Here is a 228,945-nt window from a genome sequence, read left to right on the forward strand (position 1 = left end):
AAGTGAAACAATCTGAAAAATCTTCACAAAGCTGGTTGCATCCTCAAAAAGCATTGGGTAATAACCGCCGCTCGTTGGGGCGTCGCCAAGCGGTAAGGCACCGGTTTTTGGTATCGGCATTCCCAGGTTCGAATCCTGGCGCCCCAGCCACCTTCCTGACAACAATACAAGTAATCAGAACCGGATCATTTTGCCCCGGGGTGAACTGTTGTGCGATCGGCTGATCGTCTTGACCGCGTGGTGTGCTCGAGCCGTTGTGTTTTCCGGTGTCTGCGCCAAATACCCCTAAGAATTGAATCGGTCTGAACGTGTTCGCGTATCTGGATTTTTCAACGTGTTTTTTGCGGTGTGCTGTAATAGCAAAGTACACTGCCGAATTCTGTTTTCCGTCTTCTCCGGGCACTTTACTGAATAAAAAATTTTCAGTTTTGCGGGAAAATTGTTCACGTCATTCTGGTTTTTAAATTGGTTAGAAAAAAAATATGCACTCGCCTGACGAGTAAAGCCAAATAATCAGCTGGTCCTTTACAATAAAAATACGCTCCTCTCTCCGAGCAGATCAGGAGTGCACTTGGTGTCCAAAAAGTTAATCAACATCAGGGGCGGACTGTTTTGAAATGCGGCCCGAAATTGATGCTGGACATTCACTTCATAACGGGGCACTTCGGTCTGGGGCCAATTCTGGGCACCTTTAAGGCAGGGCTGTGTTTCAGCTATTGTCTAAACGGTCGATCAGTGATTGGTTACATTATAACCTGTTGAGTTGACGTATTGATCTTTTCCTGAAGGTTGATAGCGTCAGGATGTCGCTCGGGGACTGGCGTCGTTCCAGCCAATGAATTGGCTCAACAAGATAAGCCGGATGGCTAGCATCCGTATTTCGGGGCTTGCGCGGTCCATAGAGGCCGGCAGAATCCCAGAACTGAACCTGCGTGTGTGTGCAGGGCTATGAGTTTTGACGGCGGCAGAGTGCTCTGTCTGCCGCCTTTGCGGATTTCTCGCGTGAATGTCACGCGCACAATGGGAGTGAGAGGCGAACATGAAGAATGTTCTTTATCCGGCCTGCAGCGCAGCGATTGCTGGCCTTTGCCTGGTTGCATTGCCTGCATCAGCTCAGCTGAACCAGGCGCTCGAAATTGGTGAACAAGCTACACGCCAAGCCGAGCAAATTCAGGTTCAAATCAATCAGCTCGACGACGAGCGCAGCGACCTTGAGCGTGAATATCGCTCACTGCTGCAAGAACTGACTGCTGCTGAACTTTTCGTTCTGCAACAGGAGCAGGTTGTTGAATCTCAGCAGGAAGAACTCGCTTCAGCACGCGAGCAGCTCGAGCGTATCGATGAGACTAAAGCTCAGATGATGCCTATGATGTACGCAATGATCGATGATCTGCGAACATTTGTTGAAGCTGACCTGCCATTCAAAATGGACATCCGTACAGAGCGCCTCGAGCAGCTCGACACAGCTATGACAGCTGCGGACGTAACAGCCGGTGAGCGCTACCGCCTCATCGTTGAAGCGTACCAGGCTGAAATGCAGTACGGTAACACAATCGACACCTTCGAAGGCAGCATCTCAAACGCTGCTGGCGAAGCGATCACGGTTCAAATGTTCCAGTACGGTCGCGTCGCACTTGTTTATCACAACCCTGCAAACGGTCAGGTCGCACGTTGGGACCGCGAAGCTGGTGCCTGGGAAGTTCTCCCAGACAGCTACCGCCGTCCGATCCAGGACGCCATCCGTATCGCTGAAGGCACGAAGCAACAGGACGTTCTCTTCGCTCCTGTCCAACGCTTCTCGGTCGAGTAACGCAAGGTAAAGGTATCGTAACTATGAAAAAGACCACCTTTTCTATGAAAGCGCTTGCTGCCGCCGCGATGTTCGGCGCTGGTACGCTTGTCTCTGCCCTTCCGGCAGTTGCTCAGGTCAGCTCACTCTCAGAAGTTCTGGAAGCTGTCCGTCGCGACTCTAACGAACTGTCTTCTGCTAACCAGCAGCGTCTGAACGAATTCCGTCAGGCCGCTAGCGAGCAGGAAGCGTCTATGGCGTCTCTCCGTTCACAGCTGAACGCTGCAAACAGCCGGGGCCAGTCTCTTGCTAACCAGGTTGCTGCAACAGAAGCTGAACTCGGCGAGCTCCGTGCGGAAATTTCTGAACTTGCTGGTGACTTCGGTCAGCTGCACGGTCAGTTCCGTGAAGCTGCTGGTCAGGTTATGCCTGTTCTTCGCAACTCACTGGCATCTGCTCAGTACACAGGTCGTGTAGAAGGTCTCGCTGAAGTTGCTGAATCTCAGTCGCTTCCGGTTCGTGAAGAACTTGACCGTCTTCCAAAGTCGATCCTTCTCGAAATGATCGCGCAATCTGAAGTCACTTCGTTCGAAGCACCTGTTCAGCAGATCGGTCCAGACGGCGAAACGCAGACAATGGAAGTTTTCCGTGTAGGCGTATTCAACGCTGCTACGGTTGACGGCACACGTTTCGTTGAAATGCGTAATGGCGATCTTATCGCTTATGAGAAGCAGCCTCCTGGCAACTACTCAAGCGCTATGGCTGCTCTGATCTCCGCTGGAGAAGGCGAAGTTGTTCGCGCGCCAATCGACCCGTCTAAAGGCACGCTGTTTGACACATACGGTAAACTGCCAAACTTTAATGACCGTATCGAAGCTGGTGGTACCGTTGGTTACGTCATCATCGTAATGGGCATCATTGGTGTTCTCCTCGGCCTCTTTAAACTCGTTTCCATCATTCTGATGACAGGCGCTATGCGCTCTACAGCGAAGTCGAAGCAAGCTGGTAAAGGTAACCCTCTGGCACGCGTATTCGGTGTGTACGAAGCTCACCGTAATGACGGCGTAGAAACACTCGAAATGAAACTCGACGAGCAAATCCTCAAAGAGTCTCCGAAAATCGAACGTTTCAACGACATCATTAAAGTCTTTGCGTCTGTTGCTCCGCTTCTTGGTCTCCTCGGTACGGTTATCGGTATGATCGTAACCTTTACGGCGATCACGATTTACGGTGCTGGTGATCCACAGCTGATGGCTGACGGTATCTCCCAGGCTCTTATGACAACCGTTATGGGTCTCTGTGCGGCTATCCCGCTTCTTCTGATCCACGCAATCTGTTCAGCGGCTTCCCGCTCTGCGTCTCAGCTCCTCGACGAGCAGGCTGCAGGTCTTGTTGCAGAACGTGCGGAACGTGAGGCGGCGGCTTAGGCCGTCGCAAGGTGGAATGGAGGCAAGCATATGCTAGCTGACCTTCAAGCCTTTCTGGGTCGAGGTGGACCAGTCCTCGTCGTGATCATGGTTACCACATTTATTATGTGGGCTCTGATTCTCGAACGGATGTTCTACTTCAACTTCGGGCACAACGCTGTGGCCAAGAGAGCTGTAGAAGCTTGGAATAGTCGTAAAGACAAATCCTCGGTTCTTGCTCACTGGGTTCGCGAGAAGCTTGTGTCTGAAGTTCGCCAGCAGGCGGAACAGAATGTAGGCCTCACGAAAGCGATGGTAGCTTTAGCGCCATTGCTGGGTCTCCTCGGTACAGTGACGGGGATGGTGACCGTATTCGACGTTATGGCCCTTTCTTCGGGTTCTGACGCGCAGGCAATGTCAGGTGGTGTGTCTCGTGCAACCATCCCGACAATGGCAGGCATGGTCGCCTCTCTGTCAGGCATCATTTTTACCAGCAGTATGGATCGTACGGTTAGCCGTAAGGTTCAGACGGTCGCAGACCAGATGGAGATTGATGCATGAGAGGACGTAAGCGTAAGGCGGAAGAGTCCGAAGTCGATCTGACACCAATGCTCGACATCGTATTCATTCTTCTTATCTTCTTTATTGTGACCGCGACCTTCATCAAGGAAAACGCGATCGACCTGACACCACCGCCTCCGGCTCCGCCGGATCAGCCGGTGAACCCTCAGCCTACGGTGCTTATCCGTATCACTGAGGACAGCCTCGTCACGGTCAATGGTCGTCTTTCGGATGTTGGCTCTGTGCGGGCTGCGATTGAACGGCGGATTGCGGAAAATCCGGAAAGCGCTGTTCTGGTTCAGGCACACCCCCGTGCCCGCAACCAACTGGTCATCATGATTGTTGACCAGGCTCGTAGCGCCGGCATTGAGAATGTCGGTTTCACAGTCGACGCAACAGCATAGGAGATCGTCATGGCTCGAAAAGTACGTGCCCGCGAAGCTGAGGAACAGGCGCTTGACCTGACTCCAATGCTCGACGTGACGTTCATCCTGCTTATCTTTTTCATCGTCACCGCGCAGTTCATCAAACTGCCGGGTGTGGATATCAGCCGCACGGACGCTGAGAATGATAACAACATTGCGCCGCTCGGGATCATTATCGCGATCGACGAAAACAGCGATGTTTTCGTTGCCCGTGAGAAGATTGAGCTGAACGAGCTTGAATTCACGATCCGTGAACTTCGCGAGAGCAATTCCAAAGGGGAAATCGTTCTCCAGGTGGATAATGCTTCTGAAGCGGGTGTTCTCGACTCTGTGATGCAGGCAATTGTTTCAGCAGACCCTGAGTCCGCTGTGAACGTGTCGACTGAGCTGGACTAAGGAGGACTACAACATGTTTAGTAACCCTTTGGTACGCATCATTCTGGGTGTCCCATTTGCCGGTGCGATCGTCGTAGCTCTGTTCATTCTGATGGGCTGGCTCATTGAGCCTAAACCTATCGAACTGGGCGAAAGCGAGTTTCGCTCTCTCTCCCGCGTCACACCGCAGGAAGAGGCGACTGAAATCCGCCGTACGACACGTCAGAACGTTCAACGTATTCAGACAGCAGACCAGCCGCCGCCACCGCCGCGCCTGTCGTCTTCTCGCTCTGACGTGAACCTTCCGACGCCGCAGATCCAGGGTGCTGCACCTGCAACAGTCGAGATCGGAAACGTTTCCGGCTTCGCTCTGGACGCAGTTGCCGTGTCTGACCGTGACGCGCAGCCAATTCGTCCACCTGTTCCGTCTTACCCTACGCGGGCTGCGGAACGTGGTATCGAAGGCACTTGTGATGTCCGGTTTGACGTGGACGAACGCGGACGCCCGTTCAACATTGAAGCGACGTGCACGGATAACGTGTTCGTTCGTGAAGCTGAACGTGCGGTTAGCCGTGTAGAGTTTGCACCGAAGATCGTCCGTGGGCAGGCGGTTCGCCGCGTGAACGTGGTCTATCCGATCTCGTTCAACCTGCAATAATTTTGAGGGCATGTGATAACGTAACAAAATATAGATTATTCTTTTATGTTATGATATAACTCTTCTTGTCGAAGGACGAAGGAGAGAAGCATGCCCCAAAGATTATCCGGTTTTAGTTCTGATGCTGGCCGCCTCGCGGCCAGTTTCATCCCCGCCGCCGCTTTCACTCTGTGTTTGTTTGTTGTGATGGATCGGTTGGTGTCAGTCGGGGAAGTTCATTTGTCGGAGAGGACTGTGAGGCCTCTGGTTCGGATTACGCCGTTACCTGAAGAACCTCAGACCCTCAACCGCCGTGAACCGATAGAACTTATTAGTGAGGTCCAACCTCCGCCAAGAATGGAACCGATCCGCTCGCCCTCATCGGAGGGGGTAGTTTTAGAGTTCTCTGAGTTCCCGGCGCCAGAAGCGGATTTTGATCCAGGGGCGATCGGAGATCTCGGAAGGACCGAGGTGAGGTTCGAGAGAGCGACTGGTGTGCCTGTTCGTGCACCAATTGTTGAATATCCGCATCGCGCTCTTACGCGCGGGATTGAAGGCGATTGCGAAGTCAGCTTCTCTATTGACGCAGCCGGCCGGCCATTCGGCGTTTCGGCAAGCTGCACCGATGAGATTTTTGCGCGCTCCAGCGCGCGCGCAGTTGAGCAAACCTTGTTCGCTGCACCCGTGAGAAATAGTGTACCGGTAGGTCAGGGAAACCTTGTCTATCCGATACAGTACAGGTTGGAAGACTAGCAGCCGAATGACGGCTAGGGAGTGAAGACGATGCGTAAAGCACAATGGATGACTGGCGTCCTCGGCGCTGCATTGATTGCATTTGCGGGAGTTGGTTCCGCTCAGGCGCAACAAGCGTGTGAAGCGACTGAGTTCGGCTCTGATGCGGGTCAGGTTTACCTGAACGCTGAGACAGAGCTGATCCAGAACGACAACCCTGCGGGCGCTCTGCAACAACTCAACCAGCTGCGTAGCATGGAATTAAACTGCTACGAACGCGGAGCGATGCTTCGCCTGAGCGCGGCTGTGAAGATCAACCAGGATGACCTGACTGGCGCTATCCGTGACCTCGAAGAAGCTATCCGCGTCGGCGCGATTGCTGGTGATCAGGTTGGTCAGACCTACTATTCAATTGCTCAGCTGCACCTGCAGACAGAGAACGTCCCGCAAGCGAAAGCTTATATGGATCGTTGGCTTGCGACTGGCGTAACTCCAACTCGCGATCAGAACTGGCAGCTGGCGGTAATCCACCAGCAGCTTGAAGACTATCGAGGTGCGCTTCCTTATGCCGAGCGTGTTCTTGCTGCAGATGGTAACAATGCCAGCCGTCAGACGATTGACTTCCTGATCTTCCTCTACGACCGCACAGGTGACCGCGCGAAGAAAGCTGAACTGCTTCAGCGTCTGCTTCGTACAGACCCGAACGATCGTCGTGTCTGGGATGCGATTGCCGGTGACTATTATTCCGGTAACCAGGAACGCCGCGCGTTTGAGGTTTACAAAGCCATGTACCTTGCTGGTCTTCTGACTGAAGAGCAGGAAATTATGCGCGTGGTGAACTTCTACAACCAGTTCAACGTTCCGTTTGAAGCGGCACGTATTCTGGAAATGGAAATGAACCGTGGTCGTGTGTCCAAGACTTTCGAACGTCTTGAGCTTCTGGCGACACTCTATCAGGTTGCCCGTGAATTCGACCGCGCACTTCCGGCTATTCGTGAAGCCGCTCAGATGAGCCCGGATGGTAAGATGTATGAGCGTCTTGGTCGTTCCCTCTTCGAACTCGGCGAGTATGAAGACGCGATCGAAGCTTATCAGTCCGCTATTTCCCGCGGTAACCTCTCAGAGCCGGGCTATGCTCGCGTGATGATCGGTCAGGCGATGTACGAGCTTGATCGTAAAGGTGAAGCTCGCGACTTCTTCAACGAAGCCACACGTTTCTCGGATGGTCGCCGGGCGGCAAACGGCTGGGTCAACTTCCTTGACTCCGAAGTTCGCACTCAGCTCGCTCTGCAACGGTTCCAGCTCCAGACTCGTCTGCAAGGCCTGACAAACGAGAAAGACAGCTGTGAAGAGCTGCGCGTCTTCGGTAACAACCTGCCAGAGGGCTGCAGTACAATTGATGACCGTATTGCGGAAGTACAGGCAGAAATCGACCAACTCGGCTAAGATCGGTTGATCAGCATCAAAAGCAAAAAGGCGCCCGCACATGCAGGCGCCTTTTTTGTGTCTGGGCTTAAGTGCACCCTTAAAGGTTGAGGGCGAACGCGTCGGTCTTCCCTGCGATGGCGAGCGCGAAGGCATATTCAATTGCCGTCTCTTTAAGCCCTTCGAAACGCCCGGAGGCGCCGCCATGTCCCGCGTCCATATTGATGCGGAGGAAGTAAGGCCCGCCCTCAGGCGCTTCGTGGCGCAAAGTCGCGACCCATTTTGCTGGTTCCCAGTACGTCACACGTGGGTCAGTGAGGCCGCCGGTAATCAGCATGGCAGGGTAGGGGCGTTCTGTGACCTGATCGATAGGAGAATAGGCGCGTATCGTCTCATAGTCGTCCGGGCTCTCAATCGGGTTACCCCATTCCGGCCATTCCGGCGGCGTGAGAGGAAGGTCGGCGTCTGACATCGTCGTCAGCACATCTACGAAGGGCACAGCAGCAATAATGCCTGCAAAGAGTTCCGGGTCGAGATTGGATGCCGCGCCCATGAGGAGGCCACCAGCCGAGCCACCATGGCCGACGACGCGCCCTTCCTGCGTATAGCCTTGCTCTACGAGGTGGCGGCCGGCAGCGACATAATCGCGGAAGGTGTTTTCCTTCTTCTCCAGCTTACCATCGAGATACCATTGATAGCCGAGTGCCTGAGACCCGCGAATATGTGCGATGGCGTAAATGAACCCGCGATCTACAAGGCTGAGACGCCCGGTGCGGAAGTCGGCTGAGATAGTCACGCCATAGGAGCCATAGCCGTAGAGCAGGACAGGTGCACTACCATCCAACGGTGTGCTCACATGACGAAGCAGGGTGACAGGCACCTCAACGCCGTCGTGAGAGGGCGCCATGATGCGCTCCACCACATAGTCTTCAGGGTTATGGCCTGATGGCACTTCGCGAGTCTTACGCAAGGTGCGCTCGCGCGTTGTCATATTATAATCGAAGACCTGATCCGGCGTTGTTGGCGACGCATAGGCAAAACGCAGGATATCAGAGTCGTATTCATAGCCACCTGCGAGGCCGAGATCATAGGCAGCCTCTTTCATCTCAATGGCGTGCTCGGCTCCGTCACGCGAACGGATGACGATACGCGGCAAACCTTTTTCGCGTTCTACGCGTACAAGGTGGTTCTCGTAAGAATCAATATCGAGAATGAGCCGGCCCGCCTGATGCGGCAAAACTTCGGTCCAGTTTTCGCGGCCCGGAGAGCCGATCGGTGCTTTCACAATCTTGAAGTCGACCGCGCCGTCCGCATTCGTCAGAATGTAGAATTCGTTGTCAAAGTCGACCACGGAGTACTCAATGTCCGTTTCTCGCGGCGCAATGGTGACCAGCTCCGGATCGGTTTCGTCAGCGCTGAAGAAATGAACCTCAGACGTTGTATGGCCGCCTGTGCGTATAAAGATGTATTTCTCAGACGGGCTCTGTTCAATGTTTACGAAGAAACCGGGATCGGTTTCCTCATACACCAGCGTGTCCTTACCAGTGCCCAGTACGCGACGATACACGGCTGACGGGCGCCCCTGGTCATCACGATAGACCCAGAAGATCACATTCGAGCCAGCGCCCCATACAAAATCGCCGGTCGTGTTCTCAATCACGTCCGAAAGATGTTCGCCCGTAGCAATGTCGCGAACGGTTATGGTGTAGAATTCTGAGCCTTTGTCATCGACAGCTACGGCGATCAGTTTGTGGTCGGGCGACTGACAGATGTCACCGGTATCGAAATAGGCTTTGCCTTCGCCTTCGACATCCCCATCAAAAAGGATCTGGTATTCGGCATCTGTATCGAAGGCGTGTTCCCATGGGCGCCGCGCATAGGCGCCATACTCGCCGCCTTCACGATGAAAGGTGAAATAGGCGAACGGGCCATCAGGCGTCGGCACGCTGGAATCGTCTTCTTTGATTCGGCCCCGCATTTCCTGAAACAGTTCCTCGCGCAGCGCTTCGGAGGGATCTTCCAGGGCTGCCTTGGTGTAGGCGTTTTCAGCTTCCAGATAAGCGCGGATGTCGGTGGAAAGGACGCTCGGGTCCTTCATGACCGCCTGCCAGTTATCATCCTTCAGCCATGCATAGGGAGATACCCTTGTGTGCCCGTGCTGAGTGATCGTTTCAGAGCGTCTTTCAGCGATCGGCGGCGTTCGGGTCATATAGGTCCTCATGAAGTTTGCGGCAGTCTCGGCTTGCGTTTTTGCCAGCGGAAATTTGTGTCTTCATAAGGTAATATCTGCTTCGGATTACACCAGATGGATTGGCGTGATTTCGCCGTTTGAAATGCTTCAGTTATGTGATTTTGGTATTTATGATAAATATAACATTCTTATAAAACAGTGATCTATGAAATTATATGTTCAAATAATAGTCCGGATGTAGACAAAAAAATACAATAGTGACACATTGTTGTCATGAAGAAACTTGTTGGAGTGCTTGGCACATTGGCCCTTGTCGTCAGCGTGATGCCGACCGCAACGGCCGAGCAGGGCGTTGAAGAAAACGCTCGTGATCTTACAATTGATGTCACCGGAACAGCTGTCCCAGCGAGCCTCGGTGAACTCACATATCCGTATTATGCTGCAGAGCGCGGCATGGCTGGTGAATGCTCCATGGAGCTCAGCGTAGACGAAGCTGGTGAAGCGACGTCTTACCAGATCCGCGAATGCTCACATGCGACTTTCCGTCGTGCGGCAGAGTCCTTCGCGCGTACGCTGAACTATGCGCCAGCGGAAGCGGCTTCCACTCAGGAGCTGACTGTGTCCTGGGGCGCAGACAGCTAATCGCTTTCAAACAGACTTAACGCTCCGGAGCAATCCGGAGCGTTTCCATTTTCTCGATTGGCAATTGAGCCCCCTCAAAAGTTCATGAGCGATCGAGACCTGACCTCCGCTTCCAAAGAGCCTTGGAAGCGGAGGTTTTTTATTATCCTTCGTCACGTGGAACGAAGTTCAGAACGGCGCCATTGATGCACCAGCGCAGGCCTGTTGGCGGCGGGCCGTCTTTGAAGACATGGCCCTGGTGAAGGCCGCAAACAGCGCAATGGCATTCGGTACGGGGCACAATCATTTTGAAATCACGCTTTGTATCGACCACGCCTTCGGAGGCCGGCTGGAAGAAACTCGGCCAGCCGGTGCCAGATTCAAATTTATGGTCGGATTGCCAGAGCACCGTATCGCACCCGACGCAGTGATAATCGCCGTCGCGTTTTTCGTCCTGATAATTGCCCGGAGTAAAGGCGCGTTCCGTGCCATCTTTAACGCCAACGCGGTATTGCTCCTCGGTTAGGACCGATTTCCATTCTTCGTCGCTGCGGACAACCTTTGGGGGTGTTTGGGTCATAAAACGTCCTTCCTGACAGTCTTTACGAAAATTTAGGTCAAATACGGGCAGATTCTATCATCAATGGTTAAACCCCGCAGAGGTTTCGTTAAATGTCAGAAGTTTCGCAAGGCAGTTCGCTCTTTCCGCGCCGTACGCGCTGCCGCCTGACGGATGCGCCTCTGCAGACGATCATGGACCTAGGCCATCAGTCGCTGACGGGTGTTTTTCCCAAGTCTCCTGAAGACAAGGTCTCTGTAAGTCCTCTGGAACTCGCATTCTGTGAAGAGTCCGGCCTTGTTCAGCTTCACCATGATTATCCAGGCGAGCTGATGTATGGCGAGACATACGGATATCGCTCCGGTCTCAACGCTTCGATGGTGCGCCACCTGGAAGCAAAGATTTACGATCTTGAAAAGCGTGTGCGCCCGCTTGGTGCTGGCGACGTCGTTCTGGATATCGGCGCAAACGATGCAACGTCGCTCAAAGCCTATAAAACGCCGGGCATTGAGCGTATTGGCATTGACCCGAGCGCCGAGAAATTCCGCCGCTTCTACACTGACGATATTGCGCTGAAGGTCGACTTCTTCAACGAAGAAACCTATCGCGCCGCCACCGGCAAACAGGCAAGCATCGTGACATCCATCGCAATGTTCTATGATCTGCCGGATCCGGTATCGTTCGTGAAGGATATCGCTAGCGTGCTTGCGGATGACGGTATCTGGCATTTCGAGCAGAGTTATCTGCCGCTCATGCTTCGCCAGCTTGCTTATGACACAGTGTGTCAGGAGCATCTGGAATATTATTCGCTGACCGTCGTGAAGAATATCCTTGCGCAAGCGGGACTGAAGATCGTCGATGTTGAGCTTAATGGTACAAATGGCGGCTCGTTTGCGGTAACTGCGGCGCATCAGGGCAATCGCAATATTCCGGTCAATCAGGCTGCAATTGACGAGCTTTTACAGGCGGAAGTGGCCGCTGGCCTGCATACGATGATGCCGTATCTGGACTTTGCGCAGCGTGCTGAGTTCCACTCTAAAATGCTCGTTGAGAAGCTTCAAAGCCTCAAAGCAGACGGCAAGCGTATTCTGGGGCTGGGCGCCTCAACCAAAGGCAATGTCATTCTGCAGTATGCGGGCATAGGCCCTGATATGCTGGATGCAATCTCCGACGTGAACCCTGATAAATGGGGCTGTGTCACGCCGGGAACGCATATTCCGATTGTACCGGAAGACGTCGCACGCTCTATGAAACCGGACTATTTTCTCGTGCTGCCGTGGCATTTCCGTGAAGGCATTATCCAGCGCGAGGCCGAGTTCCTGGCCGGCGGCGGAAAGCTGATCTTCCCGCTGCCGGAGGTAGAGATTGTCTCCGCGACCGAGGTTGTGAACCTCGAGGCCGAGTTTAGAAAAGCGTCTTAAGCGCTTCGCCGTCATAGGCGCGGGTTTCGTCGAAACGGCCTTCTTTGACCTTTTTCGCCCATTCCGGATCCTGAAGCAGGGCGCGGCCGACAGCGATCATGTCAAATTCGCCCTTATCGAGGCGCTCGACAACGTCTGCGAGTGGACGTGTCTTCGACCCTTCGCCGCGGAAGGCGCCTGTGAACTCTGTAGAGAGGCCTACAGAGCCGACCGTGATGGTTGGGAGGCCAGTGAGCTTCTTCGCCCAGCCCGCAAGGTTCAGGCCGTCTTCGCCGTCGATCTCAGGGAATTCAGGTTCCCAATAACGACGCTGAGAGCAGTGAATGCAGTCTACGCCCGCATCAGCCAGAACGCCGAGGAACGCTTCCAGTTCTTTTGGCGTTTCGCAAAGTCGCGCGCCGTAATCGAACTGCTTCCACTGGGAAATACGCAGAATAATTGGGTAGTCGCCAACTTTAGCTTTCGCACGTGAGATGATGTCCGCTGCAAACTGCGCGCGGGACGTGATGGAACCACCATATTTGTCGTCGCGGGTGTTCATCACGCCCCAGAAGAATTCATCGACCAGATAGCCGTGGGCGCCGTGAATTTCGGCGCAGTCAAAGCCGAGCTCTTTCGCTGTGACGATACCGTCAACAAAGGCTTCGATCATCGCATCAACATCATCGAGTGTTGGCGTGTCATAGACCTGCTTGCCGGCGTGTGTGACGCCTGACGGGCTATCCGACTGGGCTTCCGGGTGTGGGCCCTGACCTGGCTTGCGCGCCATGCCGACGTGCCATATTTGCGGCGCGATCTTGCCGTTATTGGCGTGGACTTCGTCTACCACATGTTTCCAGCCGGCTTTGGCTTCGTCCGCATGGATATTCGGAATGTTCGGGTCGAAAGATGCACCGCCTCGGTTGATGGTCGTGCCTTCGGTAATAAGAAGGCCAACATCAGCGGCTGCACGGCGGGAATAATAGTCCGCAACATTCTGGCCAGGTACGCCGCCCGTCGCGAAGGAGCGGGTCATTGGGGCCATTGCCAGGCGGTTGGCAAAGGTGACACCTTTCAGCGTGAATGGCTCAAAAAGCGGTGCAAAATCAGACATGCGTTCTCCCGATACTGTCTTTGTTTTTGTTCAGCTACCTTTACTGGGGGTGCCCTGACGTTTGTCAAACCTGTTAACATGTTCAGCGGGCATGTTTCTTGCTCATTTTCCCGTGAACAACCATTCCGGACCGAAATAAGCGCTCGCGCGGGAAGCGAATATGCCAGAACGATACAACAAAACAGCGTCTGACCGATTTCAGCATGCCCTGATCTGGGCGCCAGCGATTCTCATCTGGGGTGTTTTTGTACTTTTTGCGCTGCCAGCCATGTCTGCTGCTGCCGCGCAAACTGCTCCTGAGGCGGTTGTGACTGAAAATACCGTTCGCCGTACAGTGACGCGCACTGTTCGTCGTATCGAAGCAGACGGGACGGAGACCATTGTCACGGAGCCGGTGACGGATGCGCCTGCAAGTTCGACTTACACGCGCCCTGCAGGATCGACATCGACCTACACAGCACCTGTGACAACGCAAACGACGACCGGCTCATCAACACGCTATTCCAGCCCGTCTGACACGCCTTCATCGACCACGAACACGTCAACGACGACGACACGAACGTATACGCGCTATCCTGACACGAACTCCACAACGCAGCCGGATACGGGCGCGACGACGACCTATCGCCCGACGACCACCACGCGTACTTATACCTCCCAGCCTCGGCCATCTGGCGAATCCAGCGGAACGAGTTCTGGTACCAGCTATCGCTCGGATACTGTGGCGGGTTCTACGCCGGTTCGCTCATATACCCGGTCTGTCACCACGACGCCTAATGAACCTGCGCCGACGCGTACCTACACCTATGAAAACAGCGCACCCGCACCCACGGTATCGACGACACCTGACACGGTTCAGAGCGCAGCTGTGCGCCGGACAGAAATTGCGCCGGCTTCATCTGCTGTCATGCCGCGCGAGGAGCCCGCGCCGGGACCAACGATCACTGCGCCGACTGTAACAGACAGTGCGCCCGAAGCTCCGACGGTTCAGCCGGAGAACATCCAGCCGCGTGTGGCTCCGCGCACGCCAGCCCTGACACGCAACCGGCTTGCGCCCGCCTCTTATGATGTGCCTGATATCGACGAAATTCATCAGATCCTCTGGTCCACGCTGGTCGTGATTACCGAGGCTCAGATGACGGAAGATTATAGCCGCTTTATGCTGATCCTTTCGCCGCGTATGCGCAGCGAAGTTACAGCTGACGTTCTGCCGGACCATTTCCGTTCGCTCGTGCCTCATCGTGCCGAGATGGTGGCGTCTATCGGGCAGCAGGCTGAGTTCGAGATACCGCCGCACCTGATCGCCGACGGACGCATGCGTCTGCGCGGTGCATTCCGCCTGAGTGAGGGCGGTGTGCGGTTTGATCTGATGTATCAGGAAGTGAATGGCGTCTGGCTCGTCGACGCCATTGCGTTTGCCGAACTTCGCTAGTCTTCGTCCCGCTCCAGGCGCGCGCTATCAAGCGTTTGATCAGAGCGCGCCTTTTGCGCTTCGGTCAGTTTCTTATCTAGCTTCGACTGGCCGAACTTCGCACGGTTCACTTCAGCCTTTGCAGACTTGTCCTGTCGTTGCTTCTGTTTTCTGAACTGACGAAGATTGACGACATCGCCCATATTCAGGCCTCGGCTATCATGGCTTCACTAAGAGCCCAGAGACGATCAGCCGCTTCGGTATCGATCGCGTACGGGCGAACGTCACAATAGCGCGGTGATTCCGGTGTGGCCAGATTGGCAACGTCGCTGTCTTCACAATAAAGTCCGCCTTTGCCGTCGAGCAGTTTTGAAGTTGCCGCAAAAATTGTCGTCGAAGCACCTGCTTCCGGCTTTTTAAATGATTTTGCGGCTCGTTCAGACAGAGTGCCGTCTTGATTGGTCCAGCCGAGCACGGTCATTTCTTCATTGCCAAGGTGACGCTGCAGGTCAGTCATAATGCCGCCCGGATGCACAGCGAAGGCACGGATGCCATTGTCTTTCTCACGTTGGTCGAGGCCTACGGCAAACAGCGAGTTCGACGTTTTTGACTGTCCATAAGCCTGCCATTTGTCATAGTCATGAGAGAGGAAGTTCGGGTCATCCCAGTGTACATCGCTAACGATATGTCCTGTCGAAGATAGGCAGACCACGCGTGCACCATTCGCTTTGCGGAGCGCTGGCAGCAGGCCTTGGGTCATCACCATGTGACCCAGATGGTTGGTGCCGAACTGTGATTCCCATCCTGCGGCAGTGCGCGAGAGCGGGCAGGCCATAATCCCTGCGTTATTGATCAGAAGATCAATTGTGCCGCCGGATTGAATTACATCATCGGCAAAGCGACGGACGGATGTCAGATCGGCAAGATCCATAGTCGCGATATCGATATTGCCGTCTACAGGAGCGAGCGCAGCTTTCGCTTTATCGATGGTTCGTGCGGGAACGATTACCCGCGCTCCGGCGGAGGCGAGGGCGCGTGTTGTTTCAAGGCCAATGCCTGAATAGCCGCCTGTGACAATCGCGGTTTTACCGGAAAGGTCAGCATCTCCGAGAACGGTCTGTGCTGGAGTATGTGGATCAATTCCTGACGAGAGTTTGTGTTGATCTGGATTTAGCATTTGGTGCGGCGTTCCTCTGATTTTTTATGTCTAGTAGAATGCAGCGTTCCCGGTCATTCGCAATAGCAGACTTTACTCATCGCATGTTTGGCCGGCCGCCAAACTGGTGTATGACACCGGGCTGTTCTGGTGCCGGAGTTCGGGCATGACGTTATCAGAAAAATTGGTCCCATCGCCTCTGGTGACTGCTGCGCTCGCGGTGATGCTCGGCGTCGGAATGGATGCACTGGTGCGTTTTGTTCAGCAGGATATGGACTTGCTGACGCTCGTCTTCTGGCGTTTCGCGCTGGCTACGGTTCTTGTGGCGGTGCCCTACTTTTTGACGGGACGGCGGCTTCCAGGTTGGAAGGCAACGCGCTTTCATGCGCTACGCGGATTGGTTCACGCCGCTGCGGCAACCTTGTTCTTCTTTGCGCTAAGTAAGCTCGAGCTGGTGGTTGTTACAGCGCTCGGCTTCTCAGCGGTTCTGATTATCACGCCGTTCGCATGGCTTTTGTTGGGGGAGCGACCGGCCAAATATGCCGTGCTCGCGGGCCTTATCGGATTTATTGGTGTGCTGGTGACCTTCCTTGGGAAGGACATGAATTTGCGCTTCACGCCAGACGAATGGATGGGCTTTGCCAGCGTGATGACGTCTGCTGTCTGCTATGCGCTATCTATGGTCATGCTTAGAATGCGGGCCACAAAAGATAGCGGCTTTGCCATTGCGATTTATGCCAATTTCTTTCCGGCTATCTACATGGCAGTGCCCGCCTTGCTGTTCGCAGAGCCTGCTTCGCTGAGTGATTTTCCGCTGCTCCTGTTACTCGGGGCGTTTGGTAGCTCGATCTGGGTGTTGATGACATCGGCATATGCCCGTGCACCCGCCCAAAAGATTGCGCCAATGGAGTACGCGGCGTTGATCTGGAGCGCGCTGCTCGGCTGGATGTTCTACGACGAGGTTCCGACCGTCTGGGTTTGGATTGGCGCGGCGATCATTATCGCCGCGTGTGTGCTGGTATCACGTGAGCCGAGGCTGAAGCCTGCACCGCCAGAGGCGGCTCATTCCTGAGGGCATTGGCCGACATGGCTTGCATTGGCTTCGAAAGCAAAGTCTGCGGCCAAACCGGCCAGCATCACCTGTCCGCTTGCCTCAAGCTGTATCTGGTAGTCCGACAGCTTGCGTAGCGTGCCTTGCGCTTCGCCGGAATAGAAGCCTTCACAGACGAGCGTGAATGAATAGCCGGAGCCTTGTGGCTCTACGTCTGTGACCGAGCAATCCTGTCCTAGGTCGGCAGCAAGGCGATCAAGTGAGAACCGTGATTGCGAAGGCGGTAGACACTCAGTGTTCTCTTCAGAGAATGGAATGTTCGCGAGGGTCGTCTGGTGTGACCAATTCCAATAGCCCGGTTCAACCTCGATCTGCGCTTGTTCTGGCGAGGTCGCATTGAAGGTGAGGGCGGCATAGCCGACAAAGATCAGACTGGTGAGGATTTGCATGGAGAGCTCCTGTTGTCAGGCGCATACCCGCACGCGAATGGGGCAATACGAAGACAAACAGAAGGTAAGTACAGTGCGCGCTGCTTTCCGCGCGCACTTGATCAATGGGTTAGCGGCACTGGCCCACATTGCGGGCAGTCAGCTGGCGGTGCATTGGCAGCGGGTGCCCGCCGAGTTGCAGCGCGAGGTCGCTGGAAATCGTGAATTCGCTCGCAGATACGTTCACGTTGACCGGGCCTTCGATATCGCCGTTGCGGCTCGGGCAATTCAGGCTGAACTGGAGCTGTGATGCATTCACTGATGTGAGGTCAGATGCGCAACCGGCATTCGGTTTCGCCAGATCGATGAACCAGTTTTCGGATACCAGGTTTTCATTGGCAGTGATGCAGATGGAGCGCGTCTGCGATGGCGTCGCGTTTGCTGACAGGCTCATGCCTTCAGTGATTTCCCATTGGCCCGGCTGCAGCTGGAAATCAGCAGCATGTGCGAGTGATGCACCTGCTACGGAAAGGCATGCGATCGAAAGAAGCTTAGCGCAGAAATTCATGTTAGACCCCAGAACAACCATTTCTTCGAATATATATATCCAGCATGATCATTTTTGCGGTCAGTGAAACTGGTTTCTCTCCTTACGGGAGTCGTTTTCTGGGCAAAAAAAGAGCCGCAAACTCTGAAGTTTGCAGCTCTTATTCTTAATCGATGAATTGGTCTCGCTTAGTTACGGGACTTGTCCACCAGGCGATCATTCTGCGCCCAGTGCATCATGCCGCGAAGCTTTTCGCCGACTTCTTCGATCTGGTGTGAGTTCATGCGCGCGCGTGTCGCGTGGAAGCTTGGTGCGCCAGCCTGGTTCTCAAGGACCCAGTCACGAGCGAACTTACCGGACTGAATGTCTTCCAGAACCGCTTTCATCGCTTTCTTGCTCTCGGAATCTACAACGCGTGGGCCGGAAACGTATTCGCCGTACTCAGCTGTGTTGGAGATTGAGTAGTTCATGTTCGCGATACCGCCTTCGTAGATCAGGTCTACGATGAGCTTGGTTTCGTGGAGGCACTCGAAGTAAGCCATTTCAGGGGCGTAGCCAGCTTCAACCAGAGTTTCGAAGCCCGCTTTGATCAGCTCGACGATACCGCCGCAGAGAACTGCCTGCTCACCGAACAGGTCGGTTTCAGTTTCTTCGCGGAAAGACGTCTCGATAACGCCAGCTCGTGTATTGCCGATGGCTTTAGAGTAAGACAGAGCAACCTGCTGCGCTGTACCCGTCGCATCCTGATGGATCGCGATGAGGCCTGGCAGGCCGAAGCCCATCTGATATTGTGCGCGCAGCGTGTGGCCAGGGCCTTTCGGTGCAGACAGGGAAATGTCCACATTCGCGCTTGGGCGGATCAGGTTGTAGTGAATGTTGAAGCCGTGGCCGAACATGATGTGCTGGCCGTCACGAACGTTTGGTTCGATTTCATTTGCCCAGAGAACAGCCTGCTTTTCGTCCGGGATGAGGATCATTACGACGTCAGCCCATTTGGTCGCTTCTGCCGGTGTCATGACCGTAAGGCCTTCAGCTTCAGCTTTCGCGCGGGAGGAAGAGTTTTCCTGCAGACCGACAACGATATCCTTCACGCCAGAATCGCGCGCGTTGAGGACGTGTGCGTGGCCTTGAGAACCATAACCGATCACAGCAACCTTCTTGGACTGGATCAGGGAAAGGTCGGCATCCTGTTCGTAGTAAACTTTCATCGTCATTCTTTCTTTCTGGGACGAATATTGTGCGCCATGCAGCGCAAACGCCTATCTGAAGCAAGACTTTGCTTCAAGTGTTTATTCGGGAAGGCCGCGCTGAATACTCAGAACGCCCGTTCTTGAGACCTGAATCAGGCCAAGTGGCTCCATCAGTTCAATGAACTGATCAATTTTTGACGATCCGCCAGTCACTTCAAAGATGAAGCTTTCCAGCGTGACATCGAGTACGCGTGCGCGGAAGATTTCAGACAGTCGCATCGCCTCGACGCGCTCATCAGAACCGGTCGCGGCACTCACCTTGATAAGTGCAAGCTCGCGTTCGAGACCAGCAGGTGAGGTGGTGATATCCACCACACGGGCAACCGGCACCAGACGTTCAAGCTGAGCTTTGATCTGCGCGATAATCTGAACTGTACCGCTCGTTACGATCGTGATGCGTGATTGGTGGGCTTTATTATCCACCTCCGCCACGGTCAGGCTTTCAATATTGTAGCCGCGTGCAGAGAACAGGCCGACCACGCGGGCCAGAACGCCCGGCTCGTTGTCTACAATCGCTGCCAATGTACGGCGAACGATTGCATCCTCTGAATGGTCATCAATGAAATATGCGCTCTGTGGCGAAGATGGTGGGTTAGCTTGAGTCACTTGGTGTTCCTGTTCACGCTATAACCTGATGTTGTTTGTTACCTGCAGGTTCGCAGGGCTTAAACCAGAACCTTGCCGGACTCGTCGATTTCATCACCGGTGATTTCGCCAAGGATCATCTCATTGTGCGCAGCACCTGACGGGATCATCGGGAAGCAGTTCTCATCCTTGGTGACAAGGCAGTCGAACAGCACCGGACCATCATAGGCGATCATCTCTTCGATGGCTGCATCAAGGTCTGCCGGATTACGGCATTGAATACCGTGGCCCCCATAAGCTTTAGCCAATGCGACGAAATCAGGCAGGCTGTCGCTGTATGAGTGTGAATAGCGCTCTCCGTGCAGCAACTGCTGCCACTGGCGGACCATGCCCATCCACTCATTGTTCAGAATGAAGATCTTGATCGGCAGGTTGAACTGAACCGCGGTAGAAAGCTCCTGCATACACATCTGAATGGAGGCTTCACCGGCAATGTCGATAACCAACGCATCCTTATGCGCAGCCTGAACGCCGAGCGCCGCTGGCAGGCCATAACCCATTGTACCGAGGCCACCTGACGTCATCCAGCGGTTTGGCTCTTCAAAATGGTAGTGCTGTGCGGCCCACATCTGGTGCTGGCCAACTTCCGTCGTGATGTAGGTGTCACGGTTCTTTGTCAGTTCGTAGAGGCGCTCGATCGCGTATTGCGGTTTGATCTGCTCTTCCTGCTTTTCATAGGAGAAGCCTTTGCGATCGCGCCACTCATTGATCTGTGTCCACCACTCGCTGAGATCATTGCGCGGGTGCTGTTCGCGGCGCCAGCCCTCGAGCAGCGCGTTGATGGCCTTACCAGCGTCGGCGATGATTGGAACGTCAACGCGAACCGTCTTGTTGATGGAAGACGGGTCGATATCAACGTGGATTTTCTTCGAGTTCGGAGAGAACGCATCAAGGCGGCCTGTCACGCGGTCGTCAAAGCGTGCGCCAAGGCAGATCATGACGTCACAATCATGCATGGCGTGGTTTGCTTCATAGGCGCCGTGCATGCCAACCATGCCCAGCCAGTTGCTGCCCGATGCCGGATAGCAGCCCAGACCCATGAGGGTGGATGTGATCGGGAAGTTGGTTTCAGAAACCAGCGCACGCAGAGCTGCGCTTGCTTCAGTTCCGGAATTGATGATGCCGCCGCCTGTATAAAAGATAGGGCGACGTGCATTGCGCATCAGTTCAAGCGCAGCTTCGATACCTGCCTCATGCGGCTCCGAAGCCGGATGATAGGTTTTGTGCTGTGTTCCTTCAGGACCTTTATAAATGCCCTTAGAGAACTGAATATCCTTAGGAATATCGATAACAACAGGGCCAGGACGACCAGTCGTTGCGATAAGAAATGCCTCATGCATGATGCGCGCAAGATCGTTTACATCGCGAACGAGATAGTTGTGCTTGGCGCAGCAGCGCGTAATGCCAACGGTGTCGCATTCCTGGAACGCATCAGTGCCGATCAGGTGGCTTGGAACCTGACCTGTGATGACAACCATCGGGATGGAATCCATCATCGCATCCGCAATTGGCGTTACCATATTGGTTGCGCCCGGGCCTGACGTAACCAGAGCAACGCCCGGCTTACCGGTCGAACGGGCATAGCCTTCAGCCGCATGGCCGGCGCCCTGTTCATGGCGAACGAGGATGTGATGAAGTTCCGGTGTAGTGAACAATGCATCGTAAATTGGAAGGACCGCGCCGCCCGGATAACCGAATAGCGTATCCACACCCTGATCGCACAGAGCGCGCACGACGATCTCTGCACCCGTCATGGTCAAATCCGTATCTGCGATCTTTTCTTGCGTGTCCATTTGTTCAATTCCTGCATTTTGGCACGAGCCAGAATTCCAACCAAAAATAAAGGGGCCCGCTGAGCCCCTTGCATAACCGCGCCTGCGCTGAAGTGGTCTCTCACTTCACCGACAGGCGCTTTCTCACGACTACGAGCAGTTTGCTCATCTTTTTCCTCTTAATCTTCGAATGCAGGTTATCTTTTCGAAAAAGCCGCGTCAATCTCTTTAAAAAGGGCACAAATAACCTTTTGTTGCACTTCAGGCTCCGGAGACGGGATTCTTGGCCAGAACGGGAACTGATGAGAGATCCACGTAAATTGGCGTTTTGCGTAACGTCGCGTGTCACGCTTGGCATATTCTGCTGCAATATCAGAGCTGAGTTCGCCGCGCAGATAGGCCAGAAGCCACGGCATACCGTGCGCTTTCATCGCGGGAAGTGACGGATCAAGGTCGCGCACAGCGAGCGCGCGGGCTTCATCCATAGCACCTTCCATCAGCATTCCAGCAAACCGACGGTCAATACGGGCATAAAGTTTCGCGCGCGGTGGGGTGAGGGCAACGCCTACCCATTCGCCCGGGCTGAGAATCGGCGGTGTGCGGTCGCCCTGAAAACTGGAGAGCGGCTTTCCGGTGGCCGTGTGCACCTCAAGACCGCGCATGATGCGTTGGCGGTCATTCGGTTTGATCTTGGATGCCGCGTCCGGATCAATCTCTGTGAGGTGCGCGTGAGCTTCCTCAGTTCCGATGGATTGAACCAGGGTGCGAACCTGAGAACGCACTTCATCGGGAATCGGAGGGATTTCCGACAGGCCTTTAACGAGCGCCAGAAGGTGAAGTCCTGTGCCACCGATAATGATCGGTACACGTCCACGCATCTGGATACCGCGAATGACGGATTTGGCATCTTTCAGCCAACTTCCGGCAGAGCCTGCATCAGCCGGATCGCGATATCCGAACAAATGATGTGGCGCCTGCGACATTTCTTCGTCGGATGGCTGGGCTGTAATTACCCGCAATCCTTTGTACACCTGCATCGAATCGGCATTCACGATCTCGCCATCGAGACGTTTTGCGACGTCGATTGAAATTTGGGTCTTGCCGCTGGCGGTCGGACCGTGGATGAGAATGGCAGGGCGCATTCCCGAAACCTACCTTGTTTGAAAGATTTGTGAAAGCTCATCATGAACACATTCAGTGCTAAGTCATCAGAACCTATCGCAGTCCCGGCTACGGTGGTGATCGTGTCTCACGACGAGCAGACGCATGCCGCACCTGACCGCCTGAAGGATGCTTCTATTATAATTCTCGGACCGGGCGCGATGGAGTTCGCAATTGCTCCGCCGAATGAAACGTTGGCTGATCTTCTGGCTGCTATCCGCGCAGAGATTGGCGACGCGTTTGATGTTTATGTCCGACCAACAAATGCTGCACGCAAGAAGCTTCTCATCTGCGATATGGATTCTACCGTCATCGGTCAGGAATGCATTGACGAGCTGGCAGATTATGCGGGCATTAAGGACCAGATTTCAGAAATCACTGAGCGCGCGATGCGCGGCGAGCTGGACTTCGAAGCCGCTCTGACCGAACGCGTGGGCCTCTTGAAAGGCCTGTCAGAGACTGCGCTTCAGCAGTGTTTTGACGAGCGCATCACGCTCAATCCAGGTATTAAGACGCTCACAGCGACAATGAAGGCAAATGGCGGCCGATGCCTGCTTGTGTCGGGCGGTTTCACCTTCTTCACATCGCGTGTGGCTGAGGTTGCGGGCTTTGATGAGAATTACGCCAATACGCTGCTTATGGATGGCAGTGCCCTCTCTGGTGAGGTTGGCCTACCTATCCTTGGCCGTCAGGCGAAGCTCGACCGTTTGAAGGAAGCGATTGAGAAGCTCGGCATATCTGCTGATGATGTAGTGTCCATGGGCGATGGTGCGAACGATATGTCCATGATTGAAGCTGCAGGTCTGGGCGTTGGCTATCATCCGCATCCGATCCTCGCAGAAGCTGCGGACGCCGTGATCAAAGGGCCGTCGCTAGCAACGGCGCTTTACTTCCAGGGCATTCCAAAATCGGACTGGGTCGTCGTTCCCGACTAGGCGCTAGCTTTCCAGCTGGAGTGCATAGAATGAATAGCGGCCGTGACGCAGCACTTTGACGAGCAACGGGTCTGAGCCGCCTTCTTCTTCGAAAATCTCGTTCGCATCTTCTGGTGATGTGACGGACTGGAAAGCGATTTCTGTGATGACATCACCTTTCTGCAGATGGCCGTAAGACGGGCCTTCCGGATCAACCATATCAATCAGTGCGCCCTGAACCGGAGACGGAATTTGCCAGCGGCGACGAGCATCTTCATCAATTTCGAGAAGCAGAAGACCGTAAGCGTTAGAGCCCGCGAACAGAGCTGGTGGTGCTTCTTCTTCCTCCTCATCAGGGAGGCCGTCATCGCGTTCGGTCAGAGTGACAGATAATACACGGCGGGCTTCACCGCGAATAATGTTCATGCTGATCGGCGTTTCGAGTTCAGCTTCTGCAACCCAGCGAGATAGCTGTCGGGTTTCAGTAATGAGTTCGCCATCGAACCGGAGAATCAAATCGCCAATTTGTAGTCCTGCTGCATCGCCCGGGCTGTCCGGTGTGACTTCCGTCACGATAACGCCAGCCGCATTGGTGAGGCCATAGGTACGCGCCAGAGGCAGGTCTACTGACTGGATATTCACGCCGAGATAACCACGACTGACGCGGCCTTCGGCAATCAGTTCTTCTACAATGGACTCAGCAAGGTTCGACGGCACGGAGAAGCCGATACCAACAGAGCCGCCTGTCGGAGAGATGATGGCTGTATTCACGCCGACGACTTCGCCATCAAGATTGAAGAGCGGGCCGCCGGAGTTGCCGCGGTTGATAGCTGCGTCGGTCTGGATGAAATCATCATAAGAGCCGGCATTGATATCGCGGCTACGTGCCGAGATGATACCCGCGGAAACAGATCCTCCGAGACCGAACGGGTTACCGATAGCAATGACCCAATCGCCAACTTCAGCGGTATCAGAATCGGCAAACGGCACAGCTTCGAGTGGACGGAGCGGTTCGATTTTCAACACGGCGATATCTGTGTCGACATCTCGGCCAATTAGTTCGGCCGGGTAGGTGCGACCATCAGCGAACTGCACTTCGATTTCGTCAGCACCCTCAATGACGTGATTATTGGTGACGATGTAGCCGGTCGGGTCGGTGACAAAGCCTGAACCGAGTGAAGAGGTTCTGCGGAAGCCGTCATCATCACGACCGAACAGGTCGTTGAAGCGCTCCATCGGAGAACCTTGCGGAAAGTCAGGCAGGCCCGCTTCGATGACGCGTTGTGACGTAGAAATGTTCACAACGGACGGCATAAGGCGGCGCGAGAGTTGAGAGAATCCGTCAGGCGTGTCGTGCACACGAGTAGGTGAGTTCGTCTGAGCCGCTGAGTTCTGCGCCACTGCTGGAAGTGCGCTTGCCATGGCCAAGGCCAGACACGAAGTTGAAATCAGCTTCAGGTCCATCAAACTACCTTAAAATTTCTGTCGCCCAGCCAGAGTCATAGAGGGGTCTGGCCGGAGGAACAATCGGCTAATTGGAATCGATGTCAATCCTAGCGGCCTCAGCGCATAAAGCGAGCGGCGATATAAATCAGAATTGCGCCAAGGGTTGCAGCGATAATACCGCTTTGACGCAGCTGATCGCGTTCGGTTCCCAAAAGGCGAGCGGCCATGCGTTTCATGAAATCCGGCGCCAGAGCATACAAAAGGCCTTCTGCAGCGAGCAGAAGGCCTAATGCAACAATAAAGACACTCATGAAGTGCGCTTAACGACCGCTTGCGCGGCGTGCGCCTTCAATGAAGACACGGCAGACATCGAGCTCGCTTGAGTCGGAGACGATGACTGTGCCCTCGACGATTGCTTCTTCACACGCGATCAGACCACGCTGAAGACGGAAGAAGGCAATGTCACGACCATAAGCGTCGGCGTAAATGCGGGTTGCTTCCGCGTCGCCTTGACCACGTGTCTGCTCAGCGGTCTGGTTCGCTTCAGCGCGGACAACTGTCGCTTCGCGGTCAGCCTGAGCGCGAATGAGGCGTGCTTCTTCCTCGCCTTCAGACCGGATGCGCTGGGCTTCCTGCTCACGTTCTGTACGCATACGGGTGTAGACACCTTCTGCAACAGCGGCCGGCAGGTCGGCCTGACGGATACGAACGTCGATGATGTCGATGCCGGTGCCGTCGAGCGCGTCGTTCACGTTAGTCCGGATTTCTTCCATCAGCGCAACACGCTGACCGGAGACGATTTCCGGGACAGGAACCTGACCGAGCGAGTTACGGATGCTGGTTTCTGTAAATCGCTGGATCTGACCCGCAGCGACACGTTCTTCGCGGAAACGCTGATAGAACATGAGCGGGTCTGTGATGCGCCAGCGAACAAACGCGTCAACGGTCAGACGACGCTGGTCAGATGCCAGAACTTCAATGTCCGGAATGTTGCTACCAATGTTTTTACGATCAAGCGTGATGACCTGTTCCCATGGCAGTTTGAAGAAAAGGCCGGCTTCGTCGATTTGTTCACCACCTTCGGTGAGCGAAAACTCGTTACGTACGGCAACAGGGCTACCGAATTGCAGTACCAGCGCCTGCTGATCCTGACGGACCGTGTAGAAGCTGTTCAAACCGACCAGAGCGACGATGCCCAGTACGACGAGCAAAATGATTGAAATAGCTCTCATGTGTTCGTCCTCCTAGTTAGCCGTCGGGCGGCGGTTGGTGTTTTCAAGCGGCAGATACGGAACCGCGCCGGAGTCGTTGTCCAGAACTGTGTTCTGTGTACGGCTCAGAATGCGGGACCATGTATCAAGGTAGAGACGTTCAGTCGTTACCGTTGGCGCCTGAGTATATTCGGCAAGAATTTGCAGGAAGCGTGATGCCTCACCGGTTGCTTCAGCGATAACCTGAGAACGATACGCTTGAGCGGCCTCAAGAATGATAGAGGCTTCACCACGTGCTTCCGGAACAACCTGGTTAGCATAACGCGTCGCCTGGTTGATCAGCTGCTGGGCGTCCTGTTCAGCGACGTTCACGTCGTTGAAAGCCTGAATAACAGGAGCTGGCGGGTCGCCACGTGCGATGTTGATTTCAATGATTTCAACGCCGGCACCATATTGGTCGAGAAGGTTCTGTGTGAGTTCCTGAACCTGTCGCGCAACTTCCGCACGTTCGGTTGTGATCACACGCTGGAGCTCCGAACGGCCAACAACTTCACGCATCACGGATTCAGCAACCATCTGAACAGTGGCTTCCGGATTTGCGACGTTGAGAATGTAGTCCTGCGGGTTCTCCGTAGAGACTTTCCAGATAACGGAGAAGCGGACGTCTGCGATGTTCTCGTCAGATGTCAGCATAAGGCTCTGATCAGCGCTGTTACCGATTTGAACTTCCTGTTGTGCTTCCACTTCGATGAGCTGGTGGGTTTCAATCGGTTGCGGCAGGTGGATATGGATACCTGCTGGCAGGTTGCGCTGCCACTTACCGAACTGGAATACGGCTGCCTGCTGGCCTGCGTCGACGACGACAACACCAGTTGCAATCCATGCTACGGCCAATGCGCCGATCAGAAGGAAGATGCCAGCAATGCCGAGGCCTTTGCCGCCTCCGCCAGATCCGCCGGATCCACCGCGACCGCCGCCCCATGCGCCTTTGAAGCGCTCCTGGACTTTGCGCAGCTGATCTTCAAGATCTTCGCCTTGATTGCCGCCTCCCTGTGGACGTCCCCATGGAGAGTTATTATCTCCGTTGGACCCGCCGCCGGATCCCCAGGGGCCACCCCCTCCGCCTTTTTGGTCGTTCCATGGCATATAAAGCCGCTCCTTTGTGTCTTTATGTCCAACTGTTAATCGGATTCAGTCTGCTATCTAGTGATTGTTTCTGCAATGTGCCACCGAGAGCATGAAGATTATGCGTTTCTTTAAATCGACAAGACCAGACGCCGAACTGGTTTCCGAAGCCCTGAAATCAATAGCCGATCCGGCCACCGGAACACCAGTCACAGAAGCGGGGCGTATCGATCAGCTCCTCATAACGAAAGAGGGTGATGTCACCATCACGCTCTATGGCGCGCCGCAAACGCTCGAACGCGATGAACGCCTTCGTTATGAAGTAGAGCAGGCAGTAGGTGCACTCAAGGGTATCAATTCGGTCCGTGTGATGCTGACGGCGCACTCGGAGACACCTGCGCCTTCAGCAGGTCAGCAACGCGTTACCAAAGGAGCAGACCTCGCAGGCCAATCCACCTCAAAACCGGCGCCTGCAGTAACGGCGAAATCTGGCACACTGGAAATTCCAAGTATCAAGCACATCATTGCCGTGGCCAGCGCTAAGGGCGGTGTCGGCAAATCAACGCTCTCTTTGAACCTCGCTATCGCACTACGAGATCAGGGGCTGCGCGTCGGCATTATGGATGCAGACGTGTATGGCCCGTCTCTGCCGACCATGACGGGCACAGTCGAATCGCACCCGGGAAAGGGCGATGGTGGAAAGATCACGCCAGTCGAAGCCTTTGGCATGAAGCTCATGTCCATCGGCTATATTTCAGATGTGGATGCGCCAATGATCTGGCGCGGCCCGATTGTCATGTCGGCCATCACACAAATGTTGAAAGACGTTCAGTGGGGCGAACTGGACGTACTCATCATTGATACGCCTCCGGGAACAGGTGATGCGCAACTGACACTTGCCCAGCGCGTGAGCCTTTCAGGTGCGGTGATTGTCTCTACGCCTCAGGAAGTCGCTCTGGCTGATGTGCGTCGCGGAGTTGCCATGTTCCGTAAGACAGATGTGCCGGTGCTGGGCATTGTGGAGAACATGGCTTACTTCGAAGACCCTGTGTCACAGAATAGAACATATTTGTTCGGTGAAGGCGGCGCGCGTCGCATGGCTGAAACACTTGATGTGCCGTTTCTGGGCGAGGTGCCGCTTCTGCAGGCTATTCGTGAGGGCGGAGATGCGGGCAAACCGGCTGCGCTGTCAGAAGGTACGTCCAGCGAGGTCTATTCAGACATCGCGCAGCAGGTTAGGGCAGGGCTGGAGGGCGTTTCAGTGCCTGAAGGACCTGAGATTGTCTTCGAATAAGCGCGCATTCTTTTAGCAGTATTATTAAATTCATCTCACGAACTGCTGATCTGACTTGCCAGTTGGCATGAAGTTGGCTTGGCTGTCGTTATGAGTTTATTAACCGCGATCTCAACGCTCCTCGCTCTGGCCCTTGTCTGGGGTGCGGTAAGCCTCTCGAAACCTCAGCCCGTTCGCGTGCGTGTGAGGACAAAGCGATGACTGGCGCGACGACTCTCTGGCCTCAGGACCCTTGGGGACGCGTGCTGAATGGTGCGTGTGATGCGAGCGATCTGCCGGCACTGATTCAGGACATTGCGCATACCGCTGCTGATCTTGCATTCGAGCGGTTCGGTGATCGCATGCACAGTGTCTATCTGTCAGGTGATCTTGCGCGTGATGCGGGCGGTGAAGCCGCGTTTATTATCGTACTTCGTAATTCGGAATTTTCCGTTGGTCTGGACCTGTTCTGCGCGGCTGCGGCCTTGCGCGTCCAGAAGCTGCATCCGGAACTTCATGCCTGCACCTTTGAGACGTATGGCTGGGATGAAGTTTTCCCTTCCGATGGGCGTTTTTCGCCAGCGCGTTTCCGCATTGGTGTGAACAGCGTCGCCGTGGCCGGTCGTGACCTGAAGCGCCTGATTGCGCCTCAGAAGCTGACGTCAGCAGTGTCTAATGCATCTATTGTAGGGCTTAGCGGCCGCCTGCGCGCGCTTCAGCATCGTTTGAAAGCCGTCGCGACTGAGTCGCGCGTTCGGGCTTCCAGCAAGCAGTTTGCGCAAACCTCGCTTAAAGGCGCATTCGCCTGCGTTATGTCGAATGAGCAAGTCTACACCGAAGATTTTGCGACAATGGCGCGTTATATCGCACTGTCAGTGCCAGAGCGTAAGCATACACTTGCGTCCCTGGTGGGGCTCGCGCAGCACGGCACAGCGTCTTCTCTCGAAGCGCTCGCATTCGTTGATGAAGTTATGAGCTGGCTGCCGGATTTTGCAGACAGCTGGCTGGACCAAAACAATCCGACACGCGATCAGTCGATCAATCTGGTCTGATTATTTCCGCTCAAGCAGGCGATACCGGGTAGGGTAATCATCCTTCTCGCCTGCCGGCACGTCTTCTGAGTCTAGCTCTGTCCACTCTTCCGGATCAAAATTCGGGAAGAATGTATCGCCCTCAATTTCGGCATCGACTTCTGTGATGTGCATGCGGTCTGCGTGACGAATAGCTTCTTCGTAAAGACCCGCGCCGCCTATAACGAACACCTCATCCTCTCCCGCTTTCTGCGCCATTGCGCTTGCCATGGCGTAAGCTGAAGCAAGGTCTGATGTGAGCCACGCATCTTCAGCGCGGTAATCAGAGTTCCGGCTGACCACAATATTCGGTCGGTTCGGAAGCGGACGGCGCGGCAGACTTTCCCAGGTTTTTCGCCCCATAATGACCGGCTTTCCGCTCGTCAGGGATCGAAAGCGCTTCAGGTCCGTTGAGAGGCGCCACGGCATGTCGCCATCGCGGCCAATGACACTGTTCTTCGCTCGTGCAACGATCAAAGAGCGGAAAATCTGTGTATCGGTTCGGGCCAATTGTGCATCCACCTTGAGAAATGATAGAACCGGTCCACTTGATACCCGCACACGGGCAATGAGCAAGTGACGAACGGGTAGATTTGGGGCGAGGGGCTCAGAATGCAGGATGTTATCGGGCAATTTCTGTCCGCGATTTTTTATGGGTCAGACATTAGTTCATTGGCTGATCTGGCTGAGCCGGCCAATCTTCAGCACGCATTAATTGTATCCGTTCTGATTGTTGTCACTGCCGTAATCATCTGGGTTCTCAAGGGACGTAGCTGGGCATTCATCTACGTCGCGCTGATTCCTGCTCTCAACTGGTCCTTCGGAAATGTCGACAGCATCAGCTTTATCGAGCCAAATGAGAGCTTCCCACATGGGGTATTGATCAATCCGCTGACCATGGTCACGGGGCTTGTCTTTGTTCTGCGGGACTTCGTTCAGCGGGAAATCGGCCATAAAGTTCTTATCGTTATGGCCATGGCGATTGCCTGGTCATTCTACTATTCATGGGCTGTGATCGCGGTCGCATCCGGCATTGCATTCGCAGTATCTGAAACGGTCGACTGGCTTCTTTTCACCTTCACCAAGTACCGTCTCTCAACCCGTATTCTTCTGTCTAGCGCGCTGGCAGCACCGATCGATACGACAGTGTTCCTGTACGGGGCAGATTTGGCGCAGGCAATGGCCGGTATCGCCGAACGTGGATCGCAGCTCCATCCAGCCAACTGGATTGTGTTTGTGATCGGTAAAATGGTCGGCGCCGTCGTCGTGTCATGGATGATCCGGCGACGCGAAGACCGAGGCGAGGTTGATCCGAAGGCCGCCTGATTAAGCCTGATGGGGCTGTGATGGCCTCAAGACTGCATCGTGTCGTGAAACTGAACCATAACGACACGGACCATTGGGATGAAACTGGAATACGGCCTGCTAATCGCACTTATCGCCAGCGTAGCCATTATTGGCTGGACACATCTCAGTGCCGAACTTGGTCTGACGTTTCAGTCGCTCGGTCTTGTGACCAGCGGTGAGCCTGTCGAAGCAGGCACACCAGCAATAGAAGTGGTAGACCCGGCCTAATGGGCCAACGCGAGCGCAGGGCCCTGATCTGCACGCAGAAGGCTCTTGCTCACGCCGCCGAAGATGAATTCTTCCAGTCGGTTATGGCCATAAGCTCCGGCGATGATAATGCCGGCACTCTCATCTGAAGCGAGTTTCAGCAGGCCTTCAGCAACATTGCCGTTGAAGTTGGTCGCTTCAGACGCAATGCCAAAGCGCTCCAGATAAGCCTGAACGAATGCGGGATCCTCACTGCCATTGCGGTCCTGTGCATCAATCCGGTTGCTGTTCTGCGCAATGATGATCCGGTCAGCGGCTTTCAGAACCGGCGTATGGAAGCGTACAGCGCGCGCGGCTTCCGGGCTGCCATCCCATGCAATAATCACAGTGCCGTAATGTGCAGGTTCGTCCGTACCGCAAGCAATGACCGGCAAACGTTTGTCGAGCAGAATGCTTTCGAATGCCAGGCCATGGTCTGATCCGTCGGTGACGCATTCGTGCGGTGTGACGAATGCATCAGATAGCATGGAGATGCGAGGATAGACTTCGCTTGGAAGACCTATCTCGTGTTCGATCTTCCGCTTCTCCACTGGAACGCCTTCGTCATTGCAGACTTTGTGGAACAGTGTCTCGAGCTTTTCACGGGCTTCTTTTTGAGCATCGCGAATACCATCAGCGAGCGTGCCGCCGGTTGCGATCATCACGCCATGCATGCTGACGCCTGTCATCAACATGGCCCGCGCCGGATCAGGCATAGCTGAAACGCCTACGAGCGTTGTATCAAGCTTGAGCGCAAGCCGCGCTGCGAGCTTGAGTGAATTTTCGAGGCTGAATTCGCCTTCGGTCAGGGCTGCGTGCACAGTCATTGTCGCGTCCTCCTCTAAAAGGCAGGGAATTACCCTGCTGTTAGTATGGATTTTGTCTCAATGAACGTGAACTACAAGTAGTCAGTTCCGCGCAGTCTGAAATAAACTTGTGTATCGACTAAACGGCTATTGGCGCTCGAATACCCGGATGGGCATCATAATCGGTGAGTTTGAAGTCGCTGCGTTCCCAGCCAAAAATGTCGTTACGGTCTGTATTTAAAAGCATACGCGGTGCCGGTTTCGGCTCACGAGACAATTGCAGTCGCGCCTGATCCAGATGGTTTAGATACAGGTGAGCATCACCGAGCGTATGGACGAACTCGCCAGCTTTCAGCCCGCAGGCCTGTGCCATCATCATGGTGAGTAGGGCGTATGAGGCGATGTTGAAGGGCACGCCGAGAAACACATCTGCCGAGCGTTGATAAAGCTGGCAGTTCAGCTTGCCGTCCATAACATTAAACTGGAACAGGCAATGGCAGGGCGGAAGCGCCATGTCGTTTACATCTGCAGGGTTCCAGGCAGATACAATGAGGCGGCGCGAATTCGGATTGTTGCGAATTTCATCACGCACCCAGGTTAGCTGGTCGATGGTCTCGCCGGTCGGTGCAGCCCAGGATCGCCACTGCTTACCATAGACCGGGCCAAGCTCACCGGTCTCGTCAGCCCACTCATCCCAGATAGAAACGCCGTTCTTTTGCAGATATCGGACATTGGTGTCGCCGTTAATAAACCAGAGCAGCTCATAGATAATCGATTTCAGATGAAGCTTTTTGGTTGTCAGAAGTGGAAACGTGTCAGACAGATCGAAGCGCATCTGGTGTCCGAACACGGCTTTTGTGCCGGTTCCGGTACGATCTCCGCGCTCAACACCGTCTTCAAGGATGCGTTTAAGAAGCTTCAAATACGTTAAATCAGCGGAATCTGATTTTTTTTTGACTTCCGGTTGTGTTGCGTCAGCGTTCACGTTCTGCATCCCGTTTACTTTAGTTCACTTACACACATCTGAAAAATGTAAGCTTTTTTGGCGAATTTATACCATCAAATCTGCATGGTTAACCATGCGTCGGACTTATGGTTACCAAATCTCTGACGATGAGACGATGATTCGGCGTCGCGAGTTATCTCCAGTGCAGGAGTTACCAACAATAATACGGCCCATAAATTCAGCGAAGTGTGGGTGGAATGCTGAAAGCGGGACGGACATTTATAAATGCATTGAGGGAGCGCGATGGCAATGTCACGATGACATTCGCATTGACACTAATTCCTTTGATGATGGTTGCCGGCCTCGCCATCGACTTTTCCCGTACTGAAGGTTCTGCAACGCAGGTTCAATCCGCGCTCGATGGCGCTGTTCTCGCAGCAGCTCGCGCACTTCAGGATGACCAATCAGATGCACAAATCCGTCAGACCGGGCGCGTATATTACGATGCGACCGTTTCTGCGAACAATGTGAACGCAAGTTGCTCTAACCCGATTTTCGAAATCGACCGTGTGAACCACCAGGTCATTTCCAGTGTGACGTGTGAGGAGCGTACTACGCTCTCCGGATTGCTGGGCATGGAGACCCTCGAATTCACCCGCTATGCGGAAACGGATTATGGCGTCGGCAAGCTTGATGTCGTCTTCATGTTCGATACGTCCGGGTCTATGGGCGATAATGATCGCATGCTCGATCTGCAGCATGCCGCCCGTGACGCCGTTCGCACCATTCTGAACAGCGAAGTTGAAGATCCTGAGGATGTGCGCATTGCGATCTCAACATACGCGTCAGCGGTGAATGTCGGAGAAGACCTGTTCGAGACTGTTACGGACGAAGAGCCGGATCAGTATGAATGTTCCCGCTGGAGACGGCGTGGTCGCAGCAATAATTATTATTGCGAGCGCTGGGAGCAGATTACGGATACGTGCGTCACCGGTCGCGAGGGCGCTCAGAAATATACTGATGCAGCACCAGGTTCGGGCGCATGGATGCGGTATCAAACCACATCCTGTAACTCGGCGGGCCTCACGCCACTGACCAACCATCAGGGCACGCTCATTTCCGCGATCAGCACTATGCCGACTTCTGGCGGTACCGCCGGGCATCTTGGTATTGCGTGGGCCTGGTATCTGATTTCGCCGGACTGGGCGGGCATTTGGGGTTCGGATTCGGCGCCTCGCGCTTATGACGAGCCGGACTCTACCAAAGTTGCCATTCTCATGACCGATGGTGAATTCAATACCGATTACATGAGCAATGGTAATTCGTTCGACCATGCCCAGCGGTTCTGCGATGCCATGAAAGCGGAAGGTATTGTGATCTACACTGTTGCCTTTCAGGCGCCGCAACAGGGGCAGAATATTCTGAATTATTGCTCTTCTGGCAGCGAGTACGCGTTTAACGCCTCAAATGGCGAACAATTGGAAGAAGCCTATCAGGCGATTGCTACGAACATCTCCGATTTGCGGATTTCTCACTAAGCGGTTCAAAACCTGCCTTTCAATGGCCGAAAATCACCACTATATAAGTTCTGTTCTTCGGAACTATGGCGATAAACGCGCACGTAATAAGCGGTTTGGACCCGGGGGCGGTACCCGGCGGCTCCACCAATAACTCTGCTCATTAGGCAGAAGGTGAGGGGCCGAAATAGGATCGACAGACGTGTAAAGGTGATGCCTTCGCCCGGATGAGCTCCGTTAGAAGCTCAACTTGCAAATAGTTGCTAATGACAACTTTGCTGAAGGTGAACTCCTCGCAGCGTAATGCTGTGCGGTAACTAACCGACTAAACTCCTGAGAGGTTTAGCTCTTTCAGGCGGGGCCCGGAGGCGCCTGGCAACAGAAGCCTCCACTTTATCCATTTGCTCCCATATCTCTTCGCTAACTTTGAGTTCGCTCAGAGGTGCTGTCTGGATTTCGTACTGTGTGTGTCAGGTGCGATAAGCAGATGTCGATCAATTCTCGGAGCTCCAGCTCCATGTCTGGCTACAACTGCTGGACCGAGTGCTTCCATCCGGAGATTCATATTCCGAGCACTGCCTGCCATCGCGGCCGCGACGTGATTCTGGAATTTCTAATCGTTCTTCCAGCCTGTCTCGAGCTGGATTGTCGTTATTAGTATTTGCTGACTGAAACCCGCCCTCGAGGCTCCAACCGGAGCTTTCACTTTGTAGCGCGCTTCCGGAATGGCTCATTGCTGCGGTGGCTGGTAGGCGTTCAAGGTCTGGGTCGCGGGAGATTGCATCGCGCCAGGCTTCGGTTTCCGCGAGCGTTGGTGAACGTTCCTCAACAGAGCCATCTTCGAAAACGGTTTCCACGTAAGGGACTTTCTGACCGTCGGAGAGCGTGACGGTAACGATATCGACGCTTGTCACACGTCTGGCCATCTGTTCGTCGTCTTGCTGGAATGACAGCGTCTGCCCCCAACGAAAAGCCGGATCGTCATCACGGGCTTCTTCAGGTACTTCGGGTTCAGGCTGAGTTGCGCATGTCTGGAAAAGGGCCGCGCTTGGAGAACGGCAATCTGGATCGCTGTTTTGAGCTAACGCGGGCAGGCCGGTCAGTACGGCCGCGCATAGGGCGATTCTAGCAAGTGACATATCTGTACCCCTCCGTAACGACGGCAGGCCGCCGATACGGAAAGATACCATATTTCAGAAGTTTCCGAACATCCCCTGTTCAGAGGGTCAGCCATAAACGACTGAAATTTGCTGTGCGACCAGAGCGGGGCGTTCCTGACCTTCAATCTCTACAGTCGACTCGTTGATCATCTGCTTGCCGCCGGACTTCTCGGTGACAGAGATGTTCTTCATGCGCAGACGGACTTTAGAACCAACGCGGACCATGTTGGTGAAACGGACTTTATCCGAGCCGTAATTGATACCGCGGGAGACGCCGGTGATTTGAAGGACTTCAGACGACAGCATCGGTAGCAGAGACAATGTCAGAAAGCCGTGCGCAATCGGGCCGCCCATTTCCTTCGTCGCGCGCTCTACGTCTACGTGGATCCATTGATGGTCGCCTGTAGCGTCCGCAAACAGGTTTACGCGGTCCTGATCAATGACATGCCAGTCGGATACACCGATTTCCTGCCCTATGATGGATTCAAGATCTGCGTATGCGACTTTCTTTGTTTCAGCCATGTGTCTTCTCTTCTCGTTTAAATAATTCTGCTGTCTGATTTGCCCCAGTACCGGTCACGGACGAGGCGTTTGTAAAGCTTGCCCGTTGGGTGGCGTGGAAGTTCAGGATCGAAATCCACGCTTTTAGGGCATTTGATTTTGGAAAGCTGCGACTGGCAATAGCGGATAAGCTCATCGCCGAGTTCATCACTCGCGGCTATGCCCGGCATTGGCTGGACGACCGCTTTCACTTCTTCTCCGAATTCGTCATTGGGTACGCCAATCACAGCAACGTCAGCGACCTTTGGGTGCGTGATCAGAACGTTTTCAGCTTCCTGAGGGTAGATGTTCACCCCGCCGGAAATGATCATGAACGCCTTGCGGTCCGTCAGATAGAGGAAGCCGTCTTCGTCCAGCTTGCCAATGTCACCGAGCGAGGACCAGCCTTCCTTGAACGGGTGACAGGCCTTCTTCGATTTCTCTGGATCGTTATGGTAGGTCGGCGGCGTGGTATCAGAGAAGTAGATCATGCCCTCTTCATTCGGGCCGAGCTCGTTGCCTTCTTCATCGCATATATGTGGGACGCCGTGCAGCGGTTTGCCGACGCTTCCCTTGTGCGTCATCCAGTCCGGTGAGGATATCCAAGTCAGGCCGTTTCCTTCAGAGCCAGCATAGTACTCGTGGATGACAGGGCCCCACCATTCAATCATTTGCTCTTTAACGGGCACAGGGCATGGCGCGGCGGCGTGTACGGCAAATTTCAAGGATGAAAGGTCGTACTGCTTGCGCGCGGCCTCAGGCAGTTTGAGCATTTTGACGAACATGGTCGGCACCAATTGCGTGTGCGTGACCCGATACTTCTCTACGAGCTTCAGGAAGGTTTCCGGATCAAATTTGTCCATGATGATCGCCGTCGCCCCGATCGACATTGCGGTCATCGTCCAGCGCAGCGGGGCTGCGTGATAGAGTGGAGCAGGGGAGAGATAGATGCTGTCTTCAGTAATTCCGCCTGCTGCGCTGAGGATCATGCGTAAGACGCTGTCTGCTCCGATAGGTTTGTCCGGATCGAGCGGCGGGCGAATGCCCTTCGGGCGTCCCGTCGTGCCGGAAGAGTAGAGCATGTCAGCGCCGGCGCTTTCATCGGCAACCCGAGTAGAGGGCATGTCATCGCGCAATGATTCATAAGCTTCATAACCTTCGACTTCACCGCAAACGCTGAAATAGCGTTCCATCTTGGTGATAGCTTTCACCTCTTTTGCGGCTTCGGCGAGGTCAGGACATGAGAAGAGCACTCTCGCGCCGGAATCTTGAACGATGTAATCGATTTCAGGGGCCGTCAGGCGAGACGAGATGCAGGTGAAATACAGGCCGGACCGCTGAGCCGCCCAGGCCAGCTCCAGATATTGGATCGAGTTCGTCATGAAGAATGCGACTGTGTCGCCCTTCTTCAAACCTATCGATCTGAAAAACTGTGCCCCTTGATTTGATCGCGTTTCAAGCTCGCCAAATGTGAGCGTCTCTCCGGTGGCAGCCATGATAATGGCAGGCTTGTCCGGATGTTTAGCCGCGTGAATGCAAGGGTGGAATGTCTGCTCCTCCGCCATGCGCGTTTCCTTCCCGATTTTTTATATTTTCGAGAGGATGGCGCGAGCAAAGGTCACTGTCTAGCGGTGACGCTGGGGCAGGTAATCTGAAAAGAATAAGACGCTGGGTTGTCCCGCGAAGCTGCGCAGGCGTTTCAATTCGGCCGGATCAGGGTGATCGTGCCGTCCTCATGAGCCGCCAGACAGTCGGTTGCGTCATTGCGGATATCGCTGTCGAGCAGAACAGTTGTGGACATGCCGTCGCCTTCGAAACGTGGATCATCGCATTCGCCATCTTCTGCCCAGCGCCCGTTGTCGACGCCGAATAGAATGCCATCATAGAGCGTTCCGCTCGCTGCAGCTTGTGAAATGAGCGTGACCCGTCCCTGCTGGTATGCGTTCAGGCAGTCTGTTGCGTCGGCCTTTTTGTTCTCATCTAATGGTTCACCCTCGGCCATGGCTTCGCCTTCGAATCTCGGGTCGTCGCATTCATTGTCGTTGGCAAAAATACTCGTATCGGTACCGAAATTAATGCCGTCATAGTGGCGAGGGCGGGTGATCTCTTCTCTTAGTTCGAGACGGTCTTCCTGATACGCGGCCAGACAATCAGACGCATCAGCGCGGATGTGTTCATCGGTGAGGAGAACCTGCGTCATACCTTCACCAATGAAGCGGCGGTCATCGCATTCGCCGTCATTGGACCAGACGCCGCTGTCATCGCCGAAGTCTATTCCGTTATAGGTGATCGGTGAGAAATAGGCGTTGCGAATGGTGATGCGGTCTTGCTGATACGCGGTCAGGCAGTCGGTTGCATCGGCCTCGATATTGCTCTGCTCCAGCGGTGGGCTTGCCATACCCAGTCCCTGAAATCGCGGATCATCGCATTCATTATCATTGGCGAAGTCACTTGAATCGACACCAAATGTAATGGTTTCGAACTTAAGCGGCTCGGTGATAGGCGTGCGCAATTCCAGCTCGCCTGACATCCACGCCGCGATGCAGTCAGATGCATCTGCTAAGGTGTTTGCATCGGTCAGCAGCACACGTGTCATGCCGTCACCTATGAAGCGGCGATCATCGCATTCGTCATCATTCGCATACGGGCTGCTGTCGTCGCCGAAATTGACTCCGTCGACGATGCGAGGAGCGATATAGGCACGGCGCAGAAAGATGCGGCCAGCTTCAAATCCGGACAGGCAGTCGGATGCGTCTTTTTCAATCGCGTCCGAAAATCCACCGATAAGAGACATGTCTGGCCCGACAAAGCGCGGGTCGTCACACTCGCCATCATTCGCGAACGGACCCTCATCGATACCGAACAGAATGCCTTCCTGAGTGTAAGGTTCCCCGATCTCGACAATCAGGCTGATCGTACCGTTTCGGTAGTAGAACAAACAGTCGGATGCATCGGCTTCGATGTTTTCTTCGTTCAGGAACTGAGCCATGCCTGTCCCCTGAAACCGAGGGTCATCGCATTCGTCATCATTGGCCCATTCGCTGGAATCGATACCAAAATTGATGCCATCGAACGTGTAAGGCTCGTCGAAACTGGTGCGCAGTGCGATAGTCCCTGCTTGAAACGCCGCAATACAATCGGTGGAATCAGCGAGAATGTTCTCATCCTGTGTATACGTCGCCATGCCGCGTCCACGAAAACGCGGATCGTCGCATTCGCCATCGTGGGCAAAGCGACCACGGTCTGTGCCGAATTCCACGCCATCATAAGTGATGAAATTTGTGTTTCTCAGAAACACAGTCCCGCCTGCGAACGCCGCCTGACAGTCTTGCGCGTCATGGCCTTCATTTCGGCGTGACTGGAAGCTGGACGCATCAGGGCCTGCAAAACGCGGATCATCGCATTCGCCGTCATTTGCAAAGCGACTCGTATTGTCACCGAAGTCGAGTGAGTCCTGCGCTACAGCAGATTCGCCTGCCAGACAGAGTGCTGTCACCAGCGCCAGTGTAATGAAGGTCCGCACATTCGCATCCTTAATAGTCCGTGCCGTCAGTTTTGCGAGAAAACGGGGCCGGTCAACCGTGAATTCAGGGGACTGGGCGCTGTTTGAGGGGATTAGGACCACTGTGACACGCTAAACCGAACATGAACGAAAAGGCTCGTTTACCACAACGAAGCATTCAGACTGCGTTCAATGCGGGTTCGTCATATTGGCTGCATGGAAGGAGAATTTCCCATGCAAATGAAAGCCATTACCTCTGGAGTAGCTCTCGCCGCGATGATGGCGATCACCCCAGCCGCCAACGCCCAGTCCTCTTACTGGAGCTATGACGGTCAGACGAATTACAGCTCTTACTCTTCATGCGAACAAGCACGCAGCACACGCACGATGAACGGCGCGGCCGTTGGCGGTCTTCTGGGTGCCGGTGCTGGTGCAATGGCCGGCGGAGATGACACCCGCAACGCTATTGTCGGTGCAATGATCGGAGCCGCAGCCGGTGGCATTGTTGGCAATCGCCAGATCCAGTGTTCCGAATATCAGTATCCGAGCCGGAGCTCGTCTTACTCTACGAATTCGAACACCCGTTATGTGAATAGCCAGCCGACTTACGGCCACACATCGTCCAATGGTTATTACAGCAATGGCCAGTACAATAACGGCCATCATAACCAGGGTTATCAGACGACATATCCATCCCGCTCCTACACAACAACACGGACGCACAATAACGGCTATAGCAATAACAACCGTTATGGCAGCAGCACCTACAATAACGGCTACAGCAATAGCGGTTATCAGTCCGGTCGGACCTATACGACGTCGCGGACTTACAGCTCCCAGCCGACCTACAGCTACGGAAATAATAGCGGCTACGGTCACAATGGCATCTATTCCAGCCAGGGCAGCTATCAGTCCAATAACGGCTACCACAGCGGCAGCACATACCAGACCTCCAACCGGTATTCGCAGCCAACATATAGCTATCAGCAGCCTGCTACTCAGCGCTGGAGTTATGACGGCGAGACCATGTTCCGCTCTTACGGTGAGTGTGACGAAGCCCGCCGCAGCCGGACCCTCGCCGGAGGTGGTATCGGTGCCCTCGCAGGTGCAGGTCTTGCAGCCATGGCCGGTGGCGATGACACGCGAAACGCAGCTGTTGGCGCAGTCGTCGGTGGTGTAATCGGTGCCTATGCTGGTCAGCGTACGATCCAGTGCTCGCAGTACTGATCCGCGCAAATAATTAGGAAGTGACCTCGGGTTATACTTGATTTTACTTCCCAGACACGTCTTCACTCCCCGTCAATCAGACGGGGAGTTTTACTATGACAAAAAGAAAAGAGTTTGAGACAGTCATTCTTGAGGTCGAGGATGGCATTGCGACGGTTACGCTGAACCGTCCGGAGAAGATGAACGCCTTCACCGGCCAGATGATGCTCGACATCATCGCAGCCTTTGACGAGACAGACGCTGATGATGACGTGAAAGCGGTCATCGTGACAGGCGCTGGCGACCGCGCATTCTGCGCCGGCGCTGACCTCTCTCAAGGCGGCAAGACCTTCGACTACGAAGCACGTCAGGCGGGCGGCAAAGAGGCCGGCCACGCAACGCAGGAAGACCTGCAACGTGATGGCGGCGGCCGCTGCACACTGCGCATGTATGAAAGCCTGAAGCCGATTATCGGCGCGATCAATGGCGCAGCCGTTGGTATTGGCGCGACCATGCAGCTGCCTATGGATGTGCGTATCGCGTCTGACAATGCGCGCTTCGGTTTCGTATTCTCACGCCGCGGCATCACACCTGAAGCATGCTCAAGCTATTTCCTTCCGCGTCTTGTCGGCATCAGCCAGGCGCTGGACTGGTGTTATTCCGGTCGCGTGTTCAATGCGCAGGAAGCTCTTGATGGCGGACTGGTCAAAGCAGTCTATCCGCAAGCTGAACTGATGGGCGCAGCGCGCGCTTGGTGCCGCGAAATCATCGACAATACCGCACCGGTATCCGTTGCGCTGACACGTCAGATGATGTGGCAGATGCTGGGTGCCGATCACCCGATGGAAGCGCACATCATCGACAGCCGTGCGATCTTCGAACGTGGCCGTACAGGCGACGCGAAAGAGGGCGTCACAAGCTTCCTTGAAAAGCGTAAGCCTGAATACCCTGAGAAGGTATCTGACGGTATCGCGCCGCACTATCCGTTCTATCCGGAGCGTAAATTCCGCTGGCCGGAAAAAGCTGAATAGTCAGCTGACGAATTACGCGAAAAGGCCTGCTTTTGCAGGCCTTTTGACTATTCGGGAGCGCGATACTCGAGGATATCGTTTGGTGTGCATTCGAGTGCGAAACAAAGTTTGGCGAGTGTTTCAAACCGTATGCCTTTCACTTTTCCCGACTTGAGTTGGGATAAGTTTGCTTCTGTAATCCCGACTTCGATCGCTAGATCTTTGGCCTTACGCTTCTGCAGGGCCAGTAACACGTCCAGCCGTACAACGATGTCACCGAAGGGCGTAGAGGTATCAGACAAAGCTTTCATTCTCCTCATTCGCTCGGATGCCCTGTTCAAGGCCTATGTTGAGAAGGCTGATAATGGAGCAGGCTGAAAACAGAGAGACGATGATCAGATAATGAGATGATGTTTCGACGCGGAGGCGGTCCGCCAAATCTCCCATGGCAAGGTCGAGAAAACACATCAGGGAAGCAGCTAGCGCGAAACTTACGCTGATGAGTTTAGTGGTTCTGATTTTTCTTAGAACAAATGCCTGCGACTGTTGTGAATTCGCTATGATCCCAACCGCTGAAGCACCGATTAGAGCAATCAAAACAAACGGACTCATCCAAAGCGCAACCAAGAGCTTGGCTTTCAGAAGTCCATAATCAGTCAGGAGGGTCGGTCCTCCAGCTTTCCAGACTTCATAGGCTACGACTGAAAGGAAGCAGAATGCGTGAAATAAAAGGACAGCTGCGATACCGTCAGCAAGTTTGAAAATTTTCAATGTCACCTCCATGGCTTTCATGGAGATAAGCACAATTAATTATTTTATACAATAATTAAATTATTGTATGCGGTAAATTTATGCCGCGAAAATCTGGTCGAAATTGCGGAATGTCTTGAATTCCAGCGCCGTATTGCTGCCCGGTTCGCGGATGAAGAACGTGCCTTGCTCGCCTACTTCGCCCGTAAAGCGGATATAGGGGCCAATCTCGAATGGCACGCCCTTAGCGTCTACGCGGCCTGCCAGAGCCTGCCAGTCATCCCATTGCATGATGATACCGAAATGGAAGGCCGGAACCTGTTGCCCGTCTACCGGATTTTTGGCCGCTTCATCCATATCGTCGACGAGGTGACTGGTGATCTGGTGGCCGAAAAAGTCGAAATCCACCCAACGTTCGCTTGTCCGGCCAATGCTTGCGCCGATTACGTCAGTCATGAAGGCTGACGTCTTCTCAAGATTGGCGGTCGGGAAGGCAAGGTGAAATGGCTGCATTGAAGGCGTGTACTGCTTCGTTTGATATCCATGCGATTCTATACCGGCGAATCTCTCTGTCATCATGTTCGATGGTTTTACGCCACTCTGCAGAGCTATGCTGCACAGGAGATAAACAGATAGGCGCAGGCATGCTTAACCGGCGTTGCTGAGCGTATCAGACATGTTTTGCTGTGAATAAGGGTTTGCACCGGCAGGCTCTGCCGACTACAGAAATGTGTCGATCGGGCGGGAAACGCTCCGCGGGAAAAGGAATACGGTATGGATTGGGGCTGGGATAACGCGCGGGCGCTGCTCGGGCTGGTGGTGATTGTTGGTATCGCCTGGGCTGTTTCGGAAAACCGGAAACTCTTTCCATGGAAACTCGTGCTCGGCGCAGTTGGCCTCCAGTTTGTGTTTGCGCTCCTTCTGTTTGCCGTTCCGCCGGTTCGCAACGTTCTGTTCAAAGCAAATGTCGTTGTCGACGGCCTTGAGAACGCGACCCGCTACGGCACAGGTTTTGTGTTCGGCTATATCGGTGACAATACGACCTTCCCGGTAGAACAAGCTAATGCCAATCCCGCTTTCTTCTTCCAGATCCTTCCAATCGTTATTGTTGTTGCGGCGTTGTCCGCGATCCTCTGGCACTGGCGTATTCTGCGCTGGGTGACTAAAGCCTTTGCCTTCATTTTCGCGAAAACCATGGGCCTTGGTGGCGCGACATCTCTGGCTGTGTCTGCGAACATCTTTATGGGCATGACCGAAGCACCGGTCCTCGTAAAACCATACATCAAAGGCATGACCCGTTCGGAAGTCTTCGTTCTTATGACAACCGGCTTTGCGACCATCGCTGGTTCCGTTCTCATCATTTATACGACCTTCCTGCAGCCGGTTATGGCTAATCCGCTCGCCCAGCTTCTGACGGCGTCTATCGTGGCTGCGCCTGCGGCGGTCGCCCTTGCGCTGACGATGGTGCCTGAAACCGTTGCGATCTCAGATCGTGCGCACGAACCTGACTTTGAATACGAATCTACAATGGACGCGTTTTCATCAGGTGCCAGCACAGGCCTTCAGATCGTTCTGAACATTGCGACTATGCTGATTGCCGCGCTCGCGCTTCTCTTCATGGTGAATGCGGCCCTCGGCGCCGCGCCGGATGTAAATGGCGAGGCGCTATCTATTCAGCGTATTCTCGGCTGGATCTTCATGCCACTCATGTACATGACGGGTGTGCCGATGGAAGAGGCGGCAAAGGCCGGCTCTCTCATGGGCATCAAAACGGTTCTGACTGAGTTTGTTGCCTTCCTCGACCTTGCGAACACGCCTGCAGATCAGCTGTCTGACCGCTCACGCATTATCGTTGCGCACGCGATTTGCGGCTTTGCGAATTTCGGCTCTATCGGCATTCTGATTGGTGGTCTCACCATCATTGCTCCAGAACGCCGTGACACATTCCTCAGCCTGTCATGGAAGACACTTCTGGCCGGTACGCTCGCAACATGCATGAGCGCGTGCATAGCCGGTGCGCTGCCAGCATCACTTTTCCTTGGTGGCTGATCTGCAACGCTGTGAATGAAGTTGGGTAGAGTTTACTCTATCCAGCTTGATTATTGCGCGACAGGGATACAGATACATCTCATGACGCCCTAAAAACGGGTGCAGGGAGGAAGTCTATGTCGCGTTTAATCCGTCTTCTTGGTGCAGGTTCTGTTCTGGCTCTCGGCCTCGCAATGCCTCAGGCATTCGCGCAGGTTGGGGATGATGAGGCGTACAGAACGGATGAATGCTACATTACCGACTGGGACGCTGAAGAAGACCGCCTCAGAGAAGTTGTAAGGCGGCAAGGCGTGCAAGACTGGGAATATGACGTCGTCACGTTAGGTCTACCGTGCAGTTTGATGACTACGGTGAACGTTGTTGGAGACCGGCTTAGCAGCGAGCCTGGTTCCCTTTCTCGGGTCACAAAGGGTGAAATCCGCGAGACGTTAGCAGACCACCCAGCGGAAATACTTAATAGTCTACCAGGCGTAAATATCCACACAAATTCCGGACAGGAGCACCTGATTGCTATTCGCTCGCCTGTTCTCAATGGTGGCGCTGGGCAGGGGAGCTTTTTGGTCCTGCAAAACGGTGTCCCAACGCGCTCCCCAGCCTTTGGCAATGTTAACATGTTGTTCGAGACTCATCATGAGATTGCAGAGCAAATTGAAGTCGTTCGAGGTCCTGCATCGGCAGCTTATGGTTCCAATGCGGTGCATGGGTTAGTGGACATAATAATGCCAACCCGAGGCGTCGAAACGGAGGTTTCTGTTAGCTCATCGACCCTTTCCCGCACGCGCGGCGACATTGTGACGGGAAATGGTAGTCAGGTTCTCGGCCTGTCCGTGCAACATGATGCAGGCTGGCGCGATGATACCAGCGTCGATCAGCAAAAGCTTTATCTGGCGACGGCGGTAGAGTTTGCGGGCTGGTCGGGGCAGGCATGGCTATCGGCCATGAACCTCAACCAGGAGACGGGTGGCTTCATTCAGGGCTTTGAAGCGTATGAGGACGAGGACGTTTCAGAAAGCAATCCAAACCCCGAAGCCTTTCGTGACGCGAAATTCGCCATGGCGGCTATCGATTTGAACCGCTCTTTCGGCGAGTATGATGTGAATGTCACGCCATATGCGCGCTGGCAGGAAATGGAATTCCGTCAGCACTTCCTGCCGTACAAAGGCTTCGAAGAAAACAGTCATTCCGCCTTCGGTGTTATGGGCGATGTGACCCGTCGCTATGATGACTTGCGCTGGACGGTAGGTGGCATGGTCGATGCGGCAAGCGGCGACCTGCTTGAAACGCAGCCCGCGCCATTTGGTTTCTTCCCGGGCGATAGTCGTTTCCCTGTCGGCGTTCACTATGACTATACGGTCGAGACGCTGGCTTTCGCGCTCTGGGGGGAGCTGGAATACGAAATCAGTGACGATATTCGGGTTCTGGCGGGACTTCGCGCCGAAACACATGACTATGATTACACTACGCGCGCGCCATCCGGCGTAAATGGACGCTTCAACGTGCCCGCAGACCGATCAGACAGTTTTGATCTGGTGACGCCGAAGCTCGGTATCATCTGGTATGATGCTATCGGCAATGTGGCGCTCTATGCGAACTATGCGCGAGGCCAGCGTGCGCCGCAGGCATCCGACCTCTACCGTCTGCAAAGCCTGCAAACGGTAGGCGAGGTGAAATCCGAAACGCTGGACAGCCTTGAACTTGGCGCGCGCGGTGCGGTTCTGGACGGGCGTCTCTATTTCGATGTCGCCGCCTATGTGATGGAGAAGGAAAATTACTTCTTCCGCGATGCGCAGGGGCTCAACGTGATTGGTGGTCGTACTGACCATGTCGGCATTGAAGGACAGGCTAGCTTTGAGGTGACCGACACTGTGACGGTCTCGGGTAATTTGAGCTGGGCCGAGCACACTTACGCCTTCAATCGCGCGGCGAACGGCATTGTCGATGGTAATCCGATCGACTCTGCGCCTGAATGGCTGGGTGATCTCCGCATTGCATGGGCGCCTACTGACCGCTTGGATGCCAGCCTCAGCCTTGAATATGTCGGCGAGTACTTCACGAATGAAGCGAACACGGCGAGCTATGACGGTCACACTGTTGCGTCTGCACGTGCGAGCTATGATCTGACGGATCAGCTTGAAGCCTTCGTTATCATCCGCAACCTGACAGACGAGCGCTATGCCGACCGGGCTGACTTTGCATTCGGCAATCACCGGTATTTCCCGGGCGAACCAATGAATGCAACATTCGGTGTGCGGGCCTCCTTCGATTAACGCTGCGTGACGGGTTGAAAAACTTCACGTCCGGACCGACTGTCTAATCAGTCACTGGGAGTGAAACATATGAAATTATATAGTGCCAAAGGCGCACCGAATCCGGATCGCGTAACCTTCTTTCTGAAAGAGAAGGGCAAGCTTGATGAGGTCGAAATCATCGAACTAGCGCTTCTTGAAGGTGAGCACCGCAGTTCAGACTATAAGTCTGTGAACGAGCTTGCACGCGTGCCTTCTCTGAAACTGGATGATGGCACCGTGATCGGTGAAAGCCGCGCCATCTGTACTTACCTGGAAAGCGTTTTCCCGGAGCCTAACCTGATGGGGCGTGACGGGCTGGAGCGCGCGCAGATCGAGATGTGGGATCGCCGTGTCGAGCTCATGCTGATGATGTCGATTGCAGGCTGGTTCCGTCATGGCCACCCACGCGCTGCCGCTTTGGAAGCAAAGCAATCCAAGGAATGGTCTGAGATGTCAGAAGAGCAGACGCTGAAGACGGCTGATTATTTCGACCGTGTTCTGGAGCGGACCGAGTTCGTTGCTGGTGACCGTTTCACGAATGCCGATATCACGCTGTTAATCTGCATGAATTTCGGCCTGTATATGCGCTGTAAGCTCTGGGAAGGGCGGCCTAACCTGTCTCGTTGGTTCGAGGCCATGCAGGCGCGCCCTATGGCTGCCAAAGACTAGCTGTTTGGCCGCTTACGCAGGATTTTGATTGTTCCTGAGAAATTGAGGCAGGGCGTTCCGTTGGCGGTGACGACACCGCGTACAAACACAACTGAACGGCCTGCTTTCAGAACTTCGCCGCGCACTTCCATCATGTCGCCGACGGATGCGGCGCTGAGAAATTCTGAATTCATGGAAAGCGTGACGCCCGGTGTCTCGTCATTGATGATTTCATCGGTGATAACGAATAGCCCGAAATCGGCGAAAGACATCATACAGCCGCCATGCATATTGCCGTGGCCGTTCATGTGGCGAGGCTCCGCCCGGAAGGCACCGACCATTTCGCCATTGTCGTCTTTCTTCATATAGAACGGACCGACCAGCTGGGATTCATAGGCGTCGCCATCCCAATAATGCCAGTCTGCAAATTCACCCTCGGTCTTTAGTGTATACCCCATAGAAAACGGCCCTGTTCGTTAGAATCAGGACCGTCTTTAAGTTCTCAAAAGAGTGAGGTCTAGGCCTCTAGCGGATCTGGCGAACCTGACCGCCGCCGATCACGCTGCGGTTTACTTCAGGTGAACCGATATAGCCGATTTCGCCGCCGCCAATGATGGAGACATTGAGCTCTGTCGCTGCCGCTACGTCAATTTCGCCGCCGCCAACAATAGATATGTTCACTTCGTTTGCCTGTACGGAACGCGCATCAATGTCGCCGCCACCGACGAGGGCAATGTTCAGCTCGCTTGTATTCGGGAAGTCACCATCAATCATCATGTCGCCACCGCCAGTGATCGCGATGTTATCGATAGATGGAAGAGTGACCACAATTGTGTCTGCATGGTTGTCGCGGCACTGGCGGTCGCATTCAAGAACCAGTGTATTGTCATCCAGACCGACAAGCCAGCCTTGCGCTTCAGCTTCCCTGTTCACAGCGAATGTGCGTCCGTGCTGAATGTGGACGTCGCCACCACCACGAAGTTCCAGGCCGTCAAAATTTGATTGAGTAATGTTCTGGGAGCCCACAAGATCAAGATCATCGTCGTCAGCGTTGATGACGATACAGCCGGACAGGAGTGTAGCAGCGAGCAGAATTGGAATGAGTTTCATCAGTGGTCTCCGAATTATTGAAAAACGATACAACAATTATCGTTTTTCGGCAAGTGAAAATATTTTCACGTTTAATCCGGGCCGCCTTTCCCATTGTCATATTATGCCTGCAGTTCTAGTTAGTGTCCGACACTATATCAAAGTCGCTATATAAAAGTTGCGCGGGAGAAACACGTAAATGGCATATGATCAGGAAACACGGGATGCGCTGATTGAAATGGTTCGTCGTTTCGTCGACGAGAAGTGCAAACCGATTGAAGGTCAGGTTGCTGAAGAAGACGCTGTTCCACAGGACGTCGTCGACGGCATGAAAGAGCTCGGCCTGTTTGGTATTTCCATTCCTGAAGAGTTTGGTGGCCTTGGCCTCAACATGGAAGAAGAAGTGCTTGTTGCGCTGGAGCTCGGCCAGACATCTCCTGCATTCCGTTCCGTCGCGGGTACAAATATCGGTATCGGTTCTCAGGGCCTCGTCATGTGGGGCAATGACGAACAGAAAGCGCAGTGGCTGCCGAAAATCGCAAGCGGCGAAATTATCACTTCATTCTGCCTCACAGAGCCTGAAGCGGGTTCGGATGCGGGCAGCGTGAAGACGCGTGCTGAACGTGATGGCGACCATTACATTCTGAACGGCACGAAGCGTTACATCACAAACGCAAACAAGGCCGACCTTCTGACGGTTATGGCGCGCACTGATCAGAACACGCCAGGCGGCAAAGGCCTCTCGTCCTTCCTCGTTGAAACGACAACTCCAGGCGTGACCATTGGTAAGCCTGAGAAGAAAATGGGCCAGCAGGGCGCACACGTTTGTGACGTAATCTTTGACAATGCACGTGTGCCTGTGGCGAACCGCCTTGGCGAAGAGGGCGATGGCTTTAAAGTCGCCATGTCCGTTCTGGACCGTGGTCGTCTTCACATCTCAGCGGTTTGTACGGGCGTTGCAGAGCGACTGATTTCCGAAATGACGAACTATGCTGTCGAGCGTAAGCAGTTTGGTGAGCCGATTGCGAACCATCAGCTGGTTCAGGCGATGATGGCCGATAGCTATGCAGAAGCTTATGCAGCGCGCTGCATGGTGCTCGATGCGGCGCAAAAGCGTGACCGCGGCGAGAACGTAACGCTGCTGGCGGCAAGCTGTAAGATGTTTGCGTCTGAGATGGTTGGTCGTGTCGCTGACCGTGCAGTTCAAGTCTTCGGCGGTGCCGGCTATATCGCTGATTACGGCATTGAGCGTTTCTACCGCGATGTACGTATCTTCCGCCTCTATGAAGGTACAACGCAAATCCAGCAGATCGTTATCGGTCGTGGCCTCGCGAAACTGGCTAAAGACGGCCAGATCTAACGGTCAGCCATCCTGATTTGGAAAAGGGGAGCTTCGGCTCCCTTTTTTATTTGGGGCTCAGGGTCAGGTGTTTGGACCGTCACCAATCATTCCGCCAAACAGAATGATGACGAAGACGACAAGCAGAACCAGATAGATCCAGATTGATGGATCGCCTCGGCCTCCATCACCTGCTTCTCCGGTTGCTTCTGCTGCTTCAGAGGAGTGAGTACCGATCGGGAAGGACCGGCCGTCTCTTGCGACGCCGGACTTGCGTTTCATGTACCGCGCCCGGCGCGCACGCATGCGGTCGTAGACTTCTTTGTTTTTGTTATTTTTCAACATCGATCTCCCAGCCGATGCCGCCGTACCCCTACGAGCATTACATATATGTAATCTGGGTTGTCTTGGGTGAATTAGCAAGTCTTGAGCGAGCGATTTCGGTGGGCGGGCAAAGAAAAAGCCCGGCGCTGGACCGGGCTTTATGTCGTCAGATTAGTTAGCCAATTCGGGCCGGACCCTATAAGCCTGTCCATCCTGCTCCATGAAAATCTCGTTGATTTGCGGATGGTCAACAGGGCCGCCATCAGCGTCATCCAGCAAGTTTTGCTCGGAAACATAAGCCACGTAATGGCTTTGCTCGTTTTCCGCGAGCAGGTGATAGAAAGGCTGGTCCTTACTTGGCCGTACATTCTCCGGAATTGATTCCCACCACTCGTCGGAGTTTGAGAATTCCGGGTCGACGTCAAAGATCACGCCTCGGAAAGGGTAGAGACGGTGCTTGACGACCTGGCCGATCTGAAATTTTGCCATGCGATCTGTCATTTTGAACAACCTCGTCACTTCGGTTCCCTATAAAGATAGATGCACCTACCCCACTCAACAAGATGTCAGAGCTTTTGCTTCTGCATCACGTCTGCTAGTCTGGTCGCAACTTAAGCATTCAGAGCGGTACTATGCTCACCTCCAAAGCGTCTCAAAAGAAGAGGCGTCGGCGGCCGAAACAAAAAAAGCCCGATCGCAAGCCCGTATACGCGGCTATTGATTTGGGTACGAATAATTGTCGTCTGCTGGTCGCAGAAGAAAAAGGCCGGCGGTTTCGGGTTGTCGACTCATATTCTCAGATCGTCCGTCTGGGCGAAGGTCTCACATCTTCAGGCATGCTGTCTGAAGATGCGATTGAGCGCACCATAAGTGCGCTTTCTGTCATTCGCGACAAACTCAAGAATCATAATGTGAAGCGGCTTAAATGCGTCGCAACGCAGGCATGCCGTGCGGCAACCAACGGTCGTGAGTTCATTGAGCGCGTTCAGAAGGAAGTCGGACTGTCCTTCAAGATTATCTCACCGAAAGAAGAGGCGCGTCTGGCCGTGACTGGCGCCCTCGATCTGCTGGAGAATGATAAGGAAGTCGCGCTCGTCGTGGATATCGGTGGCGGCTCAACGGAGCTGTGCTGGGTCGATATTGCAAAAGCGAAGAAGCGCGGCTTGAAGAACTCACTGGAAAAGACGCCGATGATCGCTTGGGCAAGTTTCCCGTTAGGCGTCGTCACCTTGTCAGAGCAGTTCCCGGAACGGCCGGACGACCCGAACTGGTATCCGGAAATGCTGGCCTATGCCCGGAATATGCTTCAGGAGTTTAAGAGAGGGCAGGACTTCTCTGAAACCTTTAAGGAAAATCGTGGCCACCTGATTGGAACGAGCGGCACTGTGACCAGCCTGTGCGCGGTGCATCTCGATCTGGATAAGTATATCCGGTCCATCGTGGATGGTAGCATGTTTGCCCGCGAGGATGCGCTGGCTGCCCGTCAGCGCCTGTCTTCACTGACGAAGGCGGGGCGGGCACAGATCGGCTGTATTGGTGACGGTCGCTCGGATCTTGTGCTTTCAGGGTGCGCGATCCTTGAAGCCATATGGGAACTCTGGCCGTGCGAGCAGATGCGTGTCGCCGACCGGGGCCTGCGAGAAGGCCTGCTCATGTCGCTCATTCACGGAAAGCCGCCGCGCAAACGGCGCCGCAAATCAAATAGTGATCAGGAAGGTGACGTGTCTGACGCACCACCTGAGAAGGAGGCCGATCTTGGCTGATGATGGAAAACGTCGCTGGAACGGCAAAGGTATCGGAGCTGGAAAAGGCTCTGCTGGTCGAACCGCGAAGAAGAAAACGCCCGCCTACAACGCGCGAACCGAAAGCTCCAAGCGCTGGATCGAGCGCCAGCTTTCTGACCCATACGTGAAGAAAGCGCAGGATGCGGGGTATCGCTCGCGTGCCGCCTTCAAGCTCAACGAGCTTCAGGAGCGATTCGAGATCATCAAAAAGGGTGATGCAGTCGTTGACCTTGGTGCCGCGCCTGGTGGCTGGGTGCAGGTTGCGCTGTCGCTCGGAGCGTCCAAAGTGGTCGGTATCGACCTGCTCGAGATCGAGCCGATTGTGGGCGCTGTGCTCTTGCAGGGCGATGTGGCTGACGAAGCGGTCATGAAGCAGCTCGAAGGCGAGCTGGGCGGACTTGCGGACGTCGTGCTCTCGGACATGGCGGCGAATACGACAGGCCACAGACAGACTGATCACCTTCGTACGGTGGCACTGGTCGAGCTTGCGGTAGATTTCGCGCTTGATGTACTCAAACCGGGCGGGACGTTCTGTTCGAAAGTCTTTCAGGGCGGAACCAGCCCTGAACTTCTTGAGCGGCTGAAAGCAAACTTCACTGAAGTTAGGCACGCAAAACCGCCGGCGAGCCGGGCGCATTCGCCCGAGATTTACGTCCTTGCCAAAGGGTTTAAGGGCAAGCGTAAGGCGTAGCCCCGGGCGTTACGTGCGGTGAAATCAAGTGAGGCAGAACAAATGGCCAATAGCGAAACACCGGTAAAGCCAGCCACGCGAAAGCGGGTGCCAAATGTCGAGCGCACAGCCAGAACACGCGCAAAGCTGATTGAAGCCACTATCGCATCTCTGCATGAAATCGGCTTTCATCAGACGACCACCACGGTCGTCGCGCAACGAGCTGGCGTTAGCCGGGGCGCAATGCTCCATCATTTCCCGACCAAGGCGGATCTGATGATGGCAGCTGCCGAGCGTATGCGCGATATGCGTGGTGAGTTGCACCGGGAGCGGCTATCGAATTTGGAAACGCCTGCGGACAAGTTTCTCGCGCTCATCGATGTGCTCTGGGAGGCAATGGTCTCGCCATCCGGCGTTGCTCGGATCGAACTTATGCTCAGTACAAGGAGCGATCCGGACATGGCTGAGAAGTTCGTTCGTATGAATGACGAACTCGATAAGCGCCATAAGGAGAGCGTCTGGGGGCTGTGCCAGTCAGCCGGAATGTCGGGTCATGAGGCGCGCGATAAAATCTACGCGTTCGTTCAGCTCTACGCTGCGGCATTACGTGGTCTTGCGATCGACGCTTTGCGTGAGGAGAGCCGTGAAGGCGCCGATTCGGCCGTCGAGCTTCTCAAAACCTTCCAATTGCAGATCTTCGAAGAATTGGTGGCGCGCCAAAACTGACCTTACGGCAAGGTTTGTGTGATAAAAACGACACTACTACAATATATCATCATATAGCGAACGGTGTTCACTAACATAATAGGTATTTACATTCTCACCAGTCATGCCTCTAAATGTGTTTAAGACCCAAAAAATGGGTCTGTATATAAAATACAAGTGGAGGAAATTATGAGGGCTGGATTGAAGTACGCCTCTATGGCGGCTTTAGCTTTTGCTATTCAACCAACATTGGCTTATGCGCAGGACGACGTCGAGCGCATTCAGGAACAAGCTGAAGATGAAGTGTTCACGCAGCAGCAGGTTGTTGTAACCGGTTCTGCGATCCGTGGCACACCTGAAGACGCGGCTCTGCCGGTTAACGTCTACTCAGCTGAAGACCTGCAACTGCAAGGTAGCCCGTCTGCGCTGCAGTTCGCGCGCGAACTTCCGCAGTCTGGTCCAACGTCTGGTGAGGCAAACTATTTTGGTGGCGCTGAACTTACAGGTTCACCAAGCTTCAACCTTCGTGGTCTCGGTGCCGACAAGACTCTGACGCTCCTTAACGGACGTCGCATGAGTGAAAACCTGTCTAACATTCCGGGTATCGCGATTGGTCGTACAGAGGTTCTGAAAGACGGCGCGGCCGTTATTTACGGTGCGGACGCTGTAGGCGGCGTCGTGAACTTTATCACACGCGAAGGCTTCACAGGCTTCGAAACCACCGGCAACTACATGCACGTCGACGGTTCTGACGGCGAGTGGGATATGGGCTTCATCGCCGGTTGGGGAGAAGGCGATACAAACTTCTACATCGCTGCTGAGTGGGAGCATCGTTCCCGCCTCGAAACAGAAGACCGTGACTGGGCGCTGGTTCCATACACAGAGAACCCGACACCATGGTCCTTCCTGACCAACCTGACAGGCTACCTGCCGCAGAATACAAGCTTTGGTATTGGTAACCTAAACTCGTTCCTGAACGACTTCACGCAAGATTCGTGTGAGTCTGTCGGTGGTGTCTACGCGACTGACCAGACGGTTACTCCGGTCTGTCTCTATAACTATGCGTCTTACTATAACCTCGTAGAAGACCAGGACATCTATCGCGTATATTCTCAGTTTGATACCGTCATCAACGAGAACATGAACTTGCATGCTGACTTCTCTTACGGTCAGGTTGACGTTCCACGTGTATTCGGTTCTCCGTCCCTTCCGACGACGCAAGGTCCGGCGACAACAACCGGCGCGACATTCCAATACTTTGTTCCAAGCTCGAACCCGTATGTTGCAGAGTTTGCAGCACGCACCGGTTGGGACCAAAGCGCTCTGTTCGGCCTGACTGATCGCTATTCTGCGTTCCTTGTTCGCCCGTTCGCACACAACGGTAACCCTGTCATGGGCCGCGGCGAAGGCTTTGGTTCTGCGGCAAGCGTTAGCAATCAAGTCTGGCGTATGTCTGCTGGCATTGACGGTACTCTGGGTGACTTCTTCGGTCGTTTCTCTGACATCGGCTATGATGTTGCTGTGACGTACAACTCTGCACGTTCAACAAACACAAACCCTGACTATCTCGGCTACCGCTTGCAGGAAGCTCTTAATGGTTTTGGTGGACCGAACTGTGTGGCGGCTGACCTTGATTCATCTCAGCTGGGTACACAAAACCCTGCTGCAGCTGGTCAGAACGGCTGTCTCTGGTTCAACCCGTTCGCGTCTTCTTTCGCACAACAGCCTGAGCTTGGTCTGGCTAACCCGAACTATGTTCCGGGTGCTGAAAACCCAGATGAGCTCGTTGCATGGCTGTTCGACGAGCGTCGCGATGAATCTACGACAGAAAGCATCACATTCGACGCAGTATTCGATGGTGTTCTACCAGTTGAGCTTCCAGGCGGCACAATCGGTTGGGCTGTTGGTGCGCAAGGCCGTATGGTCGAGTACCGCGAGTTCGTTCCTAGCGAGCTTTATAACGGTGCTACACCATGTGCGTGGCCAGTTGGTCAGCGTCCGCTGCCAAACGGTCACCCTGACTTCAATGGCTGTACAGCTAACGAGCCGGGTCCTTACGGCTTCTTCGGCACGAACACACCTGACTACTTTGACCAGCAGTCTTACTCCTTCTTCGCAGAGACAAACCTTCCTCTGACTGACGACATCAATGTTCAGGCGGCGGTTCGTCGTGAGGAGTTCTCTGGTGGTCTGGGCGCGACAGTCTACAAAGTGTCTGGTAAGTGGCAGCTGACTGATGAGCTCGCGATCCGCGGTTCTTACGGTACCAACTTCCAGGCGCCGCCGATTTCACTGGCTCCGGGCAACATTGCTAACCTCGTACGTTCGTACACGGTTGCAAATGGTGCATGGCTCGCAGCTTCCACTGTCACTCAAGCGGGTGTTCAGCCGGAAGAGGCGGAAAGCTGGAACATTGGTGCGATCTGGCAGAGCGATGGTTTTGCGTCTGATCACGATCTGACGATCATTGTCGACTATTTCGACATTCACACGATGGGTGAAATTGGCGAGATTGCTCCGCACAACTTCATCGCTGACGCAGTGTTCGATCCGAATGATGGTATCGACCTTTGTAGCCACCCGCTTATCAACCGCGTTGAATTCAACGGTGGTTGTGTGCAAGGCACGACAACGCCAGCTGATCTGAACCGTGTCACAACTGACTTCGGTAACGGTTCTGACCAGTTCACATCGGGCTTCGACTACCAGATCAACTACTCGTTCCCAATTGGTGCGGCTGACGCGTCATTTGGCCTGACGGGTACAAGCATCACGGAACTCATGACGAGTGCACGTGTTCTGGATGGCTTCCAGGTGACACCGGACGATGATCGTCTCGGTTATCTGAACTTCTCATCTGTTGGTTTCTCCGCGCCGAAGCACCGTATCAATGCGTTCTTCAACTATAACCGTGGTGACCACAACGCCCGTCTGACAGCACGTTACGTGTCTGGCCTGACGGACGAACGTGGTGGCGTTGACCCGGTCGGTATCATTCCTGGTTCCGCACCGCCGTACACTGCAGACGAGTTCGTTGGTCCGTTCACGCGTGGCAACGAGATCGACAGCACGCTGACGTTCGACTTCACATACGTGTATGACCTGAACGACAATTTGCGTCTCACAGGTTCTATGCAGAACATTCTGGACGAAGAACCACCATTCGTTCGTGCAGAGTTCGGCTATGACCCGCGTATGGGCGTGAATGCGCTCGGTCGTACGATCGAAGTTGGCTTCAAATACACTTACTAAGGTGTAGCTGAGCGAAATTAAGGTCCGGCGGTGTTCTGCACCGCCGGATTTTTTTTGCTATATCGTACAACAAACTGTGAACCGGTTGCCTGATTGACGAGTTACCCACTCAACCTTACGGTTTTCCTAGGGTTAAGCGATGGGATGATGACGGCATCCGTTTACGAAGAGGGGTACCCAATGAAGAAAGTTATGTTCGGCATGATTGCCGGTTCTACTCTGTTGCTGGCTGCATGCGGCGGCGCAGAGGAAGAGGTGGCAACACCTGAAGCTGAAGCGCCAGCTGCAACTGAAACAGCTGAAGCACCTGCGGCTAACGCCGAAATCGTGGCAATTATCGAAGCGCGTCAGGATAATCTGAAAGAGATGGGCGCGAGCATGCGTGCCATCAGTGAAAGCATGCGCTCGGGCAGCCCTGACGCTACGCTGATCTCTGAGAAAGCTGATATTATCGCAGGTCACGCAGCTACGATGGGTGACTGGTTCCCTGCAGGTTCTGGCCCTGAGGCGGGTGTCGAAACCGAAGCTCTGCCAACGATATGGGAAAACCCAGAAGGCTTTGCTGAAGCTGTTTCTAACTTCCAGACGGCTGCTGTAGCGTTTCAAGCAGCTGCTGCATCCGGCGACATGACTGCGACAGGCGGCGCTCTGCGCACACTCGGCGGTACTTGCGGTGCCTGCCATGACGATTTCCGTGTAGACGATGACTAGTACGGACGCTGTTCCGGTCCGGTCCCAGAAGGTCTGGGACTGGACAGTCCGCACATTTCACTGGGGTCTGGTTTTCCTTATCGCCTGTATGTGGTCGACAGCCGAAGGCCACGGCATATGGGAGACGCTCGATGGTTTCATGGTGGAGCAAGGGTGGATAACGTATGGCTGGGGCGAAATGGGCTGGCACCGCCGGATTGGCATGCTTGTACTGTTTCTCTGGTTTTATCGCGTCTACTGGGGGCTTTTCGGGGCTTCTACGGCGAAGTTTTCCGACTTCGTAAAAGGTCCGGGCAAAGTCATCGCCTATGCGAAGTCGCTTACCAAGGGCAATTATAAGCCATCAACCGGGCATAGCCCGCTCGGTGCGCTGAGTGTTGTTGCTCTGATACTCGTGGTCGGTACACAGGTGGGAACAGGTCTTTTCACGATAGATGTGAATGGTCTGGAATCCGGTCCGCTGTCTAAATTTCTGGAATTCGATACGGGGCGTCTGTTCTCCGAGTTTCATGAAATGAGCTTTCGGGCGCTCTACATTCTGATCGCCCTACACGTACTGGCAGTTCTGGCTTATCAGTTTTTACTGAAGGCTAATCTGGTTCGACCGATGCTCACAGGCAGCCGAAAGGTCGAAGAGGGCGCGCCGGAAAAAACAGTTCGGGCGCCACTTTGGAATGTTGCGCTTGGCGTCGCGATCGCGATTGGCCTCACCTGGCTCGTCTGGACAGTGTGAATGTAAAGTTGGCCGCAACTCATGCGGCCAACATAATGGCTTTCAAATAACCTCAGCTGCCTGTCAGTTGAGGTTTTTCTTTTGCACAATCCATTCTGGATCTGAACAGAGCATACAATCAGCGCCAACGAACCAGCTCTCGGCTTCTGAATTGTCTTTCAGCTGCCATTCCAGCCACGCGGTAATGACTTCTGCAAATCGGCCACCATTGCGATGACGGTGCGTTGCTATGTGACCCGCTCCTTCCATCACGCCGTAGAAAAGCGGTACATTATCGATCCGCTCGAAGTCATCATTAGAGTTTTCAAAGGCAACATCATTTGAGCCGCCGTTGATATAGAGTGTGGGGGTGTGGATCAGGGCGAGATCGTCCTTTGTGGCCGTCGATATAGAAAGTCCGGGGCGGGAGCCTGCATTGAACACGCCGCTATTGATTACGCCTATCGTATCTACGCGAGGGTCGTCGGACGCTTCTATTGTCATGAGGCCGCCGCAGGATTGGCCCATGACTGCGATACTGTCGGCGTCAATGCGGGCGCCTAAACCCGCAGGCAGGGACGGGCCGCTTTCGAGCCAGTCTATGGCTTCTATCATCTGAGGCCCTGTCGTCGATGGCGCATCGGCGTGCGTGTCGTAAAGCCCTACTGCGACGACGAAGAAGCCGTGGGACGCGACTTTTGTCAGAGTCCGGTAAAATGACCGTCCATCATTTCTGCAGGCGCCATTTCCCCAGACCAGAACTGGCAGGGCTTTTTCGCCGGAGTTTTCCGGATAATATATCGTGTGCGTTGGCAGCCCCGGCGCAGGTGCAATAACTATATCCGGGTAGGGGCCAAGTTGTGTTCCCGGGCCGTCCGGTTCGGTCGCTGACGATGTCAGGAGCGACATATCCATGCCTGAAAGTGGCGGCGTCGCTGAAGAAGATTGAGGCGTTTCGGTTGTTCCGGCGGTACATCCGACGATCACGCTATGAGTAAGAAGTGCGGTGGATATCCATAAAGCTTTCATAACGGCTCAGTCTCCGCTGATTGGAATGATAGGTAGCTCGATATGTGATCTTGTCTCCCCGCCAGTCAGAACACGGATCTCGCCTTCAGTGTCCTGATCTCCGCCAACAGCGGCGAAGTTCAACAGGATGCGGATACGGTGTCCCCGTTGGAAGATGTACGACATCGGAAGCATATCAAAGCTCAGTTCCGCTGGTACGCCGGGCGTTAACGGCTCAGCATCATCAGACGTGAAGCTATGCCATGGAAGCCCGAGATGATTGTAGGGCGGCTCCTCCGTCGCTCTGTGGCTTGCACGAAGACGTCCGAGCATCTGGTATGTTTGTGAGGTTCCGTCCGGTGCGACGTCCAGCAAGAAAGCCGTGACATCAGCGTCAGGTTGATCGCTTTCAATCCACAGGTTCACAACGGGGTGTCCCGTGACCTCTAAATCGTTCTGAAGAGGTTCGGTTTGGAAGATCAGACCTCCATCCGGCACTGACAAACTCACTGTTTCTGCGGTGGGTGGTGAGCTGAAGCCGACTTGCACAGAGGATTCCGTCTCAGGCTGATCACGGATTAGTGTTCCGTTTGGCGATAGGTGAAGGCTTGTGCGGACTTCCGTTTCAAGCGGCCAGACTTCGCTTTGGCGCCATGCAGATCCCTCTTCAGCGTTATAGGTGTAATAAGTGACGGCAGGCTCATCCATGACATTGTTTTCAATGCCTTTGAGCCAGTGATCAAAAAAGCGCAGTTCCTCGACAACGAGGTCTAGCCCGGTATCTGCTTCCACTGTGGACCAGTCGCAGTGCGTCGCCGGACCGGCCAGCAATTTTGTATTATCCGGATCAAGATTATTGAAAGTGAAGAACGGTCCGTGACGGGATCCTGCCTCATCCCAGTTGGCGACAGAAAAAACACCCGTTTCCGCCTGGCGCATGTCATCCAGGTATGTATGCGGGCTGGACACGGACCACCATTCGAGGCCTGTGGCCTGTGAGATGCTATCGCGGAATGGCACCTGGCCGACAGAATCGATATTTTCTGCGTGCTCTGCGATCGCGGCAGTCAAAAGCGCAGCTGCGTCGGGTCCGTCAACCGGTACGGCCATCGCATCGCGCCTCGCGACCATGTCCCGTCCTGGGTTGGTGCCTGGCGGGGCGATCGGGCGTTCACGGGCGATGCCCCCATTCACAGCAAATGCATAGGCATCGAGCTCTGCGCTCATCGGTACAATAGCGCGGAGCGATGGCGGGCGTGTCGTGAGCGCCTGCATCTGGCTCCCTCCAGTCGCGGAACAGCCCCACATACCAATATTGCCGTTTGAATAAGACTGATCTGCGAACCATTCAGTAATGTCATAAGCGTCCCAGCGGGCGGCTTCGACCCACTCGCCGCGATTATAGCCGATATTGCGTCCGAAGCTCGCAAACACGCCGCGAAAGTCGACGATAGCGACGTTGTACCCGTGAGGGACCAGTTCGATGGCGTATCCCGGATAGGCTTCGACGGCGGGTTCGCCGCGGAATGAACGGCGGTTATAAGGAGAGTGCATCCAGACGACGGGCAGCGGCTCGTCTGCGAGCTCTCCGTCCTGCGTCGGCCGGAATAAATCGACGGCGAGGCGTGTGCCATCTCGTACTGGTACGTAGAATGAACTCCGCTCGTAACCGTCGTAAGAAGGTTCTGAATAGCCGCTATACTGGCCCGGGGCCGAGATAAGGTTTTCGTCGGGCGCTGTGACGTGACTGCACGCTCCGATTGTCGCCATTGATATCAGGCATGCTGCCGAGATCAGACCTGTAAGACTGCGCTTCATTGTATTTCCTCCCGATAGGGCAGCCACACTCTCGTCTTTTATGCGAGTGTTGTAGTCTCCTATATTCAATTGCTGACAGAAGGCGGGACGAATTTCCAGAGGGTGGGATCAAAAAAACCGTCAAATTATACTGTTTTTATAATCGTGTTCAAAAAGCTTGAGCCGAACGCGCGCAATTTATACAACGTAAAAAAGCAAAACAACGATCGCCGGTAAAAGGCGACACGAATTGATTGGTCCCATAAAGCGCGGATTAATCGGGGAGGACGAAATTGATGATTGAAAAACGCGACTTGTTTGTCGGCGTGGCGGCCATGGCTTGTCTTGCAATTCAAGGCTGTTCACAGACTGAACATACCGCAACTCCGGTCGGCGCTGATACGCCTGATGCGCAGGTGACCCGTCAGATCGGAACTGATGACCTCGTAAATGCGGCCAGCAATAACAGCGAATGGCTCTCTTATGGCCGCACATGGGCGGAGCAGCGTTACAGCCCGCTGGATCAGGTGAACCGCGAAACCGTCGGCGATTTGCAGCTTGAATGGTTCGCAGACCTCGACACGGCGCGTGGTCAGGAAGCGACGCCGCTGGTCATTGACGGCAAGATGTACATCACCACAGCATGGAGCCTTGTGAAGGCTTATGACGCGGTTTCCGGTGAGCTACTCTGGGAATATGACCCTGAAGTTCCCGGAAGCACAGGCGTGAAGCCATGTTGTGACGTGGTGAATCGGGGACTTGCAGCGTGGGGTGAGCATCTTTACTTCGGGTCACTGGATGGACGTCTCATCGCGCTGGATCGTGAAACCGGTGAGGAAGTCTGGACGACAGATACAATCGTTGATCACGAGTTACCGTATACGATTACAGGTGCGCCGCGCGCCGTGAACGGCATGATTATGATCGGTAATGGCGGCGCTGATATGGGCCGTGTTCGCGGTTATATGTCCGCCTATGACGCGGACACCGGTGAGCTAATCTGGCGCTTCTACACTGTGCCGGATAATCCAGATGCTGGTGAGCAGCCTGAATATCTGCAGGCCGCTGCCGAAACATGGACGGGCGACTGGTGGGAGGTCGGCGGTGGCGGCACCGTCTGGGACTCCATGGCCTACGATCCGGACCTCGACCTTCTCTATATCGGTGTTGGCAATGGCGCGCCCTGGAACCAGCAATATCGCTCTCCTGAAGGCGGCGATAATCTCTACCTCTCTTCGATTGTCGCGATCCATGCGTCCACCGGTGAGTATGCGTGGCACTTCCAGACTACGCCGGGTGAGACATGGGATTTCACCGCAACCCAGCACATCATGCTCGCTGAGCTCGAGATTGATGGCGAGATGCGCGATGTCCTGATGCAGGCGCCGAAGAACGGATTCTTCTACGTGCTGGATCGTGAAACGGGCGAGTTTCTGACAGCGAATAACTATACCAATGTAACCTGGGCTCTCGGGATCGATCCGGAGACTGGGCGTCCGGTAGAGAACCCTTCAGCGCGTTATCTGGATGGACCGGCGCTGGTGTTCCCAAGCCCGTTCGGCGGCCATAACTGGCATCCTATGGCGTTCAGTCAGGATGAGGAGCTGGTCTATATTCCGGTCCATAACCTGCCTATGCCATTTGATAGTCCGGATGAATGGGGCTTCGCTGATGCGAGCTTCAACATCGCGATTGGTAATCGGGGCACCGGGGCTGTTGTCGGAAGTGGCGACGATCTCATGCAGCGACCAGCAGCTGGCAGTCGCACACTTGAAACCACTTCGACCGTTGAAGACTATCAGCCCGTTGAGCCACGTTCGCGCGCTATGGGGTCACTCGTTGCGTGGGATCCGATTGCGCAGGAAGAGCGCTGGCGCGTTGAGTATCCGATCATGTGGAATGGTGGCCTTCTGGCGACAGGCGGCGGTCTCGTCTTCCAAGGCACAGCGACGGGCGAGTTCCGCGCCTACGACGCGGCCGATGGCACTCAGCTCTGGTCGCATCCGTTGCAGACAGCCGCTATCGCGGCTCCAATGACGTTTGAGCAGGATGGCACGCAGTATGTGGCTATCCTAGCAGGGTGGGGCGGTGTGTTCGGCCTTAATGCCGGACTGGTCGAAAACCGCAGCCGTCTCTTTGTCTTCTCTCTGGAGGGCGAAGCGGAAATGCCTGAAGCTTATCCGCTACCGGAAGGTGTTCTTGATCCGCCAGCACTGTCCGGAGACGAGGCAACGATTGCGCTGGGTGGTGAATATTATGGTCGTTTCTGCGTCACCTGCCATGGCGGCGGCGTGATCCCTGATCTTCGCTATTCCGCAGCTCTGGAGCGCGAAGAGACCTTCATGTCGATCGTCCGTGACGGTGCTCTTGAGGGCAATGGCATGGTTGGCTTTGGCGATGTGATTGGTGAAGAGGCCATTTCGGCTATTCGTCAGAACATCATCTGGCAGGCTCATCAGGAGCGAGCTCGCCTCGATCCTGCTGCGGCGGCCGAATAGCGTGTCTTCATATGTCTTGAGAAGGGAGGGCGAAAGTCCTCCCTTTTTTGTTTGGCGACCTCACCAATGAAACAAGATTGACTGACTGTTTTTGTAGGGTTAGCAATTCATGGTGTTTAACGTGTTCAGTCATACGGACGGGAGCCTTGTCGCGCCGGTCTGTAGGGTAGACCGGCGCGTTAAAATCGACAGGGCAATGCCCGGTTTGGAAGTTTATTCTCCCTCGCTACCAACCCCATCGGTTTTCCGTTGTGGTTGGTAGCACCCTTTTACCCGTAAGCGAGATGTGCGTGACTGATTGCGCGGCTGATCTGATGGATCAGTTTTTGAATATCCATGAGTGGATCAAGGAATTCTTTGTGAAGTGCGGTATAGTCCGAGGTCGTCAGATCTCCGCGCTCTTCGCGAGGCTCCTTCAGATCAGACAACTCTACGATATCGAGGGCTGATTTCGGGAAGAGCTTTCGCAGTAAGCCAACCGCTTCTTCGATACGCATTTCAACAATCAGATGCTGTACATCATCAATGTCAAACCCGTGCCGTTCCGAAATCGTCGGCAGGCTGCCCGCAATCTCCAGGGCGCGCATCATGGCGCCCTGACGCATTGCATGAAGCGCGTGGATCGGCAGGCGCGCTTCGTGTCGATAGGAGACCGATGGCGCGCTCTTCAGGCGTGAGATCAGCTGGTCGAAACGGCCAAGGTCAATCGAGAGATGGTCGGCGCAGCGGTTCATAGCGGCCGAAATACGTTGGGACCGGACCAGGCGGTACATCATGGTTCGTGCGGCTTTGCGGTCTGCATCGCCGCTGCGCTTTGTGCACGCCACCCAGAAGCTTGGAGAGTAGACCGCCGCATACGACCGCAGCGCAGGTATGGAGGTACGGACACGGCCAAATAACGCCAGATCAACTAAGGCACGCAAGCGCGGAGAATCGTCAATCAGCTCGACGAGTTCATCAATGTCTCGTTCCAGCGCGGAGCCGATGCCACACGCCGTGTTGGCGAGGGCGCCCAGCTGTTGAAGCGTGGCATTGTGAGAAATCGCGCGAAGCGAACGTGGGCCGGCAGGGCCTTTGGCGCGACGTTTCGGGCGCGATCCTGCGTCGAGCAGGAAGCCGCCAGCGAATTCGCCCAACAGGACTGCATAGTCGGGATCATCAAACAGCGTCTCGTGCCAGAGACGAAGCGCGCGATAGAAGTCCCAGACAAGGCTGGAGCGTTGGTAGAAAGGGTCGCTGTCGTCATGCTCCTGCGTGAACACACCTTCGCGTACAAAAGCGAGATAGGCCGAATCCGACAATGGCTGGTTTGCAAAGTGGATATATCCGTCGCCGCCCTGAAAGCTGACTTCATTGCGAAGCGGCACGCCGAGTCGTGAACAAAGTGACGGCGTGTGTGCGGGAAGAACGTGGTTCAGGCGGGCTTTGAAGTCGCCCGGATAAGCACCGCGCCCGGCGGACTCGCCATGCGTATTGAAGAACAGAAGTGCAATACCCGGCATCTGTTCAGCCAGCGCGGAAGCGATGTGGGACTGGATTCGTTCGATTGCGATGTCTGCAGCAACTTGCCCGATAAAGCGACCCGCGTCCGAGAAGCCAAGCTGGATGGATAGCTGGCCGCGCGTGCGGGCATAATCCTGAAACTCCGGCACTTTCAAAAGGCGCGCTACGAAGCGGCCACCATTTTCAAGTGCCTCAGGTGTTTCGAACAGAGGCGAGATATCCAGTTGCGCCTCAACGCCGTACTGGCGCGCAAGATAGAGGGCGCCCAGCACTGTCGCAGGGTTCTCACTCTCTGCGATGAGGAAGCGGATCGGGGTGTCAGCATCAATATGTTTGCTGATTTGAGCGCAAAGCATGAACTGGCGGCGGGCTGTGGATTGTTCCAGGAACAGGTCGCCGAAGTTGATCTTTGCCGGAACGGTCGCACGTAGCTTGTCTGCAAGCGTGTCGAGCGCGACTTGACCAAGATCATTGTCTTCCGTGAGGAAGCCAAGGTCGCGCCGGATCACTGACTGGATTTGAGCAGCATTGATGCGAAGATGGACGCGGGCGGTACCGAAACCGAGGATTTCCATCTGGCGCGACAGCTGAAGCAGGCGAAGTGCCGTGTCGTCGTCTTCACCGTCCATAAGCGCTGCAACACGTTCTGACAAAGCGCAAATGCTGACGAGATTTTTGTCATCGTTCTCGGTCAGCGTGTTTGCTGCCTCGACCATGAGCTCTGCCTTAGACAGATCGCCGAAGAAGAGGTCGGATTGTTTTGCCGCGAGCACCTGCGCGGTTTCAAGCTCCGCAGTCAGGGCTTCAATCGCAGCTGCATCTTTAGCGCTTTGAGCAATGCCTTTCAGAATGATTGCATAGCGGCCGATCTGTTCGGACTTTTCTTTCAGGCGATAGGCAAGGCTCGTCCACCAGTGAATGTCGCTTCGGCCATCAAGGTCGTAACCGACCCATGAAGCGAGTGTTGGTGCGACAGGACGAAGGCTGCGCCACTGACTTGGATAGGAGGTGCGGGCGGTCTGCAGAACCGCTTTCAGGTAACTGCTGACAGACGCTTGCGCATTGGCAATCGCACTCTGGGCTTCTTCATGCTCTTGCTGGAGCGTGATGCCCTGAGTGTCGTCCGTTTGCGCCGGGGCCGCATGTTCCGTTGCGTCTGACACGGCGAGCTCTGCAAGACGCTGACGCTCGCTGAGCGGGTTTGCGAAGGTCGGGTGGGCAGTGAAGACAATGCCGCCAACGGGTGTTTCAACGCAGTCTTTGAAAGCGTCGAGCCCTTCAGCGGCTTTCTGTGAAAGCTTCTCGTTGATCATCTCCCATGGAGATTCCGGAAGGTGCAGCTCGTGCTGCATCGCGATGAAGGCCGCGCGTTCACTGAACAGTTCGTCGGTAATGTCCTGCACGGGCGCGCTGAGCGCATCGGCGCTCAATTCGCCTTTAGAGAGGGCGAAAAAGTAATCCTGAGCCAGTCTGAAAACAGAATTGGTCTGCGGGTCGCGTTCGATATCGCGCGCATAGAATTTCAGACGCTCATAGATCTCATCTTTTTTCAGGGGAAGGTCAGCGTTTTCCATGATGATGAGCCTTGAGATTTGTGTTGTCGATGTCAGCCCGGTCGAAGCGATTTCACGAGATCTGATGCTTCCTGAGCCAGTTCTGTAATTCGGGCCCAGTTGCCGGCCTGAATATCTGCTGGTGTTGCAAGCCAGGACCCACCTGCTGCCGCAACGTTCGGCAGTTTTAGATAGGATGGCAGCTTCTCGAATGAGACACCGCCTGTTGGCATGAAGCTTATATTTGGAAGCGGCGCAGACAATGCTTTGAGCGTAGAAGCGCCGCCATAAGGCTCAGCTGGGAAGAATTTCACCACATCAAACCCGTGATCGTAGAGAGACAGGGCTTCTGTAGGGGTAGCTATACCCGGGACGACGAGGCCGGGGAAAGCTGCAAGTTCGGATAGCAGAAATGCAGGAGTGGCTGGCGTCACCAGAAACTGGGCGCCGTATTTGAGCGCTGAGCCGACATCTGATTCGCATGTGATCGTGCCTGCGCCGACGAGAACATCGAGGCCGGAATTGACAATCTCTTTGATAGCGTCCAGCGCACAGGCCGTTCTGAGAGTGACTTCGAGCACTCGCAAGCCGCCATCTGCCAGAGCTTTTGCGACAGGAACGGCGTCTTCAGTGCGTTCGATTGTCAGGACCGGAACGACGCCTGCAGCGCGAAGCTGGCGCTTTTGTGCATTCACATCAGCCATTTGAATTTATCTCTCAAACAGAATTATCGGGGAGTGGGCGAAAGACCATTCTCTGCTGCCCAGTGCATGAGGAGGCCGGGCCATTCTTCCAATGGTGTGTTCTCAATGCCGCGCATGCCGAAGCCATGACCGCCATGTTCGAAAATATGCAGAACTGCCGGCACATCTTCGTCGCGATACGCGTTCATCAATTCCATAGAATTTTCCATAACCACAGAGGTGTCATCCAGCGCGTGGAGCAGGAAAACTGGCGGGCTTTGAGGGTTCACATTTCGCGTGAGGTCATAGGCCCGAAGCTGGTCTTCAGTCGGGTTGTCGCCGAGCAGGTTATTCTGAGAGTCTGCATGGGTGTGTTCAGACCCCATCAGAGCGACCGGGTAGATCAGAGCCGTGATATCAGGCTTGGCGGAGAGTTCGTCCAAAGCATCCACAGGATCGTAGACTGTGTCCGCGAAACGCTGGTTCAGCGAGCCTGCGAGGTGGCCGCCCGCAGAAAAGCCTATGGCCAGAATATTCGTTTCTGAACCACGGGTGTTGGCATTATGGCTGCGCAGGACACGCATCGCACGCTGGGCATCCTGAAGCGGCGTGTCTGCGCCAGACGGCCAGCCCTGAAATGGCAGCCGATAGGTCATGACATAAACGTCATAGCCGAACTGGTTGAAATAACGCGCGCCTTCCCAGCCTTCTTTTTCGACGACAACGTGCTGATAGCCGCCGCCCGGAATGAGTAGGATGGTATTGCCGGAGAAGTTTTCCGACCTGAAATAGGACAAGGTCGGCCCAGTGACGTCCAACGCTGCGCGGTCCGGCAGGCCGAATGAGTTCTGGCGTTCCACCATATGTTCAGTCAGGTCGACAGCGTCGCGGCCTGGCGCCTGCTCTGGCCAGATACTGAGGGTTTCGTCAGGCTGGCGTGTGATGTCGACGACAAAGCGGTCAAAGTCGATCCGTTCCGACGTCTCGGCAAACGACACATCAGGTGTTGCGCAGGCAGCCAGTGATATGGCTGCCGTTCCAAGCATCATGGATCGACGAGTGAGCGCCGTCTTCATCATTAGAACAGCCCCGGAAGCGTGAGCGAGATGGCAGGCACAAAGGTTATGACCAGAAGTGCCGCAATCAGGGCGCAGTAGAACGGCCAGATCGTCTTAACAGCCGACTCTACCGGTATCTTGCCGACCGCTGCGCCGACGAACAGGACAGAGCCAACAGGCGGTGTGACCAGACCAATGCCGAGGTTCAGCATCATGATAATGCCGAAATGGACAGGATCGACGCCAACTTCCATCACGACAGGCAGTAGAATTGGTGTCGTGATAACGATGAGCGGCGACATGTCCATAAACGTGCCGAGACAGAGCAGGATCACGTTGATGATAAGCAATACGAGGATTGGATTGCTCGTAATGTTGGTAATCAGTTCCGCCAGCTTTGTCGGCGCTTCCAGAATGGCGAGTGCATAGCCAAAGGCGGTTGCCGCGCCGATGATCATCAGAACCATCGCCGTGATCTTCACGGACTGTATTGCAGCTTTAGAGAAGCGGTCCCAGCCAAGGGTGCGATAGACGAAAGCGCCGATAATAATGGTGTAGATAACGGCAATGGCAGAGGATTCTGTCGCCGTGAAAATGCCTGAGAGAATGCCGCCCATGATGATGATCGCGGTCATCAGGCCTGGAATGGCAAATACGAGCGCTTTCATGAATTCGGCCCAGCCCGGGAACTTGCCTGCCGCATAGCCACGCTTCACGGCAACGATCCATGACACAACCATAAGCAGGATAGCCGTCAGTACGCCGGGCACGATGCCGGCAAGGAACAGGTCACCAATCGAGACACCGATGCCGGATGCTGCCGAGTAGATGATCATGTTGTGGGATGGCGGGATGAGCAGGCCGACGATCGCCGCTGTCACAGTAACATTTACTGAATAATCAGCGTCATAGCCCTTTTCCTTCATGAGCGGCATCATGGTCGCGCCCATGGCAGATGCCGATGCAATCGCAGAGCCTGATACCGCGCCAAATAGAGTGGACGCACCAACATTCACCGCGCCAAGACCACCGCGTGCACGGCCAAACGCCGCCTCAGCGATATGGACGAGCCGTTCGGCTATGCCTGAGCGATACATGAGATCGCCTGCGAAAATGAAGAACGGAATCGCCATCAGTGTGAAGACGCTCACACCTGCGGCCATACGCTGGAATACGACAACCAGCGGAATGTCCATTGCGAGGAAACAGGCGATTGAAGCGGTCAGCAGAGAGAACGCGACCGGCACGCCCAGCGCCAGACAGATTACGAGTACAGAGAGTAGAATAATCAACTCCATCGGGGATCCTCCTCATCCTCGACGTTTTCACCTTCTGCCTCTTCCAGCATGCGTTCGAGCGAGAACAGCGCGATCAGAACACCGCTGATTGGCAGGGCGAGATATGCAAGGCCGCGAGGTAGGCCGAGCGATGGAATAATATGTTCCCAGGTACGGATAACGAGTTCTCCGCCCCAGATGGTCATGGCGATACCGCAACCTGCGACGATCAGATCCTGCACCATGCGCATGCCGCGTTTGGCCTTTGGGCCAACGGCTTCTTCAAGCGCGACGATACGGATATGGAAGCCTTCGCGAACACCAGCAGCGGCTGCGAGCAGCACATACCAGATCATCAGCGTAAGAGCGGCTTGCTCGGACCAGGATGGGCTGGAGTTCAGCACGTAACGGCCGAAGACCTGCCAGCCGACGATCACAGTCATCAGAACGAGACCAAATGCGGCGATCCGTAAAAGCAGCTCAGCCGCGAAATGGGTGACTTTAGCCAGATTGTGCTTCATCACGCGCCTCCCAGCTCAGAGCCTATGCTCTGGATCTGATTGACGAGCTCTTCCTGCTCTGGCGTCACGATGAAGTTCTCCCAGACAGGCTCCATAAGTCCCTGGAAGTCAGACAGATTGTCGACTTCATTGGCTTGAATGCCAGCCTCCACGAGGCGCTCACGCGCACCCGCGACACGGGCGTCCCAAAGCTCACGCATGAACGGAACAGATGATTTGGCAGCGTTGACGACCAACTCCTGATCCGCTTCCGACAGTTTGCGCCAGCGGCTGAGCGACATAACCAGAATTTCCGGTGCCATAACGTGGCGCGTCAGGCTGTAGTACGGCGCGGCTTCGAAGTGGCGACCGGACTCATAAGACGGCCAATTGTTCTCGGCGCCATCAATCACGCCTTGAACGAGCGACTGATACACCTCGCCAAGTGGCATAGGCGTCGCGTCAGCGCCGAGCGCGCGGATCATCGCAACATACAGGTCGGAGTTCTGAACCCGGATTTTCATGCCGCGCATGTCGTCCGGCGTGCGGATCGCCTGGCGCGTATTGTAGAAGCTGCGCTCGCCTGAATCGTAAAAACAGAGGCCGACCAGATTGTGCGGCACAAGCGAGTTCAGGATCACATCGCCGGGCGCGCCATCAAGGCTCTGTCGCATATGCTCGGTGGAGCTGAACAGGAAGGGCAGGGACGGAATAACCGTCATAGGCTCGATTGAATTCAGCGGCGCCAGGTTCACGCGGTTCATGTCGAGGCCACCAAAACTGGTGATTTCGAGCGTATCACGTTCTGAGCCAAGCTGGCCGCCTGCATAAATGCGGATGTCCAGACGACCATCAGTCTGCTCGCGCAGCACTTCGCCCATATGGCGGACGGCCTGAACCGTCGGATAGTCTGACGGGTGCGTGTCAGAGGATAAAAGCGGCCTCGAGCCTGCTTGTCCGCACGCCCCAAGGGACATCCCGGCCAGTCCGGCTGCGCCCGCTTGCAGGACGCGCCGTCTGTTTAGAGATGGCGTTTGGGTCATTTAAATTCCTGAGCCTCCCCGAAGTGATTTTTGTTCTGTTTTTATGATGTCAGTGTAGGCGCGCTTTACGGCGGCTACAAACTCGTCATCGTTGCGAAGTGTGTCGTGGAACACCTCGTCCAGCGCGAGGAATGCATCGACATCGTCGCTTTCGTCTTTGGCGATTTTTCCGAGCGCCAGAAGCTGGTCTGCGAGCGGATCGGTGATGTGCGCTTCGGCGCGGGACATACGCACAATGAAGCGCATCCACGCTGCGACTCCGAAGCCGAGCTTTTCTATGCTGCGGCCAGCTGCGCGATTGGTCTCAATGGTGTTCAGAAGCCGTATCGGAAGCTTTTTCGAGCCATCCCATGCAATCTGCGAAAGCTTATGGACGATGGCCGGGTTCGCGAACCGCTCAAGCAGATCCTCGATATAGTCCTCAAGGTCCATTCCATCTGGTGGAGATAAGGCGGGCATGATCTCGTCGCGCATCATGGCGCGAACAAGGGAGCGCAGCTCCGCATTTTCCATCGTCTCGGCGACGGATTGGTGCCCGTACGCCAGACCAAGATAGGCGAGGGTTGAGTGCGCACCATTCAAAAGCCACAGCTTGGCCTTTTCGTGTCTGGAAACATCGCGCGTAAGCAGAACGCCTGCATCGGCGAGTTCTTTGATCACCGATGCGCCGGTGTTCTCAATTACCCATGATGTGAAGGCTTCGCGCTGGATAGGCCACGCATCGCTATAGCCACAGTCCGTCTGAATACGCTGGATAAGCGCGTCGTCTGTTGCGGGTGTGATTGAGTCGACCATGCTGGACGGGAAGTCGACATTTGTGCGGATCCAGCTGCTAAGCGGTGCATCGATCAGATCGGCAAATCGCAGAACCGCCGCTTCAAGCTTCTCACCATTGCCGGGAAGGTTGTCACAGGAAAGCACGACCAGTTTCCCATGACCGCTTTCGCGTCGCAGCGCGAGACCCTTCGTGAGCCAGCCAATCGCGCTTACAGGCGTATCGAACTGCTTCAGATCGTGCAGGATGTCGGTATGAGATTCGTCCAGCTCACCATCACCATTCAGGCAGTAGCCTTTTTCTGTGACGGTCAGCGTGACGAGCTGTAAGTCTTCGGACGTGAACGGCTCGAAGGCGCTGGCATCGTCGCGGAATTTTACGCCTTTAAGAGCGGCGATAATTTCGCAGCTGGTTTCGCGGTCGAGTTTGATCAGCGTGTAGAGGCTGTCTTGCGCGTTGAGCTTTTCAGACGTTCCTTTGGAGCGTAGCGCGACTGAGGTAACGCCCCATTTCGGCTCGTTGGCGTTCAGACGGTTATAATAGTCCATCTGGTGCGCGCGAAAGAATGCGCCGGGGCCAATATGCAGCACACGCGTTGGCAGTCCAGACCGGTCGTATGATGGCGGCGTGCACTGGGTAGCTTCAATCTCCGCAAGCATCGCGTCGCTGAGCGGTTTCAGAGCGGTATCGGTCGTCATAGCGTTACACCCCGTTTCCAGATGGCAATGGAGCGCTCCTGATTGAGCTCGTGACAGGCTTTTTTGCCGCTCGCTGTTTCGATTATGAGATCGAGCAGCGCTTCTGCGGCTTCGCTACGGTCTGGCGAGCGAAGCACTTGGCCGGCGTCGAAGTCGATCCATCGCGGTTTGCGCGCGGCGAGTTCTGAGTTTGAAGAAATCTTCAGTGTCGGAACAGGGAAGCCAAGCGGCGTGCCGCGGCCTGTGGTGAAAAGAATGATGTTTGCGCCAGCGGCCGCCAGAGCGGTGCAGGACACGGCATCATTGCCTGGCGCTTCAAGCAGAGTGAGGCCGTTAGCTTTGTTGCGTTCGCCATACAGGATGACGTCCCGGACTTCGGCTTTGCCGGCCTTTTGAACCGCGCCGAGCGATTTTTCTTCCAGCGTTGTGATGCCGCCAGCTTTGTTGCCCGGAGACGGGTTCTCATTCACCGGCTCGCCCGCGCGGACGAAATAATCTTTGAAGTCGTTGACCAGAGCGCCAATGCGGCCGCGCACATTTTCATCCGACGTCCGACGCATGAGGAGGTGTTCAGCGCCGAATATCTCTGGAATTTCGGTGAGAATGGCGCGGCCATCGTTGCTGGTGACGATTTCCGTGATGTCACCAAGGAGAGGATTGGCTGTCAAGCCGGACAGAGCATCTGACCCGCCGCATTTCAGACCAATGACAAGGTCGGAGAGATCGCACTTTGAGCGTTGGTCTTCGGACATGACGTTGAGCAGCTCGTCGATGGCGTTCTGTGTCTCATCCATCTCGTCAAGAACAGACTGTGAGCGAACGATGCGGAGCCTGTTTTCCGGGACACCGTCGAGCTCTGCCGCCAGCACATCCACCTGGTTGGTTTCGCATCCCAATGCCAGCAGAATTAGGCCGCCAACATTCGGGTGCATAGCCAGTGAGGCCAGAACTTTACGTGTGCCGTCCAGGTCATCGCCTAGCTGAGAGCATCCATGAGGATGGGGCAGGGCGATTATGCCATCCGCGCGGCCATCAATGCGGTCAGCGGCACGAATAGCGGCCTGCTCAGCAGTGCGGGCAACGCAGCCGACTGTTGGTATGATCCAGATTTCGTTGCGCGTGCCGACACGTCCGTCTACTCGCCGGTATCCCTGGAATGTGCGTGAGCGTTTCGCACTAGCCGCGTTTGCACTCTGTGCTTCAATCGTATAGGTCTCGGCGCCTTTCAGAGTGGAGCTGACATTGTGTGTGTGAACATGCTCGCCTGGAACGATCGCCTTAGAGGCAACGCCGATAGATTCGCCAAAACGCAATACCGTCTCGCCTTTGGCGATCGGTATCGCGGCAAACTTATGAAACGCTGGAACGTCCGAGATCAGTTGAAAGGACTTTTCGCCAACGCGAACGGTCTCGCCCGCCTGCATGGCGCGTAGGCATACAGCAACATTGTCCTGCGGTGAGACCTGCAGGACCGAGCGGAGCGCTTCGGTTTTGCTACTGTCGACTAACAACTTCCTATTCCCGATGACATGCTGCGAACGATAAATTTCGTCGCAATTATTTTGTTCTGTTCTCATCTATGGTAACCGGTGTCATAAGAAACGCAAGAGCGGAAAATCTGAATTTAAAAAAGGACGCTGGCTGACCATGAAACACGGAGAATCCGGAGCAATGACACAGGGTGGAAAACTGCAATTGAGCGAAGATCGACTGTTTTCGTCGGATCCTGTCCAACGCGGAATTGCACGCGAACTCTATGCCGAAGTCTCTGGCCTGCCGATCATTAGCCCGCACGGTCACACTGACCCGTCATGGTTCTCAGGCAACGAAAATTTCGGCAATCCGACAGAGCTTTTCCTCGCGCCGGACCATTACATTTATCGCATGCTCTATAGTCAGGGGCATAATCTTGATAATCTCGGCGTGCCGAGCAAGGCAGGTGTGCCCGGGCATGATCCCCGTGAGGCGTGGCGCCTGTTCGCCAGCAATTATCACCTCTTCCGCGGCACGCCATCGCGTATGTGGCTCGACCATGTGTTTGCGAATGTGTTCGGCATGGAAGAGCGCCTCAATGCCTCCACGGCGGATAGCTATTACGACACGATTGATGCGGCTTTGAAGTCGGACGCATATAAGCCGCGCGCACTCTTCGAGCGGTTCAATATCGAAGTGATCGCAACGACTGAGGGCCCGACAGATTCCCTTGAGCACCATGAAGCAATTCTGGCGTCCGGCTGGACGGGCGGACGCGTTATTTCGGCGTATCGCCCTGATGCCGTGATCGACCCGGAGCATGAACAGTTCAAAGGCGCGATGATCGCGTTCGGAGAGATGACAGGTGAGGATGTCTTCAGTTGGAAAGGCTATCTGAATGCGCACCGTAAACGCCGCGAAGACTTTATCCGTATCGGCACGACCTCCTCGGATCACGGGCATATCACGGCGCGTACGGCAGATCTTTCTAATGCGGACGCTGAGCATCTCTTCCTGAAGATTGTTTCAGACGATTTCACGGCTGAAGATGCCGAGCTTTTCCGCGCACAGATGCTGACTGAAATGGCGCGTATGAGCCTTGATGACGGCCTTGTGCTTCAAATACACCCGGGTGCGTTCCGTAATCATAATCAGGCACTGTTCGAGAGCCATGGGCGTGATAAGGGCGCTGATGTGCCGTCGCAAACCGAATATGTGCAGGCGCTCAAGCCGCTGCTCAATAAGTTCGGCAATGATCCGCGCCTCTCAATCATCGTATTTACGCTTGATGAGACAAGCTATTCACGCGAGCTCGCACCCCTTGCCGGCCATTATCCGGCGATGAAGCTTGGTCCGTCCTGGTGGTTCCACGACAGCCCTGAAGGTATGCGTCGTTTCCGTGAGATGACGACGGAGACAGCCGGTTTCTACAACACAGTAGGCTTCAATGATGACACGCGCGCCTTCCTGTCTATTCCGGCCCGTCACGACGTTGCGCGCCGCGTGGATTGTGCATTCCTGGCGCGATTGGTTGCCGAGCATCGCATGGAGCTGGACGAAGCCCACGAACTGATCGTGGACCTGTCCTATAACCTGGCGAAGGCGGCCTATAAGCTTTAGTGGATCCAGCGCTCTGAGAGCGTTTCTACTTCGCCCGCATGGACCCGGACTTCATAGGCCGGGTCTGCGGGCTGGCCCTCTGCAAAGAGCTCATAAATCACTGAGCCATCTGTCTGCACGCTTTCGATGATGCGGACGGGGAGTTCGCCGTCCGATGCGACAAGCGCCGCGTCACGGACTTCTGGCGGAATGTCTTCCCATTCGAGATCGCGTTGAATTTCGACGATTTCGGCTGAGCCGTCTGCGCCCATCAGAATATCAAATTCGAGCTCGCTGCCATCTGCTAGTTCGCCTTCGACATCATAATAGGTTCGACCGTCGCGAACCTTGCGCAGCACTTCTTCGATTGTGAAACCGTCTCGTTCCGCGGCAATAGCTTGCGGGACGCTTGGTGGAAGAGCATCGACCGGAATTTCGGTGATTACAACCTCGTATGTCGCCGCGGTCGCGCAGGCTGCTACAAGTGAAAGGCTGGCAGCTGTCAGGCAGCTTTTAAAAGTCGGTGTCATATTAGCTTCCCCACTGGATGAATGGCACGGTCGCGAACAGCTCTCGCTCGCGTTGGCGCGGGTCGTTCTCAAGCCGTGTCGTCGCGTCGAAGACCATGGTCTCGCGGTTGGGCAGAGTGTGCTGATCCCATTGCGGGATACCGGCATGGTTCGGGTCGCCATTGCGTGCGAGATTGATGAGGGCGGTTGATAACTGGTCTGCCACACGGGCCGCTGTCGGGCCTGTGCCTGACATCGCACCAGACTGTGCCAGATTGTCGAAGGCATGCTCGATGTCGATTGTGTGGGGTGCACCGCGCTCACGCTCGGCTGCGGGCAGGTCAAACTGATAAACCCATGTTGGTGCGCCTTGTCGGGCTCGCGCGTCTGATTCTTCCACCTGTCCACGCCAGCTTCGGCCTGCTGTGGTTGCTTTGAACATGACCTCGGTCGGGTCGAGTTCAGGGAACCATTCGCGGTATTTATCTACCACATGGCCCGGATGAATATCGCAGCGCAACTGGATTTCCAGCCAGTCAGGTAGCGTTTCCCAGGTGAGCGCAAAGGCTTCATCACGCCAGAGGAAAGCTTTGGTTTCATCAGCTGTATTGCCGAGGATCATCGGGATGTGGGCAGACTGGCCCGGCGCATCTGGGAAGAACGGATGGCGCGACAGCATGCGATAGTCGAGTACCGGTCCGAAATAGAGGCCGTGTGCCTCGTTGATTGGATCGCGCGCTGTGAGGCCTTCCATCAAGCGCTCCATTGGAATGGTGCGCAGGTCGTCTGGCGTAGCAGCGCCGGCCCCAATGGTTTCGAGAAAGCGTGTTGCGCGCGCAGTGCCATTGAGCGGACCACATGCGGTAACCTGTTGGCCGCTCATCGTCGCGGCGGAATGAAACAGGCCTTCAGCGGCTGGTGAGGCCATCATGGTCGCGATTTTTGCGCCGCCGCCAGATTGGCCAAACACCATGACGCGATCGGGATCGCCGCCGAACGTCTCTGCGTTTTGCTTCACCCAGTTGAGGGCAAGTACAAGGTCCCATTGACCGGCATTGCCGCTATCAGGGAATGCACCAGGATAAAGGCGATCGAGATAGAGATAGCCAAAAGCGTTGAGGCGGTGATTGACGGTGATGACAACCACACCGCCTTTCGTGGCGAGGCGGGTTCCGTCATATAACTCGTCAGAACCCGACCCGTTCGAATAGGCGCCACCATGAATGTAGAACAGGATGGGACGTTTTGCGCCGTCATTCAGGCCCGGTGTCCAGACATTGAGGAACAGGCAGTCTTCGTTGATTTCAGGCTGGTTTGAACGTTGTGGTGACGACGCACGGTAATTGATCGCATCGGAGATGTCGGATCTGCGGGCTGCCGGTATTGGCTTGGCAAAGCGCGAAAGGGCTGTGTCTTCGCCATAGCGGACACCGCGGAAAATATTGATGCCATCAGATTTGAGACCGCGCAGCTGACCGCTTGTAGTGCCTGCGAGCACGGATGTCTCATCCTGTGCGAACGCACCCAAACCAGCGGCAAACGGGCTTGCCGCTGCTGCACCAAGCACCAGACGTCTGGACAGTTTCATGTGTTCCTCCCGGTTTTTATTACCGGCGGACGTCCAGCCCTGACTCATTCATGGCGTCTTCGACTTCCTGCACATTTGTCAGGTTAAAGTCGCCCGGGATGGAGTGTTTGATGGCGCCCGCCGCCATAGCAAATTCGATTGTGTATTGAGGGTCTGCATTGTTCAGCAGGCAGTATAGAACGCCGGCGGCAAACGCGTCGCCGCCACCAATCCGGTCCACAACGCCCTCAAGCTCATGAGCGCGTGAGGTGAACAACGCGTCGCGGGTGTAGTATTCGCCGATCAGAGACTGGTTCGAGACCGAACTCTGAGCCCGCTGTGTCGCGGCGATGATCTTCAGGTTCGGGAAAGTATCGAAAGCCCGTGCAATCGCATCTTTGCGCGTCTCGGGTTCTGTGCCGAGAAGTAGAGCAATATCGCGCTCGTTGATGAAGGCGATGGTCGCGTGGCTCAGAATGTTTTTCAGAATGGCAGGACCATTTCCGTCCCAGCTCTTCCAGAGAAGCTCGCGGTAATTGCCGTCAAATGACAGCTGAATGCCTCGCTCGGCGCATTTGGCCGCCAGAAGCTGTGACGCTTCAGCGGGGCCGGGGCCTGTCGCAGGTGTTATGCCTGAAATATGGACAAGTTTCATGCCCTCAAGCAGGCTGCTCCAGTCATAGTCGTCAGCAGTGGATGTTGCGAACGCCGAATGTGCACGATCATAGATGATCCGCGACGGTCTGCGTACGGCTCCCGTTTCCAAGAAATACATGCCCATACGACCGGCAAGGGTCAGAATGTTCGATGTGCCAACGCCCTGTGCGCGCAGCCCAGCGAGTACGCTGTCGGCGAGCGCGTTGTCTTCCGGGATGGCGCTCATCATGTCAACGGAGTGCCCGAAACGGGCAAGGCTTACGCCGACATTGGCTTCAGCGCCGCCGAACTGGACGTTCAGCGTGCCGGATTGGCCAAAACGCTCATTGCCTGGCGGAGAGAGGCGCAGCAAAAGCTCACCAAAGCACAGCACATCCGTTGTCATGACAGCATCAGATCCTTCTTAGCGGGCGAGCCAGCCGCCATCGACTGGCAATGTAATGCCCTGCACATAGTCTGATGCAGAAGATGACAGGAAGACGGCCGCGCCGCCAAGGTCTGATGGTTTGCCCCAACGCCCTGCTGGAATGCGGCCAAGAATCTCGGTGTTGCGTTTTTCGTCAGCCTGAAGGGCTGCAGTGTTGTTTGTTGCGAAATAGCCCGGCGCAATCGCGTTCACGTTGATGCCGTGCGCAGCCCACTCGTTTGCGAGAATACGTGTCAGGCCCATCACGCCGCTCTTGGAAGCAGTATAAGATGGAACGCGGATGCCGCCCTGATAGGAGAGCATGGACGCGATATTGATGATCTTGCCGCCTTTTTCTGCCGCGATCATGGAGCGCGCTACAGCCTGACTGAGGAAGAACAGAGTTTTGAGGTTGATATCCATCACCGCATCCCAGTCTTTTTCGGTGAAGTCGATGGAATCATTACGTTTGATGATACCCGCATTGTTCACGAGGATGTCGATCTCGCCGAGGTTTTCGCGTGTTTCCGAAACAATGCGCTCAATCGGTTCCATGCTGCCAAGATCAGCCATGATAACATGAGCTTTGCGGCCCGTTTTCTCGACGAGCTCAACGGTCTCTTCAGGACGCGAACGGCCCACCAGAGCGACATCTGCGCCTGCTTCAGCCAGCGCTACGGCCATGCCTTGTCCAAGACCGGTATTTGCGCCGGTAACGATGGCAGTTTTGCCTGTAAGATCGAACGGGTTGGACATATTGGCCTCGTTTTTCTGTCGCGTTTCTGGAAGGGAAATACCCTTCAAACTCACCTATGGTAACCGGTGTCATAACATTGAGAAAACACACTATCAACCGGTAAGCTAGCTGTTAGGTCTCGCTGTGGACTGGCGAACAATGATTTCCGGCGTGAACTCTTTGACGAACTTTGTGTTCTCGCCGCGCAGTTGTTCCAGAAGGCGGGTTGCGGCTTCCTGGCCCATCTCGCGGATCGGTAGTTTTACGGTTGTCAGCTGTGGCCAGATACGTGCTGCCATCGGCGTGTCGTCAAAGCCGACAATTGAAAGGTCTTCAGGCACGCTCAGACCGGCCTTGCGGGCCGACGTATAAATACCAATCGCCATCTCGTCGTTACCGGCAAAGATCGCGGTAGGGCGTTTGGCGCGAGATAGAAGATTATCGGCAGCCTGCACACCAGAATCGAAGGTATATCCGGCTTCCAGTGTCAGAGAACTCTCAAGCTCAATGCCAAACTCTGCTAAACCATTGCGGAAGCCGTACAGACGTTCGTGGGCAGACCGGAAGCTTTTAGGGCCGTGGATATGGGCGATACGCTTATGGCCGAGCGTTGCCAGATGGCGGGCCGCCTGCGCTGCGCCCTCGGCATCCTGCGTGCGGATCATGCGGTAGGGCTCATCGAGCTCAACCGAGGCAATGCGCACATAATTGCAGCCCAGCTCTTCGAGCTTGTGAGCCAGCGCATCATCCTCTGAAACCGACGGCGGCATGATCATGCCGGACGGGCGATGGCGTTCCACGAAGAGACAGATTTCTTCCTGATAGTTTGGATTGGTCCGGTCTACCGGCTGCAGAACGAGCTGATAGTCGGTGACGGACAGCGCATCGAGAATGCCGCGCTGCATATTCACAACGTATTGTGGGCTCGGGTTATCGTAAGCGAGGCCGATCAAATAGGATTTTCGGAAGGCAAGGGCACGTGCTTGCGGGTCTGGCCGGAAGCCGTGTTCGGCAATGATGGCCTCAACGCGCTTGCGTGTATCTTCGCTCACCAGAGGCGAGCGGTTGATAATACGGGAAACCGTTTTCTTCGAAACGTTTGCCAGACGCGCAATGTCGTTGATTGTAACGCGCCCTTCGATACCGGTACCGATATCGTCCAATCCCGAAGGGCGATCACTGTTTTCTTTACTGGCCACTGTCCGTACCACACCTGAGGCTGATATTTTGCAAAAGCATACAGCCTCAGAAAGCGTCGTATAGCTGAAATTTAAGTGCCGCGAGCGCTGAGGTCACCGCTGAGGGCAGCTTCATTGCGCGGGCTCATTGTGTTCAGATCCCAGTTTTCCGGGTCAAAAGCACGGCGAACGTCAGGAAACTCGGGGTATCCACCAACTTCGTCCTGGCTATCGATAATGCCGCCGCGTCCTTCTGCGGCATCCGCGGTCACGCGAACGTCATGTGTATCGCGGTCCCAAGGGCGTGCGCCTGCATTGGTCAGAACGTATGTTTCCACCTGCTCGGATGGGAGGATGCGCAGTGATTCGAGGTCCATGTGCGCAGAAACCGCTGTGAGGAACTCGGCCGGACCAACCGTGTAATGACCGTACATCGGCGCATCATGGCCCCAACGGTCTACGGCAATATTGTCGCTCTCATAGATAGACAGATCGCCGATGCCGCCAATCATCACCATTGGCAGGTCGGGCTGTGTAGATGGACCATAGCGCATGACGTTTGAAAGGAGGTCCATCTCGCCCAGCTCGGGCGCGTGACCAGCCCATTCGAGCGCTTGCAAGTTGTAGTGAACTGCACGTTGGCCTGGATTGTAGATGAAATTGTTCACGATCGCGCCGTGCACGTCGCCTTTGAACAGCGGGCTGCGCTCATAATTGGACGAATACAGATTTGCATAGAGCACGATGTTGTTCACGTGGTCGTGGATGAGAGAGCCTTTGGAATGCTCGCCTTTTGCGTGAACAGAATGTGCGAGGCCCTCTGCGATAATATTGTTTGAATAGAGCACATCGTGAGACGCGTTCTGGTGCCATTCTTCAGGTGTCTCGCCAGAGAAACGACGGCTTGATGAAGACAGGTTCTCATCCGTCGCCCAGCTGAAAGAGCAATGGTCGACGACAATATTGTAAGCGCCGCCTGTAGACAGCCCGTCAATGTCATCACCTGAGCGTTCTGGCATGCCGCGGTCGCCCGGACGGACGCGCATGTGCTGAACGATGATATCGTGACCGGAAATCGTGAAACCACCGCGGATCAGTGTGATGCCCGGGGAGGGGGCCGTCTGACCTGCAATTGTGATATCTGACCCACGGATAGGCAGGTTATTGCCGTCCAGATCAATCGCGCCTGCGACTTCAAAGACGATCGTAACCGGACCTTCATGTTCCGCTTCCAGCGCAGCGCGAAGCGTGCCCGGGCCTTCGCTCTCAAGAGAGGTGACTCGAACAATCTCGCCGCCATTGCCTCCATTGGTGACAGAGTGCGCGTATGGGGGAAGACCGTAATCCCAACCGATGGCGTCCGGCGCTGGCAGGGTGTAGCTGACTGCAGGCGCTGCAACTGGCTCAACAGCCGTTGCGCAGCCGGCCATCAGGGCAGGTCCTGCCGTGAAAAGCGTCGTCGCGATGAGTGCGGTGCGAAGTTTAGAAAAGCTCATTTGGTATTTCCTCCCCGGAAAAGTGTGCTCTCGATATTTTGTTGTTGGATAAACGTACAACAACGTCTAGACAAGCATGAATGACACCGGTTACCATCGATGTCCAGAACGACAAAAGAAATAAAGAAAACGAGGCTTGGAAATGAGCGAGGAAACAAAAACACAGAAACTCGCTGGATCAGATGCGCGGGCTGAGGCATTCGTCACAGCGCGCCGTAGTGGTGCCGGAATTGACGCGTATCCGGGCGACCTGCCAGCCAGCCTCGACGAAGCTTACGCTATTCAGGATGCGGCCATCGCGCTTTGGCCTACTGCCATTGCAGGTTGGAAAGTCGGACGGATTACGGGCGACTATGAAACAAAGCTCGGTCATGACCGGCTGGTTGGCCCTGTATTCGAAGAATTTTTCCACCGGAATTCCGGTGATGTGCTCGCACTGCCTGTGTATGTCGACGGTTTTGCTGCTGTTGAAGGTGAGGTAACCGCCGTAATCAGCAAAGATGTTCCTGCCGGTAAAACGGACTTCACCACTGAGGATGCGCTTGAGTATATCGGTGCGCTGCATTTCGGTGTTGAACTGGCCAGCAGCCCGTTCAAAGGAATCAATGATTTTGGCCCGTTGGTGACGATCTCCGACTTCGGAAACAATCGCGGCCTGATCATTGGCCGGGAAATTACTGACTGGCGCGACATGAACCTTTCCGACTGGACCTTCGAGACCTTTGTCAACGAGCAGTCTGTCGGGCGCGCAACACCTGAAGGCATTCCAGGGGGGCCAGTCGAGTCCGTTCGCTACCTCCTTGAAAACACAGCTAAACGCGGCCTGCCGCTGAAGGCTGGCATGATGGTGCTCACGGGCGCGGTAACTGGCGTGCATGAAGCTTTTGCTGGCGACAGCGCGTCCGTCACCCTGGCTGGAGAAGAGATTTCACTTCGATTGACAGAAGCATAGTCCCTGATTTTCTGTCACATGATCTGAAGTGAGGGGCTCGCCTTTGGCGGGCCCTTCTTTTTATCTGCCGTCGCGCAATGCCCTGTACTGCAGGTCGTGAAAATGGGCTGAGCCTTCGCGGGAGGAATAGATGCCCGGTCTAAGGCTGAAAAAGCCGTAGGCGACGTTGTGATGATAGCCTGAAACTTCCATCTGCACGTCCATTTTAGACCAGCTTTCGCCATCAAGGCTGAAATAGAAGGTCAGCACGTGCTCGTCATTTTTCATACGAATGAACAGGGTTTCCGTTCCAGCCGGAATATCGGCTGCGCGTCGACGTGACATCCCATAACGATGGAAAAGAAGCCCGTTATGATTGAACGCGAGACCGGCATAAAGCTGGTCATTATAGAAGGCGAGCAGTCCTGCTTCATTGCTTGCTTCGCGCCGGATCTCCACCGTGACTTCGTAGGATAAATCACCAGCAACAAAGCAAAGTGGAGAGCTGTCTTCAGGGCTCTCGCCGCGCGCCTGTAGTGCCAGTCCTGGCTGGAGCAGAGAAATACGCGCATACTCGTCGCGGGAGGGCCTGAAAAAGCGCCATTGATCAGCGAGACTGGAACCGGCAAAGTCATCGGAGTGAGGAGCGCCGTGCGGTAGGGCTCTCTCCACCTCAGGAATAGGGAAAGCCGAAGACAAATCACCGCCAAGCGATTCCCACCAGCCGTCTTCGCGCCAGCGGACGGGTTCGAGCAGCGCTTGCCGGCCCAATGTCCAAAAGCCGTTTTCATAGCCGTGAGAAATTAGCCACCAGTCACCATTCGGGCCGTCGATCAGTGTGGCATGACCGCGTGACCACCATTGCTCGTCGCGTGTCAGTGTTCGAACCTGCGGATTGTTTGGTGCGTGTTCCCATGGGCCGTGTACCGAACGGGATCGTGCACTGATGACCATGTGGCTGGTCGGTGGGCCGGCGGTGCCCCCAACTGCCGTGAGCATGTAGAACCAGTCATCCTTGCGGAGCATTTTGGGGCCTTCAGGGCAGAAGCATTCCACGTCCCAGCTTTCTGGATAGCGCCATGGATCGTAAATGTGGGTAACTTCGCCATCCGTGGCGAGCCCATCATCCGTGAGGCCGATCATGTCGCCGTTGGATAAAAACAGATAGCGTTTACCGTCTTCTCCGACGATGTGTCCGGGGTCGATATGGTCTGGCAAAAACAGGTCGACAGGTTCTGACCACGGGCCTTCGATATTGTCCGCGGTGATCACATATATTGACCGGTAATCATCGGTGCGAGCTGGAATATATAGATAGTACCGGCCTTCATGTAGTATGAGGTCAGGCGCCCAGACCGAGCCGATATAGGTGTTGAGCGCGGGGGCAACCGGCTCCCAGTTTACGAGGTCATATGACCGGTAAATCATCAGGCCCGGATATGCCTCGAAGGTTGAAAAGGTAACGTAATAGACGTCGCCATCACGTATGATTGCCGGGTCAGGGTGATCGCCTGCGAAGATCGGGTTGAGGAAAGTGCCATCTCCGCGGTCAGCGACACGCTGGTCTTCGAAACCAAAGCCCCATTCGCGATCTTCTGCGGTCGAGCGCGGCTCGCCCGAATTGCGCGAACACGCGTTCAGAACGGGAAAGGCTATCCCCGTCGCGGCGAGTGATTGAAACAGTTGGCGGCGGGTAGGGCGTGTCATCTGAACCTCCGATTGGATAAGAAAAAACCGGCGCCACAGGGAGAGCGCCGGTTTCAGTTTGATCTGCAGAACAGGAGATAGTTCTGAGGGAGAACTTAGTACTTGAAGCGAGCACCGAACAGGAACTCGGTTCCTGTGTGGTGATAGACATTCACTAGATCGGCAGCGTCGAAGATTTGCTGCTCGAACTCGTCAGTCAGGTTGATCGCTTCAAATGTCAGATCGATCTGATCGTTCAGCTGGAATGAAGATGCGAAGTCCAGGTTGAAGCTGGAGTCTACGCCACGTTCGTCACGTCCGTTAGAGTTTTCGCGGCGTGTGATGTAGGCATCACGTTGCGCAGCTGAGAGGCGTGCAGAGAAGCGGTCATCTTCATAGTACAGGGTTGCGTTGTACGCGTTTGGAGAGAATCCGATAATGTCATCAGACTCTACGTGCGTGAAGTTGCCCTGGAAGCCGAAGTTGGACCAGATGCCCGGCAGGAATGTGAATGGCTGCTGATAGCCGATCTCGAAGCCGGAAATGCTGCCTGGGCCGCCGTTGGATGTCTGGCGAACTTCAACAGTCGGGTCACCGCCAGCCTGGATCAGGTTGAACAGCGGGCTGGAAGCCGGTGGCAGGCTCGCTGGGAGGCCTGTCTGGCTGTAAGGTACTGCGTTGGAGATCGTAGAGTTGAAGAAGTTGTCTACGTCTTTGTAGAAGTACGCGAAGGATACGAGTGCTTCATCGTCGAAATACCATTCCAGAGACACGTCATATGTCGTTGCACGGAACGGATCGAGACCCGGGTTACCAGCGCTGTAGGAGAATGGAGGGCCGTTGAAGCTGTCCAGAGAGCCACCTGGTGTCAGGTTGCCGAGAGATGGACGCGCCATCACCTTTGCAACGCTTGTACGCAGAACGAGATCTTCGCGGAGTTCGAAGTTCAGGTTCAGAGATGGAAGCGTGTCTTCATAAGAGCGTTCAACCGTTACAGCTGTGCCGCTTACGATACCGGTAGATTCAACAGTTGTTTCGACGTAGCGAACACCAACGTCACCACGGACTGGAACGTCACCGAGCATGTATTCGAAGTCAGCCTGAACGAATACGCCCAGATCTTCTTCTTCCACACCACGGGTATTGCCGTCACGAACAGCGCCTGGAATGCCATAAGCGTTGATCAGATCAGCTGCTGCGGACACGTTTGGAACAATCCAGCTTGTGTCATTGCTGCCTGGCATGCCGAGGTTTGTGCCGAAGCCTGACAGGATGCTGTAGAGATCAGCTGTGATCGGCAGACCGGTTGCACCAGCCGGGCAGGTGACGCCTGGAAGGCCGCAAACCAGTGAGCCGTTGGTAGACTCACGACGTGCTTCAGTTGTGTCGAACTCGAACTGTTTCAGGCTGACGCCGCCAGAGAGAACGACTGCATCGTTGAAGTCGTACTCAAGCGTACCAGCAAAGTTGGTGAAAGAGTTCGAAACAGAGTTCGGGCGGTCACGGAATTCTGTGAACGCGAACTGGGACGGGTCTGTGATGTCGAGGCTACCGAAATCAATCGCCGGCGTATTCTCGTTGCCGCGGAAATCATAGGTGTAGCCATTCACGTCGCCGACAGCATCAAAGAAGATGGTTGTCTGGATCGGGTTGTCGAAGTCGGACTGAACCGTACCAGCAACGAAGTTACCACGCAGACGATCAGAGAATTCGTGGTCAACTTCCAGAGTGAACTGGGTGAAGTCGGTTTCGAGTTCGTCGTAACGGCCCTCAGAGCGGATTGGGTGTGTACCGTTCGCGTTCGCGCTAATGTCGAAGTTACCGGAATCGACAATGTTCTGAGCGTTGTTCAGCGTGAAGCTGTTGACGTCGATCTGGCCTTCCTGGCTACGGAAGAAGACTTCCATATAGTTCTCAACGCGTGTCGCTTCAAAGTTCGAATAGAGCGCGTCGAGAGAAACCGTTGTGCGGTCAGTCGGACGGAACTGAACAGAACCCGTCAGGCCGAGTCGCTGCTGATCGTTAGTCAGGCGGCCATAGCGCGGAATACGCGGGTGGTAGTTCAGAGAGTTTGTGTCGACGGAGGCACAATCTGGGCCAGCAGGGCAAGCTACGCCGTTGACTGAGCGGAAGTTAGCATCCTGCCAACGAACCGTAGAGAAGCCTTCTTCGAGGATTGTGCGGTCTGAGTAAGCTGCAGACACGAGAACACCGAAGTTCTCTGCGTCGTTAGTCCAGGACAGCAGGCCAGCGTAGCGAGGGCTGAACTCTTCAGAGAGATCGTTATAGCCGAACTGCGCTGAGCCAGCGGCTGTCAGGCCAGCGTCATAATCCAGCGGACGCGCTGTGCGCAGATCTACAGTCGCACCGAGGGAGCCTTCATCCATAGACGCGGAAGTCGTTTTGGTAACAACGATCTCGTTAAAGAGGTCAGATGCGAATGTGTTGAAGTCGAAGCCACGGCTACGGTTTGTACCGCCAGAAGAGTCTGCACCGCCCGTGGTGGAGAGCGCTTCCATGCCGTTAATGCGTACGCGTGTGAATGTAGAGCCGAGACCACGAACCGTAATCTGACGGCCTTCGCCCGCAACGCGGTTGATGGAGATACCAGGAATACGCTGAATAGACTCAGCAAGGTTCAGATCAGGAAACGCTGCGATGTCTTCAGCAACAATCGCGTCAACAACGCCTGATGCTTCGCGCTTGACGTCCAGAGCCTCAGCAAGCGAGCCACGGAAACCGGTTACCTGAACGGTGGACAGACGGGCTTCGTCGTCAGCTGTTTCAGCTTCCTGGGCAATAGCGGTTGGTGCCGCCACAGCCATTGCGAGCAGGGATGCGCCCGCAAAAAATTGATTGAATAAAGTGCGTTTCATGAACTTCCTCCCAAAGGTGTGTCCCGGTATGACACCGGTGTCATTGAGAAGACTATGCGATAGGAGATTCATCAGATCAAGCCTGAATTTTCAGCATGTGAATTTTTGTCAATCATTTAACCACCTGAAAAATATGGCTTTTGACTTAAAATTAAGGGTCTTCATTCGTCCGAATAGGGCTTATTTTTTAAAAGAATAATGTGTAAGTGTTGAAAAAAAATCACACTTTCCGGTGCGTCAGCATGTGTCCAGCGCTGAGCTGCTTCGTATCTTGCACGCTTGTGTGGACGAAAAACGCCATCTGAGATGCGCATTTCCGCACAAACGGCCAATTGGGAGTCGCGCTCGTGATGACGGTATTTAATTTTATGAAAACTGGTGCCGCGAGGGAGAATTGAACTCCCGACCTCACCCTTACCAAGGGTGCGCTCTACCACTGAGCTACCGCGGCATTGAAATCGCAGAGCGGGCTCGTTACCTCAAACAATTGCGATTGAAAACCCCTTATGAGTAGCGCGGATAAAGAATGTCTGAAGAAACCGGCAAATCCCAGAAGAAGCCTTCTGCAGCTGAAAAGGAGCAGAGGTTAAAGGATGCATTGCGCGCCAACCTACGGCGTCGTAAGTCGGCGGCGAGAAAGGCCAAATCGGAGCCCGACGCCTCGTCTGATCCGAAATAGCCTGAATTGATCTGACTTTTGCCGCAATAACGCCTTTGCGTTTGCGCGACTCCGGGAATAGCTTGCGCCATGGACAAACTTACAATTCGCGGCGGTCACCGGCTGAACGGAAATATCCGTATCTCAGGTGCCAAGAATTCCGCACTGAAACTCATGGCAGCTGCGCTTCTGACAGACGAACCTGTCGAGCTGCGCAATATGCCAAATCTGGCTGACTCACGCTTTATGGCGCGCCTGCTTTCTACGCTTGGCGTTGACGTCTATTGGCCGCAGGGCGACTCTACCTGCCGCCTGAACGCAGCTAACATCTCTTCGACGATCGCGCCTTATGATCTTGTGCGTAAGATGCGCGCTACGTTTAACGTTCTCGGTCCGCTTCTGGGACGTATTGGGCATGCAACGGTTTCTCTTCCAGGTGGCTGCGCAATCGGCGCGCGTCCTGTGAATTTTCACCTTGATGCTTTTGAAGCCATGGGTGCCGACATTGTTATCGAGCAAGGTTATGTGAAAGCCGCTGCAATTCGCGGACTGAACGGTGCGATTATCGATTTGCCATTTCCGTCCGTCGGCGCGACAGAGCACACAATGATGGCTGCGACGCTCGCTAAGAGCACGACCACGATTAATAACGCTGCGCGCGAGCCGGAAATTATCGACATTGCTAACATGCTGAAAGCCATGGGCGCGAAGATCGAAGGCGAGGGAACATCGACGATTCGTATTGAAGGAGTCGATAAGCTTAAAGGCGTCTCTTACGCTGTCATGCCGGATCGTATTGAGGCTGGCACTTACGCCATGGCTGTGGCGGCGGCTGGAGGAGACGTTCTGCTTGAGGGCGCGCCGGCTGCTGAAATGACATCTCTGCTCGAGCATCTTCGCAAGGCGGGCGTGACTGCGTCCGTGGAAGACAATGGCGTGCGTATTCAGCGCAATGGTGAACGTCTGAAGGCCGTTGATGTCGACGTACAGCCGCACCCGGGCTTTGCGACTGACCTTCAGGCCCAGTTCATGGCGCTTATGACCGTCGCGGACGGTACGAGCACAATCACAGAAAACATCTTCGAGAATCGCTTTCTGCATGCACCGGAGCTGAACCGTTTCGGCGCAGACATTCGTGTGCAGGGAAAGGTCGCCACTGTGCATGGCGTAGACCATCTTGTCGGCGCACCCGTGATGGCAACCGACCTGCGCGCATCTGTCAGTCTGGTCATTGCCGGTCTGGTCGCTGAAGGTGAGACTGAAGTTAATCGCATTTATCACCTCGATCGGGGCTTTGAGAATCTCGAAGAGAAACTAAATGCATGTGGTGCCCGGATCGAACGCGGGGCCGACACAGAATAACGACGGAATGCCCGGAGGCGGAATTGTCGCAAGCGAACACATTGAGATTGATGGCGGTAGATGCCGACGATCTGAAAATCATTTCAGCTGCATGTCAGGATGGTGTCTGCAAACCTGCTGACATTGCCTATGAAGCTCGCAAGCGACGTTTCCTCATCGAGTTCAATCGGTTCCGCTGGGAAAATGGCGAAGGCGACGCGCAGCAGCGTGTTCGCAGCGCACTGTCTCTGGAAGATGTCACCGGCGTTAAGGCGCGCGGTCTGCCACCAAAGTCTGCCGATCTGGTGCTTTCGCTTATGTCTGTAGAGTGGGAGGAGGGGGGTGAAGCTCCTTCTGGCCAGTTCCGTCTCATTTTTGCTGGCGACGGAGAGCTTGTTGTGTCAGCAGACTGTCTGGATGCAACTCTTGTGGACGTCAGCCAGCCATGGCCTGCAAAGAACCGTCCGGCACACAAGGAATAACGCCAGATGGCACGGCGATTTAATAGTTCTGATAGCGGTTTCGAAGCTGACTTCGGCGCATTTCTGAAAGAACCTCGCGGCAATGCGCAGGACACGCGCGATATTGTGCGTGAAATCCTGGATGCGGTTGAGACGCGCGGCGGTGACGCTGTGGCTGAGTATACAAGCCGGTTTGACCGCTTCGAGATTGAACCTGACACGCTTTCAAACCCGTCCATGGATCTAGCCAAAATCGCGGAAGGCTGCCCGGATGAGGTAAAGCGCGCCATCGATTTCGCGCACGTCCGTATTTCTGCCTATCACGAAGCGCAGATGCCGTCCGACCACAGCTTTGACGATGGCCATGGGCTTAATCTTGGCTGGAAGTGGAACGCGGTGGATTCGGTGGGCGTATATGTGCCCGGCGGACGCGCAAATTATCCAAGCTCCGTTCTGATGAATATGGTTCCGGCACGCGTTGCTGGCGTAAAGCGGATCGTCATGGTCGCGCCAACGCCGGATGGCGTTCTGAGCCCTGCTGTTGCCTACGCTGCTATTCGTGCCGGCGTTCAGGAATATTATCCGATTGGCGGTGCGCAGGCTGTTGCGGCGCTGACTTTCGGCGCTGGTAAAATGAAGCCGGTTGATAAAATCGTTGGCCCGGGCAATGCGTTTGTTGCCGAAGCGAAGCGTCAGGTGTTTGGCCGCGTTGGTATCGATACAGTCGCCGGACCTTCTGAGGTTTGCATTATTGGTGATGGCTCCGTTCCTGCCGACTGGATTGCAGCTGATCTCCTGTCTCAGGCTGAGCATGATCCTGCTGCGCAATCCATTCTGATTTCACCGGACGCAGCATATCTGGATGAGGTCGAGCGCGAGCTTGATCGCCAGCTTCAACAGCTTCCTACGGTCGAGACGGCAACCACCTCATGGAAGGCGCATGGCGCATTCATTCAGTCTCGTTCGATCGATGAGGCTTGTGAAATTTCGAATCAAATCGCGCCGGAACACCTCGAGCTCGCTATTGAGGCTCCTGAAAGTAAGGTCGATCTGGTCCGTCACGCGGGTGCGGTCTTTCTCGGGGCTTGGGCACCCGAAGCGCTCGGTGATTATGTGACAGGCTCGAATCACGTGCTTCCGACTTCCGGAGCCGCGCGTTTCTCGTCTGGTCTCGGCCTGTTTGATTTCCTGAAACGGATATCTATCCAGTCAATCAGTCGTGCTGGTTTCGAGCATCTCGCGCCGTCTGCGATTGCGCTTGCGCAATCTGAGCACTTGCCTGCACACGAACGGAGTGTTTCCATTCGACTCGGTAAGGAAACAGAGACGTGACCAGTTCTGAGCGGATAATCGCTGTAGACATCGACAATGAAACCCTCAGCGCCGCCGGGCCGGATGCTGAGCACGAGCGTCGTGTGGCGATTTTTGATCTGCTCGAAGACAATACCTTTTCGCTGGAAGGTAATCCGGCGGGCCCTTACAAGCTTGCGTTATCGCGTCAGGATAACCGCCTGATTATGCAGATCAGCAATGAAGCGGATGTTCATTTGCACACCTTCATTCTGTCGCTGGCGCCGTTTCGTCGGATCGTGAAAGACTACTTCATGATTTGCGACAGCTATTATGATGCGATCCGCAACCAGACTCCGAACCAGATCGAGGCGATCGATATGGCGCGTCGTGGCATTCACAATGAAGGCTCCGAGCTTCTTGCAGAGCGCCTGCGTGGGAAAATCGATACTGATTTTGATACGGCGCGTCGCCTGTTTACGCTCATTTGTGCTTTGCACGCCAAAAGCTGATGATTTTTACCAGCAAAAAAATAACATAGATTCAAGGTTTTTGTTCTTTCCCTTGAAGTTTATGCGGCTATTTAGTGCATAATGGGTGACGCTTTCGAGAAAATTACACTATATGCCACCCCTTGATTATATTGGTTGCCCTCGAGGAGTGCATGGCAAAAGAAGAGATGCTTGAATTCACTGGAACGATTGTGGAATTGCTTCCCAATGCGACGTTCCGGGTGAAGCTGGAAAATGACCACGAAATCGTGGCTCATACGGCAGGTAAAATGCGTAAAAACCGCATTCGTGTTCTGACAGGCGATAAAGTGCTTGTCGAAATGACCCCGTACGACCTCACTAAGGGGCGCATTACTTACCGCTTTAAATAGTGGTGTCCCACTCTTCTTTGCCTGATTTTGTGCTCGCTAGCGCCTCGCCGAGGCGCCGCGACCTTCTTGCGCAAATGGGCATCATCCCGACCAAAATCCATCCTGCCGACCTTGATGAGACCCCTCATCAGGGCGAGCTTCCGCGCGTCTACGCCGAGCGCTTGGCGATAGAAAAAGCTCAGGCCGTGCAGGATCAATTTGCGGGTAGCGTTATACTGGCAGCAGACACGGTTGTTGCTGTCGGGCGCCGCATTCTACCAAAGACCGAAGACGAAACCTCTGCGCGCGAATGCCTCGAACTTCTGTCCGGGCGCGCCCACAAAGTGCTCACAGCCATCGCCGTTATCGCTGCTGACGGATCTTTGTCTCGTCGCGTTGTTGTGACGCGTGTGAAGATGAAGCGTCTGACCGAAGAAGAGATTTCCGTCTATCTCGCGAGTGGTGAATGGAATGGTAAGGCAGGTGGGTATGGCATTCAGGGGATGGCGTCGGCATTCATTTCTGACCTGAGTGGTTCCTACTCTGCGGTCGTTGGACTTCCACTGTTCGAAACGCGAAATCTTCTTATGGGGGCAGGGTATCCGGTCCTGACCGGCGGTCATGCTTGAGCTGATTGATATCAGCTGGATTGGTGAGCGCTGGACGCTGGCCAGCCTGCCGAACGGAGAGCCGGTTTCACTATTTATCTGGCGTGATCGCGATATTGATGCGTCAGCGCGTTGCGGCGATGTGCTGCCTGCGATCGTAAGGTCCATCGACCGCGCAGGGGGGATGGGCTTTGTCGACCTCTCGATCGGTGAGCAGGCATTTTTCAATATTTCAAAATCACGGACACCGCCTGTGGAAGGCGCGCATATCAATGTCTCGGTGCGTGCCGAGGCTTACCGCGACAAGGTAGCCAATGTCTCACCGGCATCAGGCCCGCCGATTATCCAGTCTGAAAACGATGCGCGAGACGCATGGCTTGAGCGTTTGCCCGGCTCTAGCGATCTGACGGATGAGTTTTCCTTTGGGCAAAAAGCAGAAATGTGTCGCGCCGCTTTTGATGTTGCGTTGGCATCGACCGTTACGATCGATAACGGCGGAAAACTGCATTTCGATTATACCCGGGCTTTGACTGCGATAGACGTAGATTCATCCGGGCGAGTTCAGCGTTCAGGTGTTTCTGGATTGAACACGGATGCGCTTGCCACAGCCGCGCGCCAGATCAATCTGCGCGGGCTCGCAGGTTTATTTGTGGTTGACCTTGAAGGCGCGCCGAAAGGTGAGAAAGCCAAAGGATTGGCGGCCCAGTTCGAAACGAAGCTAAAAGCGTTGACCGGACGTACGGTGAGGGTGCTTCCTCCGTCAGCTTTCGGATTGATCGAGGCGACGGTAGCGCGTCGTGAAAAACCGCTGTTCGAGTTTGCGACGGAGACATGCAGCGCAGAACGACTAACACTCGAAGCGTTTTTGAGCGCGATGCGCGAAGCGCTAACTCTTGCCGAATCGGACCGGAGCGCTTTCTTTACGCTCAAGACGTCAGTAGCGCTGACCGAGTATATGAAACAGACCGCATTTGACTGGCAGGGCGAACTAAAGGCCCGAACAGGCGGTCGGATAAAATGGGAGCCTCTGAATAAGACGGGGCTCGATTACCAGATAGAGTTGATATGAACCGCCTGCCACTTTGCCCGATTTGTGAGAAAAACCGCGCGAAACCAGAGTTTAAGCCGTTTTGTTCAAAACGGTGCGCAGATGTGGATTTGTCGCGCTGGCTATCGGATGGATACGCCATTCCGGGGGAGGAATCTGATCAGGCAGAAGAAACGCCGGGCAATCGACGAGATACTGGCGAGACTGGCGACTAGGCTTCTCAAACAAAATTCGAAAAACTTTGGAACCCGTAAGTCTGCCGCGCGTCATGCTTGTGTCAGAGGATGAGGTGGGGGCTTTTAGCCTGTTTCCGGATTGCTCTGATTGTTCAGTAGAGTGTGCGATGCCGGTGGGAGGAAGTGAAATGGTCATCCGGCAATTTCAGAAATCGATTCTCATCAAAATTCGGTGTTTCGTTGCTCAAGCGTGACGTATTTGACGCAGAGTCATCCCTATTAAGGCGAAAATCTGGCGAAGAATGCCTAGAACTGTTGCATTCTAGCCTCTCTGGTCGAAAACGACATGAAAATGCAACGACTTACCTCGGAAAGGGTATCGCATTTTTCTCAGAAACTGGATATGTACAAAGATGTGTGGACGTTCCACACGGTTTCCTATGGCCGCTCAGTCCGACGACTTTGGCGGCTCACTCAAGGGGATGGGTATGAAAAAAACTCTTTTGTGCGCCACCGCAGCCCTCGCAATGGCGACGGCAACGGGCGCGGCCTACGCAACTGACGGATGGTATGTCCGCGGTGACGTAGGCTACACTTTTGACGGCACATTCGACTACGATCCGATTAATCCGGTTCCTGGCGTTCTCGCTGGTAAATCTGAAGTCGAAGACGGCATGACTTACGGCCTCGGCCTTGGTTATGGCTTCGACAACGGTTTCCGTCTTGAAGGTGCTGTAACGCAGCACAACAACAGCCTCGACGTAGAAGCTAACGCTGGCAACCTGCCTGTTTATCAGGGCAACCTTTCTGCGACTGAGTACGTGGTTCTTTCTCCAATCGGCAGCTATGACGGTTGGGACGCAATGCTGAACCTGTACTACGATTTCGACATGGGTTCGAGCTTCGCACCATACGTTGGTGCTGGTGTTGGCTGGTCTGAAATTGAAGCGCAAATCACAAGCATGGCGCTCGTAGACACTTCTGGTCCAACAGTTACTCGTGCTAACTTCCTCGACGATTCTGAAAGCGCTTTCGCTTATCAGCTTCTCGCAGGCTTCGGTTACGACCTCACAGAGCAACTGACATTCGACCTCGGCTACCGCTACTTCGTAGTTAGCAATGCTGACTTCGGTGACAGCGTTCTCGGCGTTGATTACGACAGCGAGCTGATCGAACATAACGTGACAGCTGGTCTGCGTTGGCAGTTTGCGGCTCCGCCGCCACCACCGCCTCCGCCACCACCGCCACCACCACCACCACCGCCACCACCTCCTCCGCCACCTCCGCCACCTCCGCCGCCGCCTCCACCGCGTCCGGCACTCCCAGCGTGCTCGACTGTGTCTCAGGAATTCGTGGTTTACTTCGAGTGGGACGAGTCTGACCTCACATCTGAAGCTGCAGCGGTTATCGACCGTGCGGTTCGTCAGATCGCAGCTCGCGGCGACTGCTCTGTATCTACAGTAGGTATCGGCGGCCACGCTGACCGTTCTGGTGCAGCAGCTTACAACGTACGTCTCTCTGCACGTCGTGCGGCAGTTGTTCGTGACGCTCTCGTAGCGCGCGGCGTCTCTGCTGACATGATCAGCACAGAAGCATTCGGTGAGACAGCTAACGCTCGTCCGACTGAAGACGGTGTTCGTGAGCCTCTGAACCGTCGTTCAGAAGTGCGCATCATCGTTCAATAATCCGAGCGATTATCGAATTAAAGGCGGCCCGACTTTGCAGTCGGGCCGTTTTTTATTGCGCCAAACCCTTTGCATCGGGAAAGATTTGTCGGCTACGGCTTTATCTGGAGCGCGTGCCGCCTTACGTTTCTGCTTTGATTTAGTGTGATCCGGATTCGGAGCTGAGCCGCCTGTCGCCGCCAATGGCCCTGGATGCTTAGCTAATTCGCCGCGCTGTAGAATTGGAAAGGTATCCATGCTCGATCAGCTCAACGAGACTGATAAACTGGTGCTGGCTAAAATTGCTGGCAAAGGTGATGAGATGTGCGCGCTGACTGTGGATTGGTCGCGTGTAAATTCCGGTAGCTGGAATGCCGAAGGGCTCCGCCGGATGGTACCTCTGATTTCTCAACGTCTTTCTATCTTACCTGGTGAAACCGAGTTGATTGATCGCGGAGATATTCCGCAGATCTCAGCACAAGGTAAGGAAAGGGGGCATCCAACGGGCCCGGTTATTCGTCATACTTGCCGGCAGGACGCGCCAGTACAGATCGTCTTTACGGGGCACTATGATACAGTTTTCCCGCCATCAGCAGGTTTTGATGATGTAAAAGACATCGGAGAGGGCAAGCTAAATGGGCCGGGCCTGGCTGACATGAAGGGCGGCCTGATTGTAATGACCGAAGCGCTTCGCGCTTTTGAAGAAACTGAATGCGCGGAACAGATCGGCTATCGGATCGTCATCTCCCCGGACGAGGAGATCGGCAATCCCGTAAGCGCTGAGGTGATTCACGAAACCGCGCTCGGTGCACATGTCGGGATGACGTATGAGCCAGCGCTGGAGAGCGGAGACTTTGCCGGTGAGCGCAAAGGTAGCGGCAATTTCAGTCTCGTAATTAAAGGCATCTCGGCTCATGCGGGCCGCGCGCATGCAGATGGTAGAAGCGCGGTGCTGGCAGCTGCGAAATTTGTGGTCGCTTTGGAAAGCCTGAACGGTGTCCGCGACGGTGTGACCTTCAATACAGGAAAAATTGAGGGCGGCGGTCCGAATAATCAGGTGCCAGACCTTTCGGTCGTGCGCTTCAATGTGCGCGTTCCGGATCAGCCAGCAACAGATTGGGCTCAGGAAAACATCGACAAGCTAGTCAGTGATCTGAACGAATTGGATGGCATTTCTGCCCACATACATGGCGGATTTTACAGACCGCCTAAACCGTTCAACGCGGCGCAGCAGGCCTTGTTCAGTGGCGTACAGGAAACCGGACGTGCGCTCGGGCTTGAATTGGGCTGGGTGTCGACTGGTGGCGTCTGCGAGGGCAATAATGTGTTTGCCGCAGGCGTGCCGAACATTGATACGCTTGGCGTTCGCGGTGGACGCATCCACTCCACCGAAGAATTTGTAGTGATTGACAGTTTCGAAGAGCGCGCATCGCTTTCGGCGCTTATACTTTGCCGTCTGGCAGAAGGGCGTATGGACGCCCACCAGATCAAGAAACTCATGGAAGGGGACACATGAGCATGCTGATCATGCGGCCGTCACGGCTGGACGATTTCGACGATATGATGGAGTTGGCCGAGCTATCGGGGCCGGGCTTTACCAGTCTGCCTGTCGACGAAGGCCTGATCCGCAAGCGCCTTGAGGCCTCTGAAAAGGCATTCTCGGGGAACCCCGATGCGCCCCAGCAGGGCAAGTTCCTTCTGGTCATGGAAGATAACGAGACGGACGAAGTTGTAGGCTGCTGCGCCGTGAAGGCTGGCATCGGCATGAATCGTCCTTTCTTCAATTACCGTATCATCACGATTCTGCAGTCTTCAAACGTTGTCGACCGCCGGTTCAGCATGGATGCGCTCGTGCTTACGAACGAGTTCATGGGGTATACTGAAGTGGGTACGCTCTTCCTGAAGAAAGAATTCAGGGGCGGGCCGCATCGGGCAGGGCGTCTGGCTGCACAATCGCGCTATTTGCTCATGGCCGCAGCGCCGGACGAATTCGGTGAAATGGTGCTGGCAGAGCTGCGCGGCGTTGTGAATCCGAATGGTATTTCACCATTCTGGGAGGGTGTTGGTCGCTGCTTTTTCGATATGGATTTTCAGGAAGCAGACTATCAATCGGGCGTCACTGACGGCCAGTTCATTATGGATCTGATGCCGAAATATCCGATCTATGTGGACCTTCTGCCGCCCGAAGCACGCGAAGTGATCGGTCGCTGCCATGTTGAGGGTATTGGCGCGATGAAGCTTCTCGAATGGGAAGGTTTTCGCTTCGAGCGGGTTGTCGATATTTTTGATGGTGGTCCGCAAGTGTCTACGCAGCGGAAGAATATCCGTACCATTCGTGAGTCGCGTGTTGTCACATTTGAACTGGGCATGCCGGGAGATCGCTCGAAGGATGCTCTCGTCTCGACAGACTCACTTGAGAACTTCCGCACAGCATGGGCGAAAATTGATACTCGCTCCGACAGCGTTGCTGTGATGGACCAAGCCGTATTCGATGCACTGAAGATCAAGCCGGGGCATCAAGGGCGTATCTGGACAAAGGAATAGGCATGTCTCTCTTTATCGCAGGGCAATGGATTTCCGGCACCGGGCCGGAGCTTCAATCGACTGATCCGGCAACAGGCGAAATTGTATGGGCAGGCAAAAGCGCATCGCCCGCAGATGTCTCTGAAGCGTATAAAGCGGCACGTGGCGCCTTCCTCGGTTGGGCGCGTACGCCGCTCGCCGAGCGTGTGGAGATCTTACGCAAATATGCGTCCTTGCTGGATGAGATGGCGGACGAACTGCCGACCACGATCTCACGGGAAGTCGGCAAAGTGCTTTGGGAAACCCGCACAGAGCTTGGTGCGATGAAGGGCAAGGTCGAGCTCTCGATCAAATCCTATGAAGATCGTACAGGAAACGCAGTGTCGGACACGGTATTTGGCCGCTCCGAACTCGTGCACCGTCCACACGGTGTTATGGCTGTTATGGGGCCATTTAACTTCCCGGGACACCTGCCGAACGGTCATATCGTGCCTGCGCTTCTTGCTGGCAACACGGTTGTTTTCAAACCCTCCGAGTTTGCACCTGCGACGGGCGAGCTGCTTGTTAAAGCCATGGAAAAGGCCGGGCTGCCCCCTGGCGTTCTGAACCTTGTCCAAGGCGCGCGCGATACGGGCGCGGCGCTTCTGGATGGCGATCTTGACGGCGTTTTGTTCACTGGCTCGGCAGCAACAGGCACCTTCATCCATAAGAAATTTGGTGGTCGCCCTGAAATCATGCTTGCGCTCGAAATGGGCGGCAACAATCCGCTCATCGCGTGGGAGTTTGCTGACGTGGAAGCTGCGGCTGATATCGCCGCGCAATCTGCGTATCTGACAAGTGGCCAGCGCTGTTCGTGTGCGCGTCGTCTCATCGTGCCTGAGGGCGCGGAAGGCGAGGCGCTGGTTCAGGCGGTGCTGGCGCGCGCTGAAAGCGTAAAAATCGGTAAGTGGGATGAGGAAGGCGTCTTCATGGGCTCGCTCGTGAATGATCAGGCTGCAGATGGTGCACTCGCCTTTCAACAAAAGCTTGAAGAGGCGGGTGGTAAGTCTCTGAAAAAGCTTGAGAAGCTGCCGATTAGTGATGCCTTCGTTTCGACGGGCATTATAGACATGACGGATGCTGTAAATCCGCCTGACGAAGAGCTGTTCGGGCCGTTTCTGCAGGTTTATCGCGCTAAGTCTTTCGACGACGCTCTGCGCATCGCTAACAATACGCAGTATGGCCTCGCGGGTGGTTTGATCAGTGATAACACCGCGCTCTGGAATGAAGTGCACATCAGCATGCGTGCCGGTATTCTGAACTTTAACCGACCGACCGCAGGCGCGTCGTCCGCTCTGCCATTTGGCGGACCGGGAATTTCGGGCAATCACAGGCCAAGCGCCTGGTATGCGGCAGATTACTGTGCATGGCCGCAGGCGAGCCAGATTGCAGATGCACCGGAACGTATGGGTGCGCAGGGGTTCCCGAAATGAGTGAGGCTTACGAAGTCAATTTTGATGGCCTGATCGGACCGACGCACAATTATGGCGGTCTGTCTGATGGTAACCTCGCGAGTTCTAACAATGCCGGTGAGGTTTCCCGTCCGCAGGAAGCCGCGCTGCAAGGGCTTGAGAAGATGCGGACGCTTCACAAAGCGGGGCTGAAGCAAGGGTTCCTGCCGCCGCTTATGCGTCCCAACATGACGTTCCTGAAGCGTGCCGGTTTCACCGGTAGTCAGGAAGATATGGTCAACGCGGCCGCCAGTGAGGCGCCATCGCTTCTGAAAACGGCCTATTCGGCAAGCTCTATGTGGGCAGCGAATGCCGCGACAGTTTCGCCATCAGCGGACACGCAGGACGGTAAGCTGCATCTGACGCCAGCAAATCTCTCAACCATGTTACACCGTAGCCTGGAACACCCTGATACGTTCCGGAACTTGCAAACCATATTCGCGGATATGGGGCAGTTTGCAGTGCATGAAGCACTGCCAGAGCATTCAAATTTTTCAGATGAAGGCGCGGCAAACCATGTGCGCCTCTGTGCAGATCATGGTGCAGAGGGCGTAGAGGTGTTCGTCTACGGTCGTGAAGCCAGTGAAGATACAGCTGGCTTCCCTGCGCGTCAGACAAAGCTTGCGTCCGAGCGCATTGCAGCCATGCACGGGCTGAAGCCGGAGCGCACAGTTTATATTCGCCAGTCGCGTCAGGCGATTGATGCGGGCGCTTTCCATAACGACGTTGTCAGCGTTGGTTCGCTCAACACGCTGTTCTCGCACGAACTGGCGTTTGAAGATAAAGCGGCTGCCTATGATGCTATCGCGAAAGCTGGCGAAGGATTGTTCGACTTGAACGTTGTTGAGGTGCCGGATGCTGAAGTCCCTCTCAAGGACGCGATCAAATCCTATCTGTTCAATTCCCAGCTCGTGAAAATGCCGGGCGAGGATCGCCTTGTGCTGATTGCGCCGACCGAAACAGAAGAGACAGAGAGCACGCGTTTGTTCTGTGAGGCGATGACGAAGAGCAACGGGCCGATCGGTCGCGTCCATTATGTGGATGTGCGTCAGTCCATGCGAAATGGTGGTGGCCCAGCTTGTCTGCGTCTTCGTGTCGTGCTGACCGAAGAGCAGCTTCGCGGCGTGAATCAGGCGTTTCTGCTGGATGATCAGAAGATTGATGCATTGCAGGACTGGGTGCGCGCGCACTATCGCGAAACTCTGAGCGCAGCAGATTTTGCGGATCCGGCCCTTGCGCTGGAAATCAGCAATGGGCATCTGGCTCTGCAGAAACTTATCAATGACTTCGGCGCACAGGTGAACTGACATGGCAATGGATCGCAACACACTGGAAACAATGCTTCGCGAGGCTTTTCCGGACGCTGAAATCGAACTGACAGACCTCGCAGGTGATGATGATCACTGGAGCGCGAAGATCGTGTCCGAGAGCTTTCGCGGTAAGCCGCGCGTAGCGCAGCACCAGATGGTCTATGCCGCGCTGGACGGCAAAATGGGCGGCGTTCTGCACGCGCTGCAGCTCAAAACGTCTGCGCCAGCGTAAGGCGGTTCTGTGAAAACAGCGATCATCGGGGCATCTGGCGCGCTTGGTCGCGCTATTTTCGATTTGCTCCGCACGGACGCTGACGGGCACGACTTGGTCCTGACCTCCCGCGATCTGTCCAAACTGAACTGGGCGGATGGTATGACCGGTGTTGAGATAAGAACGCTTGATCTTGATGCGCCTGAAAATGCAGCGAGCGTGCTGGCTGATTGCGAGCAGATCGTTTTCTGTCCGATCCTTTCCAGCAGTGGACCGAATGCGCGCCAGCTCAGGGCGCACGGAAGCTCTGCGCATCTTATCCTGTTTTCTTCGAACAATGTCGGGATCGATTTTGAATCTCCCGTCTATGCAGCGTTGCGCGCTGAAGAAGAGGCTGTGTCCTCCCTGCCAGGCGGTAAGCTCGCCATCATCCGCCCGTGCATGATCTATGGAAACCGGAATGACGGTAATATCGGTCGCCTGATCGGCTTTGCTGAGCGGTTTCGGGGGCTGCCGTTGATCGGGGCGGGTACGGCGCGTCAGCAGCCAGTGCACTATGATGATCTTGCGGCGTTGACGGTCCATATCCTTAAAAACCAGTCCGAGCCAATACTGAAAGTCGGGGCGGGAGGGCCTGACGTCCATCAGATGAAAGACATATACCGGATGATCGCTGATGAGGTGTCCGGGCTTGTTTTTACTGTGCGCGTGCCGGGCTTTATTCTGCGGCTTTGCCGTACGATTATGGGGCAAGGCGCGGACCTGTCCGATGCACAGATCAGGCGCGCAGATGCAGATCGCTTGCAGACCTGGCCAGCCCCGGAAGGCTGGCAGGCGAAGATATCCATGCGGGATGGCATCAGGCAAATTGCTGAAATGCGCTAACATTTGCGGCAACAGGCCTTGATATTTCATTTCAAAAGCCTCACTTCCGCGATAGGTTTTAAGGAGAACTTTCATGAGTGTTCAGGACACAATCCGCTCTCAGGTCGATAAGAACGACGTCATGCTGTATATGAAGGGCACACCAACCTTCCCGCAGTGCGGATTTTCTTCCGTTGTGTCCCAGATTCTGAACTATCTTCAGGTGGACTATGAGTCCGTGAACGTTCTGGAAGACATGGAAATCCGTGAAGGCATCAAACAGTTCTCTAACTGGCCGACAATTCCTCAGCTCTACGTAAAAGGTGAGTTTGTTGGCGGATGCGATATTATAAAAGAAATGTTCGAAGAGGGTGAGTTGAAGACTTACCTGATCGAAAAGGGCGTACTTGCTGAAGCCTGATGGTTTTCAAACCGGCCATTTTCAGTTAAAGCCGCGCGCTCCCCGGAATCTGAGGCCGTCATGACCGTCAATGCACCTGTAGAAACAAACTCGCAGCCGAAAGTAGGCATCGTCTCTCTCGGCTGCCCGAAAGCGCTTGTGGATTCCGAGCGCATCGTGACCCGTTTGCGCGCTGAAGGCTATGCGATCGCGCCGGACTATAAGGGCGCGGACCTTGTTCTCGTAAACACTTGCGGCTTCCTCGACTCTGCGCGGGATGAAAGCCTTGATGCAATTGGCGAAGCAATTGCCGAAAACGGCAAAGTCGTCGTGACAGGCTGTCTGGGGGCTGAGCCGGATGTTATCCGTGAACGCCACCCGAAGGTTCTGGCGATCACAGGCCCGCACCAGTACGAGCAGGTGATGAATGCGGTGCATGAAAACGTTGCGCCGCCACCGAACAAATATCTCGACCTTGTTCCGGAAGCTGGCCTGCGCCTAACGCCGCGCCATTATGCCTATCTGAAAATCTCAGAAGGCTGCCACAACAAGTGCAGCTTCTGCATCATTCCGAAACTGCGGGGTGACCTTGTATCTCGTCCGATCGACCACGTTCTGCGTGAAGCAGAGCAGTTGGTGAATGCCGGTGTTCAGGAGCTGATGGTCATCAGTCAGGACACCTCGGCTTACGGCCTTGATGTGAAGTACGAACCTCGCATGTGGAAGGACGAGGAATACCAGACGCGTTTCTTCGATCTCTGCAAAGGTCTCGGCAATCTCGATGCCTGGGTGCGTCTGCACTATGTGTATCCGTATCCGCACGTCGACAAGGTCATGCCGCTTATGGCGGAAGGTCATGTCCTGCCTTACCTCGATATTCCGTTCCAGCACGCTCACAACGACGTTCTGAAGCGTATGCGTCGCCCGGGACAGGGCGGAGACAAGGCGCTGGAACGAATTCTCCAGTGGCGCAAGGATGTTCCGGACCTCACAATCCGTTCGACCTTCATTGTCGGCTTCCCGGGGGAAACAGAGGAACAGTTCGAGTTTCTGCTCGATTGGATGCGCGAAGCGAAAATCGACCGCGCTGGCTGCTTCAAGTACGAAAATGTTGAGCACGCGGAAAGCCGCGCGCTCGATGATCACGTACCTGAGGAAGTCAAGGAAGAGCGTTGGCATCGCTTCATGGAAGTTCAGGCAGAAATTTCTGCAGAACGCTCCAAAGCGCAGATTGGCAAAATCGTTGATGTCATCGTTGATAGCGTCGATGAAGACCGTGATGTCGCCATTGGCCGAACCAAAGCTGATGCGCCTGAAATTGACGGCACTGTAGAGCTCGCCGAAGGCGGAGAGCTTGAGCCGGGCATGATCGTTGAAGCGCGCGTCGTTGGCGCAGATCATTACGACCTCTGGGCGGAGCCAGCCTAAGCGTCTTTTGACCTGAACGGGTGAATTGCAAACTGTTTCCCTTGCCGTAAATTCACGGCGGGGGACGTTTCCATGATTCACTACTTGCGCCCGAGTTTCTGGCAGGCCGCCATCAAAGATCCGCTGACATGGCTCGCCATCGCTGTGGACTTTGTGCCTGTTATTCTGGTCTTTTTCTTTGGTTGGGGCGCAGCGCCTTTGGTTCTGCTCTACTGGGCAGAAAATGTGATTATTGGCGTGGTCACATTTTTCCGGATTATTGCGTCGTCGATTGTGGGCCTCGGTAAATTTGGCTCAATCTTCGGCTTCTTTCTGGCGGCGTTTTTCAGCGTACATTACGGCATGTTCTGTTTCGGGCACGGCGTATTTCTATTTTCATTTATCAATTTGCCTGGCGCCGAGGTCGGGATCGGACCTCCGGGACCAGACGCGTTCTTGGAGATGCTTGGCGCTATTGTGACGGCCTATCCCGCGGCGGTCTATGCGATGGGGCTTATCTTTGTTTTTCAGCTCATCGCCGCCGTGATGGACTATTGGCCAAGTGGGCAGCAGGACTATGTGTCTCCGCAGGAAGAAATGTTCTCCCCGTACGGCCGTATCGTACTTCTGCATGTGGGCGTGTTTGCGGGTGCCTTCGCGTTGCTCGCGATAGGGGACCCGGCGATTGGCGTACTCGCGCTCATTCTGCTGCGCATGGCGTTCAGCGTGCTCGGGCGCGCGTGGCGTGACAGGGATAGAGGGGCAGAAGGAAGCCGCGCCTAAGCTTCGGCTTCGTTCTCAGCTTCGCGATCAAGGAAATCGTCAATCGCTTTGGCGAGGGCACGCGGGTATAGGATATGCTCGCGCTCGAGTACGCGCTCGGCCAATGTGTCTGGCGTGTCGCCTTCTTCAATAGCAACGCGCTCCTGATCGATCACAGCGCCTTCATCCACACCTTCAGTGACCCAGTGCACGGAACAGCCTGCTTCGGCATCTCCGGCCTCAATGGCGCGCTTGTGCGTGTGCAGGCCTGGATACTTCGGCAGAAGGGATGGGTGGATGTTGATCATGCGGCCTTCCCATTGCTCGGTGAACCAGCTTGTCAGAACGCGCATAAACCCGGCGAGCGCGATGAACTCCACATTGTGAAGCTCGAGTGTCTGCTGAACATCTTTTTCAAAAGACTCGCGGTCGTCGTACGCGCGGTGATCAATCGCCGCGATTGGCAGACCTTGCTCACTGGCCCATTCAAGGCCAGCAGCAGAATAGGAATTGGATAGCACCAGAACCGGTTTTGCCACCACGTCTCCGTCGAGGCAGGCTTCCACCAAAGTTTTCATGTTGGAGCCACGACCGGAGATGAAAATCGCCAGGCGGACCGGTTCTTCACGCTCAAGCATTCTTCAGGTGTCCGTAGAGGAAGGCTTCTTCGCCGTTGAAGCGGAGGGCTGCCAGAACTTCTTCGACCTTTTCAGGCGCGACCGCGAGGATGATGCCGATGCCCATATTGAACGTGCGCCACATTTCAGCGTCCTCGACATTGCCGACTGATTGCATCCATTCGAACACAGCTGGCGGCGTGTAGTCATCGCCGTCGCGTACCGGCACGAGTGTATCCGGCAGCATGCGCGGCAGGTTCTCGGTCACGCCGCCGCCTGTGATGTGGGCGAGGCCTTTGATGTGTCCGGATTTGATAAGTGGAAGAACAGACTTCACGTAAAGCTTTGTAGGTGTCAGCAGAGCTTCGCCAAGCGATTTGCCTTCCGCAAATGGCGCGTCTGCCGAGAGTTCGAGGCCAGAGCGCTCGACGATCTTGCGGATGAGGGAATAACCGTTGGAGTGAGGACCAGAGGAAGAGATTGCGATCAATGCATCGCCTTCGGCCATTTCATCCATTTTCGGCAGAATATTAGCGCGCTCGACAGCGCCAACGACGAATCCTGCGAGGTCATAATGGCCCGGCGCATACATGCTTGGCATTTCGGCGGTCTCACCACCGATAAGGGCGCATCCGCTCTGGCGGCAACCTTCCGCAATACCAGCAACCACCTCAGCAGCGGTATCGGTCTCCAGTTTGCCCGTCGCAAAATAGTCGAGGAAGAAGAGCGGTTCTGCGCCTTGCGCCAGAACGTCATTCACACACATGGCAACGAGGTCGATACCAATCGTCGTATGGAAGTTAGCTTCCTGAGCCAGCAGCAGCTTTGTGCCGACGCCATCTGTACCTGAAACCAGTACGGGATCATCATACCCGCAAGCCTTCAGATCGAAGAGGCCACCAAAGCCACCGAGGTCGGATGCGACGCCCGGACGGAAAGTCGATTTTGCCAGCGGTTTGATCTTGTCGACCAGCTCATTGCCTGCATCGATGTCAACGCCTGCCTGGCGGTAGGTCATAGGAGAGGAATCTGTCATGAAGGCCCCGTTAGCATGGCTTCCCTGTTCTCGCCATATTCTCTGTCTTTAAACTTGAATAAATGACTGCTAGGACGAGTCGTATGAAAAAGATTTCCGTATTGCTGAGCGCAGTCATCGCGCTTTTCATGGGCGCGACGTCAGCTCACGCTGATCTGCGTGATGTTTACACGATTTCCAACATTCCAGTGGATCACACAGCGAATACGACGCGAGAAGCCGAAGCGCAGGCGGTGGCCGAAGCCAAGATCATTGGTTTGTACCGTCTGATCGAGCGTCTGACGCTGGAAGAAGATCGTGCGCTGCTTGGCGAGGATTTCTACAGCTATTCAAATGCCAACGAACTCGCTGCGGCGGTAGACGTTGATAATGAACGCCGTTCGACAACTGTTTATCGTGCAGAGCTGTCCGTTGTTTACAACCCGATCCGTCTGCGTGCGCAGCTGTCTCAGCGCGGTGTGCCATTCATCGATCAGCAGGCGTCGCGCGTTTTGCTGGTCCCTGTCTCGGCAAGTGCTGCGCCCGTTGCCGAATGGGCAGCAGTTTGGCCACGTTCTGACGAAGGCGCTCTGAGCCCTTACACGACGTCTCAGCGTCCTCGCTCTTCAGTCGCAGATTGGTCTGCCGTTGCGCCGGAAGTGCGCTCTGTGGGCGCTACAGGCGCTATTTTCGCCGGTCTGGTCGGTACAGAGGGCGATTATGCCGTAAACCTCACGCGAATGACAGCCGCAGGACAAACCGTCATTGGCCGTACCCGCTCGGTTGCAACTCTTGAAGAGGCTGTTGCTGCGGCATCGGCTTATATGGATGCGGCTTGGAAGAGCCAGTCCATTGTTCGAAGCGATGAAGCGCGAACAGACAGCACTGCCGTTGCGCGTTTTTCCGATCAGCGCAGCTGGAATGCGATGCGCTCTGCCATGTCGAATTCACCGCTGATTTCCGGTTTCCGTGTAGACGCAATCGCGCGTGACGGAGCGCTTGTCTCTTTCACCTACGCGGGAAGCGAGGAGCGCCTGCGTACCGAATTCGGTCAGCGCGGTATTAATCTGTCATCTTCACCGGATGGCTGGGTGATAGAATATGGCGGCAGCCGCCAGTTTTAGGGCTGATTGAGTATGCCGGGTGAGCAATTCAAACTCGCTTTCCCATCGCCGATTTTGCCGTTGGATGCGCTGTTCTCCGATGATCAGGGGCAACAGTCGCTCAACGTGCTTCGGCGTTGGCAGGAATGGCCTAAATCCACTCTGTGTGTGACGGGGCCGGAGAATTCCGGTGTCACCAGTATTCTTAAGAGTTGGGCAAAAGAAGTTGGTGGCCGATATCTGGTTCCAGCGGATTGGGAAAATCTGGACCCCAAGGCGCTGTCCGACCTGCTAAGCCAGCCATTATGTCTGGATGATTGCCATCATGTCGAAGCTTCCGCGAGCCTTCTGACGATCCTCAATCTCGCCGAAGAGAGCGGTGTCAAAATTCTCGTTGGCGGGCACGGCCAGCCATCTGTCTGGCATGTCACGCCGCCGGACCTTGTTTCACGACTTGCGGCCATGACGACGATCATGCTGCCTGCCATGGACGATGAAGCCTTTATCCGTCGTTTAAGGGCTGCCTGTCTCAGAAGGTTCATACGAATCCCCGAAGAAACACTGTCTTTCCTCGAGCCGCGGCTTGATCGCAGCTTTCAGGCCATTGAAGCATTTGCTGACCGTCTGGACAGAGCAATGACGGAAACGAAACGTCCGGCGACTATTCCGCTTGCCCGCGACGTTCTCAACGAATTAATCGAAGAGTGGGAAACAGACGAGGTCTGACCCATTGTCTTGAGGCTGATATGAGCATTTCAAAATCCGGTTCGGAGCATAAAGCGGGTTCTGCCGAACCGCGGGCGATAACATTGTCGTCGCCATCACGTTTCATCGACCGTGAACTGTCCTGGCTTGGCTTTAATCAGCGGGTTCTCGAAGAAGCGGCCAATGACAAGCATCCGCTTCTCGAACAGCTCCGTTTCCTGTCGATCTCGGCAAATAACCTCGACGAATTCTACATGGTTCGCGTGGCTGGTCTGCGTGAACAGGTCCGTGCGGGTGTCTCGCGTCCGGGACTGGACGGGCGTACGCCGGCGCAGCAGCTCCAGTCGGTGAATGAACTTGCACTGCGGCTAATGGCCGATCAGCAGACGCGCTGGAACGAGCTGCGTAAACGACTTCAGCAAGAGGACATTCATGTGCTCGAAGTCGAGGATGTGACGAAGACGGACAAGGCGTGGCTGAAAAGCTATTTCATGGACCATATCTTCCCGATCATTACGCCGCTGGCGGTTGATCCGGCGCACCCGTTTCCATTCATCCCAAACCTTGGCTTCGCGATTGCGCTGGACCTTAAGAACAACACAACCGGTGAGATGATGAAGGCGCTTATGCCGCTCCCATCTCAGGTTGATCGATTCATCCGACTGCCAGCGACGCCGAAGACGAAGAAGTCCATTCGCTTCCTGTCGCTGGAAAGCATGCTGGAGCTCTTCCTCGATATCATCTTCCCGGGCTTTAGCTGCCTTAATCGCTGTGAGTTTCGCGTCGTGCGCGACAGCGATATCGAGATTGAAGAGGAAGCCGAAGACCTCATTCGCGAATTTGAAATTCTGCTGAAGCAACGTCGTCGCGGCCGCGTTGTTCGCCTGAAGCTCGAACGCGGTGCTGATGAAAGCCTCAAGAAATTTATCGTGTCTGGCGTCGGAGCGGAAGATCAGGACATTATCGAAGTCGATGGCATTCTGGGCATGGCTCAGCTTTCCGAGCTGATCACCGATGATCGCCCGGAGCTGTCATATGATTCGTACGAGCCACGTTTCCCGGAACGTGTGCGCGAAAATGGCGGCGACTGTTTTGCCGCAATCCGCCAGAAGGACATGATCGTCCATCATCCGTATGAGAGCTTCGATGTCGTTCTGCAGTTCATAAAGCAGGCTGCGCGTGATCCGGACGTGATTGCCATCAAGCAAACGCTCTATCGTACCAGTAAGAACTCGCCGGTTATTGCGGCGCTCGTGGAAGCTGCAGAGGCTGGAAAGAACGTCACCGCGCTGGTTGAGATCAAGGCGCGCTTTGATGAGGAGGCAAACCTTCGCTGGGCGCGCGATCTGGAGCGTGCGGGTGTTCAGGTCGTCTACGGCTTCATCGAGTATAAAACCCACGCCAAAATCAGTCTGGTCGTACGACGTGAAGGCGGAGAGCTTCGAACTTATACCCACTTCGGAACTGGCAATTATCACCCGATTACGGCCAAGATTTATACTGACTTGTCGTTGTTCACGGATGATCAGGCGCTGGGCCGTGATGCAGGTCGCATCTTCAACTATGTGACGAGCTATGCTGAGCCTCCAATGCTGGAGAAGGTGTCCATGTCGCCGCTCAGCATGAAGAATGACATTCTGAAGCTGATCAAAGCCGAGATCGCAAACGCTAAAGCCGGAAAACCTTCCGGCATCTGGGTGAAGCTGAACTCGCTGGTCCATGCTGAGGTGATCGATGCGCTGTATCGCGCAAGTCAGGCGGGCGTGCCGATTGAGCTGGTCATTCGTGGCATTTGTTCACTCCGTCCGGGTGTGCCGGGCCTTTCGGAGAATATCCGGGTGAAAAGCGTTGTCGGACGTTTCCTCGAACACTCACGTATTGCCTGCTTCGCGAACGGTCATGAGCTTCCATCACGTGAAGCTAAGGTCTTCATTTCGTCTGCTGACTGGATGAACCGTAATCTGGACCGACGCGTGGAAGCCTTCGTTCCGCTGGAGAATGAAACTGTGAAGCGTCAGGTGCTCAACCAGATTATGGTCGCTAACCTGAACGATGATGCCCAGAGCTGGATTTTACAATCTGATGGCACGTATGAGCGGGTTCTGCCTGAAGGCGAACCATTCAGCGTACATGATTACCTGATGGAGTATCCGAGCTTGTCAGGTCGCGGCGAAGCGCTCGATATGGAAATGCCGCCTAAGCTGGCACCGAAAGCAACGAAGAAGGCCAAGGCTTAATGGCGACAGGAATTGCCAGACCACCCGTCTTGTGGAGATTTTCCAGGAAGCAGGCTGTCCGGCAGCAAGCCGTTATCGATATCGGTTCGAACTCCGTTCGCCTGCTCGTGTACCAGATTGACGGGCGCAGTATCGTTCCGCGCCTGAATGAGAAAGTCATGGCCGGTCTCGGGCGTGGGTTGTCCGACTCGGGTCGTCTTTCACCAGAAGGCGTAGAAGCCGCGCTGCAGGCACTATCGCGCTATTCCGCCATTTGTTCTTCGCTGGGTGTAGATGACGTAACCGCTATCGCCACGGCGGCCACACGCGAAGCCGAGGACGGGGACGCGTTCTGCGAAGAGATCGAGCGTGTATCCGGTTTTCCTGTGCGCGTGCTCACAGGCCCCGAAGAGGCTCATTATGCGGCGCTTGGTGTGGTTGCGGGGCAGGGCGCGCCGACAGGCTTGATCGGTGACCTTGGTGGCTCCAGCCTTGAGCTGATTACCACTGATGCGGGCGAACTCACCGAAGGTAAAACATACAAGCTTGGTCCGTTCGCATTGCAGGCTTTCCAGCCTGACGAAAAGACGAGCCTTTCCACCCATGTGAAGAAGGTTCTGAAAGCACAGGGCGGGGTGCCCAAATGCCGGAATTTTTACACGGTGGGCGGGGCCTGGCGTGCGATTGCCAGCATTCACATGGCGCTGAATAACTATCCGCTTCAGGTGCTTCAGTCTTATGTCATTCCGGCATCAGAGATGATTTCGCTTTGCAAGCTGCTGATGGACGCGAAAAAGCGTCCTGATGATGTTATCCGGTCCGTCGCGGGCAAGCGGACGCCGATCATCGAGTTTGCCGCCCTGACTCTGAAAACGGTCCTCGAAATGTCGAAGGCAGACAACGTTGTTGTCTCTGCCAACGGCGTTCGTGAGGGGCTTGTTTTCAGTGGCATGGAGGCGGAAACGCAGCGGCTAGATCCTCTCTTTGCAGGCGTTGCACGTCTTGCACGGCAGGATTCGCGGCAGGCGGGCTTCACAAACGAGCTGCATAATTTCTCGGCTGATATCCTCAGCGCGCTTCCGCCTGTATTTGGCGATACCCACGCACCTGAAGACCGGCTGCATGAGGCAGCCTTTCTACTGGCGGACATTGGCGCAACCATGCACCCGGATCACCGCTCTGATATTGCGCGCCAGATCGTGCTGCGTGGACCCTATTCGGGCGCTGACCACCCGGCGCGTATTTATCTGGGGTTGGTGACCGCGATCCGCTATTGGCGCAAGTTTACGGCGACCGACCTGGAAACGACTGCTCTGACGCCAGAGCAAATCGACAGAGCCAAAACTGTCGCGCTGATCATAAGGCTCGCAGCCGAGTTCTCAGGACGTACTGAGAGAATACTCAAGCGGGCATCCCTAAGCGTTGTTGATGGCAAGCTCGTGCTGACCATACAAAAACGCCACCAGAACCTGATGTCTGATGGCGTTAGAAAGCGTTTGGGGCATCTTGCCTCCCAGCTCAATCTAGAAGCCGATGTCCGGTAGTCTTCAGGCCTTGCTGGCCTGAGACGTGTCGAACAACTCGACCTTTCCCTGATTGAAGGTGATGGCGAGACGTCCATGCAGAAGGTCTTCGGCCTGACGCCCAAACAAGTCATATCGCCATCCGGACATGACAGCCGTAGACTCGCCATCGCCTGATGCAATGCGTTCAAGGTCAGCCGCGTTTGCGACAAGACGCGGCGTCACGTTCTCATCATCGCAAACCTGTTTTAGCAGGACACGTAGAAGGTCTGACGCACCAGCGGGCGACGCAGAGCGATGCTTTGGCTTGTCCACCTGCGGTGCGACTTCATCAACATTGTCCAGAGCGTAGTTGATCGCATCGAGCAGGCCAGCGCCGTGACGGGATTTCGCAAACCCCTTTGGAACCGAGCGAAGACGCTCCAGAGCTTCAGCTGTGCGCGGGCGCTGGTCCGAAATTTCCTGTATTGCGTCATCTTTCAGGATGCGACTGCGCGGACGATTAAGGTCCTGCGCGAGGCGTTCTCGCCAGATCGCAACATTCTTGAGAACAGCCAGATAGTCTTTCTTCGGGCGGCGGATCTTCATCCGGTTCCACGCATTCTCCGGATCGGTGTCGTATAGACTTGGCGCAGCAAGCGCCTGATTGTCTTCCTCGATCCAGCTCCAGCGGTTTTTCGCATCCAGCTTCTCGGCCATCCGGTCGTAGACTGTACGTAAGTGCGTTACGTCGCCGAGCGCGTATTTGAGCTGCTTCTGGCTAAGCGGGCGGCGCGTCCAGTCCGTGAACTGAGACGATTTGTCGATCTGCTGACCGGCCAGACCTGACACCAGATTCTCGTAAGAAATGGAATCACCGAGGCCGAGCGCCATAGCGGCGATCTGCGTGTCAAAGATCGGGGATGGGGGCGTGCCCATCAACCGATAAAAAATTTCCATGTCCTGACGAGCCGCGTGGAAGACTTTTCCAATCGACTCATCGCCCATCAGTTTCAGGAAAGGGGCGAGGTCGAGCCCATCAACCATAGGGTCGATAATGCCCTCTACGCCTTCACCAGCCGCCTGAATCAAACACAGGGTCGGCCAGTATGTGCTCTCACGGTGGAATTCTGTGTCCACAAAAATGACGTCGCTTTGTGAAAGTGCGTCACAGAAGGCGTTGAGTTCGCCTTGTTCTTTGATTACAGCGATATCCGTGTCGCTCATGTGCAGGTTTGCCTTTCACTCGCTTGACAAGGCGGGGTGCCCTGTGTCGTGTGCGCGCCAGAATAATTTTATCAACGGAGTCTTCCTCAAATGCATCTCTACCGGACGCACACCTGTGGCGCGCTACGGCAAACCCATGTGGGTGACACGGTCCGCTTGTCGGGCTGGGTACACCGCAAACGCGACCACGGAGGACTCCTGTTCGTCGACTTACGCGATCATTATGGTCTGACGCAATGTGTCGTAACGCCTTCAAACGAAAATTTTGAACGTCTTGAGCGGATTCGCGTCGAAAGTGTCATCACGATCGAAGGCACAGTCGTTGCGCGCGATGCCGAAACCGTGAACGAAAACCTGCCGACAGGTGAGATCGAAGTTCAGGTTGCAACGCTCGACATTCAGTCGGAAGCTTCCGAACTGCCTCTGCCAGTCTTTGGTGAGCCGGACTATCCGGAAGACATCCGTCTGAAACACCGTTATCTCGACCTGCGTCGTGATAGCCTGCACAAGAACATGGTTCTGCGTAGTCAGGTTATTGCATCCCTGCGTAACCGTATGGTCGAACAGGGGTTCACTGAATACCAGACACCAATCCTCACAGCGTCTTCTCCGGAAGGTGCGCGCGACTTCCTCGTGCCGTCACGTCTGCACCCGGGCCAGTTCTATGCGCTGCCGCAAGCGCCTCAGCAGTTCAAACAGCTGCTTATGGTGTCCGGCTTTGACCGCTACTTCCAGATCGCGCCATGTTTCCGCGACGAGGATGCTCGCGCTGACCGCTCTCCTGGCGAATTCTACCAGCTCGATATTGAGATGAGCTTTGTCACGCAGGAAGATGTCTTCCAGGCGATCGAACCTGTCATGGCTGGCGTTTTCCGCGAGTTCCAGAACTGGGATGGCAAAAAGCGAGATATGGCCGAAGGTCCATTCCCGCGTATTCCATACCGTGAAGCGATGGAAAAATACGGCTCTGACAAGCCTGACCTTCGCAACCCGATCGAGCTGAAAGACGTCACAGACTTCTTCAAAGACGAGAGTAAAACAGGCTTCTCAATCTTTGCGAAGATTACCAACGGCGGCGGCAAGGTAATTGCGATCCCTGCACCAAAAGCGACTGAAACCCAGTCCCGTAAATTCTTCGACGACTTCGATAAGTGGGCGAAGAAAGAGATGCAGGCTCCGGGTCTCGGCTATGCGCGTCTTCGTAAGGACGAGAGCGGCAATGTTGTCAGCCAGGATCCTGTCCTGAAGAACTTCGATCCTGAGCACCTAAAAGCATTCCTTGAGGCAACAGGCCTTGAAGATGGCGATGGTGTCTTCTTCTCCGCGGGCAAAAAGGAAGCAGCTTACAAACTGGCTGGTCCTGCGCGCCTGCGTATTGGTGAAGAGCTCGACCTCGTCGAGAAAGACGTGTTCCGCTTCTGCTGGATCGTCGACTTCCCGATGTATGAGTACGACGAAGACAACAAGAAGATCGATTTCTCGCACAACCCGTTCTCCATGCCGCAAGGTGGTATGGACGCGCTGGAAGCAGCGGATACGGATGAGAAGAAACTCGACCTTCTGGCGTTCCAGTATGATATCGTCTGTAACGGCGTTGAGCTGTCTTCGGGCGCGATCCGGAACCACCGCCCTGACATCATGCTGAAAGCCTTCGAACTGGCGGGTTACGGCCCTGAAGTCGTGGAAGAAGAGTTTGGCGGCATGCTGAACGCCTTCCGCTATGGCGCGCCTCCACACGGCGGTATCGCACCTGGCGTCGACCGTATCGTTATGCTGCTGGCAGAGACTGAGTCCATTCGTGACGTTATTCTCTTCCCGTTCAACCAGCAGGCTCAGGACCTCATGATGGGTGCGCCTTCAGTTGTCGACGACAAACAACTTCGCGAGCTCAACATCCGTCTGGCTCCGCAGAAGAAGTAATGGAATGCCACCCCTTACCTAAGGTGAGGGGTGGCTTCATTCTAAAAACGAATACATATAGCCTCGTACACGCACCATAGAGCGCGGTCGTCGGGGGTTATATGAGCGAAGCAGCACCAGTCAGGCCTTTATCACGCCTTCAGAAATGGGTGATTGCTTTCGGGCTCCTTTCAATGGGAGTCGGCTTTACCATCAGTTTCGTCGTTGCGCCGCCTCTGGCACGCAGTGCTGGCCTGACCGAGCTTCAGGTCGCAGGCATGTTGACGCTGTCGTCTCTGCTGTTTGCGTTCATGACGCCGGTCTGGGGGCGTATCTCCGGACGGATCGGGCGTAAGCGGGTCATGGTGTTCGCGCTATTCATGACAGCGTTCAACAATATGATTTTCCTGTTTACGCTGGATGCGGCGATCCATGGCGTTTTCGTGGGGCTTCAGGCCTTCTTCGCCTTGGCGGCGGTACGAACGGCATTTGGACTGTTGTCGTCCGGTCTCCAGCCAGCTGCCTTCGCTGCAATGACGGACGCGACGACAGCGCGAGACCGCGCAGCCGGTCTTGGCTTTTTGGGCGCTGCGATGAGCGTTGGTTCGATACTTGGGCCTGCGACAGCCGCGATTCTCGCGCGCTTCGGTGCTTTGGCGCCGCTTTGGGGGTCGGTCGCATTCTCGCTGGTTTGTGGTTTGATTTTCATGTTCGTTCTGCCGAAGGAAGAGGCTGACACAGCCGCGCAAAGGCCCAAGCCTTTGTCTCTGATGGACCCGCGTGTGCGCCCTTTCATTATCTTCCTCGTCTCGTACTTCATGGCCGTCGCGTGCGTGCAGCAGACGATTGCCTGGTTTGTCGCCGACCGTTTCGGGTATCAGGGGGCAGAGGCTGTCGAGTTTGGCGGTCTGGTGTTTGCCGTCATGGCGGTTTGCATGGTGCTGGTGCAGACTTTCTACGTAGATCGTTTCAAGCCGGACCCGCGCTTCATGTTGCCGGTAGGGCTGGCTCTGGTGGCAACCGGATACGCGACCGCGATCATCCATACGCCGTTTATTTTCCTTTGCATGTCGTTTGCAGTGATGGGGAGCGGCGCAGCGTTAATCGTGCCGTCGCTGAATGCGCTGGGTACACTGGCAGTTGAGCCAAAGGATCAAGGGGCGGCTGGTGCACTTATGGCTGCCGCACCGCCTGCTGGTTTTGTGGTAGGGCCTCTTATCGGTGCAGGCCTTTATATGATCCACAATGATTTGCCGCTCACAGTCAGTGCCACGGCTATGGTTTGTCTTCTGATCGCAGCGCTTGTGTTCGTGAAACGCCCCAAAACCGTCCGCCAATAGTTCGGGCAGGACAAAAAGCGCACTTGTCATTTACCGGCAGCAGGTCTTTCTGAACCTATGAAAATTCTGATCGCTGGCGGCGGTATTGCCGGACTTACTGCTGCACTCTGTTTTGCTGAAGACGGGCATGATGTGACTGTGCTGGAGCAGGCCGCTGCTTTCAGCGAGGTCGGAGCTGGCCTTCAGATCGGCCCGAACGGGATGCGCGTCATGCAGGCGCTCGGTCTCGAGGCCGAAATGCGCAGAACTGCTTTCGAACCGGAACGCATTGAGATGCGCTTTGGCGAAAGCGGTAAAACGATTTTCACCATCCCTTTGAAGGACAAAGCAATAGACCGCTGGGGCGCCCCCTATCTGCATATTCACCGGGCAGACCTGATCTCCATCCTCGAAAATGCTTGCAACGCTGCGCCGAACATTGAGGTCAGGTTTAACACTCAGCTTCAATCCGTGGAGCAAACGCCCACAGGCGTGACGGTTCATCTGTCCGGTGGTGACGTGGACAATGCCGACCTGCTTGTCGGAGCGGACGGCATTCACTCGGTCGTGCAGGCGCATATTGTTGGCCCATATGTGCCTCGATTTACAGGCTGTATCGCATGGCGCGGGGTTGTGCCTGCCAGCAAGCTGACAGCGCACCCGCCACCGCCTACGGCCTGTGCCTGGGTCGGGCGCGGCAAGCACGCCGTCACCTATTATCTGCGCGGTGGCGAGCTTGTGAACCTTGTTGGCGTGATCGAGCGCGATGACTGGCGCGAAGAGGGCTGGTCGATCGAGGGCAAGAAGGAAGAACTACGCGCCGAGTTTGAAGGCTGGGACCCAGTCATTGGCGATATCATTGAGCAGGGTGAGTCCTTTTTCCGTTGGGCATTGTTCGATCGCCCGTCGCTTCGCCGCTGGGTAGACGAGCGCATGTGCGTGCTCGGAGATGCCGCCCATCCTATGCTGCCATTCGTGGCTCAGGGCGCTGTAATGGCCATGGAAGACGCGTGGATGCTCAAGTCCTGCCTCAAAGGGTCTCGCTCAATCGTAGAAGCACTGAAAACCTATCAGGCGCGTCGTCACGCGCGCGCGACACATGTGCAGGCCCTGTCACGCAAGAATGCGACGACCTTCCATCATCGCAATCCGGTGCAGCGCCTGATGACGTATGGGCCGATGTGGCTGGCCGGAAATATCCTTCCGGAGATCGTTCATCAGCGTATGGACTGGATTTACGGCTACGACGTCACTGCATGATACTTCTGCAGAATATTCATTTGGAACCAGTGGAATGATCTGATAGCCCACTATACCATGACTATAGGTAATAATCCGGGATAACCTGGAAGAGTGTCATGGGGAGACAGGTCAAATGACAACAGCTTCAGCCTTTCCGGCAAAGAGCCTTGCAGAGATCCGCGAAATTCTTTGCGCGCCAGGACAGCGCTTTGAGATGGAGACCGTTGACGTAAACGGCGTGCCGACTCGCGACTGGAAAAACGGCGTACATACACTGCGTGAACTCGCAATGCAGGGCCGAACACACGGTGATCACCTTTTCACAATCTATGAGGACGAACGCGTCTCGTTTGACTCATGGTTCCGCGCAACATCTGCGTTCGCACGCAAGCTGCAGGAACTGGGCATCAAGAAAGGTGACCGCGTTGCGCTCGCCATGCGTAACCTGCCGGAATGGCCGGTCGCATATTTCGCAGCTGTATCCATCGGTGCCATCATTGTTCCTCTGAACGCATGGTGGACGGGTGCGGAGCTCGCCTTCGGTATTGAGAATTCCGGTTCTAAAGTACTGGTCTGTGACAATGAGCGTCTGGATCGACTTTCAGGTGACCTCGACAAGGTGACCACGCTGGAGACAATGATTGTGTCGCGCGCGCCTGAAGCGTCTGACGATTACATTCAGCTTGAAAGCGTGATCGGCGCTCCGTCGACTTGGAATACGCTGCCGGATCAGGACCTTCCTGACGTTGAGGTGAAACCTGAAGACCGCGCGACGATCTTCTACACGTCTGGCACAACCGGTCAGCCAAAAGGCGCTGTCGGCACACATCGTAATGCGACGACCAACGTGTTCTCTACCGGATATGCGACTGCGCGAGGTGCTATGCGCCGTGGTGAAGCTCCGCCAGAGCCAGAAAAGAAGGTTGGTCTGCTGGTCATTCCGCTCTTCCACGTAACGGCTGCGAATGCCCGCATGATGGGCTCCATCTTTGCCGGACACACACTCGTCTTCATGTACAAATGGGATACGGTGAAAGCGTTCGAAATTATCGAGCGTGAGAAGGTTCAGTCTACCGGCGGTGTTCCGACAATCGCATGGCAGCTGATTGAGCATCCGGACCGTGAAAAGTACGATCTGTCATCTCTTGAATCTATTGGCTATGGCGGTGCGCCGTCAGCGCCGGAGCTTGTCCGCAAGATTCGCGAAGTTTTTGGCGCAGAGCCGGGTAATGGCTGGGGTATGACGGAAACGTCTGCGACTGTGACAGTGCACGGCGCCGAAGACTATGAGGCTCGCCCTGAAAGCTGTGGCCCACCTGTCGCGACAGCCGACCTTAAAATTATGAGCCCTGATGGCTCCAAAGAACTTCCAGTTGGTGAAGTCGGTGAGCTTTGGGCGCGCGGACCTATGGTTGTTCAGGAATACTGGCAGCGCCCTGAAGCAACCGAAGAAACATTCGTCGATGGTTGGGTGAAAACCGGCGACCTTGCTCGTCTTGATGAGGAAGGCTTCTGCTTCATCGTGGACCGCGCAAAAGACATCATAATTCGTGGCGGCGAGAACATCTATTCGTCTGAAGTTGAGAATGTTCTTTATGATCATCCGGCCGTTACAGATGCTGCGCTGATCGGTATTCCGCACCGTATCCTTGGTGAAGAACCCGCGGCAGTCGTCCACCTTGCGCCGGGTATGAGCGCGACCGAAGACGAGCTGAAGCAGTGGGTTATGGAACGCCTTGCCAAGTTTAAGACGCCTGTGAAGATCGTGTTCTGCGAAGACACACTGCCGCGTAACGCGAACGGTAAAATCCTCAAAAAGGATCTGAAATCGCTCTTCGAAACGGCTGAAGCCTAGCGCTTACTCGCCTGCGTCACTGGCGCGGGCGAGGGCTAACGCTCCGATGATACCTGACTTGTCACCAAGCTTCGGCTTGGTGATGTAGTTTTGAAGGCCGGTATCCAGAGCAGCATGCTTCATATATCCGGCCAGATAGCGTTCCGCTTTTGCGCGAATGCGTTCGATGAGGCCTTCGGCTTTCATAACGCCGCCGCCGAGCACAATTTTGTGTGGCGCGTGCATAAGCGTAATCGAGTGTACGAGCTGAGCCAGATAATCGGCCTCAATATCGTGCGCAGGATGATCGGCGCTGAGGTCTGATAGAGACTGTCCCCAACGTGCTTTGATGGCCGGACCCGAGGCGAGCCCTTCCAGACAGTCATCATGCGAAGGGCAGAGGCCTTCAAATGTGTCGCCTTCAGCTCTGCGGGGCAGGATGTGCCCCATCTCGAAGTGAGAGAAGCCCGAGAGGAGCTTTCCAGCCTGAACGACGCCTACGCCTATGCCTGTGCCGACCGTGACGTAGGCGAGTGTATCTGAAACCTCGGTCGCGGCGAAAATCTGTTCCGCTAGGGCTGCACCATTCACGTCTGTATCTACAACGACAGGTACGCCGAAGTGCGAGAGACGGTCCTGATATGAAACGCCGCGCCATGCCAGCTTGGGTGTCTCAAGTATTTCGCCATAGCTGGAGGAAGCGGGATCGACGCCAACGGGACCGAAGCTTGCAACACCAATAGCCGTCAGGCCGGAGCCGTGGTCGTTTTGGGCTTGCTCAAAGAAGCTGAGGATTGAGGCGAAGGTCTCAACAGGTGCAGTGGTCGGAATGGTCGCTTGAGCGATGATCGAGAGATCATCGTCTGCGACTGCAACGACGCATTTTGTGCCACCCGCTTCAATCCCGCCTAGCATTGTAAGCCTCTTAGAGCGGGGAGAGCGTGTGGCCACCATCCACCGTGATGGTGGTGCCGGTCATATAGGATGCAGCGTCCGAGGCGAGTAACACGAGCGCACCATCCAGTTCCTGATAGTCACCAAAGCGGCGCATCGGAACGCGTTTGGCCATGCGTGCGCCTGCTTCGCTTTCCAGATAGTCGGCGTTGATGTCGGTCTTGTAATAGCCAGGCGCGATTGCATTCACGCGGATGCGGTGGCGTGCAGCTTCCACCGCCATGTTTCGGGTCATGTGGTCTACGGCAGCTTTTGAAGCCGAATAGGCTACGTTCATCATGGCAGGTTTTTGCGCGGTGATGGATGCGATATTGACGATAGAACCGGGCTGGCCTGCTGAGATCAGCGCATTGGTTGCCGCTTTGGCCACGCGCCAGACGCCATTGAGGTTCGTCTCGATGACGGACTGCCATTCGTCTTCAGGCGTTTCATGGAACCAACTCGCCTGACCAATCCCGGAATTGTTGACGATAATATCGGCCGGACGTCCAAACTCCGCAGCGATGGCAGAGAAGGCGTCATCTACAGATTGTGGAGACGTGACATCCATTGCGACGCTGAAGGCTTTGCCACCAGCATCGACAAGTTCGGTCTCAAGCGCTTTTAGACGATCAAGACGGCGTGCAGCCAGAATAACAGTCGCGCCCGCCTCGGACAGCGTCCTCGCAAAGTGCTCACCTAGACCGCCCGATGCACCAGTCACCAGCGCAAGCTTGCCGGAAAGGTTTAGTCTGTCTGCGAGTTTCGTCATGTGTCGCTCCCTGTCATCTGTGCGATACAGATGACAGAGCTTGGCGACTTAATCCACACTCACGTGGCGTTAATTGGAAACGGCGGTTTCGAGATCGTTGGAGAGGCTCAAAAGACGGGCCTCTGCGATCTTAAGACTGGTTTCTGCCTGAATGCGGGCGATCTGCGCATCACGGAAGGCATTTTCCGCATCCAGAGCATCTACGAGTGTTCGAAGACCGGCCTCATGCTCACGCAATGCGCCTTCCGCTGCGAGGCGTGCTGCACCTTCGGCGCGGCTTGCAGCTGACACGGCGAGGCGTCGGGCCTGAATGTCGCCCCAGAGGCCGCTCACAGCTTCCCGAAGCATAAGTTCCGCGTAGCGTACGTCAGCCGTGGCCTGAGAACGCGCTGCCAGAGCTTCACGTTCGCTCGCCTGACGCATGCCGTTTGTGAAAAGCGGCATTTCAACAGTTACGAAGGCGCCCACGTCGCTGATCGGATCTTCAAAGAAGAAGAACATATCCTCGCCATGTGTGGCGCGGGCACGTAGGGAAATGCTTGGGCCGAAACGTGCACGGGCTTCTTCCAGACGTGAGCCTGCAACGCTCTGCATGGAGCGCGCGGCTTCAAGATCGGAGTTCTGAATGAGAACGCGGTTCAGCGCTTCATCGAAGGTCGAAAAGCCGGTCTCGGACAGGGAGAACTCACCTACCGGATTGGCATCCGCAACACCGGTAAGACGAGAAAGCCGGGCAGTGGCCGCAGCAAGCTGGGCGCGTGTCGCTTCAAGCTGGGCCTGAGACGAGGCAAGCCGGGCTTCCGTCATCGCGACATCTGTCCGTGTGACCTGTCCCTGATCAAATCGTGCCTGCGTTTCCTGAAGGCGCATGTCGAAGGTTTCAACGCGCGCTTCGGCAACGTTCAAAACCTGCTCTGCCAGCCAGGCGTGAGCGAAAGCTTCGAAGGTTTGAAGAATGGTCTTTTCGCGCTGGCCAGTAAGTTGGCTGCGTGCGGCGTCATACTGAAAATCGGCCGCATCCACGGCTGCCGGGTTGGCACCGGACGAGAATACGTTCCATTCAGCCTGAAGACCAACGGAACGCGGTACCTGCGTAATGCTGTCAGCGGTAAAATCAGTTTCCAGCGCTCCGACTTCTGCGCGAATGCCTGCTTGCGGTCCAAGCCCTGCGCGCGCCATGTCGCCGCCTGCTGTGGCGCGGGTCAGGCCGGCTTCTGCGCGTTCAATGCTCGGATCATTCAGAAGCGCTCGCGAGATTGCTTCTTCAAGCGTTACCGGAGATGCCACTGCCGTAGAAGAAAGAAGGGCGGCCAGAATACCAGCCAGCCCCAGTCGGGAGGATTTCATCATTTGAAAGCGCAGCCTGATTTTACACCGAGAGCTTTGAAGATCATCGCCGCAGGGCAAAAGCCGGTGAAGGCAGCCTGGAACATGTTGAGGCCCGCAAAGGCTGTTAGCAGGAACCAGTAAGGTGACACGTAATAGCCGAGCGCGAGGCTTGCGAGGATTACGACACCAGCGAAGGCGAAAATTGCACGATCAAGATTCATGACGTTTACTCTTTCAGTAATCAGCCCTGTGGGATGCCGAGGGTTTGCCCGGTCCACGCCATGAGCTGTGGTTTCTGCATGGCACCAGACTGGATGCCAGCCTGTTTGCCGCCTTTGAACGCGATGAGGGTCGGGATGCCGCGAATATTGAAACGACCGGCAGCCTGTTGGTTCTCATCGGTGTTGAGTTTGAAAAAGCGCACCTGATCGCCGAGAGCCTCGGCGGTCTGGGCATAGGATGGCGCCATCATGCGACATGGTCCACACCAGGGTGCCCAAAGATCAAGGACATACATGCCTGTGTCCTTTGCCATCAGTTTGGACAGCGTGGCACCGTCAATGTCGCGGGGCTTTTTCGTAGCAAGCGTGACACCGCATGTGCCGCATTTGCCCTGAGAAAGTGCCTTTCCAGCCGGTACACGGTTCAGCTGTCCGCACTCAGTGCAAACGAGAGTATGTGAAGTGGCTGTCGTCATGGTCGGAAAGGCCTCCTTTCGGCCTATTTGAGCTTATGAATTTTCAGAATGCTGAGCGCGGCATTCTCGTAGAATGTTTCAGACTTGCCTGATTTGATCTTCTTCAGGAAGTATTTCTCGAAGGCGATCTTGGCAGTGTGAACCCATCCGCCAGCCATTGACCAGTTGACGTTTCGTGGCGGAATTTGAGGCTGCGCAACGAACGCGACGCCGCCATCGCCAAAGTCTGCGATACAGATCGCATTCCATGTGGCCTCGTGCGTCGGCTCTTTACCGCGCAGGATTTCGCCGAGGTTTTCAGCTGTTGCTGTGACCATAGACTCAATCATGAAGCCGGTTTTTGGTACGCCGACAGGAACTGGCGTCTGTTCGACTGGTGGGATAGCGATACACACGCCAATGCCGAAGATTTCCGGATATTTCGGGTTACGCTGGTGTTTATCCGTCAGGATAAAGCCGCGAGGGTTAGAGAGACCTTCAACGTCGCGCACAGCAGGAATACCGCGGAAGGCAGGAAGCATCATGGAGAATTTCATTGGCAGCTCATGCTCTTTCTTGAGCGTGCCGTCTTCGTTCATTTCTTCCACGATCATCTTGTCCGCTTCGACGCGTTTGACCTTTGCGTTGCAGATCCAGTTGATGTGACGCTCACGCATCTCGCTTTCGAGAAGGCCTTTGGTATCGCCGACGCCCCCAAGGCCCAGATGGCCAACATACGGTTCAGATGTCACGAACGTCATCGGAACCTTGTCACGCACCTTACGTTTGCGCAGCTCAGTCTCAATAATCATCGCTGTTTCATAGGCCGGGCCATAACAGGAGGCGCCCTGAACGGCGCCTACGATTACAGGACCTGGGTCGTTGCAGAGTTCTTCGAAGGCTGCATAGCCTGCCGTGGCGTGATCGATATGGCAGACTGATTGAGTGTGGCCGCCATGCGGACCGAGGCCTTCGATTTCGTCGAACGCGAGCTCAGGGCCTGTAGAGATGACCAGATAATCGTATTCGACTGATGAGCCATCTTCCATGCGAACGCATTTGGCTTCCGGATCGACTTTGGCGGCTTTGCCAACGATGAAGTTGATCTTCTTCTTTTTCATAGGTTTGACGAGATCGACAACAATGTCTTTGCGCTCTCGCCAGCCGACGATGACCCAGGGGTTAGAAGGAACAAACTGGTAGAAGTCATACTCGTTGATGACGACGACTTCATCTTCGCGGCGAGCCGCATTTCGAATCTCGTATGCGGCGATGACGCCACCGAGTCCTGCACCTAAAACAACAATTTTGGCCATCTCAGCCTCCCAAAAATTATGTTTTGCATTATTTATAAAATCATAATATTAGAAAGTGTGCAATATGTCGCATATAAGATTATGCTAAACTGAGGCAGATAAGGGTGTAATTATCGAATGGTGCCTCAGAAAATGGGAGTAAAATGATGAGTGACGGACGCGATCTGCCGCCAACAGACATTTTTGAAGACCTCAAAGCGCAGAAGATTCTGCTCGTGGATGTGCGTGAACCAGCCGAGTTCGCAAACGAGCGTGTTCATGGTGCGCTGCTTCATCCGCTCTCTACCTTTGAACCAAAAGCGATCCCGACTGGTGGTGAGCGCCGTGTCATCTTCCAGTGCGGTTCTGGCAAACGCTCTCGCATGGCGCTTGATATGTTCATGAAAGAAACCGGCGCTGATGCTGCTCACATGACTGGTGGTATAGGCATGTGGAAGACCCACAATCTTCCGGTCGTAAAAATCAATCCAGCTACAGGTCAGGTACAAGATGCAGGCCGTTACTAAATTTGCTGCGCTGGCGACGCTGATTGCTGTCGCCGCGCCTGCTGCCCTCGCGCAGAATATTACTGTCGAAGAGATGACTGTGGTCGACTACCGTCCGGTGATCGCGCGCATCGAAGCAGGTGACGTCGCGACGGCACGTTCGCGCCTTCAAGGCGTTGTGTCGCGTCTCAGCATTGATGAAGGTCAGGTTGTTGAGGCGGGCGAACTTGTTGCGCTTGTCACCGACGACACAATCGGCCCGGGCCTCGCGGCTTTCGATGCACGTATTGCGGGCCTTCAGTCACAGATTTCGCAAGCGGAAGCGGACCTCGCGCGCAATGAAGCGCTGTTCGAAGACGGTTTCTTTCCGCGTGCGCGTCTGGACGAGCAACGTACAGCGCTCGAAGTTCTGAACCGTAACCTTGCTTCTGCGCAGGCTGAACGCCGCGCGCTGGCTGCACGTCAGTCTGAGGGCCGCATTCTGGCTCCTGCTGATGCACGCGTAACTAGCGTGAATGTGGTTGAAGGCTCTGTCGTGAACCCGGGCGAGGTGATTGCAAGCTTTGCGACGCTGAACGGTGTTGTGCGCCTGTCATTGCCAGAGCGTCATGCCTCTCAGGTTGCTGAAGGTGAGACGATTTCTCTGCGCCAGCCATCGCGTGGCAACGAAGTCCAGTCGGCGACCATCATTACGGTCTATCCTGAACTGCGCGACGGCGCGGTTGTGGCGGACGCGACAGTGCAGGGCGGTCTCAATGCGCTGGTAGGTGAACGGGTAGACGTGCTTGCGCCTGTCGGTGAACGCCGCGCAATCCGTATCCCTGCTGAATATGTGTCCACGCGCTATGGCGTCGATTTTGTGCGCGTTGAGGTGGGTGAACGTTTCGTCGATGCGCCTGTCGCGCTCGCGGCGCCTCTTGGCGAAACTGAAGGCTATTACGAAATCCTGTCCGGTCTCCGCCCAGGCGACGTAATTACGATGCCGGAGTAAGATTATGAAAGCGGATATTTCCGGTTCAATCACCAAAGCGACGATCCGTTCGCCGCTTACACCGCTCTTCCTCCTGTCAGCTCTGGCTGTCGGGTTGATCGCGCTTCTGACGATCCCGCGTGAGGAAGAGCCTCAGATTTCTGTGCCGATGGTAGACATTATGGTGTCTGCTGCGGGGCTTCGCGCTGCCGATACGGTTGAGCAGGTCACTGAACCGCTCGAACAGATCATTATGGCGATCCCGAATGTCGAGCATGTCTATTCGCAATCGCGAGATGATGGTGCGCTGGTAACGGCGCGCTTTGACGTTGGCACCGATGCCGACGACGCTATTTTGCGTGTCCACGAGCGTATTCGCGCAAACATCGACCGCATTCCGAATGGCGTGCCTATGCCGCTGGTCGTTGGTCGCGGCATTAATGACGTTCCGATTGTCAGCCTGACCCTTTCTCCTGAAGAGTGGACGGGCAGCGTCTGGTCCGACACGAGTCTTCGTATGATCGTGGACGAGCTTCAGCGCGAGCTGATGAAGGTCGATGAAGTTGGCCTGACATATGTTGTCGGCGGGCGTCCTCTTGAGATGCGCGTAGAGCCGGACATTCAGGCGCTTGCCGCTTATGGTGTGCCGCTTCAGACGCTTGTTCAGTCGGTTCAGCAAGCAGCTGCCGCGCAGCCTGTCGGCACAGCCCGTCAGGAAGGCCAGAGCGTTATTGTTCAGGCCGGTGACCGGGTGAACTCTGTTGCAGAGCTGGAGCGTCTGGAGCTTCCGGGCACGGGTGGCCGAAGCGTTTATCTGTCTGATGTTGCGACAGTCCGTGTCGTCGGTGAGGAGACCGAAGACCGCGTCTGGACGCTTGAACGCCATGAAGGCGCTGACGAGTTTGATGCGCGTCCTGCGGTGACGCTCGCGCTGGCGAAACGTCCGGGTGCGAATGCGGTGAATGTAGCCGAAGCGATTCTGCACCGCGTTGACGAGCTCACGGGCACGCTCATTCCGGAAGGAGTGCGCGTAGAAGTCACGCGTAACTATGGTGAGACTGCGAACCACAAAGCGAATGAGCTTCTGTTCCACCTCGGTCTTGCAACAGTTTCTATCGTTGTTCTGATCGCGTTTGCGATTGGCTGGCGTGAAGCCCTGGTGACACTGATCGTTATCCCGACAACCATTCTGCTAACGCTGTTTGCCTCACTCATGATGGGGTACACAATCAACCGCGTGAGCCTGTTCGCGCTTATCTTCTCGATCGGCATTCTGGTCGACGATGCGATTGTCATCATCGAAAACATTGCACGTCACTGGGCGATGAAGGATGGCCGGACACGTGTGAAGGCGGCCGTGGATGCGGTTGCCGAAGTTGGTAACCCGACCATCATCGCGACGCTTACAGTTATCGCTGCTCTTCTGCCTATGATGTTTGTGTCCGGTCTTATGGGGCCATATATGGCGCCAATTCCGGCGAATGCGTCTGCAGCGATGATGTTTTCATTCTTTGTCGCGGTCGGCATTGCACCCTGGCTGCTCATGAAGATTGCGGGCAATGCAAAGCTTGCTGATCATGGGCATGACGAACACGCCGAGACTCGTATCAGCAAATTCTATCGGGCTGTGGCTGGACCTATTGTGAAGTCGCGAACGACTGCATGGACGTTCCTTCTGATCGTCGGCGTGACGACGCTGGCCTCTATGAGCTTGTTTGCTTTCAAGGCTGTGCCGGTGAAACTTCTTCCGTTTGATAACAAGTCTGAGATCCAGATTGTTCTCGATCTGCCGGAAGGTGCATCTGTTGAAGATACCGAACGGTCACTCTTTGCGCTGGCTGATGCGATCCGCGGCGTACATGAGGTTGAGACGATTCAGGCTTATGCAGGCACGGCAGCGCCGTTCAACTTCAATGGCCTTGTGCGTCACTACTTCCTGCGCAACTCTCCGGAGCTTGGCGATCTACAGGTCAATCTGTCTGAGAAAGAACACCGTGACCGGTCCAGCCATGAAGTTGCTCTGGAGCTTCGTCACCTCGTTCTCGATGTACCTCTTCCTGAGGGTGCAAATGTAAGTGTTGTGGAAGTGCCACCTGGTCCGCCGGTCATCGCGACTCTGATGGCAGAGATTTATGGCCCAACGCCGGAAGCACGCCGTCAGACGGCGGGCATTGTGCGTGGCTTCTTTGAAGAGACAGACTTTATCGTGGACGTGAACGATTCAATCGGTTCGCCAGCACCGCGTCTGTCTATCTCTGTCGATGAACCACGTGCGGCCGATTATGGCGTGATGCAGCAGGATATCCTCGACACGGTCGCTTTGGCGTTTTCCGGTCAGACTGTTGGCGTGAATCCGCGCGGCGAGGGCCGTGATCCGCTGAACATCAATATCCGTCTGCCACGTGCCGAGCGCGCATGGACGCAGGAGATCGGTGCGATCCCTGTTCCGCGTCGCATGGGCCAGCCGGGTGTTGCGCCTGTGGAGCTGGGTGCTCTGGTGAATGTTTCCGAAGAAGTGGGGTCTCCGCTTATCTTCCGCCGGGATGGCTATTTCACTGACATGGTGATGGGCGAACTTGCCGGTCGTTATGAGGCACCAATCTACGGCATGTTCGAGATTCAGGACCTCATCGCGGAATATGACTGGGAGGCCGTCGGTCTCGAGGCACCAGCTGTACGTATGTATGGCCAGCCGGAAGATGAAACCCGTCCGACCATTCTTTGGGATGGTGAATGGGAGATCACATATGTGACCTTCCGTGACATGGGCATGGCTTTCGGTGTCGCTCTGGTTGGTATCTACATTCTGGTAGTGGCCCAGTTTGGTACGTTCCGCGTGCCATTGATCATCCTGACGCCGGTTCCTCTGACGCTGATCGGTATCATGATCGGTCACTGGTTGTTCGGCGCGGCCTTCACGGCGACATCTATGATCGGCTTTATCGCGCTCGCGGGCATTATCGTGCGGAACTCTATCCTGCTGGTGGACTTCGTGCGTCATCGCACCGACGCGACCACGCCTCTGAAAGAGGTGCTGCTTGATGCCGGAGCGATTCGTTTCAAACCAATCGTGCTGACTGCACTTGCGGCTATGATTGGTGCAGCAGTGATCCTGACTGACCCAATTTTCCAGGGATTGGCGATTTCACTGCTGTTTGGACTTGCATCTTCTACTGCGCTTACTGTTCTGGTAATCCCTGCAATCTATATTGCTCTGCGGGGACCAGAGTGGCTGCCGCCTGAAGCTAAAACCGATGATGGCGATGGCGCAGAGATGATGGTTACAGAGGAGCGTTTTTCCTGATGACAGTATTGCATCCAGACTCAAAGGAAGCCTTTGACGTGGTTTCAGACCGCATCAATGAGGCGTCTGAAGTGCTGAAAGCTATGGCCAGCGAAACGCGGCTGAAGATTCTCTGCGCACTGAGTGGTGGTGAGTTGTCTGTGAACCAGTTGGTGGAACTGACAGATCAGTCCCAGTCTGCTGTATCCCAGCATCTCGCCAAGCTGCGCGCAGCCGGGCTCGTTGAGTCCCGCCGCGACGCGCAAACGATTTTCTACCGCTGCAGCGGTGGCATTGGTAAGGCTCTGGTTGACACATTGTGTGGCTTCTACGGATAACAATCTGAGATTTCAGATCGTTTCCGGAGCTTTCCTTGATCGACAGACTTGAAGCGCTGGCGCATATTAGCGCCAGTGCCGTTCGTACCCGGTCCGAGACCATCCCACTGGCTGAAGCCGTTGGGCGTACGCTTTCAGCACCCATTCTCGCTAAACTTACGCAGCCTGCGTCGAACATGTCTGCCATGGACGGCTATGCCGTGCGTGATGCCGATTTTGTGCAAGGCAAAACGCTGAAGCTGGTCGGAGAGGCGCCCGCCGGGCACCCGTACAAAGGTAGTCTCGGTGAAAACGAATGCGTCCGCATCTTTACCGGTTCAGTCGTGCCCGATGGTGCAGACCGTATCGTCATGCAGGAGAACGTGAGTCGTGAAGGGGACGCCGTCACGCTAACGGAGCCAAAGTCGCCCAGCCTGCATATTCGTCGTGCTGGTATAGACTTCTCTAAGGGCGATGAGCTGATCGCGGTCGGAACCCGCCTCACACCACGCCATCTTTCTATTATTGCGGCCGCCAACCACGGATCGGTTGATGTCTATAGACGCCCGAAAGTGGCAGTGCTGTCGAATGGGGATGAGCTGCGCCTGCCGGGCAGCGTGCTGTCTGAAGGCCAGATCATTGCGTCGAATGGATATTCGCTCTGCGCGCTCATCAATGCATGGGGCGGAGAGGCTATCGATCTGGGTGCGGCACCTGATGATCGCGCCGAAATCGCGAGGCGGATTGAGAGCGCAGGTGAGGTCGATCTATACGTGCCAATTGGCGGCGCATCTGTCGGTGACCATGATCATATGAAGCCGGTTTTCCAGTTACTCGGTTTCGAAGAAGTCTTCTCCAAGATCGCGATCAAGCCGGGCAAGCCGACCTGGCTTTTCAAGAAGGGGGATACGCGTGTTCTGGGGCTGCCCGGAAACCCTGCTTCGGCGCTGGTCTGCGCTCATATTTTTCTGAAACCGCTTGTCCAGACAATGATCGGCGCGGAGCTATCAGAAGGCTGGATGAATGTGGTTCTGGCAGAAGATATTCCTGCGAACGGCCAACGAGAGACATTTATGCGCGGGCATCTCGCATATGATGACGATGGACGACAGATTGTCGTGCCCGCGGGAAATCAGGACTCCTCATTGCTCAGCCCGTTTATCCACGCGGATGTTCTGATCCATCGTCCATCAGCAGACCCTGCGATATCATCAGGCGATAAGGTGTCATGCCTTCGTCTCGATTGACGTTGCGTCATGCATTGATCTTTCGCGTCGGCTGGAGAAGTTAGCCTAAAAATAAATATGACTTCTGGGATAGAAGGACGATTGAATGATCACCCCACGTACGATCGATGATATTTCGAGTATTCTGACGCAGGTCACGCAGATTGGTGACATGAGCGCTGAGGCGTTTCCCGATTTTGATGCTGATCTAGTCGCCCCCGTTCTTGAAGAAGCTGGAAAGCTCTGCATGGACGTTCTGGCGCCGCTCAATCAACCCGGCGACAAGACCGGCGCACGCCTTGAGAACGGGCAGGTCTACTCAGCTCCCGGCTTCAAAGACGCGTATAAAGCCTTTCAGGAAGGCGGCTGGATGGGCATGCCATTTCCAGAGGCGTTTGGCGGGCAGGGACTACCGCGTACGCTGGCCGTTGCCGTGATGGAAATGGTGCAGGCGTCCAACATGTCGTTCAGCCTGTGCCCAATGCTGTCTTTCGGTGCGATTGAAGCGCTGCTCGAGCACGGCTCGGATGAACAGAAAGCGCTTTATTTGCCAAAGCTCATTTCCGGAGAGTGGACTGGCACAATGAACCTCACCGAGCCTCAGGCAGGCTCTGATGTAGGTGCGCTGAAAACGAAAGCTGTACCAAATGATGACGGCAGCTTTGCCATCTCGGGCCAGAAGATTTACATCACCTGGGGCGATCACGACCTGACGGACAATATCGTCCATCTGGTGCTGGCGCGCCTGCCAGATGCGCCATCGGGTTCGCGCGGTATTTCGCTGTTCCTCTGTCCTAAATATCTACCGGATGCCAATGGCGAAGCTGGTGAGCGCAACGGCGTTACCTGTATTGGTCTTGAGCACAAACTCGGTATCCACGCGTCTCCAACCTGCGTCATGGAATACGACGGAGCCAAAGGCTGGCTTATCGGCGAGCCAAATAAGGGCCTCGCGGCCATGTTCACCATGATGAACTCGGCGCGTTTGCAGGTCGGCATTCAGGGGCTAGCCCAGTCAGAGGCGGCCTACCGCGTCGCTCGCGATTTTGCGGCTGAACGCAAGCAGGGGCGCGCTGAAGGTGTTGAAGGTTCTGCTCCGATCATCAACCACCCTGATGTTCAGCACATGCTGCTCCAGATGCGTGCCCGTACAATGGCGGCTCGCGCGATCTGTTACGAGTGCGCGAAATCCAGCGATATGTCGGTGGCCGGCGGAGACGATGCTGACCGCAAGCTTGCAAAAGAGGTCGAAGAAATCCTGACACCTATCGCGAAGTCATGGTCGACTGATGTCGGTGTTCTGTCTGCCAGCCTTGGTGTGCAAATCCATGGCGGTATGGGCTTTATGGGCGAAACACTTGCTTCGCAGCTCTATCGGGATGCGCGTATTGCGCCAATCTACGAAGGCACAAACGGCATTCAGGCCATAGACCTCGCCACGCGGAAGCTCGGCCTTTCTGGAGGAGAGGCTATCCCGCGCCTGCTTGAAAGCTTTGACGCGAAGTGTTCGGAATTTGAAGCATCAGGCGATGCTGATCTGAAACGCCTTGCCGTCCATCTCGCTGCGGGGATTAAGGCGCTTCAAGATGTGACCTCATGGATGAAAGAAACTGACATGGACACCCGTCTCTTCGGTGCGACGGCATATCAGGAGATGTTTGGCCGTGTGGCTGGTGTCACGTATCTGGCGCGTGGAGCCATGTCCGCAAAGGATGTGGGTTCGAATTCGGCGGCAGATCTGGCGGGGCTGGCGCTCTTCCTCGCGGAAACAGATCTCGGCGATATTGCTGGCTGGGCCGTACGCGTTCGTTCGGGCGAAGCGATGGGCCGTCAAAAGCGAATGGATTTGCTTTCATAGAGGAAGAAAGGGCGCCTCATCGGGCGCCCTTTTCGTATCTGAGGTCAGATATAGTCCTCAGTATCAATGGTCTTCCGCATCGCTTCCGGATAGCGATGCCCTGATACAGTGCCTTGATTGATCAGCTTTCCAGCCTTGCCCAGAATGTCATCAGAGACGCTTAGTTCCAATGTGGCGAAGTTTTCTTCCAGATGAGGAATTGAGCCTGTACCCGGGATAGCGTGAACATGCTCGCCCTGTGACAGGACCCAGTAAAGTGACAATTGAGCAGGTTTGACGCCAGTCTCTTCGGCCAGGGCTTCAAACGCTGTGATCAGTTTCTGGTTCTTCGGCCAGTGTTCTTCAGTGAAACGCGGATGGTTTTTGCGAAGGTCCTTCTCCAGCAGCTTTGCCGGATTGGATACAGCGCGAGCCAGCGCGCCACGTGCAACAGGAGAGAACGCCACGAAGGCAGTGCCTGTTTGCTTGCATGTCTCGAGAACGCCTAGCTCCGGGTTGCGTGTCCACAATGAGTATTCGGTCTGCATGGCAGCGATTTGCGTAACAGATGCTGCTTGGCGCAGCGTATCAGCCGACATTTCTGAAAGCCCGATTGCGCCAATTTTTCCTGCAGCTTGCATATCGACGAGCGCGCCAACACTGTCCTCAATCGGTACGTTGAAATCGCGACGATGAAGGTAATAGAGGTCGATATAATCGACACCGAGAGTCGAGAGGCTGGTGTCTACAGCCTTCTTTACCGTCTCTGGTTTGCAGTCGATCACGCGGCTTGGTCCATCGACATTGATGCCGCATTTGGATGCCAGAAGCACTTCATCGCGACGTGTCTTTAAAACGCGCGAGAGCAGGGCTTCATTGTGTCCGAGACCATAAAGACGGGCCGTATCGAGATGGTCGTAGCCGAGGTCGATGGCGCGGTTCAGAAGTTTGACACCGTCATCTTCACTCGGAAGCGGCAGGTAGGCCTGACTGAGTGACATGCAGCCCAGCCCAATCGGTTTCAGCTGCTTTCCGGCTATTGAGCGAGAGGTGAACGGCATGAATGTCTCCTGAGTAAAACAGAGAAGGGCGATCAGTTACCTGACCGCCCTGAAGTTGTCCGGAAGTGGGACTTACAGCGGAAGACCGATATAGTTTTCCGCAATTGACTTACGGGCCGCTTCGGAGCTGGCGATATAATCGAGCTCCGCGACCTGCATACGGCGTCCGAAAGCACCGTCGTCAGGGAAGCGGTGCATGAGCTGTGTGAGAGACCATGAGAACCGCTCCGATTTCCAGACCCGGGCAAGTGCCGTGTCTGAATAGGTTTCGATCCCTTCGCTATTACCGTTCTTGAAGAATTGTATAAGCGCGCGGGAAAGATAAGCGACGTCCGAAGATGCGAGGTTGAGCCCCTTCGCGCCTGTCGGAGGAACGATGTGAGCTGCGTCACCGGCAAGGAACAGGCTGCCATAGCGCATTGGCTCGAATACAAATGAACGGAGCGGCGCGATGGACTTTTCCAATGCAGTGCCACGCGTCATGTTGGCCGCAGCGTCCGGGCCGAGCCGCACCGCGAGTTCGTCCCAGATGCGGTCATCCGGCCAGTCTTCAACCTTCTCATCCAGAGGCACCTGAATGTAGTAACGGCTGCGCGTGCTCGACCGCATGGATGCGAGGGCGAAGCCGTTTGAGTGGTTCGCGTAAATGAGCTCGTGATTGCATGGTGGAACGTCTGCCAGAATGCCAAGCCAGCCGAACGGATAGACACGCTCGAATGTCTTGCCAACTGTGTCCGGGATCGCTTTGCGAGATGGACCGTGAAAGCCATCGCAGCCTGCAATAAAGCGTGCATCAATACGATGCTCCTGGCCATCCTTCTGGTAGGTCACATAAGGCGAATTGCCGGCCACATCATGAAGCGCAACGTCACCTGCCTTATAGATAACTTCCAGCCCACGGCTTTTAGAGGCATCCATAAGATCGCGGGTGACTTCGGTCTGGCCGTAAACCATCACCGAACTACCGGTCAGTTCTGCGATATTGATGTGGATCAGCTTCTCGCCGTCAGCCAGATAGAAGCCCTCATGCGGGAGGCCTTCCTTCATCATGCGATCAGACAGATCAAGCTGCTTCATCAGATCGACGGTGACTTTTTCCAGAACGCCTGCACGAATACGCCCCAGCACATAGTCAGCGCTCTGACGTTCTACGACGACAACATCTATGCCCTGTTGACGCAGCAGGTGTCCAAGCAGAAGGCCAGCGGGACCGGCGCCGATGATAGCAACATCGGTCTTCATCACTTCATGCCTTGCTCAAGTCGATAGAGAACCTCATAGCAAGGCAGGACTTGAGCGACAGAACTGTTCGGCTCGCGGCCTTCACGGATCGCCGCGATGAACTCACGGTCCTGAAGTTCGATACCGTTCATAGACACATCGACTTTTGAAACGTCGATCGCGTTCTCGCGTCCATCTACCAGATCATCATAGCGGGCAAGGTAAGTGCCGTTATCGCAAATATAGCGGAAGAAGGTGCCAAGCGGACCGTCATTGTTGAAGCTGAGAGACAGCGTGCAGATTTTGCCAGTCTCGGTTTTTAGCTGAATGCACATATCCATTGCGATGCCAAGATCAGGATGATGCGGGCCTTCAACGGCCTGCGCGACGACGACCTTCTCTCCGGTCTGATATTGAAAGAGGTCAACCGTGTGCGCAGCGTGGTGCCACAGAAGGTGGTCTGTCCAGCTACGCGGTTCGCCCTTCGCATTCGTGTTCGTGCGACGGAAGAAGTAAGTCTGGACGTCCATTTGCTGAATGTTCAGCTCGCCCGCTGTGATCTTGTTGTGAACGTACTGGTGAGACGGGTTGAAGCGGCGTGTATGGCCAACCATGCAGACCAGACCTGTCTCTTTCTGCTTGTCCATAACAGCCTGTGAATCCGCCCAGTTGTCGGCGAGTGGAATCTCGACTTCGACATGCTTGCCAGCGTTCATGCAGGCAATGGCTTGGGACGCATGCATCTGAGTTGGCGTGCAGAGGATAACTGCGTCCACATCATCCCGTGCGAGCGTTTCATCAAGCTCGGTGGTCACGTGACCAATGCCGTACTTGTCTGCGATAGCCTGAGTCTTATCGAGGGTGCGGCCAACAAGGCTGGTGACCTCAACGCCGTCGATTTTAGCAAGGCCATCAAGGTGTTTTTCACCGAAGGCGCCTGCGCCAGCGAGTGCTATTCTCATGAGGTTTTCTCCAATACGAGGTGTCCCACGGCAGTGTTGGATGCGGGGACGTGGAAATGTCTGTGAAGTTCTTTGATGTTGTCGCCCAGCGCGCCGCGCATGATCAGCCACATCACCATTTCGATACCTTCCGAGCCTGTCTCGCGAAGGTATTCGATGTGCGGGATATGGCGCAGACGTTCAGGGTCGGCGGTCATGTCATCGAGGAATTTCTGGTCCCATTCAGCATTGATAAGGCCAGCGCGCGGTCCCTGAAGCTGGTGGCTCATGCCGCCGGTGCCCCATATCTGGACGTTCAGGTCTTCCTCAAAGCTCTCAACGGCGCGCGCAATTGCTTCACCGAGTTTCCAGCATCGATTGCCGGATGGTGGCGGGTAGGTGACCACATTGACCGCTAGGGGGATGACCTTCACGGGCCATTCTTCGGGCTGACCGTACATGAGTGACAGAGGAACAGTCAGGCCGTGATCGACATCCATCTTGTTGATGATGGTCATGTCGAATTCATCGAGGATCAGGCTTTGGGCAATGTGCCAGGCCATATCCGCATGGTTCTTGACGTTCGGGACAGGACGCGGGCCCCAGCCTTCATCAGCGGGCGCAAATTCATCTGCGCAGCCAATGGCGAAGGTTGGGATCAGGTTCATGTCGAACGCAGACGCGTGGTCGTTATAGACCAGAATGATTACGTCCGGCTTTTCTTCGGCAATCCATTTTTTGGACCACTCATAGCCTTGGTAAATCGGCTTAAAGTACGGGTCTTCCATTTTGCCCTGGTCGATGCCGACGCCCAGAAGCGGAACGTGGCTCGTGGCCACACCAGCGGTTATGCGGGCCATATCAGTTCCCTTCCTTGATTGAGCGGACACCATCCGGTGAACGGCCACCGGCATCCATCATGGCTTTGTAGTCTTCGACACTCATGCCAGTCATGGTCGACACGGCCTGTACGAAGGAGAGGCCATCGGTGGAGAAGATTTTGGCGAGGTAATAAATGTTCCCGCCCAGATCGAGCATGCGGTTATAGTCGCGCGCGAGAACCGCTTCTTTCTGCTCGTCCGTCATTTTCCAGCCATCGAGGTAGGCTTTCTCGTCAGCTTTCCATTTCTGGCGGTTCTCTTCCGTCATCAGGCTCATGGCAAACTGGTTGAGCCAATAGCCCTGACGCGCCCGCTTTGTGGTGTAGACGCGGGTGCCCGGGATATCGTCGAAGTCGGCGAGATAATCGTGAACGCTCTTATGCATCGGACATCAGCCGTTCGATGACTTTGCGCGAATGTGCGCCGCCAGAGTCGATGTTCAGAATGCGCAGGCGCATGTCCGGATTTTCGGCGATAGATTTCTGCTGTGCTTCGAGGACTTCCACATCTTCGTTGAAGACGATGTCCTGCTGATCTTTCATGCGCTGAGTCACGCCAGCGTCATCAATCGCAAAGTTACGGGCCATACCCCAGAAATAGTGACAGCTGGTTTCTGTCTCAGGCGTCATGGAGTCGATTACAAAACCGCGGACGCCGGAGTCATGGCTTTCGAGTGTGTCGCCTGCTTCAACCGGTGAAACGCCAACATCAATGATGACCGAGCAAGGTTCGAGAAACTCGCAAATCTGCCAACGGTTTACCGGACCTTCCTTACCCAGGAAGTGGCGCCAGAATGGCGGTGCATCGACGCCCGGCATCCAGCGGGAAAGCGTAACCTTGTCGCCATCCACCGTGGTTTCCAGCGGTGCTTCCATCAGCTCGATCTGTCCGATTGTGCCCATATGCACATAGGTTTCGTGGGTCAGGTCCATAAGATTGTCGACGAAGAGGCGGTAGTCACATCCGACGCTGGTATAGCCGCCGTCAAATACCCAACCCTCAGCCGAGCATGGCCAGAAATCTGGAACGGTGGACGGGTCGGCTTTTTCCTGATCACCGATCCAGACCCAGACGAAGCGATGCTTTTCAAGCACTTCATAGGTTGGCGTGCATAGCTTCTTGTTCACCGGGTCATTGCGGAGCGGCATCTCACATGGAGACCCATCCGGACCAACGACCATTCCGTGATACTTGCAGCGGAGATTGTCCCCTTCACGAATGCCCATAGACAGAGGTAGAAGGCGGTGAGGGCATGCGTCGCGCATTGCGACAACGCGGCCATCCAGCTTGCGATACATGACAATGTTTTCGCCACAAATTTTCCGGCCGAGCGGCTGTGTGCCAACCTCGCCATCCCATGCGGCGACATACCAGCGGTTACGAATAAAAGTCATTTCCCCATCCCTTTCAGTCGTGCGTCCAGACGAGGATAAACGCGGCGCGCATTGCCCTCGTAAATGTTGTGGCGGTCTTCATCGGACAGCCCGAGCGAGTCGACATAGCGTTTGGTGTCGTCGAAATAGAAACCCGTCTCAGGGTCGATGCCGCGCACGGCGCCAACCATTTCCGAGCCAAAAAGAATGTTCTTTTTGTCGATCACGTCGAACAGCAGATCGATGCCCGGCTGGTGATAAACACAGGTGTCGAAATAGACGTTCTTCATCACGTGTTCTGCGAGGGCAGGCTTTTTCAGCATGTCCGCCAGACCGCGATACCGGCCCCAATGATAAGGCACTGCTCCGCCACCGTGTGGAATGATGAAGCGAAGGTCTGGAAAATCTTTGAACAGATCGCCTTCGAGGAACTGCATGAAGGCAATCGTGTCCGCGGCGAGATAGAACGCGCCAGTCGCATGTTGCGCAGGATTGCAGGAGCCTGAGACGTGCACCATTGCGGGCACATCAAGTTCGACCATTTTTTCAAAGATCGGATACCAGTATTTGTCAGTCAGCGGTGGATGGTTGAAGTGGCCACCGCCGGGGTCAGGGTTCAGATTACAGCCGACAAAGCCAAGCTCGGTCACGCAGCGTTCGAGTTCTTTGACGGACTCGGTAAGGTCGGCCTGAGGCGATTGTGGCAGCTGGCAAACACCGATGAAGATATCCGGATACAGCTCAGTCGCGCGATAGATCAGGTCATTGCAGCGACGCGACCATTCCATGGAGACGCCCTGATCGCCGACATGGTGAGCCATGCGTGATGCACGCGGACTGAAGATCGTCATGTCCGCTCCACGCTCTTTGATGAGGCGGATTTGGTTTGCTTCCAGCGACTCACGGATCAAATCGTCAGGAATGTCGGGGTAAGGAGGAGGCACATCGCCGGACTTGAACGCTGACAGTTGAGCTTCGCGCCAGTCATCGTGCTGTGCCGGGGCGGTCGTGTAGTGACCGTGGCAGTCGATAATGAGTGTCATGAAATGGTTTCCTCTTGCGCCAGAAGAGCGAGTTTTTCTTTGAGGTTTTCTGGCGGTTTTTTATGTCCGAGAGCGCCGATTTCTGCCTGACGGCGTACCGTTCCGCTCGTCAGGAGTGCTTGCATGCCAAGCCCCTCAATCGTTTTGACGACCTCTTCCATTTCGGCTGCGCGGCGGGTGCCGTGGATCATCATGCGATCGAGATTGTAATTGGCGCGTTCCGCCCAATCGCCCCCCAGCGCTTCCAACACAGCGTCCAGCGCGCCGGCGCGATCAGCTGCCAGCACACATTCTGCCGTCAGCGCTTCAATGCCTTTGATCATTATGGATCTAAGCATTTTGATAGTGGAGGCCTGACCAACTTCAGCGCCTGCAATTTTCAGGTTTTTGAAGCCGAGTCCGGCAAGTGCGTTATGAGCGTCTCCGGCAGCTGGACCTGAAATCAGGATCGGAACATCCAGAGCTTTGGGCTGTACGGGCGCCATTATGGCAACATCGACATATCGTCCGCCCTTGGCATCAACGATTTTGGCGGCCTCGCGCTTTGTGTCCGGTGCGACCGAGTTCATGTCGAGGAATAGCGCGTGAGAGCTGAGGGCTTCGGATGCCGCTTTCGCAGCGTTCACAGATTGATCTGCCGTAACAAGGCTGAGGATAAGGTCGGAGCTCTTCACGGCAGACATCGTGTCCGCGTATCCATTCACGCCAAGTGCGCTGAATTCACTACGTTTATGATCTGCCAGAGCAGGATCATCTGTTTTGCGATCAAAGACCTGCGCATGCGCGCTCCATTCGCCCTGGCGGCAGAATGTCTGAGCGGCTTCCCCAAAACCTATGACAGAAAAATCGTTATACATGCAGCGAGGGGTAACCCTCAGGGCAGGGCTGCGCTAATCGAATTGGATTTACTGATATAAGAAAATACGAATTACAAAAACGTCAGTGACCAGACTGTTCGGAATGTTTTTTAAGCGTATCCACAAACTCTTCCTGCATTTCAGTCGGATACCAGCCAGCGCGTGTAAACATACCAATTGTACGAGACAGCTGTTCGGGCGGTCGGCCCACAATACCTAGCCAGCCTGCCTCAAGCTCAATCGCCACCTGGTCCGGCGATAGAACGGTCAGATAATTGGTTTCCATAAGAAGCTGCCGGATAATCATCGCCGACCCGCTTTCGACAGGGATGTCGGGCACTTTGAGCCGATCCTGTTCGAAGAGGCGCTGCCATTGTTCACGAAGGGGAACGCCTCTTGGCGGTAGTACCCAGCTATAGCCGGTTAATTCTTCGAGGGTCACCGCGCCGCTTCTATGACGAAGCGGGTGATCGCGTCGGCCGAGAAAGACAGGATGGTCTTCAAACAAAGGTGTCTGGATGACGTCGGGCCCAGGCGAGGGGGTTCGTAGCGCACCTATGAGCAGGTCGAGTTCACCGTCGCGTAATGGTTCAATCAGCTCCATAAATGAGCCTTCTGCGATTGCGAGCTCGGAGGATGGACGAGATTTCTGAAACTCCACAACGGCCGAAGGCAGGAGTTTTGCCCGACACAAAGGCATGGCGCCGACTGAAATGCGAGCTTCGTTCTCTCCGCGGAAAATGGAAAGCTCGTCCAGACCGGCGTTCAGCTCTGCCCGCGCTAGTCTGAACTGGCGGGCGGTCTCACGGCCTCGTTTGGTGAGTTCGATACCGCGCCCGCGTCGCTCGACGAGGTCGCGGCCAAGCGCGAGTTCAAGGTCGGAAATCGAACGGTGAAGGCTTGCTGGCGCAAGGCCGGTTAAGGCGGAGGCCTCTGCATAGGATCCGCCCCGTGCCAGTGCAACGAACGCCTTGGCCTGCGCGCTGGTCACACGGGATGAGCCGACAAAGTTCAGCGCTCTCTCCACGCGGCTATGAAACTGTCTGGCCGGCTCCGTGGGCCTCATACCATTTGTTTGTCGATCAAAGAGAGCCAGCTTCAATTGGCTCTCCAGACGCGCAATAGCTTGCGTCACAGCGGGCTGTGACAGGCTGACCGAGCTTGCCGCTGCATTGACCGATCCTTTGCGGCAGGTTTCCAGAAAAGCAGCAAGGTGGCGAAGGTTGAGATCCCATGGTTCCATAAGCTCCGTTAGCATAAACTTATAGCACTTGCATACTTCGTATTTCTGGAGCTCCCGCGCGAGGAGTAGCCATCCCTACAGAACCAAGATCCGGAGTGAAGTTTATGAGCAACGTCGTAGTTCAGAATATCGAGCGGGCAGATCCTGAAATTGTGGATGCGCTCGGTAAATGTGGCGTCGCGACGGTTCATGAGGCTCAGGGACGCAAGGGCCTGCTCGCGAGCTATATGCGTCCGATCTATTCCGGTGCACGCATTGGCGGGTCAGCTGTAACGATTTCATCGCCTCCGGGTGATAACTGGATGGTCCATGTCGCTATCGAACAACTGAAAGAAGGCGACATTCTTCTGCTCGCGCCGACCAGCCCTTGCGAAGACGGCTATTTTGGTGACCTGCTTGCAACATCGGCTATGGCGCGCGGCTGCCGCGGTCTCATCATCGATGCCGGTGTACGCGATATTCGCGATCTGACGGAAATGGACTTCCCGGTCTGGTCCAAGGCCGTTTACGCACAGGGCACTGTCAAAAACACGCTTGGCTCAGTGAATGTCCCTGTGACTTGCGCAAATCAATATGTGCGTCCGGGTGATATTATCGTCGCTGATGATGACGGCGTCGTGTGTGTGCGCCGCGAAGAAGCCGAAGACGTACTGAAAAAGTCGCTCGACCGAGAAGCAAAAGAAGAAGAGAAGCGCCAGCGTCTTGCAGCCGGTGAACTCGGGCTGGACATTTATGACATGCGTCCACGTCTCGAGCAGATGGGTCTCAAATATGTTTGATGGCGTTCGGTGCATGTGGATGCGGGGAGGAACGTCAAAAGGTGCGTTCTTTCTGGAAAGCTCTATTCCGTCAGACAAGGACGAGCGCGCCAAGTTCCTTGCCGCCGTTATGGGCTCCCCAGACACGCGCCAGATTGATGGCATGGGCGGCGCGCACCCTTTGACGAGTAAAGTCGCGGTTGTCTCTCCATCAGAACGTGATGACAGCGACGTGGACTACCTCTTCCTGCAGGTTCAGCCCGACACGGGCTCGGTATCGGATAGTCAGAACTGCGGGAATATGCTTGCCGCTGTTGCTCCGTTTGCGATTGAGCGCGGTCTCGTCAAAGCTGAGGACGGCGAAACAACGATTCGCATTTACATGGTGAACTCGGACTCGCGCGCAGATATTATCGTGCAGACGCCGTGCGGGCGCGTCACTTATAAAGGGGATGCGCGTATTGATGGTGTTCCGGGGACTCATGCGCCAATCATGCAAAACTATTACGGCACAGCTGGCGCGCAGTGTGGCGCGCTTCTGCCAACCGGAAATCAGATTGATGTGATTGACGGGGTGGAAGTGACCCTGGTCGATAATGGCATGCCGAGTGTCATGCTGCGGGCATCTGATTTTGATCTCACCGGCTACGAAGACCCAAAAGAGATTGAAGCAATCGCCGGGCTAAAAGACCGTATCGAATCCATTCGTCTCAAGGCTGGCGAATTAATGGGGCTTGGGGATGTCACGGACCAGACCATCCCGAAAATGTGCCTGATCAGTCCGCCGCGCGATGGTGGCATTATCAATACTCGCACGTTTATCCCGCACCGTGTGCATGAGGCTGTGGGCGTTCTGGCGGCGGCGTCTGATGCGGCAGCCTGCATGTTCCCCGAAAGCGTAGCAAAAGGCATGGCGCAATTTGACGAGGTCAATCCGTGCCGCGTGGATGTGGAGCACCCGACCGGATCGCTCACAGTAGAGCTGGAATGGGATGGTGAGACAGTTGTACGCACAGGGCTTCTCCGCACGGCGCGTAAACTCATGGATGGAGAGGTATTTGTCTAATGACTGATCGTATTGTTTCCTGGACTTCGAATCCATCGAAGCCCACCTTTACGCCACCTGAAGGCGCGATCGACGCACACTGTCACGTTTTTGGCCCCATGGCCGAATTCCCGTTCAGCCCGAAAGCCAAATACATTCCCGACGATGCGGGCCCAGAGCAACTTTTTGCACTGCGCGACCATCTGGGCTTTTCCAGGAACATCGTGGTTCAGGCGAGCTGTCACGGTACGGATAACAGTTCAACGCTGAATGCAATTGCGAAGTCGGATGGAAAAGCGCGCGGTGTTGCCGTCGTAGATCCGGCGATTTCCGATTCAGAGCTTGAGGCGCTGCATGAGGGTGGCATTCGAGGTGTCCGCTTTAACTTCCTGAAGCGCTTGGTGGACGACGCGCCTAAGGACAAATTTCTTGAAATTGCCAAGCGGATTGAGCCTCTCGGCTGGCATGTCATTGTCTATTTTGAAGCTGATATTCTGGAAGAACTTACGCCGTTTCTTGAGGCGTTGCCGACCACAGTGGTTGTGGACCATCTGGGGCGCCCGGATCTGACTGAAGGCTTCGAAGGTAAGGAAGTTCAGACGTTCAGGAAATTCCTTCAGGACCATGATAATTTCTGGACCAAAGTGTCCGGTGCAGAACGCCTGTCCAATCAGGGACCTCCATTTGATGATTTTGTTGCGGCAATTGCACCGTTCGTCGAGGAGTTTCCGGATCGCGTACTTTGGGGCACGGACTGGCCACACCCGAACATGCAGCATGACATTCCAGATGACGGTAAGCTGGTGAACATCCTGCCGCGACTTGCGCCGACGCCGGAATTGCAGCGTAAACTGCTGATCGACAACCCGATGCGCCTTTATTGGCCTGAAGAGGTCTGATCCAAACAAAAGCCCCGATCTCCTGATCGGGGCTTTTGTTTGTCAGCTACGAGCCGCGATCAATCGTGATCAGCCCACATCTTATTGAGTGCTTTGATAAACGGCTCCCTGATTTCGTCAGGAATATAGGAGCTGATCTTCTCTTCGTGCTTTTTGACGACGCTGAAGGCCTTTTCCGTCAGGTCGGCACCTTTTTCCGACAGCTCAAGCCCGTGCGACCTGCCATCGACTCTGATTCGCTTTAACAGATCGCGGCCGTCCAGCCGCCCGATCATCGGTGCGATGTTCGCGCTGGCAATGCCGAGCATGCGGCCAATCTCGCTCTGGGTGATGCGCGGGTTGTTTTTAATCGCAATCAGAACGGTCGCTTCGGTCACGCGAAGGCCCAGCTTGCCGAGTTTTGGCGTGAGTTCCGACAGAGAAGCGTTGGATGCTCGACGAAGGGCGTAGCCCGGAAGTTCACGAAGCGGATCAAATACCATTGCGTACCACAATACTATTGGTTATAGGCTTATCGTACTGCTATTATTCATAGCAATAAAATAATATGTTTAGGGAGCTAAATCGATGCAGTTTGAGCGCGTCAACCCGATTACGGGAGAAATTGCGAGCCGCGCCGAGGCGATGACCCCGGCAGATGCTGTCGCTGTCGCTGAAAAAGCGCAGGCAGCACAGGCTGGATGGGGCGCCATGGGGCCGAACGCCCGTCGTGCCGTACTGAACAAAGCGGCCGACGCTCTGGAAGCCAGAAAAGATGATTTCGTTGAAGCGATGATGGGCGAAATCGGAGCAACAGCTGGTTGGGCCATGTTCAACCTCATGCTCGCTGCCGGAATGGTGCGTGAAGCAGCTGCGCTGACGACTCAAATTGGCGGAGAAGTGATTCCTTCCGACAAGCCTGGCTGCATCGCTATGGCGCTTCGTGAGCCTGTTGGCACAATTCTCGGTATCGCGCCTTGGAATGCGCCCATCATTCTGGGTGTGCGCGCGATTGCCGTGCCGCTTGCTTGCGGCAACTCGGTCATTCTGAAAGCGTCTGAGGTCAGCCCGCGTACGCATGAGCTGATCATCGAAGCCTTTGCGGAAGCAGGATTTCCGGAAGGCGTCGTAAACGTTGTCACCAACGCGCCAGAAGATGCTGGCGAGGTTGTTGGAGCGCTCATTGATGCGCCTGCCGTGAAGCGTATCAACTTCACGGGCTCTACATCAGTGGGCAGAATTATCGCCAAGCGCGCGGCGGAACACCTCAAGCCTTGCCTGCTCGAGCTGGGCGGTAAGGCACCATTGGTTATCCTGGATGATGCGGATCTGGACGAAGCGGTGAAAGCGGCTGCGTTCGGCGCGTATATGAATCAGGGCCAGATCTGTATGTCGACGGAACGAATTATCGTTGTGGACGCGGTTGCGAACGAGTTCGTGAAACGCTTCGCTGCCAAAGCCAGCTCCATGCCGTCAGGCGATCCCCGTGAAGGCAACACTCCGCTTGGCGCTGTGGTTGATCAGAAGACGGTCGGCCATGTGAACAGCCTCATCGACGACGCGCAATCCAAAGGCGCTGACATCGTGGCAGGCGGAAAAGCTGACAGCGTGATCATGTCGGCGACCATTGTCGATAAGGTCACGAATGCGATGAACCTCTATAGCGATGAGAGCTTTGGCCCGGTGGTTGCTGTTATTCGTGCCAAGGATGAAGCCGAGGCAATCCGTCTTGCGAATGACACCGAGTATGGTCTCTCCGCAGCTGTCTTTACAAAAGACGCAGCCCGCGGCGTCAAAGTTGCCCGCCAGATCAAATCAGGCATCTGCCACGTGAACGGTCCAACCGTTCATGACGAAGCTCAAATGCCATTCGGTGGCGTCGGCGCGTCAGGCTATGGCCGTTTTGGCGGCAAAGCCGGCATCGACGCATTCACTGAGCTGCGTTGGATCACAATGGAAACAGAGCCGGGTCACTACCCGATCTGATCCGAAATTCTCTGATACCGGGCGGACTCCGCCCGGCAACAAACCCAATAATTATTAGATGTAGGAAACGAACCATGACTGCTGAGCGCGCAGAAGAAGATACAGTTGCATACGAAATCGTAGACAACATTGCCTGGGTCTCATTCAATCGCCCTGAAAAGCGTAACTGCATGAGCCCGAAACTGAACCGCCAGATGATGCGTGTTCTTGATGAAATCGAGTTCCGTGATGACGTCGGTGCCGTTGTTCTGACCGGTGAAGGTTCTGCCTGGACGGCAGGCATGGACCTGAAAGAGTATTTCCGTGAAACGGAAGCTCAGGGCCTTGGCGCAACGCGTCAGGCGCAGCGCGAATCTTACGGTTGGTGGCGTCGCCTTCGCTGGTTCCAGAAGCCGACCATCGCTATGGTCAACGGCTGGTGCTTTGGTGGCGGTTACGGTCCGCTCTTCGCGTGCGACCTCGCTTTCTGTGCAGACGAAGCCCAGTTCGGCCTCTCCGAAATCAACTGGGGCATTCTGCCGGGCGGCGGCGCAACAAAGATTGCTGTTGAGCTGATGAGCTTCCGCCGCGCGATGTATCACTCCATGATGGGTGAGAATGTAGACGGTAAGACCGCTGCAGAATGGGGCCTCGTGAATGAGAGTCTGCCACTGGAAAAGCTGAAGGACCGCGTAACTGAAGTTGCTAAAGTTCTGCTCGAAAAGAACCCTGTTGCTCTGAAGGCGACAAAAGATGCGATCCGCCGTGTAAGCGAAATGACTTACGACAATGCGGAAGACTTCCTTGTTCGTGCCCAGGAAGCGGCGAACTCTTACGACAATGATGGCCGAAAAGAAGGCATCAAACAGTTCATCGACGACAAGACGTACAAGCCAGGTCTCGGCGCGTACGACAAATCCAAGCATCAAAAGGCTTAGTCCTATGGCGTCCGTAGATAATTCTGCAGGCAAGGCGATCGATCTCGATCGCCTTTTGCAGCCGAAATCGGTTGTGATCGTTGGTGCATCGCCAACGCCGGGTGCGCTTGGCGCGTCGGTGCTGGAGAATCTGGAACGTGGTGGCTTTAAGGGTGATATTCACCTCGTGAACCCTAAGCGTTCCGATATCAACGGTCGCCCATGTGTTAATGCCATCTCGGAATTGCCGGACGGCATTGATGCGGCCGTCATGTCCATTCCAAAAGCGGGTGTTCTGCCTGCACTTCGTGAACTGGCTGAGAAAGGTGTCGGCGGTGCTGTCATCTTTTCAGCGGGGTTTGCTGAGGGTGGTGAAGAAGGCCTGCGCGAACAGGAAGAAATTGCTCGCATTTCCCGTGAATACGGCGTTGCCGTTGAAGGGCCAAACTGTCTGGGATTCGTCAACAACCGCGATGGCGTGGCGCTGACGTTCGTGCAGACCCCCGCAGCCGAGCTGCACAATGGCGAGGGCGTTGCGATCGTGTCTCAGTCCGGCGCTATGGCGGCGGTTCTCAGCACCACACTGGCGAGCAAGAATCTGGGCGTGACCTTGTCTGTCTCAACAGGCAACGAAGCGGCGACTGGCGTTCAGCACTATATCGAATATCTTCTGGATGATCCTAAGACAAAAGCGATTGCGATGATCGTGGAGCAATTCCGTCATCCTAAGGCTTTTCTGGACCTCGCGGTACGGGCTCGTGAGATTGGCAAGCCAATCATTTTGCTTCACCCGGGCAAGAGTGAAGCGGCCCGCGAGTCAGCAGCCACCCATACGGGTGCGATGGCCGGTGACTATGCTGTGATGCGCACGCTTGTAGAACATGCGGGCGTTATCATGGCAGACAGTCTGGAGCAGCTGGGTGACCTCGCAGATGTCGCAATGCGTGCGCCGAATTTCGGCGAAGGCGGCACTGTCGTTCTGACCGAGTCAGGTGCGTTTAAGGCGCTTTCTCTTGATCTGGCAGAAGAGGTTGGCCTCGAGCTTCCAGTTCTGACGGACGATGACACGCCAGCGCTCCGTGCCGCTATGCCTGACTTTGTGCCGGTGTCTAACCCTGTCGACCTGACGGCGCAGGCTCTGGTTGACCCAGACCTTTATCGCCGGAGCATTGATGCGCTTTTGTCCGATGACCGGGTTGGCTGTGTGCTGCTCGGAATCATTCAGACGGATGTGAAAACGACTTCGGCTAAACTGCCGTCTATCATCAATGCGATTGAGACGATCAAACCAGATCGTCCCGTGATCTATTCGGGTCTCGATGAAGGCGCTGATGTGCCGAAAGAGTATCTGGATAAGCTTCGGAGCCTTGGTGTTACGTGCTTCCCGACAGCCGAGCGTGCTATTCGCGCGATTGCCCGAATGACGGAAGCTGCGAAAGCGAAAGACACCGGTGCGTCGCCTCAATCGGTGAACGTCTCGCTGCCGTCTGGTGCTGGGGTCATTCCAGAATACAAAAGCAAGGACATTCTGCGCGGCGCGGGCATTGCGTTCCCGAATGGCGAGCTTGCAACCACCGCAGCTGAGGCTTCAGCGGCGGCTGAAAAGCTTGGCTATCCGGTGGTGATGAAGGCGCAATCCAGCGAACTCTCTCACAAGAGCGATGCGGGCGGCGTGCTGCTTAATCTGAATTCTGCGGCCGAAGTTGAGGCTGCTTTTGACCAGATGGCGAAGAATATCGAAGCCTACGCACCGGGTATGAACTTGGATGGCGTGCTCATCGAGAGCATGAGCGGCAAAGGTGTTGAGCTGATCCTCGGCGCCAAACGTGACCCGCAATGGGGGCCTGTCATTCTGATTGGGTTCGGCGGTGTATCAGCTGAGGTTCTGAAGGACTTCCGCGTACTCGCGCCCGACCTGTCTCATGATGCGGTGAAGGGCGAAATCCTGAAGCTGAAAGGCGCGCCTTTGTTGACCGGGTTCCGAGGTGCTCAACCCGTTGATCTCGACGCGATCGCCGATGCGGTTGTGCGTATGGGCGCATTGATGCTGAGCGAAGCGCGTATTCAGGAGATTGATCTCAATCCGGTGATTGCGCGCCCTATCGGGCAGGGCGTAGATGCGTTGGATGCGCTTATGCTGGTGTCGGCGTAATCGACAAAAAATACGTGTGATACAAACAAACAAAAGGGCCTTCTTTAAAAGGGAAGGCCCGCTTCTGGGAGGAAGCTATGTCACAACAACCTGCGGAAATTCTCGCAAAAGAGAAGATGGGCGGGGCGCAAATGCTAGCGATTGCCATTTGTGTTCTTCTCAACGGTCTGGACGGTTTTGACGTCCTGTCGATCAGTTTTGCGTCGCCTGGGATCTCTTCTGAATGGGGAATAGACCGTGCGGCACTTGGCATTGTCCTGTCCATGGAGCTGATCGGTATGTCGATCGGTTCCATCATTCTGGGACAGGTTGCGGATAAGATCGGCCGACGCCCGATTGTGCTGGCAAGTCTCGGCGTTATGGCGACGGGGATGTACCTTGCCTCGACTGCACCGAATGTTCAGGTACTGTCTGGATATCGCCTGTTCACCGGCCTCGGCATTGGTGGCATGCTTGCCTGTACCAATGCGCTGGTAGCCGAATTTTCGAACGATAAATACCGGTCGATGAACGTCACCATTATGGCAGCGGGATATCCGATTGGGGCGATTATCGGAGGTGCGATCGCTTCCGAGCTTCTCAAGTCGTATGACTGGCGCGCCGTATTCATTTTCGGCTCCATTATGACGGCAGCGATGTTCCCGATCGTGTATTTCGGGCTTCCGGAGTCCGTGTCGTCGCTTGTCGCGCGCAAGCCCGCCAATGCGCTTGCGAAGGTCAATGCTATCCTGAAGCGTCTCGGACATCAGGCTATTGAAAGCCTTCCGGATATGAGCGAAGCCAAAGCTTCCGGTGGCGGATTAAAGCGCCTTTTCGGCAAGCCACTTGCGATGATCACGATACTTCTGACTGCGGCGTATTTCGCGCATATCATGACCTTCTACTACATCCTGAAATGGATTCCGAAGCTGGTCGTGGATATGGGCTTTCACCCGTCTGAAGCGGGCAATGTGCTTGTTTGGGCAAATATTGGGGGTGCGACCGGCAGCATCCTGCTCGGCATTGTTTCGCGCAAAGCAGACGTGCGTATTCTGACAATGATCGGTCTTGCGCTGTCCTTCGTATTCGTCAGCGTGTTTGGTCTGGGCCAGTCGGGCATTATGGGACTCGCAATCATCTCGGCCATTGCTGGTTTCTGCACAAATTCCGGTGTGGTTGGTCTCTACGCGCTGATCGCCAATTACTTCCCTGCCGATGTCCGTGCTGGCGGTACAGGTCTCGTTATCGGCATCGGTCGCGGTGGTGCTGCTCTGGGGCCTGTCATTGCAGGTCTGTTGTTCAGTAGCGGCCAGGGACTCCTCACGGTCTCTGTCGTGATGGGGCTAGGCTCGCTCTTCGCGCTCGTTGCGCTATTCATGCTGGGACGCTCAACGAAAGTGGCGGCGTCTTAGCCTCAACGATTACAAATTCAAATTCCGGCCGTGGAACTCTGAAAGGTTCTGCGGTCGATTTTGATTCAGGCGTTCGGTATACTGCCTTCCGTTTCTGATTGTATCCGGTCCGGACGGCAGGTAAGCCGGAAATATGAAACGTTTCGGGGTCATATTTGCGGGGGGCGAGGGGCGTCGTCTCGGTGGGGTCTCTAAGGCACTTATCGAGTATGATGGCGAGCCGTTATGGAGGCGCATTCAGCGTGAGCTCTCCGCAATTGCAGATGAGATTGTTTTTGTGTCTCCGCGACAGCCGCACTGGCTAGAACAGGATGGTGACATTATCTGGCTCGCCGACCATCTGATTGACGGTCAGATGATAGGTCCAGCGGGCGCTCTTTCTGCTGCTCTGGCCTATGCCAGTGAGCGCTATGGTGAGGATTCTGTTATTGTGACAACTCCTGTCGATGCGCCGTTTTTTAAATCCACGCTTTCTGACGCTCTTTTGGTCGAATTGGACGCAGCGCCCCACCAGGTAGTTCTTGCGGAGACCGGAGACCGGCTTCAGCCTGCATTCGGTGTGTGGCGAGCAGGCCTTGCGCCCGACGTGAATACTTTGATTGGTTCTGGTGAACGCGCTCTGCACCGTATTGCGTCGTACATTGGAGCAGCTCGCGTGAGCTTCGCGGCTGACGATCTGCGGTTCTTCAATATCAATACGCCTGAGGACCTCGAGCGCGCCCGGCGCTTAAGCCCCTGAAAGGGAATGTATTTTCTCTTGGGAGAAAGTGGTGCCGGCTGCAGGAGTCGAACCCGCGACCTGATGATTACAAATCAACTGCTCTACCAACTGAGCTAAGCCGGCACTGGTAAAGAGCGCGCGTCTTACCGAGTTTGATCGGGTCTGGCAAGTGCTTCTAACAACTGTTTTTCAGAAATTTTTTCTGGAGCCGATTCAGCTGTTTATAACTATCCCGAGATTGCCACATTTGCGCCTCGGAACAATCGGGTTGTTCATTCATTATTTCAGTACGGCCCAATGGGTTGGAGGCAATTATGAAACAGACAGCACGCTTACTTACCGTCGCTGCGGCCATCGCAGCATCCACCTTCGGAGTTCATAGTCTCGCGGAACAATCCATCCGCGAAGATATGGAGAAGGCGTGCGCTCCTGTCGAAGTTTCAGTTTACTTCGCACAATCACAGTATGAGCTGAACGAATTCGCAGAGGATTTGTTGAATCAGGCTGTCAGCAGGGTGGAGCATTGCGAGCTTGCCCAGATCGAAGTGGTTGGCTTCAGCGATTCTTCTGGTCAGGCCGACTTCAATTATCATCTATCTGAACAACGCGCAGAACATGCGATGGCTTACCTGCAAGAACGCGGCGTTGTCGCGAACACCATCCAGATGAGTGCGCGCGGGCAGGAAGGTGCTGTCTCTGACTCTGGTGAGCCGTTGATTATGCGCCGCAAGGTAGACCTCCGATTTATTCCGGTGCCGCCAACCGCCTGATTTGCCTCCGGCGCAAATGTCGGGGGGAATTTCCACCTTCAATGAAATTTTTCACCGCGCAGGCCTCAACTGGCTTGCGCGCGCGCAATTCTGTATCGTACCGATGTCACCCTGAAAAAAACGAAAACGGGCTCAATGGCGGGCCCGATAATATTGGGGAGGCTCAACGATGGGTCGTTTCGGACTTGCGCTGCGTTATGCGGTGCGAGCCGTGTTGGCGTGTGGCGTCATCACGGCATTTTCAGGCGCTGCTTACGCCGACACAGGCGACACAGCCTGGATACTTACTTCAACAGCATTAGTGCTCTTCATGACGCTGCCGGGTCTTGCGCTTTTTTATGGCGGTCTCGTGCGGTCAATCAACGTGCTTTCGGTTTTGATGCACTGCTTTGCGATTGCCTGTCTGATGTCTGTTATCTGGCTTGTCGTCGGTTATTCCATCGCGTTTGGAGACGGCAATGGCGCGGCCGATGGAGCAGGGCAGTGGTGGGGAGGTCTCTCCCGCGCCATGCTGAGTGGCGTCACGGGCGAGAGCATGACTGGTACGATACCGGAACCGCTCTTCTTTATGTTCCAGATGACATTTGCGATCATCACGCCTGCGCTGATTGTCGGTAGTTTTGTCGAGCGCGTTCGCTTTGATGCGGTGCTGAAATTCTCTGCGATCTGGATTCTCGTTGTGTACGCACCAGTGTGCCACTGGGTTTGGGGCGGCGGCTGGCTTGCGGATATGGGCGTTCGTGATTTTGCTGGCGGCCTTGTCGTTCACGCGACAGCGGGCATTTCATCGCTCGTATTCGTCGCGATGCTCGGAAAGCGCAAAAGCTTCGGTCACGACATGCATCCACCACACGCACCTGTTCTGGTGATGATCGGCTCATCAATGCTTTGGGTCGGCTGGTTCGGATTTAACGCTGGGTCGGCGCTCGGTGCGAATGGTGGCGCAGCCCAAGCCATGCTTGTGACGCATATCTCCGCAGCTACAGCTTCGCTCGTCTGGATGATGATTGAGTGGATCCAGTTCCGTAAGCCGACGCTCGTAGGCATTTGTACGGGTATGGTTGCCGGTCTTGCGACCATCACGCCTGCAGCGGGATCAGTTGGGCCAGCCGGTGCTTTGATCATCGGCTTCCTCGCGGCGATCATTTGTTATTACGCTGTCGTGCTGATCCGAAATCGTCTCAAATTCGATGACAGCCTCGATGTGTTTGCGGTCCATGGTGTGGGCGGCATTCTTGGTACGCTGATTATCCCGTTTGTTGCCGCGCTTGGGCCGCTTGCGCCGGGACTTGGTGAAGACAGCGTCGTGAGCGCATTTATGGCGCAAGCGACGGGTGTCGTCGCTGTATGCCTCTGGTCCGCGATTGCCAGCTTCGCAATTTTGTTCGTGGTGAAACTTACGGGCGGGCTTCGCGTCGACGAGCAGACTGAAGATCAGGGGCTCGATACAAATACGCATGGCGAGAGCGCTTACCCATAAGCGCTCCCAGTCTTTATTTTGTCAGGGGCGGCGTTAGGCGTCGCCCTTATCTGTTGTGACAGGTGCGTCTGTTGTTTTCTTCTTCCGGAAGGCTTTGCGGAAGAAGAACATGAAGAGCCAGATTAGACCGACAACCACAGGCAGCCAAGGCAGTACGAACGCCAGAATTGTCACGATGGAGCTAAGCGCAAATGCGACATTCCGGAAGAAATCTCCAAACGCTTCGGTGACAGGCCGCCAGACAGATTGGGATGTCGGCGAGACGCGGGCGTCGTAGGACAGGTTGATATCTGACATTGAAACGCGCTGGCGGAGGTTAGCGAGTTGAGATTCATAGCTGTCGAGTTCGGATTGAACGCGCGCCAATTCCCGTTCCACAGAGAGCAGCTCTCCGAGATCGCCATCCCGGCTTTCCAGTAATTGCTGCAGCCGGTCACGTAGCGTGGTTTGTGCCTCCAGACGGGCATCCGTATCAATGATCTGCGCGGTCAGATCGACCGTCGATGTGCTTGAAGCGTAGACGTTTGAATTGAACTCACCGAGGCTTTCCGGCAAGCCTTCCAGAAACGGAATTGCCCAGTCCGGCGACGCCTTCAGCGCCAGATTTCCCGACGCATAGTTAGTTTCAAGGCCGTGCACGTTTGAATTGGTGACGAGACAGTTCTCAGGCCCCGCGTCTTCGCATTGCGTCATGTGGGTTTCCAGCAGATCACGAAGACGGTCTGTTGGAACGCTGATAGTACGGTTGTGAGTATAAGCAAGGAAACGACCGGCGCGCTGAGGCACGCTGTCTGTAGCACTGACATTACCAGATGACGCAGCTGCAGATAGATCGAGCGCGCTATCTTCCGTTACAGCATAGGAAGACTCAGGGGCGGGCGAAATTCGCGAGAGCGGACGGAATTCTCTCTCCGGTTCTGATCCGCCACATGCCGCGAGCGAGAGCACGCAAGCTGTTAAAAGTATCGTGTTGAGTTTGATCATAAGTGTTTCCCCACTCCAAAGGCTTCAACCCTTTTTCATCGAGCAAGAGAAAAGCCCAGAATTGCGACAAGTGTAAGGCCATAACGTGCCGGGCGCAGTGCCGACATTTCTACGCTTTAGCCGTTTCCTACGGCGCACTTGCGCGTTAAAGAGAGCCTTTGACGACTCAGGGCTTCCTGCGTCTCCACGCAAGATAAGAAATCAGACGGGCACATGGCACGCATCCTCATCACTTCCGCGCTCCCTTACATCAATGGCATCAAGCATCTCGGCAATCTTGCTGGTTCAATGCTGCCAGCTGACGTCTATGCGCGTTTCAAGCGCCTTCAGGGCCATGAAGTTCTCTATATCTGTGCGACGGATGAACATGGCACGCCTGCTGAATTGGCTGCGCAGAAAGATGATGTGCCGGTTCAGGCTTACTGTGATGAACAGCATGAAATTCAGCGAGCCGCAGGTGAAGGCTTCACGCTGAGCTATGATCATTTTGGCCGTTCGTCTTCGTCTCAGAACGCTGCGCTGACACAGCATTTCGCGCATGTTCTTGAAGAGCGTGGCCTGCTTGAAGAACGCACCGAGAAGCAGGTCTATTCCATCGATGACGGCCGCTTCCTGCCGGACCGGTATGTTGAAGGCACATGCCCGCATTGCGATTTCGAAAAAGCGCGCGGCGACCAGTGTGACAATTGCGGACGTCTGCTTGATCCGGTCGAGCTGAAGAACCCGTACTCAGCCGTTTCCGGTTCTACCAATATCGAAATCCGTGACACGACCCATCTCTACCTCCTGCAGTCTAAAATGCAGGATGATATCCGTGAGTGGGTAGAAGCCTCCACGGAGTGGCCGCAACTGGCGAAATCCATCGCTTTGAAGTGGCTGGATGAAGGTCTGCAAGATCGCGCGATTACGCGAGACCTCTCCTGGGGTATTCCGGTCGCTTACGAAGGTAAGGTGCGCGAAGGCTTTGAGGACAAGGTTTTCTATGTCTGGTTCGACGCACCGATCGAATATATCGGCGCGACGCAGGAATATTCCGAAAAGCTTGGAAAGCCGGAAGAGTGGGAGCGCTGGTGGCGCACCGACAAAGGCGCTGACGACGTAACCTATGTCCAGTTCATGGGCAAGGACAACGTCGCGTTTCACACGGTGAGCTTTCCTGTGACAATGATCGGCTCACGCGAGCCGTGGAAGCTGGTGGACCGTCTCAAGGCGTTCAACTGGGTCACATGGTATGGCGGCAAGTTCTCCACTTCTATGAACCGCGGCGTGTTCATGGATCAGGCGCTGGAGCTTCTGCCGGCAGATTACTGGCGCTGGTACTTGATGGCGAACGCGCCGGAAGGCTCTGATGCTGCCTTCACCTGGGAAGGTTTCCAGGCTGCGGTGAACTCTGACCTCGCCAACGTGCTCGGTAATTTCGTGAACCGCATCACCAAATACTGCAAATCCAAGTTCGATGGTCAGCTGCCAGCCGCTGGCGCACCGGGCGAAGACGAAGCGTGGATGGAAGCGGAGCTCAAGACCCGTCTCAAAACGCTGATGCAGCATTATGAGGAGATGGAGTTCCGCAAAGCTGCTGCAGAAACGCGTGCCATCTGGGCGGCGGGCAACGAGTATCTCACACGCGCTGAGCCTTGGGTGAAATACAAGAATGACGTTGATGCGGCGGCTGTTGGCGTGCGCACGGGCCTCAATCTTGTAGCGCTCTTTGGTATTCTGGCTCAGCCGTTTATCCCGACAGCGGCTGCGAAAATTCTCGATGCTCTGGGCATTCCGGAAGAGAACCGCAAAATGCCAAATCCTGATGATGAGAACCTGCTGGATGCACTTCCGCACGGGATGGAAATCTCACCACCTGACGTGCTCTTCTCCAAGATTGAAGATGCTCAGGTCGCTGAATGGACGGAGCGTTTTGGTGGCGGGCAGTAATCTGACCGTTCAACGCTAAAAAAGAAGAGGCTCTGCCGTGCTGGTAGAGCCTCTTTCGTTAGCGCGCCAGATAATCGCTCGGGTTCAGCGCTTCACTGCCATTCCAGACCTCAAAATGAAGGTGAGGACCGGTCGCCTGACCACTCGCGCCGACTGTACCGATTGAAGCACCAACGCTGACGCGATCACCTGCAGATACGCTCGCTGTGTCTAGCTGGGCATAACGTGTGCGAATGCCATTGCCATGGTCGATTGTTACCATCAGCCCATAGGCACCCTGGGTCTCCGCCGAGACGACGGTGCCAGCAGCCGGAGCGCGCACGGGCGTGCCCGTGGCTGCGCCAATATCCATGCCGCGGTGGAAGGCAGCTTCACGCGTGATCGGATGGACCCGTGGCCCGAAACTGGACGTCAGGCGGCCTTCTGTCGGCAGGAATGCAAGTTCGAATGGTGCAGTGGATGTTTCATCCGCCAGCGCAAGCTGGACGCCGGCGAGAGGCAGAAGCATCATCGCGGACGCTAAGGCCGCAACGCGCGGGAGTGTCTTGCCAGTTGAAGGTCCGGGCTGCATTATTCGGGTAATTCTCATTCGGTAATCTCCTTTAGGTCCTTGTGAGAAGACCGCCGGAGCGCATGGCAGTGCGTTTCCGGCGGAATGCTTCAACGCGATGAGAAGAGTTTCTGCATAAGCGCTGGGCATGGAGGTGCGTGTGACGTCAGCGTCACATGCGAGTTCTGCGGCGTGGCGACAGCGTTCTGTCTGGTGACGCACGAACGGATTGAGCCAGAACAGACAGTCGATCACAGAAAGGCAGAGAAACCAGACGGCGTCCTGCCGGCTTCGGTGAGCGGCTTCATGCGCGATGATCATGTCGATCTGTGGCTTTGAGAGACCACGGAACAGCGCTTCGGAGATTATGATCTTGCCGCTCAGCGTTGTGATCGCTGAAATCGGCGCATCTGTAAGAAATACGCTTTCATGCGGTACGCTACGTCGTTCGACGGTCACCATGTGCGTAATGCGCTGGGCAAGTTTTGAGGCGTTCGAGAGTAAGCCTCCGAGATAAAGCATGCCGAGAGCGGGCGCGATGAACGGCCCGAAGTTCAGGTGGACGCTTTCTCTCACAGGTGCGCTTGGCAGGATCTCCTGATTGCCGCCGAAATAATAAGCAAGTTCCGGAAGCGGCAATTGCGACATGGCGAGCGTCGGCGCGAGCTTTAGTGCGGCAAACCCCAGAACAGGGGCAATGATCATCGAAAAAAGAACCGTCTTTTCGAAGCTTTCCGAGCGCCATGGTGCAGGAGTAAACCTCCGCAGGGCAGCGAGCAGGCCCGACCATGCAAAAGGAATGATGGCGCAGACTAGAACGAGAGCGGGTATCGCGATCATAACTGCGCATCCTTCTCGTTCAGGTCTTTCAGCAGGTCTTCTAGTTCGTCGATTTCGTCGTCCGAGATGAGGGAGCTTCCAACAAAGGCCGCAGCCGGCAGGGGCTGGTCCGAGCCGAGAATGTTTTTCGAGAAGTCACCTATCAGGCTCGCCAGAACCGAAAGCTTAGGTGTCGTTGGGATAAAGGTTTTTATGCCATGCACCATTTCAATGGCGATCAGCCCTTTATCCACCATCCGGTCCAGCGTCTTACGAGTGGATGAGAAAGACCATCCCGTGCTTGCCTCGGTTGCGTCGTGAATTTCACGCGCGCTCAGGCGGCGAGATTGCCAGAGCGGGCGGAGCAGTGTGAGCTCGGTATCTGTGGGTTTCATAGTGCGACTCATTTAAAGTGTGCGACATGTGTCGCGCGAGTGCGACGTGGAGTCAAATTACGTCAGGGTAATTTTTAGATTGGCGTGTTCTCGCTCCTACAGCGGCCCTACTTGAACCTGTCGCCGCTGCGTGGTCCTCTGCGTGCATGTATTTCGAGGGCTGAATCATGAAAAACACCTATCTACTCGGCAGCGCGCTGGCTTTGAGCCTTGCCGGACTGAAGCCTGCGTTCGCGCAGGAAATTGAAACAGGCGCTGATCTGATCTCGGTCTATCAGCACCTCCACGCCAATCCCGAACTGTCGCTTCAGGAAGTGAATACGTCAGCGCTCCTCGCGCGTGAGCTGGAAAGCCTCGGCTTTAATGTGACGACCGGGCTGGGCGATGACTGGGTTCGTGCGAAGGCAGAGCGCGAACAGGGCGTCGTTCGTGAGAATGTCGGTGGCTATGGCGTCGTAGGCGTTATGGAGAATGGTGATGGGCCGACGCTGCTCATTCGCGCTGATATGGATGCACTCCCGGTGCCTGAACAAACCGGGTTCAGCTTTGCGTCTGAACAGGTCGCGACCTCGTGGACGGGTGTTGAGGGGCCTGTCATGCACGCTTGCGGCCATGACATCCATATGACCTCGTGGCTGGGCACAGCGCGTAATCTTGTTGACCGCCGTGATGAGTGGTCTGGCACTCTGATAATGATCCTGCAGCCAGCCGAGGAGCTCGGGCTCGGTGCGCAGGCCATGCTGGAAGAGGGGCTGTTCAATGACTTTCCTGTGCCGGATTATAACCTCGCGCTCCATGTGAATTCATCCATGCCCGCTGGGACTGTCGGCTATGTGCCTGGCTTTGCTATGGCCAACGTAGATAGCGTTGACATCACTATCCACGGCGCAGGCGGCCACGGTGCGTATCCGCATACGACAATCGACCCTGTTGTGATTGCTGCGCATACGGTGACCGCGCTGCAAACGCTTGTTTCCCGTAATGTGAACCCTCAAGACCCGGCCGTTGTCACGGTCGGCGCGATCACCGCGGGCCACAAACATAACGTCATTCCGGACGAGGCGCATTTGCAGCTGACTGTGCGCTCATATGGCGATGATGTGCGTGAAACGCTGCTGAGCGGCATTGAGCGTATTGCGCGTGGGCAGGCCGAAGCCTTTGGTGCGCCGGAGCCTGAATTCTTTGTCGATCCGGATTATACGCCAGCGACCTTCAATGACCCCGACCTCTCCGAGCGCATTGGCGGCGCACTCCGCGCAACGCTTGGCGACGAGTCTGTGCGTATTTTGTCTCCGGTGATGGGCGGTGAAGATTTTAGCCGCTATGCGCGAACCGAAGAGAACATTCCGGGCATGTTGTTCTGGATCGGCGCAATTTCTGAAGAGCAGTATGTGGCGTCACAGAATGGCGGTCCGGGTTTGCCATCGCTTCATTCAGGGCTCTTTGGTCCGGACTATGAAAACACTATTGAAACCGGCGTGACATCTATGACGGCGGCCGCGATGGAAATTTTGGGAAATCAGTGATGTGATTAACCAATGAAGTAAAAAGGGCGGCCTTCAAGCCGCCCTTTTTATTCACCTTATTTTACAATGCCTTTTTCGTAGAGGGCATCGATATCAGCCTCGGATAGTCCCATTGAGGCGAGCGTTTCGCGGGTGTGTTCGCCCATAGCCGGAGCAGGGCCACTCGGGCCATCTTCAGTGCCCGGGAAACGTGCCGGAGAGCCCGGTGTCTTGAATGTGCCGCCTGAGCTGGAAGGCATTTCCTGAATACCGCCAGCTGCATAGACCTGCGGATCCTGAGCAACTTCGGCCAGAGACTGGACAGGTGCCCATGCAATCTGTTCTGCATCGAGGCGTTCAGAGATTTCGGTCATATCCATCTGGTTCAGCGCGGCGTCCAGACGCTCGACAACCTCACGTGAGTTCGCGCGGCGGCCTTTACCAGAAACCAGCCGCTCGTCGTCCGCCATTTCAGGTACGCCAGCAGCGCGGCAGATCGGTGCCCAGTCACCATTGCCCTGACGTGCCACGATCGTGAACCATTTTTCGTCCTTGGACTGGAAGAAGTTCATGATCGGCACATTGGTGCTGTAACGGTCTTTGGTGGACGCCACCTTGTTGAAGAAGAGTTGGATTGCGAGGTCGCTACCTACCGAATAGAGGCCTGCGCGGAGGAGGGATGCCTCTACCAGCTGGCCTTCGCCTGTACGGAATTTCTTCACAAGTGCAGCATTGATCGCGGACGACGCTGCAATCGACGTCACGTGGTCACCGAAAGCGGTTCGAAGCGGGAACGGGTCTGAGCCCTTTGGCGGGAAGAGGCGAGCAAGTCCTGCGCGGGACCAGAAGGACGCAATGTCAAAGCCGGGACGATCCTTATCAGGTCCTTCAAGGCCGTAGCCTGTCAGCGTGCAGTAGACCAGGCCCGGATTGATCGCTTTCAGCGCTTCATAATCGAGGCCAGAGCGCTCGAGGCCGCCCGGGCGCACGTTTGTCAGGAATACATCGGCTTCGGCCGCGAGCTTTTTGACGATCTCGACGCCCTCTTCGGTGGACGTGTCTACGACGATGGATTTCTTGCCGCGATTGTCGAAATCGAAGACCGGATTGTCCGTCGAATCAGTTCCGATAGAGGCAAAGAACTGGCGAATCGGGTCGCCTTTCGGGGGCTCGATCTTGATTACTTCGGCGCCCCAGTCTGCCAGAATGCATCCAGCACCCGGTGCTGCCATATAAGTTGCGTATTCAATGACCTTAATGCCTTGCAGCATGTTGCCTCCCACGAGCGTATCTGATTTCATTTGTGTTTCTTAATTTCTGACGAAAATATTAACCGCGGTAAGCAGACGTTAATGTTAACCGCCAAAATTAAGAGCGAATGTTATCCACTTTCGTTAAGGCTTTAACCGATGTCCGTCAAAGCGATGCGCCCGAAATTAAATCAGGATGATATTGTTCGTCTGATGAAGGGCAGTTCTGCAGAAGACCGTGCGCACGCAACGCACAAGCTCTGCCGCCGTATCGGCAATGAGGAATTGCAGTCTGAGGATAAGGTGTTCGCAGATCAGATTCTTAATCTGCTGGCACAGGATGCCGAAAAACTTGTTCGCCGCGCCATGGCGGTGACACTCAAGAATTCTCCGAATCTGCCACGCGAAGTGGCGTTAAAGCTGGCGCACGATATCGATTCTGTTGCGCTGCCTGTCATCGAGAACTCTCCGGTGTTTCGAAATTCGGACCTTGTGGAGCTCGTTCTCAACGCGACAGAAGCTAAACAGATTGCTGTTGCTGGACGCGAAAAGCTTTCTGCTGAGGTCGCGGACACGATTGCCGAGCATGCCTGCCGCGATGCGGTCGTTAAAATGGCATCGAACGACAATGCCAATCTGACGGAACGCGGATACGGTTTCACTATCGACCGCTTCAAAACCGACGAAGACGTGCAGGGCGCACTGATCTCACGAAGCTGGATTCCGCCGCAGGTCGCCGAGAAAATGGTGTCGCTGGTATCAGGCCAGATGTTTGATCTGCTGGTCAATAATCACGAGCTTCCGCCGCAGCTGGCGATCGAGCTTGCTTCCGGTGCGCATGAGCGTGCGACGCTCGATCTTGTCGAGCAGGCTGGTCATTCCAGCAACCTGCCACGCTTCGTACAGCAGCTCGCTCTGAATAACCGCCTCACGCCTAGTATGATCATGCGGGCCATGTGCCTTGGCCATGTGTCGTTCGTTGAACACGCGCTCTCTGAGCTGTCAGGGCTGCCACACCACCGGACATGGCTGCTTCTGCATGATGCAGGCTCGCTCGGACTGCGTAAAATCTTCGAACATGCAGGTCTGCCAAAAGGCATGCATGTGCCGTTCCAGATGGCGATCAATGTCTACCACGAACTTGACTATGACGGCCTGGATGGAGACCGCGAGCGTTTCCGTAAGCGCATGGTCGAACGCGTCCTGACGCAGTTTCAGAACATTCCGAAAGCGGATCTTGATTATCTGCTTGAGAAACTGGACGCGTACCGTGAGGTCGAGGACCAGCGTTCGGACGAAGCGGCTTAAGCGCCCTTACGCGTCACACACCATTTTCAATGCATGGGTCGCGCCGTAGCTCTGAAGGAGTTCGGCGCGTTTCCAATGTGCGCGCTCTATGATGACGTCACCGCCGAGCGAAGAAACGATTTCCGCGCGGTGTTGCAGCGTTTCGTCTGTCAGCAAATCGTCTTCCTGAACACGCATACGTTCCACCGCTGACCGAAGGCGCGCGCCAAACGGTGCAGTAGAAGATTGGCGGGCATCCAGACCGATACGGAAGCCCACACGTCGATAGGATTCCATGCGGCCAAGAACGTCGATCTCGCTGGAGGCGAGGCTTGCATCGTGGAATTCCATGACGAATTCCTGCGGGCACCAGCCTTCGGCTTCGGCAGCGACTTTACAATGGCGCGCGGCATCTTCGTATTGAAGAATGCAAAGCGGCATAGGCACGTGGATCGGACGAATATTAATGTCGTACTGACGCGCAGCATGAGCCAGCTTACGCAGCGTGGTCACAAGCCACGCCGTCGGATGATTCGTCGCTGTGTGACCCATTGGCAGGTCTTCAAACAGCGGATCAACGCGCGTGATAGGGAAATCAATCTCGCCGGTTGAGAGCTTCAGGCATGGCTCAAAACGGCTGCGAAACGGACGGTTACCAGGCGAAGTCGATGTTAATGCTGCGAAAAAGGCCTGGCTCATGATGTCTCCCTGGTCTGGACAAGGAGAGAGACTAGCAGGACACTCCTACAATCCTGTGCTGATCTGATCCGCAATTTCAGAGAAGCTCAAACGACAGTGGAGAGAATTTGTGAACGATTTCAGCAAGTCAGCAGAGCCTGTTCTATCCTCCACCATGCTGCTCCTCAAAGGTGAGGATGCCCCTACGGTACTCATGGTAAAACGCCATTATCAGATTGATTTTGCGTCCGGCGCTATGGTGTTTCCGGGTGGAAAAGTCAGCGCTGATGATCACCGGGAGGACTGGGATGGCTGGTATCACGGGACGTATTCTGATGACGAACTCGCCGCGCGAATTGGTGGCGTAAGAGAAGTGTTTGAAGAATCCGGAATTCTTCTCGCGACCCGAAAAGGGGATCCGGCTGGGAAATTTGTAGGTCAGTCTGTTTGTAATGAACTCGCTGAATTTCGTTCGCCCGTTGATCGGGGTGAAATGAGTTTTCTGGAGCTGGTACAAAAATATGAGTTGAAACTCGATCTGACAGATTTACAGCCCTATGCCCACTGGATCACGCCAGACTTTATGCCCAAGCGCTTCGACACGCGTTTCTATGTGGCGCGTGCGCCTGATGGGCAGGAGGCATTGCACGATGGCCGCGAAACGACTGAAGCTGTCTGGGTGACACCGACTGAAGTTCTGGAGAAGGCGGAAGCAGGAGAGGCAAAGCTCTTATTCCCGACACGCGTGAATCTGGAGCGATTGGAAGATCTGGGTTCTGTTTCAGCTATTTGCGAGTTCGCGCAGCCGCAGAACGTGGTCACAGTGCTTCCTGTCGTGGAGAGCGACGAAACCGGAAAGTTTCTCCGCATACCAAAAGCGGCCGGTTATCGTGTGACAACCGAGCCGCTCGAAAGGGTCATGAAAACAGTCTGAGGACTATTCGTATTCTGCGACGAGCTTGCCAGTCTGTGACTCGAGCTCTGTCGCCAGTGCCACACCAAGCGGGTGGTTTTCGGCTTTGATCTCGTCACGCATAGCTGTACGGCAAGCCTTGATGTGCGCATCAATCAGATTGACCGGCGCGATAGCACGCATCTCTTCAGACGCCAGAAGCTTGCAGAGCGAGTCTGCATAGCGTGTGATGAGTGGGTAGCCGTAGGTTGTCGCCAGACCTTTTAGGTCGTGTGACATGCCAAAGACGTCGCTGAGTTGCTTCTCGCGATCGGTCAGTGGCTTGGCGTTCGCCCATGATGTTTCCACACGTGTGATCTCTTCATCCAGCCATGTGTCAAACTCACCGGAAAGCGACTCGAGCGCTTTTTCTGCAAGTTTGATTGCATCATTGCTGTTGAGGGAAAGTGGACCGCCGAGTTTGGCCTTCAACACGTTAGGAGGCGTAATAATCTCTATTGGTTTCGCTTTACCCATTTGCCCCATCCGCTAGCTAAGGATTTGGTGAACCCCTAAAGGCACATACTTTCCTTAAGATTTTGTTCGTGGCGATTAGTGAATGTCAATGAGCGAACTGTTCCTGAAGGATTCTTTCTTCAAGAGCGTGTCCTTCGTCAAATAACATCACCAAAGGCTTGTTCCGGTCTTCAGTAATAGTAACTGATTCGACGTGCCTGACCTCCTGGTTGTCCGCTGAGGCGGCTACAGGGCGCAGTGTCGGGGTGTGAACATCAATCTGAACCGTCGCATTGTGGCGCAGAAGTGCACCGCGCCAGCGACGGGGGCGGAACGGGCTGATTGGTGTCAACGCGAGCAGGTTTGCGCCGATTGGAAGGATCGGGCCATGGGCGGACAGGTTATACGCTGTGGAACCAGCAGGCGTTGCAACAAGGACGCCGTCGCATGAAAGCGAAGACATACGAACGCGCCCGTCTATTGTGATCTGCAGCTTTGCGGTCTGAGATGACTGGCGAAGCAGAGAAACTTCGTTGATCGCGAGATTATCTGAGACGTCCCCGTCCACAGTGCGTGTCTTCATTCGCAGCGGATAGATGACAGCACGCTCGGCGCGGTCCAGCCGCTCCATGAGCTTGTCTTCGCGGTAGTCGTTCATCAGGAAGCCAATCGTGCCCTGATTCATGCCGTAGACCGGTCGCGGGTCTGAGAACCGGCGTCTCAGCGTGTCGAGCATGCAGCCGTCACCGCCAAGTGCGACTATGACGTCAGCATCGGCCTCATCGCACTGGCCATACTTCGCGATCATCGTGCGGAGCGCCTGCTGGGCTTCCGGACGTGCGCTGGCGACAAATGCGACTTTATTAGACATCAATACTACCTGTTTTACTTCGCGCCGAGCATTGGCAGGTCTGCAGCTCAGGTCAAGCATACCGCTACGGCGTCAGGGCAATTCTCTTCAGGAATGATTGGCGTGGCCAGTTATTTCGTTTAGTCTCTCGAAAAAATTACCTCGGGAGAAACAAAATGGCAGACGATCTGGGATTCGGTGACGTTAAATCACGTGTTTCAGCGGAAGAGTGGCAGGCGCGCGTAGACCTCGCAGCGCTTTACCGCCTCACAGCGTACCATGGTTGGGACGACCTTATTTTTACGCACATTTCCATGCGCGTTCCGGGCCCGGAACACCATTTCCTGATTAACCCATATGGCCTTCTCTTTGAAGAGATCACCGCATCGTCGCTCGTAAAAGTCGATCTGGAAGGCGAGATCGTTGAGGACACACCGTACAATATCAATCCGGCAGGCTTTACGATCCACTCAGCGATCCATGCCGCGCGTGAGGATGCTCGCTGCGTGATGCACCTGCATACGGATCAGGGCGTTGCTGTATCGGCTCAGAAGCACGGCCTTCTGCCAATTTCGCAGCATGCCATGATCGCTCAGCACGAAGTTGCGTATCATGACTATGAGGGTGTCGCCCTGAACCATGACGAACGCGAGCGCATTGTTGCTGATATGGGCAACAAATCCATGCTCATTCTCCGCAATCACGGAACGCTGACTTGCGGTGCAACCGCTGCACAGACTTACATGCGTATGTTCTATCTGGAACGCGCATGTAAAATGCAGATCATGGCGCAAGCCGGCGGTGGGGAGCTGATCATTTGTTCCGAAGAAGTTCAGGATGTCGTCAAAGGACAGAGCAATCCGAAAGGCATGGCTGTTCTTTCAGACAAACTTCTCTGGCCAGCGGCGCTTCGCCGTCTCGATCGCAATCTTCCAGGATACGACGCCTAAGCTTCCGGCTTCTGGCGGGATGGCTGTTAGTCGTCCAGCCAGCGGTCGCGGCCGGTTGGGTTCAGGATGCGGGCAGTCTGTTCGCGCGAACCTCACTGGCATTGGAAGATCACGGGCCGTTCAGTGCCAACCGCTCTGATCTTTATGCAGAGTATGGCCTGACGGATGATTGGACGCTCGCGGGCAAATTCGAAACCGTAGATTTTGAGACGTCTGACGCGTTTGATGCGGATGGCTATCGGCTGCAGCTGCGTCGTGCGTTATGGCAGGGCGATTTCTGGTCGACCACGGCTGCGGTCGGGTATGTGGAAGGCGCCGCCATTGGCGGTCGTCTCGGGTGTGAAAGCCGCGGCGGTGAGATCGAGCTGGGTGTCGGGCATTCAGGCCTGCTGGGTGAGGACACTTATTTTGCTGGACTTACCCTGGGGCACCGCAGCCATGAAAGTGACTGTCAGACGAACCGTTTGGAATTCGTCATGGGTGTCAGTGACGCGGATGGTTTCAACTATACCACCCAATACTGGTCTGAGCGCGGGGATAACGGGAATAGCGACAAAGTCGAATTTATGATTTCGCGGAATATTGGCGCGTTCGAAGCGGGCTTTGCGACACGCTATGAAATCGGCGGAGAGTTTGAAGAACAGGCCTATGTGTTCTCGCTCGCATTTCGCCATTGAAACAGGACAATAGGGTCAGGACGGATCGAAAAGCCGCCGGCCGATCTGAGGAGGGAATAATATGACGGAAGCGACTGGTCCTCTGGCTGGCGTAAAGATTGTAGACATGTCGACGGTCGTGCTTGGACCGTTCGCGACACTCATACTGGCTGACCTTGGCGCTGAAGTTATAAAAATCGAGAATGGCACGGGCGACGTCATGCGCCGCGCAGGGCCGTCTCCTGCACCTGGTATGGGGCCGATTTTTACGGCGCTGAACCGTAATAAGAAATCAATCCAGCTCGACGCAAAAACAGATGACGGCAAAGCCGCTCTGACGGAACTCCTGAAGGACGCTGATGTCTTCTTCCACAATGTTCGTATTGCAGGCATGGAGCGGCTCGGTTTTGCCTATGATGATGTGGCGAAGATCAATCCAGATATCGTCTATGTGCACTGCGCGGGCTACGGTCAGGGCGGCGCTTATGAGAAACGGCAGGCATATGATGACCTTATTCAGGTGGCGTCCGGCTTCTCCGACCTTTTGAGGCTGCGTGACGGCGGAGACCCTGCCTATATTCCGTCTCTCATCGCCGACAAGACGGTGGGCCTCTATGCCGTTTATGCGACGATTGCCGCGCTGTTCCATAAGGAACGCACAGGCGAGGGGCAGTTCGTTCAGGTGCCGATGTTCGAGACATTCACATTCTTCCACATGGTCGAAAATCTCTATGGGGAGACGTGGCTGCCGGGCAATGGCCGTATGGCGTACACGCGGTCCATCAATGTGAACCGCAAGCCGTATGCGACAGCGGATGGCTATATCGGCCTTGTGCCGTATTCAGATGACCAGTGGGAGCTCTTCTTCCAGATTGGTGGACGACCGGAGGTTTTCTCTGACCCAAGATTTGCGACCTATGAGGCCCGCACCGAAAATGTTGGGGAGCTGTACGGTATCATTGGAGAGGTCGCGAAAACCAAAACCACTGATGAATGGCTGGAGCTGCTCGACGAAGCGCAAATTCCGGTCATGGGCTTCAACTCAAACCTTGAAGTATTGAGTGATCAGCACCTGAAAGATGTGGGTTTCTTCGAGGAGCGTCTCCATGAGATCGGCCATAGCTATCGTGCGATGAAACACCCCGTTGCGTTTTCCAGAACGCCTGCCAACATCCGCAGTGAGCCTCCCGTTTTGGGGCAGCATACAGAGATCGTGTTGTCGCAATTGGGGCTTGGGGGAACATTCGACTGATATCAGGCGTTTGACCTTGAGACGACTAGGGGTAACATCCGCATCGGGATGCCATTCGGCATGAGGGAGATTACAATGCGGCTTTCGAAAGAAACCATTTCCAACAAAATTCTCAACGCTGCTCCGCGTGTGAATATGTCTCGACGTGAGCTTATTCGCGGACTGGCAGTTGGTTCAGTTGTGCCGATTGTCACCAGCTGCACAACCAATCCGGAAACTGGTACCAGCCAGCTTCTGTTGGTAGGCGAAGGCCAGATCGCAACTATGGCTGCGTCTGCCTGGACTGAGATGAAACAGCAGACACCATTGTCTACAAATTCTTCCCTGAACGCGCGCGTAAATCGTGTCTGGGAAAAGGTTGCGCAAGGCGCTGGCCGTGCCGATCAGGATTGGGAAATCGCTGTTTTTGATACGGATGATGCGAACGCGTTCGTCATGCCGGGTAATAAGGTCGGCGTTTATCGTGGTATCACCGAGCTGACCGAAAATGATGACCAGCTCGCGTCCGTGCTTGGTCACGAGGCTGGTCACGTTGCCGGACGACACGCGGCTGAACGCTATTCTATCGGTCTGGCGAGCCAGATCGCTCTTGTCGCGGGAACAGTGGCGATCCAGCAGTCTGACACGCTCCGTGAATACGGCGATACAATTGGTGTTCTCGGCGGCGCAGCGCTGCAATTTGGTGTTATTCTGCCATATAACCGTCGCCACGAGCTCGAAGCTGACCGTCTCGGCGTCGACTATATGTATCGCTCCGGTTATCGCGTGAGTCAGGCGCCGCGTCTTTGGGAACTCATGGCTGCACGCAGCTCAGGCAATCGTCCACCAGAGTTCATGTCCACGCATCCGGATCCAGAGCGTCGTGCGACAGAACTTCGCCAGTACATCAATGCGCGCGGTTACGATCTCGTCTGATCCGCGACAGCAATGATACAGATATGAGAACGGCCTCTTTCGAGGCCGTTTTTTATTTGGTTCTGAATTCGACGCGTTCGCCGTGGACGGTGACATCATCGCCAAGCAGTTCAGCGAGCCTGGTCGCGACCTCTTCTGGCGGCGGCAGGCTGAGCGGATCTTCACCCGGCATCGCATCGGCGCGCATGTCTGTGCGCACGGCGCCCGGGTCGAACAGATTGACGCGGATATCGCTGACCCTGGTTTCGTCAGCCCAGGCAGCAACCATGCCCTCAAGACCGGCTTTGGAGGCCTGATAAGCGCCCCAGAACGCGCGAGGGCGCGGCACGACACCTGATGTGATGAATACCGCGCGGCCAGCAGGGCTTGCGCGCAGAAGCGGGTCGAAAGACCGGATCAGACGCCAGTTTGCTGTCAGGTTCACATCAATCGTGCTATTAAATCCTGATGGCGTAATCGTTTGAAGCGGCCCCAGAGGGCCGAGAACGCCTGCATTGCCTACAAGGCCATCAAGCTTCTTCCAGCGCTCAAGAACGGCAACAGACAAACGCTCAATCGCATTGGCGTCCGTCAGGTCGAGCGGAACGAGAGTGACCTGTCCGCCAGCCGCTTTGATCTCATCGTCGAGCGCTTCCAGAGCTTTCTGGCTGCGAGCAACAGCGATGACGTGATGATTGTGTTTTGTAGCGAGTTCGACGCACAGCGCGCGTCCAATGCCACGAGATGCCCCGGTTACAAGGGTGAGTCTTTTATCAGTCATATCGGCTTTATCTCAGCGCTTAGTCGTCGAGGAAAGACAATTGAGCATCGCGACCGACTTCTTCGTTGCGGCGGTCGATCAGACGTGTCGGATAATCGCCGGTAAAGCAGTGGTCTGCGTATTGAGGTGAGTTGGTATCGCGGGCGACATCGCCAACGGCCCAATAGAGGCCATCAACGGAGAGGAAGTCGAGGCTGTCGACTTCCAGTTCGCGGCGCATTTCTTCAAGTGAGTGGTTCGCAGCGAGCAGTTCGCGCTCGGACGGCATATCAATGCCATAATAGTCCGGGAACTTGATCATCGGACTTGCTGAACGGAAGTGAATTTCCTTCGCGCCAGCTTCGCGAACCATGCTGACAATTTTTTTGGAAGTGTTGCCGCGGACGATGGAGTCGTCGACCAGAACCACACGCTTGCCATTCAGAACGAATTTATTTGGCGCGTGTTTTTTGGAGACGCTCGTTTGTCGATCCACTTGGGTAGGCTCAATGAAGGTACGGCCCACATAATGGTTGCGAATGATACCAAGCTGGAACGGGATGTTGGATTCTTCTGCGTATCCCAGTGCCGCAGGTACGCCGCTATCTGGAACCGGCACAATCACGTCGGCATCAGACGGGGCTTCCTGTGCAAGGCGCATCCCCATGCGGCGACGGACTTCATAGACGCTCTTGCCCTGAATAATGCTGTCAGGGCGGGCGAAATAGACGAACTCAAACAGGCAAGGCGCTGTCGAGCGGCGCTGAAATGGTGTCAGGCTTTCCACGCCGTTGTCTGTGATGATGACGACTTCGCCCGGTTCGATTTCGCGAACGAATTTTGCACCGATCAGATCAAGCGCGCATGTTTCAGACGCCAGAACGCTCGTCCCGCCAAGATCACCCAGAACCAGAGGACGAAGACCTACAGGGTCACGTGCGCCGATCAGCATTTCTTCTGTCAGTGCCACGAGCGCAAAGCCACCTTCAATCTGGCTGATCGCATCAACGAAGCGCTCTGTAATGCGTGCTTTATCAGAGCGGGAAATGAGGTGGAGAATAACTTCGGTGTCCATGGTGGACTGGAAGATTGCGCCTTTGTCGACGAGCTGACGGCGCAGAGAGCGGGAATTTGTCAAATTGCCATTGTGGGCGATGGCAATACCGCCGCAATCAAGGTCAGCAAAAATAGGCTGAATGTTGCGAATAGCTGGCGTGCCCTGTGTCGGGTAGCGGTTGTGGCCAATCGCAGATGAGCCCGGCAGACGGGTACGCATGTCCTGACCGACAAAGTTATCGCCGACGAGGCCGATATGGCGCTCGTTCACGAAATAACCGGATTTCTCATCATAGGTGGCAATGCCGCAGGCTTCCTGTCCGCGGTGCTGCAGAGCGTGAAGACCCAGCGCTGTAATGACAGACGCTTCAGGGTGTCGGAAAATGCCGAATACGCCGCATTCCTCGCGGAGCTTATCGTCATCATGGTCAAAAAACATCATGGTTTAAGCTCCGATTTTTCGATCTGTTTAGTACTAAGATCTGTCCGGCAGGTTTTCTGGAATTGCCTGCTGAACGTTGTCAGCTACCGCTGGAATAACGCTCTGTACCCAGATTACTGCCTGAATGAAATAGGGATATGAAAAAGAATCCAGTACCCAGGAAATCTCGGCCTCTTCGATGAACGGGCGTGACACAAAAAGCACGAGAACAATGATCGCGAAGGCCCGTGCCACGCCAAAAACGAGGCCGGTCACACGGTCCACAAGCGTGATATCCGTGGATGTGTGAACGAAGCGGGAAAACTTACGTCCAAGCCAGGCCGCGAATATATAGATAAAGAGGAAGGTGACAGCGACAACAACGACTTCGATCATGATCGGGTCGATCGTGTCTGGCAGGGCGCCCTTCGCGAGTGGTGTCAGATAAAAATAAGCAAAGAACGCCGCGCCGAGCGCGAGAAGGAATGCCAGAATTGAGGCGACTTCGCGGATAAATCCCCGAGCTAGTGCCATCAGGGCTGAAACTAGTGTCAGCAGAATAACGATGACATCAAACATCGTCATATTCAGTGAGTTCAGCAGTTCACTCATCGTCGTTTCTCACTTCCAGCATGTCAGCAAGGTCAGCCAGCCGCTTAATCGGCGTGTAAGTCAGGCTACCATGCTTTCGCTGAGGTCCTTCTGGTCCGAATGCGCACTTGAAGCCAAGTCTCTCTGCTTCTTTTAGCCGTGCATCCATTCGAGCGACAGGGCGAATCGCACCTGAAAGCGCAATTTCTCCGAAAAAGATTGATTTTTCAGGGAGCGGTTGGTCAGCCATGGACGATAATAAGGCAGCGGCAGCGGCCAGATCACCCGCGGGCTCCACCATGCGATAGCCGCCAGCGACAGACAGATAGATATCGCGGCCACCAATCTGCAGGCCGCAGCGTGCTTCCAGCACGGCGATCATCATGGCGAGGCGGTTATTGTCCCATCCAACAACCGAGCGGCGCGGGGTACCGTAAGCTGCCGGGCCAGCCAGCGCCTGCACTTCTGCAAGCATGGGGCGGGAGCCTTCCATCGCCGCGAAGACAGCTGCGCCTCCCGTGTGATCATCGTCCGAGCTCAGGAATAAGGCGGACGGTTCGCTCGCTGGGGCGAGGCCATAGGCAGACATTTCGAAAATGCCAATCTCATCGGTCGGTCCGAAGCGGTTCTTCACCGCGCGCAGAATGCGGAACTGGTGACCGCGTTCGCCTTCAAAATAGAACACGGTATCGACCATGTGTTCCACGACGCGAGGTCCGGCAATCTGGCCTTCCTTTGTGACGTGGCCGACGATGACCAGAGCGCAGCCACTTTTCTTGGCGAATCGTACAAGTTCCTGAGCGCAGGCTCTTACCTGTGAGACAGAGCCGGGCGCGGCTTCAACACTGTCTGACCAGAGCGTCTGGATAGAGTCAATAACGACAAAATCAGGCTTGGCTTTCTTGAGCGCTGAAAGAATGGTCCGCAGGTCCGTTTCCGTTGCGAGCTTAACCGGGCTGGAAGCCACTTTGAGCCGTTCTGCGCGGTCCTGAATCTGCGCTGCAGCTTCCTCTCCAGAGACATATACCGTTTCCAGTCCATTGCGGGCGAGACGTGCTGTGACCTGAAGCAAGAGTGTCGACTTACCAATGCCAGGGTCACCGCCGATCAGCGTCGCGGATGCAGGCACCAGACCGCCGCCGAAGACGCGATCGAGTTCATCGACGCCGAGCTTGGTACGCTCCGGTGCTTCTCGGTGATCATCAAGGCTGGAAAACTCTAGCGGTCCGCCAGCGGTTTTCTTGCTGGTCGGTTTCAGGCCGCCCGGGGCCGCGCTGAGCGTTTCTTCGACGAGCGTATTCCACTCGCCGCAGCCTTCGCATTTGCCATTCCATTTGGAATGAACAGTGCCGCAGGACTGACAGATGAATTGGGAAGTCGTTTTAGCCATAGCGATAAGCGGTATAGTGTTGAGGCGTGTTCGTAAAACCAATTCGAAACCGATTACAATCATAACTTCATCAGGCGCTGGCTTTGCCGCTCGTGTCCGGATAAATGATCGGCATGAAACGCATCGCAATCATCGGATCAGGACCTGCAGGCCTTATGGCCGCGCAAGCTGCGCTGGAGCAGGGCGCGCGAGTGTCGATCTATGAAGCAATGCCTTCGGCTGCCCGAAAATTTCTGATGGCCGGCAAAAGCGGGCTGAATATTTCTCACTCTGAGAACGTTGATCAGCTTTTAGGTCGCTACGACGCTCCGGACGGACGGCTTAAAGCTATGGTCTCCGCGTTCAATGCGTCGGACGTTCGTGACTGGATGGAGGCGTTGGACGAGCCGTCCTTCGTGGGCTCATCGGGCCGAATTTTTCCAGTTGCGATGAAAGCCTCTCCGCTACTTCGAAAGTGGCTGCGAAAACTGGCAGAGCAGGGCGCAGAACTGCATACCCGCCACCGATGGACCGGATGGACATCAGAGGGAATGCTCGCATTTTCGACGCAGAGCGGTTCAGTTCAGGTCGAAAGCGACGCGACTATTCTTGCGCTTGGTGGCAAGAGCTGGTCGCGGCTCGGGTCTGACGGTCAGTGGGCCAGTATTCTCTCTGAACGTGGTGTGCCCTTCGATCGGTTTGAGCCGTCCAATTGCGGTATGGAGGTAGGCTGGAGTGACCGTTTGCTGTCTCAGCATGAAGGCGCTCCAGTGAAGAGTATCGCGTTGAAAATGGGTGATAAGAGTTCGCGCGGCGACATAGTGATCACGCGGCATGGCATTGAAAGCGGCGCGCTTTATCCTGTCGCGGCAGATTTGCGCAAAGAGCTGTCATCCAATGGATCAGCAACGCTGCTGGTTGATCTTGCGCCGGACGTGCAAACGGATGCGCTGGCCAAGCGCCTTGCTTCTGCAAACAGAAAAGACTCCATGTCGAACCGGCTTCGCAAGGCTGCACGTCTGGATAAGCTGAAAGTCGCGCTGGTGAATGAAGTTACGCGCGGATCACCTCCGGGCGATCCTTCGGAACTTGCCACATTGCTGAAAGCGCTGCCTCTTACTGTGACAGGTACGGCGCCAATGGATGACGCCATCTCAACTGCAGGCGGGGTGTCCTGGGACGCACTGGATGAGCATTTAATGCTGAAGGCCGTTCCCAACACCTATTGCGTAGGTGAAATGGTGTCGTGGGATGCGCCGACCGGCGGTTATCTTCTCACGGCCTGCATGGCGATGGGCAAAGCAGCAGGTGAGGCCGCTGCTAAGGCTACATAGCCGGTTGGATAGGGCCTTCTGCACGACCGTGAACGAACTGGTCGACATACTCATTGCCTGAATCATCTACCGTATCGGCTGGGCCGCGCCAGATAATCTTACCTTCATAGAGCATGGCGATTTCATCGCCGATTTTGCGCGCAGACGGCATGTCGTGCGTGATCGAAACCGACGCGGCGCCAAGCCCCTTCACCTGTTCTACAATGAGATCGTTGATCGCGTCCGCCGTGATCGGGTCAAGACCGGTCGTTGGCTCGTCAAAAAAGATGAGGTCAGGGCGTGTCGCAATTGCGCGCGCAAGGCCTACGCGCTTCTGCATGCCGCCGGACAGTTCAGCCGGATATAGATCAGCAACTTCGCTTCCAAGGCGGACCTTTTTAAGCGTTTCGATAGCGTGGTCCTTGGCATCTGATTTCGACGTGCCTGATTTGCCGAGAAGTTTGAATGACACGTTTTGCCAGATTGGCAGACTGTCAAACAGAGCGCCGCCCTGAAACAGCATTCCGGTGCGCGCCAGCATAGCCTCGCGCGCCTTTTTCTTGTTCAGCTTCTCACCGTCGAACAGTATCTCGCCGTCATCAGGCTTCATCAGGCCGAGAGCGCATTTGAGCGAAACAGATTTGCCCGTGCCCGAGCCACCAATGATCACGAGGGATTTGCCCGGCGCGACATCAATATCGAGGCCCTGAAGAATTTTCTTCGGTCCGAATGCCTTGTGGACATTCGTCATCTGGAGAAGTGGTTGGGTCACAGGCCAATCCTCGTGAAGAGTGTTGTCATGAGGAAGTTTGAGAAAAAGATGAGCACTGCGCTGGAAACAACGGCAAGCGTTGCAGCACGGCCAACGCCGCTTGCGCCGCCCTGGCTGTTCTGGCCGTGATAACAGCCCATGAGAGCGACGACGCCGCCAAATACTGCAGCTTTGATAAGGCCGCCGATCACGTCGCCGCCGGTGACATAATCCATCGTGTTCTTGATGTAGAGATTGCCGTTAAAGTCCAGCGTGCCGGTTGCAACCAGATAGCCGCCATAAACGCCGATAATGTCAGCGATCAGGACAAGAATAGGTAGCGTCAAAACGGCAGCCCAGAAACGCGGCGCATACAGATACTGGAACGGGCTGGTTGAGAGCGTGTGAAGCGCATCAATCTGCTCGGTAACCTTCATCGTGCCGACTTCTGCCGCAATGCCTGCGCTGACGCGCCCTGCAAGCATCAAAGCCGCAAGGACCGGCCCGAGTTCACGGGTTATGCCGAGGACAACAATGTTCGGAACGAATTGTTCCGCGTTAAAGCGCGACCCGCCGACGAAAATATTCAGCGCGAGTGCAGCGCCCGTAAAAATAGCCGTCAGGCCAACAACAGGCAGCGAGAAATATCCAATGCGAATGCACTGTTTCAGCGTTTCTCCGAAGAAACCCCATGGCGTGAGGGCAGCGAGTTTGACGCGCGTGATGAATGTCGCGAGACGCCCGGCCTCGCCAAGCAGTCCAAGCACCGCTGCGCCGACCCACTGAAAGGGTCTGAATACTACTGGGATGGTGTCAGCCAATTGTCAGTCCTCGTCCTGCCACTCTCGTGAGATGCGACCGCCAAGGCGACTCGTCAACTCATAACCTATGGTTCCAAGAGCTTCGGCTTGTATTTCCAGCCCCGCTTTGGGGCCAATGAATTCTATGTGAGACCCGATAGCAGGCGGTTCAGGCAAATCTGTGACATCGACGGTCATAAGATCCATAGAAACGCGGCCGACAATCGGGCAGGGGCCGCCTTCATGCATTCCGAACCCGTAATTGGAGGCCGAGCGAAGATATCCGTCAGCATAGCCTAGCGAAACAGTAGCCAGCGTCATCGGGTATTTCGCTTCGAACGTTGCCCCATAGCCGGTATGTTCGCCTGCTTCGATACTGAAGACATTCAGAATGGGCGCTGTGACGCTCATGGCGGGTTTCAGGCGAAGTTCTGGCGGACGTGCAGGGCCACCTCCATAGAGCGCGATGCCGGGACGGATGAGATCAAAATGATAGTCCGGGCCGAGATAGCTTGCTGCTGTCGCTGAAAGGCTCGCTTTGCTTTCCGGAAACGCTGCAACAACCTCGCGGAATTTTTCCAGCTGCTGGCCATTCATCGGGTGTTCCGGCTGATCGGCGCAGGCGAGGTGGCTCATCACCAGAATTGGCGGAGTGCCCGATGTAAGCCCTTGCACCTCTGCCAGATCGGAAAGTCTCAGCCCCAGACGGTTGATGCCGGTGTCAAAGTGAAGCCCGTATGGGCGATCCGGATGCGCCTCCAGCCAACGTTCCACTTCCTCAACACGATTACAGATCGGCGTGAGGTCGTGCTGAATGATCAGCTCTGGCGAGTCGTTGGTGAGGCCGTGGAAGACGAATATTCGTTTATCCGGGCCGAAGGCATTACGGACAGCTTCGCCTTCACGCGGATAGGCGATGAAGAAGGTCTCACAGCCTTCAGAGGCTAGCCTGGCCGCCACTTCCGCTGCGCCGTGGCCGTATGCGTCAGCCTTGACGACAGCTCCAGTCTCGCTCGTAGAGCAGAAGTCACATAACGCGCGGTAATTGGCTGCAATCGTTCCGAGATGGACGACCGATCTCGGCCCGTTCAACTGTTCAGAGGCTACGCCGGACACATCAGTATTCGTCGGCGTTGTATCGTCGTTCGAGATCGCTGAACTTGGTGACATTCGGGTCAAAGTGTAGCTCTACCTTACCAATCGGGCCGTGACGCTGTTTGGATACGATAACTTCGGCAATATTACGAAGACGTTCCATTCTTTCTTGCCATTCAGCGAATTTTTCACCTGCATCGTCAGGTTCCTGACGTTCCAGATAGTAAGATTCCCGGAATACGAAGAGAACGGCGTCCGCATCCTGCTCAATGGAACCCGATTCACGAAGGTCAGAAAGCTGCGGGCGTTTATCGTCGCGCTGCTCGACCTGACGAGAGAGCTGGGAGAGGGCGATGACGGGTACGTGCAGCTCTTTCGCAAGAGCCTTGAGGCCCATGGTGATCTCAGAGACTTCCTGCACACGTCCCTGCGCACTCTTTGCGCCAGACCCTGTGATCAGCTGCAGATAGTCGATGATGATCAGGTCCAGGCCATGGCTACGTTTCTGGCGTCGCGCCCGCGCCGAGAGCTGTGAAATCGAGATGCCGCCCGTATCGTCGATATAGAGCGGCAGGGATTCAAGTTCAGCCGCTGCATCGCGGAGCTTGTCATACTCATGGCGCTCAAGGTCGCCCTGACGAATACGGTGGGACTGGATGCCGGAACGTTCGGCGAGAATACGCGTGGCGAGCTGCTCGCACGACATCTCGAGAGAGTAGAAGCCAACAATGCCGCCGTCTTCCAGAACGCGTTGGCCCTGTTCGTTTTGCGAGGCTTTATAGGCCGCGGCGACGTTATAGGCGATGTTCGTCGCCAGCGACGTCTTACCCATGGACGGACGACCGGCGAGGATAAGAAGGTCGGAATTGTGCAAACCGCCAAGTTTGCCATCAAGGTCCAGAAGACCGGATGAGATACCTGCAATCTTGCCGTCACGTTGGAACGCTGCGGTCGCAGATTCGATGGATTCGGTAACCGCCTGGCCAAATGTCTTGAAGCCACCGCGCGCAGAACCGCGCATTGCCAGTGCGCCGAGCTTTTTCTCTGCAGCTTCGATTTGCTGAGAGCCCGGCATGTCTTCTTCCGGGTGGGCCGCATGTGTGACCATCACCGAGCCGATGTCGATCAGTTCCCGACGAATAGCGAGGTCACGCACGATATGGGCGTAGTCGACAATTTCAGGACCGAACGCGGCGTGGTCGAGGAGTTCTGCAAGGTAAGCGGCGCCGCCAATGGTTTCCAGCATGCCGCGCTTGGCAAAGTCGTCATGCAGTGTGACGCCATCCGCCATTTTGCCGTTCGGAACGAACTTGGCGATAACTTCGTAAATCTCGGCATGTGCTGGGTTGTAGAAATCCGTTGAGATCAACAGCTCGGAGACGCGGTGATAGGCGTTGTTGTCGAACAGGATCGCACCCAGAATCGCAGCCTCGGCCGCAGTGTTATACGGGAGTTCGGATTTCGCGTTCGGAGCTGGATCGTCATATGCCATGAGGCAGCGTTAACCCTTTACTGCGGAAAGATCACGACTTGATTTTATCTGATTCGCGCTGCGTCCCCGTTTTCCACAGCCAGATGGACCTGTAGCCAACAAAAAGACCGCATTCGGAGGAATGCGGTCTCTGTACTCTGTCTTTAGCGATGGGATCAGTCTTCGAACTTGATGCCACCACGGTTGCCGCTCGCCCAGCGAACAGTGCCCTCTTTTTTGCTGCCCTTATAGAACATCTCGAAGAGTTGGCCGACTTCGCTCTGGGAGACGCCCTCAATACCAATCCCGCCAGCGTTTTCGTTCACGACATCGGCTTTGATAGTGCGTTCACCGGACTTCAATTCGACTTTTTCGCCGAAAATCGGTTTGCGTTCGCGCTTACGACGCTCGGAGATAGACTCGCGGGAGTGGAGGAATGCGGAAACATCATTCAGCTTCTCGACAACTTCGATACTCGCCCGATCAAGCTCTGTGAGCTTTTTCATGGCTGTTTCCATGTCGCCACGTTCTTTCGCAGCCAGCGCCTCGGTGGAAGATTTGTGTACGCGATGGTGCGGTTCCAGAAGTGAACGGAACGCTTCGAGATTGCGGAGCTCGCTATCTTCGACACTGTCATACCACTTGCCAAGACGGCAGTTATGGTTGTCCGGTACCTCGCTGGATTTCCACTGACCGCGTCCGAGCACTGCGTCGACGACACGTTTCTTGAACATGGTGTGGTCAATCTTCGCCATTTCGCAGAGCGAGCGGGATGAGGTCGCGCGGAACCACTGACCAGCTGCTTTGGAGAGATTACCGTTGCTGTCGGTCATCGATGTTGCAATGTCATCGAGGCAGGATGAGTTCTCGCGTGCGAGATCAGTCATACCGACGATATGGCTTGAGATTTCACGCGCGGAGCTTTCCTGTTGCTCAAGAATTTGAGCAACTTCGCTCATACGTCCGGCAACGCCTTCCATCTGGCTGCCTGCGCCTTCGATCTGGTCGCTGGCATTGTTGAGCGTTTCCTCGCCGGTATCGATTGCTTCGCGAGTTGCTGCGAAGTTTGCACTAATGCGGTCAATCTCGGATTGAAGGGTCTGAATCCGGCTCGCTACGTCTTCCGTCGCTGACGCAGTCTGGTTCGCGAGCGCCTTCACTTCGCTCGCAACAACCGCAAAGCCTTTGCCGGCATCGCCTGCGCGAGCTGCTTCAATGGTCGCGTTGAGGGCCAGAAGGTTGGTCTGGTCTGCAATAGACTGGATCACAGACATAACGTCGTTGATTTCAGCGGCCGCACCCTGAAGGGATGACAGGCTCTGATTGCTTCGCTCGGCAGCTTCGGCAACCGTTGAAATCGCACCACGTGCACGGACAACGCCCTGAACGCCTTCGATCAGACGAGTGTTGGTGTCTCCGGCTGCATTCGCGGCATTCTGGCTGGTGTCTGAGAGTTGCTGGATGGACGACACCAGCTCTTCGACAGCGGCAGCAACAGATTCGTTGGAGCTGGTTGCTTTTGCTGTGCTGTTGCTGAGCACGGCAAGGTTCAGCGTAACCTTGTTGATGTCATGCATGGAGTCAGAGATCGTGCGGAGGTTCTGATAATCATTGTCCTCACGCCATTCGATCGCTTCGTGATCGGTCATCTGGCTGGAATAGGATTCATTCGCCAGCGCCATATCCAGGAACATGCGCGAAATGAGGGTGTTGATGGCTTCTGCCGCGCGCTGCGGCGTAAAGCGGTGCGCTTTCAGAATACGCGGCACGGCTTCCATGAGGACGCGGCCATAACCGGCAATAAACCAGTCAGAGGTCAGGCCAATGCGAACGTGGGCCGAGCCAATTTTGCGCGCGTCAGATTCAAATTCACGAAGATCAGTTGTGATAAACGCCTTTTCCCAGTGCGTGGTCTGACGTTTTGCCAGATCGCCAGCACGGTGAGGTGATTTTTCAATCATAGCCGCGAGATTAGGCGTCTCGTTGATGCGGCTGTAAAACGCTTCAAGGATGTCTTCGATTTCTGGCTTCAGTTCCTTCCACACGGCTTTCGCGCGCGCGCCATTCGGATCTTCCGGCATCAGATATTTGAAAAGGTCCTCTGAGGTTGGCTTAGAAGCCGACGCAGAGTTTGACGATAATTTTTGTTGTGAAAGAGCCATTATTTTGTCCACTCACCATCTTATTATGGCGAGCAGGTATACCCATCAGAAATGTAGGTATTCTTAAAATACACACGGCCAATTTTAACGAACCCGGGAAATTTCAGATTTTCCCCAACAAAAAAGCCACCCCGTTAGAGGTGGCTTTTTCAAAATAGGATAGTCTGAAGACCTTAGTCTTCGTCAGCCGGACCGCGTTCAGCAGCTGCCTCAGCAGCAGCTTCAGCCATTTCGGATGCAACAGCAGCTTCGTCAGCGCGCTGTTCAGCCATAGCAGCTTCGATCACATTCTCGCCTGCAGCTTGACGCTCGGCTTCGTCTTCAGAACGTGCAACGTTCATTGTGACGGTGATCGTGACTTCCGGGTGAAGACGAATTTCGACTTCGTGAAGACCGATAGTTTTGATCGCCGTGTTCAGGAGAACCTGACGACGCTCAACTTTGGTACCAGCTTCAGTTGCCGCTTCAGCAACGTCGCGTGCCGCAACAGAGCCGAAGAGGTAGCCGTTTTCGCCAGCCTGACGGATCAGGGTGAACGTCGTTCCGTCGAGAGCTTCGCCGTTAGACGCAGCTTCTGCACGAGCTTTTTCGTTACGAGCTTCGATTTCAGCTTTTTCAGCTTCGAAGCGAGCACGGTTAGCATCGTTAGCGAGGAGCGCTTTGCCCTGAGGGATCAGGTAGTTGCGCGCAAAGCCGTTTTTAACTTCGACTTCGTCACCAATCGTTCCGAGTTTCTCGACACGTTCAAGAAGGATAACTTGCATTGTGGGCTCTCCTTACTGAACGCTGAACGGAAGCAGAGCGAGAACGCGGGCACGTTTGATGGCCTGAGCGAGCTTGCGCTGTTTCTTCTGGCTGACAGCCGTGATGCGAGCTGGAACGATTTTGCCTTTTTCAGACACGTAGCGTTGCAGCAGTTTCACGTCTTTATAGTCGATTGCCGGAGCGTTCTCGCCAGAGAACGGGCAAACCTTGCGACGGCGACCGAAAGGACGGCGAGCCGGCAGGTTGGAGATATTCAGTTTTCCACCTTTTGACATGGTTGCCTCCTAGTCTCTTTTGCGACGGTCGTCGCGGTCTTTGCGAGCGATGATCGCAGAAGGCTCGTCAGAGAGCTCTTCAACGCGGATCGTCATGTGACGCATGATGTCATCGTTGATACGAAGACGGCGCTCGAGTTCCTGGACCGCAGATGCTGGCGCATCAAGGTTCATAAGGGAGTAGTGACCCTTGCGAACTTTGTTGATTGGGTATGCCAGATTGCGAAGACCCCAGTACTCGGTCTTGCCGACCTTGCCGTTTTCGTCTTCGATGATTTTTGTGATGTCTTCAACGAGCGCTTCCACCTGTTGCGGTGAGATGTCTGGGCGCGCTACGAAGACGTGTTCGTAAAAAGCCATGTTTTACCCTTTGGTTGGAAGGCGGCACCCGCTGACAAGGGAAGCAGCAGATGATGGCCCCGTTCCACGATTGGTACGGGCCGCTATCCAGTGAAGGCGCGCTTAAAGCGTAATAAGACAAAAAATGCAAGTGGCTTGTCATTTGCGTCTCGTATGGGTAGGGCATTCGGCTCTGAAAAGGACCTGTCACTATGGACCACACAGCTTTTATCTTTCCGGGCCAGGGCGCCCAGTTCGTTGGAATGGGCAAAGAGCTCGCTGATGCTTTCGCAAGTGCTCGCGCCGTTTTCGAAGAAGTTGACGCTGCGCTCGGCGAAAACTTTTCCAGCCTGATCTGGGAAGGTTCCGATGACGATCTCAAACTGACAGCGAACACGCAGCCAGCTCTGATGGCGGTAAGCCTCGCGGCAACGCGTGCGCTTGAGGCCGAGTTTGGAATTAAAGTGGCTGATGCAACCTATGTTGCCGGTCACTCTCTCGGTGAATATTCGGCTCTGGCTGCTGCGGGCGCTATCAGCGTTGGCGATGCGGCAAAGCTTCTGCGTTTCCGCGGCGAGTCCATGCAAAAAGCTGTTCCTGCAGGTGAGGGCGCCATGGCGGCTCTCCTTGGTGCAACAATCGAACAGGCTGAAGCCGCCTGCGCAGCATCTGGCGGCGTTTGCGAGATCGCGAACGACAATGCGCCAGGTCAGGTCGTCCTGTCCGGCGCAAAAGCGGCTGTTGAGGCGGCGGCTGAGTGGTCTAAAGAGAATGGGATCAAGAAAGCTGTGCTCTTGCCGGTCAGCGCGCCTTTCCATTGTAGCCTCATGCAACCGGCTGCTGATGCGATGGCCGAAGCTCTGGCGGCAACAGAACTCAAATCACCAATCGTGCCGGTCTACGCAAATGTGACTGCTGCGCCGGTTACAGACCCTGCAGAAATCCGTAATCTGTTGGTCGAGCAGGTGACGGCACGTGTGCGCTGGCGCGAAAGCGTTGAGAAAATGGCTGCAGAAGGTGTTGTGAACCTCGTAGAGTGCGGCGCAGGCAAAGTCCTTACCGTTATGAACCGACGCACTTTAAAAGGGCTGAACGGCACGGCACTGGGTACGCCATCTGATCTTGAGGCTTTTGCTGAAGCTCAGAATCAGGCCTGAACATCTTTTGGAAAAAGGGAGGATCGCTTCCATGTTCGATCTGACGGGTAAAACTGCACTTGTGACTGGCGCTTCTGGCGGTATCGGTCGTGCAATCGCTGCAGCTCTGTCTGCGCAGGGCGCGAAAGTTGCGCTGAGCGGGACGCGTGAAGCCGTTCTTGAAGAAGTGGCGTCCACACTGCCGGGCGAAACTTATATCGCACCGTGCAACCTCTCTGACATGGAGAGCGTCGCCGGCCTCGTACCTTCTGTTGATAAAGGCTTCGGGCCTGTCGACATTCTGGTCGCGAACGCAGGCATCACGCGTGACAAGCTCCTGCTCCAGCAGAAAGAAGAAGACTGGGACTCAGTCGTAGACGTAAACCTCAAGGCTTACTCTATTCTCGCACGTACGAGCCTTCGTGGCATGATGAAGCGCCGTTTCGGCCGCATCATCGGTATCACGTCGATCGTTGGTGTTACGGGTAACCCGGGCCAGACAAACTATGCCGCTTCCAAAGCTGGTATGATTGGCTTCTCCAAATCGCTCGCTCAGGAAGTTGCGAGCCGTGGCATCACAGTAAATTGTGTGGCGCCAGGCTTTATTAGCTCTCCGATGACTGACGAACTTTCCGATGCGCAGAAAGAGCACCTTCTGGGTGGGATTCCTGTGGGTCGTCTGGGGGCTGGTGGCGACATCGCGTCTGCTTGTGTCTATCTCTCAAGCGAAGAAGCGGCTTATGTTACAGGGCAAACCCTGCATGTGAATGGCGGGATGGCAATGATTTAGCCTGTTAGGGCTAGTCAGGAAATCCCAGTCCGGATAATGGTCAAGCCGCAAAACATGTGCTAGCGGCGCAACACGCAAGCAGTTTACAAACAAGAGCTGACTGCTCGCTCCATAATTAGAAGGAAGATGAAATGTCTGATGTTTTCGAACGTGTGAAGAAAATCGTTGTCGAAAACCTCGAGGTAGAGGCGGACAAGGTAACAGAAGCTGCTAGCTTCATTGACGACCTCGGCGCTGACAGCCTCGACCTCGTTGAGCTCGTTATGGCTTTTGAAGAAGAGTTCGGTATCGAGATTGAAGACGAAGTTCAGGAAAACATCCGCACCGTTGGTGACGCGGTAACTGAAATCAAGAAAACTCAGGGTTAATCTTAGCGATGAGACGGGTTGTTATTACAGGCATTGGCCTCGTAACGCCTCTAGCGGGCAACCGCGAGGCGAGTTGGGAACGGTTGATTGAAGGGCGCTCTGGCGCGCAAAAGATTGACCTGTTTGATACTGACGACCTGTCCTGCAAGATTGCGGCACAGGTTCCGTGGACGACCGGTCGTGGCGGAGGCGAGGGTGACCCTGAAGCCTTTGACCCAGACCGTGCCGGTTCCGCTAAGGAACGTCGCCGCGTTGGCGAATTCATCGTTTACGGCATGGCAGCCGCCGCCGAAGCGATCGAAGATTCTGGCTGGGTGCCAGAGACGGACGAAGAAAAATGCATGACTGGTGTTCTCATCGGTTCAGGCATTGGTGGTCTTCCTGAAATCGCTGAAACCGCTAAAATTCTGGAAGAGAGCGGGCCCCGCAAGGTCAGCCCGTTCTTTATCCCGAGTGCTCTGATCAACCTGTGCTCAGGCCAGGTGTCGATCAAGCACGGCTTTAAAGGTCCGAACCACTCAGTGGTAACGGCATGTGCGACGGGTGCGCACGCAATCGGTGATTCTGCCCGCCTCATTCAGTATGGCGATGCGGACGTTATGGTTGCCGGTGGTACGGAAGGCTCGCTCTGCCGTATCGCAGTTGCAGGTTTTGCTGCGGCAAAAACCCTCTCCACGAAATTCAACGACGAACCGGAACGCGCATCACGTCCTTACGACAAAGACCGCGACGGCTTCCTGTTCGGCGAGGGCGCTGGCGTACTCGTTCTTGAAGAATACGAGCACGCGAAAAAGCGTGGCGCAAAAATCTATGCTGAAGTTCTCGGCTATGGCCTCTCTGGCGACGCGCACCACATCACGTCTCCGGCGGAAGACGGCAATGGTGGTTACCGCGCTATGGAAATGGCGCTTCGCCATGCCAAGTTGACACCAGCAGACATCGACTACGTCAACACACACGGTACATCGACACCGGTTGGTGACGAGATCGAGGTTCGCGCGATCGAACGTCTCTTCGGTGAGTCTGTAAAAGGTCTGTCTCTGTCCTCGACGAAATCGTCTATCGGTCACCTTCTGGGTGCTGCTGGTGCGGTTGAAGCTGCCTTCACGGCGCTTGCAGTCAAGAACAGCATGATCCCTCCAACGCTGAACCTTGAGAATCCGTCCTTTGAATCCGAGATTGACCTGACACCGCTCAAGTCCAAGTCTCGCGAAATCAAATACGCGCTCTCCAACTCGTTCGGTTTTGGCGGCACAAACGCAGCGCTCGTACTTGGACGTGTCGACGACTAAGGACAAGCGGCCTTGGCTAAGATCAGGTTTCCAGGAGTGAAACGATGAAATGGGTCACCAGGGCTTTGGTGGCCCTTCTCGTTTTAGCGCTCATCGCTGCAGGCGGTGCTTTCGCCGCTTACCAGTGGTTTCTTGGTCAGATTAACGAGCCGGGTCCTATGGCGGGCGCTGAGAACCAGATCGTGCTTATCCCGCGCGGTGCCGGCACAATCCGCATTGGCGAACAGCTTGCCGAACAGGGGCTGATTGAGGACACACGTCTCTTCCGCCTTGCTTCCCGATATTACGAGCTCGACGCCAGCCTGAAAGCTGGCGAATACAGCATTCCGTCCGATGCCAGCATCACCGAAATCCTCCGCCTGATGGAAGAGGGTGATGTTATTCTGCATCCGGTTCAGGTGATTGAAGGCTCGACTATTGCGCAGGCAATGCGCGCAATCGAGACCTCTGAAGTGCTGACAGGCGACATGCCTGAGACACCTGAAGAGGGAAGCTTCCTGCCGGACACCTATATGGTTACGCGCGGCACGACCCGTGCCGAAGTTGTCCAGCTGCTCATGGGGGCTCAGGATACGCTCCTCGAAGAAATCTGGGCTAATCGTCAGCCTGATCTCCCGCTCGCATCTCCGGAAGAGGCGATTATCCTCGCATCTATCGTGGAAAAAGAGACGGGCAGCGTCGGTGATGAGGATCTCGTAGCAAGCGTGTTCATCAACCGTCTTAACCGCGGTATGCGTCTGCAGAGCGATCCTACAATCATTTACGGTATCTCACAGGGCGAGCGTCTGACTCGCACTGTGAATGGCCAGGAAGTGCAACGTGGCCTGTACCGCTCTGAAATCGACCGTTACACGCCTTATAACACCTACCAGATTGACCGCCTGCCACCGACGCCAATTTGCAATCCCAGTGAGGCGGCACTTCGCGCAGTTCTTCAGCCAGCGGAATCTGATTATCTATTCTTTGTTGCCGACGGTGAGGGGCACCACGTGTTTGCTCGCACTAACGCAGAACACAATCGCAATGTTGCGCGCTGGCGTCAGATTGAACGCAGCCGTCGCAACGCTCAATAAGGAGACACACCATGCTCTCCAGCATGACAGGATTTGGCAGCGGACAGGGCGATGGCGCGCGCCTCTCATGGCAGTTTGAGGCCAAATCGGTAAATGGGCGTGGTCTTGATCTGCGGCTTCATCTGCCGCCAGGTTGCGAAGGTCTGGAAGCTGGCATTCGTGCCGCGTTCAAGTCGGCTTTCGCGCGCGGCAATATGCAAGCGTCGCTCAATCTCCGTGAGACCGGCGACGGTCAGCGTGTCTCGATCGATTCAGGCTTACTCAACGCACTTTCGCGCAAGGCTCGCTTAGCTGACCGAGCGGCCGGCCGTGGCGCTTCAACGTCTGCCGGTGATTTGTTTGCTCTGCGCGGCGTTATTTCCAGTGAGCGCACTGCTATCGAAGTGTCTCCGGACAGCGAGATTGGCAAAGGCATTCTGGATGCCGTCGGCGAGGCAATCGAACAGCTAAAACGCGCACGCCAGACGGAAGGTCAGGCCCTGCTTGAGATTATGGAACGCATTGTGTCCGACATGGAAGCTGTGGTCGTTGAGGCGAAAGCCACCGCTGACGTCCAACCCGCACAAATGATGGCGCGTCTTAATGAGCGCGTGACAGGTCTTCTTTCTGATTCTCGTATCAGCGAAGAGCGTCTGGAGCAGGAACTTGCTATTCTGGCGAGTAAGGCGGACGTCACAGAAGAGGTTGATCGCCTTTCGGCGCACCTTGTTGAGGCGCGGAATTTATTCAAATCAGGTAAGGCTGTAGGGCGGAAACTTGATTTCCTGTCTCAAGAGCTTTTGCGGGAAGCAAATACGCTTGGCAGCAAGTCTGCGAGCCTTGAAATGACGCGTCATTCGCTCGCCCTGAAATCGCTTATCGATCAGTTCAAGGAGCAGTCCGCAAATGTCGAATAGTGCTAATCCGCGCCGCGGCCTAATGCTCGTCATTTCCAGCCCGTCCGGAGCTGGTAAAACCACACTGTCCCGAAAACTGATGGATAAATACGAAGATGTTCGTCTGTCTGTTTCTGCGACGACACGTGCGCCGCGTCCGGGCGAACAGGACGGTGTCCATTACGACTTTGTCGATCATGCTCAGTTTGAACAGATGATCGAGGACCGCGAGTTTCTGGAATGGGCGAAGGTGTTCGACCATTTCTACGGAACGCCTCGCAAAGCTGTCGAGCGCCGCCTCTCTGAAGGCCGTGACGTGATCTTTGACGTAGACTGGCAGGGCGCTGATGCGATCCATGACCAGATGCCAAATGATGTTGTATCTGTGTTCGTGCTTCCGCCGAGCATTCAGGCGCTTCAGAAGCGTCTGGAAGAGCGTCCGGGATCAGACCCTGAGAAGGTTGCTCGCCGTATGGCAGGTGCAAAAAGCGAAATCAGCCATTGGCGTCGCTATGACTATGTCATCGTGAACGAAGATCTGGATGTGGCGTTCGAAGAGCTGGAACGCATCCTTCTGACGGAACGCCAGAAGCGTCTGCGCCAGCTTCGTTTGGAGCCTCTGGTTCAGAGCCTGCTCGCGGACTAAAGCGCTTTCCACGCTGTCGTGAGATCACGAAACTCCTGCTGGGAGAGTGTCTCTGCACGACGGGTCGGATCAATGCTGACTGATTCCAGAAGCTGTTCTGTCGTAGCGCTCTGAGGGATGATTTGTTTCAGGCTAGCGCGCAGCATTTTACGTCTCTGACCGAACGCAGCTGCTGTGACGGTCTGCAAGGCATCCAGATGCGGATAAGCTTTGTCGTCTGCCAGTGGCTTTGCGGAGACGACAGCTGATGCCACCTTCGGAGGCGGCTTAAACGCGCCCGGTGGCAGCGTAAACGCCATGCGTGGCTCGATGACTGCGTGCGAGAGCACTGCGAGTCGCCCGTAATGATTGCTTCCGGGGTTTGCGCAAATCCGCTGCGCCACCTCTTTCTGGAACATGAGTGACATGGTCCCGAACAGAGACATCTGGTTCAGCCAGCCCACGAAGAGCGGCGTGCCGACATTGTAGGGCAGGTTGGCAACGATTTTGATATTCTGGCCCAGACCGTGTTCGTCGATGAAGGCGGGCCAATCAATGGCCGTCGCATCGCCTTTATGGACGGCGAGGCGTCCTTGAGATGCTTCAGGCCAGCTCAGCAGTGCTTCTGCGAAGCGATCATCCATCTCAACGCAGACCAGCTTTCTTACGCCATTGTCCAACAACGCACGCGTCAGGCCGCCCGGGCCAGGACCGATTTCGATGACATCGGCGCCGTCTACGGGGCCACCTGCGAGAGCAACACGTTTCAGAATGTCGGGATCGAACAGAAAATGCTGGCCGAGCTTTTTATTAGCCGTCGCGCGCAGAAGTTCAGGTGCTTTGTCGTCAGTCATGGGCGGCGTCATATTCGATTCGGTTGCGGCTCATTGTGTCAGCCATGTTTATAGCGGCGATCAGGCTGTCGGCGCGTACATTAAATGCGCCAGCCGCGTCATATGCCGTACCGTGATCCGGTGAGGTTCTGATGAATGGCAGACCAAGCGTCACATTAACGCCGCCCCACATATCCAGTGTCTTTAGCGGTGCAAGTCCCTGATCATGATACATAGCCAGCACAGCATCATACGCGCCTCTGAGCATTTCATGAAATACCGTATCGCCCGGACGCGGGCCAATAGCGTTGATGCCGGAAGCGTTCAGCTCATGAAGCGCAGGGATGATGACCGCTTGTTCTTCATAGCCCAGCATGCCGTCTTCGCCTGCGTGCGGGTTCAGGCCTGCAACGCCAATGCGTGCACTATCTGCCGCGAAATCGCGTTTGAGCGCCGTTGAGACGATCTCTGTCACCTGTTTGATAAGTGGTTCAGTGATCGCGTCAGGCACGGCGCGTAGCGGCATGTGGATCGTTGTGAGCGCGACGCGAAGCCCGCCACCAATAAGCATCATGACCGGGTGGGGCGCTGGGGCACTAGTCAGTGTGCCTGCCAGTTCTGCAAGGTATTCGGTGTGGCCAGGGTGCTGGAAGCCCGCGGCTTTCAAAAGCGACTTGGCAATCGGATTGGTAACAACGGCGGAGGCTTTGCCATTCCAGACATCGTCCACGCCCAGTCTGATCGACTCAACAATCGCAGAACCTGTCGCGGTATCGGGCTCACCTGCGCGTGCGTCAGGGCTCGCAATATCAATGACCGGAAGCCCATCAGCGAATACAGCCTCACACTCTGCCGGGTTACGGATTTCGATGATGTCGACATCGAGGCCTGCTGCGCGCGCGCGATCTCGCATCGTCGCGACGTTGCCGCGAAGATAGAAGCTGCGTGTATCCGGTATTTTCTGGAATGCCTGCCAGGCAAGAAGAGAAGCCTGCGGGCCAACGCCCGCCGGATCTCCCTGCGTCAGAACAAGCGGTAACCGCTTATCGTCTGATAATTGTTGCGTCACGCTTCAGGTCACGAAGTTCGCGCTGCGCCATGAGAGAAAGCTGCTGGTTGAACAGACGATCCTCGATAGCGTCACGGTCCGGAATTTCAATATCAGCAAAGCCGCGGTCACAAACATACAGCAGGGTCGGGCCAGCCGGTGTTTCGATCGGAGCTGCAGATGTGCCGACTTCCGTGTCACGCACCGTTTCGGAAATCTGCTCCATCAGAGCGTCCATACTTACACGACCGAGCGGCGCGTAGAGCAGGCCTTCGGTTTCGTTCACAACCGTTTCCAGCGTGTCGCAGGAATGGCCTTCAGCGCGAAAGGCTTCAAGCGCGGTGATATCGCCTGTTGCAGAAAGAACCTGAGTAAGGTCGACTTCGACCCGTCCGTTTGTTCCGTCCTGCTTGGCGCGGACTGCGTAGATGTAGATGCCATCAGACGCGACGATAGGTGGTGTCATTGCAGGCGCTTCAGTCGCGCGGATAACTTCCTGAACTTCTGGTTCCAGCTCTGTCGGGGAGACCCAACCAAGATCGCCGCCAACTGCCGCTGTCGGAGAATTCGAGTATTGTTGAGCGGCAAGTTCAAAACGCGCGCCCTGACGGATTTGCTGCAGGATCACGTTTGCGCCCTGCATCATCTGCTGACGGTCAGATTCTGTTGGCGCGTAGAGGAAAATCTCGGCGAGCTGATAGCGCTCTTCAGACGCATCGTTTTCCATGCGGTCAAGCGTACTGTCGATTTGCAGCTGGGAAATACGAATACGAGAACCGTAAAGACCATTAATGATACGGCGCCATGCGATTTCCGCACGCATCTGCTCACGCAGCGTTTGCGGGTTCACACCGTTTTGTACGAGCGTTGTGTAAAGACCTTCGAGCGATGTCTGGTTCTGACGTGCGAGGTCGTTGACGGCCGCATCAATTTCACGTTCGTCGATTTCGAGTTCGTACTCGGCAGCTTTCTGAAGTTGCAGGCGTTCGTCGATAAGTTCTTCCATAGCGCGCGGCAGAACCTGACGCAGAGCTTCCTGTGATGGCTGAACGCCCAACGTAATCAGCAGCAGGCGCGCGCGGGATGCGACGTCAGAGATGGAAATCACTTCATCATTCACGACAGCTGCGACACCGCCAAGCATGCGAGTAGAAGACTCAGCCGCTTCAGAGGTTGCTGCGGTCGCTGGGCCGGTAGCGGTCTGCGCAATTGCAGGTGCACTGAATGCCATCAGAGCAAGCCCACTTACCAGCGTCCGAAATCCGATCATAAATCTTTACTCCAAAAACCTGCCCGCCAACGCGTATTCATCGTGTCACATGCGATAACATGATCCAAAAGGAAATGTCACATGAAGATGCAGAAGGGTTTCTCTTAATCAAAATTACCACTGGTGACCTGGCCAAGTGTATTGAAGCCAAAGCCGAACGTGATGGATTCACTATTGCCGACGCCACGATCGTTGATTTCGCGCTGCTGATAGCCAATCTGGAAGAAGCTGCACTCGTCAGACCAGCGAAGCGCTACGGCCTGGATCTGGTTCAGATTGGCTTCGAGGTTCCGGTTGATCCGGTAGAGCAGCTCAACGTCTTCGGTCAGTTCAACGGTCGCGCCAAGGGAGATGCCCTGACGCTGCAGCGGGAGCGCTTCCATTGAGATGTCATCGGACACGTTGAAATAGGTGACATCACCCTTGAGACGCCACCAATCAACTGTCGCGCGGGTTTCGACGCGCTGAATGTCGAAATCATCATTGAGGCGGAAGTTCGCGGCAAAACTGAACGTGTCCTCATACTCAAGTGCACCGCCGACCAGATAGTCTGACTCAGTGCCTGCCAGGTTGGACGCGTAAGTGAATAGCGGGTCTGCCTCATCGCGCCAGCGTCGACCAAGTGTGCCGCGGAGCGTGAAGCCGTTATCCATGGAGACGGCCGTGCGAACACCTGCCGCGATACGTCCACCCGTTTCAACGAGGTCCTGCTGCGTGAACGGATCAGCTTCGAACAGAACTGCGTGGTCCAGTTCGAATTTCGTGGAGTCTTCGTTCGGTACGAGAATATTTTCCAAAGAGGATTCGCTGTAGGCGATCGTCATGACCGGTTCGATTAGAATGCGCGAACCTTCCGAATAGCGCGCCAATGGCCAGCGTAACGTTGCTGCGGCAAGACCATAGCCTCGCGCTTCAGAGTCTTCGAATGCTGGCGTGGCGTTTGTCTGAGCGACTGAATAATCGAAATAATCACCACGCACGCGCAGGAGTGGTTCCAGCACAAGTCCGCCTGGAGACACATAGGAGTTCTGCCAGTCAGCGGACGCTGTGAGACGGCGCGTGTCATTACCGCCGCTGCGGTCCAGAATGGCAAGGCCGGTTTCGAGCGAGACGAGACCGTTATCGCCAAAGTCCATGAGCTGGTTTGCGTAAACGCTTGGCGTCACGCGCGCGAACAGGGCGTCATCATCACCATCGCGCAGACCTTGCGTGTGGAAGGAAATGGCATCTGCGTAGAAGTTCTCGCTCTGGCCAACAAAATAAAGCTGGTTGAGAAGGCGCTGCGGGTTGGAGTCGACCAGTCCGCGCGGTGTGTTCCAGTCGCTAATGTCATAGCGGCGCAGATAGAGATCGTCGGAGACTTCCTCAATGGAGAAGCCCCAGCTCCAGATATCCGAAATCTCGAAATCACCTTCCGCGAAGAGGTGACCACGGAATTCTTCTTCGCTCGGGATCAGCGTGCCAGTGAAGGTGGAGGGATTGGCAACGATGCGACCGTTTGTGTTGTAGAATTGGCGGTCACCATTGCTGTCGAACTCATAGTCATACGCCATGGAACCGGACAGGTTCAGCGAGCCGGAATAGAAGCGCTGGCGGTATTCGGCGCCCAGTGTCGAGTTCACATTCGTGTGGAGACGCGGCGTGACAGTCAGATCATTGCTCGGCGAAATCGCCCAGTAATACGGCTGCTCATAAACGAAACCGAGTTTTGAAGAGAGTTCTGGCGTTGGCGTAAGGAAGCCGGAACGGCGCTCCGTGCTTGGGTCCGGGTGTGCGAAATACGGCAGGTAAAGTACCGGAACGCCCTTCAGCTCAAATACAGCACCCTCATAGGTGATCATCTGAGTGTCAGCGTTCTGGACGGCGCGGCGGGCACGCAGGCTCCATGTTGGCTGGCTGCCTTCTTCTTCGCAAATCGGGCATGCGGTATAGATCGCATACTCCAGAGAGTTGGAGCCAGAATCATCACGTGCAGCCGTACGGGCAACGACAACAGCGTTCTGAGGCAGTTGAGCGGCAAAATTGGCTGCAACACCGTCTGACAGTGAGCCGTCAACTTCCAACTCTTCTGCAACTCGGACAGTGCCGTCCGGATCAACAATACGCACATTGCCAATCGCATGAACTTTTTGTTCCTGAAGATTGTAGATAACCCGATCAGCCGTCAGTTGGCGGTCCGCATAGCGCGCCACCACATTGCCTTCGGCGATCATGATTCCTTCATCCTGATTATCGATCAGAACGTCGGCTTCCAGGTAAACCCGATCAGATGAGAAATCCTGCGCAACCACAGCCGGTGTGAATGCCATCATCGCCATGATTGCGAGCAGATCGTTGCGCTTCACGGTTATCCCCTTCGAAACCTACTTGTCTGGGTTATACTTTTCGTCGCGAGGACAAAAGTCTTCATACCCTATGACACGCAAAAAAAGCGATTTTAAGGTCGCCTTGTTGCATATTTGATGCCTGAAATCTCAGTTCTGACGGCGGACTAGCCCGCCCGGCAGAGAGCCTGCGATTCCTTCCAGCTCAAGTTCTACCAGAAGGATGGCACATTTGCGGCTTGGAATGCCGGTTGCCAGTGAAATATCGGCAATAGTTGTCGCTGTGGGTGAAAGCGCCTGAATGATTCGTGCGCGATCTTCTTCCGAAAACTCCAGCGTTTCATCATCCAGATCGTCGTCCGGCATTTCAAAAAGACTTGGCTGAGACGGCGCAGCCGGTGCGATGGCTTCTATTACCTGCTCAGCGTTTTCTACGAGTATTGCGCCAGACCGAATAAGTCCGTTTGAGCCTCGGGTACGGTTGTCGAGCGGGCTGCCCGGAACTGCCATGACTTCGCGGCCTTGTTCGAGCGCGGTGCGGGCTGAAATGAGAGAGCCAGAACGCTGAGCAGCCTCAATGACTACGACGCCAAGGCTGAGCCCGGTAATGAGGCGGTTTCGACGTGGGAAATCGTTTGCGCGTGGTTCGTGTCCGAATGGCGACTCAGACACAACCAGCCCTGTATCTTTGATCTGATTGCGGAGGTTTTCATTCTGCGCCGGATAAATATTGTCTATGCCGCCTGCGATCACCGCGACCGTTCCTGTCGATAGCGAGCCATTGTGAGAGGCCGTATCAACGCCGCGGGCCAGACCCGAAACGACTGTATATCCGCTATTGCCCAGATCATGCGCCATATCATGGGCAATTCGTATAGCGGCGGCAGAGGCGTTACGTGAGCCTACCAGCGCCACGCATGGCTTTTTGAGGAGATCTGTATTGCCCCAGACCGTAATCACCGGCGGGGCAGGTGATAGATGTCCCAGAAGTTCGGGGTAATCTTCATCGCCCGATAGAATTATGCGAGCACCGATGTGGTCGGTTTCGTCGAATTCGCGTCGGACTTTGTCTGCGGGATAAAGCTTCAGCTCGCCGCGACCTGAGGCACGCACGCGCTCCGGAAACGCTTCGAGCGCGGCGAGACCCGAACCATAGGTCTCAAGAAATCTGGAATAGGTGAGGGGCCCGACCCCTTTCGTCCGGGCAAGCTGAACGCGGGCGATGCGTTCAGCATCCGTCACGGAGCGGGTGCTTCTGCGTCGGTGGTTTTAGATTTGCCTTGTCCGAATTTTGGTTCGGTGCCGTCCAGTATGCGCTTGATGTTCGTTGCATGTCGCCAGAAGACGAGGGCGGTGAGCGCGACCAGAATCAGGACGTGGATCAGAGACAGGTTCAGCCCCCAGGCGACGACTGGCACGAATAAGGCGGTGGTCAGCGCTGCGACGGAGGATCGGCGTGCAAGGAAGGCCACTGTCAGCCAGCAGACAGCAGCGAACAGGCCGATCTGCCAGACGGCTGCGAAGAGCAGGCCGGCATAGGTCGCGACGCCTTTGCCACCTTTGAATTGAAGCCAGACCGGGAAGCAATGGCCGATAAACGCCATGGCGCCTGCAAACAGACCAATAGCCGGGATACGATCAGCGAAGAGAAACGCGAACAACAGAGCTGCGAGGCCGGCTTTACCGGAATCGAGCAGAAAGGTTGCTGCAGCAAGGTCTTTGCGACCTGTGCGCAGGACGTTTGTTGCGCCGATATTGCCGGAGCCGATAGCGCGAATGTCGCCAAGACCGGCCAACTGGGTGATGACCAGACCAAACGGGATCGAGCCGAGCAAATAGCCGATAATAGCTGCGCCCGCCCAGATTGCGGTATCAGGAATGCTTTCCATGATTAGTTTCCGTTCTCAGGGCCAAATACCCATTTGCCTTTGACCATTGTCCGGACTGTTTTGCCAGTCAGGAGGCGGCCATCAAACGGGCTGTTGCCAGAGCGTGAAGAGAGGTTTTCGCGAAGACATTTCCATGGTGTCTCCGGATCGAAGACAACAAGGTCTGCTTCTGCGCCTTCGGCGATCCGTCCGAGCGGCAGATTAAGAGCATCAGCCGGATTGCATGTGACAGCGGCAAGAGCGGTCAAAAGGTCAAGTTCGTAGTGTGGTTCTGCGACAAGGGTTGTGAGCGCTGAAAGAAGCGTCTCCAGGCCTGCGGCGCCAAAGCTGGCTTCATCAAACGGAAGTCGCTTGTCTTCGGCAGGCTGTGGATCGTGAGACGACACGATCACGTTGAGGGAGCCGTTTTTCAGGCCTTCAATCAGGGCGAGACGATCTTCTTCTGCGCGAAATGGCGGGTTCACTTTGCAATAGGTGAGATACGCTTTGCGCGGGTCGTGAGAGCCATCTCCGATATCGAGTTCATTGAAGAACAGAGAATGGGCTGCCGCCGTTACGATGACATTATTGCCCGCTTCGCGATGGCGGTTTGCGATATCAAGACTGCGCCCTGTTGTGACCTGATCGACGATGATGTCGCTTTTGGTCATTTCAGCGAGCAGCAAGTCGCGCTCCAGGCCAATCCATTCAGCGCTCGCGGGCAGTCCGCGCAGGCCTAGGCGCGCTGCAAATGCGCTGGCATTCATGGAGCCGGTCGACAGCGATGGTTCGTCCGGACGGAGCATAATCTTTGCGCCTACACCGCGGCTATACTGAAGTGCGCGACGGATGAGGTTTGCAGAGGTCAGAGCCTTATCCGCGTTACAGAACAGAACCGCGCCTGCATCCTTCATAAGGGAGAGCTCGGTCATGCCTTCGCCCGCGAGGCCGACAGTCAGGGCGCCGGCTGGATAGATCCGGTTCAGAACTTTATGGGACTGACCTGCGCGTTTGAGGTAATCGACCAGAGCGGGCGTATCGATCGCGGGATCTGTGTCCGGCATAATCACCATGGATGTAATGCCGCCGGAGACGGCTGACCGGCTGGCGGTTTCAAGCGTTTCACGGTGCTCAGAACCCGGCTCGCCGGTTTTGACACGCATATCGATCAGGCCAGGTGCAACGGCCTTGCCGCCGCAATCGGTGATAAGATCGGTTCCGGCTGTTGCTGCGGTCACCTGTGGGCCGAATTCGGAGATGTAGCCGTCTTCGATAATGATGCCGCCGACAGTATCGAGGCCCGACGCCGGGTCGAGAATACGCGCGTTGATCAGAGCTTGTTTCATGCTGACGCCTCCGCACGTGCGCGATCAAGATTTTTGGCGAGCGCATCCAGTACGGCCATGCGGACGAAAACGCCCATAGAGACCTGCTCCGTGATGGTGCTGTTTTCCGATTCCGTGATGGCGCTGTCGATTTCGACGCCTCGGTTCATGGGGCCGGGATGCATGATCAGTGCGTCTGGTGCGGCGTAAGAGAGCTTTTCCTTATCAAGGCCGTAAAGGTGGAAGAACTCACGCTTACTCGGCAGATAAAGGCCGTGCATCCGTTCGAGCTGAAGGCGAAGCATCATTACGACATCGCAGCTGCTAATGCCTTCAATCATGTTGGTATGCGTCGAGTGCGCGCCCCAGGTTTCAGTGCCCGGAGGCATGAGCGTTGGCGGAGCCACCAGTCGGACTTCGGCGCCCATCAGATGCAGCAACATGGCATTGGAGCGGGCGACGCGTGAGTGCAGAATGTCTCCGCAAATCGCCACTTTCAAGCCTTCAATGCGGCCTTTGCGACGGCGGATCGTAAGCGCGTCCAGCAGAGCCTGCGTCGGGTGTTCATGTGTGCCGTCACCGGCATTCACGACCGCGCAATCGACCTTGCGAGACAGAAGTCTCACGGCGCCTGAAGATCCGTGACGGATCACTAGTAGGTCCGGCTGCATCGCGTTGAGCGTCATCGCCGTATCGACCAGCGTTTCGCCCTTCTTCACAGACGAAGACTGAACCGACATGTTCACGACATCTGCGCCGAGACGCTTTGCTGAAATGTCGAAAGAGCTTTGTGTTCTTGTCGAGTTTTCGAAGAACAGATTGATCAGCGTTTTCCCTTTGAGGGATTGTTCCGGAGTGCGATTTTCAACGAACTCGTTTGCGCGATCAAGCAGGTACTCGATGTCCAGACGATTGAGCCCTTCAATGCCCAGAAGGTGTTGAAGGGAGAAGTCATAAGCGAAGGTCATCGGTGAAGACTCTGAGAATGAAAAATCCGGACCAGCTAGTCTCTCTCGGGGTGGTACGTCAACATTATGCGCAATGTGCCGTCACTGAGTTCTCTCTATAGAAGGCCGAAAGCGATCAGAATGGCCGGCATTGTCAGGGCGGCGAGAACAGTTTCTGTGGCGATCAGGTTGGCCATAAGGTCTGCATCTCCGCCGAGCTGACGCGCGAGGATAAAGCCGTTTGTTGCGGTCGGGGTGGCGGTCGCGATGGCCATTACAGCCAGCGGCACGCCGTCCAGGCTAAAACCATGGCGCGCGATAAGGATTGTCAGAACTGGCATGCCGATCAGGCGCACAAGTGACCAGAATACCGTGAAGAGACCGGCGCGCCGTAGCGCGATAAAATTCACACCCGCGCCAGCCGCCAGCAGCCCGAGTGCCATGGCTGGTTCTGAAATCAGTTCCAGAATGGTATTGATGATGCCGGTTGGCTGAAGTCCCGTGACGTTCAGCGCTGCGCCGATAATGCAGGCGATAACCAGCGGATTGCGAATGAGTTCTGTGAACGGATTGCGCTTCACGCCTGTTTCGGTTTCGCCGAAATGGGAGAGCGCCAGCACAGAGAGGATGTTTGCCATCGGAATGAGTATGGCGGCGCAAAGCGCGGTGAGCGCCAGCCCTTCTTCAGCATAGAGAACGCCTGAAATGGTCAGTGCGATGAAGGTATTCCAGCGCGAGTTAGACTGGATGATGCTGCCGACGGCCGGGCGAGATACATTCGGCCATAAGAGCGCAAGCAGACCTGTGCCTGCCATCAATATCTGGGCGATGAACAGCGTGAGCGCGATCTTCCAGGGTGCTTCGTCAAACGGCGCTCGTGAAAGCACCAGTATGATCAGGGCAGGGAAAAGGGCGACATAGCAAAGTCGTTCAATGGATCGCCATCCATCCCGATCAGGTAGTTTGCGCCAGGCAAGGAACTGCCCCAGCGCCACCATGAACATGACGGGAAGAAGAGCGTTCAGAAACGTCATGAAGCGTTGGCGATCCGGTCGATAGCAGTCTGAAGGATGATCGCTGCGGCTGATTTATCGATGAGTTCGGCACGGCGCGCGCGTGACAGATCAGCTTCCAGCATCGCGCGTTCCGCCATCTGGCTCGACATGCGTTCATCCTGAAAAGCAATTGGCACATCGCGAATCTGAAGAATGTGCCGTGCAAGCGCGCGCGCAGACTGAACACGAGGGCCCGCGCTGCCATCCATGTTGAGTGGAAGCCCCATCACGATGCCGATGGCGCCGCGCTCATCGAACAGTTCGAAAAGGCGATTCAGCGTCGGAGCCAGTTTTTTGCCGCGCTGAATGGTTTCTACCGGATGGGCTGTAAGCTGGAGGCTGTCGCTGGCCGCGACACCAAGCGTCTTTGATCCCGGATCCAGCCCGATAATAATGCCCTGATTAGGCAGCTCTGTTACGTCTGATAATAGCATGTCTGTCTGATAGCTTGCTGTCAGCGAAGCTCAAAAGACTTTCTGCGGGCGGTATTCGCAGAAATTTTCGTCCGTCATTCTTGATCAAGCTGTAAGCTCGTCATAAACCCGCACTCACACAGAGGAGTGTTCCGCATGAGCGTCACCAATCAGGACGTAAAAAAAGTTGCCCGCCTGGCCCGCATTGCGCTGCCAGGGGATCAGGTTGAACCTATGACGGACGAACTCAACAACATCCTGAACTGGATCGAACAGCTCGGCGAAGTTGATGTTGAAGGTGTGGAGCCGATGACCTCTGTTGTGGAGACATCTCTGCCAATGCGCGAAGACGTTGTGACAGACGGCGGCATTCAGGACAAAGTCCTCGCAAACGCGCCGAAATCCGAAGACGGCTTCTTTGTCGTTCCAAAGGTTGTTGAATAAGTCTCCGACTGATCAAATTTTCCGCGATATCATTGAACTTTTACTGTTTTGGCGCGATATAGACCGGAACAAGAGGTGAGCGATGTTGCGCGATAAGAGTCTGCCAATGGTCTATGCGGGAATGGTTTTCCTGCTGTCTGCCTGCGCCACAGTGGCAAATGGCGGCGAGGGCGATGCTCAGCAAGTCAGCGGCGCTGCGAAGTTTGCTGATGATCCGCGCCTCGGAGAACGCGTAGATCGCATGTGTTTCACATCCACGATCGATGGATTCTCGCAGCCGGATGAAGACACTGTGGTGCTTCGTGCAAGTGCGTCGCGTCATTACCTTGTTGAGACGGCGTCCTGCTTTAATCTTGATCGCGCTTTGTCTATCGGAATTGATTCGCGTACGAGCTGCGCAGGCCGCGGTGATCGTCTGATCGTTTCTGACAGTATTTTTCCTGCGCGAACAAGGACGGCGACGTCTGTTGATTCCTGCCTTATCAATGCGATCTACGAGTGGGATGACGACGCTGACGAAGAGACAGAAGAAGCTGCCGAAGAATAGGCTTCTTCCTTGAGTTAGAGGCGCTTCGAATGAAGCGCCTTTTTTAATTCCTGCAACATCGCGCGACTTCTTCGGAAAAGTCGGCAGATACAGGTAATTCAGCACTTGATAAGTTAGGGCGTACGCGTCTACCAAGCGGTTGGAGTTTTCTTTTCCGGTTCGCTGCGGCAAGGCACGACTTGCGGACCGATTATTATTGAAAGACTGACAATGACTGATCTCACTGGGCTTACTCTGTCTGACGCTCTGGACGGGTTGAACTCGAAAGCGTTTTCTTCAGAAGAGATCACCACGGCCTACGTGGATGCGATTGAGAAAGCTAACGGTGCGCTGAACGCATACATTCTTCAGACGCCTGAAAAAGCGATCGATATGGCGAAAGCCTCTGATGCGCGTCGCGCAAAGGGTGAGGCGGGTGCACTGGAAGGTGCGCCTCTGGGCATCAAAGACCTGTTCAGCACTGAAGGTGTTCGCACGACAGCGTGTTCTCATATTCTGGGCGAGTTCACACCACCTTATGAAAGCACGGTCACGGCGAACCTCTGGCGCGAAGGCGCTGTTATGCTCGGCAAACTCAATATGGACGAGTTTGCTATGGGGTCGTCTAACGAAACGTCTTTCTACGGCAACGTCATCAACCCGTGGCGCCGTAATGATGGTGGCAACGCCGACCTGACACCGGGTGGTTCTTCTGGTGGCTCTGCGTCCGCTGTTGCAGCTGACCTCTGCCTTGCAGCTACGGCATCCGATACGGGCGGTTCTATTCGTCAGCCTGCATCGTTCACAGGTACAGTGGGCATTAAGCCGACTTACGGCCGCGCAAGCCGTTTTGGCATGGTCGCATTTGCCTCGTCTCTTGATCAGGCTGGCCCGATCGCGAAGACGGTCAAGGACGCAGCCATTATGCTGAACGTCATGTGTAGCCATGATGACAAGGATTCTACCTCTCTGAAGGTTGAACAACCTGACTGGACAAAAGCCATTGGCGAGCCGGTTAAAGGCATGAAAATCGGTGTTCCTAAAGAATACCGCGTCGATGGCATGCCAGAAGATATCGAGAAGCTCTGGCAGCAGGGTATCGACTGGCTGAAAGCTGCCGGCTGCGAAATCGTCGACGTCAGCTTGCCGCACACAAAATATGCTCTGCCTGCGTATTACATCGTTGCACCAGCTGAAGCGTCTTCGAACCTCGCGCGCTATGACGGCATGCGCTATGGCCTGCGTCAGGCTGGCGATAATCTGACAGACATCTATCAGAACACACGCGCCGAAGGCTTTGGTGCAGAGGTGAAGCGTCGCCTGATGATCGGCACGTACGTGCTGTCAGCCGGTTATTATGACGCGTATTATCTGAAAGCTCAGAAGGTCCGCACGAAGATCCTTCAAGACTTCCAGAATGTCTTCGAAGAAGTTGATGCGCTGCTTACGCCAACATGTCCGTCTGCTGCGTTTGCGCTGGGCGAGCGTATGGATGACCCGATTTCAATGTACCTGAACGACGTCTTCACGGTTACGGCGAACCTCGCAGGGCTCCCAGGTATCTCTGTACCTGTGGCAACAGATCACCATGGTCTGCCTATGGGGCTGCAGGTTATCGGCAAGGCGCTCGACGAATCTGCGTGCCTGCGCGTTGCAGCCCAGCTTGAAGAAGCTGCCCAGTTTAAAGCTAAGCCAGCCAACTGGTGGTCTGCTTAGTCTGACGCTTGATAATCAGAATAAAAGAAAGCCCGCTTCTCGAATGAAAAGCGGGCTTCTCTTTATGCAGGTGAGCAGGGGGGGGGACATTTCAGGAGACCCGAAGGTCTTCAGGGCTCATCCTGCAAGAGAGACTGGAATCTTGATGTACTGCTTGCCGTTGTCTTCCGCAGGCGGAAGCTGGCCAGCGCGAATATTCACCTGAAGTGACGGCATGATCAGGCGCGGCGGCGCGAGCTTTGCGTCACGCGTGTTGCGCATCTCGATAAACTGTTCGCGGCTAATGCCATCATGCACGTGAATGTTCTTGGCCTTCTGCTCGGCAACCGTCGTTTCCCAGACATAGTCGGTACGGCCTTCAGGCAGATAGTCATGGCCGACAAAGACGCGGGTCTCTTTTGGCAGTGACAGAATTTTCTGGATGCTGTCATAAAGGGTGCCAGCGTCGCCGCCCGGAAAGTCGGTTCGTGCCGTGCCGTAGTCCGGCATGAACATCGTATCGCCGACAAAAGCTGCATCGCCGATAACATAAGTCACGCACGCAGGCGTGTGGCCCGGCGTTGCAATCACTTTTGCGTCCAGATTACCAACCTTAAAGGTCTCGCCGTCCGCAAACAGATCGTCAAAAACCACGCCATTCGTGTTCACGTCTTTCGCGTTGAATAGCGTTTTGAAGACGGTTTGAACTTCGGTAATGCGTGCGCCAATGCCATAGCGTGCGCCGGTTTTACGGCGCACATAATCAGCGGCAGACAAATGGTCTGCGTGCGCATGCGTGTCGAGAACACGTGTGATCCTGAAGCCCTTGTCGGCAGCAACATCCAGAACGAGATCGATCGGAGTGGATGCGAGCTTTGCACGACCAGCATCATATTCTGTCACAGGATCAATAATGACCGCTTCGCCGCTGTCCTCATCAGCGACCAGATATGTGATCGTGAACGTGGCTTCGTCAAAAAATCCCTGAACAAACATATTTTCACCCTTGCGTTTCGATCTAAAATATTAGTATATTCTAAAAAACGCAATACCTAATATTTTGATTTGGTGAAATGAGGTTCTAAATTCAGAGCGTATGCTAAAGAGACGACGATTTTAGCCACGCTGGCAACACGCCACCAGATCAGAATTGGGAGAGATAAGTATGGAATCAGTTCGGGAATTGTCACCACAAGATATCGTCAGACTGCGTGACGCAGGCGAGGTCGTGCTGGTCGACGTACGTGAAACACCCGAGCATACGCGCGAGCATATTAAAGGCGCGCAGCTTTGCCCGTTATCGCGCTGGGGTGAGGATAGCATCTCCAACCCGTCGAATGTGCCTGTCGTCTTTTTCTGCCGCTCAGGCATGCGTACACGCATGAACGCGAACCTCCTGGCGGATGCAGCCAATGGCGAGGCGATCCTGATGGATGGCGGTCTGATCGCCTGGAAGAAAGCAGGTCTTTCCGTGGAGCGTGCACGTCAGCTCGCGCCGCCAAGCATTATGCGTCAGGTCTTCATGGTGGCGGGCACACTTATTCTGATCGGTGTGATCCTCTCTCAACTTATGGATTTCCGTTTCGTCTATCTCAGCGGTTTCGTTGGAGCCGGACTTTTGTTCGCTGGCGTATCCGGCTGGTGCGGCATGGCAAAGCTGCTGGCTATAATGCCGTGGAATAAGGAACAGGCTGGCTGACAATGATTGAGCTGACACCGCATATTTTGCTGACTGCGGCGCTGAGTGGCGTCGTAATCGGTATATTTCTGACGGTGTTCGGCGGAGGCGGGTCTGTGCTCGCGGCGCCATTGCTCCTCTATTTTGTGGGCGTAACCGATGCACACCTTGCGATTGGTACGTCCGCTGCGGGCGTTGCCGCGACAGCCATGATCAATCTGTTCGGTCATTGGTGGAACGGGCGGATCAAATGGCCCTGTGCGCTGGTTTTTGGCGCGGCCGGTTTAGTCGGCTCGATTATTGGCTCGACCATCGCGAAGATGATTGACGGCCAGTCTCTTCTCGTCGCATTTTCTGTCGCCATGGCGGCGATTGGCCTATCCATGTTCCGTAAGCCTGCCAGTGAAGGTGACCCAAATGTCCATATCACCTGGCAGTTCACAGCAAAGCTTCTGCCGGTAGGCCTGCTGGTCGGCTTTGCGGCTGGTTTCTTCGGTATTGGCGGCGGTTTCCTGATTGTGCCCGGCCTCATGCTGGCGACGGGCATGCCGATCACCGCAGCGGCTGCGTCGTCGCTGGTTTCAGTGGCAATCTTCGGCACGGCGACGGCTGGCAATTACGCGCTCGCCGGATGGGTAGATTTCCGCCTGACGGGGCTGCTTGTGGTTGGTGGTCTGATTGGCGGCCTTATAGGTAACCGTCTGATTGGCCTGTTGGCGAACCGTCTGTCACTCGGACGGAAACTGTTTGCGGCGCTGATTATTGTCGTGGCGGTCTATATCGCGCTTCGTGCATTGCATATTATCTGAAAAGACTTTCTTCCAGATTGTTCCTCTTTATCGAATGTGCTTGTAGAAGCAGCTACTAAGCTGTGCTTAAAAACACACGTTATTGATTCAGATATCTGAGACCAAGAATGACCGATCGTACGAGCTACATTATTGAAGGTGATACCGGTGACTGGGAAGTCGTGATCGGCATGGAAGTTCACGCGCAGGTCGCGACGAATTCCAAGCTGTTTTCCGGCGCGCCAACGAAATTCGGTGCAGACCCGAACTGCAATGTCAGCCTCGTCGACGCCGCCATGCCTGGCATGCTGCCGGTCATCAACCGCGGCTGCGTTGAGCAGGCGGTTCGTACGGGTCTTGGTCTGAATGCGAAGATCAATCTTTGGTCCCGCTTTGACCGTAAGAACTATTTCTATCCGGACCTTCCGCAGGGCTATCAGATTTCCCAGTTCCAATACCCGATCGTGGGTGAGGGCGAGATCGAAGTTGAAGCCGAAGACGGCTATTCCTTCGTTGTTGGCATTGAGCGTCTGCACCTCGAGCAGGACGCGGGTAAGTCCATCCACGATCTGGACCCGAACGCGACTTATGTTGACCTGAACCGGTCTGGCGTCGCGCTCATGGAGATCGTTTCCAAGCCGGACATCCGCTCACCGGGTGAGGCTGCTGCTTACCTTAAAAAGCTTCGTGCCATCGTTGTTGCGCTGGGTTCCAGCGACGGCGACATGGAGAAGGGTAACCTTCGTGCAGACGTAAACGTGTCTGTCTGTAAGGTCGGAAACTATGCGAAGTTCAAGGAAACCGGTGATTTTGGTTTCCTCGGCACACGTCGTGAAATCAAGAACATGAACTCTTTCCGCTTCATTCAGCAGGCGATTGAGTTCGAAGCGCGTGATCAGGTCGAAAAGATCGAGCGCGGCGGTAAGGTTGATCAGGAAACAATTCTGTTCGACACGACGACAGGCGAAACACGGTCCATGCGCTCTAAGGAAGATGCGCACGATTATCGCTATTTCCCTGATCCGGATCTGCTTCCGCTGGAAATCGATCAGGCATGGGTGGAAGAGATCCGCGCTACGCTGCCGGAGCTGCCAGACCAGAAGAAGCAACGCTTCATGGATGACTACGGTCTGAAAGCCTATGACGCTGCTGTTCTTGCTGCTGATTATGACAAGGCGGACTATTTCGAAGCGGTTGCCAAAGGCCGTGACGGTAAAATGGCCGTGAACTGGGTCGCGAACGAACTGTTCGGTCGTCTCAACAAGGAAGACCTGACAATCGCTGAAAGCCCGGTCAGCGCAGAACACCTGGGTGAGCTGCTTGACCTGATCAAGTCAGGCGAGATTTCCGGCAAGATTGCCAAGACTGTCTTCGAGAAAGTCTGGGACGGTGAGGGCGCACCAGCTGCCATCGTTGAGAAAGAAGGCCTGAAGCAGGTTTCTGATACCGGCGCGATTGAGAAAATCGTGGACGATATCATCGCAGCTAATCCGGCTCAGGTTGAGCAGGTTCAGGCTCAGAAAGCTGAAGGTCATGCTAAGCCGAAGGCGCTCGGCTGGTTTGTTGGTCAGGTTATGAAGGCTAGCCAGGGTAAGGCTAACCCTCAGGCGGTAAACGAGATTCTGAAGGCCAAACTCGACCTTTAATCTTTTTCCTGACTGGTTGTGATCATTCTGATCTGTGATCGGCGCTCTTCGGCTTCGTCGAAGGGCCCGAGCAACGCAGTCACATAATTCTGCGAATATAGTGGGCGACGTGGAACCTCGGGGATCCACTCGTCCAGATGTTCTTCCTCAGACTCCCTGTTTGAAATAACGAGCCGCGGAAAAGCGTTTTCCATGTCTGAACTCCACACCTGATGTTTCAGCCTTCATGTTAACTTCTCGCCGCTAACGTGGTGTGGAGCCGTCGGCTCGAGTTTGAGTTTTCCTGTCAGAGTTTCGTTAGGGTTAACGCTTCCTTTCTAAGGGCGGCGCTGACCTATCAATGCGTTTCGAATAGAAAAACTAAAGCAAGGCTTATGAATTGAGGCGTTCATCTCCGAGGGGTTCGTCGACATATTGCACCTGTAAGCAACACTGACGGGGGTACGGCAGGCGCCGTGCGCTCTGAAGACGAAAGTAGTGACGACGCCATGGTGCAGGAAAAAATCAGCGCAGCCCTTAACGGTGAAAGCACAAAAGAACGTGTAGCGAGCCTTAACGCTCGCTGGCGGACAATTCAGGCCGAGCGCGTTCTGCGCCTTGCGCTTCTGGAAGAGTTTCCAGGGCGTATTGCAGTCAGCTCCTCATTCGGTACGGAATCTGCCGTTTTGCTGCACCTTGTGTCCCGCGTTTACAAAGCGGCGCCGGTACTGTTCCTCGACACGGGCATGCACTTCCCTGAAACGATTGCCTATCGCGACGAGCTGATCGAGCGTCTGGGACTGCGCGATGTGCGCATCGTTCGCCCGCGCGCCGAAGAAGTCGCCTCTGAAGATCCGTCCAAGACGCTTCATATCGAGGATTTCGACGCATGCTGTGCCCTTCGTAAAGTGCGCCCGCTCGAAGTCGCTATGGATGACTTCGACGCGTGGATTACAGGTCGTAAGCGCTATCAGAATACCGATCGCGAAGACCTGCCGATCTTCGAACTGGACACAACGGGTAAGGTGAAGGTCAATCCGCTTGCGAACTGGTCGCCAACCGACCTGCAGACTTATTTCCGCGAACATGACCTGCCACGCCATCCGCTGGAAGCGCAGGGCTATAAATCCATCGGCTGCTCGACGTGCACCACTCCTGTGGCAGAGGGTGAGGACCCGCGTGCAGGGCGTTGGAGAGAAAGCGAAAAAACTGAATGCGGTATCCACATCACCGCTGATGGTAAAGTTGTTCGTACGCGATTGATTGATACGACCGAGCGCGCGTAATCGCTTCGTCCATCCGCTGAATTCTTTACTGGGCATACCTTTCATTCATGCGCTAAAGACCTACCTGCTGAGTCGGAAGCACTATGATTTGAAAGGTATGTGATGCGTTTATCGGTTTTTGCGGCAACTCTCGCTCTTATGGCAACGCCAGCTATGGCGCAGGAAGAAGGCTGGAGCGGAGAAGGGTCTTTCAGCGCATCGACCTCTTCCGGTAACACAGACACGACACAGCTCGGTCTGGGCGTGGATATGGAATACACCCAAGGACGTTGGTCTCAAGGCATCGTGGCATCCGCTGACTATGGCGAGACTGATGGTCTGGAGACCCAGAACCGTTTTCAAATTGCTGGTAATGTCGACGTGCAGATGACAGATCGGATGTTCGGCTTCGCGCAGGGGCAGTACGAATCGGATGAGTTCTCTGCGTATGATAGCCGTCTGTTCGTCGGTGGTGGCCTCGGCTATGATATTTTCGACAGCGAAGACCTGACATGGTCCGTGCGCAGTGGCCCGGGCTTCAAAGTGGATGAGATCCGCGAAGTGTCCTCCGGCGGCGTTGTTACAACAGCTGGCGAAACACGCGAGTCCGTTTCCTTCCTCGCAAACTCTACGCTGAGCTATAGCTTCAATGAGAATGTGAGCTTTTCTAACACAACAAGCGCGATTGCGTCTGAAGATACCACACAGATGCAGAACGTCGCGGCGCTTACTGCAGGGCTGACGGATGCACTATCTGCCCGTGTCTCTTTTGATGTGCGTCACGACACGGACCCGCGTCCAGGTTTTGAATCTACAGACACAACGACCAAAGTGTCTCTGGTCTATAATTTCGGCGGCTAGATCGCGCTGATAATCAAGCAAAAAAAAGAGGGCTCCAGGGAGCCCTCTTTCGTTTTTTAGAGTGTCGGATTGACCAGATATTTCTCACCGGTCGCCTTGGCGTTGTACGCCCGGGCAACATCCGGGTTGAGAAGGTCCTTCATAGAGATTTCGTCGCTATAATGGCTCGCAAACGTTGTCTGAAGGCCTGCAATGACGCGCTGACGCATGCGTTCGCGTGCTTCTGCGCCAACCTTTTGCAGGAATGGTGTGAGAAGATAACCGCCAACGCCCCATGCCATGCCGACGCTTGCAGGCAGAACAGTCTGGCTTACGTCGAGGCGGCCATAGATGTAAACCTGCTTATGGGTCGCTGAACCGTAGCGGCTGTATTCTTTAGCCGTCCGGTTGATTGCAGCTTCCATCGCGATGAGGATCTGGCCTGCGAGTGAGCCGCCACCAATCGCGTCAAAGCCGAGTGTCGCGCCTGTAGCAGCGAGCGCATCGATCAGGTCTTCCATGAAAGTTTCTGAAGACGAGTTCACGATGTACTTCGCGCCGATCTTGCGAAGGATTTCAGCCTGTTCTTCCTTGCGGACGATGTTCACGACATCGACGCCGTCTTCGATACAGATCTTGTTGAGCATCTGGCCGAGGTTGGATGCCGCAGCAGTATGAACGAGCGCCTTATGGCCTTCCATACGCATGGTCTCAGGGAAGGAGAGGGCGGTCAGCGGGTTCACGAAGCACGATGCGCCGTCACGTGCAGATGTACCGTCTGGCAGCAGCAGGCACTGTGAGACGTGGAGCTTGCGGTATTGCGAGTACATTTCGCCGCCAAGGCACGCGACAGTCTTACCAAGAAGCGCTTGTGCAGCAGGTGAGTCGCCAGCAGCGATAACGACGCCAGCGCCTTCGTTGCCGACAGGCAGGGACTCGTCCATGCGGGCGCCCATGGCGCGCATGCCAGCAGGGGAAATGTCTGCGATCAGGGTTGGGTTGTCCGCTGTGCCGCCTGCGCGTGCTGTAGACAAGTCTGCAGGGCCGATCAGCAGGCCGAGGTCTGACGGATTTACCGGAGCGGCTTCTACGCGAACGACAACTTCATCCGAGCCTGGTGCTGCGACTTCGACTTCTGCAAGTGAGAGTTCGAGTACGCCTTCAGGTTTGATGTGTGTGCGGACCTGAAGACCGGTGCCAGGTAGGTTTGTCATGAATTTCTCCCAAGACTTCATTTGAATAAATTATGAAGTCTTGGGTACAGTCATATTTCGGGTGCGTCACCCTTAATCAAATAACTGTGAGAAATAAAACGCGTTTAGGTTATTCGCTTTCTGCAGAAGGCGCTGCGCCAAGCGCGCGGTAAAGCGCGATGGCATTTAACGCACGATCCCGACGCGCCAGAATGAGCTGCTGACGGGCTGAATAATCCTCACGCTGTGCATCGAGTACCGACAGATAGTCGTCTACGCCAACGCGGAACCGCTCTTGCGATAGATTGAGCGTCACGTCAGCGGCTTCTGAGAGGCGTTCGAGTGCGTTGAGTCGGGTATCGATCGTCTCGGTAATGGCAAGCGCATCAGCTGTCTCTCTGAACGCTGTCTGGATGGCGAGCTGGTAACGGGCGACGGCCTGTTCCTGTTGTGCTTCAGTCACGGCAATCCGGTTCTGACGGGCGCCATAGTCAAAGATTGGCAGGTCAAGTGACGGGCCGAAGGTCCAGCCGGCTACATCATTTGAGAAGAAGTTCTCAAGGTCGCTGCTCGAATATCCAACGCGGCCGGAAAGGCTGATTGAAGGGAAAAGCGCGGCGCGCGCCGAGCCGATATTGGCATTTGCTGCTACGAGGTTTCGTTCGGCTGCCATGACATCAGGGCGGTTTAGCAGCACCTCTGACGAAATGTTACCCGGCACAAGAAGCTCGACAGGTGATGGTGTCAGGGCAGCGGAGCCTTCGATGTATGATGGAAGCTCTGTCCCGACGACGAGGCGCAGCGCGTTCAGGTCCTGTCTGATCTGGGCTTCGAACTGAGCGGCCTGCGCGCGGGCATTTTCCACGCTGGCGGATGCGCGGCGTGTATCAAGTTCCGTCGCGACGCCTGCGCTTAGTAGTTCCTGCGTGAGCGACAGAGAGTCAGACTGGATATCGACCGTGTCTTCGGCAAGCGCGAGCAGCTCGCGATCCGTTGCGAGGCGTACCCAGAGTTCGGCTACCGATGCGATCAGCGCGATACGTGCTGCACGTTCGCCTTCGACGGTAGCCAGATAGCTCTGGAATGCCGCTTCATTCTGATTTCGTACCCGGCTGAAGAAATCGAGCTCAAACCCGGTGACGCCAAGCTGGAATAGTGCGGAATCGCGGAAGGCCGACGTGTTCGCGCCTGAGCCGTCGAAGCGACTGCCCTCGGTCAGGTTTCCGCTGATCGACGCATTCGGCAGGAGAGATGATTGCGCGATATTGTACTGTGCACGCGCGATCTCGATGTTTGAGGCCGTAATACGAAGGTCGCGGTTCTCTTCCAGAGCGATCCCGATCAGGTCACGCAGATTCTCGGATAGAAAAACCTGGTCCCACGCAAGTGGAGAATCGATGGCGATCCCTGTTGGTGCGCTCGGAATCTCCACTGGGATGGTTGTTTCCGGTTGCTGGTACAGCGGAGCCAGATTTGCGCAGCCGGTAACCGAGAGGCTGCCGGCCAGAAGTGCAATTTTCAGATGACGCGAAGCCATTACGCAGCCTCCTCAGACTGTGGACCTTTATAGAGTGGCTTTGCACCCGTCACTTTACGTACAATCACGTAGAAGAGCGGCGCAAATACCAGACCGAAAAGAGTCGCGAAGATAATACCGCCCAGAACGGTCGTACCAATAGCGATGCGTGCGCCAGCGCCAGCACCCGAGCTGAGCACGAGCGGCAAGACACCGAAGCCGAACGCGAAGGATGTCATCAGGATCGGACGGAAACGCATTTTCACCGCCTCCATCGTCGCTGCGACGAGCTCCTTGCCTTCCTCTTCGAGCGCTTTGGCGAACTCGACGATCAGGATAGCGTTTTTAGACGCCAGTCCGACCGTTGTCAGAAGACCGACCTGGAAGAACACATCGTTTGCAAGGCCTCCGAAGTGGGCGGCCAGCACTGCACCGCCTACACCGAGTGGTGCCACGAGAAGAACGGCAACAGGAACAACCCAGCTTTCGTACAGCGCTGCGAGGCAAAGGAATACGAACAGGATTGAGACGATGTAGAGCATCAGGGCCTGATTGCCTGACTCACGTTCCTGTTCACTCAAACCTGCCCACTGAAAGCTGATGCCCTCCGGAAGCTGGCTGATCAGTTGTTCTACACGGTCCATTGCGTCGCCGGAGCTAACCCCGGCGGCCGGAGCGCCCTGAATATTAAGGGCAGGCATACCATTATAGCGCGTCAGTTGTGGCGGGCCGTACGCCCATGAGGACGTCGCGATCTCGTCCAGAGGGATCATCTGGCCCTGGTTGTTACGAAGCTGCCAGTCGCCAATATCTTCCGGCTGCATGCGGTAAGGTGCATCGCCCTGAACATAGACGCGTTTGATACGCTCGCGATCGATGAAGTCGTTCACATAACGACCACCAAATGCCACGGACATCAGGTTTGTAACATCCGACAGTGAAATGCCGAGCGCTTGTGCCTTTTGATAGTCAATGTCGACATTCAGTTCTGGCATGTCAGCCTGACCGTTCGGACGGACGCTGGTTAGCAGCGGATCCTGATTGGCCATGCCGAGCAGCATGTTCTGTGCTTCGACGAGCGTATCGTGACCTACGCCGCCAACATCCTGAATATACAGGTTGAAGCCGCTGGATGTACCGAAGGCGCGGATCGGCGGCGGTGCGACGGCGAATGCACGGGCTTCGTTCAGGCCGAACAGATAGCCGCTGGCACGCTGTGTGAGCGCGAATACGGATTGGTCTTCCTGCTTCCGCTCGTCCCATGGTTGGAGAGAGGCGAAAATAACACCAAGGTTCTGACCTGCGCCCATGGCAGGGTTGAAACCAGCAAGTGCGAACGCGCCATCGATAAGTTCTTCCTCGGTTTCGGCGTAGTGATCATAAATGTTGTTCACGACATCGAAGGTCCGCTCAACACTGGCGCCTTGAGGCAGTGTCACGAAGGTGAGGAACTGGCCCTGATCTTCTTCGGGTACGAAGGAGGTCGGCAGGCGGGTGAAGCCAGCGCCAACAATGCCCACAATGATGAGGAAGACGCCGAAGAAGATGATCTTGCGACGAATCATCCGGCTAACAGCGCCCTCGAAAACGCTTCGAAGACGATCAAAGCCGTTATTGAATATCCGGGCCGGTGCGCCGAGAATGCCGCCTTTGTCTGCGCCTTTTGGCTTCAGAATTGTGGCGCAGAGCGCTGGCGACAGAATCAGAGCAACAAGAACTGACAGAGCCATCGCCGCCACGATCGTGACGGAGAACTGGCGGTAGATGACGCCCGCAGCACCCGGGAAAAACGCCATAGGGACGAACACCGCAGAGAGCACAACGGCGATACCGATCAGGGCGCCCGTGATCTGGTCCATCGACTTTCTCGTCGCCTCCAGTGGCGAGAGTTTGTCGTCATGCATCACCCTCTCGACGTTCTCAACGACAACGATCGCATCGTCCACGAGCAAGCCGATCGCGAGTACCATAGCGAACATGGTCAGCACGTTGATCGAGAAACCGAGCACATAGAGCACAGCGAACGTGCCGAGTAGAACGACAGGGACGGCAATCATCGGTACAAAGCTTGCGCGCAGGCTTTGCAGGAAGATGAGGATCACGAAGAAGACGAGGAAAACTGCTTCGATAAGTGTCTTCTGAACCTCGTGAATAGAGGTCTCGATGAATGGAGATGTATCTACCGCGAATGCGTAATCCACGCCTTCAGGGAAGGCGCGAGACAGGCGTTCCACTTCCGCTTTCACCGCGTCCACAGTATCGAGTGCATTGGCGCCGGTCGCGACAGTGACCGCAAAGCCGGACGCAGGCTGACCATTGTATCGGGAGACGGCGTCATAGGTCTCGGCGCCGAGCTCGACGCGTGCAACGTCGCCCAACCGAACGGAGCGGCCTTCAGCCGTTGTAAGGATCAGAAGGTCTTCAAACTCATCCGTGGTTGTCAGCAGGGATTGCAGCGTAATGGTAGCCGTAATTTCCTGTCCGGGCTCGGCCGGCATTGCGCCCACGGAACCGGATGAGACCTGAGCGTTCTGCGCCTGAATTGCGTTTGTGATATCGCTTGGCATCAGCTGGTATTGAGCAAGGCTCAGCGGGTCGAGCCAGATGCGCATGGCGTACTGGGAACCGAAGACACGGACATTGCCGACGCCATCTACGCGGCCAATTGCGTCGTACATATTGGCGTAGATGAAGTCGCCAAGGTCGTCGCGGTTGTAATCACCCGTGGAAGAGTAAATCGCGGTAATCAGTGCGAAGCCGTCGGATGCTTTGTTCACGCTGACGCCCTGTCGCTGTACCGGCTGCGGAAGCAATGGCGTGGCGAGGGAAAGTTTGTTCTGGACCTGAACCTGCGCAATGTCAGGGTCGGTACCAGTTTCAAAGGTCAGCGTGATTGAACTCGCACCAGAGGAACTGGACGAGGACGTGATGTTCTCCAGTCCATCCAGACCGGTCATTCGCTGCTCGATGACCTGCGTAACAGAGTCCTCAACAGCCTCGGCCGATGCGCCAGGATAGAATGCGGTAATGTTGATCGTGGTAGGCGCAATATCCGGATACTGCGCCACCGGAAGCATGCGCAGCGAAAAGACGCCTGCGAGCATGATCAGGATTGATATCACCCACGCGAATACGGGGCGATCAATGAAGAAACGAGCCATTGAGATCTTCCCCTTTTACTGCGCGCCGGCCGGTTGTGCGGTTGGCTCGCCATTGCGCGAAGTGACGCGAACCGGTGCGCCATTGCGAACGGACTGAAGTCCGCTGACAATGAGCTGGTCGCCATCCTCCAGACCTTCCGTCACGACCCAGTTCGAACCTTGAGATTCGAGGATGGAAACAGTGCGAGACTGAGCTGTATTGTTCTCGTCAACGACGTAAACGTAGCCATCGCCACGTGGTGTGCGCTGCAGAGCGCGCTGCGGAATTACAAAGACGCGGTCATATGACCCTGCAGAGAAGCTCGCAGTGACAAACATGCCAGGAAGCAGCAGGCCATCAGGGTTTGGGACGACCGCGCGTACGATAACGGTACCCGCCGCTTCATCAACGTTGACTTCGCTAAAGCCGAGCTGTCCGGTTTCAGGGAACTCCGAGCCGTTCTCCAGAATGATTGTCACAGGCACATTGCTGTTCTCAATATTGGAGATAGAGCCTGAAGCGACATCCTGTTTCCATCGGAGCAGTTCTGTACTTGCTGTGGTCAAGTCGACATAGATCGGATCAAGCTGGAGAACACGCGCAAGAGACGTGCTCTGGTTTGCTGTCACGAGCGCACCTTGCGTGACGTTTGAGCGACCGATCTGACCACTAATCGGGCTGCGAACAGTCGTGCGTTCAAGGTCAATCTGTGCCCGTGCAAGAGCTGCCTCGCGTATGCCGATGTCAGCTTCGGCCCGTTCCATATCTGCAACCGCGTTATCATAATCCTGACGACTGACCGCATTGATTTCCGCCAGACGTTCAAACCGTTCCGCAGTTTCGCGTGCAGCAGCAGCACTCGCTTCCGCACCTCGCAAAGCAGCTTGCGCGCTCCGGACTTCAGCGCGGTATTCAGCAGGGTCAATCTGGTAAAGCGCTTCGCCTTCTTCGACAGCCTGACCTTCGGTGAAGAGACGTCGCTGTATGAGGCCGGTCACTTGCGGACGTATTTCTGCCTCGGCAAAGGCTCGCGCGCGGCCTGTGAGCTCACGTACGCTTTGGACTTCTTCAGACCGTAGTTCAATCACGCCAACGGCGGCTGCCATTTGTTGAGCGGCGCCAGCGCTTTGAGCAGGTTCTGAGCCGTGGTCGCCACCACATGCGGAAAGGAAAAGCGCGGTTGAGACGAGGGCGATGCCAGCTGTGAATTGGCTACGCTTCGTAGCGGAGGCGTTTAATTGCATGCTTCAGCGACTTTCCGACTTACCCGTTGAGTTTTAGAATGATCGTTCTAATATTGTTCAGCCTATCCCAGCGTCAAGGGAATTTCCATAGGATCACAGAAAGTTTAGTGTAGTGAGCTACAATAATCCGATTTCGCGCAAATCGCTCAGGCAGAACCAGATTCTGGACGCTGCCGCACATTGTTTTGTTGAAAAGGGATTTCATGGCGCGGGCATGGCAGAAGTCGCGAAGCGATCAGGCATGAGCACAGGGCACATCTATCATTATTTTGCGAACAAACAGGCCATTATTCTGGCGATCGTGGAACGCGAAAGTGATGAAGCGATGGTTCGCATCGGACAACTGGAACGACTGCCGATAGATTCGTTCAAAGACCACTTTATCGATCATATTGTAGGCGCGATAACGCAGAAGATTTCTCCCTTCCAGACGAGCCTTGATGCTGAAATTGTCGCAGAGGGGCATCGGAACGAACAAGTGCGCAAGCGAATGCTCGATAACGATGAGCGCGTGCGGTCTAAACTGTGTGAGGTTCTGGAGCCGAAGTTACAGGTGAAAAACCTGGAACAACTGGTCGATTCGCTCATGACATTATTGCTGGGAATTACCAGCCGTTACTCTCGGAATCCGGAAAGGGTGACAGCGATCACCGAGACACTGCTTCGGACGACGCTGGCGTCTCTAATCGAAGAGTTTTCAGAGGCTGCATAGTGGTAATAAAAAAAAGCCCGGCGATCAAGCCGGGCTTTCCTTTAGGTCGAAGACACCACTCTAGCCGAGCATGCCGCGTTCTTTCATCCAGTCGACGATGATTTCAGCCGCTTCGTCAGCGCTTACTTTCGTTGTGTCGATCTCGATCTCTGGCTCTGTTGGCGGCTCGTAAGGGCTATCAATACCTGTGAAGTTCTTGATCTTGCCTTCGCGTGCACGCTTGTAGAGGCCCTTCACGTCACGCTCCTCAGCTACGTTGAGCGGCGTGTTGACGAACACTTCCACAAACTCGCCATCTTCCACCATGTTGCGGGCCATGCGGCGCTCGGAACGGAATGGAGAGATGAAGGACACAAGTGTGATCAGACCAGCGTCGACCATGAGCTTCGACACTTCGGAGACACGGCGGATGTTTTCCACACGGTCAGCGTCTGTGAAGCCAAGGTCACGGTTCAGGCCGTGACGCACATTGTCGCCATCGAGCAGGTAAGTGTGACGGTCGATCGAGTAGAGGCGCTTCTGAAGCGCGTTCGCGATGGTCGACTTACCGGAGCCGGACAGACCAGTGAACCACAGTACAGCTGGCTTCTGGTTTTTCTGAGCCGAGTGCGCCTCTTTGTTTACATCAACAGATTGCCAGTGGATGTTGCCTGCGCGACGAAGCGCAAAGTCAATCATGCCCATGCCAACAGTGTTGTTGTTCAGGCGGTCGATCAGAATGAAGCCGCCAGTTTCGCGGATTTCGTTATAAGGGTCGAACGGAATGGCCTGATCGAGCGACAGGGTACAAACGCCGACTTCATTGAGCGACAGATCACGGGCAGGGCGGTCCTGCAGGTCTGACATCTCAATGCGGTACTTAGTTTCGTTAACCTGTGCTGTGACCGTCTTGGAGCCGATCTTCATGAGGTAACGACGGCCCGGAAGCATTTTGTCGTCGGCCATCCAGAAGATGCGCGCCTGAAACTGGTCAGCAACCTGAGCCGGAGACTCCGCTGTACAAATCAGGTCGCCGCGGGACGTGTCGACTTCGTCTGCGAAACAGACAGTGACGGACTCGCCAGCCGTAGCTTCCTGAACGTCCTGATCGCCGGACAGAATGCGCGTAACCGTTGTTTCCTTCGCAGAAGGAAGCGTCTTCACACGGTCGCCAACTTTGACAGACCCGGACGGAATCTGACCTGAGAAACCACGAAAGTCGAGGTTCGGGCGGTTCACATACTGGACTGGTAGACGGAATGGTGCGTTGAGGCGGTCATCGTCGACGGGAACAGTCTCGAGGTATTCCATGAGAGACGGGCCATCATACCAAGGTGTCTGGTCAGATTTGGTCGTGATGTTTGTGCCTTCGAGCGCAGACATCGGAATCGCCTGGATTTCGATGCCGGTTGCCAGTTCTTCGGCAAACTCGATGAAATCGCTTTCAATGTCGTCGAAGACGGACTGCTCGTAGTTCTGCAGGTCCATCTTGTTGATGGCGAGAACCAGTTTGCGAATGCCAAGAGAAGACGCGATGAAGGCGTGACGGCGTGTCTGTTCGAGTACACCGCGGCGGGCGTCAATCAGCAGGATAGCAAGGTCCGCGGTAGATGCGCCTGTCGCCATATTACGTGTGTACTGAACGTGACCGGGTGTGTCTGCGACGATGAACTTGCGCTTGTCAGTCGAGAAGAAGCGGTACGCAACGTCGATCGTGATGCCTTGCTCGCGTTCGGCTGTGAGGCCGTCAACGAGAAGCGCGAAGTCGATGTTCTCGCCTTGTGTGCCAACGCGTTTGGAATCGGACTCAAGCGCGTCCAGCTGATCTTCGAAGATCATCTTTGAATCGTAGAGCATACGACCGATCAGAGTCGATTTGCCGTCGTCTACAGAGCCGCAGGTAATGAAGCGCAGAAGGGATTTGTTTTCGTGCGCTTCGAGGTAACCGCGAATGTCGGTTTCGAGGAGTGAATTCTGGTCGGACATCTTAGAAGTATCCTTCTTGTTTTTTCTTCTCCATCGAACCGGACTGGTCACGGTCGATTACACGGCCCTGACGTTCGGACGACTTGGTCAGGAGCATTTCCTGAATGATTTCTTCCAGAGTGTCAGCTTCACTTTCGACAGCGCCCGTCAGCGGGTAACAGCCGAGTGTACGGAAACGAACGGACTTTTCGACAGCTGTCTTGCGGAGCTCTTCAGGAACACGATCATCATCAACCATGATCTGTGTGCCTTCCCACTCAACGACCGGGCGTTTCGCAGAATAATAGAGCGGAACGATGTCGATACCCTCGCGGCGGATGTACTGCCAGATATCCAGCTCGGTCCAGTTCGACAGCGGGAACACGCGGATGCTCTCGCCCTGACGAATGCGGGTATTGTAGAGGTTCCAGAGTTCCGGACGCTGGTTCTTAGGATCCCAGCGGTGCTCGGCTGTACGGAAAGAACAGATACGTTCTTTCGCACGTGATTTTTCTTCATCGCGTCGTGCCCCACCGAATGCGATGTCAAATTTGTACTTGTCGAGCGCTTGTTTAAGCGCTGCGGTTTTCATCACGTCCGTGTGCAGAGCGGAGCCGTGCGAGAAGGGACCAATGCCTTCGTCAATGCCTTCCTGGTTGCTGTGAACCAGAAGTTCGAGGCCTGTTTCCGTCGCGCGACGGTCGCGGAACTCGATCATTTCCTTGAATTTCCACGTCGTATCGACGTGAAGCAGAGGAAATGGCGGTTTGCTCGGATAGAATGCCTTCATGGCAAGGTGCAGCATCACCGCGCTATCCTTGCCGACAGAATATAGCATCACCGGACGTTCAGCGTCGGCGACAACCTCGCGCATGATGTGCATGCTCTCCGCTTCGAGGCGGTCTAAGTGGGTTAAGTTCTTCAAAGTGCCCCCCATGGCGTACGCGTACTCATAAATTCAGTCTCTATCGGTCAGTTTTCGTAGGGACAAGTTTCCACTGACGAAAATAATTAGTTTGTGAGATGTGTCTGTCGTCTGTTCACCACTTGCACAGTGCGCGCGCGACTGCATTCAGTTTAGCGAAAGACTATTGTCAGCTTTCCTCTAGATTAGGTCATTCCTTTGTGCGTTGTCAGAGCATCGGCTCCAGACATCCGAGAATATGGTAGAATGAACTCGCTGGCGCGCGGTCGAGCAGGTTCTGCCCGTCTACGCTCAGCTGGTCTTTCCAGTAACCAGGCATTTCACCGTCAAATGTCATATAGTCGTCTGCAAGACGTTCGAACATGTGAAGGGCCAGATCTGTTCCCTCGGTGGTGTTATGCTGCAGTTTGAGCCGGATGTACTCCGTCTGCGGCCACAGCCGGCTGGTTGGTGCGTCCATCATCTTGCCGTTCGGCATGACGTGATCGACGACAAGACCGGTGAGCGGATTGATTCCGTAAGCGTCAGAGAAGGCTTCCATCGTCGCGGCTTCCTCAACGGCGTCGCCTGTCAGCGACTCATACAGCCTCAGAAGATAGGTCCACTCGATCAGGTGGCCAGGCTCGACAGCGCGTGAGAGCTCCGGCGCTGTAGACGGCAGCATGGAGAGATCGTTCTGGAAATATTCCCGCAACAGACCGCCGACACAGAAGTGCGTCCGGAACAGTCCGACAATCTCCTTAGCCATGTCGGCCATGAGATCGTGATTGTGCAGCTTCATCCACGCCATAGCGGCTTCCAGCAGGTGCATGTGCGGGTTGGCGCGTCGCAGGGCATCACCTTCCGGAAGAGCCTCTTTGAAGCCGTTTACCGGATGACGAAGTCTGGCGAACAGAAACTCCATCGTCTCAGTGGCAACTTTTAGCAGGTCTTTGTCGCCGGTCGCTTTGTAGGCCCATGCCAGGCTCATCAGAACGAAGGCGTGGTCATAACAGTCCGCCTGATCGTCGATGAAGTGTCCAGTCGGCGAAAGAATGTGCCCGAAGCCTCCGTCATCCCGGCGACCATGGCGAAGCATGAAGTCGAGCGGGACTTTAATCGCTTCCTCGGCTGGCTGGTAGCCGAGCATGGCTGCGTGTGAGAACACATAAGTCTGGCGAGCCTGAACGCGAAGGCGCTTCGGCATGTCTTTGAGCGGTTCGCCGGAGAAGTTCACCGCTTCGAATGCGCCGCCATTGTCCAGATCCAGACCGTTCTCTATCCAGAACGGCAGAGCCTTCCCAAACAGCCAGCTGCGAGCTCGTGACTTTTGTTGCGAGACATAGGCCGTGCTGCCCGGGCCATGGTGATCGGCTACTGCATGCCCCTGATCTTTTAGGTGCTTGTGGACCGCTTTGACCTTCTGAACCTGATCCTTCGGGCAGATCAGCATGGCGTCGACCGTATCGACGATGATCATGTTCTCAAGGCCGACGGCTGCGATCAGCTTGTCATGTGCGCGGATCAGGCTGTTGGCCGTGTCGATTGCGACGACATCACCTTCCAGAACGTTGCCGTTCGCGTCTGACGGCGCAATTTCGTGCGCGGCCGACCAGCTGCCCACATCATTCCATCCAAAATCAGCCGGCAGAACGCTGGCCTTGTCCGTGTGCTCCATGACAGCAAAATCGATGGAGTTTTTCGGAATGGCTTCGAACGTCTGTGGATCAAACGAAATGCGCGGAAGTCCGGCTGCATCTACGGCGACATCAGCTTCTGAGAATGCTTCAGCCGCTTTGCGGGAAATGATCTCGTCAAACTTTTCGAGTTCGGAGAGGAACACATCAGGCGTGAAAGCAAACATACCGGAATTCCAGAGATAATCACCGCTTTCCAGATACTGCTTTGCCGTGTCTTCGTCCGGCTTTTCTACAAATCGGGCAACCGGGTAGGAGGCCAGATCAGGTAGCTTGTCAGACGCGCGATTAATATAACCGAAGCCGGTCTCTGGTGCATTCGGCGTGATGCCAATGGTGGAGATGTAGCCGGCGAGGGCGGCTTCACCTGCCGAATCAAGCGCCTGATGGAAGCCTGGAATGTCTGAAATATGGTGATCTGCAGGAAGCAGCAGAACGACATATTGTTCGTCCGGATTTTCTTGCTGGATTTTACGTGCCCAGTGCGCGGCAATCGCTGCTGCTGCTGCTGTGTCGCGTCCCATCGGCTCAGCAATAACGGCAGAAAGCTCGGCGCCTTCATCTTCCATCTGGTGTTCAATCTCGGTCGCGTAGCTCTGACCACAAATCAGCACGGGCGAAATGCAGTTTTCCTGCGCCTGAAGTCGCAGCACCGTATTCGCCAGAAGCGATTTCTCGCCAACCAGGCTTTGAAGCTGCTTTGGCGCATAGGTGCGTGAAGTCGGCCATAGGCGCGTACCGGAGCCGCCGCACAGAATGGTCGGTATAATTTTCATTGAAGTCGTCCCCTAACTCAACATTGACGCTTCTTGCCATTGCTGCATCCGTTTTAACAGCCCTGACTGATATTGTTTTATGACTTTTTGTGTCTGCCTGTATTTCATTCAGAAAACCACAGCTTATCTGACAAAAAGGACGCTAGCTTACGCAAGGGGAAACAGCGCATGCGCGCGCAAATAAATTCCCTGCCAGACGTAGACGAAAAGATGAAACTGGGTTAGGCAGCATGCTTATCCCAAAAACGAGAAACTGAACTAATGTCGGAAAAGAAACCGCGCACAGGTCCGCTTACCTTCTTAAAGCAGGTTCGTGCAGAAGGTAACAAAATCACCTGGACGACCCGTCAGGAAACAATCGCAGCGACGATCATGGTTCTGGTCATGGTCGTGATCGCAGCGACATTTCTCTTTTTCGTAGATGTGATCTGGGGATTCCTTATCCCGATGATCACTGGCGCATCTAGCTAAGGAAGGCCCTGGCATGAGCCAGAAAAACGTAACAAAGCCTCGCTGGTACATTGTGCACGCATACTCGAACTTCGAGAAGAAGGTCGCCGCGTCCATTCTTGAGCAGGCGCGCATGAACGGTCACGATCACCTGATCGAGCAGATGGAAGTTCCGACTGAAGAAGTCGTTGAAGTCGTTCGCGGCCGCAAGCGCACACGTGAGCAGCGCTACTTCCCGGGCTATGTTCTGATGAAGGCCGTCCTCACTGACGACATCTACCACATGGTGAAGAACACGCCGAAGGTTACCGGCTTCCTCGGTGCTGACGGTGGTAAAAAGCCACTGCCGGTGTCCGAACGTGAAGTTCAGCGAATCCTTGGCGACGCAGAGGATGCTGCAGAGCGTCCACGTCCAACGATCAGCTTCGAAATTGGCGAGCAGGTTCGTGTGAACGATGGCCCGTTCCAGTCTTTCGAAGGGTCTGTCGAGGAAGTCGACGAAGAAAATGGCCGCCTGAAAGTTATGGTGTCCATCTTCGGTCGCGCGACCCCTGTCGACCTCGAATACGGTCAGGTCGATAAAGTCAGCTAGGCTGACAGACAATCCTGTTTTGAAGAACCCGGCCATCGCGCCGGGTTTTTTGTTTGGTGGTGTTGTGATTGTCGGCCCGGATTCGCCGCAAGCTTCAGGCGCGCATTATGCGCGGTCGGTGGCAGTCATTACGCATCTCCGGCGCTCATTTGTCTGGTGCATTCGCTACGCTTAATGCAACCTACCGCGGAACGGAGTTCCACTTACTATGGGCCATTCGAGCGTGAAGAGAGAATGGGGCGGCAGCGGGGGGGGGATTTTGATTGTTTTTCATTACACATTTCACAACGATCCGTTTGGCTACGGTGCGGTTTTAGAGGGGGCTCGTCTGCCATGGGACAAAATCGAAGATTGGCGAGAAGAGTTTGAAACGAAACTAATGGAAATGGACGTATTGGATGATCAAGAGAACGCCTCCTCAACCGACAAACTCCGTGATTTTGAATATTTGGGTGGCGGCGTATTGGCGGTCTCAGAGAATGCGTGGTCGTTGATTAAGAGAGTGGTAGCACCTCATTGTTGGGTATCTGAGGATTTGAAAGCCAAAGGAAAAAAGAAATTTCGCTGCATTTTTCCTTCGACTGCAGTGAATGTTTTCGATGAAAAGACGTCCGAATTCACAAGAAACGCGTGGGGAACGATCAACACGGTGAAGAAGTGGGTTTTTCTGAATAAGGTCGAAGACCTTCCTCCGATTTTTCGGGTTATGATGCCCGATGAAAACGGCCCTCGAATGTCTATCGATCTCTTTCTTTCCGAAGAGTTTGTGAACTTTTGTAAAGGGGCTGGATTGAAAGGCTTGGACCATCTCCAGCCAATTTAACAATCCGATGCTTAGCATCGGGTAGGGTGCATTCCGCGAAGCAATGCACCAGAAAGAACCGGCGCGCATGGGTTCAGGTTTCTGTGGCTACCTCATTGTCATCCCGGCCGCAGCGAAGCGAAGAGCCGGGACCCAGAACATCCCTCCAGTATCAGCTGGATCCCGGATATGTTTATTGTCAAAACTTCAAAACATTCCGGGATGACAGTACGCCCGGCGGTTAAACACCCGAAAACTAATCCAACCCCACCACACGCCACCCTAATCTTGGCGCATGACCCCCGCGCCATCATCTGCCTCTGAGTATACATCGCTGACTATTGGTCAGCTGATCGGGCTGAACCTTGCGCGGCTTTATGCCTGGTGCATGCGGCTTCAGGCGTACGGTGATACGTGCGCACCGCGTGACCTCGCGCGAATGGTGAATTCAACTGACGCGATGGTGCATGCCTATGTGCGTATGCTGGCCTCGAACCAGCTGGAACGGGCCGGTTTCACTTACGCAGCAAGTGCGATGCGTACGCCCGTCTGGCAACGGGCGGATAGTCTTGTTTGCTCTCGCGCACCTTCGGTGCGCATAGAGCGCGCTCAGGGCTGTGCTGTTTGCTCTCACGAAGCAGAATTTCACACAGAACCCGCTCAGGGCTGTGACCGCACGTCACTGGCTGAGCTGTTTGACCGGCTGCAGGCCGCTATCGAGAACTTTGAACGCGCCGAAACACTGGCGAGCCATCTGGCTCGTTTGATTGTCTTTGCGCTGGCGTATCTTGAGCCCGAAGTTCGAACGCCTCTCGTGTTCGGTGAGACCGTGGAACCTACATTTCCGTCTTGTCAGCACATCATGACATCTCAGGAGCCTTGGCCGCCGCCCGTCCTTATCCCGAAGCGCCAGTGCGCATCCGGGCCCCAGTAATTCTGCAACGCAATTCATTCGTGGGAAACACAAGCGGCGCGTAGGCGCAGGTGCGACAGCGTAAGCTGACACAGTACCGAGCAATCAAATACAAGAACGCGGCAGGGAATCCCTTGCGGCGATAGAGGTGTATGTACTTTTTTGCTCGCCTTCGCGGTTCGCCATGGGCTCACCCCGGCTGCGCCTTCGCGTTGCTCGTGGGACCAGTTTCTTCCCGTTGCGGGAATTCTCTCAACACCGCAGATACCCGCGTAGGCGGGTATCCAAGCTTAGACGTTCGATTGCAGCACGCGGTCAGATTTAAGCATGGGTTCCCGTCTTTACGGGAACCTGCGGGCTGCATGAAGAGCTTGGAATAGAGGGGAAGCAGCCCTGAGCGCGCTCTATGTGAGCGAAGCGATACGAGAGCAAACACACACGGACAGGGATCTGGTGCGACATGTATGGTCCAATTTTCCCGCCTTCACGGGAACCTGCGGACACATGGTTTGATTGCTCGTGTGCTCACAGACCGCGACTGCGGTCCGGGCGATAGCACGCCCCGCCGGAGACGCTGCGCGTCGTGAGGCATAAAGAAACTTGGCTTGCGTCTATACCAGCCTTCATGTATACGCGCGGCTTCGTGTGGGAGGTGGCCCGTAAGTCCATGGGTTGAACCCGACCACGCACCCGTAGCAGTGGCGAGCTGAAATACGCAGACCACACCTAATCATGTGAGGGATACATGGCTAAGAAACTTCTGGGGCAGCTAAAGCTCCAAATTCCGGCTGGTGCGGCTGCGCCGTCTCCGCCGGTCGGTCCTGCGCTCGGTCAGCGCGGCATCAACATCATGGAATTCTGTAAAGCGTTCAACGCTAAAACAGCTAGCATGGAAAAAGGCCTGCCGATTCCAGTCGTCATCGACTATTATCAGGACAAGTCTTTTACTTTTGTCACGAAAACTCCGCCTGCTTCAGTGCTGCTGCTTAAAGCTGCAAGCCTGAAAAAAGGTGCGAACAAGCCTGGTCACGAAACAGCTGGTACGGTCACAATGGCGCAATGCCGCGAGATCGCTGAAGCGAAAATGGCTGACCTCAACGCAAACGACCTGGACGCTGCCTCGCTTATCATTGCGGGTTCTGCGCGTTCTATGGGTCTGCAGGTTACGGAGTAAGACTGATGGCTGGTAAACGTATGGCTGCAGCTCTCCAGGCTGTAGATCGCAACTCTTCTTACAGTGTTTCTGACGCTGTTGAGCTCGTAAAATCCAACGCTAAAGCAAAGTTCGACGAGACAATCGATATCTCTGTGAACCTCGGCGTTGACCCGAAATATGCTGACCAGATGGTCCGCGGTGTATGTAACCTGCCGTCTGGCACGGGCCGTACAGTTCGCGTTGCTGTTTTTGCGCGTGACGCAAAAGCTGACGAAGCACGTGAAGCTGGCGCTGAGATCGTCGGTGCTGAAGACCTGATGGAAAAAGTTCAGGGCGGCTTCATGGACTTTGACCGTGTGATCGCGACACCTGACATGATGGCGATCGTTGGTCGTCTCGGTAAGGTTCTCGGCCCACGTGGTCTGATGCCTAACCCTAAAGTTGGTACAGTTACGCCGAACGTGGCGCAGGCTGTTAAAGACTCTATGGGTGGTGCTGTTGAGTTCCGCGTCGAGAAGGCTGGTATTGTCCACGCTGGTATCGGCAAAGCGAGCTTCTCTAACGATGATCTCGAGAAAAACGTAAACGCGTTCGTCTCTGCGCTTCTGAAGGCTAAGCCATCAGGTGCTAAAGGTACGTTCGTGAAGAAGATCACGCTGTCTTCTTCTATGGGCCCTGGTGTCCAGCTGAACGTGAACGAGACAATCGCTTCAGTTTCATAAGCTCTGGCGATAATCACAAGAATTCAGGCGCGAGTGTAAAGCTCGCGCCTTTTTCGTATGTGGCCTGATCGGGCTATGCAGACGCCGACAATCTGAAGGTGTATGAAAAAATCTTGAATCTGGGCCTTGCGACTCATTGGTAAAGACGATATGGAACCCGGCTCTGGCCGGATTGCGTCTGCTTTCCGGACAGAAAACCTGTCCGAGACCATAGGTTAGCCCAGGCTATGAAATATCCTATGCAGACGGGGTGAGGTGAGACTGAGGCTTGGGGGCGATGTCTGCAAGTTCTTGTTTAATCCATAACCCTGGGCAGGCGCCGGATGAAGGTGCGCCTTCTGACGGCAGACACCAGGGTGTGCGGATCAACTGTACGCCTGACTTTTTGGAGAACCGTAATGGATAAAACCGGAAAGAAGGCGGCGCTCAAAGAACTCGAAACTGTTTTCGAGGAATCTGGAGCAGTCGTCGTCACACACTATTCTGGTCTTAGCGTTGCGGAGATGACCGGGCTTCGCACGAAACTTCGCGAGAAGGGTGCGACGCTCAAAGTGATCAAAAACCGTATTGCCAAAATTGCTCTTAAGGGCAAAGGCGGCGACGCGGCGGCTGATCTCTTTCAGGGGCCTGTAGCTATTGCGTTTGCTGAAGATCCATCTTCAGCGGCGAAAGTTACGTCCGAGTTTGCAAAAGACAACGAAAAGCTGAAGCTTATCGGCGCCATCATGGACGAAGAAGTGATGGACGAGACTGGCATCAAGATGCTCGCATCTATGCCATCACGCGAAGAGCTTATTGCTACTGTTGTTGCTCGCCTTCTCGGCCAGGCTACCGAAATCGTATCGCGTGTTAACGCACCGGGTCAGCAGCTTGCTGGCGCGATTGATGCGATCCGGGAGCAAGCTAGCTCTTAAGGTCTGAACACAACGTAAGATCCAGAAATCTAACCTCACTTAGAGAAAGACAAACTAAAATGGCTGATATTGCTAAACTCGGTGATGAGCTTCTCGCACTCACCATTCTCGAAGCTAAAGAGCTCAACGACTACCTCGAAGAGCGTGGCATCAAAGCTGCTGCAGCTGTAGCTGTAGCTGGTCCTGCTGCGGGCGCTGACGCTGCTCCAGCTGAAGAAAAAACTGAGTTCGACGTAATCCTCGTCGACGGCGGTGCTAAGAAAATCAACGTGATTAAAGTAGTCCGCGAAGTTGTTTCTGGTCTCGGCCTGAAAGAAGCTAAAGAGCTCGTTGAAGGTGCTCCTAAGCCGATCAAAGAAGGCGCTACGAAAGAAGAAGCTGAAGAGATCAAGAAAAAGTTCGAAGAAGCTGGCGCGAAAGTGGAAATCAAGTAACGCTGCTGCTTTCGAGCAACCAAATTGTGGACGTGTTCTGCGCGGAGCGTCCATTGTAAAGTATCACGCGGCGGATCCTCTTTGGGTCCGCCGCGACCGCGCTTCTAGCGAACGCCGCCTGGTTCCCTTATTTGGGGAGCGGGGGCCCTGGATCAGGAACGAAGATGGCTCTGTCCCTTACGGAAAAAAAGCGAATTCGCAAATCCTTCGGTCGGCTTCCTGCCGTTGTCGACATGCCGAACCTCATTGAGGTTCAACGTGCATCATATGAAAACTTCCTTCAGATGGGCGTTGAGCAGCGATCCCCGGATGAGGGGCTTGGTGCGGTCTTTAAATCGGTCTTCCCGATCAAAGACTTCGCTGAACGTTCGGTTCTGGAATACGTATCTTTCGAGTTCGAGCCGCCAAAGTTCGACGTTGAGGAATGCCAGCAGCGCGACCTGACTTACGCAGCGCCGCTCAAGGTAAAGCTCCGTCTCATCGTTTTTGATATCGATGAAGAAACGCAGGCCAAATCTGTTCGCGACATTAAAGAACAAGACGTCTATCTCGGCGATATCCCGCTGATGACAGAAAAAGGTACGTTCATTGTGAACGGCACAGAGCGCGTAATCGTGTCTCAGATGCACCGTTCCCCGGGCGTGTTCTTCGACCACGACAAAGGTAAGACGCACTCTTCAGGCAAGCTCCTGTTCGCTGCGCGTATCATTCCATACCGTGGTTCATGGCTCGACTTCGAGTTCGACGCTAAAGACATTCTGAACGTTCGTATCGACCGTAAGCGTAAGCTTCCGGCGACTACGCTTCTCTACGCACTCGGCCTCGACTCCGAAGAAGTGCTCGAGACGTTCTACACCAACTCCATCTACCGCATTAACAAGAATGGCTGGACGACTGCGTTCAAGCCTGAAGCTTGGCGCGGTACGAAGCCTGATCATGACCTCGTCAACGCTGAGACGGGTGAAGTTGAAGCGCCGGCGGGCAAGAAGCTTTCTGCTGTCAAAGCACGCAAGCTCTCTGAAGGCGGCCTCAATGACATTCTGATCCCGAGCGTCGCGCTTGAGGGCAAGTTCGTGGCTTACGACGTAGTGAACCCTGAAACAGGTGAAATCTACATCGAAGCAGGCGACGAGCTGACAGAAGAAAACATCGCTGAACTGCGTGACGCTGGCGTTGAAGAGCTGTCTATTCTGGACATCGACAACGGTTCTCGTGGTTCATGGCTGCGCAACACGCTTGCTGCAGACAAAAACGAAACACGCTTCGAGGCTCTGTCTGACATTTACCGCGTTATGCGTCCTGGTGAGCCACCAACGCAGGAAGCGGCTGACGGTCTCTTCCAGCAGCTCTTCTTCGACGCTGAGCGTTATGACCTGTCTGCCGTTGGCCGCGTTAAGATGAACATGCGTCTGGACCTGGATTGTTCAGACGAAATCCGCATCCTCCGCAAGGAAGACATCGTTGCCGTTATGACGACGATCCTCGACCTGAAAGACGGTAAGGGCGAAGTCGACGATATCGATAACCTCGGTAACCGTCGTGTCCGTTCCGTTGGCGAGCTGATGGAAAACCAGTACCGCGTTGGTCTCGTTCGTATGGAACGTGCGATCAAGGAGCGTATGTCTTCTGTTGATGTCGATACGGTCATGCCGCACGACCTCATCAACGCGAAACCGGTTGTTGCTGCGATCCGCGAATTCTTCGGCTCTTCCCAGCTGTCACAGTTCATGGACCAGACAAACCCGCTGTCCGAGATCAC

At 55.2% G+C, this 228,945-nt stretch carries 214 protein-coding genes, 3 tRNA genes and 1 other RNA gene (1 of these 218 running past the window's edge); 111 read left to right on the forward strand and 107 right to left on the reverse strand.

The genetic code is table 11. The annotated features are described in order from the left end of the window. Positions 1–75 precede the first annotated feature (75 nt). From P1U45_RS10910 to P1U45_RS10950, 9 genes are all read left to right on the forward strand, one after another. Positions 76–150 (forward strand) — tRNA-Gln (locus P1U45_RS10910). Positions 151–1,039: 889 nt separating this feature from the next. Further along, positions 1,040–1,810: a DUF3450 domain-containing protein gene (locus P1U45_RS10915; protein WP_301059105.1), complete on the forward strand. Its 771-nt coding sequence runs from the start codon at positions 1,040–1,042 to the stop codon at positions 1,808–1,810. Between the two features lie 23 nt (positions 1,811–1,833). Continuing rightward, complete coding sequence (locus tag P1U45_RS10920) at positions 1,834–3,216, forward strand: MotA/TolQ/ExbB proton channel family protein (RefSeq protein ID WP_293608582.1); 1,383 nt, start codon at positions 1,834–1,836, stop codon at positions 3,214–3,216. Positions 3,217–3,246: 30 nt separating this feature from the next. Next, positions 3,247–3,756, forward strand: coding sequence for a MotA/TolQ/ExbB proton channel family protein (locus P1U45_RS10925; RefSeq protein ID WP_293608583.1), 510 nt, complete (start codon positions 3,247–3,249; stop codon positions 3,754–3,756). After that, positions 3,753–4,160 (forward strand): biopolymer transporter ExbD, encoded by a 408-nt coding sequence (locus tag P1U45_RS10930; protein ID WP_022695035.1) that lies wholly within the window; start codon positions 3,753–3,755, stop codon positions 4,158–4,160. Before P1U45_RS10925 ends, P1U45_RS10930 begins: the two co-directional genes overlap by 4 nt. Before the next feature lie 9 nt (positions 4,161–4,169). Beyond that, positions 4,170–4,577: a biopolymer transporter ExbD gene (locus P1U45_RS10935; protein WP_301059106.1), complete on the forward strand. Its 408-nt coding sequence runs from the start codon at positions 4,170–4,172 to the stop codon at positions 4,575–4,577. A 13-nt stretch (positions 4,578–4,590) separates the two neighbouring features. Next, a complete protein-coding gene (locus tag P1U45_RS10940; RefSeq protein WP_301059107.1) occupies positions 4,591–5,214 on the forward strand; it encodes an energy transducer TonB in 624 nt (207 codons plus the stop codon). A 450-nt stretch (positions 5,215–5,664) separates the two neighbouring features. Further along, the gene (locus P1U45_RS10945; RefSeq protein WP_301059108.1) at positions 5,665–5,946 is read left to right on the forward strand and encodes a TonB family protein; all 282 of its coding nucleotides are present in this window, start codon (positions 5,665–5,667) and stop codon (positions 5,944–5,946) included. A 30-nt stretch (positions 5,947–5,976) separates the two neighbouring features. Further along, positions 5,977–7,371, forward strand: coding sequence for a tetratricopeptide repeat protein (locus tag P1U45_RS10950; RefSeq protein ID WP_301059109.1), 1,395 nt, complete (start codon positions 5,977–5,979; stop codon positions 7,369–7,371). Positions 7,372–7,450: 79 nt separating this feature from the next. Here P1U45_RS10950 and P1U45_RS10955 read toward each other — a convergent pair whose 3' ends face one another. Further along, positions 7,451–9,559: a S9 family peptidase gene (locus P1U45_RS10955; protein WP_301059110.1), complete on the reverse strand. Its 2,109-nt coding sequence runs from the start codon at positions 9,557–9,559 to the stop codon at positions 7,451–7,453. Positions 9,560–9,814: 255 nt separating this feature from the next. Between P1U45_RS10955 and P1U45_RS10960 the strand changes: the two genes are divergently transcribed. Continuing rightward, positions 9,815–10,183, forward strand: a complete 369-nt coding sequence (locus P1U45_RS10960; protein ID WP_293607061.1) for an energy transducer TonB — start codon at positions 9,815–9,817, stop codon at positions 10,181–10,183. A gap of 142 nt (positions 10,184–10,325) precedes the next feature. Here the strand turns inward: P1U45_RS10960 and msrB are convergent, their stop codons facing one another. Beyond that, positions 10,326–10,742, reverse strand: a complete 417-nt coding sequence (msrB, locus tag P1U45_RS10965; RefSeq protein WP_293607062.1) for a peptide-methionine (R)-S-oxide reductase MsrB — start codon at positions 10,740–10,742, stop codon at positions 10,326–10,328. Positions 10,743–10,834: 92 nt separating this feature from the next. Here msrB and P1U45_RS10970 point away from each other — a divergent pair, with 92 nt between their 5' ends. After that, the gene (locus P1U45_RS10970) at positions 10,835–12,142 is read left to right on the forward strand and encodes a class I SAM-dependent methyltransferase (protein ID WP_293607063.1); all 1,308 of its coding nucleotides are present in this window, start codon (positions 10,835–10,837) and stop codon (positions 12,140–12,142) included. Here the strand turns inward: P1U45_RS10970 and P1U45_RS10975 are convergent. Then, positions 12,126–13,235 carry an NADH:flavin oxidoreductase gene (locus P1U45_RS10975; protein WP_301059111.1) on the reverse strand — a complete coding sequence of 370 codons (1,110 nt, stop codon included), beginning with the start codon at positions 13,233–13,235 and terminating at the stop codon, positions 12,126–12,128. The two genes, P1U45_RS10970 and P1U45_RS10975, sit on opposite strands and share 17 nt — an antisense overlap. Positions 13,236–13,395: 160 nt before the next feature. Between P1U45_RS10975 and P1U45_RS10980 the strand changes: the two genes are divergently transcribed. Further along, positions 13,396–14,667 carry a hypothetical protein gene (locus P1U45_RS10980; protein ID WP_301059112.1) on the forward strand — a complete coding sequence of 424 codons (1,272 nt, stop codon included), beginning with the start codon at positions 13,396–13,398 and terminating at the stop codon, positions 14,665–14,667. On the opposite strand, the gene P1U45_RS10985 is transcribed toward P1U45_RS10980, so the two are convergent. Further along, on the reverse strand, positions 14,664–14,849 hold the full coding sequence (locus P1U45_RS10985) for a DUF4169 family protein (protein WP_293607066.1): 186 nt from the start codon (positions 14,847–14,849) through the stop codon (positions 14,664–14,666). The two genes, P1U45_RS10980 and P1U45_RS10985, sit on opposite strands and share 4 nt — an antisense overlap. A gap of 2 nt (positions 14,850–14,851) precedes the next feature. Next, positions 14,852–15,823, reverse strand: a complete 972-nt coding sequence (locus tag P1U45_RS10990; RefSeq protein ID WP_301059113.1) for an oxidoreductase — start codon at positions 15,821–15,823, stop codon at positions 14,852–14,854. 145 nt (positions 15,824–15,968) lie between these two features. Here P1U45_RS10990 and P1U45_RS10995 point away from each other — a divergent pair, with 145 nt between their 5' ends. After that, complete coding sequence (locus P1U45_RS10995) at positions 15,969–16,874, forward strand: DMT family transporter (protein ID WP_301059114.1); 906 nt, start codon at positions 15,969–15,971, stop codon at positions 16,872–16,874. Here the strand turns inward: P1U45_RS10995 and P1U45_RS11000 are convergent. The 6 genes from P1U45_RS11000 to miaA form a co-directional block, all read right to left on the reverse strand. Beyond that, positions 16,865–17,302 carry a DUF3617 family protein gene (locus P1U45_RS11000; protein ID WP_301059115.1) on the reverse strand — a complete coding sequence of 146 codons (438 nt, stop codon included), beginning with the start codon at positions 17,300–17,302 and terminating at the stop codon, positions 16,865–16,867. The two genes, P1U45_RS10995 and P1U45_RS11000, sit on opposite strands and share 10 nt — an antisense overlap. 109 nt (positions 17,303–17,411) lie before the next feature. Continuing rightward, positions 17,412–17,849, reverse strand: coding sequence for a DUF3617 family protein (locus P1U45_RS11005; RefSeq protein WP_022695050.1), 438 nt, complete (start codon positions 17,847–17,849; stop codon positions 17,412–17,414). A 167-nt stretch (positions 17,850–18,016) separates the two neighbouring features. Then, positions 18,017–19,036 carry a ketol-acid reductoisomerase gene (ilvC, locus tag P1U45_RS11010; RefSeq protein ID WP_301059293.1) on the reverse strand — a complete coding sequence of 340 codons (1,020 nt, stop codon included), beginning with the start codon at positions 19,034–19,036 and terminating at the stop codon, positions 18,017–18,019. 81 nt (positions 19,037–19,117) lie between these two features. Continuing rightward, positions 19,118–19,684, reverse strand: a complete 567-nt coding sequence (gene ilvN / locus P1U45_RS11015; RefSeq protein WP_301059116.1) for an acetolactate synthase small subunit — start codon at positions 19,682–19,684, stop codon at positions 19,118–19,120. Positions 19,685–19,743: 59 nt separating this feature from the next. Then, entirely contained in the window at positions 19,744–21,516 is a 1,773-nt protein-coding gene (locus tag P1U45_RS11020; RefSeq protein WP_301059117.1) for an acetolactate synthase 3 large subunit, read from the reverse strand. A 176-nt stretch (positions 21,517–21,692) separates the two neighbouring features. After that, entirely contained in the window at positions 21,693–22,637 is a 945-nt protein-coding gene (gene miaA, locus P1U45_RS11025; protein WP_301059118.1) for a tRNA (adenosine(37)-N6)-dimethylallyltransferase MiaA, read from the reverse strand. Positions 22,638–22,679: 42 nt separating this feature from the next. Here miaA and serB point away from each other — a divergent pair, with 42 nt between their 5' ends. After that, positions 22,680–23,591 (forward strand): phosphoserine phosphatase SerB, encoded by a 912-nt coding sequence (gene serB / locus P1U45_RS11030; protein ID WP_301059119.1) that lies wholly within the window; start codon positions 22,680–22,682, stop codon positions 23,589–23,591. 3 nt (positions 23,592–23,594) lie between these two features. Here serB and P1U45_RS11035 read toward each other — a convergent pair whose 3' ends face one another. From P1U45_RS11035 to hflK, 4 genes are all read right to left on the reverse strand, one after another. Continuing rightward, on the reverse strand, positions 23,595–24,992 hold the full coding sequence (locus tag P1U45_RS11035) for a Do family serine endopeptidase (RefSeq protein ID WP_301059120.1): 1,398 nt from the start codon (positions 24,990–24,992) through the stop codon (positions 23,595–23,597). Positions 24,993–25,132: 140 nt separating this feature from the next. Further along, positions 25,133–25,327 carry a DUF2065 family protein gene (locus P1U45_RS11040; protein ID WP_293607077.1) on the reverse strand — a complete coding sequence of 65 codons (195 nt, stop codon included), beginning with the start codon at positions 25,325–25,327 and terminating at the stop codon, positions 25,133–25,135. A gap of 9 nt (positions 25,328–25,336) precedes the next feature. Further along, positions 25,337–26,248 carry a protease modulator HflC gene (locus P1U45_RS11045; RefSeq protein ID WP_293607078.1) on the reverse strand — a complete coding sequence of 304 codons (912 nt, stop codon included), beginning with the start codon at positions 26,246–26,248 and terminating at the stop codon, positions 25,337–25,339. 12 nt (positions 26,249–26,260) lie between these two features. After that, positions 26,261–27,373 (reverse strand): FtsH protease activity modulator HflK, encoded by a 1,113-nt coding sequence (gene hflK / locus P1U45_RS11050; RefSeq protein WP_293608964.1) that lies wholly within the window; start codon positions 27,371–27,373, stop codon positions 26,261–26,263. Positions 27,374–27,473: 100 nt separating this feature from the next. On the opposite strand from hflK, the gene P1U45_RS11055 reads away from it, so the two are divergent. Next, positions 27,474–28,646 (forward strand): Mrp/NBP35 family ATP-binding protein, encoded by a 1,173-nt coding sequence (locus P1U45_RS11055; RefSeq protein WP_301059121.1) that lies wholly within the window; start codon positions 27,474–27,476, stop codon positions 28,644–28,646. Between the two features lie 197 nt (positions 28,647–28,843). Then, entirely contained in the window at positions 28,844–29,677 is an 834-nt protein-coding gene (locus tag P1U45_RS11060) for a hypothetical protein (RefSeq protein WP_022695061.1), read from the forward strand. Here the strand turns inward: P1U45_RS11060 and P1U45_RS11065 are convergent, their stop codons facing one another. Further along, positions 29,678–30,205: a dihydrofolate reductase gene (locus P1U45_RS11065; RefSeq protein WP_301059122.1), complete on the reverse strand. Its 528-nt coding sequence runs from the start codon at positions 30,203–30,205 to the stop codon at positions 29,678–29,680. Between the two features lie 102 nt (positions 30,206–30,307). Between P1U45_RS11065 and P1U45_RS11070 the strand changes: the two genes are divergently transcribed. Further along, positions 30,308–31,021: a hypothetical protein gene (locus P1U45_RS11070; RefSeq protein WP_301059123.1), complete on the forward strand. Its 714-nt coding sequence runs from the start codon at positions 30,308–30,310 to the stop codon at positions 31,019–31,021. Between the two features lie 78 nt (positions 31,022–31,099). Beyond that, complete coding sequence (locus tag P1U45_RS11075) at positions 31,100–31,270, forward strand: hypothetical protein (protein ID WP_301059124.1); 171 nt, start codon at positions 31,100–31,102, stop codon at positions 31,268–31,270. Here the strand turns inward: P1U45_RS11075 and P1U45_RS11080 are convergent. Both P1U45_RS11080 and P1U45_RS11085 read right to left on the reverse strand, forming a co-directional pair. Continuing rightward, positions 31,267–32,115, reverse strand: a complete 849-nt coding sequence (locus P1U45_RS11080) for a universal stress protein (protein ID WP_293608958.1) — start codon at positions 32,113–32,115, stop codon at positions 31,267–31,269. The two genes, P1U45_RS11075 and P1U45_RS11080, sit on opposite strands and share 4 nt — an antisense overlap. A 118-nt stretch (positions 32,116–32,233) precedes the next feature. Further along, entirely contained in the window at positions 32,234–33,016 is a 783-nt protein-coding gene (locus P1U45_RS11085) for a thymidylate synthase (RefSeq protein WP_301059125.1), read from the reverse strand. Between the two features lie 341 nt (positions 33,017–33,357). Here P1U45_RS11085 and P1U45_RS11090 point away from each other — a divergent pair, with 341 nt between their 5' ends. After that, the gene (locus tag P1U45_RS11090; RefSeq protein WP_301059126.1) at positions 33,358–34,578 is read left to right on the forward strand and encodes a VWA domain-containing protein; all 1,221 of its coding nucleotides are present in this window, start codon (positions 33,358–33,360) and stop codon (positions 34,576–34,578) included. Between the two features lie 13 nt (positions 34,579–34,591). After that, positions 34,592–34,950, forward strand: a transfer-messenger RNA (tmRNA) gene (gene ssrA, locus P1U45_RS11095). Positions 34,951–35,051: 101 nt separating this feature from the next. Here the strand turns inward: ssrA and P1U45_RS11100 are convergent. The 4 genes from P1U45_RS11100 to P1U45_RS11115 form a co-directional block, all read right to left on the reverse strand. Next, positions 35,052–35,696, reverse strand: a complete 645-nt coding sequence (locus P1U45_RS11100; RefSeq protein ID WP_301059127.1) for a hypothetical protein — start codon at positions 35,694–35,696, stop codon at positions 35,052–35,054. An 87-nt stretch (positions 35,697–35,783) separates the two neighbouring features. Continuing rightward, the gene (locus P1U45_RS11105; protein ID WP_293608954.1) at positions 35,784–36,239 is read right to left on the reverse strand and encodes a MaoC family dehydratase; all 456 of its coding nucleotides are present in this window, start codon (positions 36,237–36,239) and stop codon (positions 35,784–35,786) included. A gap of 17 nt (positions 36,240–36,256) precedes the next feature. Further along, on the reverse strand, positions 36,257–37,822 hold the full coding sequence (locus tag P1U45_RS11110; RefSeq protein WP_301059128.1) for an acyl-CoA synthetase: 1,566 nt from the start codon (positions 37,820–37,822) through the stop codon (positions 36,257–36,259). 134 nt (positions 37,823–37,956) lie between these two features. Then, positions 37,957–39,780 carry a hypothetical protein gene (locus P1U45_RS11115; RefSeq protein ID WP_301059129.1) on the reverse strand — a complete coding sequence of 608 codons (1,824 nt, stop codon included), beginning with the start codon at positions 39,778–39,780 and terminating at the stop codon, positions 37,957–37,959. A gap of 213 nt (positions 39,781–39,993) precedes the next feature. On the opposite strand from P1U45_RS11115, the gene P1U45_RS11120 reads away from it, so the two are divergent. Together P1U45_RS11120 and P1U45_RS11125 are read left to right on the forward strand one after the other, a co-directional pair. Further along, positions 39,994–40,986: a YMGG-like glycine zipper-containing protein gene (locus P1U45_RS11120; RefSeq protein WP_301059130.1), complete on the forward strand. Its 993-nt coding sequence runs from the start codon at positions 39,994–39,996 to the stop codon at positions 40,984–40,986. Positions 40,987–41,081: 95 nt separating this feature from the next. Next, positions 41,082–41,996, forward strand: a complete 915-nt coding sequence (locus tag P1U45_RS11125) for a crotonase/enoyl-CoA hydratase family protein (RefSeq protein ID WP_301059131.1) — start codon at positions 41,082–41,084, stop codon at positions 41,994–41,996. Positions 41,997–42,043: 47 nt separating this feature from the next. On the opposite strand, the gene P1U45_RS11130 is transcribed toward P1U45_RS11125, so the two are convergent. The 3 genes from P1U45_RS11130 to P1U45_RS11140 form a co-directional block, all read right to left on the reverse strand. Then, positions 42,044–42,277 carry a helix-turn-helix transcriptional regulator gene (locus tag P1U45_RS11130; RefSeq protein ID WP_301059132.1) on the reverse strand — a complete coding sequence of 78 codons (234 nt, stop codon included), beginning with the start codon at positions 42,275–42,277 and terminating at the stop codon, positions 42,044–42,046. Further along, the gene (locus tag P1U45_RS11135) at positions 42,270–42,746 is read right to left on the reverse strand and encodes a hypothetical protein (protein WP_301059133.1); all 477 of its coding nucleotides are present in this window, start codon (positions 42,744–42,746) and stop codon (positions 42,270–42,272) included. Before P1U45_RS11135 ends, P1U45_RS11130 begins: the two co-directional genes overlap by 8 nt. Positions 42,747–42,824: 78 nt before the next feature. After that, positions 42,825–43,238: a VOC family protein gene (locus P1U45_RS11140; protein WP_301059134.1), complete on the reverse strand. Its 414-nt coding sequence runs from the start codon at positions 43,236–43,238 to the stop codon at positions 42,825–42,827. Positions 43,239–43,499: 261 nt separating this feature from the next. Between P1U45_RS11140 and P1U45_RS11145 the strand changes: the two genes are divergently transcribed. From P1U45_RS11145 to P1U45_RS11155, 3 genes are all read left to right on the forward strand, one after another. Further along, entirely contained in the window at positions 43,500–44,774 is a 1,275-nt protein-coding gene (locus P1U45_RS11145; RefSeq protein WP_022695075.1) for a nucleoside transporter C-terminal domain-containing protein, read from the forward strand. Positions 44,775–44,890: 116 nt separating this feature from the next. Beyond that, the gene (locus tag P1U45_RS11150) at positions 44,891–47,041 is read left to right on the forward strand and encodes a TonB-dependent receptor (protein ID WP_301059135.1); all 2,151 of its coding nucleotides are present in this window, start codon (positions 44,891–44,893) and stop codon (positions 47,039–47,041) included. A gap of 69 nt (positions 47,042–47,110) precedes the next feature. After that, positions 47,111–47,731 carry a glutathione S-transferase family protein gene (locus P1U45_RS11155; RefSeq protein WP_301059136.1) on the forward strand — a complete coding sequence of 207 codons (621 nt, stop codon included), beginning with the start codon at positions 47,111–47,113 and terminating at the stop codon, positions 47,729–47,731. Here P1U45_RS11155 and P1U45_RS11160 read toward each other — a convergent pair. Next, positions 47,728–48,168: a PaaI family thioesterase gene (locus P1U45_RS11160; RefSeq protein WP_301059137.1), complete on the reverse strand. Its 441-nt coding sequence runs from the start codon at positions 48,166–48,168 to the stop codon at positions 47,728–47,730. The two genes, P1U45_RS11155 and P1U45_RS11160, sit on opposite strands and share 4 nt — an antisense overlap. A 67-nt stretch (positions 48,169–48,235) precedes the next feature. Further along, positions 48,236–48,820, reverse strand: a complete 585-nt coding sequence (locus P1U45_RS11165) for a DUF2807 domain-containing protein (protein WP_301059138.1) — start codon at positions 48,818–48,820, stop codon at positions 48,236–48,238. A 178-nt stretch (positions 48,821–48,998) separates the two neighbouring features. Here P1U45_RS11165 and P1U45_RS11170 point away from each other — a divergent pair, with 178 nt between their 5' ends. Beyond that, positions 48,999–50,159 (forward strand): acyl-CoA dehydrogenase family protein, encoded by a 1,161-nt coding sequence (locus P1U45_RS11170; protein WP_301059139.1) that lies wholly within the window; start codon positions 48,999–49,001, stop codon positions 50,157–50,159. A 63-nt stretch (positions 50,160–50,222) separates the two neighbouring features. Here the strand turns inward: P1U45_RS11170 and P1U45_RS11175 are convergent, their stop codons facing one another. Then, positions 50,223–50,480, reverse strand: a complete 258-nt coding sequence (locus P1U45_RS11175) for a hypothetical protein (RefSeq protein WP_301059140.1) — start codon at positions 50,478–50,480, stop codon at positions 50,223–50,225. Positions 50,481–50,633: 153 nt separating this feature from the next. Then, positions 50,634–50,963 (reverse strand): heat shock protein HspQ, encoded by a 330-nt coding sequence (hspQ, locus tag P1U45_RS11180; protein ID WP_366144971.1) that lies wholly within the window; start codon positions 50,961–50,963, stop codon positions 50,634–50,636. Positions 50,964–51,184: 221 nt separating this feature from the next. Here hspQ and P1U45_RS11185 point away from each other — a divergent pair, with 221 nt between their 5' ends. From P1U45_RS11185 to P1U45_RS11210, 6 genes are all read left to right on the forward strand, one after another. Next, positions 51,185–52,225 carry a Ppx/GppA phosphatase family protein gene (locus tag P1U45_RS11185; protein WP_301059142.1) on the forward strand — a complete coding sequence of 347 codons (1,041 nt, stop codon included), beginning with the start codon at positions 51,185–51,187 and terminating at the stop codon, positions 52,223–52,225. Then, on the forward strand, positions 52,218–52,937 hold the full coding sequence (locus P1U45_RS11190) for an RlmE family RNA methyltransferase (RefSeq protein ID WP_301059143.1): 720 nt from the start codon (positions 52,218–52,220) through the stop codon (positions 52,935–52,937). Before P1U45_RS11185 ends, P1U45_RS11190 begins: the two co-directional genes overlap by 8 nt. Before the next feature lie 42 nt (positions 52,938–52,979). Continuing rightward, complete coding sequence (locus P1U45_RS11195) at positions 52,980–53,642, forward strand: TetR/AcrR family transcriptional regulator (protein ID WP_301059144.1); 663 nt, start codon at positions 52,980–52,982, stop codon at positions 53,640–53,642. Positions 53,643–53,810: 168 nt separating this feature from the next. Continuing rightward, complete coding sequence (locus P1U45_RS11200) at positions 53,811–56,873, forward strand: TonB-dependent receptor (RefSeq protein WP_301059145.1); 3,063 nt, start codon at positions 53,811–53,813, stop codon at positions 56,871–56,873. A 180-nt stretch (positions 56,874–57,053) separates the two neighbouring features. Continuing rightward, positions 57,054–57,584: a cytochrome c gene (locus tag P1U45_RS11205; RefSeq protein ID WP_301059146.1), complete on the forward strand. Its 531-nt coding sequence runs from the start codon at positions 57,054–57,056 to the stop codon at positions 57,582–57,584. Further along, entirely contained in the window at positions 57,577–58,317 is a 741-nt protein-coding gene (locus P1U45_RS11210) for a cytochrome b/b6 domain-containing protein (protein WP_301059147.1), read from the forward strand. Before P1U45_RS11205 ends, P1U45_RS11210 begins: the two co-directional genes overlap by 8 nt. 63 nt (positions 58,318–58,380) lie before the next feature. Here the strand turns inward: P1U45_RS11210 and P1U45_RS11215 are convergent, their stop codons facing one another. Beyond that, a complete protein-coding gene (locus P1U45_RS11215) occupies positions 58,381–59,325 on the reverse strand; it encodes a hypothetical protein (RefSeq protein WP_301059148.1) in 945 nt (314 codons plus the stop codon). A gap of 6 nt (positions 59,326–59,331) precedes the next feature. After that, the gene (locus P1U45_RS11220) at positions 59,332–61,122 is read right to left on the reverse strand and encodes a CocE/NonD family hydrolase (protein WP_301059149.1); all 1,791 of its coding nucleotides are present in this window, start codon (positions 61,120–61,122) and stop codon (positions 59,332–59,334) included. Between the two features lie 275 nt (positions 61,123–61,397). On the opposite strand from P1U45_RS11220, the gene P1U45_RS11225 reads away from it, so the two are divergent. Further along, positions 61,398–63,599 carry a PQQ-dependent dehydrogenase, methanol/ethanol family gene (locus tag P1U45_RS11225; RefSeq protein ID WP_301059150.1) on the forward strand — a complete coding sequence of 734 codons (2,202 nt, stop codon included), beginning with the start codon at positions 61,398–61,400 and terminating at the stop codon, positions 63,597–63,599. A 269-nt stretch (positions 63,600–63,868) separates the two neighbouring features. Here P1U45_RS11225 and P1U45_RS11230 read toward each other — a convergent pair whose 3' ends face one another. The 8 genes from P1U45_RS11230 to P1U45_RS11265 are packed head-to-tail and all read right to left on the reverse strand — an operon-like array spanning position 63,869 to position 74,200. Beyond that, positions 63,869–66,676: a phosphoenolpyruvate carboxylase gene (locus P1U45_RS11230; protein WP_301059151.1), complete on the reverse strand. Its 2,808-nt coding sequence runs from the start codon at positions 66,674–66,676 to the stop codon at positions 63,869–63,871. A gap of 32 nt (positions 66,677–66,708) precedes the next feature. Continuing rightward, positions 66,709–67,359 (reverse strand): bifunctional 4-hydroxy-2-oxoglutarate aldolase/2-dehydro-3-deoxy-phosphogluconate aldolase, encoded by a 651-nt coding sequence (eda, locus tag P1U45_RS11235; protein WP_301059152.1) that lies wholly within the window; start codon positions 67,357–67,359, stop codon positions 66,709–66,711. A gap of 23 nt (positions 67,360–67,382) precedes the next feature. Then, entirely contained in the window at positions 67,383–68,417 is a 1,035-nt protein-coding gene (locus P1U45_RS11240) for an alpha/beta hydrolase (RefSeq protein WP_301059153.1), read from the reverse strand. Continuing rightward, positions 68,417–69,694 (reverse strand): TRAP transporter large permease, encoded by a 1,278-nt coding sequence (locus P1U45_RS11245; RefSeq protein WP_022695095.1) that lies wholly within the window; start codon positions 69,692–69,694, stop codon positions 68,417–68,419. The genes P1U45_RS11240 and P1U45_RS11245 overlap by 1 nt, the downstream gene beginning before the upstream one ends. Then, positions 69,685–70,194: a TRAP transporter small permease gene (locus tag P1U45_RS11250; RefSeq protein WP_301059154.1), complete on the reverse strand. Its 510-nt coding sequence runs from the start codon at positions 70,192–70,194 to the stop codon at positions 69,685–69,687. The genes P1U45_RS11245 and P1U45_RS11250 overlap by 10 nt, the downstream gene beginning before the upstream one ends. Then, the gene (locus P1U45_RS11255) at positions 70,194–71,216 is read right to left on the reverse strand and encodes a TRAP transporter substrate-binding protein (RefSeq protein ID WP_301059155.1); all 1,023 of its coding nucleotides are present in this window, start codon (positions 71,214–71,216) and stop codon (positions 70,194–70,196) included. The genes P1U45_RS11250 and P1U45_RS11255 overlap by 1 nt, the downstream gene beginning before the upstream one ends. Then, a complete protein-coding gene (locus P1U45_RS11260; RefSeq protein ID WP_301059156.1) occupies positions 71,217–72,689 on the reverse strand; it encodes a mannitol dehydrogenase family protein in 1,473 nt (490 codons plus the stop codon). Beyond that, positions 72,686–74,200 (reverse strand): altronate dehydratase family protein, encoded by a 1,515-nt coding sequence (locus tag P1U45_RS11265; protein ID WP_301059157.1) that lies wholly within the window; start codon positions 74,198–74,200, stop codon positions 72,686–72,688. The genes P1U45_RS11260 and P1U45_RS11265 overlap by 4 nt, the downstream gene beginning before the upstream one ends. A 160-nt stretch (positions 74,201–74,360) precedes the next feature. Here P1U45_RS11265 and uxaC point away from each other — a divergent pair, with 160 nt between their 5' ends. Next, on the forward strand, positions 74,361–75,782 hold the full coding sequence (gene uxaC, locus P1U45_RS11270) for a glucuronate isomerase (RefSeq protein WP_301059158.1): 1,422 nt from the start codon (positions 74,361–74,363) through the stop codon (positions 75,780–75,782). Here the strand turns inward: uxaC and P1U45_RS11275 are convergent. From P1U45_RS11275 to P1U45_RS11300, 6 genes are all read right to left on the reverse strand, one after another. Further along, a complete protein-coding gene (locus tag P1U45_RS11275; RefSeq protein ID WP_301059159.1) occupies positions 75,779–76,291 on the reverse strand; it encodes a hypothetical protein in 513 nt (170 codons plus the stop codon). The two genes, uxaC and P1U45_RS11275, sit on opposite strands and share 4 nt — an antisense overlap. Before the next feature lies 1 nt (position 76,292). Continuing rightward, positions 76,293–77,858 (reverse strand): carboxylesterase family protein, encoded by a 1,566-nt coding sequence (locus tag P1U45_RS11280; protein ID WP_301059160.1) that lies wholly within the window; start codon positions 77,856–77,858, stop codon positions 76,293–76,295. Positions 77,859–77,877: 19 nt separating this feature from the next. Then, complete coding sequence (locus P1U45_RS11285; RefSeq protein WP_301059161.1) at positions 77,878–78,879, reverse strand: sugar kinase; 1,002 nt, start codon at positions 78,877–78,879, stop codon at positions 77,878–77,880. Between the two features lie 18 nt (positions 78,880–78,897). Continuing rightward, on the reverse strand, positions 78,898–79,656 hold the full coding sequence (kduD, locus tag P1U45_RS11290; RefSeq protein ID WP_301059162.1) for a 2-dehydro-3-deoxy-D-gluconate 5-dehydrogenase KduD: 759 nt from the start codon (positions 79,654–79,656) through the stop codon (positions 78,898–78,900). A gap of 105 nt (positions 79,657–79,761) precedes the next feature. Beyond that, positions 79,762–80,835: a LacI family DNA-binding transcriptional regulator gene (locus tag P1U45_RS11295; RefSeq protein WP_033232404.1), complete on the reverse strand. Its 1,074-nt coding sequence runs from the start codon at positions 80,833–80,835 to the stop codon at positions 79,762–79,764. A gap of 71 nt (positions 80,836–80,906) precedes the next feature. Next, a complete protein-coding gene (locus P1U45_RS11300; protein WP_301059163.1) occupies positions 80,907–82,310 on the reverse strand; it encodes a pectate lyase in 1,404 nt (467 codons plus the stop codon). Between the two features lie 142 nt (positions 82,311–82,452). On the opposite strand from P1U45_RS11300, the gene P1U45_RS11305 reads away from it, so the two are divergent. Next, positions 82,453–83,262: a fumarylacetoacetate hydrolase family protein gene (locus tag P1U45_RS11305; RefSeq protein ID WP_301059164.1), complete on the forward strand. Its 810-nt coding sequence runs from the start codon at positions 82,453–82,455 to the stop codon at positions 83,260–83,262. Between the two features lie 60 nt (positions 83,263–83,322). Here P1U45_RS11305 and P1U45_RS11310 read toward each other — a convergent pair whose 3' ends face one another. From P1U45_RS11310 to P1U45_RS11325, 4 genes are all read right to left on the reverse strand, one after another. After that, positions 83,323–84,948 (reverse strand): family 43 glycosylhydrolase, encoded by a 1,626-nt coding sequence (locus P1U45_RS11310; protein ID WP_301059165.1) that lies wholly within the window; start codon positions 84,946–84,948, stop codon positions 83,323–83,325. A 95-nt stretch (positions 84,949–85,043) separates the two neighbouring features. Continuing rightward, complete coding sequence (locus P1U45_RS11315) at positions 85,044–87,803, reverse strand: TonB-dependent receptor (RefSeq protein WP_301059166.1); 2,760 nt, start codon at positions 87,801–87,803, stop codon at positions 85,044–85,046. Positions 87,804–88,179: 376 nt separating this feature from the next. Next, positions 88,180–88,254: transfer RNA gene (locus P1U45_RS11320), tRNA-Thr, on the reverse strand. A 53-nt stretch (positions 88,255–88,307) separates the two neighbouring features. Next, positions 88,308–88,553, reverse strand: coding sequence for a hypothetical protein (locus P1U45_RS11325; protein ID WP_301059167.1), 246 nt, complete (start codon positions 88,551–88,553; stop codon positions 88,308–88,310). Between P1U45_RS11325 and murA the strand changes: the two genes are divergently transcribed. From murA to P1U45_RS11415, 18 genes are all read left to right on the forward strand, one after another. Beyond that, positions 88,552–89,823, forward strand: a complete 1,272-nt coding sequence (gene murA / locus P1U45_RS11330) for a UDP-N-acetylglucosamine 1-carboxyvinyltransferase (RefSeq protein ID WP_301059168.1) — start codon at positions 88,552–88,554, stop codon at positions 89,821–89,823. The two genes, P1U45_RS11325 and murA, sit on opposite strands and share 2 nt — an antisense overlap. A gap of 23 nt (positions 89,824–89,846) precedes the next feature. Then, positions 89,847–90,284 carry a DUF2948 family protein gene (locus P1U45_RS11335; RefSeq protein WP_301059169.1) on the forward strand — a complete coding sequence of 146 codons (438 nt, stop codon included), beginning with the start codon at positions 89,847–89,849 and terminating at the stop codon, positions 90,282–90,284. 6 nt (positions 90,285–90,290) lie between these two features. Then, positions 90,291–91,595, forward strand: coding sequence for a histidinol dehydrogenase (gene hisD, locus P1U45_RS11340; RefSeq protein ID WP_301059170.1), 1,305 nt, complete (start codon positions 90,291–90,293; stop codon positions 91,593–91,595). Continuing rightward, the gene (locus P1U45_RS11345) at positions 91,592–92,065 is read left to right on the forward strand and encodes a UPF0262 family protein (protein ID WP_301059171.1); all 474 of its coding nucleotides are present in this window, start codon (positions 91,592–91,594) and stop codon (positions 92,063–92,065) included. The genes hisD and P1U45_RS11345 overlap by 4 nt, the downstream gene beginning before the upstream one ends. Before the next feature lie 152 nt (positions 92,066–92,217). Continuing rightward, a complete protein-coding gene (gene infA, locus P1U45_RS11350; RefSeq protein WP_022695114.1) occupies positions 92,218–92,436 on the forward strand; it encodes a translation initiation factor IF-1 in 219 nt (72 codons plus the stop codon). 17 nt (positions 92,437–92,453) lie between these two features. Then, positions 92,454–93,044 (forward strand): Maf family nucleotide pyrophosphatase, encoded by a 591-nt coding sequence (locus tag P1U45_RS11355; RefSeq protein ID WP_301059172.1) that lies wholly within the window; start codon positions 92,454–92,456, stop codon positions 93,042–93,044. Between the two features lie 163 nt (positions 93,045–93,207). Beyond that, on the forward strand, positions 93,208–94,092 hold the full coding sequence (locus tag P1U45_RS11360) for a ribonuclease E/G (protein WP_301059173.1): 885 nt from the start codon (positions 93,208–93,210) through the stop codon (positions 94,090–94,092). Next, positions 94,089–94,286 carry a DNA gyrase inhibitor YacG gene (yacG, locus tag P1U45_RS11365; RefSeq protein ID WP_301059174.1) on the forward strand — a complete coding sequence of 66 codons (198 nt, stop codon included), beginning with the start codon at positions 94,089–94,091 and terminating at the stop codon, positions 94,284–94,286. The genes P1U45_RS11360 and yacG overlap by 4 nt, the downstream gene beginning before the upstream one ends. 449 nt (positions 94,287–94,735) lie before the next feature. After that, positions 94,736–95,932 carry an outer membrane beta-barrel protein gene (locus P1U45_RS11370; protein ID WP_301059175.1) on the forward strand — a complete coding sequence of 399 codons (1,197 nt, stop codon included), beginning with the start codon at positions 94,736–94,738 and terminating at the stop codon, positions 95,930–95,932. Between the two features lie 235 nt (positions 95,933–96,167). After that, complete coding sequence (locus P1U45_RS11375) at positions 96,168–97,427, forward strand: hydrolase (protein ID WP_301059176.1); 1,260 nt, start codon at positions 96,168–96,170, stop codon at positions 97,425–97,427. Continuing rightward, positions 97,424–98,455 (forward strand): arginine N-succinyltransferase, encoded by a 1,032-nt coding sequence (locus P1U45_RS11380; protein WP_301059177.1) that lies wholly within the window; start codon positions 97,424–97,426, stop codon positions 98,453–98,455. The genes P1U45_RS11375 and P1U45_RS11380 overlap by 4 nt, the downstream gene beginning before the upstream one ends. A gap of 2 nt (positions 98,456–98,457) precedes the next feature. Then, positions 98,458–99,906 carry a succinylglutamate-semialdehyde dehydrogenase gene (astD, locus tag P1U45_RS11385; protein WP_301059178.1) on the forward strand — a complete coding sequence of 483 codons (1,449 nt, stop codon included), beginning with the start codon at positions 98,458–98,460 and terminating at the stop codon, positions 99,904–99,906. Continuing rightward, positions 99,903–101,231 carry an N-succinylarginine dihydrolase gene (locus P1U45_RS11390; protein ID WP_301059179.1) on the forward strand — a complete coding sequence of 443 codons (1,329 nt, stop codon included), beginning with the start codon at positions 99,903–99,905 and terminating at the stop codon, positions 101,229–101,231. The genes astD and P1U45_RS11390 overlap by 4 nt, the downstream gene beginning before the upstream one ends. Position 101,232: 1 nt before the next feature. Further along, on the forward strand, positions 101,233–101,466 hold the full coding sequence (locus tag P1U45_RS11395) for a BolA/IbaG family iron-sulfur metabolism protein (RefSeq protein WP_022695123.1): 234 nt from the start codon (positions 101,233–101,235) through the stop codon (positions 101,464–101,466). A gap of 9 nt (positions 101,467–101,475) precedes the next feature. Then, a complete protein-coding gene (locus P1U45_RS11400) occupies positions 101,476–102,330 on the forward strand; it encodes an NAD(P)-dependent oxidoreductase (RefSeq protein ID WP_301059180.1) in 855 nt (284 codons plus the stop codon). 73 nt (positions 102,331–102,403) lie between these two features. After that, entirely contained in the window at positions 102,404–102,730 is a 327-nt protein-coding gene (gene grxD / locus P1U45_RS11405) for a Grx4 family monothiol glutaredoxin (protein ID WP_293609353.1), read from the forward strand. Positions 102,731–102,790: 60 nt separating this feature from the next. Continuing rightward, a complete protein-coding gene (gene rimO / locus P1U45_RS11410) occupies positions 102,791–104,137 on the forward strand; it encodes a 30S ribosomal protein S12 methylthiotransferase RimO (RefSeq protein WP_293609354.1) in 1,347 nt (448 codons plus the stop codon). Positions 104,138–104,209: 72 nt separating this feature from the next. Continuing rightward, entirely contained in the window at positions 104,210–104,899 is a 690-nt protein-coding gene (locus P1U45_RS11415) for a DUF6498-containing protein (RefSeq protein WP_301059181.1), read from the forward strand. Here the strand turns inward: P1U45_RS11415 and purN are convergent. Continuing rightward, on the reverse strand, positions 104,896–105,516 hold the full coding sequence (gene purN, locus P1U45_RS11420) for a phosphoribosylglycinamide formyltransferase (protein WP_301059182.1): 621 nt from the start codon (positions 105,514–105,516) through the stop codon (positions 104,896–104,898). The two genes, P1U45_RS11415 and purN, sit on opposite strands and share 4 nt — an antisense overlap. After that, entirely contained in the window at positions 105,509–106,531 is a 1,023-nt protein-coding gene (gene purM / locus P1U45_RS11425; protein ID WP_301059183.1) for a phosphoribosylformylglycinamidine cyclo-ligase, read from the reverse strand. The genes purN and purM overlap by 8 nt, the downstream gene beginning before the upstream one ends. 83 nt (positions 106,532–106,614) lie before the next feature. Here purM and P1U45_RS11430 point away from each other — a divergent pair, with 83 nt between their 5' ends. From P1U45_RS11430 to P1U45_RS11445, 4 genes are read left to right on the forward strand one after another with little or no spacing between them, the layout of a single operon-like run. Next, positions 106,615–107,634 (forward strand): hypothetical protein, encoded by a 1,020-nt coding sequence (locus P1U45_RS11430; protein WP_301059184.1) that lies wholly within the window; start codon positions 106,615–106,617, stop codon positions 107,632–107,634. A gap of 12 nt (positions 107,635–107,646) precedes the next feature. Beyond that, positions 107,647–108,339 (forward strand): hypothetical protein, encoded by a 693-nt coding sequence (locus P1U45_RS11435; protein WP_301059185.1) that lies wholly within the window; start codon positions 107,647–107,649, stop codon positions 108,337–108,339. A 20-nt stretch (positions 108,340–108,359) separates the two neighbouring features. Continuing rightward, positions 108,360–110,555, forward strand: a complete 2,196-nt coding sequence (locus tag P1U45_RS11440) for an RNA degradosome polyphosphate kinase (protein WP_301059186.1) — start codon at positions 108,360–108,362, stop codon at positions 110,553–110,555. Then, on the forward strand, positions 110,555–112,078 hold the full coding sequence (locus tag P1U45_RS11445; RefSeq protein ID WP_301059187.1) for a Ppx/GppA family phosphatase: 1,524 nt from the start codon (positions 110,555–110,557) through the stop codon (positions 112,076–112,078). Before P1U45_RS11440 ends, P1U45_RS11445 begins: the two co-directional genes overlap by 1 nt. Positions 112,079–112,081: 3 nt before the next feature. Here P1U45_RS11445 and rnd read toward each other — a convergent pair whose 3' ends face one another. Next, positions 112,082–113,263, reverse strand: a complete 1,182-nt coding sequence (gene rnd, locus P1U45_RS11450) for a ribonuclease D (RefSeq protein WP_293609361.1) — start codon at positions 113,261–113,263, stop codon at positions 112,082–112,084. 90 nt (positions 113,264–113,353) lie between these two features. Between rnd and aspS the strand changes: the two genes are divergently transcribed. The 4 genes from aspS to P1U45_RS11470 all read left to right on the forward strand — a co-directional run bounded on the left by aspS (position 113,354) and on the right by P1U45_RS11470 (position 119,578). Then, positions 113,354–115,183, forward strand: a complete 1,830-nt coding sequence (gene aspS, locus P1U45_RS11455) for an aspartate--tRNA ligase (RefSeq protein ID WP_301059188.1) — start codon at positions 113,354–113,356, stop codon at positions 115,181–115,183. Positions 115,184–115,284: 101 nt separating this feature from the next. Beyond that, positions 115,285–116,502: an MFS transporter gene (locus tag P1U45_RS11460; protein WP_301059189.1), complete on the forward strand. Its 1,218-nt coding sequence runs from the start codon at positions 115,285–115,287 to the stop codon at positions 116,500–116,502. 57 nt (positions 116,503–116,559) lie between these two features. Further along, positions 116,560–117,741, forward strand: coding sequence for an FAD-dependent monooxygenase (locus P1U45_RS11465; protein WP_301059190.1), 1,182 nt, complete (start codon positions 116,560–116,562; stop codon positions 117,739–117,741). A 115-nt stretch (positions 117,742–117,856) separates the two neighbouring features. Next, entirely contained in the window at positions 117,857–119,578 is a 1,722-nt protein-coding gene (locus tag P1U45_RS11470) for an AMP-binding protein (protein WP_301059191.1), read from the forward strand. Between the two features lie 3 nt (positions 119,579–119,581). On the opposite strand, the gene P1U45_RS11475 is transcribed toward P1U45_RS11470, so the two are convergent. From P1U45_RS11475 to P1U45_RS11500, 6 genes are all read right to left on the reverse strand, one after another. Continuing rightward, on the reverse strand, positions 119,582–120,472 hold the full coding sequence (locus P1U45_RS11475) for an ROK family protein (protein ID WP_301059192.1): 891 nt from the start codon (positions 120,470–120,472) through the stop codon (positions 119,582–119,584). Positions 120,473–120,482: 10 nt separating this feature from the next. After that, complete coding sequence (locus tag P1U45_RS11480; protein ID WP_301059193.1) at positions 120,483–121,262, reverse strand: SDR family oxidoreductase; 780 nt, start codon at positions 121,260–121,262, stop codon at positions 120,483–120,485. A 69-nt stretch (positions 121,263–121,331) separates the two neighbouring features. Further along, positions 121,332–122,612 (reverse strand): TolC family protein, encoded by a 1,281-nt coding sequence (locus tag P1U45_RS11485; RefSeq protein WP_301059194.1) that lies wholly within the window; start codon positions 122,610–122,612, stop codon positions 121,332–121,334. Further along, positions 122,609–122,812 carry a DUF2892 domain-containing protein gene (locus tag P1U45_RS11490; protein WP_022695142.1) on the reverse strand — a complete coding sequence of 68 codons (204 nt, stop codon included), beginning with the start codon at positions 122,810–122,812 and terminating at the stop codon, positions 122,609–122,611. The genes P1U45_RS11485 and P1U45_RS11490 overlap by 4 nt, the downstream gene beginning before the upstream one ends. A 20-nt stretch (positions 122,813–122,832) precedes the next feature. Next, the gene (trxC, locus tag P1U45_RS11495; RefSeq protein ID WP_301059195.1) at positions 122,833–123,288 is read right to left on the reverse strand and encodes a thioredoxin TrxC; all 456 of its coding nucleotides are present in this window, start codon (positions 123,286–123,288) and stop codon (positions 122,833–122,835) included. A gap of 23 nt (positions 123,289–123,311) precedes the next feature. Beyond that, on the reverse strand, positions 123,312–124,583 hold the full coding sequence (locus P1U45_RS11500; RefSeq protein ID WP_301059196.1) for an FAD-dependent oxidoreductase: 1,272 nt from the start codon (positions 124,581–124,583) through the stop codon (positions 123,312–123,314). Between the two features lie 146 nt (positions 124,584–124,729). Here P1U45_RS11500 and P1U45_RS11505 point away from each other — a divergent pair, with 146 nt between their 5' ends. From P1U45_RS11505 to P1U45_RS11530, 6 genes are all read left to right on the forward strand, one after another. Beyond that, positions 124,730–125,089 carry a rhodanese-like domain-containing protein gene (locus P1U45_RS11505; protein ID WP_301059197.1) on the forward strand — a complete coding sequence of 120 codons (360 nt, stop codon included), beginning with the start codon at positions 124,730–124,732 and terminating at the stop codon, positions 125,087–125,089. After that, positions 125,073–126,059 carry an efflux RND transporter periplasmic adaptor subunit gene (locus tag P1U45_RS11510; RefSeq protein ID WP_301059198.1) on the forward strand — a complete coding sequence of 329 codons (987 nt, stop codon included), beginning with the start codon at positions 125,073–125,075 and terminating at the stop codon, positions 126,057–126,059. The genes P1U45_RS11505 and P1U45_RS11510 overlap by 17 nt, the downstream gene beginning before the upstream one ends. 4 nt (positions 126,060–126,063) lie before the next feature. Further along, positions 126,064–129,342 (forward strand): efflux RND transporter permease subunit, encoded by a 3,279-nt coding sequence (locus P1U45_RS11515; RefSeq protein WP_301059199.1) that lies wholly within the window; start codon positions 126,064–126,066, stop codon positions 129,340–129,342. Continuing rightward, positions 129,342–129,659: a metalloregulator ArsR/SmtB family transcription factor gene (locus P1U45_RS11520; RefSeq protein ID WP_033232407.1), complete on the forward strand. Its 318-nt coding sequence runs from the start codon at positions 129,342–129,344 to the stop codon at positions 129,657–129,659. The genes P1U45_RS11515 and P1U45_RS11520 overlap by 1 nt, the downstream gene beginning before the upstream one ends. 35 nt (positions 129,660–129,694) lie before the next feature. Beyond that, entirely contained in the window at positions 129,695–130,885 is a 1,191-nt protein-coding gene (glp, locus tag P1U45_RS11525) for a gephyrin-like molybdotransferase Glp (protein ID WP_301059200.1), read from the forward strand. An 85-nt stretch (positions 130,886–130,970) separates the two neighbouring features. Further along, complete coding sequence (locus P1U45_RS11530) at positions 130,971–132,722, forward strand: acyl-CoA dehydrogenase (RefSeq protein ID WP_301059201.1); 1,752 nt, start codon at positions 130,971–130,973, stop codon at positions 132,720–132,722. A gap of 44 nt (positions 132,723–132,766) precedes the next feature. Here P1U45_RS11530 and P1U45_RS11535 read toward each other — a convergent pair whose 3' ends face one another. The 9 genes from P1U45_RS11535 to P1U45_RS11575 form a co-directional block, all read right to left on the reverse strand. Then, complete coding sequence (locus tag P1U45_RS11535; RefSeq protein WP_301059202.1) at positions 132,767–133,762, reverse strand: aldo/keto reductase; 996 nt, start codon at positions 133,760–133,762, stop codon at positions 132,767–132,769. 72 nt (positions 133,763–133,834) lie between these two features. Next, positions 133,835–135,004 carry a 4-hydroxybenzoate 3-monooxygenase gene (gene pobA, locus P1U45_RS11540; RefSeq protein WP_301059203.1) on the reverse strand — a complete coding sequence of 390 codons (1,170 nt, stop codon included), beginning with the start codon at positions 135,002–135,004 and terminating at the stop codon, positions 133,835–133,837. After that, positions 135,004–135,945 (reverse strand): Gfo/Idh/MocA family oxidoreductase, encoded by a 942-nt coding sequence (locus P1U45_RS11545; protein ID WP_301059204.1) that lies wholly within the window; start codon positions 135,943–135,945, stop codon positions 135,004–135,006. Before P1U45_RS11545 ends, pobA begins: the two co-directional genes overlap by 1 nt. Beyond that, positions 135,942–136,784 (reverse strand): class III extradiol dioxygenase subunit beta, encoded by an 843-nt coding sequence (locus P1U45_RS11550; protein ID WP_301059205.1) that lies wholly within the window; start codon positions 136,782–136,784, stop codon positions 135,942–135,944. The genes P1U45_RS11545 and P1U45_RS11550 overlap by 4 nt, the downstream gene beginning before the upstream one ends. Position 136,785: 1 nt before the next feature. After that, on the reverse strand, positions 136,786–137,190 hold the full coding sequence (ligA, locus tag P1U45_RS11555; RefSeq protein WP_301059206.1) for a protocatechuate 4,5-dioxygenase subunit alpha: 405 nt from the start codon (positions 137,188–137,190) through the stop codon (positions 136,786–136,788). Further along, the gene (locus tag P1U45_RS11560; protein ID WP_301059207.1) at positions 137,183–138,199 is read right to left on the reverse strand and encodes an aromatic ring-hydroxylating dioxygenase subunit alpha; all 1,017 of its coding nucleotides are present in this window, start codon (positions 138,197–138,199) and stop codon (positions 137,183–137,185) included. The genes ligA and P1U45_RS11560 overlap by 8 nt, the downstream gene beginning before the upstream one ends. Beyond that, a complete protein-coding gene (locus P1U45_RS11565) occupies positions 138,196–139,221 on the reverse strand; it encodes an amidohydrolase family protein (RefSeq protein ID WP_301059208.1) in 1,026 nt (341 codons plus the stop codon). The genes P1U45_RS11560 and P1U45_RS11565 overlap by 4 nt, the downstream gene beginning before the upstream one ends. Next, on the reverse strand, positions 139,218–140,078 hold the full coding sequence (locus P1U45_RS11570) for an NAD(P)-dependent oxidoreductase (protein WP_301059209.1): 861 nt from the start codon (positions 140,076–140,078) through the stop codon (positions 139,218–139,220). Before P1U45_RS11570 ends, P1U45_RS11565 begins: the two co-directional genes overlap by 4 nt. Positions 140,079–140,160: 82 nt before the next feature. Beyond that, entirely contained in the window at positions 140,161–141,336 is a 1,176-nt protein-coding gene (locus P1U45_RS11575) for a LysR family transcriptional regulator (RefSeq protein WP_301059210.1), read from the reverse strand. An 89-nt stretch (positions 141,337–141,425) separates the two neighbouring features. Between P1U45_RS11575 and ligK the strand changes: the two genes are divergently transcribed. From ligK to P1U45_RS11590, 3 genes are read left to right on the forward strand one after another with little or no spacing between them, the layout of a single operon-like run. Further along, positions 141,426–142,100 carry a 4-carboxy-4-hydroxy-2-oxoadipate aldolase/oxaloacetate decarboxylase gene (gene ligK / locus P1U45_RS11580; RefSeq protein WP_301059211.1) on the forward strand — a complete coding sequence of 225 codons (675 nt, stop codon included), beginning with the start codon at positions 141,426–141,428 and terminating at the stop codon, positions 142,098–142,100. Positions 142,101–142,113: 13 nt separating this feature from the next. Continuing rightward, complete coding sequence (locus P1U45_RS11585; protein ID WP_366144997.1) at positions 142,114–143,145, forward strand: 4-oxalomesaconate tautomerase; 1,032 nt, start codon at positions 142,114–142,116, stop codon at positions 143,143–143,145. Then, positions 143,145–144,023, forward strand: a complete 879-nt coding sequence (locus P1U45_RS11590) for an amidohydrolase family protein (protein WP_301059213.1) — start codon at positions 143,145–143,147, stop codon at positions 144,021–144,023. The genes P1U45_RS11585 and P1U45_RS11590 overlap by 1 nt, the downstream gene beginning before the upstream one ends. 59 nt (positions 144,024–144,082) lie before the next feature. Here the strand turns inward: P1U45_RS11590 and P1U45_RS11595 are convergent, their stop codons facing one another. Continuing rightward, positions 144,083–144,505 carry a MarR family winged helix-turn-helix transcriptional regulator gene (locus P1U45_RS11595; protein WP_293609388.1) on the reverse strand — a complete coding sequence of 141 codons (423 nt, stop codon included), beginning with the start codon at positions 144,503–144,505 and terminating at the stop codon, positions 144,083–144,085. Positions 144,506–144,590: 85 nt separating this feature from the next. Between P1U45_RS11595 and P1U45_RS11600 the strand changes: the two genes are divergently transcribed. From P1U45_RS11600 to P1U45_RS11620, 5 genes are all read left to right on the forward strand, one after another. Beyond that, complete coding sequence (locus P1U45_RS11600; RefSeq protein ID WP_301059214.1) at positions 144,591–145,988, forward strand: aldehyde dehydrogenase; 1,398 nt, start codon at positions 144,591–144,593, stop codon at positions 145,986–145,988. 74 nt (positions 145,989–146,062) lie between these two features. Next, positions 146,063–146,905, forward strand: coding sequence for a p-hydroxycinnamoyl CoA hydratase/lyase (locus P1U45_RS11605; RefSeq protein WP_293609390.1), 843 nt, complete (start codon positions 146,063–146,065; stop codon positions 146,903–146,905). A 4-nt stretch (positions 146,906–146,909) separates the two neighbouring features. Continuing rightward, positions 146,910–149,036, forward strand: a complete 2,127-nt coding sequence (locus P1U45_RS11610; protein ID WP_301059215.1) for an acetate--CoA ligase family protein — start codon at positions 146,910–146,912, stop codon at positions 149,034–149,036. A gap of 77 nt (positions 149,037–149,113) precedes the next feature. Further along, positions 149,114–150,427 carry an MFS transporter gene (locus P1U45_RS11615; protein ID WP_301059216.1) on the forward strand — a complete coding sequence of 438 codons (1,314 nt, stop codon included), beginning with the start codon at positions 149,114–149,116 and terminating at the stop codon, positions 150,425–150,427. A 133-nt stretch (positions 150,428–150,560) separates the two neighbouring features. After that, positions 150,561–151,166 carry an NTP transferase domain-containing protein gene (locus P1U45_RS11620; RefSeq protein ID WP_301059217.1) on the forward strand — a complete coding sequence of 202 codons (606 nt, stop codon included), beginning with the start codon at positions 150,561–150,563 and terminating at the stop codon, positions 151,164–151,166. Between the two features lie 29 nt (positions 151,167–151,195). On the opposite strand, the gene P1U45_RS11625 is transcribed toward P1U45_RS11620, so the two are convergent. Further along, positions 151,196–151,271 (reverse strand) — tRNA-Thr (locus P1U45_RS11625). 191 nt (positions 151,272–151,462) lie between these two features. Between P1U45_RS11625 and P1U45_RS11630 the strand changes: the two genes are divergently transcribed. After that, the gene (locus P1U45_RS11630) at positions 151,463–151,918 is read left to right on the forward strand and encodes an OmpA family protein (protein ID WP_301059218.1); all 456 of its coding nucleotides are present in this window, start codon (positions 151,463–151,465) and stop codon (positions 151,916–151,918) included. Positions 151,919–152,087: 169 nt separating this feature from the next. After that, the gene (locus P1U45_RS11635; protein WP_301059219.1) at positions 152,088–153,398 is read left to right on the forward strand and encodes an ammonium transporter; all 1,311 of its coding nucleotides are present in this window, start codon (positions 152,088–152,090) and stop codon (positions 153,396–153,398) included. Between the two features lie 33 nt (positions 153,399–153,431). Here P1U45_RS11635 and P1U45_RS11640 read toward each other — a convergent pair whose 3' ends face one another. Next, positions 153,432–154,382, reverse strand: coding sequence for a DUF4349 domain-containing protein (locus tag P1U45_RS11640; protein ID WP_301059220.1), 951 nt, complete (start codon positions 154,380–154,382; stop codon positions 153,432–153,434). Between the two features lie 213 nt (positions 154,383–154,595). On the opposite strand from P1U45_RS11640, the gene metG reads away from it, so the two are divergent. Beyond that, positions 154,596–156,311 (forward strand): methionine--tRNA ligase, encoded by a 1,716-nt coding sequence (gene metG, locus P1U45_RS11645; protein WP_301059221.1) that lies wholly within the window; start codon positions 154,596–154,598, stop codon positions 156,309–156,311. Positions 156,312–156,369: 58 nt separating this feature from the next. Here metG and P1U45_RS11650 read toward each other — a convergent pair whose 3' ends face one another. Both P1U45_RS11650 and P1U45_RS11655 read right to left on the reverse strand, forming a co-directional pair. Beyond that, the gene (locus P1U45_RS11650) at positions 156,370–157,701 is read right to left on the reverse strand and encodes a M23/M56 family metallopeptidase (protein WP_301059222.1); all 1,332 of its coding nucleotides are present in this window, start codon (positions 157,699–157,701) and stop codon (positions 156,370–156,372) included. Further along, complete coding sequence (locus P1U45_RS11655; protein ID WP_301059223.1) at positions 157,698–158,075, reverse strand: BlaI/MecI/CopY family transcriptional regulator; 378 nt, start codon at positions 158,073–158,075, stop codon at positions 157,698–157,700. Before P1U45_RS11655 ends, P1U45_RS11650 begins: the two co-directional genes overlap by 4 nt. A 167-nt stretch (positions 158,076–158,242) precedes the next feature. Here P1U45_RS11655 and P1U45_RS11660 point away from each other — a divergent pair, with 167 nt between their 5' ends. Beyond that, the gene (locus P1U45_RS11660) at positions 158,243–159,601 is read left to right on the forward strand and encodes an amidohydrolase (RefSeq protein WP_301059224.1); all 1,359 of its coding nucleotides are present in this window, start codon (positions 158,243–158,245) and stop codon (positions 159,599–159,601) included. 56 nt (positions 159,602–159,657) lie between these two features. Here the strand turns inward: P1U45_RS11660 and P1U45_RS11665 are convergent, their stop codons facing one another. Beyond that, positions 159,658–160,881 (reverse strand): CaiB/BaiF CoA-transferase family protein, encoded by a 1,224-nt coding sequence (locus P1U45_RS11665; RefSeq protein ID WP_301059225.1) that lies wholly within the window; start codon positions 160,879–160,881, stop codon positions 159,658–159,660. 108 nt (positions 160,882–160,989) lie between these two features. Here P1U45_RS11665 and P1U45_RS11670 point away from each other — a divergent pair, with 108 nt between their 5' ends. After that, positions 160,990–162,138, forward strand: a complete 1,149-nt coding sequence (locus P1U45_RS11670) for a DUF2336 domain-containing protein (protein ID WP_301059226.1) — start codon at positions 160,990–160,992, stop codon at positions 162,136–162,138. A 6-nt stretch (positions 162,139–162,144) separates the two neighbouring features. On the opposite strand, the gene P1U45_RS11675 is transcribed toward P1U45_RS11670, so the two are convergent. Then, positions 162,145–162,816, reverse strand: a complete 672-nt coding sequence (locus tag P1U45_RS11675) for a hypothetical protein (protein ID WP_301059227.1) — start codon at positions 162,814–162,816, stop codon at positions 162,145–162,147. 109 nt (positions 162,817–162,925) lie between these two features. Between P1U45_RS11675 and P1U45_RS11680 the strand changes: the two genes are divergently transcribed. Further along, positions 162,926–163,729 carry an NUDIX hydrolase gene (locus P1U45_RS11680; RefSeq protein WP_301059228.1) on the forward strand — a complete coding sequence of 268 codons (804 nt, stop codon included), beginning with the start codon at positions 162,926–162,928 and terminating at the stop codon, positions 163,727–163,729. A 3-nt stretch (positions 163,730–163,732) separates the two neighbouring features. Here P1U45_RS11680 and P1U45_RS11685 read toward each other — a convergent pair whose 3' ends face one another. After that, positions 163,733–164,224: a hypothetical protein gene (locus tag P1U45_RS11685; RefSeq protein WP_293609405.1), complete on the reverse strand. Its 492-nt coding sequence runs from the start codon at positions 164,222–164,224 to the stop codon at positions 163,733–163,735. A gap of 85 nt (positions 164,225–164,309) precedes the next feature. Further along, positions 164,310–165,074, reverse strand: coding sequence for an NAD kinase (locus P1U45_RS11690; protein ID WP_293609406.1), 765 nt, complete (start codon positions 165,072–165,074; stop codon positions 164,310–164,312). Between the two features lie 155 nt (positions 165,075–165,229). Between P1U45_RS11690 and P1U45_RS11695 the strand changes: the two genes are divergently transcribed. The 4 genes from P1U45_RS11695 to P1U45_RS11710 all read left to right on the forward strand — a co-directional run bounded on the left by P1U45_RS11695 (position 165,230) and on the right by P1U45_RS11710 (position 168,826). Beyond that, positions 165,230–166,003, forward strand: a complete 774-nt coding sequence (locus P1U45_RS11695) for a class II aldolase/adducin family protein (protein WP_301059229.1) — start codon at positions 165,230–165,232, stop codon at positions 166,001–166,003. 101 nt (positions 166,004–166,104) lie between these two features. Then, complete coding sequence (locus P1U45_RS11700) at positions 166,105–166,680, forward strand: hypothetical protein (RefSeq protein WP_301059230.1); 576 nt, start codon at positions 166,105–166,107, stop codon at positions 166,678–166,680. 61 nt (positions 166,681–166,741) lie between these two features. Then, on the forward strand, positions 166,742–167,911 hold the full coding sequence (locus P1U45_RS11705; RefSeq protein ID WP_301059231.1) for a CoA transferase: 1,170 nt from the start codon (positions 166,742–166,744) through the stop codon (positions 167,909–167,911). A 75-nt stretch (positions 167,912–167,986) separates the two neighbouring features. After that, entirely contained in the window at positions 167,987–168,826 is an 840-nt protein-coding gene (locus P1U45_RS11710) for a M48 family metallopeptidase (protein WP_301059232.1), read from the forward strand. 52 nt (positions 168,827–168,878) lie between these two features. On the opposite strand, the gene P1U45_RS11715 is transcribed toward P1U45_RS11710, so the two are convergent. From P1U45_RS11715 to radA, 4 genes are read right to left on the reverse strand one after another with little or no spacing between them, the layout of a single operon-like run. Beyond that, positions 168,879–169,586 carry an SDR family NAD(P)-dependent oxidoreductase gene (locus P1U45_RS11715; RefSeq protein WP_293609410.1) on the reverse strand — a complete coding sequence of 236 codons (708 nt, stop codon included), beginning with the start codon at positions 169,584–169,586 and terminating at the stop codon, positions 168,879–168,881. Positions 169,587–169,605: 19 nt separating this feature from the next. Then, positions 169,606–171,063 (reverse strand): amidophosphoribosyltransferase, encoded by a 1,458-nt coding sequence (gene purF / locus P1U45_RS11720; RefSeq protein ID WP_301059233.1) that lies wholly within the window; start codon positions 171,061–171,063, stop codon positions 169,606–169,608. A 33-nt stretch (positions 171,064–171,096) separates the two neighbouring features. Beyond that, the gene (locus P1U45_RS11725) at positions 171,097–171,654 is read right to left on the reverse strand and encodes a CvpA family protein (RefSeq protein ID WP_301059234.1); all 558 of its coding nucleotides are present in this window, start codon (positions 171,652–171,654) and stop codon (positions 171,097–171,099) included. Beyond that, positions 171,647–173,023, reverse strand: coding sequence for a DNA repair protein RadA (gene radA, locus P1U45_RS11730; protein WP_366144998.1), 1,377 nt, complete (start codon positions 173,021–173,023; stop codon positions 171,647–171,649). The genes P1U45_RS11725 and radA overlap by 8 nt, the downstream gene beginning before the upstream one ends. 113 nt (positions 173,024–173,136) lie before the next feature. Here radA and P1U45_RS11735 point away from each other — a divergent pair, with 113 nt between their 5' ends. Continuing rightward, positions 173,137–174,336 (forward strand): TIGR03862 family flavoprotein, encoded by a 1,200-nt coding sequence (locus P1U45_RS11735; RefSeq protein WP_301059236.1) that lies wholly within the window; start codon positions 173,137–173,139, stop codon positions 174,334–174,336. Here the strand turns inward: P1U45_RS11735 and P1U45_RS11740 are convergent. From P1U45_RS11740 to rpsF, 8 genes are all read right to left on the reverse strand, one after another. Further along, positions 174,329–175,087 (reverse strand): ATP-binding cassette domain-containing protein, encoded by a 759-nt coding sequence (locus P1U45_RS11740; protein ID WP_301059237.1) that lies wholly within the window; start codon positions 175,085–175,087, stop codon positions 174,329–174,331. The genes P1U45_RS11735 and P1U45_RS11740 overlap by 8 nt on opposite strands. Next, on the reverse strand, positions 175,084–175,833 hold the full coding sequence (locus tag P1U45_RS11745) for an ABC transporter permease (protein ID WP_366144999.1): 750 nt from the start codon (positions 175,831–175,833) through the stop codon (positions 175,084–175,086). The genes P1U45_RS11740 and P1U45_RS11745 overlap by 4 nt, the downstream gene beginning before the upstream one ends. 57 nt (positions 175,834–175,890) lie before the next feature. Then, positions 175,891–177,036, reverse strand: coding sequence for an alanine racemase (alr, locus tag P1U45_RS11750; RefSeq protein WP_301059294.1), 1,146 nt, complete (start codon positions 177,034–177,036; stop codon positions 175,891–175,893). Further along, complete coding sequence (locus tag P1U45_RS11755) at positions 176,984–178,453, reverse strand: replicative DNA helicase (RefSeq protein ID WP_293609417.1); 1,470 nt, start codon at positions 178,451–178,453, stop codon at positions 176,984–176,986. Before P1U45_RS11755 ends, alr begins: the two co-directional genes overlap by 53 nt. Before the next feature lie 155 nt (positions 178,454–178,608). After that, the gene (locus P1U45_RS11760) at positions 178,609–180,594 is read right to left on the reverse strand and encodes a methyl-accepting chemotaxis protein (protein WP_301059239.1); all 1,986 of its coding nucleotides are present in this window, start codon (positions 180,592–180,594) and stop codon (positions 178,609–178,611) included. Positions 180,595–180,767: 173 nt separating this feature from the next. Further along, on the reverse strand, positions 180,768–181,358 hold the full coding sequence (gene rplI / locus P1U45_RS11765) for a 50S ribosomal protein L9 (RefSeq protein WP_301059240.1): 591 nt from the start codon (positions 181,356–181,358) through the stop codon (positions 180,768–180,770). A gap of 12 nt (positions 181,359–181,370) precedes the next feature. Then, positions 181,371–181,634, reverse strand: coding sequence for a 30S ribosomal protein S18 (gene rpsR, locus P1U45_RS11770; RefSeq protein ID WP_022695227.1), 264 nt, complete (start codon positions 181,632–181,634; stop codon positions 181,371–181,373). A 9-nt stretch (positions 181,635–181,643) separates the two neighbouring features. Next, entirely contained in the window at positions 181,644–181,994 is a 351-nt protein-coding gene (rpsF, locus tag P1U45_RS11775) for a 30S ribosomal protein S6 (RefSeq protein ID WP_293609420.1), read from the reverse strand. A gap of 191 nt (positions 181,995–182,185) precedes the next feature. On the opposite strand from rpsF, the gene fabD reads away from it, so the two are divergent. From fabD to gmk, 7 genes are all read left to right on the forward strand, one after another. Continuing rightward, on the forward strand, positions 182,186–183,130 hold the full coding sequence (gene fabD / locus P1U45_RS11780) for an ACP S-malonyltransferase (protein WP_301059241.1): 945 nt from the start codon (positions 182,186–182,188) through the stop codon (positions 183,128–183,130). 31 nt (positions 183,131–183,161) lie between these two features. After that, positions 183,162–183,899 carry a 3-oxoacyl-[acyl-carrier-protein] reductase gene (gene fabG, locus P1U45_RS11785; protein ID WP_301059242.1) on the forward strand — a complete coding sequence of 246 codons (738 nt, stop codon included), beginning with the start codon at positions 183,162–183,164 and terminating at the stop codon, positions 183,897–183,899. A 131-nt stretch (positions 183,900–184,030) separates the two neighbouring features. After that, positions 184,031–184,267, forward strand: a complete 237-nt coding sequence (locus tag P1U45_RS11790) for an acyl carrier protein (RefSeq protein WP_022695231.1) — start codon at positions 184,031–184,033, stop codon at positions 184,265–184,267. Positions 184,268–184,275: 8 nt separating this feature from the next. Continuing rightward, complete coding sequence (gene fabF / locus P1U45_RS11795; RefSeq protein WP_293609423.1) at positions 184,276–185,559, forward strand: beta-ketoacyl-ACP synthase II; 1,284 nt, start codon at positions 184,276–184,278, stop codon at positions 185,557–185,559. Between the two features lie 44 nt (positions 185,560–185,603). Further along, positions 185,604–186,632 carry an endolytic transglycosylase MltG gene (mltG, locus tag P1U45_RS11800; protein WP_301059243.1) on the forward strand — a complete coding sequence of 343 codons (1,029 nt, stop codon included), beginning with the start codon at positions 185,604–185,606 and terminating at the stop codon, positions 186,630–186,632. Positions 186,633–186,643: 11 nt separating this feature from the next. Then, on the forward strand, positions 186,644–187,528 hold the full coding sequence (locus P1U45_RS11805; protein WP_301059244.1) for a YicC/YloC family endoribonuclease: 885 nt from the start codon (positions 186,644–186,646) through the stop codon (positions 187,526–187,528). Further along, positions 187,518–188,153, forward strand: a complete 636-nt coding sequence (gene gmk / locus P1U45_RS11810; RefSeq protein ID WP_301059245.1) for a guanylate kinase — start codon at positions 187,518–187,520, stop codon at positions 188,151–188,153. Before P1U45_RS11805 ends, gmk begins: the two co-directional genes overlap by 11 nt. Here the strand turns inward: gmk and rsmA are convergent. The 10 genes from rsmA to ruvX form a co-directional block, all read right to left on the reverse strand. Further along, positions 188,150–188,986 (reverse strand): 16S rRNA (adenine(1518)-N(6)/adenine(1519)-N(6))-dimethyltransferase RsmA, encoded by an 837-nt coding sequence (gene rsmA / locus P1U45_RS11815; RefSeq protein ID WP_301059246.1) that lies wholly within the window; start codon positions 188,984–188,986, stop codon positions 188,150–188,152. The genes gmk and rsmA overlap by 4 nt on opposite strands. Further along, on the reverse strand, positions 188,979–190,034 hold the full coding sequence (pdxA, locus tag P1U45_RS11820) for a 4-hydroxythreonine-4-phosphate dehydrogenase PdxA (RefSeq protein WP_301059247.1): 1,056 nt from the start codon (positions 190,032–190,034) through the stop codon (positions 188,979–188,981). Before pdxA ends, rsmA begins: the two co-directional genes overlap by 8 nt. Beyond that, the gene (locus P1U45_RS11825) at positions 190,009–191,283 is read right to left on the reverse strand and encodes a peptidylprolyl isomerase (RefSeq protein WP_301059248.1); all 1,275 of its coding nucleotides are present in this window, start codon (positions 191,281–191,283) and stop codon (positions 190,009–190,011) included. The genes pdxA and P1U45_RS11825 overlap by 26 nt, the downstream gene beginning before the upstream one ends. Before the next feature lie 104 nt (positions 191,284–191,387). Further along, entirely contained in the window at positions 191,388–193,628 is a 2,241-nt protein-coding gene (gene lptD / locus P1U45_RS11830) for an LPS assembly protein LptD (RefSeq protein ID WP_301059249.1), read from the reverse strand. Between the two features lie 129 nt (positions 193,629–193,757). Further along, complete coding sequence (dprA, locus tag P1U45_RS11835; RefSeq protein ID WP_301059250.1) at positions 193,758–194,849, reverse strand: DNA-processing protein DprA; 1,092 nt, start codon at positions 194,847–194,849, stop codon at positions 193,758–193,760. Further along, positions 194,846–195,496: a glycerol-3-phosphate 1-O-acyltransferase PlsY gene (gene plsY / locus P1U45_RS11840; RefSeq protein WP_301059251.1), complete on the reverse strand. Its 651-nt coding sequence runs from the start codon at positions 195,494–195,496 to the stop codon at positions 194,846–194,848. The genes dprA and plsY overlap by 4 nt, the downstream gene beginning before the upstream one ends. Positions 195,497–195,498: 2 nt before the next feature. After that, positions 195,499–196,821, reverse strand: coding sequence for an amidohydrolase family protein (locus P1U45_RS11845; protein WP_301059252.1), 1,323 nt, complete (start codon positions 196,819–196,821; stop codon positions 195,499–195,501). Further along, positions 196,818–197,768: an aspartate carbamoyltransferase catalytic subunit gene (locus P1U45_RS11850; protein ID WP_301059253.1), complete on the reverse strand. Its 951-nt coding sequence runs from the start codon at positions 197,766–197,768 to the stop codon at positions 196,818–196,820. Before P1U45_RS11850 ends, P1U45_RS11845 begins: the two co-directional genes overlap by 4 nt. A gap of 95 nt (positions 197,769–197,863) precedes the next feature. Beyond that, positions 197,864–198,781: an AEC family transporter gene (locus tag P1U45_RS11855; protein WP_301059254.1), complete on the reverse strand. Its 918-nt coding sequence runs from the start codon at positions 198,779–198,781 to the stop codon at positions 197,864–197,866. Further along, positions 198,778–199,236 (reverse strand): Holliday junction resolvase RuvX, encoded by a 459-nt coding sequence (ruvX, locus tag P1U45_RS11860; protein WP_301059255.1) that lies wholly within the window; start codon positions 199,234–199,236, stop codon positions 198,778–198,780. Before ruvX ends, P1U45_RS11855 begins: the two co-directional genes overlap by 4 nt. 135 nt (positions 199,237–199,371) lie before the next feature. Between ruvX and gatC the strand changes: the two genes are divergently transcribed. The 3 genes from gatC to gatA all read left to right on the forward strand — a co-directional run bounded on the left by gatC (position 199,372) and on the right by gatA (position 201,901). Then, a complete protein-coding gene (gatC, locus tag P1U45_RS11865; protein WP_301059256.1) occupies positions 199,372–199,659 on the forward strand; it encodes an Asp-tRNA(Asn)/Glu-tRNA(Gln) amidotransferase subunit GatC in 288 nt (95 codons plus the stop codon). 82 nt (positions 199,660–199,741) lie between these two features. Then, positions 199,742–200,206, forward strand: coding sequence for a DUF6491 family protein (locus P1U45_RS11870; RefSeq protein ID WP_301059257.1), 465 nt, complete (start codon positions 199,742–199,744; stop codon positions 200,204–200,206). Positions 200,207–200,416: 210 nt separating this feature from the next. After that, complete coding sequence (gatA, locus tag P1U45_RS11875) at positions 200,417–201,901, forward strand: Asp-tRNA(Asn)/Glu-tRNA(Gln) amidotransferase subunit GatA (protein WP_301059258.1); 1,485 nt, start codon at positions 200,417–200,419, stop codon at positions 201,899–201,901. Positions 201,902–202,018: 117 nt separating this feature from the next. Here the strand turns inward: gatA and P1U45_RS11880 are convergent, their stop codons facing one another. Next, a complete protein-coding gene (locus P1U45_RS11880) occupies positions 202,019–202,876 on the reverse strand; it encodes an MBL fold metallo-hydrolase (RefSeq protein WP_301059259.1) in 858 nt (285 codons plus the stop codon). 169 nt (positions 202,877–203,045) lie between these two features. Here P1U45_RS11880 and P1U45_RS11885 point away from each other — a divergent pair, with 169 nt between their 5' ends. The 3 genes from P1U45_RS11885 (at position 203,046) to gatB (ending at position 205,992) form a co-directional block, all read left to right on the forward strand. Further along, positions 203,046–203,579 carry a rhodanese family protein gene (locus tag P1U45_RS11885; protein ID WP_301059260.1) on the forward strand — a complete coding sequence of 178 codons (534 nt, stop codon included), beginning with the start codon at positions 203,046–203,048 and terminating at the stop codon, positions 203,577–203,579. A 2-nt stretch (positions 203,580–203,581) separates the two neighbouring features. Next, positions 203,582–204,367: a sulfite exporter TauE/SafE family protein gene (locus tag P1U45_RS11890; protein WP_293609441.1), complete on the forward strand. Its 786-nt coding sequence runs from the start codon at positions 203,582–203,584 to the stop codon at positions 204,365–204,367. Between the two features lie 107 nt (positions 204,368–204,474). Beyond that, complete coding sequence (gatB, locus tag P1U45_RS11895) at positions 204,475–205,992, forward strand: Asp-tRNA(Asn)/Glu-tRNA(Gln) amidotransferase subunit GatB (protein WP_301059261.1); 1,518 nt, start codon at positions 204,475–204,477, stop codon at positions 205,990–205,992. Here the strand turns inward: gatB and P1U45_RS11900 are convergent. After that, positions 205,989–206,186 (reverse strand): hypothetical protein, encoded by a 198-nt coding sequence (locus P1U45_RS11900; RefSeq protein WP_293617474.1) that lies wholly within the window; start codon positions 206,184–206,186, stop codon positions 205,989–205,991. The two genes, gatB and P1U45_RS11900, sit on opposite strands and share 4 nt — an antisense overlap. Positions 206,187–206,480: 294 nt before the next feature. Between P1U45_RS11900 and P1U45_RS11905 the strand changes: the two genes are divergently transcribed. After that, a complete protein-coding gene (locus tag P1U45_RS11905) occupies positions 206,481–207,257 on the forward strand; it encodes a phosphoadenylyl-sulfate reductase (protein WP_301059262.1) in 777 nt (258 codons plus the stop codon). Between the two features lie 102 nt (positions 207,258–207,359). Then, positions 207,360–208,097, forward strand: a complete 738-nt coding sequence (locus P1U45_RS11910; protein WP_301059263.1) for a DUF481 domain-containing protein — start codon at positions 207,360–207,362, stop codon at positions 208,095–208,097. 56 nt (positions 208,098–208,153) lie between these two features. On the opposite strand, the gene P1U45_RS11915 is transcribed toward P1U45_RS11910, so the two are convergent. The 4 genes from P1U45_RS11915 to P1U45_RS11930 form a co-directional block, all read right to left on the reverse strand. Beyond that, complete coding sequence (locus P1U45_RS11915; RefSeq protein WP_293609445.1) at positions 208,154–209,290, reverse strand: zinc-binding dehydrogenase; 1,137 nt, start codon at positions 209,288–209,290, stop codon at positions 208,154–208,156. A gap of 109 nt (positions 209,291–209,399) precedes the next feature. Beyond that, positions 209,400–210,806 carry a TolC family protein gene (locus tag P1U45_RS11920; RefSeq protein ID WP_301059264.1) on the reverse strand — a complete coding sequence of 469 codons (1,407 nt, stop codon included), beginning with the start codon at positions 210,804–210,806 and terminating at the stop codon, positions 209,400–209,402. Continuing rightward, on the reverse strand, positions 210,806–213,946 hold the full coding sequence (locus tag P1U45_RS11925) for an efflux RND transporter permease subunit (protein ID WP_301059265.1): 3,141 nt from the start codon (positions 213,944–213,946) through the stop codon (positions 210,806–210,808). Before P1U45_RS11925 ends, P1U45_RS11920 begins: the two co-directional genes overlap by 1 nt. A 15-nt stretch (positions 213,947–213,961) precedes the next feature. Then, entirely contained in the window at positions 213,962–215,170 is a 1,209-nt protein-coding gene (locus P1U45_RS11930) for an efflux RND transporter periplasmic adaptor subunit (protein WP_301059266.1), read from the reverse strand. A gap of 112 nt (positions 215,171–215,282) precedes the next feature. On the opposite strand from P1U45_RS11930, the gene P1U45_RS11935 reads away from it, so the two are divergent. After that, positions 215,283–215,882 (forward strand): TetR/AcrR family transcriptional regulator, encoded by a 600-nt coding sequence (locus P1U45_RS11935; protein ID WP_301059267.1) that lies wholly within the window; start codon positions 215,283–215,285, stop codon positions 215,880–215,882. A 60-nt stretch (positions 215,883–215,942) separates the two neighbouring features. Here P1U45_RS11935 and cysN read toward each other — a convergent pair whose 3' ends face one another. The 3 genes from cysN to P1U45_RS11950 all read right to left on the reverse strand — a co-directional run bounded on the left by cysN (position 215,943) and on the right by P1U45_RS11950 (position 221,203). Next, positions 215,943–217,847: a sulfate adenylyltransferase subunit CysN gene (gene cysN, locus P1U45_RS11940; RefSeq protein WP_301059268.1), complete on the reverse strand. Its 1,905-nt coding sequence runs from the start codon at positions 217,845–217,847 to the stop codon at positions 215,943–215,945. Between the two features lies 1 nt (position 217,848). Further along, positions 217,849–218,751, reverse strand: coding sequence for a sulfate adenylyltransferase subunit CysD (cysD, locus tag P1U45_RS11945; protein ID WP_301059269.1), 903 nt, complete (start codon positions 218,749–218,751; stop codon positions 217,849–217,851). 208 nt (positions 218,752–218,959) lie between these two features. Further along, positions 218,960–221,203, reverse strand: coding sequence for a mannose-1-phosphate guanylyltransferase/mannose-6-phosphate isomerase (locus P1U45_RS11950; RefSeq protein ID WP_301059270.1), 2,244 nt, complete (start codon positions 221,201–221,203; stop codon positions 218,960–218,962). A gap of 261 nt (positions 221,204–221,464) precedes the next feature. Between P1U45_RS11950 and secE the strand changes: the two genes are divergently transcribed. The 9 genes from secE to rpoB form a co-directional block, all read left to right on the forward strand. Further along, positions 221,465–221,674 carry a preprotein translocase subunit SecE gene (secE, locus tag P1U45_RS11955; protein ID WP_293609453.1) on the forward strand — a complete coding sequence of 70 codons (210 nt, stop codon included), beginning with the start codon at positions 221,465–221,467 and terminating at the stop codon, positions 221,672–221,674. Between the two features lie 13 nt (positions 221,675–221,687). Next, the gene (gene nusG, locus P1U45_RS11960) at positions 221,688–222,245 is read left to right on the forward strand and encodes a transcription termination/antitermination protein NusG (protein ID WP_293609454.1); all 558 of its coding nucleotides are present in this window, start codon (positions 221,688–221,690) and stop codon (positions 222,243–222,245) included. A 208-nt stretch (positions 222,246–222,453) separates the two neighbouring features. Beyond that, positions 222,454–223,068, forward strand: a complete 615-nt coding sequence (locus P1U45_RS11965; protein WP_301059271.1) for a hypothetical protein — start codon at positions 222,454–222,456, stop codon at positions 223,066–223,068. Positions 223,069–223,342: 274 nt separating this feature from the next. Continuing rightward, complete coding sequence (locus P1U45_RS11970) at positions 223,343–223,981, forward strand: hypothetical protein (protein WP_301059272.1); 639 nt, start codon at positions 223,343–223,345, stop codon at positions 223,979–223,981. 724 nt (positions 223,982–224,705) lie between these two features. Continuing rightward, entirely contained in the window at positions 224,706–225,134 is a 429-nt protein-coding gene (rplK, locus tag P1U45_RS11975) for a 50S ribosomal protein L11 (RefSeq protein WP_022695269.1), read from the forward strand. A gap of 5 nt (positions 225,135–225,139) precedes the next feature. Then, on the forward strand, positions 225,140–225,838 hold the full coding sequence (gene rplA / locus P1U45_RS11980; RefSeq protein ID WP_293609457.1) for a 50S ribosomal protein L1: 699 nt from the start codon (positions 225,140–225,142) through the stop codon (positions 225,836–225,838). A gap of 398 nt (positions 225,839–226,236) precedes the next feature. Beyond that, positions 226,237–226,752, forward strand: a complete 516-nt coding sequence (gene rplJ, locus P1U45_RS11985) for a 50S ribosomal protein L10 (RefSeq protein WP_022695271.1) — start codon at positions 226,237–226,239, stop codon at positions 226,750–226,752. 59 nt (positions 226,753–226,811) lie between these two features. Next, positions 226,812–227,186, forward strand: coding sequence for a 50S ribosomal protein L7/L12 (gene rplL, locus P1U45_RS11990; protein ID WP_022695272.1), 375 nt, complete (start codon positions 226,812–226,814; stop codon positions 227,184–227,186). A gap of 164 nt (positions 227,187–227,350) precedes the next feature. Further along, a protein-coding gene (rpoB, locus tag P1U45_RS11995; protein ID WP_301059273.1) for a DNA-directed RNA polymerase subunit beta crosses the window boundary here: on the forward strand, positions 227,351–228,945 show its beginning. 2,500 nt of this gene lie beyond the right edge of the window; the window shows 1,595 of its 4,095 coding nt (coding positions 1–1,595); the start codon lies at positions 227,351–227,353; its stop codon lies beyond the right edge, outside the window.

This window comes from Ponticaulis sp. (assembly GCF_029210165.1).
Lineage (GTDB): Bacteria > Pseudomonadota > Alphaproteobacteria > Caulobacterales > Hyphomonadaceae > Ponticaulis.

Excerpts from the sequence above, each read along its gene's own strand:
- P1U45_RS10915 (WP_301059105.1), top strand. The coding sequence starts at position 1,040 with ATGAAGAATGTTCTTTATCCGGCCTGCAGCGCAGCGATTGCTGGCCTT.
- P1U45_RS10920 (WP_293608582.1), top strand. The coding sequence starts at position 1,834 with ATGAAAAAGACCACCTTTTCTATGAAAGCGCTTGCTGCCGCCGCGATG.
- P1U45_RS10925 (WP_293608583.1), top strand. The coding sequence starts at position 3,247 with ATGCTAGCTGACCTTCAAGCCTTTCTGGGTCGAGGTGGACCAGTCCTC.
- P1U45_RS10930 (WP_022695035.1), top strand. The coding sequence starts at position 3,753 with ATGAGAGGACGTAAGCGTAAGGCGGAAGAGTCCGAAGTCGATCTGACA.
- P1U45_RS10935 (WP_301059106.1), top strand. The coding sequence starts at position 4,170 with ATGGCTCGAAAAGTACGTGCCCGCGAAGCTGAGGAACAGGCGCTTGAC.
- P1U45_RS10940 (WP_301059107.1), top strand. The coding sequence starts at position 4,591 with ATGTTTAGTAACCCTTTGGTACGCATCATTCTGGGTGTCCCATTTGCC.
- P1U45_RS10950 (WP_301059109.1), top strand. The coding sequence starts at position 5,977 with ATGCGTAAAGCACAATGGATGACTGGCGTCCTCGGCGCTGCATTGATT.
- P1U45_RS10955 (WP_301059110.1), bottom strand. The coding sequence starts at position 9,559 with ATGACCCGAACGCCGCCGATCGCTGAAAGACGCTCTGAAACGATCACT.
- P1U45_RS10960 (WP_293607061.1), top strand. The coding sequence starts at position 9,815 with ATGAAGAAACTTGTTGGAGTGCTTGGCACATTGGCCCTTGTCGTCAGC.
- msrB (WP_293607062.1), bottom strand. The coding sequence starts at position 10,742 with ATGACCCAAACACCCCCAAAGGTTGTCCGCAGCGACGAAGAATGGAAA.
- P1U45_RS10970 (WP_293607063.1), top strand. The coding sequence starts at position 10,835 with ATGTCAGAAGTTTCGCAAGGCAGTTCGCTCTTTCCGCGCCGTACGCGC.
- P1U45_RS10975 (WP_301059111.1), bottom strand. The coding sequence starts at position 13,235 with ATGTCTGATTTTGCACCGCTTTTTGAGCCATTCACGCTGAAAGGTGTC.
- P1U45_RS10980 (WP_301059112.1), top strand. The coding sequence starts at position 13,396 with ATGCCAGAACGATACAACAAAACAGCGTCTGACCGATTTCAGCATGCC.
- P1U45_RS10985 (WP_293607066.1), bottom strand. The coding sequence starts at position 14,849 with ATGGGCGATGTCGTCAATCTTCGTCAGTTCAGAAAACAGAAGCAACGA.
- P1U45_RS10990 (WP_301059113.1), bottom strand. The coding sequence starts at position 15,823 with ATGCTAAATCCAGATCAACACAAACTCTCGTCAGGAATTGATCCACAT.
- P1U45_RS10995 (WP_301059114.1), top strand. The coding sequence starts at position 15,969 with ATGACGTTATCAGAAAAATTGGTCCCATCGCCTCTGGTGACTGCTGCG.
- P1U45_RS11000 (WP_301059115.1), bottom strand. The coding sequence starts at position 17,302 with ATGCAAATCCTCACCAGTCTGATCTTTGTCGGCTATGCCGCCCTCACC.
- P1U45_RS11005 (WP_022695050.1), bottom strand. The coding sequence starts at position 17,849 with ATGAATTTCTGCGCTAAGCTTCTTTCGATCGCATGCCTTTCCGTAGCA.
- ilvC (WP_301059293.1), bottom strand. The coding sequence starts at position 19,036 with ATGAAAGTTTACTACGAACAGGATGCCGACCTTTCCCTGATCCAGTCC.
- P1U45_RS11020 (WP_301059117.1), bottom strand. The coding sequence starts at position 21,516 with ATGGACACGCAAGAAAAGATCGCAGATACGGATTTGACCATGACGGGT.
- miaA (WP_301059118.1), bottom strand. The coding sequence starts at position 22,637 with ATGCGCCCTGCCATTCTCATCCACGGTCCGACCGCCAGCGGCAAGACC.
- serB (WP_301059119.1), top strand. The coding sequence starts at position 22,680 with ATGAACACATTCAGTGCTAAGTCATCAGAACCTATCGCAGTCCCGGCT.
- P1U45_RS11035 (WP_301059120.1), bottom strand. The coding sequence starts at position 24,992 with ATGGCAAGCGCACTTCCAGCAGTGGCGCAGAACTCAGCGGCTCAGACG.
- P1U45_RS11040 (WP_293607077.1), bottom strand. The coding sequence starts at position 25,327 with ATGAGTGTCTTTATTGTTGCATTAGGCCTTCTGCTCGCTGCAGAAGGC.
- P1U45_RS11045 (WP_293607078.1), bottom strand. The coding sequence starts at position 26,248 with ATGAGAGCTATTTCAATCATTTTGCTCGTCGTACTGGGCATCGTCGCT.
- hflK (WP_293608964.1), bottom strand. The coding sequence starts at position 27,373 with ATGCCATGGAACGACCAAAAAGGCGGAGGGGGTGGCCCCTGGGGATCC.
- P1U45_RS11055 (WP_301059121.1), top strand. The coding sequence starts at position 27,474 with ATGCGTTTCTTTAAATCGACAAGACCAGACGCCGAACTGGTTTCCGAA.
- P1U45_RS11060 (WP_022695061.1), top strand. The coding sequence starts at position 28,844 with ATGACTGGCGCGACGACTCTCTGGCCTCAGGACCCTTGGGGACGCGTG.
- P1U45_RS11070 (WP_301059123.1), top strand. The coding sequence starts at position 30,308 with ATGCAGGATGTTATCGGGCAATTTCTGTCCGCGATTTTTTATGGGTCA.
- P1U45_RS11075 (WP_301059124.1), top strand. The coding sequence starts at position 31,100 with ATGAAACTGGAATACGGCCTGCTAATCGCACTTATCGCCAGCGTAGCC.
- P1U45_RS11080 (WP_293608958.1), bottom strand. The coding sequence starts at position 32,115 with ATGACTGTGCACGCAGCCCTGACCGAAGGCGAATTCAGCCTCGAAAAT.
- P1U45_RS11090 (WP_301059126.1), top strand. The coding sequence starts at position 33,358 with ATGACATTCGCATTGACACTAATTCCTTTGATGATGGTTGCCGGCCTC.
- P1U45_RS11100 (WP_301059127.1), bottom strand. The coding sequence starts at position 35,696 with ATGTCACTTGCTAGAATCGCCCTATGCGCGGCCGTACTGACCGGCCTG.
- P1U45_RS11105 (WP_293608954.1), bottom strand. The coding sequence starts at position 36,239 with ATGGCTGAAACAAAGAAAGTCGCATACGCAGATCTTGAATCCATCATA.
- P1U45_RS11110 (WP_301059128.1), bottom strand. The coding sequence starts at position 37,822 with ATGGCGGAGGAGCAGACATTCCACCCTTGCATTCACGCGGCTAAACAT.
- P1U45_RS11120 (WP_301059130.1), top strand. The coding sequence starts at position 39,994 with ATGCAAATGAAAGCCATTACCTCTGGAGTAGCTCTCGCCGCGATGATG.
- P1U45_RS11125 (WP_301059131.1), top strand. The coding sequence starts at position 41,082 with ATGACAAAAAGAAAAGAGTTTGAGACAGTCATTCTTGAGGTCGAGGAT.
- P1U45_RS11140 (WP_301059134.1), bottom strand. The coding sequence starts at position 43,238 with ATGCAGCCATTTCACCTTGCCTTCCCGACCGCCAATCTTGAGAAGACG.
- P1U45_RS11145 (WP_022695075.1), top strand. The coding sequence starts at position 43,500 with ATGGATTGGGGCTGGGATAACGCGCGGGCGCTGCTCGGGCTGGTGGTG.
- P1U45_RS11150 (WP_301059135.1), top strand. The coding sequence starts at position 44,891 with ATGTCGCGTTTAATCCGTCTTCTTGGTGCAGGTTCTGTTCTGGCTCTC.
- P1U45_RS11155 (WP_301059136.1), top strand. The coding sequence starts at position 47,111 with ATGAAATTATATAGTGCCAAAGGCGCACCGAATCCGGATCGCGTAACC.
- P1U45_RS11160 (WP_301059137.1), bottom strand. The coding sequence starts at position 48,168 with ATGGGGTATACACTAAAGACCGAGGGTGAATTTGCAGACTGGCATTAT.
- P1U45_RS11165 (WP_301059138.1), bottom strand. The coding sequence starts at position 48,820 with ATGAAACTCATTCCAATTCTGCTCGCTGCTACACTCCTGTCCGGCTGT.
- P1U45_RS11170 (WP_301059139.1), top strand. The coding sequence starts at position 48,999 with ATGGCATATGATCAGGAAACACGGGATGCGCTGATTGAAATGGTTCGT.
- hspQ (WP_366144971.1), bottom strand. The coding sequence starts at position 50,963 with ATGACAGATCGCATGGCAAAATTTCAGATCGGCCAGGTCGTCAAGCAC.
- P1U45_RS11195 (WP_301059144.1), top strand. The coding sequence starts at position 52,980 with ATGGCCAATAGCGAAACACCGGTAAAGCCAGCCACGCGAAAGCGGGTG.
- P1U45_RS11200 (WP_301059145.1), top strand. The coding sequence starts at position 53,811 with ATGAGGGCTGGATTGAAGTACGCCTCTATGGCGGCTTTAGCTTTTGCT.
- P1U45_RS11205 (WP_301059146.1), top strand. The coding sequence starts at position 57,054 with ATGAAGAAAGTTATGTTCGGCATGATTGCCGGTTCTACTCTGTTGCTG.
- P1U45_RS11210 (WP_301059147.1), top strand. The coding sequence starts at position 57,577 with ATGACTAGTACGGACGCTGTTCCGGTCCGGTCCCAGAAGGTCTGGGAC.
- P1U45_RS11215 (WP_301059148.1), bottom strand. The coding sequence starts at position 59,325 with ATGAAAGCTTTATGGATATCCACCGCACTTCTTACTCATAGCGTGATC.
- P1U45_RS11220 (WP_301059149.1), bottom strand. The coding sequence starts at position 61,122 with ATGAAGCGCAGTCTTACAGGTCTGATCTCGGCAGCATGCCTGATATCA.
- P1U45_RS11225 (WP_301059150.1), top strand. The coding sequence starts at position 61,398 with ATGATTGAAAAACGCGACTTGTTTGTCGGCGTGGCGGCCATGGCTTGT.
- P1U45_RS11230 (WP_301059151.1), bottom strand. The coding sequence starts at position 66,676 with ATGGAAAACGCTGACCTTCCCCTGAAAAAAGATGAGATCTATGAGCGT.
- eda (WP_301059152.1), bottom strand. The coding sequence starts at position 67,359 with ATGGCTGATGTGAATGCACAAAAGCGCCAGCTTCGCGCTGCAGGCGTC.
- P1U45_RS11240 (WP_301059153.1), bottom strand. The coding sequence starts at position 68,417 with ATGATGAAGACGGCGCTCACTCGTCGATCCATGATGCTTGGAACGGCA.
- P1U45_RS11245 (WP_022695095.1), bottom strand. The coding sequence starts at position 69,694 with ATGGAGTTGATTATTCTACTCTCTGTACTCGTAATCTGTCTGGCGCTG.
- P1U45_RS11250 (WP_301059154.1), bottom strand. The coding sequence starts at position 70,194 with ATGAAGCACAATCTGGCTAAAGTCACCCATTTCGCGGCTGAGCTGCTT.
- P1U45_RS11255 (WP_301059155.1), bottom strand. The coding sequence starts at position 71,216 with ATGACCCAAACGCCATCTCTAAACAGACGGCGCGTCCTGCAAGCGGGC.
- P1U45_RS11260 (WP_301059156.1), bottom strand. The coding sequence starts at position 72,689 with ATGACGACCGATACCGCTCTGAAACCGCTCAGCGACGCGATGCTTGCG.
- uxaC (WP_301059158.1), top strand. The coding sequence starts at position 74,361 with ATGACACAGGGTGGAAAACTGCAATTGAGCGAAGATCGACTGTTTTCG.
- P1U45_RS11275 (WP_301059159.1), bottom strand. The coding sequence starts at position 76,291 with ATGACACCGACTTTTAAAAGCTGCCTGACAGCTGCCAGCCTTTCACTT.
- P1U45_RS11280 (WP_301059160.1), bottom strand. The coding sequence starts at position 77,858 with ATGAAACTGTCCAGACGTCTGGTGCTTGGTGCAGCAGCGGCAAGCCCG.
- P1U45_RS11285 (WP_301059161.1), bottom strand. The coding sequence starts at position 78,879 with ATGACAACGGATGTGCTGTGCTTTGGTGAGCTTTTGCTGCGCCTCTCT.
- kduD (WP_301059162.1), bottom strand. The coding sequence starts at position 79,656 with ATGTCCAACCCGTTCGATCTTACAGGCAAAACTGCCATCGTTACCGGC.
- P1U45_RS11300 (WP_301059163.1), bottom strand. The coding sequence starts at position 82,310 with ATGAGCTTTTCTAAACTTCGCACCGCACTCATCGCGACGACGCTTTTC.
- P1U45_RS11305 (WP_301059164.1), top strand. The coding sequence starts at position 82,453 with ATGAGCGAGGAAACAAAAACACAGAAACTCGCTGGATCAGATGCGCGG.
- P1U45_RS11310 (WP_301059165.1), bottom strand. The coding sequence starts at position 84,948 with ATGACACGCCCTACCCGCCGCCAACTGTTTCAATCACTCGCCGCGACG.
- P1U45_RS11315 (WP_301059166.1), bottom strand. The coding sequence starts at position 87,803 with ATGAAACGCACTTTATTCAATCAATTTTTTGCGGGCGCATCCCTGCTC.
- murA (WP_301059168.1), top strand. The coding sequence starts at position 88,552 with ATGGACAAACTTACAATTCGCGGCGGTCACCGGCTGAACGGAAATATC.
- P1U45_RS11325 (WP_301059167.1), bottom strand. The coding sequence starts at position 88,553 with ATGGCGCAAGCTATTCCCGGAGTCGCGCAAACGCAAAGGCGTTATTGC.
- hisD (WP_301059170.1), top strand. The coding sequence starts at position 90,291 with ATGGCACGGCGATTTAATAGTTCTGATAGCGGTTTCGAAGCTGACTTC.
- infA (WP_022695114.1), top strand. The coding sequence starts at position 92,218 with ATGGCAAAAGAAGAGATGCTTGAATTCACTGGAACGATTGTGGAATTG.
- P1U45_RS11360 (WP_301059173.1), top strand. The coding sequence starts at position 93,208 with ATGGGCTTTGTCGACCTCTCGATCGGTGAGCAGGCATTTTTCAATATT.
- yacG (WP_301059174.1), top strand. The coding sequence starts at position 94,089 with ATGAACCGCCTGCCACTTTGCCCGATTTGTGAGAAAAACCGCGCGAAA.
- P1U45_RS11370 (WP_301059175.1), top strand. The coding sequence starts at position 94,736 with ATGAAAAAAACTCTTTTGTGCGCCACCGCAGCCCTCGCAATGGCGACG.
- P1U45_RS11375 (WP_301059176.1), top strand. The coding sequence starts at position 96,168 with ATGCTCGATCAGCTCAACGAGACTGATAAACTGGTGCTGGCTAAAATT.
- P1U45_RS11380 (WP_301059177.1), top strand. The coding sequence starts at position 97,424 with ATGAGCATGCTGATCATGCGGCCGTCACGGCTGGACGATTTCGACGAT.
- astD (WP_301059178.1), top strand. The coding sequence starts at position 98,458 with ATGTCTCTCTTTATCGCAGGGCAATGGATTTCCGGCACCGGGCCGGAG.
- P1U45_RS11390 (WP_301059179.1), top strand. The coding sequence starts at position 99,903 with ATGAGTGAGGCTTACGAAGTCAATTTTGATGGCCTGATCGGACCGACG.
- P1U45_RS11395 (WP_022695123.1), top strand. The coding sequence starts at position 101,233 with ATGGCAATGGATCGCAACACACTGGAAACAATGCTTCGCGAGGCTTTT.
- grxD (WP_293609353.1), top strand. The coding sequence starts at position 102,404 with ATGAGTGTTCAGGACACAATCCGCTCTCAGGTCGATAAGAACGACGTC.
- rimO (WP_293609354.1), top strand. The coding sequence starts at position 102,791 with ATGACCGTCAATGCACCTGTAGAAACAAACTCGCAGCCGAAAGTAGGC.
- P1U45_RS11415 (WP_301059181.1), top strand. The coding sequence starts at position 104,210 with ATGATTCACTACTTGCGCCCGAGTTTCTGGCAGGCCGCCATCAAAGAT.
- purN (WP_301059182.1), bottom strand. The coding sequence starts at position 105,516 with ATGCTTGAGCGTGAAGAACCGGTCCGCCTGGCGATTTTCATCTCCGGT.
- purM (WP_301059183.1), bottom strand. The coding sequence starts at position 106,531 with ATGACAGATTCCTCTCCTATGACCTACCGCCAGGCAGGCGTTGACATC.
- P1U45_RS11430 (WP_301059184.1), top strand. The coding sequence starts at position 106,615 with ATGAAAAAGATTTCCGTATTGCTGAGCGCAGTCATCGCGCTTTTCATG.
- P1U45_RS11435 (WP_301059185.1), top strand. The coding sequence starts at position 107,647 with ATGCCGGGTGAGCAATTCAAACTCGCTTTCCCATCGCCGATTTTGCCG.
- P1U45_RS11440 (WP_301059186.1), top strand. The coding sequence starts at position 108,360 with ATGAGCATTTCAAAATCCGGTTCGGAGCATAAAGCGGGTTCTGCCGAA.
- P1U45_RS11445 (WP_301059187.1), top strand. The coding sequence starts at position 110,555 with ATGGCGACAGGAATTGCCAGACCACCCGTCTTGTGGAGATTTTCCAGG.
- rnd (WP_293609361.1), bottom strand. The coding sequence starts at position 113,263 with ATGAGCGACACGGATATCGCTGTAATCAAAGAACAAGGCGAACTCAAC.
- aspS (WP_301059188.1), top strand. The coding sequence starts at position 113,354 with ATGCATCTCTACCGGACGCACACCTGTGGCGCGCTACGGCAAACCCAT.
- P1U45_RS11460 (WP_301059189.1), top strand. The coding sequence starts at position 115,285 with ATGAGCGAAGCAGCACCAGTCAGGCCTTTATCACGCCTTCAGAAATGG.
- P1U45_RS11465 (WP_301059190.1), top strand. The coding sequence starts at position 116,560 with ATGAAAATTCTGATCGCTGGCGGCGGTATTGCCGGACTTACTGCTGCA.
- P1U45_RS11470 (WP_301059191.1), top strand. The coding sequence starts at position 117,857 with ATGACAACAGCTTCAGCCTTTCCGGCAAAGAGCCTTGCAGAGATCCGC.
- P1U45_RS11475 (WP_301059192.1), bottom strand. The coding sequence starts at position 120,472 with ATGCTAGGCGGGATTGAAGCGGGTGGCACAAAATGCGTCGTTGCAGTC.
- P1U45_RS11480 (WP_301059193.1), bottom strand. The coding sequence starts at position 121,262 with ATGACGAAACTCGCAGACAGACTAAACCTTTCCGGCAAGCTTGCGCTG.
- P1U45_RS11485 (WP_301059194.1), bottom strand. The coding sequence starts at position 122,612 with ATGATGAAATCCTCCCGACTGGGGCTGGCTGGTATTCTGGCCGCCCTT.
- P1U45_RS11490 (WP_022695142.1), bottom strand. The coding sequence starts at position 122,812 with ATGAATCTTGATCGTGCAATTTTCGCCTTCGCTGGTGTCGTAATCCTC.
- trxC (WP_301059195.1), bottom strand. The coding sequence starts at position 123,288 with ATGACGACAGCCACTTCACATACTCTCGTTTGCACTGAGTGCGGACAG.
- P1U45_RS11500 (WP_301059196.1), bottom strand. The coding sequence starts at position 124,583 with ATGGCCAAAATTGTTGTTTTAGGTGCAGGACTCGGTGGCGTCATCGCC.
- P1U45_RS11505 (WP_301059197.1), top strand. The coding sequence starts at position 124,730 with ATGAGTGACGGACGCGATCTGCCGCCAACAGACATTTTTGAAGACCTC.
- P1U45_RS11510 (WP_301059198.1), top strand. The coding sequence starts at position 125,073 with ATGCAGGCCGTTACTAAATTTGCTGCGCTGGCGACGCTGATTGCTGTC.
- P1U45_RS11515 (WP_301059199.1), top strand. The coding sequence starts at position 126,064 with ATGAAAGCGGATATTTCCGGTTCAATCACCAAAGCGACGATCCGTTCG.
- P1U45_RS11520 (WP_033232407.1), top strand. The coding sequence starts at position 129,342 with ATGACAGTATTGCATCCAGACTCAAAGGAAGCCTTTGACGTGGTTTCA.
- P1U45_RS11530 (WP_301059201.1), top strand. The coding sequence starts at position 130,971 with ATGATCACCCCACGTACGATCGATGATATTTCGAGTATTCTGACGCAG.
- P1U45_RS11535 (WP_301059202.1), bottom strand. The coding sequence starts at position 133,762 with ATGCCGTTCACCTCTCGCTCAATAGCCGGAAAGCAGCTGAAACCGATT.
- pobA (WP_301059203.1), bottom strand. The coding sequence starts at position 135,004 with ATGAAGACCGATGTTGCTATCATCGGCGCCGGTCCCGCTGGCCTTCTG.
- P1U45_RS11545 (WP_301059204.1), bottom strand. The coding sequence starts at position 135,945 with ATGAGAATAGCACTCGCTGGCGCAGGCGCCTTCGGTGAAAAACACCTT.
- P1U45_RS11550 (WP_301059205.1), bottom strand. The coding sequence starts at position 136,784 with ATGGCCCGCATAACCGCTGGTGTGGCCACGAGCCACGTTCCGCTTCTG.
- ligA (WP_301059206.1), bottom strand. The coding sequence starts at position 137,190 with ATGCATAAGAGCGTTCACGATTATCTCGCCGACTTCGACGATATCCCG.
- P1U45_RS11560 (WP_301059207.1), bottom strand. The coding sequence starts at position 138,199 with ATGACTTTTATTCGTAACCGCTGGTATGTCGCCGCATGGGATGGCGAG.
- P1U45_RS11565 (WP_301059208.1), bottom strand. The coding sequence starts at position 139,221 with ATGACACTCATTATCGACTGCCACGGTCACTACACGACCGCCCCGGCA.
- P1U45_RS11570 (WP_301059209.1), bottom strand. The coding sequence starts at position 140,078 with ATGTATAACGATTTTTCTGTCATAGGTTTTGGGGAAGCCGCTCAGACA.
- P1U45_RS11575 (WP_301059210.1), bottom strand. The coding sequence starts at position 141,336 with ATGCTAACGGAGCTTATGGAACCATGGGATCTCAACCTTCGCCACCTT.
- ligK (WP_301059211.1), top strand. The coding sequence starts at position 141,426 with ATGAGCAACGTCGTAGTTCAGAATATCGAGCGGGCAGATCCTGAAATT.
- P1U45_RS11585 (WP_366144997.1), top strand. The coding sequence starts at position 142,114 with ATGTGGATGCGGGGAGGAACGTCAAAAGGTGCGTTCTTTCTGGAAAGC.
- P1U45_RS11590 (WP_301059213.1), top strand. The coding sequence starts at position 143,145 with ATGACTGATCGTATTGTTTCCTGGACTTCGAATCCATCGAAGCCCACC.
- P1U45_RS11595 (WP_293609388.1), bottom strand. The coding sequence starts at position 144,505 with ATGGTATTTGATCCGCTTCGTGAACTTCCGGGCTACGCCCTTCGTCGA.
- P1U45_RS11600 (WP_301059214.1), top strand. The coding sequence starts at position 144,591 with ATGCAGTTTGAGCGCGTCAACCCGATTACGGGAGAAATTGCGAGCCGC.
- P1U45_RS11605 (WP_293609390.1), top strand. The coding sequence starts at position 146,063 with ATGACTGCTGAGCGCGCAGAAGAAGATACAGTTGCATACGAAATCGTA.
- P1U45_RS11610 (WP_301059215.1), top strand. The coding sequence starts at position 146,910 with ATGGCGTCCGTAGATAATTCTGCAGGCAAGGCGATCGATCTCGATCGC.
- P1U45_RS11615 (WP_301059216.1), top strand. The coding sequence starts at position 149,114 with ATGTCACAACAACCTGCGGAAATTCTCGCAAAAGAGAAGATGGGCGGG.
- P1U45_RS11620 (WP_301059217.1), top strand. The coding sequence starts at position 150,561 with ATGAAACGTTTCGGGGTCATATTTGCGGGGGGCGAGGGGCGTCGTCTC.
- P1U45_RS11630 (WP_301059218.1), top strand. The coding sequence starts at position 151,463 with ATGAAACAGACAGCACGCTTACTTACCGTCGCTGCGGCCATCGCAGCA.
- P1U45_RS11635 (WP_301059219.1), top strand. The coding sequence starts at position 152,088 with ATGGGTCGTTTCGGACTTGCGCTGCGTTATGCGGTGCGAGCCGTGTTG.
- P1U45_RS11640 (WP_301059220.1), bottom strand. The coding sequence starts at position 154,382 with ATGATCAAACTCAACACGATACTTTTAACAGCTTGCGTGCTCTCGCTC.
- metG (WP_301059221.1), top strand. The coding sequence starts at position 154,596 with ATGGCACGCATCCTCATCACTTCCGCGCTCCCTTACATCAATGGCATC.
- P1U45_RS11650 (WP_301059222.1), bottom strand. The coding sequence starts at position 157,701 with ATGATCGCGATACCCGCTCTCGTTCTAGTCTGCGCCATCATTCCTTTT.
- P1U45_RS11655 (WP_301059223.1), bottom strand. The coding sequence starts at position 158,075 with ATGAAACCCACAGATACCGAGCTCACACTGCTCCGCCCGCTCTGGCAA.
- P1U45_RS11660 (WP_301059224.1), top strand. The coding sequence starts at position 158,243 with ATGAAAAACACCTATCTACTCGGCAGCGCGCTGGCTTTGAGCCTTGCC.
- P1U45_RS11665 (WP_301059225.1), bottom strand. The coding sequence starts at position 160,881 with ATGAAATCAGATACGCTCGTGGGAGGCAACATGCTGCAAGGCATTAAG.
- P1U45_RS11670 (WP_301059226.1), top strand. The coding sequence starts at position 160,990 with ATGTCCGTCAAAGCGATGCGCCCGAAATTAAATCAGGATGATATTGTT.
- P1U45_RS11675 (WP_301059227.1), bottom strand. The coding sequence starts at position 162,816 with ATGAGCCAGGCCTTTTTCGCAGCATTAACATCGACTTCGCCTGGTAAC.
- P1U45_RS11685 (WP_293609405.1), bottom strand. The coding sequence starts at position 164,224 with ATGGGTAAAGCGAAACCAATAGAGATTATTACGCCTCCTAACGTGTTG.
- P1U45_RS11690 (WP_293609406.1), bottom strand. The coding sequence starts at position 165,074 with ATGTCTAATAAAGTCGCATTTGTCGCCAGCGCACGTCCGGAAGCCCAG.
- P1U45_RS11695 (WP_301059229.1), top strand. The coding sequence starts at position 165,230 with ATGGCAGACGATCTGGGATTCGGTGACGTTAAATCACGTGTTTCAGCG.
- P1U45_RS11705 (WP_301059231.1), top strand. The coding sequence starts at position 166,742 with ATGACGGAAGCGACTGGTCCTCTGGCTGGCGTAAAGATTGTAGACATG.
- P1U45_RS11710 (WP_301059232.1), top strand. The coding sequence starts at position 167,987 with ATGCGGCTTTCGAAAGAAACCATTTCCAACAAAATTCTCAACGCTGCT.
- P1U45_RS11715 (WP_293609410.1), bottom strand. The coding sequence starts at position 169,586 with ATGACTGATAAAAGACTCACCCTTGTAACCGGGGCATCTCGTGGCATT.
- purF (WP_301059233.1), bottom strand. The coding sequence starts at position 171,063 with ATGATGTTTTTTGACCATGATGACGATAAGCTCCGCGAGGAATGCGGC.
- P1U45_RS11725 (WP_301059234.1), bottom strand. The coding sequence starts at position 171,654 with ATGAGTGAACTGCTGAACTCACTGAATATGACGATGTTTGATGTCATC.
- radA (WP_366144998.1), bottom strand. The coding sequence starts at position 173,023 with ATGGCTAAAACGACTTCCCAATTCATCTGTCAGTCCTGCGGCACTGTT.
- P1U45_RS11735 (WP_301059236.1), top strand. The coding sequence starts at position 173,137 with ATGAAACGCATCGCAATCATCGGATCAGGACCTGCAGGCCTTATGGCC.
- alr (WP_301059294.1), bottom strand. The coding sequence starts at position 177,036 with ATGTCACCAAGTTCAGCGATCTCGAACGACGATACAACGCCGACGAAT.
- P1U45_RS11755 (WP_293609417.1), bottom strand. The coding sequence starts at position 178,453 with ATGGCATATGACGATCCAGCTCCGAACGCGAAATCCGAACTCCCGTAT.
- P1U45_RS11760 (WP_301059239.1), bottom strand. The coding sequence starts at position 180,594 with ATGGCTCTTTCACAACAAAAATTATCGTCAAACTCTGCGTCGGCTTCT.
- rplI (WP_301059240.1), bottom strand. The coding sequence starts at position 181,358 with ATGCAAGTTATCCTTCTTGAACGTGTCGAGAAACTCGGAACGATTGGT.
- rpsR (WP_022695227.1), bottom strand. The coding sequence starts at position 181,634 with ATGTCAAAAGGTGGAAAACTGAATATCTCCAACCTGCCGGCTCGCCGT.
- rpsF (WP_293609420.1), bottom strand. The coding sequence starts at position 181,994 with ATGGCTTTTTACGAACACGTCTTCGTAGCGCGCCCAGACATCTCACCG.
- fabD (WP_301059241.1), top strand. The coding sequence starts at position 182,186 with ATGGACCACACAGCTTTTATCTTTCCGGGCCAGGGCGCCCAGTTCGTT.
- fabG (WP_301059242.1), top strand. The coding sequence starts at position 183,162 with ATGTTCGATCTGACGGGTAAAACTGCACTTGTGACTGGCGCTTCTGGC.
- P1U45_RS11790 (WP_022695231.1), top strand. The coding sequence starts at position 184,031 with ATGTCTGATGTTTTCGAACGTGTGAAGAAAATCGTTGTCGAAAACCTC.
- fabF (WP_293609423.1), top strand. The coding sequence starts at position 184,276 with ATGAGACGGGTTGTTATTACAGGCATTGGCCTCGTAACGCCTCTAGCG.
- mltG (WP_301059243.1), top strand. The coding sequence starts at position 185,604 with ATGAAATGGGTCACCAGGGCTTTGGTGGCCCTTCTCGTTTTAGCGCTC.
- P1U45_RS11805 (WP_301059244.1), top strand. The coding sequence starts at position 186,644 with ATGCTCTCCAGCATGACAGGATTTGGCAGCGGACAGGGCGATGGCGCG.
- gmk (WP_301059245.1), top strand. The coding sequence starts at position 187,518 with ATGTCGAATAGTGCTAATCCGCGCCGCGGCCTAATGCTCGTCATTTCC.
- rsmA (WP_301059246.1), bottom strand. The coding sequence starts at position 188,986 with ATGACTGACGACAAAGCACCTGAACTTCTGCGCGCGACGGCTAATAAA.
- P1U45_RS11825 (WP_301059248.1), bottom strand. The coding sequence starts at position 191,283 with ATGATCGGATTTCGGACGCTGGTAAGTGGGCTTGCTCTGATGGCATTC.
- plsY (WP_301059251.1), bottom strand. The coding sequence starts at position 195,496 with ATGGAAAGCATTCCTGATACCGCAATCTGGGCGGGCGCAGCTATTATC.
- P1U45_RS11845 (WP_301059252.1), bottom strand. The coding sequence starts at position 196,821 with ATGAAACAAGCTCTGATCAACGCGCGTATTCTCGACCCGGCGTCGGGC.
- P1U45_RS11850 (WP_301059253.1), bottom strand. The coding sequence starts at position 197,768 with ATGACCTTCGCTTATGACTTCTCCCTTCAACACCTTCTGGGCATTGAA.
- P1U45_RS11855 (WP_301059254.1), bottom strand. The coding sequence starts at position 198,781 with ATGACGTTTCTGAACGCTCTTCTTCCCGTCATGTTCATGGTGGCGCTG.
- ruvX (WP_301059255.1), bottom strand. The coding sequence starts at position 199,236 with ATGCTATTATCAGACGTAACAGAGCTGCCTAATCAGGGCATTATTATC.
- gatC (WP_301059256.1), top strand. The coding sequence starts at position 199,372 with ATGAGCGTCACCAATCAGGACGTAAAAAAAGTTGCCCGCCTGGCCCGC.
- P1U45_RS11870 (WP_301059257.1), top strand. The coding sequence starts at position 199,742 with ATGTTGCGCGATAAGAGTCTGCCAATGGTCTATGCGGGAATGGTTTTC.
- gatA (WP_301059258.1), top strand. The coding sequence starts at position 200,417 with ATGACTGATCTCACTGGGCTTACTCTGTCTGACGCTCTGGACGGGTTG.
- P1U45_RS11880 (WP_301059259.1), bottom strand. The coding sequence starts at position 202,876 with ATGTTTGTTCAGGGATTTTTTGACGAAGCCACGTTCACGATCACATAT.
- P1U45_RS11885 (WP_301059260.1), top strand. The coding sequence starts at position 203,046 with ATGGAATCAGTTCGGGAATTGTCACCACAAGATATCGTCAGACTGCGT.
- P1U45_RS11890 (WP_293609441.1), top strand. The coding sequence starts at position 203,582 with ATGATTGAGCTGACACCGCATATTTTGCTGACTGCGGCGCTGAGTGGC.
- gatB (WP_301059261.1), top strand. The coding sequence starts at position 204,475 with ATGACCGATCGTACGAGCTACATTATTGAAGGTGATACCGGTGACTGG.
- P1U45_RS11900 (WP_293617474.1), bottom strand. The coding sequence starts at position 206,186 with ATGGAAAACGCTTTTCCGCGGCTCGTTATTTCAAACAGGGAGTCTGAG.
- P1U45_RS11905 (WP_301059262.1), top strand. The coding sequence starts at position 206,481 with ATGGTGCAGGAAAAAATCAGCGCAGCCCTTAACGGTGAAAGCACAAAA.
- P1U45_RS11910 (WP_301059263.1), top strand. The coding sequence starts at position 207,360 with ATGCGTTTATCGGTTTTTGCGGCAACTCTCGCTCTTATGGCAACGCCA.
- P1U45_RS11915 (WP_293609445.1), bottom strand. The coding sequence starts at position 209,290 with ATGACAAACCTACCTGGCACCGGTCTTCAGGTCCGCACACACATCAAA.
- P1U45_RS11920 (WP_301059264.1), bottom strand. The coding sequence starts at position 210,806 with ATGGCTTCGCGTCATCTGAAAATTGCACTTCTGGCCGGCAGCCTCTCG.
- P1U45_RS11925 (WP_301059265.1), bottom strand. The coding sequence starts at position 213,946 with ATGGCTCGTTTCTTCATTGATCGCCCCGTATTCGCGTGGGTGATATCA.
- P1U45_RS11930 (WP_301059266.1), bottom strand. The coding sequence starts at position 215,170 with ATGCAATTAAACGCCTCCGCTACGAAGCGTAGCCAATTCACAGCTGGC.
- cysN (WP_301059268.1), bottom strand. The coding sequence starts at position 217,847 with ATGTCCGACCAGAATTCACTCCTCGAAACCGACATTCGCGGTTACCTC.
- P1U45_RS11950 (WP_301059270.1), bottom strand. The coding sequence starts at position 221,203 with ATGAAAATTATACCGACCATTCTGTGCGGCGGCTCCGGTACGCGCCTA.
- secE (WP_293609453.1), top strand. The coding sequence starts at position 221,465 with ATGTCGGAAAAGAAACCGCGCACAGGTCCGCTTACCTTCTTAAAGCAG.
- nusG (WP_293609454.1), top strand. The coding sequence starts at position 221,688 with ATGAGCCAGAAAAACGTAACAAAGCCTCGCTGGTACATTGTGCACGCA.
- P1U45_RS11965 (WP_301059271.1), top strand. The coding sequence starts at position 222,454 with ATGGGCCATTCGAGCGTGAAGAGAGAATGGGGCGGCAGCGGGGGGGGG.
- P1U45_RS11970 (WP_301059272.1), top strand. The coding sequence starts at position 223,343 with ATGACCCCCGCGCCATCATCTGCCTCTGAGTATACATCGCTGACTATT.
- rplK (WP_022695269.1), top strand. The coding sequence starts at position 224,706 with ATGGCTAAGAAACTTCTGGGGCAGCTAAAGCTCCAAATTCCGGCTGGT.
- rplA (WP_293609457.1), top strand. The coding sequence starts at position 225,140 with ATGGCTGGTAAACGTATGGCTGCAGCTCTCCAGGCTGTAGATCGCAAC.
- rplJ (WP_022695271.1), top strand. The coding sequence starts at position 226,237 with ATGGATAAAACCGGAAAGAAGGCGGCGCTCAAAGAACTCGAAACTGTT.
- rplL (WP_022695272.1), top strand. The coding sequence starts at position 226,812 with ATGGCTGATATTGCTAAACTCGGTGATGAGCTTCTCGCACTCACCATT.